Here is a 225,627-nt window from a genome sequence, read left to right as displayed (position 1 = left end):
GCTGTTGAAATGCGGGTTGCGCTCGAGCTCCAGCCCGTCGAGGAAATCCCCAGTGAACAGTCCGGCCAGCACACGCAAGCGCTCCACGTCGAACGTGCCCAGCCCTTGCGCCGCGGCGCTGGTGACCTCGAGCGCGTCGACAAGACAATCGCCCAGGTCAAGCGCCACCGTGTCGCCTTGCGTGGAGACCCGGCGCCGGCCCGGCTCGTCCAGCGCGCCGCGCAGTTTGCTGAGGCACCAGCGCAACTCGCCACGTGGGTCGTTGGGCACGTCCCATAGAAGGTCGCACAAACGGCCGCGCCCGACCGGATGCGGCGCCAGCGCCAGATAGGCAAGGAGCGCGCGCAGTTTGCGTGACGCGGGCAAGACCACCGGAACGCCGTCGCGGGAGATCGTCAGCGGGCCGAGCATGCGCACCGACAGGCCGGCCGCTTCGCCGTCCAGTCTCGATCGGGTGGATTCCACGTAAATTTCCACGCCTGCTCCCACGCTGGCCTGTCGGCCTCTCCTGTATCACAGAACGCGACAAGGAGCATCCGGCCGCGAATTTCCGCGCCGGATGCCGCCACTGCCGCAGTGCCGGCATGTCAGTCCTATCGCGGCAAGGTCTCGAAACCTCGCCGCCCAACTCGCCGGTTTGTAACCGGCCTGTGATGACAAACACGACGATCGAGGAGATCAAAGATGTTGCAGCAACGGAAAATCAGGACCACGGCCGGCCGCGGCCGCCTGTTCGACAGCATTCTCGACACCGTCGGCGACACGCCGGCGATCCGCATCAACAATCTCGGGCCGGCCCATGCGACGATCTATGTGAAGGCCGAGTTCTTCAACCCGGGCGCGTCGGTGAAGGACCGGCTGGCGCTCAACATCATCGAGGAGGGCGAGCGCAGCGGCGCGCTCAAGCCGGGCCAGACCGTGGTCGAGGCGACCAGCGGCAACACCGGCATCGGGCTGGCCATGGTCTGCGCGCAGAAGGGCTATCCGCTGGTCGTCACCATGGCCGACAGTTTTTCCGTCGAGCGCCGCAAGCTGATGCGCATGCTGGGCGCCAAGGTGGTGCTGACGCCACGCGCCGAAAAAGGCTTCGGCATGTACAAGAAGGCGGTGGAACTGGCTGAGGCCAATGGCTGGTTCCTCGCCCGCCAGTTCGAGACGGCGGCCAATGCCGCCATCCACGAGGCGACAACGGCGCGCGAGATCATCAATGATTTCGCCGGCTCGCGGCTCGATTGCTTCGTCACCGGCTATGGCACCGGCGGCACCGTCGTCGGCGTGGCGCGCGTGCTGCGCCGCGAGCGGCCGGAGACCCGCATCGTGCTCTCCGAGCCGGCCAACGCGCAGCTTGTCGGCAGCGGCAAGGCGCAGCAGCGCGATGCCGATGGCGCCCCGGCCGCCAGCCATCCGGCCTTCGAGCCGCATCCTGTCCAGGGCTGGACGCCTGATTTCATCCCCAACGTGCTGCAGGAAGCCATCGACACCAGCCTCTATGACGAGGTGATGCCGATTGCCGGGCCCGAAGGCATCAAATGGGCCAAGGCGCTGGTGCGCCAGGAAGGCATCTTCACCGGCATCTCCGGCGGCGCCACCTTCGCGGTGGCGCGGCAGGTCGCGGAGAAAGCGCCGGCCGGCGCGGTGATCCTGTGCATGCTGCCCGACACCGGCGAGCGCTACATGTCGACGCCGCTGTTCGACGGCATCGAGGCCGAGATGGACGCCGACGAGATGGCGCTGTCGCGCTCGACGCCGGGCTGCCAGTTCCCGGCGGCTTGACGGGAGACCGGGGCATGGACGCCGTGCAGGAAGCCTTTGGCATGATGGCCGAGGAAACGCTTGACCCCTCCGACTGGGCCGATGTCCAGGTCCTGTCGCACCGGGTCATCGATGATGCCGTCGCTTATCTGAGCGAGGTGCGCGACCGCCCGGTCTGGCGGGAGATGCCGGCGGATGTGCGGGAGTTCTTCGCGACGCCCCTGCCGCGATCGCCGGCATCCCTTGCCGCCGTCTATGGCGAGGTCTCCCGGACCGTGATGTCCTATCCGATGGGCAACATCCATCCGCGCTTCTGGGCCTGGTATATGGGGTCGAGCAACTTCACCGGCGCGCTTGGCGATTTCCTGGCGGCGGTCCAGGGCTCCAATCTCGGCGGTGGCAACCACGCCGCCGGGCTGATGGACGGCCAGGTTGTCAACTGGTGCAAGCAGATGCTGGGTCTTCCCGCTTCGGCCGGCGGCACGCTGGTCAGCGGCGGCTCGATGGCCAACATCATCGGGCTGACGGTGGCGCGCAACACCAAGGCTGGTATCGACGTGCGCGAGCACGGCGTTGCCGCCATCGAAAAGCCATTGCGCTTCTATGGCTCGGACCAGACCCATTCCTGCCATCGCAAGGCAATGGAAGCGCTCGGCCTCGGCAACCGGGCGCTGCGCCGCATTCCGACCGACGCCAGCCTGCGCATCGATATCGCCGCCTTGCGGGCAGCGATTGCCGAGGACCGCGCGGCCGGGTTCAAGCCGGCCTGTGTCATCGGCAATGCCGGCACGGTGAACACCGGGGCGATCGACGACCTGCGGACGCTTGCCAAGCTGGCGCACGAGGAAGACCTCTGGTTCCATGTCGACGGCTGCATCGGCGCGCTGATCGCCATCGCGCCACGGAACGCCTATCGCGTTGCCGGCATCGAATGGGCCGATTCGGTCGCCCTCGACCCGCACAAATGGCTGCATGCGCCGTTCGAGGCCGGCTGCGCCCTGGTCAGGGATGCCGTCGCGCACCGCAAGACCTTCGCGGTGACGCCGGAATATCTGGAATCGACGCCGCGAGGCCTCGCCTCCGGCGAATGGCTGCACGACTACGGTTTGCAGACGACGCGCGGTTTTCGCGCGCTCAAGGTGTGGATGGCGCTGAAGGAGCATGGCGTCGACAAGTTCGGCCGCCTGATCGACCAGAACATCGCGCAAGCGGGCTATCTCGCCGGGTTGATCGAGGCCGAGCCGCTGCTGCAACTGGTCGTGCCGCCAACCATCAACATCGTCTGCTTCCGCTATCAGCCCGGCCTCGCCGGCGAGGCGCTGAAGGCGCTCAACACCGAGATCATGCTGCGGCTGCAGGAACAGGGCATTGCCGCACTGTCGGACACCACGGTGCATGGCGAACACTGCCTGCGCGTGGCGATCAACAACCATCGCACCCGGCGAGAGGATCTCGACCTTCTGATGCGTGAAACGGTGCGGCTGGGACGGGAAATTACGGCGGCGAGCCCCACGTCTTCCTAGTTCGCGGCAGGCATGCGATTCTGCCGGGATGATTCGGGAGGTCCGATCGTGACGCTCTTTCGCATGGCCGCGCTCGCGGCACTTGTCTTCACCACTTCGGCCGGCGCGGCCGACATGGCCTTCTTCGTCAAGAACCTGCGCAAGGAAGCGGTCGCGGTGGAGCTGTTCAGCCATGACCGCGAAACGGTCTGGCCGGGCAACGACCAGGTGTTCCTGATCGATCCGGGCTCGCAGAAATCGGTGCCGCTGTCCTGCAATCAGGGCGAGCACATCTGCTACGGCGCCTGGGTCAACGGCGACGACAGCATCTCCGCCGGCGTCGGGCCGGACAATGACCAGCCCTGCGACACCTGTTGCTTCATCTGCGTGGAACATACCACCGAGACGATCGATCTGGTCGAGTAGCGGGACGCTTGTTGCCCCTGTGGGAGAAGGCAATGGTGGCGTCGGACCCAGATTAAGTCAGGGATCGATTCATCCGGCCACTTCCGCGATTCAAAGCGACATGCGATGTTCGCCGCGCGGCCGGGTGGGCCGCTTTCTTTCTGGGGGTTGCCATGTTCCATGCCTATGCGCGCCGCACGCTGGCCGCGCTGTCTCTTCTCGTGCTGGTCGCGCCGGCGGCGCATGCCGGCGACGTCACCTTTGCCATCAAGAACAGTCATCCCAATGCCATGCGCATCGAACTCTACAGTCAGGACCGCGACTATGTCTGGCCGGGCAACGGCCAGGACTTCTACCTCGACGACGGCGAGACCAAGTCGTTGCCGATCTCCTGCAACGAGGGCGAATCGATCTGTTATGGCGCCTGGGTCGATGGCGACGAGCAGACCTACTGGGGCGTCGGCCCCGGCAACAAGGAAAAATGCGAGGATTGCTGCTACACCTGCAGCGGCGGCGAGACCGAGGAAATCAATCTGGTTCCCTGACCGGTTTGCCAGCTTGACGGTTTTCCCGCTGGAGCCATAGCTTGCGCAAACACCCAAAGCACGCCGCGTCTGTCCGTTCAGACGCGACGTGCTTCAGGCAACAGGAGCCTAGCCATGGCGGGCATTGTCGAAAGCGACAAGATCGACGTCGGATTTTCCGGCAAACGCTGCATCCATTCGCGCAATTGCGTGCTTGGCGATCCGCATGTCTTCGTACCCAACGCGCCGGGGCAGTGGATCCACCCCGACGCGGCCAGCGTCGAAAAGGTGGTGGCGATCGCCGAAAGCTGTCCTTCCGGCGCCATCACCTACATCAGAAAGGATGGCGGGCCGCAGGAACAGCCGCCGGCGGTCAACACCGTGCGGCTGCGAGAAAACGGCCCGCTGGCCGTCCATGCCGAGATCGTGCTCGACGGCGAGACCTTTTATCGCGCCACGCTCTGCCGCTGCGGCGCGTCGGAAAACAAGCCGTTCTGCGACGGCAGCCACACCAGATCAGGTTTTGCCGCCACCGGCGAACCGCCGCTCAAGGACACGCCGGCGCTGGAGGCGAGGAATGGCCCGCTGAAAGTGACGCCGACCACCAACGGCCCGCTCAAGCTCGAGGGCAATGTCGAGATCGTCACCGGCACCGGTCACACGATCCATCGCACGCAACGCACCTTCCTCTGCCGCTGCGGCCATTCGGCCAACAAGCCGTTTTGCGACAACACGCATAAAAAGATCGGTTTCGTGGCATGAAAGGCCGTTCGCCAGCGTTAGTGTAGGATGAGGGTTCGCGCTCAGGAGGAAATTCATCATGCGCACCATGCTTGTTCTTGCTCTGCTCGCCTTTGCCATGCCCGCCTACGCCGCCAACCACGCGGTCCAGATCAAGGGCATGAAATTCAACCCGTCCAAAATCTCGGTCGCCGTCGGCGACACCATCACCTTCACCAATGCCGACCCGATGACGCACACCGCCACCGCGCTCGACGGCTCCTTCGACACCGGCCATCTCGCCACCGGCAAGAGCGCCAAGGTCAAGATATCAGCCGCCGGCGCGCACCCATTCCATTGTGCGATCCACAGCTCGATGAAGGGCACCGTCACCGCGAAATAGCGGCATCCTCGCCAGGCCTGATCTTCCGCCATGCCGAGAACACCTGATCTTCCCAACACAGGAGATCAGGTCCTCATCACGGTCATCGCGTGTTGGCCCAGCGCTCGCCGCTTTATCGGCCGGCCCTTATCGGCTAAGGGCGGGGAGCAAAAAGCCTCGCCCGCCCGGATCCGCCAAAAGAATGACCGCCAAGACCAAGCCAAAGCCGCTGTTCCTCGGGATCGACACCGGCGGCACCTACACCGATGCCGTGCTGTGGTCCGAGACGGAAGGCCCGCAGCAGGGGCCGAACAAGGGCAAGGTGCTGGCCAAGGCCAAGGCGCTGACCACGCGGCATGACCTCGCCGTTGGCATTTCCGGCGCCGTCGACGCGGTGCTGCGGAAGGCCGGCACCGATCCGGCTGCCATCAAACTGGTCTCGATGTCGACGACGCTGGCCACCAACGCGCTGGTCGAGGGCCAGGGTGGCCGCGTCGCGCTGGTGATGATCGGTTTTTCCGAGGCCGACCTCGCCCGCGATGGGCTGAAGGCCGCACTCGGCACCGACCCGGTGGTGTTCTGCCCCGGCGGCCACGATGTGCACGGCAATGCAGCCAGGCTCGATCTGTCCGGACTGGAGGCCGCCTTGCCGGAACTCGGCGCCTCGGTGTCCGGTTTTGCGGTCTGCGCCTATTTCGCCACCCGCAACCCGGCGCACGAGATCGCCGCCCGCGACCTGATCCGCGAAAGGACGGGCCTGCCGGTCACCGCCAGCCACGAGCTGTCCGCCAAGCTCGGTGGTCCGCGCCGGGCGCTGACGACGCTGCTCAACGCCAGGCTGATCTCGATGATCGACCGGCTGGTGGCGGCGACCGAAGGCTTTTTGGAAGCACGCGAGATCGTGGCGCCCCTGATGGTGGTGCGCGGCGACGGCGCGCTGGTTTCGGCCGCCTTCGCCCGCCAGCGGCCGATCGAGACGATCCTCTCCGGCCCGGCCGCAAGCCTGGTCGGCGCCCGCCACATGACCGGGCTCGACAATGCCATTGTCTCCGACATCGGCGGCACCACCACCGACGTCGCCGTGCTCGACAACGGCCGCCCGCGGCTCGATCCCGAAGGCGCCACCGTTGGCGGCTTCCGCACCATGGTCGAGGCTGTCGCCATGCGCACTTACGGGCTCGGCGGCGATTCCGAAGTGGCGCTGGAGGACGGCGCGCTAAACCCCAAAATCCTGCTGGGACCGCGCCGCCTGGTGCCGCTGGCGCTGGCCGGCATGGCGCATGGCGCCGCCGTCACAGCGGAACTCGAGCGGCAGCTGCGCGCACCCAATCCCGGCCGCATGGACGGTCGCCTGGCGGTGAGGACCGGTGTGCCGGACCGGCTCGCCGCCGGGTTGACCGGCGCCGAGGCCAGGCTTTACGAGGCGATCGGGGCAGTGCCGGTCGCCATCGACAAGCTTTTGGCCTCGAACGCGCAGAACGCGACGCTCAACCGGCTGGTGTCGCGCGGGCTGGTGCATGTCGCTGGCTTCACGCCGTCGGACGCCGCTCATGTGCTGGGCAAGCAGTCGAACTGGGATCCGGTCGCGGCTCGGCTCGGCGCCGAGCTGTTCGCGCGCAAGCGGGACGGCCGTGGCCAACCTATCGCCGCCTCGCCCGAAGCGATCTCGGAGCGCGTGCTGGTGACGCTGACGCGCTGGTCGGCCGAATACATCCTTGAAACCGCCTTTGCCGAGGACGGGCTCGACGGCGCGGCTACGGTGGCGCATGCGCTGGTGCAGCGCGCCGTCGACGCGCATCCCGGCATCGCCCGCCTCAGCGTCGCGCTCGACCGCCCGGTCATCGGCCTTGGCGCCTCGGCGCCGCTGCATTATGCCGGCCTGCCGCCGTTGGTCGGCAATGACTGCGTGGTGCCGGAAGATACCGATGTCGCCAATGCGCTCGGTGCCGTCGTCGGTCAGGTGCGGGTGTCGGCCGAGGCGCGGGTCAGCCAGCCCAAGGAAGGGCTGTTCCGTCTTGCCTCGGGTGAAACCGTGCGCGATTTCCTGGACGAAGCCACGGCGATCGCGGCGGCCGAGGCCGATGTACGCGCCATCGTCGCACAGCGGGCCAGGGATGCCGGCACCGACAGCGCCGAGATCGATGTCGCCACCGAATTCCGCGTGTCGACCGTCGAAGCCCAGCGCATGTTCATCGAGGCGCATGTGGTGGCGGTGGCCTCGGGACGGCCAAGGATCGCGGTGTGAGCGCCTTCCTTCTCCCCGTTCACGGGGAGAAGGTGCCAGAAGGGCGGATGAGGGGCAGCGCCAACGAAATGCGATTTCACTGTGCCGCCCGTTCCCCGTAGAACGGGGAGAAGGACGCAGCCCCGCCAACCTTGCCTAAATGTTCCCTTCACCTTAAGCCGAATTGACCCTGCAAACCTGACATGTCAAAGGCGCGCGAAGCCTTTCGTCTGGAGAAGCCTTATGACCGATCGCATCGAGATCGCCGGATTGCGGATTGCCCGCGAGCTGCATGATTTTGTGGCCGACGAGGCGTTGCCCGGCACCGGCATCGCGGCGGCCGCGTTCTGGAGCGGCTTCTCAGCCATCGTCCATGACCTCGCCCCGAAAAACCGGGCGCTGCTGGCAAAGCGCGACGCCATGCAGGAGAAGCTCGACGGCTGGTACCGCGACCATGGCGCGCCCGTCGACATGGAGGCCTACAAGGCTTTCCTGAAAGAGATCGGCTATCTCGTTCCCGAGGGACCGGCCTTCAGCGTCACCACCGGCAATGTCGACCCGGAAATCGCCGTGGTCGCCGGGCCACAGCTGGTCGTGCCGGTGATGAATGCCCGTTACGCCCTCAACGCCGCCAATGCGCGCTGGGGTTCGCTCTATGACGCGCTCTATGGCACAGACGCCATCCCCGAGACGGATGGTGCCGAAAAGGGCAAGAGCTTCAATCCGGCGCGTGGCGCCAGGGTCGTGGCCTGGACGAAGACTCTTCTTGATGAGGCCGCCCCCCTCACCCTGGGCAAATGGGCCGGCGTCAACGGCCTTTCGGTGGCGCATGGCGCCTTGCGGCTGAGCGCCGGTGCGGGCTCCACGACATTGGCCGACCCCAGACAATTCGCCGGCTATCGCGGCGACGCCGCCAACCCCGACGCCGTGCTGCTGGTGAAAAATGGGCTGCACATCGAGATATCAATCGACCGCGCCAACCAGATCGGCCGCACCGATCCGGCCGGGATCGCCGATGTCATCCTGGAATCGGCGCTGACCACCATTCAGGACTGCGAGGATTCGGTCGCGGCAGTGGATGCGCAGGACAAGGTCGTCGTTTACCGAAACTGGCTCGGCCTGATGAAGGGCGACCTGGCCGAGGAGATCAGCAAAGGCGGCCGCACCTTTACCCGCAGGCTCAATCCCGACCGGTCCTACACCGCGCCCGCCGGCGGCACGCTGACGCTGCCCGGCCGCTCGCTGATGCTGGTGCGCAACGTCGGCCACCTGATGACCAACCCGGCGATAACAGACCGCGACGGCAACGAGGTTCCGGAAGGCATCATGGATGCTGCGATGACGGCGCTGATCGCGCTGCACGATGTCGGGTCCAATGGCCGCCGCGCCAATTCCCGCGCCGGCTCGATGTATGTCGTGAAACCCAAGATGCACGGGCCGGAGGAAGTCGCTTTCGCGGTCGAGATCTTCGATCGCGTCGAAGCGCTGCTCGGCATGGCCAGGAATACCATCAAGATGGGCATCATGGACGAGGAGCGGCGCACCACGATCAACCTCAAGGAGGCGATCCGCGCGGCACGCGAGCGCGTGGTGTTCATCAACACCGGCTTCCTCGACCGCACCGGCGATGAGATCCACACCTCGATGGAAGCCGGCCCGATGATTCGCAAGGGCGACATGAAGCAGGCCGCCTGGATCTCCGCCTACGAGGCCTGGAATGTCGACACCGGGCTCGAATGCGGGCTGGCCGGCCACGCCCAGATCGGCAAGGGCATGTGGGCGATGCCCGATTTGATGGCGGCGATGCTGGAGCAGAAGATCGCCCATCCCAAGGCCGGCGCCAACACCGCCTGGGTGCCGTCGCCGACGGCGGCGACACTGCACGCCACGCACTACCACAAGGTCGATGTCCACGCCGTGCAGGCAGCGCTGAAGAACCGGCCCAAGGCCAAGCTGGACGACATCTTGTCGGTGCCGGTCGCGGTGCGGCCGAACTGGAGCGAGGCCGACATCCAGAAGGAGCTCGACAACAACGCGCAAGGCATTCTTGGCTATGTCGTGCGCTGGATCGACCAGGGCGTCGGCTGCTCGAAAGTGCCAGACATCAACGATGTCGGCCTGATGGAAGACCGCGCCACGCTACGCATCTCCTCGCAGCACATCGCCAACTGGCTGCATCACGGCGTGTGCAGCGCGGACCAGGTGATGGCGACGATGAAGCGCATGGCCGCGATCGTCGACCGCCAGAACGAAAGCGATCCGCTCTATCGGCCGATGGCCGCCGATTTCGACAAGTCGATCGCCTTCCTCGCCGCTTGCGACCTGGTCTTCAAGGGCCGCGTCCAGCCCAACGGCTACACCGAGCCGGTGCTGCACGCCAGGCGGCTGGAGCTGAAGGCGCGCGAGCGGGCGGGATAGGCGGTAGCTAGCGACGTGCATTCTCAGGAATGCACTAATCGCCTTGACCGGCGCATCATGCTTTCCAAAAATCGTTCCGATTCTCCGGCCGATGCGTGAGAGCCAGCGCAAGGGCTGTTGGCGTAACGATCAGCGCTTGACCGGACCTTTCCGTGCGCCAGCCGGGTCGCCTTCCGGCTTCGGCAAGTCGTCGCCACCCGACGCTGCTGAAGCAGCATTGGCAACGTCATGCGACGGCGCCGGTGGCTCCGAGATGGAAGCTGTCAAACCACCGATTCCCGACATGGGGGTCGGGGGCATGTCTTGGCCCGAGGCCAGCGCCATGCTCGCCGACGGCGTAGGCACGCCGCCTTGGGATAGTGTCGCCGTACCGGACCCGAAATCCATTGGGGACGGCGCCTCGCCATGCAGCGAGACCCCGCCGGATGTACCGCTTGAATTGCCGTCGCCGATATCCAGGCGGATCGTAACGGATGTGATCGACATCGAACGCTCCTTAAAATTGGTTGCGAGTATAGGCCTGGGTGCAACCGTGCAGCCGCACCCAGGCAGCAGACTCGGATCGGCAGGAGTTCAGTTCATGTAAAGTGTGTAAAGCATGTTGTTGGTGTCGTCGTATGATCCGGACACCGTACGCCCGCCCGCCTTCGCCGCGTTCAGCAGAGTGAACATGTTACCGACTCCATCGGTGCTGATCGGCTGCACCTTGCGCCACGGTTGGGTTTCGATGTTTGCCCAAGCGTTCATGGAATGCGGGCTGGTGAAGGTAAGAAGCACGCGGGCGTTTGAGAAACTGACGTATGCCATGATAGTCCTCCAGAAAAACAGTTGGGGTTAAAGGCGCGGATACCCGCCCGTCGCTTCAACTCAGGCTGAGTAAGCCTGGTAGATAAGGGCTGCGTCCACGTAGACGTGCACCTTGGCGCCCGACGACTGTGATTCAGTCAGCAAGGTGAACATGTTATGGACTCCGTCGGGAGTCAGGGTCTGAACCTTGCGCCAGCCATTGTCTTGGATATAGGCCCAGGCATTGGTCTGATGCGGACTGGTGAAGGTCGAGAGTACTGCCTTGTTATATTGCCAAGACAGCACCGGCGCGACATCTATACCCACATCGTGCCAAGCCTTTATCACTTTGTCTCTGACTGCAGCACCAAACAGGGAATTGGCGTTGTCGACGGTCAGATTCGCGAAATCCAGGAACTGTGCTGTTTTTGTCAGCCGGCTATCGAGCAGCGTCTTGTACCAGATCTTGCCGGCGCCATCCCAGGAATTCCCGCCGATCGCCACCGCGGTGAGGTAGAAGGCCTTGTTGGGGATGCCTGAGTTGATGTGCACTCCGCCATTGTCCGAGGCCGTGTTGACGTATTTGCTCATGTGATCGGGCTGCGGATCCTTGCCGAGCAGCGGGTCATCGTAGGCGGTTCCGGGCGCCTTCATCGAGCGCAAGGCCACGCCGTGAATGCCCGCGGCAAGCAGGCCCGCACCGATCAGCCAGTCAGCCTGGGCCGCCGTCTGGCCGAGCGAGCGTTGCTTGACCAGCGAACCGAAGCAGTCCGAGACCGACTCGTTAAGCGCCCCTGGCTGGTCGTGGTATTCGAGGGCTGCCGTCGCACCGGTCACGCCATGGGTCAATTCGTGGCCCTCGACGTCGATAGCTATGGTGAAACGATTGAAGATCGTCCCGTCCCCGTCGCCGAAGACCATCTGGGCGCCGTTCCAGAAGGCGTTGTTGTACTTGTTGCCGTAGTGGACCGTTGCAATCAGGTCCATGCCGTTGTCGTCAATCGAATTGCGTCCATAGACCTGCGCATACAGATCGAAGGTCGCCCCAAGCCCATCGTAGGCCTCATCGACGGCGACGTCGCCACTGGCGCCCTGACCCTCGGAGCGGACCAAGGTGCCGGGCAAGCCAGTGCCGTGATTTGCAGTATAGGTGCGCCGGTTCTTGTGCAGCGCGCCCGCGCCCTGAATCCTATCGGGCGCCTGCAGCGGCTGGGCCACGCGTTGCGCCCGAAACGTACGGTCGATGGACAACGCCTGACGCGCCTTCTCGCGCTGGTCGGCGGTGCCGTTTTCCGCGATTTTCTCCAGCATGTGGGGTGGAATGATGAAGCAAGTGCACCCACCACCGCCGTGGGCATGTAGATGTCTCATGGTGTCCTCCTGCTAAGTTGAAATAAACACTTGAAGAGGGCAAAGGGTCAGCACTCCACCCGGATCAAGGGCGCTTCAAACGGCCAATGGCCTGAATCCGATCAATCAGGAGCTGCAGAGAAGGATCGGTGATCGGGTCGGTGATACGGATCGTATGGACCCGGCCTCCATCTCGAACCGTCACAATATAGGTCATAAGGTCGGCCGACCCTGGCTTTGTTGTACCGACAGACTCTGGTTGATCGAAGAAACTTGTCTGTTCCAGCAAAGATTTCAGCTCATCAGCAAGATGAACGTCAATCTTGTCCGTTTCTATAGTCATAGGCATGCTAAGTTTGGGGATCGCAGCAAAGCCGCCGCTGATCTCAAGAGCTATTTCCATTTTAATCTCATCCAATCCTGTCGACGCGAGCTAACGAAATTCGCTAACCAGATCAAAATAAGAGATTGCCGTTAGAGAATAATCAGGCAGCTCCATTTATCCTTTAATCTTATCATGATCTAATGCTCGCTGCAACATATAATTTAGAGAATGCTAAAGCGACAGGTTGTATGAATTTGTATTATCATTTGAATCTTTTTATTCTGTCGATTCCGACATAGCCGGCCAGCATGTCGCCCGGAATGGCGCCCAGCGCCGCCATCAGGCCAAGCGCGATCGGCAGGTCGCAATGGCTGCCCTCCTTCGGCAGGTCGGCGGGCGCCAGATTGACCGTCACCTTCTTGGACGGCATCGACAGGCTGGAGGCACTCAGTGCCACCTGCACCCGCTCGCGGCTTTCGGCCACCGCCTTGTCGGCCAGGCCGACAATATGGATTGTAGGGCGAAATGGATTGTAGGGCGAATTAATTGCGAAAGCGCTGGGCGAGCGTTGTAAGCTGAGCACGGTCAACGCGTGAACTTCTCCGCCCCGGTCGAAGCGAGCCCGCTCTTTAGATATGGGTGCAGGGTCAGTCCGCATGTTTCGACCATCCGTCTCGATGGAATATTGGTTGCGGCGACCTGTTCGTAAAAGACGGTCGCCGCCAGTTGCTCGAATGCCGTGACAGCGGCGCAGGCATTGATGTAGCTGCCAAGCGACTTGCCCCTGTGGGCCGGCGAGACCGCAGCGAGACCGCCCCAGGCATAGGTCCGGAACGGACTGAAGGAATTGTGTGGCATATAGACAAACGACGTGGCGACGAGGTCCCCATGTCCGTCGACAAGCGCCAAAGTTCGGCCGGTGACCGTTTCGCCCGCGAGGGTCAATCGCGAGAACGGCGCCAGGCCATTCTCCACGAGGAAGACCTGCACGCGCTCAAGGAAAGCCTCTGACGGGTTGTCTGACAGATCAATATGAAAGAGCCCCTCGGGCGGGCCTCGCGCAACGATTTGTTTCGACGCAGCTAGAACGTCGTCAGCGGAGCCCATGAACGTATCCCACCAATCCAGGCGATGTCCCCGGGCCGCCAAGTGAGCGGACATCGCCGCTGTGCGGTCTTCGTGGACGAGGCGAAAACCGAAGCCTCCGTCCGCCTCCAGCATCGCGATACAAGCCTCAAGCCCGACACGATCGACGTCGTCCGTGGAGACCATTCGGCCTGCATTGCAGAGCCCAGGAGTGTTGACGACCGTGCTGGCAAGCTCATCCGCTCGTCGCTGCAGGCGCTGCTGCAGTTCGGTCCCAAAATATCCCCTCATGGATGTCCCTCAACCGGCGGCCCGGTAACCCAAGGTTAAATTAGCATGAGCAAATTTAAAGAAAAGCCTGCCCTCTGCCGCAAGAGCCCCAATACTGGTCAGATGGACACGGTCGTGCCGTCATCAGCTGAGACCGGCACTGGTGCGCGCTTCGCTCCCGCATGGACGTTCTTCAGCAGATTCCGAACATCTGAGGCAACATGACCGCCGCAATCACGGGAAGCATCACGCCGCCTGCGCCACGCGCTCCGAACTCATGCGATAGGAAATCGCCTCGGCGAGATGAATGCGGCCGACGGTTTCGCTGGCGTCGAGATCGGCGAGCGTGCGCGCCACCTTCAGCACGCGGTGATAGGCCCGCGCCGAGAAGGCGAGCTTTTCGCTGGCGTCCTTGAGCAGCGACAGGCCAGCGGCGTCGGGCATGGCGATGTCCTCGATGACCGCCGTCGCGCAATGCGCGTTGGTGGTGGCGCGGGTAGCGCCGAGCCGCTCGAACCGCTCGCGCTGGAGGGTGCGGGCGCGCGCCACGCGCAGCGCCACATCGGCACTTTTCTCCGCCCGGTCGGGCCGGATCAAGTCGCTGGCCGAGACCGCCGGCACCTCGATCCTGAGATCGATGCGGTCGAGCAACGGGCCTGAGATACGCGCCTGGTAGTCGGTGCGGCAGCGCTCGCCGCGCAGGCAGCGATAGCCCGGCTCGCCGGCCATGCCGCATCGGCACGGGTTCATCGCCGCCACCAGCTGGATGCGCGCCGGATAGGTGACGCGATGGTTGGCGCGCGCGATCATGCAGTCGCCGGTCTCGAGCGGCTGCCGCAGCGCGTCGAGCGTCTGCGGCGTGAATTCCGGGAACTCGTCGAGGAACAGCACGCCGTGATGCGCCAGCGACACTTCGCCCGGCCGCGCGCGCAGGCCGCCGCCTACCATCGCCGCCATCGAGGCCGAATGATGCGGAGCGCGGAACGGCCGCCGGTCGGTCAGCTTGCCCTCGCCGAGCTCTCCCGCCACCGAGGCGATCATCGAGACTTCCAGCAGTTCCTTCGGCGCCAGCGGCGGCAGGATCGACGGCAGGCGCTGCGCCAGCATCGATTTTCCCGAGCCGGGCGGCCCGACCATCAGCAGATTATGGCCACCGGCAGCCGCCACTTCCAGCGCCCGCTTGGCGGTCTCCTGGCCCTTGATGTCGGCAAGGTCGGGCAGATCGCGCGCCGAGGCGTGGATGCCGGCTTCCGGCCGCGACAGCACCTGCGTGCCACGAAAATGATTGGCAATGGCGATCAGGCTGCGGGGCGCCAGAATGTCGAAATCAGCACCCGCCCAGGCCGCTTCCGGCCCGCAGGCGAACGGGCAGATCAGGCCCTTGCCCTCGGCGTTGGCGCCGATCGCCGCCGGCAAGGCGCCGGCGACGGCGGCGATCGTGCCGTCGAGCGACAACTCGCCAAGCACGACATAGCCGGCCAGCATGTCGCCCGGAATGGCGCCCAGCGCCGCCATCAGGCCAAGCGCGATCGGCAGGTCGTAATGGCTGCCCTCCTTCGGCAGGTCGGCGGGCGCCAGATTGACCGTGACCTTCTTGGACGGCATCGACAGGCCGGAGGCATGCAGTGCTGCCTGCACCCGCTCGCGGCTTTCGGCCACCGCCTTGTCGGCCAGGCCGACAATATGCATGTTGACCTTGCCGGGTGCGATCATCACCTGCACGTCAACCGGCACGGCTTCGATGCCCTGGAAAGCGACCGTGCGAACCCGCGCCACCATTTCCCCACCCCGGATATGGGCTTGCCCCAGCCCGTGCGATCAGGGCCCTGATAGCCCTTGGGGAGACAATCACAGTTTCCCGGTCAAAGCAAGAACATTACAGGAACATACAATCGCAGGGGTTGCAGCTGGATTGTGCCCGGTTGCAAAAGCGGAACATGGTTAAGACAAAATAAAGACGGCTTACTTCCGCTTGTCCTCGATCGCGTCCCAGAACAGGCTGGCGATGTCGGCGCCGCCGAAGCGCCTGACCTCGCGCACGCCGGTCGGCGACGTCACGTTGATCTCGGTCATGTAGTCACCGATGACATCGATGCCGACGAGGATGAAGCCGCGCTCCTTCAGCGAGGGCCCGATGCGGGCGCAGATCTCGCGCTCGCGCTCCGTCAGCTCGGTCTTTTCGGCGCGGCCGCCGACATGCATGTTGGAACGGGAGTCATGCTCGGCCGGCACCCGGTTGATGGCACCGACCGGCTCGCCGTCGATCAGGATGATGCGCTTGTCGCCCTTGCGCACCTCCTTCAGGTAGCGCTGCACGATATAGGGTTCGCGGAACATCTGCCCGAACATCTCGAGCAGCGAGGCGAGGTTGCGGTCGGCCTCGTGCAGATGGAAGATGCCGGCGCCGCCATTACCGTAGAGCGGCTTGATGATGATGTCGCCGAACTCCTTGCGGAAGGCTGCGACTTCCTGGCTGTCCTTGGTGATCAGCGTTTCAGGCATCAGGTCGGCAAACTCGGTGACGAAGATCTTTTCCGGGCTGTTGCGCACCCAGGCCGGATCGTTGACGACCAGCGTCCCGGGATGGATGCGCTCGAGGATGTGCGTGGTGGTGATGTAGTTCATGTCGAAGGGCGGATCCTGGCGCAGCAGGACGACGTCCATCTCCGCGAGATCGGTGCGCACCTGCTCGCCCAGCGAATAGTGATCGCCCTTCTCGTCGCGCACCTGCATCTCCTCGACGCGGGCAAACACCTTGCCGTCGCGCAGCGACAGCCGATCGGGCGTGTAGTGGAACAACTGGTGGCCGCGCCGCTGCGCCTCCAGCGACAGCGCGAACGAGGTGTCGCCGGCGATCGACACGGTGGAGATATGGTCCATCTGGACGGCGATTTTCAGCTTCATGGCAGGTCTCCGGCGCATCGGATGGGCGACTGCCTTGCCTGTACAGCCTCGCCGCGCGTCTGCCAATCGCGACATTTTGAAGATTGGCGTCAGGCAACCGCGAACCTGGCCGCTACCGGCCGTTTGGAGACAAGGCGAGGCTGCGCGTCATCGTTTTCTTAAGCCTTGCCGTGCAAGGGTAAGCGCCGAATTGCCCCGGCCCGCCGCTGCCGCCCCGGGTCATTGATGGAACAACGACCATGAACGCCGTCACCGCCATCCGGGCCGCCTCGGCCAAAGCGCTCGAACTCACCATCCTTATGCCGTGCCTCAACGAGGCCGAGACGCTGGCCGTCTGCATCGGCAAGGCGAAGGCGTTTCTCGGCAAGGCCGGGATCGCCGGCGAGGTATTGATCGCCGACAATGGCAGCACCGACGGTTCGCAGGACATCGCCGCCGCGATCGGCGCCCGTGTCGTGCCCGTGGCCGAAAAGGGTTATGGCGCCGCCTTGCTCGGTGGCATCGCCGCCGCCAAGGGCCGCTTCATCATCATGGGCGATGCCGACGACAGCTATGATTTCGGCGCGCTGGAGGCCTTCGTTGCGCGCCTGCGTGACGGCGCCGACCTGGTCATGGGCAATCGCTTCCAAGGCGGCATCGAGCCCGGTGCCATGCCGCCCCTGCACCGCTATCTCGGCAATCCGGTGCTGAGCTTTGTCGGCCGGTTGTTCTTCCGCATCAAGACCGGTGATTTCCACTGCGGCCTGCGCGGTTTCAACACCGAGAGCATCAGGAAGCTCGATCTGCAGACGACCGGCATGGAATTCGCCAGCGAAATGGTGGTACGCGGCGCGCTGGCCGGCCTGCGCATCGAGGAAGTGCCGACCAAGCTCAAGCCCGACGGCCGCAGCCGGCCGCCGCATCTCAGGACCTGGCGCGACGGCTGGCGGCATCTGAAGTTCCTGCTGGTCTACAATCCGCGCTGGATGTTCTTCATACCGGGCACGGTGCTCGGCGGCCTTGGCATGCTGTTCGCGGCGCTGCTGGTGTTCGGGCCGCTGCGCGTGATCGACAATCTGTCGCTCGACCTCAACACCTTCGTCGCCGCCTGTTTCATGGTCGTCACCGGCGTCCAGCTCATCACTTTTGGCGCCATTTCGCGTTACTATGCCGAGATAACCGGCATTCTGCCGCCAAGCCGACGTTCCGACTGGCTGACCAGGACCATCAGCACCGATCGTCTCGCCACCAATGCCGGCATCTGTTTCGCCGGCGGCGTGCTGTTCGTCATCTATGCCGTGGCGCGCTGGGCGCATCTCGGCTTCGGTCCGCTGAACGATTCCGAAATCCCGCGTATCGTCGTGCTCGGCCTCAGCCTGATCGTCATTTCATTCCAGGCGTTCTTCTCGGCGTTCCTGCTGGGGGTTCTGGAGATCCCGGTAAAACGGCTGAAAGCAGGCCAGGCCAACCGGCCGGGCGACTCCGTCGCCCCTGCTGAAAAATGAGCGGGCTTGCGCGAAAATTCGCCTCGGTGCGGCTTATCCGGTTCGCCGTGGTCGGCATTGGCGCGGCGCTGCTGTTCTTCGCACTGTCGTGGGCCTTGGTTTCGGCCGGCTTGCCGCCGTTTGCCGGAAGCGTCATCGCCTATGTGCTGGCGTTCGTGGTGGCGTATTCGGCACAGCGCGGCTGGACGTTCGGGGGACAGCACGACCATGCCCATGCGTTGCCACGCTATCTCGTCACCCAGCTGGCCTGCGCAGCGTTCGCAGGCCTGTCCGCCCATGTCGCGGTGTCGATATTTTCCGCGTCGCCGCTGGCCATGTCAGCCATCACCACGGTCGCCGCAAGCGCGGCGAGCTATGTGCTTTCATTGGTCTGGGTGTTTCGCGACGATCAAAGAGCCGCGTGAAGGCGTTCGACCCGGCCCGCCGGTCACCGAAGCGATGCGACGAAGTGCAGACCCCTGTCGAACAGAAGGTTCGCCGGAAAGGGGTATAGCGCCAGGTTTTCGCGCCAGGTCTGGGTCTTGAGCCCGACCTGACCGAACATCGCGTCCCATTCCTGTCTGGACAGATAGTTGTAGGGCAGCCTCACATCGTGGCCCTTGTTTCCCACCCAGTCCATGAACCTGAGTATGCCGTGGGCGAAGGGCCCGTCCCGCAGATGGTCCTTGATGACAACGCCCTTCCGGGCGACCCTTGCGGCTTCGGCGACAAGATGGCCGGGATTGTCCGTGTGGTGGAGAACATCGACTATGGTCACCCAGTCGAACGACCCGGAAGCGGCCGGAATCGTAGCGCCGTCGAAAATCTCGACGGGGATGGCCGTACGCGGACGGAGAAAAACATCGATCCCGCGAAACGCCAGCCCGGGTTTCCTGTCCATCACCGCCTTGGCGAGCGAGCCATCGCCGCAGCCGAGATCGAGAACGGTGCCGTCGGCCCTCAGCATGAGGCCGATATGTTCGGAGAGGACCCGGATGCGGCGTCGAAACACTGCACGGCTGTGCGCCGCGTTCAGGATCTTTTTTTCGACCGCCATAACACTCATGCCAGGATCCTGGACCGAATTGCCTGTTCATCGGCCATTCCGGGAACGTATCCGTGAATGGCAAACAAAGCGTTTCGCGCCATGGATTGCCTTTCGCAAGACTGGCTTAAGGTTTGCGCAGTGAGTTGGCGCTAGATTTCCTTTCGCGAAAGGGAGCAATCAAAGGCCGTCCCGTGACTCCTGTCGATGCCATAATGTCCGTCAAGGCCACGCCATGCCCGTCATGGCGCAACGACCTCGCGCTGGCGCTCATCGCCGCGCTGGTGTTGGTTGCCGTCAGCGCCTGCAACGGATTCCGCGAATTGACCAATGCCGGCGGCGACAATGACAGTCTGCTGCGTCTGGTCGAGGTTCGCGACATGCTGGCCGGACAGGGCTGGTTCGACCTGCATCAGTACAGGATGGGGCTTGAAGGCGGCTTTGTCATGCACTGGTCACGGCTGGTCGACGCGCCGCTCGCCGCCATCATCCTCTCAGCCTCGGCCCTGACCGGCAGCATGGCCATGGCCGAGGCCATCGCGCAGATACTGTGGCCGGCGCTGCTGTTCTGTGCGGCCGTGTTCTTCACCGCCCGCGCGGCGTGCAGTTTCGCCGGCGCGGGCGCCGTGCTGCCGGCTGTCGTCGTCGGCGCCGCGGCGCTGCATTTCATCGGCATCTTTTCGCCGGGCGCGCTCGATCATCACAATGTCCAGCTGACGCTGACTATGGCCAGCCTGAGTTTGCTGCTCGAGGCACCCGTGCGGCGGTGGGCGGCACTGTTTTCGGGCTTGTGCGCGGCGCTGACGTTGGCTGTCGGCATGGAGACCGCGCCCTATGTCGCCGCCATCGGCGCCTGCACGGCGATATTGTTCGTCGTCGACCTGGGCGGCGAACGCCGGATCGCAATGGATTTTGGCCTCGGCTTTGCCGGCGTTTCGGCGCTGGTGTTCGTCACCACCATCCCGCCGTCGGCCTGGGGCCAGGCGCAATGCGATGCCTTCTCGACCGTGCAGTTCGTCGTCGCGGCGCTGGCTGGAGCTGGCCTTGCGACCATCGTTTCGGTCGATGCGGCCAGCCGCACGCGCCGGCGGCGGCTTATCTCGCTCGGTCTGCTTGCCGCAGTGCTGGGCGCTGTCGTGGTGTCGCTGTTCCCGCAATGCCTGGCTGCGCCCTATGCGAACCTCGATCCGCGCCTCAGGGAATTATGGCTCGATTACATCGACGAGGCGCAGTCGCTGTACAAACTTGTCCTCTACGATCCGGTCCGGGTGGTGGCGCGTTTTGCCACGCCGCTGCTGGCGGTCGCCCTGATGGCGCTTCGCTTCAGCCGGGGCGGCTGGCGGCGGCAGGACAGTCTTGTCGGCGGGCTGCTGGTTGTGGCGTTGCTGGTCAGCGCCTGGGAAGTGCGCGGCTCGACGTTCTCCATCGCCTTCGCGGTGATCCCGCTTTCCGCCTGGATCGCCAAATGGCGGCAGCGGGCCGAAACCAGCCCGTCACGCGGCGCGCTGCTCAGGATGGTCGCGGCCTGGCTGATCTCGGTGAACGCAATCTGGTCGGCCGCCGCCGAGGCGACATCGAGCGCGTTCGAAACCCGTGCGGCCGTAAAGGACGCCAGTGTCGATGGGTCCTGCCAGGGCAAGGCCTCGTTCGCGGCACTCAGCCGGATGCCGGACACCACCGTGCTTGCCATTTCCAATCTTGGCTCGCCCATCCTGGCCTATTCCGGACATCGCGTCTTCGCCGGGCCGTATCATCGCAACATCGCGGGAAACCTGCTTGCGCTCGATGCCTTCCTCGGATCGGACGCTGATGCCAGGTCGGTGGTCAAAAGCCACCATGTCGGCCTTGTCGCTGTATGCCGTGGCAATCCGGAAAGCCAGCTTTTCGCCGCAACGGCACCGGACGGCTTTCTGGCCGGGCTGATGCGCGGCAACGTGCCGGAATGGCTGGAGCCGGTCGCGGACACCAAGGGCGCCCCGCTCGAACTCTATCGTGTCGGGCCCAACGGCTGAAGAATGTCTGAAAACAAAGGTTTGACGCGCTCCGCGCCGACCTTCCCGTAGGTGATGCACTTTACCCGCGAATAATCGATTTGGGATACGTTTCCTAAAGGGTTTGCTGACAGTCTGGGCCTAAATCCGAAGTCACAAACAGGGACACCGATGCAAACTTCGTTTGGCACCGGTCAGGCAAACAGGGAGAGCACGGATCTGGCATTCACCGATCCGTTGACCGGGCTTGGCAACCATCGCCGCTTCTTCGACAAGGTCGATCGCCTGATCAGCGATCGTGCCGACGACCCGGCGCCGTTCACCGTCGGGATTCTCGACCTTGACGGTTTCAAACCGATCAACGACCTGTTCGGCCACAAGGCCGGTGACGATATCCTGATCCAGGTCGCCATGCGGCTGCGCGCCTCGATGGACGGCTACTCCACGGTCTGCCGCATCGGCGCCGACGAATTCGCCTTTCTCTATCCGATGGTGTTCAGCGAGGAAGCGGCGGCTGAAAGATCCCGCATGCTGATCGAGATCCTGTCGGCGCCCTACGATGTCGGCGAACGCACGGCGAGGCTTTCGGCCTCGGTCGGCTGCTCGCTGTTCTATTCCGGAGACGAGACCACCGAGATCCTCGTCAACAAGGCCGAGACGGCGCTCTACCACGCCAAGCGTTCCGGCCGTGGCCGGGTCGTCGTCTACACCCGCGAGATGGAAGAAGCGGCCAAGCGCGTCACCCGCATCGAACAGGCGTTGCGCCGCGCCGTCTCCGCCGGCGAGGTGGAGCCGCACTTCCAGCCCATCGTCGACCTCAACACCCGCCGCACCGTCGGCTTCGAGACGCTGGCGCGCTGGACCGATCGCGACCTCGGCTCGGTGCCGCCAACGGTCTTCATTCCCATCGCCGAGGAGCGCGGCATCATCGGCCCGCTGTCGCAGCTGGTGCTGCGCAAGGCGACCGAGGCGGCGAGAAGCTGGCCGAAGGACCTGTTCCTGTCCTTCAACCTGTCGCCTTCGCAACTCGTCGACCAGAACACCGGCCTGCATATACTGGCCATCCTCGAGCGCACCGGCTTCGATCCGCGCCGGCTGGAAATCGAGATCACCGAGACCGGCCTGATGAACGACCCTGCCTCGGCCGAGAAGATCGTCGAGGATCTGCGCCGCGTCGGCATCCGTGTTTCGCTCGACGACTTCGGCACCGGCCAGTCCTCGCTCGGCCGCTTGCGCGAATTCCATTTCGACAAGCTCAAGATCGATCGCGCCTTCGTCTCCTCCATTCTCGATGACCGTCCCTCGGAACACATCATTCGCGCCATTCTCGCCATGTGCGAGGGGCTCGGCATGGATGTCGTCGCCGAAGGCATCGAGCAGGAAGCGCAGGCCGACCGCCTTGTCCAGTTCGGCTGCGCCGGCGGGCAAGGCTATCTGTTCGGCAAGCCGGTCGATGCCGACGCCACGCTCGGTTATCTCCGCGATTCCTACCGCGGCGCCTCGCGCGCCAAGGCGGTTTGACCGCCGATATCGACGCCGCCAGCAACCTGCTGACAGCGCTGTGCACGTCCAGTGCGGCGCATTGTCGTTTTGTCTGACATAAGCCCGCAAATCCGGCTTTTCGCACTTGCCCGCACGACGGGTCTGGCTAGGATGCGCGCCGGTCCGATTACAGCGCCGCGCGTCCTTCAGGACGCGCAAAGGACGGTGTAGCACTTTGTATTGCGCATGATCCCTTTCTGAAAATCGGTCCGATTTTGGGGGGCATGCGCTGGGAGAGATGAGATCATGATGCCATCGGCGCATTTTGCCGACCTCAAGGAAGCCTCGGTGCTGATCACTGGCGGCGGCTCCGGAATTGGCGCGGCACTGACCGAGGGTTTTGTGCGCCAGGGCGCCAATGTCGCCTTCATCGACATCGCCGATGGCCCAAGCACGGCCCTTGCCGACCGCATCGAAAAAGAGTTCGGCCGCCGGCCGCTCTATCTCAAGACCGACCTGCGCGATGTCGCGGCCCTGCGGGCGTCCGCGGCCAGGGCGGCTGAGGCGCATGGCGATGTCACCGTGCTGATCAACAATGCCGCGTGGGACGAACGCCACGCCGTCGAAGACGTGACGGTCGAATTCTGGGACAACAACCAGGCGATCAATCTGCGGCCGCACTTCTTCACCGCGCAAGCGGTGGCGCCGGGCATGAAGCGGGCTGGCGGCGGCTCGATCATCAATTTCACCTCGACATCCTACCTCATCAACCACCCCGACATGCCGGCCTACACCGCCGCCAAGGCCGGTATCCTTGGCCTGACCAAGGGACTGGCGGGCAAGCTCGGCGTGGACGGCATTCGCGTCAACGCCATCGCGCCCGGCTGGGTGATCACCGAGCGGCAGAAGGAGCTCTGGGTGACCGAACAGGCGCTTGCCGCCCACGTCGCCAAGCAGTGCATCAAGCAGGTGATGCAGCCGGACGACATCGTCGGCACCGTGCTGTTCCTGGCCTCGGATGCCTCGCGCATGCTGACCGCACAGATGCTGATCGTCGATGGAGGTTTTCTGTGAGCCCAGCCAGCAACGCGCCGGCGGTAGCCGCCGTCGACTGGGGCACGACCCGCATGCGGGTCTGGCTGATCGACAAGGACGGCAAGGTCCTTGCCGAGCGCCGTGGCGACGATGGTCTGATCACCGCGCAGCAGAAAGGCTTTTCGGCCCTTCTCGAAGGACATCTGGCGGCAATGGGGGCACCCGATGCGCTGCCCGTCATCATCTGCGGCATGGCCGGTTCCCGCCAGGGCTGGCTGGAGGCGCCTTATGTCAGCGTGCCGTCACCGATCGGCGCCATCCTCGGTGGCGCTGCCCGTGTGCCCGGCCAGAGCCGCGACATCCGTATCGTGCCGGGCCTCGCCCAGCGTCTGGCCGATGCCCCCGACGTCATGCGCGGCGAGGAAACGCAGCTTGCCGGCGCCGGCCTGCCGGCCAAGGGACGCCAGCTGGTCTGCATGCCCGGCACCCATTCGAAATGGGTGCTGGTCGAGGACGGCGCCGTTGCCGGTTTCGGCACCTGGCCGACCGGCGAGCTGTTCTCGGTGCTTGCCGCGCACTCCATCCTGCGCCATTCGCTTGGCGAACATCCGAAGCCGGTCACTGCGGACAATCCGTTCTTCCGCCGCTGGTGCGAAACCGCATTGGCGGAAGGCGGCGATGTCACCTCGAAGCTGTTCTCCATCCGCGCCGCCGGGCTGCTCCAGGATTTGAGGCCCGACGATGCGGCTGCCTGCCTGTCGGGCCTGTTGATCGGTGGCGAGATCGCCTCGGCAAACCGCCGCTATGACGCAGGCGCGGTGCCCGTCGTGCTGATTGCTTCCGGCTCGCTGGCGACGCTCTACGGTGAGGCACTTGGCCTTGCCGGACTCGGTGTGCGCACCGTCGACGCCGACGAGGCGGTGCGTGCCGGGCTCGTCGAAGCCGCGCGCGAAAACGGCATGATTGCCAGAATTGGAGTTGCCCGATGAGCCAGACCGCAGCTTTTCCAAAGCTCAAGCGCGGACTGGTCGCCATCCTGCGCGGCCTCAAGCCGGCCGAGGCGATCGCCATGGGCCAGGCGCTGTTCGACGCCGGCATCGAGGCGATCGAGGTGCCGTTGAATTCGCCCGAGCCTTTTGTCTCGATCGCGAGCATTGTCGAGGCGCTTCCAGGGACAGCGTTGGTCGGCGCCGGCACGGTGCTGACACCGGCCGATGTCGATGGCTTGCACAAGGCCGGCGGGCGGCTCTTGGTCAGCCCCAACATCGATGCCGAAGTGATGGCGCGTGCGATGCAATACGGCATGGTGACGATGCCCGGCGTGTTCACGCCGACCGAGGCCTTCCAGGCGATCCGGCTTGGCGCCTCGGCGCTGAAATTCTTCCCGGCGAGCGTGCTCGGCGCGGCAGGCATTTCCGCGATCCGGGCGGTGCTGCCGGCGCACACATTGGTCGGCGCGGTCGGCGGCGTTTCGGAAAAGGACTTTGCCGGCTACAAGGCGGTGGGCGTGACGGTCTTCGGCCTCGGCTCCAGCCTGTTCAAGCCGGGCATGAGCGTCGACGAGGTGGCCGCGCGGGCCCGAGCGGCGGTGACAGCCTGGGATGCGGTGTTCGGAGAAGCACGATGAGCGAAGCGATCGTTTCCGTTTTTTCTGACCACGTTTGCCAGCTCGGCGAAGGGCCAAGCTACGACCCCGCCACCGATACGCTCTACTGGTTCGACATCGTCAACGGCCAGCTTCTCGAAAAAGCCGTGGCGGGCGGCGCGCTGAAGATTCACGAGCTCGGCCAGATGGCGAGCGCCATCGCCATTATCGATGAGCAGCGCCAGCTGATCGCCACCGAGACTGGCCTCCATGTCCGCGATGTCGTTACCGGCAAGCTGACGCTGCACACGCCGATCGAGGCCGACAATCCGCTCACCCGTTCCAACGATTCCCGTGTCCATCCTTGCGGCGCCCTGTGGACCGGCACGATGGGCAAGAAAGAGGAAAAGGGCGCCGGTTCCATCTACTGGTTTTTCAAGGGCGAGCTGCGCCGCCTGTTTTCGGACATCACCGTCTCGAATTCGATCTGTTTCTCCGGGGATGGCGCGCTCGCCTACTACACCGACACTTCGACCGGGCTGTTGATGCGCGTCGCCTGCGATCCGGCCACCGGCCTGCCTGCCGGCGAACCGGACGTGTTCGTCGATCACCGTTCGTCCAAGGGCTATGTCGACGGATCGGTCGTCGACCGTGACGGCGTGCTGTGGAACGCCGTCTGGGGCGGCAAGGTGGTCAAGGCCTACGCCCCTGACGGCACGTTGCTGCGCTCGGTCGCCATGCCGGTGACGCAGCCATCCTGCCCGGCCTTCGTCGGCAAGAACGCCGATCGGCTGGCGGTCACTTCCGCCTGGTCGGGCAAGGACGAGAAGCAGCGCCAGCTCGACCCGCAGGCGGGCATGACCTTTCTGCTCGACATCCCCGTCAACGGCCGCTTCGAGCCACGCGTGCTGATCGCCTGAGCGGGCGATCGGCGTCCTCGATTTCCGCTGCTGTCACGCAGGCGTCTGGCCTGGGTCGGTTTCGCGAAAGCCGTTGGCGTCGGCCGTGCGATGGTGGGTGATCATAGCGCCGGGAATCGTTCGTTTCATGTCGAGCCGCAAGCCAAAACTGATCCTTGTCCATGAGCCGGAGAAGGCCTGCTTCGACCGCCTCGTCGCGGAAGGCCATGCGCCGGAGCGCGCCGCCGAAATCGCCTCCTACCTGGCGCAGTCGACCGACCTTGCGCGCGAGTTCGACGCGCTTGCCGCCGCTTGCCTGGCCCGCGGCCTGTCTTTTACGCCTGTCGCGCTCGACGATGCCGCAGCGGCGCTCGCCGGCGAGAATCCCGGCGCCACGATGGTCTGGACGCTGACCGACGGCGTCGCCTATTTCCGTGGCGGCGCAGCACCCGCCTTGGCGAGACTGGGCGGCTTCAAGACGATTGGCGCCGACGATTCGCTGTTCGCGCTCTGCCAGGACAAGTTCCGCTCCGGCGCCGTGCTTGGCGCGCTCGGCCTGCCGGTGCCGCCGGCCGGTTTGGCGCGGAACGGCGAATGGCTGGTCGAGCCACCGGCATCTGCCGCCGGCTGGTTCGTCAAGCCCAACCGGCTTGGCGCCAAGATCGGCATCTGGCCGGATTCGCGCACCAGTGATCTCGGCCACGCATTGGAGCTCAGCCGCCGGGTGTTTTCGGCCTATCGCGATGATGTCGTCGTCCAGCCTTATGTCGCCGGCCGCAATGTGCGCGCGAGTTTTCTTGGCCTGACAGCGGAAGTCAGCGTCGAAGCGCTTGGCATCACGTTTGTCGATTCCGGCGGCGATTTCCAGACCATGGCGGACAGCCTCGCGCTCTATGGTGAAACCGGCGAAGCGGCGAAGGCGGCTGGACATTATGCCGAACCGGAACTCGTCCCGGTCGCCGACGGCCAGCCGATCGCCGACGCCAGGATCCGTGCGATCGCCGAGCGGCTGATGAAGGGGCTCGGCCTGCGCGACGTGTTCTCCATCGATCTCAGGGTCGAGGCCGACAACACCGTCCACCTCATCGAGTTCGAGGTCTGCCCCGGCCTGCCTTGCTTCGATTTCCGCGCCTATTGCCGCCAGCAATGGGGCCTGGGCCTTGCCGACGCCATGGCAGAAACCACCGCGAACCGGCTCTTCGCCTAGACTCCCTCGACCAGCACGATCTCGCCGTCGGCGACCTTCTGGCGGATGGCGACGGCGCGCTGATACTCCGGCGAGTGATAGCAGTCGTGCGCCGCGGCGAGCGACGGAAACTCGATGATGACGTTGCGGGCGCGGCCAGGCCCCTCGGCCTTTTCATGCGCGCCGCCGCGCGCCAGGAATTTGGCATCGAAGCGGTCGAAGGCGAGCTTCGCGGCGGCGACATAGTCCTTGTAGCCTTCGGCGTCGCGCACATCGACGCGGGCGATCCAGTATCCCTTGGGCATGGTTTTCTCCGAGTTTGTTCCTGGGAAATCAGGCCGAGCGCATTTCATCGAGGATGGCTTCGGCCGCTTCGCGTCTGTTGGCGGCAGCGACGATCGGTCGGCCGACGACGAGGTGGCTGGAGCCGTTGCGGATCGCTTGAGCCGGCGTCACCACGCGCTTCTGGTCGCCATGGTCGCTGCCTGTGGGCCGTATGCCCGGCGTCACCACCGCCATGTCGGGCCCGGCGATCCGGCGCACCGCTTCCGCTTCCTCGGCCGAGCAGACGATGCCGCCCATGCCGGCGTGCAGCGCCTGTTCCGAGCGCCGCAGCACCAGCGTATGCGGGTCGTATTCATAGCCCGCGTCGATCACGTCCTGCTCGTCCATCGAGGTCAGCACGCTGACGGCAAGCAGGCAAAGGTCGCTGCCGCGCGCCGCGTCCACCGCCGCCCGCATCGCCTTCGGGTAGGCGTGGATGGTCAGCATGGTCATGCCCATCTTGACGATGTTCTCGACGCCCTTGGCCACCGTGTGGTCGATGTCGAGCAGCTTCATGTCGAGGAACACTTTTGTCCCGCCGCTGGCCAGCTCCCTGGCGAAGTCCAACCCGCCGGCGAAAGCCAGCTGATAGCCGATCTTGTAGAAGGAGACGACGCCGTCGAGCTCGCGCACCGCCGTCTCGGCTTCCTTCACGGTTGGCACGTCGAGACCGACGATCAGCCGATCCCTCATGGTCATGCCTCGATCCGGGTGGACAGCATGCGCGAGGTTTCGATCAGCGTGCGGCATAGGTGCTCCATCGATTTGTGCAGTCTTTCGTCGCGGAAATTGCCGTCCTCGTCGAAGGCGTTGCCGCCTTCGGGCACCGAGCATTCCGGCGTTACCACCTCCATCTGGCAACGCACCAGCACGGCGCGCAGATGGCTGATGCAGCGGATACCGGCAAAGTGCCCGTTGGAAGACGAGCAGAGGCCGGCCACCTTGCCAGCAAGCGGCCTGACCGGCCGGCCGCCATCCTTGCGCACCCGGCTCACCCAGTCGATCGTGTTCTTGAGCAGTGGCGGGATGGAGCCGTTATATTCCGGCGTCGCGATCATCACGCCGTCATGGGCGGCAATCAGCCGGCCAAGTTTGATGGCGTTTTCTGGGACGCCTTTTTCCTTTTCGAGGTCCTCATCGAGGATCGGCAGGGGGTAGTCGGAAAGCGAGATGCGGGTGACCTCGGCGCCCTGCATGGCAAGCTCCTTTTGCGCCACGTCGGCGGTCCTGCCGCTGTAGGCGCCGCTGCGCACAGAACCGGCGAAGACGAGGATTTTCGGGATCACGGCCATTGGCCCCCCTTGTTCCCGGACAGGTACAGCCAAGACCCGCCCAATTCAACGCGCCAGCCCAAAAAACGAAGCCGATTTTGGGGGAGCACGATGCGCAGGTTCAAAGTGTTGGAGCCTTGCTTTGTGGGTCCAGGGAAGGCGGGGCGTCCTAATGCGCCCCGCGCCGGTAGATCCACAACTGCGTCGGCGGGATATTGCGGATGACGAAATGGAAATGCTCGACCGTATAGTCGCCGCGGCCGGGTGGTATCGGCGACATCGGGCCATAGGTCAGCTGCACGATCGGCCGGCCGGCCGGGATGCGGTCAAGCAGGCTCTCGATATAGGCGATGCGCTGGGCGACCGGAAAGTTGAGCAGCGGCACGCCGGAAACGACGGAATCGAAGATCATGCCGCTCTTGTCGCCAAGCGTGGCGTCGAGGTTGAAGGCATCGCCCTCGATGACGTTGACGGCGGGATAGAGCCGCCGCAGGTGGCGCACGAAATCCGTGTTGTATTCGACCGCGTAGAGGCTTTCGGGGCGCACGCCCTGGGCCAGGATGGCGCGGGTGATGACGCCGGTGCCGGGACCGACCTCGAGCACGGGCAGGCCGGATTTCGGATCGACGATCGAGGCCATCTTGCGGGCGGTGATCGAACTGGTCGGCACGATCGAGCCGACCGTCTTCGGCTTGTCGATCCAGCCCTTGAAGAATTTGAGCTCGTCGTCGAACTTTTCGGCAAGCGCCTTCCGCAGTCCGGGACCACGTGTCATGCAAGCTCTCCTCAGCGCTCCCCGCAAGCTACTTAGCACCTGGGTGACGCAAGGCAAGGCGCGGCCATGCCGATGTCGTGGATAAGATAATTTTCGTCGCGTCCCAAAGAGCGACACGCCTTGCCGATTCGTGCGGCTCGCCCTGGCGTCTTGCCCTCTGCATCAACGCTCGCCGAAGGATTCGAAGAAATCCTTCATGCGGGCGAAAAAGCCGCTCGATTGCGGCGAATTGTCCTGCGAGGAGAGCTGTTCGAACTCCTCCAGCAGTTCGCGCTGGCGGCGGGAAAGGTTCTGCGGCGTCTCGACCGCGGTCTGGATGTAGAGGTCGCCGACATTGGGCTGCCGCAGCACCGGCATGCCCTTGCCCTTGAGGCGGAACTGGCGTCCGTTCTGGGTGCCTTCCGGCACCTTCACCTTGGTCTGGGTGCCGTCCAGTGTCGTCACCTCGAAGGAACCGCCAAGGGCAGCCGTCGTCATCGAGATCGGCACCTTGCAGTAGAGATCGGCGCCGTCGCGCTGGAAGAACTCATGCGGCTTGACCGCCAGGAAGATATAGAGGTCGCCCGATGGTCCGCCGCGCAGGCCGGCCTCGCCCTCGTTGGCAAGGCGGATGCGGGTGCCGTCCTCGATGCCGGCCGGAATGTTGACCGACAGCGAACGCTCCTCGGTGACGCGGCCCTGGCCGGCGCATTTCGGGCATGGGTCCTTGATGGTCTGGCCGCGCCCCTGGCATTGCGGGCAGGTGCGCTCGATCGAGAAGAAGCCCTGCGTGGCGCGCACCTTGCCGTGGCCGTTGCACATCGAGCAGGTCACCGGCTGGGTGCCGGGCTTGGCGCCGCTGCCCGAGCATTCCGAGCACGAGATCGAGGCCGGCACGCGGATCTGCGCGGTCTTTCCCGCGAAGGCTTCCTCCAGCGAGATTTCCATATTGTAGCGCAGGTCGGCGCCGCGCTCGCGGCCGCCCGACGAGCGGCGCTGGCGTCCGCCCATCATGTCGCCGAAGATGTCCTCGAAGATGTCGGCAAAGCCACCGGCGCCAAACCCCTGCGCGCCGCCATTCATGCCGCCCTGCTCGAACGCCGCGTGACCGAAGCGGTCATATGCCGCGCGCTTCTGCGGGTCCTTCAGCGTCTCGTAGGCTTCGTTGATTTCCTTGAACTTGTGCTCGCAGGAATGATCGCCGGGATTGCGATCGGGATGGAACTGCATGGCGAGCTTGCGGAAAGCGCTCTTCAGCTCCTTCTCGTCGGCGCCCTTTTGCACGCCCAGCGTCTCGTAGAAATCAGCTTTCATCTTTTCCCGCTGTCCGGATGCTCAACGTCTTGAAGCATTGTTGCGTCTTTTGCCGGCATTGCCGTTCCGATTTAGGTGCGATGGAAGCGGGATGCCAGTGTCGCCCCGGCTTTGCCCGCATTTTTTCGGCCAGCGCCGCTCTTTTTCTGCAAGGGGTTGCAAAAAAGCCCGGCTTTGCGCCGGGCTTTTCGCTTCGCCTGCCGTCAAACGGCTCAGGCGGACTTCTTCTTGTCGTCGTCTTCGTCGATTTCCTCGAAGTCGGCGTCGACGACGTCACTGTCCTTGGCGGCGTCCGCCTTGGCGTCGGCTTCCGCCGTTTCCTTCTGCGAGGCCTCGTACATGGCCTGGCCGAGTTTCATCGAAGCTTCGGCGAGCACCTGCGACTTGGCCTCGATCTCGGCCGCGTCGTCGCCCTCGGCCGCAGTCCTCAGCGCCGAAATCGCGTCGGCAATCGCCGTGCGGTCGGCTTCCGAGACCTTGTCGCCATATTCCTTCAGCGACTTCTCCGAGGAATGCAGCAACGCTTCGGCCTGGTTGCGGGCCTCGACCAGCGCACGCCGCTTCTTGTCGCTCTCGGCGTTGGCTTCGGCGTCCTTGACCATCTTCTCGATGTCGGCGTCCGAAAGACCACCCGATGCCTGGATGCGGATCTGGTGCTCCTTGCCGGTGCCCTTGTCCTTGGCCGAGACGTTGACGATGCCGTTGGCGTCGATGTCAAAGGTGACCTCGATCTGCGGCACGCCGCGCGGGGCCGGCGGAATGCCGACCAGGTCGAACTGGCCGAGCGCCTTGTTGTCGGCGGCCATCTCGCGCTCACCCTGGAAGACCCGGATGGTCACGGCCGACTGCGAATCCTCGGCCGTCGAGAACACCTGGCTCTTCTTGGTCGGGATCGTCGTGTTGCGCTCGATCAGCCGCGTGAACACGCCGCCCAGCGTCTCGATGCCGAGCGACAGCGGCGTCACGTCGAGCAAAAGCACGTCCTTGACGTCGCCCTGCAGCACGCCGGCCTGGATGGCGGCGCCGAGTGCGACGACCTCATCCGGGTTGACGCCCTTGTGCGGCTCCTTGCCGAAGAACTGCTTTACGATCTCCTGGATCTTGGGCATGCGGGTCATGCCGCCGACCAGGACGACCTCGTCGATCTCGCCGGCCTTCAGGCCGGCATCCTTGAGCGCCGCCTTGCAAGGCTCGATGGTGCGCTGAACGAGATCCTCGACCAGGCTTTCGAATTTGGCGCGGGTCAGCTTCAGCGTCAGGTGCTTGGGCCCGGTCGCGTCGGCGGTGATGAAGGGCAGGTTGATCTCGGTCTGCGTCGTCGACGACAGCTCGATCTTGGCCTTTTCAGCCGCCTCCTTGAGGCGCTGCAGGGCGAGCTTGTCGTTCTTCAGGTCGATGCCCTGTTCCTTCTTGAACTCGGCCGCCAGATATTCGACCAGGCGCATGTCGAAATCCTCGCCGCCGAGGAAGGTGTCGCCATTGGTCGACTTCACCTCGAACACGCCGTCGCCGATCTCGAGCACCGAAATGTCGAACGTGCCGCCGCCAAGGTCATAGACGGCGATGGTCTTGCCATCCTTCTTGTCGAGGCCGTAGGCGAGCGCTGCCGCCGTCGGCTCGTTGATGATGCGCAGCACTTCCAGGCCGGCGATCTTGCCGGCGTCCTTGGTCGCCTGGCGCTGGGCGTCGTTGAAATAGGCTGGAACGGTGATGACCGCCTTCTCGACCTTCTCGCCGAGATAGGCTTCCGCCGTTTCCTTCATCTTCTGCAGGATCATGGCCGAGATCTGGCTGGGCGACTGCTTCTTGCCGCCGGCCTCGACCCAGGCATCGCCGTTGTCGCCCTTGACGATCTTGTAGGGGACAAGCTTCTTGTCCTTCTCCGTCACCGGATCGTCATAGCGGCGGCCGATCAGGCGCTTGACCGCGAAGATGGTGTTTTCAGGATTGGTGACCGCCTGGCGCTTGGCCGGCTGGCCGACCAGACGTTCGCCGTCGCCGCTGATGGCGACGATGGAGGGCGTCGTGCGCGCGCCTTCCGCATTCTCGATCACCTTCGGCTCCTTGCCATCCATGATGGCGATACAGGAGTTGGTGGTGCCCAGATCGATACCGATTACTTTTGCCATTTTTCTAGTCTCTCCGCTAAGCAGGCTCTCAGGACCCGTACAGGCGTTCCGATGAAAGCCCCTGTTCACAAGAAATTCCGTTCCGGCTACCGGCGTTCCGGCGCCGAACGGCTTGGCGCGTATATAAGAACAGGCGGTGCCGCGCGCAAGCATTCTGCGCAAGGCGTCCACCATCCTTGCTGGCTGGCGGGAAACGGCCTAACTATGCATCATGCATAGGATTGCCGCCGGCGGAATATGGTGATGACCAGAGATCTGGAAAAGCTGCGCCTGGAAAACATCCTTGGCGCCATGAGCCTCGCTCTCGTCGACAAGATGGAGAAGGCGTTCGGCACGGAGACCGGTCTCGGCCCGAGTGCCGTCGCCGCGGTAATCCAGATCGGCTCGAACCCCGGCCTGTCGATCGAGACGCTCCGGCGCTTCATCGCCTTGACGCATTCCGCCACCGTCAGGCTGGTCGATCACCTGGTCGAACAAGGGCTGGTGCTGCGCGGCGAAGGGACCGAGGGCGACCGCAGGTCGAAGGCGCTGCGCCTCACCGACAAGGGCGACGACGTCTTCGGGCGCAATCTGGCGGCACGGCGCGGCGTCATCGAGCGCGCCGTTGGCGCGCTCAATCCCGAGGAAACGCTCAGCCTGGGCCAGCTGGTCGAAAAACTTCTGCCGGCGCTGGTCGACATGGGCGACGACCAGAATGTCGTCTGCCGGGTCTGCGACGAAGCCGCCTGCGTGCGCGAGCGCTGTCCGATCAGCCATATGGCCTGAGTCCGCCCACAGCTTTCATCACGACAGGTTTCACCGCCGCTACAACAAGTGTCCCTGTGGTCGTCCGGGCCCGCTCGACCGTTGCCCGGAACACCGTGCCGGAGCCTCATCGGTGAACCTTTCCACCTCCGCCTGCGACTGACATCCAGGCGCCGCATGGTGCGGCCCGGAAAGGAAGCCCCCATGACCAGAAACCCAGAGGCTCTGCGGTCTCCGGGAACAACAGGAGCTCGGCGCGACCACCGCCTTCGGGACGGGGTCGATGCGCTGGGCTTTCCGCTGATTCCGTTGACCCTGCGTAAGAGCAGGCGTATCGTGACTGTGAGGAAAGCAGACAATTCGATCAGGGAAGAACGAGCCGGAACGCCGCGCCTTGCCCTGATTTGCGCGGCAACGCCGGACGTTTCTCCCGTAGACTACGGGGGGAGTTTCATGTCTCGCGTCCGCGGCTCGTTCGTGTCTTCTCTCAACGGCCGTTTGCGCCGTGCCGTGCATGCCGGTGGCGGATTGTTGGCACTGGCGCTCGCTGTCGGCCTGTGGCTGGGCGGCACCGCCCAGGCGCAGGAGACCCAGATCATCTATCCCGGCTCGATGGCGTTGACCGGATTTTCCGGCACCGTCATTCCCAACTTCGACCAGGGCCTGCCGCCCGGCGTCGATCCGGTCGACGAGACCTTCATCGACACGACGCGCGCCACCTTGCGCGTCTTCGACGTCTCGCATCTTGGCGGGCCGGCCGCCGGCCAGCTCGTCTTCACGCCGCCGCCCTTCGAGGTGACGGCCGGCCAGATCGGCCAGGTGTTCGGCGTCACCTATGACGACGGCGTGCGCGACGGCGTCCCGTCCGGCGTTCCCAATCTCTATGCCGGCGCCACCTCGCTGCACGGCATCCGCATCGTCACGCCGGACGCCGACAACGACGGAAGGCCGGAGCGGCAGCGCCGCGGCACGGCCGGCGCCACCTTCATGGACGGCCAGTTCGGCACCGAAAACGGTGGCGGGCCGGGCACCATCTGGAAGATCGACGGCATCACCGGCCAGGTCTCCAGGTTCGCCGACATCGACGCCAACAGCGGTCCGGGCATCGGCAATCTCACCTTCGACGCCACCCATCGCCAGTTCTTCGCGTCCGACCTCGACACCGGCCTGATCCATCGCATCGACGCCAACGGCAAGCTGATCGACACTTTCGACCATGGCGTTGCCGGGCGCCCGGCGCATGGGCTGGCTCCGGTCGCCGATGATGGCGCGGTGATGGACATCCAGGGCGCGGCCTTCGATAGCGAAGACCCCGACAGCTGGGGCTACACGCAGGACGAACGCCGCGTCTGGGCGGTCTCCTATCATGGCGGCCGGCTCTACTATTCGGTCGGCGAAAAGTCGGAAATCTGGTCGGTGGGCATCGCCCGCGACGGCACCTTTGCCGGCGACCCGCGCTGGGAACTGACGGTCAAGGCCGACAAGGATTACGCCGTCACCGACATCGCCTTCGACAACAGCGGCTTCATGTATCTGGCCCAGCGCGGCCCGGTCGAGAACCGCTACGACTACAGCCAGTTCGCCGATTCCGGCAAGGGCGAGGTCATCCGCTACTGGCGCGAAAATCCGGACGATCCGGCGACGGAATCGGTCTGGGTGGAAGTGCCGCAGGAATATGCCGTCGGCTTCCCGCAGGGCAACCGGCAGTCGGCCGGCGGTCTCGACCTGCAATATGGCTATGACGCGGAGGGCAATCTCGACACCTCGGTCTGTACCCAGACGCTGGTCAACACCGGCGACAAGCTGCGCGACAATCCTGCGCTTGCCGAACAGCTCGCCGCCGGCGGGCCGCTCGCCGTGCATGGCGTGCAGATCACGCCCAGGGAGCTGGTCAAGCCGGCCAACGTGCCGCCCTTCGGCTCCTGGTTCGTCGACTTCGACGGCTATTTCGAAGACCCCGAGGTCGAGGGCCATGTCGGCGACGTTGCCGTCTGGCATCCTTGCGAGGGCCGTGCCGGCTACTATGAAGAAATCCCGGGCGGCTACCTGCCACCCTTCTACCCGCCGGACTTCCCACCGCCCGGCAACCTGCCTCCGTGTCTCGATGTTGAAGACGTCCAGTATTACTGCACGCCTTCGGGCCTCGAGGCCGATCTCTATCTCCATGACCATGCCGGCTTCGGCGGCGATTCGATCAAAGCCCAGTCCAGGACGCCAGGCGTCGGGGTGACCACCCCGCAGTCGCATGCGCCCGGCACGCCTTACACGATCGGCATCACCGGCCACGATCCGGGCGACACAGTCGACGTTGGACTCTGCTTCTACAGGAAGTCCGACAAGGACAAGGGTGGCTACTACCCTTGCTGCAAGATGACTTTGCCGCTCAGAACCCCAGCCGTCAGCTGCGAACGTTGAGGAGGGAAAGATGAACATTCTTGCCCTGTCCCCACTCGCGACCAACACTCAAAAAACCGTCATGGAGACGATCATGAAACCCCTGTCATACGCCAGGCGCGGCGCGCGCTGGCTGATGGCGGCCGGTATCGCGGTCGCTCTCGCGCCCGCACTGCCGGCCGTCGCCGCGCAGAACATCCAGGCGACCAGCCCGGATGTCCAACCGCTGCAACTCGACAACCCGCGCATCATCAATCCGGAGCCCGGACGCATGGTGCCCTTCTTCATCAAGAAAGGTGGCCAGCGCAGCTGCGACTACGTCGTCTATTCGCTGAGCTTCGGCTTGCGCGGCGATCCGCAAGGCTTTGCCGACCCAAGCCTGGCGGCCAGACTGAACAAGGTCAGGATCGACTTCAAGGATCAGCTTCCGCACGGCCTTGAGATCGTCAACGTGAATGTGTCCGGCGACGGCACGGATTCGTCCGGCGGACCGCTACCGGGTGCAACGATCAGCACGTCGGCGAGTCCGAACGATACGGCGGATGTTTCCGACTTCCGGATTTCCGCCTCCGATCTAGACGGCGTCGGCGCTCCGAACGAGCGCGTCATCAACTTCCGGATCACGGCCAAGATCGATCATGCGGCGTTTCCCGCGCCGACGATCGTCGACAACCAGGGCCTGATCAAGGTGACCGCCGGACCGGGCACCGGGATCATCATCCCGTCGCAGGATCCGAGCAAGCCCGACGACGGCAACATCCTGACCGGCGAGAAGACCTCGATCCGCATCGATTTGACCAAGTGCAATCCGCCGCCACCACCTCCCGGCAAGGAATGCTTCAAGGTGGAACGCGGCACGGTCGATTGCGTGCCAGGTGGCGGCGCCTTCATCTACCACATGCCGGTCGGCCCTGAGATGGGCGGCAAGTGGGTGCAGGTTTCGACGACAACACCCGGCATCACCATCATCCCCGACACCCAGCTGGTGCCGGCGGGCGGCGGTGTGCTCAACTGGAAGATCGTCGGGGCGTCACCCGGCGACGTCATCCATCTCATCGTCACCGGCATCGAGACCTATGCCGGCCCGAAGGAAGGCTGGGGCCTGTGCTGCACGCAGACCATCGACATCGTCATCCCGCGCGACCAGAGGTGCCCGCCCAGGGACAAGGAACCTGACCTCAAGGTCGAGAAACGCGCCGATGTCCCGCGTTGCACGATGGCCGGTGGCTGCGACTTCACCATCAGGGTCACCAATGTCGGCACCGCGCCCTACAACGGCAAGATCGTGCTCAACGAGGTGACACTGCCGGCCGGCTCGACGCTGGATTCAGGGCCCAATCCGCCCTGGGTCTGCGTGCCCGGCGCCACCCCGATGACGTGCACCTATCCGGTGACCACGCTCAATCCGGGCGCCTTCGTCGACCTCAAGCTCGGCTTCAAGCCGGCTGGGGGCTGGCAAGGCAGCGTCTTGCGCAACTGCGCCGCCTATAATTATGCGGCCAGCGGCAAGCCACTGTTCGGCAGCCAGTCGAACGATCGCGGCTGCGCCTCGATCCCGATCTGCCGGCGTGGCGATCGTGACCGCGACTGCCAGCCGCCGGTCGAGAAGAAAGTCGACCTGATCCTGAAGAAGCGTGCCCGCTCGGAGGTCTGCACCGCCGACGGCATCTGCACCTTCGTGATAGACGTCATCAACAACGGCACCGGCACCTACAACGGGCCGCTGACGGTGGTCGACACCTATCCCGGTGGCGCGCCGACGTCCTCGACATTCGGCCCGACCCCGCCATGGACCTGCGGACCGACTGGGCCCGGCCAGTTCCGCTGCGACAATGCAGGCATCTCGCTGCCTGCGGGTGCCTCGACGCCGATCTTCGTCAAGGCGGTCATGCCGGCCGGCTATCGGTCGGACACGGTGGAGAACTGCGCCGAGGTGAAACCCATCCCCGGTGAAACCGACCTCACCAACAACAAGGCCTGCGCCAAGGAACGCATCCGTCATCCCAATGGCGGCCAGCCTGCCCTGCGCATCACCAAGGTGTGCAGCGGTTCGCTGGCCGGTGCCGCGGTGGTTTCCTGCCGCATCACCGTGATCAGCACCGGTACGGCTGCCCCCACCGGTCCGGTGCGGGTCAACGACGCCGCCACGCTGGTGGCCGGCGGAGCGCCAGTCCAGATCCAGACCGTCACTCCTGACGGCGCGGAATGGGCTTGCGGACCGGTTCCGGCCAATGCGCTGTCGTGCCAGATTCCCGGTGCCGTCATGACACCCGGAACCAGCCGCCACTTCGACGTGACGGTTTCGGCGAATGGCGAGTTCGAGAACTGCGCGCGCGGCTCCTACGGGCCGGCGCAAGGCGACGACGTCGTCTATCCGATCGGCCAGGCCTGCGCCAAGGGCGGTGGCCCGTCGACCATCCGCGTCGAAAAGACCGGCGACCGCGAATGCCGGCTCGGCCAACCCTGCTCGTTCGACATCACCATATCAAACGATGGGACGAGCCCCTTCTCCGGTCCGGTTCGCATCGGTGATGCGATCGGCGTGGAGGGTCTCGGCCGGCTGGACGGCGTTGCGATCACCTCGATCGACCCGCCCTTCGGCTGCTCGCCGGAGCCGGCAACCTTGCCGGCGTCCTGCATAACCAACCTGTCGCTTGGCGCGGGCGAAAGCCAGTCGCACCACGTGACGGTGGTTATCCCCGACGATGGCCGACTGGCCAATCTGCAGGGCAACGTCAGCGGCCAGAACTGCGTTGGCGTCCTGTCTCCCGACACACGGGTGCAAGGCGGGGGCGATGTGCTTGGTGGCGACCAGGCCAACGTGCAGGGCGACCGCGGCAGGGCCTATGCCTGCCACCCCTTCATCATCACGCATGAGGTGAAGAAGGAGTGCTCGCAAGGTTTCGTCATGAACGACGCGGGCCGCTGCGTCTGCCCTGAAGGCACAACCTTCCGCAACGGCCAGTGCACCGGCGGCGGCACCAACGTTCTGCCAACGCCGCCGCCGCCGAAGCGCTGCGTGCTGCTCGAAGGCCAGATCCGCACCGAGGACGGACGCTGCGTCTGCCCGCGCGGCACGGCACTGGAGAACGGGAAGTGCGTCAGGACCGACAAGCCCGAGCAGTGCACCATCCGCGGCCAGATCCATGATGCCTATGGCGATTGTGTCTGCCCGCAAGGGACCGAGGTGCGCAACGGCGCCTGCCGTCCGATCCGGCCGAAGCCTCAGCAGTGCCGCATCCCCGGCCAGATCCGCAATGCCGATGGCGATTGCGTCTGCCCGCAAGGGACCGAGGTGCGCAACGGAGCCTGCCGTCCGATCCGGCCGAAGCCCGATCAGTGCACGATCCGTGGTCAGGTCCACGACGCCAACGGCGATTGCGTCTGCCCACGGGGTACCGAGGTGCAAGGCAACGCCTGCCGGCGCAAGCAGCCGACACAGCAGCAGTGCGACATACGCGGGCAGGTCCACAACAAGCGCGGCGAGTGTGTCTGTCCGCGTGGGACGCAGGTGATCGACGGTGCCTGCCGCAAGCCGCCGCAGGTGGAATGCGCACCGGGCTCGCAGATGATCAACGGCCAGTGCCAGCCGATCATCAAACGGCGTTGCCCGGTGGGCACGGTCGGACGGTATCCGGACTGCGTGCCGATCCGCAGGCAGCCGGGCGTGGAGATCAACCCGAACCTGCTGAACCCGAATATCCTGCAGCTTCTGCCGCGGCGCAGGCCGCCGGTCGAGCAGCAGCAACTGGATCCGGCGACCAACAACATCCAGAACTTCAAGCCGTAATCCTGTCCAGTCAGACATCGCGAGCCCGCCGGAGCAATCCGGCGGGTTCTTTTTTGGATCCCCGGGGACGCCGCGCGTCACGCCAGCCTGTGCGGCCATCCAGCTGCGCACTCGACAAGTCACCTGGAGCGCATTAGGCAGTCGATTCGGAGTGGCCACATGAAAGGGCGCTCGGAAAGGCAGCACCATGAGCAAGAAAACCCTGATCGCACCATCCGTGCTGGCATCGGACTTTTCCAGGCTTGGCGACGAGGTCGAGGCGGTGGTGGCGGCCGGCGCCGACTGGATCCATCTCGATGTGATGGATGGGCATTTCGTGCCCAACATCACTTTTGGCCCGCCGGTGATCAAGGCGATCCGCGACCGCACCAAGGCCTTCTTCGACTGCCATCTGATGATCGCGCCGGCCGATCCCTATCTGGCCGCCTTCGCCGAGGCCGGCTGCGACGGCATGACGGTGCATGCCGAGGCCGGACCGCATCTCGACCGCTCGCTGCAGACGATCAGGAATCTTGGCAAGAAGGCGGGTGTGTCGCTCAATCCGGCAACGCCGGAAAGCGCGGTCGAATATGTGCTCGACCGGCTCGACCTAATCCTGATCATGACCGTCAATCCGGGCTTCGGCGGCCAGGCCTTCATTCCGGGGATCGTCGACAAGGTGAAGCGTGTCAAGGCGCTGATCGGCGACCGGCCGATCCGCATTGAGATCGACGGCGGCGTGTCGGCCGAAACCGCGCCACTGGTCACCGCCGCCGGCGCCGACGTGCTGGTGGCCGGCGCCGCCATCTTCAAGGGCGGCAGCGTCGAAGCTTATCGGGCAAACATTCAGGCGATCAGGACGGCAGCCGACAACGCAGCCGGCTAAACGCACGGCGCCCACTCGCGAGGTCCGATGCTCCACGGCATCGATCTGGATGAGAAGCGGCGGCCTCATTCGATTCGAATGTTCGCCGCACCGTCCGACACGGCAGGACAGACAGTCTCGCACCCATACAAAAGAACGGAAAGAACAGATTCCCCTGCGTGCATGCAAACGGGTTGAGTTTCCTCAGGTTGTGGAAACGCGCGGATTAGCGGGATAAAATCCCGGCATGTCGCATATTTCTTTGTGCTTAAGTGCGATGGCGTGATCTTCTGCTTGAGCGTTCAGCGGCGGAAGCTGTATAGTACGCGTACGAAAAGGGAATGCTCTCGGACTCGAATTGCCCAAGACAAGTTTTGGGGACAAGGAGTCGCTATGTCATACGGAGCTGCCAATCTCGACGACGACGGCGCAGGATCCAAGAGCACGCTTGCCAGCGCGGTCTATCACCAACTGCGTGCAGACCTTCTTGACGGTGTCCTTGAAGCCGAGAGCAAGCTACGGGTCGAATGGGCGGTTTCCAGATATGGGGCTGGCGCTTCCCCTGTCCGCGAGGCGCTCAATCGCCTCGCCTCGGAGGGGCTTCTCGGCCGGCACGATCAGCGCGGCTTCTTCATCATGCCGGTCAGCGCGTCGGAGCTTGAAGAGCTGACGCGCACCCGCTGCTGGCTCGAAGAACGGGCGCTTCGCGAATCCATCGCTCACGGCACTGCCGAATGGGAAGAGCAGGTGGTGCTGGCACTGCATCGCCTGGGGCGCGCGTCACGTCTTTCGCCGCACAATCCCTCCTCGCTCGATCCGGATTGGGAGAAGCTGCACCGCATCTTCCACCGGGTTCTGATCTCGGCCTGCCGCTCGCACTGGCTGGTGGGATTTTGCGATCAGCTTTCCGATCACGCCCACCGCTACCGGCAGATGGCCAATGACGGCGAAAGCATGCAGCGCGACGATCTCGGCGAGCATCGCCTGATCGCTGAATGTGCCCTGGACGGCGATGCCGATGGCGCGGTCGAGGCCCTTGTCAATCACTACCAGTTGACCGCTGCCATGTGCCTGGAACGCTTCAGGCAAGGCGAAGAGTCAAAGGCGGCCGCCGGCAAGGCCGAACGCGCCCGGGGCTAGCGACCGTTACCGCTGGCGTGGCGAGCGCGAACCGGCGCTTGCGGTCTTGACGGCACGACCAAGAACCGCGAACTCTTCGCCGCCAATGCATGCCGCTCGAAAAGCGTGCTCAGCGCTGCCAACTCCGCCGCCGGGAAAGACTTCATGAGCAATCATCTGTTCGATGCGTTCCGTTCCAGGATGCCGGCGCCAGGCCGCCTGTTGATGGACACCGATGATGGGCGCTCGCTCACCTATGGCGACATGCTGGCGCGGTCGGCGCAGCTGGCGCACACACTTCTGCAACTGGGCGTCGAGCCGGGAGACCGGGTCGCCGTTCAGGTCGAGAAGAGCCCGGAGGCGATCCTGCTCTATCTCGCTTGCCTGCGTGCCGGCGCCGTCTTCCTGCCGCTCAACACCGCCTACACACTGGCCGAGCTGGAGTATTTCTTCGGCGATGCCGGGCCACGACTGGTCGTCTGTGATCCGGCAAGGGCGGCCGACATCGAAGCGCTGGCGCAAAAGGCGGGCGCCGCCACCGTCACCCTCGACGGCAAGGGCGAGGGATCGCTGACCGATCAGGCCTCGCGGCTGCCCTCGGACTTCCACGATGTGACGCGCGGCGAAGGCGATCTCGCCGCGATCCTCTACACCTCGGGAACGACCGGCCGCTCGAAAGGCGCCATGCTCAGCCACGAGAACCTCGCCTCGAACGCACGGGTGCTGGTCGATCACTGGCGCTTCACGACGGATGATGTGCTGATCCACGCGCTGCCGATCTTCCACACCCACGGCCTGTTCGTTGCCACCAACGTCATCCTGATGGCCGGTGCGTCGATGCTGTTCGAGCGGAAATTCGACGCAGGCCGCATCGTCTCGCTGTTGCCGCGTGCAACCGTTCTGATGGGGGTGCCGACCTTCTATGTGCGCCTGCTTCAGCAGGGCGGGCTGGACCGCCAGGCGGCGAAGAACATCCGCCTGTTCATTTCCGGTTCGGCGCCGCTGCTTGCCGAGACGCACAAGGCCTGGCGCGAGCGCACCGGCCACGCGATCCTCGAGCGCTACGGCATGACCGAAACCAACATGAACACCTCCAACCCCTATGACGGCGAGCGGCGCGCCGGAACGGTCGGCTTCCCCTTGCCTGGCGTATCGCTACGCATCGCCGACCCCGACGATGGCCGGCCGCTCGCCCAAGGCGAGGTCGGTATGATCGAGGTCAAGGGTCCCAACGTCTTCGGCGGCTACTGGCGCATGCCGGAAAAGACCAGGGCGGAATTCCGCGCCGATGGCTTCTTCATCACGGGCGATCTCGGCATGATCGACGGCGACGGCTATGTCCACATCGTCGGCCGCGGCAAGGACCTGATCATTTCCGGCGGCTACAACATCTACCCGAAGGAACTCGAAAGCGAGATCGACGCGCTTGACGGGGTCACGGAAAGCGCCGTAATCGGCGTTGCCCATCCGGATTTCGGCGAAGGCGTCACCGCTGTGGTCGTGCGTGCGCCGGTCTCGCAGATCACCGGGGTCGAGATTCTGAGCGCCATTGCCGGGCGCGTGGCAAAGTACAAGCACCCGAAGCGGGTGATCTTCGTCGACGAATTGCCGCGCAACACCATGGGCAAGGTGCAGAAGAATCTGTTGCGCGAGACCTACAGGGATCTCTACACATCCTAGTTAGAGCGACGCAATTCCGGACGGAAAACCGCCTCACACTTTCCTGGAATTGCCTTCGGACAGCGCCGCCTGTTCCAGCTTGCGCGGCCTTTCGATCCGGGAACCCCACAAGGCGCGCGTGAGCAGGTTCCGCTTGCCCTTGCGCGGGACAAGATCGATATCGCTGACAAGCTTTGCTCCGCCCTTGCGCCGCTCCAGGGTGATCTTGCGGCTGTGGAAGGCTTCCAGCTCGGCGCGGTGCGCCACGCTGATTATGGTGACTTTAGGCAATTCGCGGATCAGCGTTTCCATCATCTCGCCCTGGCTCTTCTCATCGAGTGCGGCGGTTGCTTCATCCAGCACGACAATATCGGGGCTGTGCAGGAGAAGGCGTGCGAAGGCGAGGCGCTGCTTTTCGCCGCCCGACAAGGTCTGGTCCCACGGTGCGTCTTCCTCGATCCTGGCGACGAGATAGCCGAGGCCCACCTTGTCGAGGGCAGCGTTGATCTCCTTGATCGTCCAGTTGTCGGCGGCGGCGGGATAGGCGACCGTACGGCGGAGTGTGCCCGACGGGATGTAGGGACGTTGTGGCAGCATGAACAACCGCCTGCCGGCGTGGAAATTGACGCGGCCGCCACCCCAGGGCCACAGGCCCGCGACGGCCCGCACCAGCGTGCTCTTGCCGGAACCGGATTCACCGGCCACCAGCACCCGCTCGCCCGGTTGGATCACAACCCCGGTTTCCTTGACCACGGCGGTGCCGTCGTCGAGCGTCACCGAGAGATTGTCCAGCCTGAGCATGGCACCGTCTTCGGTTTCGCCACGACCGATGCGTCCCAGGGCGTCGCTCTGCTCGGCGCGCTCGAGCCCGTCGAGCGACATCATCAGCGAGGCGACGCGCCGTGCGGAGGCGTTCCAGTCGGCGAGGCGCGGGTAATTGTCGACCAGCCATCCAAACGCGCCCTGAACGATGGCAAAGGCGGACGCTGCCTGCATGACCTGTCCAATCGTCATGCTGCCTTCGAGGAACTTTGGCGCGCAAAGCAAGATCGGCACGACCGGCGCAAACAGGCTCGATCCCTGCGATACCAGCGCCGTGCGCATGTGCTGGCCTGTCAGCAGCGCCCATTGCTTGAGCACATGGCCGAACGTCTTGTCGATGCCGCTGCGCTCTTCTTCCTCACCGCCGAGCAAGGCAATGCTCTCGCCGTTTTCCCGCACGCGCGTCAGCGTGTAGCGGAACTCGGCTTCCGCCTGGTTTTTCTCCTCGGAGAGGCGGACGAAATGGCGGCCAATGACCACCATCGAGGTGGACGTGATCGCGGCATAGATCACCGCCGTGATGACAAGGAAGCCGGGAACGGTGATGGTCGAGCCTGCGAGGGTGAGGCTCAAGGCGCCGCCGATCGTCCACAACACCACGATGAAGGTCGAGGCCGCCAGGAACGCGTTGATGACACCTGAGATGAAATCGACGGGCGATTCCGTGGCAATCCGCAAATCGTCCGTGAGGCGGGCTTCGGGATTCTGGTGGTCGCCGCTGACGAGGTTCAACTGATAGTAACGCCCGCTTGCGAGCCAGCGCGCGATGACCGCGGTGGTGAGCCAGGAACGCCAGCGGCGCTGTATCGTCATGCGCAGGTAGACTTGCGCGACGACAAGGCTGCCGCTCCCGAGCACGAGCGGCAGGAATACGGCGCTCAGGAAATAAACGGTGTGGGCATTGCGTTGCTCAAGCGCGTCGAAAATCGCACGGTTCCACACATTGATCCCGTACTGGAAGCCGACATTGACGCAGATCAGGATCAACAGCCCGATCGTGAACGGCCAGGCGAGCCGGTCGCCCCGCCGGCTCCAGTAACCGCGCGCGCTGATCCAGAAACGCCGCAGCAAGTATTTCTTGCGCGCCTGCTCGGCCTCCTCGGGCGTCAGTTCCGGATCGGGTTCTACGGCATCCGGCGGCGGCGCGGCCTGGCCGTTGACTTCAGGCGCCACTTCGGCGGCTGATGGCTTCTCTTCGCGCGGCTTCTCGTCATGCTGTTTGTCTTCGCGCGATTTCCTTTGGCGCGGCTTTTCAGCACGGAGTGATTTGGCGCCGTCGACCGATTTCGGTTTGGTTTTGACTTGGGACATTCGCCCGACAACGACCGGGAAATCAAAAGGTTTCATGACGCCGGCTCGAGATGACGGATCCCGGCGCCTGTCATTCCCGGTACAGCAGCCCGACGGCATGGTCGGCGATAGCCAGGCTTGCCGTCAGGCCGGGACTCTCAATGCCGAACAGGTTGACGATTCGCCCGGCGCCATGGTCGGCCGGACCCTGGATCATGAAATCGGCCGCCGGTTGGCCCGGGCCGGACAGTTTCGGCCTGATGCCGGCATAGGCCGGTTGCAGGACGCCATCGGCGAGGCCGGGCCAATAGCGCCGGATCGCCTCGTGGAAGACGGCGCTTCGGCCGGGATCGACCGTGTAATCCACGCGCTCGATCCATTCGACGTCGGGCCCGAAGCGGGCACTGCCGCCCAGGTCGAGCGTCAGATGGATGCCAAGGCCACCTTCGACCGGAACCGGATAGATCAGCCGCGAAAAAGGCGACCGGCCCGGAAGCGCGAAATAGTTTCCGCGCGCCAGCCACTGCCTGGGGATCAGGCTCCGGGGGAACCCTTCGATGCGGCCGGCCACGGCCTGCGCATCGAGGCCCGAGGCATTGACGAAAGCGCTGGCCTGCAGCGTGAAGGTCTCGCCATTGACATCGAGCGTGTCGATCCGGATGCCGCCGGCCTCGATCGCCACTCCGACGACAGCCGTGAGGAAAGCGAAGGATGTGCCGGCTGCTTCGGCATCGCCGCGCAGCGACAGCATCAGCGCATGGCTGTCGACGATGCCGGTCGACGGCGACAGCAAGGCGGCGTCACATGTCAGTGCCGGTTCCAGGCTTTCGGCCTCGCCGCGCGTCAAAAGCTCGAGATCGTCGACCCCACAGCGTCGCGCATTGGCCTGGATCGCCCGCAACCCATCCCGCTGGCCGGGCTCGCTGGCGACGATCAGCTTGCCGGTGCGCTTATGGGCGATGTCGTGCTCGGCGCAATAGGCGTAGAGAAGCTGGCGGCCTTCGACGCAGAGCCGGGCTTTCAGGCTCCCCGGCGCATAATAGAGCCCGGCATGGACGACTTCGGAATTGCGCGAACTGGTGACGGTGCCGATCGAATCGGCCTTCTCGATCACCACCACCTCGCGGCCCGCCAGAGCGAGCGCCCTGGCGATGGCGAGCCCGACGACACCGGCTCCAGCGACAACACAGTCGATCGCCTGCATGAGCTCGCCTTCAGTGTGAAGCGCTGGCCTCGAACACCGTCTTGCCGCCGATCCAGACTTGTCCGATATCGAGATCGTCCGACAGCGCGACAATATCGGCCGCCGTGCCATTGGCGAAGCGCCCGAGCCGGTGCGACTGGCCGATCGCTTGCGCGGGATAGAGCGAGGCCATGCGCAACGCCTCCGAGAGGTCCAGCCCGATGACCCGGTGGACGTATCGAACAGCCGAGATCATGTCGAGATCCGCCCCCGCCAGCGTGCCGTCGGCGAGCCGCAGGCTGCCATCCTTGCGGTAGATGGTGCGGCCGTTCAGCGTGAATGAGGTCATGTCGGTGCCGATCGTCGCCATGGCATCGGTGACCAGCACGATCCTCGCCGGTCCCTGCTTGGCGCGCAGCGCGATCTTGATGGTGACGGGATCGACATGGATGCCGTCGGCGATCAACCCGGCGGACAATGTGCCGCTGTCGATGGCCGCGCCCGCCAGCCCAGGCTCGCGATTGCCGATCTGGCTCATCGCGTTGAACAGATGGGTGACCACGCTGGCGCCAGCCTCTGCGAAGGCTTTTGCCGTGGCGTAGCCGGTATCGGAATGGCCAAGGCTGACGATGACGCCTGCCTTGGCGAGCGCCGCCACGCGTGCCGGTTCGACGGATTCGGGCGCTATCGTGGTGAGCAGCACCGGCAGCTTGCGCCGCGCCGCGATCAGCATCGCCTCATCCTCGTCCGTCATTGGCCGGATCAGCGCCGGATCATGCGCGCCCTTGCGGGCGATCGACAGATGCGGGCCCTCGAGATGCAGGCCGAGGAAGCCCGGCACCTTCCGCAGCGCCGCTGCTTCGCCGGCGGCGACTGCGGCGGCGGTGATCGCGGGCGTATCGGTGATCAGCGTCGGCAGCAGCGCCGTCGTGCCGAAGGGCGCATGCGCCTTGCAGATGGTTTCGATCGACGCGACATCGGGGTGGTCGTTGAGCATGACGCCGCCGCCGCCATTGACCTGCAGGTCGATGAAGCCAGGCGCCAGCATGCCGCCACCGGTGTCGGCGACGCGAATGTCGGAGGGGATGGCGCCCGTGGGCAGAATAGCCTCGACGAGGCCGTCGCGCACGACAAGCGCTGCGCCTTCATGCCAGTCGTCGCCGTCGAATATCCGGGCGCCAGTCAGGGCAAAACGGTCGTTCATACGGTCTCCGTCACCTTGCGAAGATTGCGCGGCGTGTCCGGGTCGAGGCCGCGATGGCGGGCAAACGCCTCGACGAACACATAGAAGGACACGATCAGCGTCAGCGGATCGGTCAGCGGGTGGCCGGTGGCGACATGCGGCAGGCGCAGGGCGCGATTGGCAAGCGTCGAGGTGATGAAGACCGGCGCCCCCTTGGCCGCCAGGCTGTCTGCGGCTTCGGCCACCGACGGTTCGGACGCGTCGCGCGCGGCCAGCGCCAGCACCGGGAAATCGGGACCGATCAGCGCCAGCGGGCCATGCATGACTTCGGCGGCGCTGTAGGCCTCGGCATGCATGCCGCAGGTCTCCTTGAACTTCAGCGCCGCTTCGTTGGCCATCGCCGCCGACGGTCCGCGGCCGAGGATGAACAGCGATTTCTGCTTGTCGATCGTTTCGGCCAGCACCGTCATCCAGTCGCAGCCGATCGCCTTGCTGAAATGCTCGGGCAAGCGGGCGAGCGCCTTGAGCAGCGCTTCGTCGCCGGTGGAATGCGCCATCAAGGCGAGACCGGCGACGGCGGAATTGACGAAGGTCTTGGTTGCCGCGACGCTGCGCTCGGGCCCCGCCAGGATATCGATCGCATAATCCGAGGCGCGCGCCAGCGGTGAATCGGCGGTGTTGGTGATGGCGATGGTCAGCGCGCCGCCGGCCCGTGCGGCTTCGGCCATGGCGACGATGTCGGGGCTCTTGCCCGACTGCGAGATCGCAAGGCAGGCGGAGCCTGCCAGCCTGAGCTTGCTGCCGTAGATCGAGGCGATCGATGGACCGACCGAGGCGACGGCGAGGCCCGCGGTCAGTTCGACGGCATATTTCATGAACGTCGCGGCATGGTCGGACGAGCCACGCGCCACGGTGACGACGAACTGCGGGTCGCGTTCGCGGATGCCGCGTCCGGCCTCGGTCAACACGGCGCCGGAGCCGTCGAGCAGGCGGGCGACCGCTTGCGGGATCTCCTCGATCTCGCGCCGCATATGGGTCATCTCTGTCGGCTCTGCACTCATGGTCGGCCCTCTTCGCTCGGCCCTGTCAGCCGCAGTTCGGCGACGAAATCATAGGCGTCGCCCCTGTAGATGGAGCGGGTGAATTCGATCACCTTGCCGCTCGCCAGATAGGAAATGCGTTCGATGTGCAGGCCGGCGATGCCGGGCGGCACTTCGAGCAGGCGCGCGTCGCTGTCGCCAAGATTGGCGGCGGAGATGCGCTGCACCGCCCGCACCGGCCGGTTGCCGGTCAATTCCAGCGCAGCATAGAGCGAGGAGCCTATCCCCGCCGGGTCGGGCAATACGCTGGCCGACAGCGAGGCGCGTTCGATCGCCAGCGGCGTGTCGTTGGCAATGCGCAGGCGCGCCACGCGCGCCACAAGTTCGTTCGACGACAGGCCGAGCACCATCATCTCGTCGGGCGAGGGCGCGTAAAGGCCGCGATCGAGCCAGGCCGATCGCACCGCCATGCCGCGCCGCGCCATGTCCTCGGTGAAGGATGTCAGCCGCGACAGCGACTGCTCGACGCGCTCCATGCGCGGCGCCACGAACGTGCCGGAGCCGTGGCGCTGGACCAGGATACCGCCCTTGACCAGGTCCTGCACCGCCTTGCGCACGGTGACGCGAGAAATGTCGGCCTTGGTGGCGATATCGCGCTCGGAAGGCAGCGCGTCGCCCGGCCCGATCAGGCCGCGATTGACGGCATCCTCGATGCTCTTGCGGAGCTGCAGATAAAGCGGCGCGCCGCTTTGCGACGACTGTTTCAGCGTGGCGAAGATCTGGTCAGCGGCGTCGCTCATCGCGCTGCCTCCGCTGGTCTGGCGAAAAGGCGGACCGCCATCTGCACCGCGCCGCCCAGTGCGTCGTCGAGCGGCGGCTTCAGCAACGCCCGGTAGCGCGCCGACAGGCGCGGCGCGTAGAGCGGCGCCAGCCCGCCGAGCAGGCACAGCGGCGCGTCGTCCGAAAGGTCGAGCGCGCCGAGCGAGGCTTCAACGTCGGCGATCGCCCTGTCGAGGATCCAGTTGGCGACGTCGTCCCCCTTCGCGGCGTGCTCGAACACCTTGGGCGCGAAGCCGCCGAAATCGCCGGGCTTGGCGTTGGTGGTGAATTCGACCACGTCCTCCGGGTTGTTGCGGAAAACGGCGAGCATGCTCTGCGTCAGCGGCGAACCCTCGCGGACGCCGTCATAGGCGAGCAGCGTCTGTTCGAGCAGGTCGCGGCCGATGCGGGCGCCGCTGCCCTGGTCGCCGACCTGGAAACCCCAGCCGCCGATGGCACGCGACTTGCCGTTCTTGCGCGCCATGTAGGCGGTACCCGTGCCGAGGATCGCCATGGCGCCGTCACCGGAGCCGACAGCCCCCTCGAGTGCGATTTCGGCGTCGGTCTCGACGCGGCTGATGCTGAACGGCAGGATTGCTTCGAGTTGCTGCCGGTAGGTACCGACATTGGCGCCGGCGAGGCCGAGAATGGCCGGCGTTTGCGGGATCAGGTCCGGGTCCTGTCCAGCGGCGATGAACGCTTGCCGCGCGGCCTCGACGATGTTCGATCGGGCGCCGGTGAGGTCGGTGCGGATGTTGGCGGCGCCGCTCTTGGCGCGGCCAATGACCGCGCCTTCCACAGTCGCCAGGGCAGCCCTGCAGCTGGTGCCGCCGCCATCGATACCGAGCACGAAATTCACGCGATTTCTCCTCCGGGCGGATAATACCAATAAAATACCAATAGCCAAGAGTTAATTTCCGTTTCAAAAAGATTAAGGCATACTTTCTTGAAAAACCTAGGCATTTCGTCGGCTCAGCGATTTCCGACGCGGGAATTCGTTAATGCGTGTGGACAAGTGGTATTTTTTTGGTATTGTTCTGGTATTGGAGGAACCGGGATGGCCGAAACGCGCACCGAAGCGCTTCACCAGAATGCCGAGGGTCTGGATATCCAGGCCCCCGACGCCATCCTCGCTTCATTGGCCGATGCGCAGATCGAAGCCGCGAAGGTCGTGCGCCAGGCCATTCCGTCCATCGCCAGGGCGGCCGAGATCATCGCCGGCAGACTGAAGAGCGGCGGCAAGCTTGCCTACGCGGCGGCCGGCAGCTCCGGCCTGATGGCGCTGGCCGATGCGCTTGAACTGCCTGGCACGTTCGGCATCCACCGCGATCGCATCGCCATCCTGATCGCCGGCGGCGATGAGGCCTTCAGGACACTGGCCGGTGGGCCCGAAGATGATACCGAGGAGGCTGCCGCGGCCGTCGCCAATGCCGGCATCGGCAAGGGCGACTGCCTGATCGCCATTTCCGCCAGCGGCACGACGCCCTATGCGGTGCGGGCCATCGAGGAAGCCGCTCGCCTGGGTGCTGCCACCATCGGCATCGCCAACAACAGGGATTCAGCTCTGCTGCGGCAGGCCGAAACCGCCATCCTGCTCGAAACGCCGCCGGAGCTGATCGCCGGCTCGACGCGTATGGGCGCGGGCACCGCTCAGAAGATCGCGCTCAACATGCTGTCGACATTGACCGCCGTCCATCTCGGCCATGTGCATGACGGCTACATGGTCAACCTGATGGCCGACAACATCAAGCTGCGCGATCGCGCGGCGCGCATCGTCGCCGCCATCAGTGGGCGCGGCAGGGACGAAGCGGCCCGGCTGCTCGAGAAGAGCGGCGGCGCGGTCAAGACCGCCATTCTGCTCGCCGCCGGCGCCGACAGCGCCGATGCGGCAGAGAAGATACTGGAAGAGGCCGGCCAGAAGTTGCGGCCGGCCCTTTCCGCGCTGGGGCATGATCCCGAAAAGTGGAAACCGCTTTTCGGAAAAGATCATGCTCGAACAAAGAAATAGAGCCTGTTTCATCCCGATTTCCACGGGGTGAAACGGGCTTGCGAGGGGAGCAAGGGGCGCACTGCCTCCGTTCTCATCAAAACCGAACCTGAAAAAGGTCAACAGGGAGACTGAGCATGACAACGAAACTACTGACGGCACTGCTTCTGGGCACCAGCATTCTCGGCTCCGCCGGGGTGGCTTATGCCGAGGACGTAACGCTCAACATCGAAAGCTGGCGCGGCGACGATCTTGCCATCTGGAAAGACAAGCTGATTCCGGCTTTCGAAGCCAAGAACCCGGGCATCAAGGTGGTGTTCGCCCCGTCGGCGCCGACCGAATATGACGCCGCGCTCGGCGCCAAGCTCGCCGCCGGTTCGGCGGGCGACCTGATCACCTGCCGCCCGTTCGACAAGTCGCTTGAACTGTTCAAGAAGGGCAACCTCACCGACCTCTCGGCGCTGCCCGGCATGGAGAATTTCTCGCCCGTGGCCAAGGCCGCCTGGCAGACCGACGACGGCAAGGCGAGCTTCTGCGTGCCGATGGCGTCCGTCATCCACGGCTTCATCTACAACAAGGATGCCTTCGACAAGCTCGGCATCAAGGTGCCGCAGACCCGCGACGAATTCTTCGCCGCGCTCGACAAGATCAAGGCTGACGGCACCTACATCCCGATGGCCATGGGCACCAAGGATCTCTGGGAAGCCGCGACCATGGGCTACCAGAACATCGGTCCCAACTACTGGAAGGGCGAGGACGGCCGCGCCGCATTGATCAAGGGCGAACAGAAGCTGACCGACAAGGGCTGGGTCGCGCCCTTTGAGGAACTGGCCAAGTGGAAGTCGTATCTCGGCGACGGCTTCGAGGCACAGACCTATCCGGACAGCCAGAACCTGTTCACGCTCGGCCGCGCCGCCATCTACCCGGCCGGTTCGTGGGAAATCGGCCTGTTCAACACCCAGGCCCAGTTCAAGATGGGCGCCTTCCCGCCGCCTGTCGAGAAGGCCGGCGACACCTGCTACATCTCCGACCATACCGATATCGGCATGGGCCTGAATGCGGCCTCCAAGCATGCGGATGCGGCCAAGACCTTCCTGTCCTGGGTGGCCTCGCCGGATTTCGCCACCATTTACGCCAACGCGCTGCCGGGCTTCTTCAGCCTGAACTCCTCGCCGGTGAAAATGGAAGATCCGCTGGCGCAGGAATTCGTCTCCTGGCGCGGCAAGTGCAAGTCGACGATCCGCTCGACCTACCAGATCCTGTCGCGCGGCACGCCGAACCTCGAAAATGAGACGTGGGTCCAGTCAGCCAACGTCATCAACGGCACCGTCACGCCGGAAGACGCGGCAAAGAAGCTGCAGGCCGGTCTCGACAGCTGGTACAAGCCGGCGAAGTAAGAGCTCAGGCAACGAAGCCGGCCGGGCGCATGCCTGGCCGGTTTCGGACTATCCCGGTTTTCAGGTTGTGATTGTCGGCGTGGCCTCTCGGCCTTACCCTCACCGTGGGGAAGGCGAAGCTGACCTGTCACAGGCCTTTGTCCTTCCTGCGCAGGAAGGAAATCCGGGCCGTGCATCGAGGCATCATCTAGCATCAACATCGTCTGGAACCGAGAGACGGCGGGGACCGAACTCATGGCCGCAGAAACACGACCGAAACGACCGATCCGCTGGCACATCGGCATCTTCCTGGCGCCGGCGGTGCTGGTTTATACGGCGATCATGATCCTGCCGCTGGCCGGCACGCTGCAGCTGTCGCTGTTCCGCAACATCGAGCAGCACCAGATCTTCGTCGGGCTGGAAAACTTCCGCACCCTGTTCGGCGATCCCAACTGGTCGGTGGGTTTCTGGAACGCGCTCAGGAACAACACCTGGTTCTTCATCATCCACATGCTGGTGCAGAACCCGATCGGCGTCATGCTGGCTGCACTTCTGTCCAGCCCGAGGCTGAGATTCGCCGCCTTCTACCGCACGGCGATCTTCGTGCCGACCATCCTGTCCTTCGTCATCGTCGGCTTTGCCTGGAAGCTGATCCTGTCGCCGCTGTGGGGCGTGGCGCCGCATCTGCTCGATCTTGTCGGCCTGAAAAGCCTGTTCACGCCTTGGCTCGGCAAGGAGGAATACGCATTGACCGCGCTCAGCCTGATCTCCGTGTGGCAGTTCGTCGGCATCCCGATGATGCTGATCTACGCGGCGCTGCTGTCCATCCCCGAAGAGGTGATCGAGGCGGCCGAGTGCGACGGCATCACCGGTCTGTCGCAGTTCTGGAAGATCAAGCTGCCGCTGATCCTGCCGTCGATCGGCATCATCTCGATCCTCACCTTCGTCGGCAATTTCAACGCCTTCGACCTGATCTACACCGCGCAAGGGGCGCTGGCCGGGCCGAACTATTCCACCGATATTCTCGGCACCTTCCTTTACCGCGCCTTCTTCGGCTTCCAGCTGCAGGTCGGCGACCCCAACATGGGCGCGGCGATCGCCACGATGATGTTCCTGATCATCCTCGGCGGCGTCTGCGTCTACCTCTTCCTCGTGCAGACGCGCCTGCGTCGCTACCAGTTCTGAGGGGGCAAGAGATGAGCACCCGTTCCCTGCCCCGCACCATCGGCGCCCACGCGATCCTGTTGACCTACACGGCGATCGCGCTGTTTCCGGTGATCCTGGTGATTATGAATTCGTTCAAATCCCGCGCGGGCATCTTCGGCGCGCCGCTGACGCCGCCGACGCCCAAAACCTTCGACCTGATCGGCTACAGCACCGTCATCGGCCAGGGCGACTTCATCCACTATTTCCAGAACAGCCTCGTCGTCACCGTCGCCTCGCTGTTCTTCGTGCTTTTGTTCGGCGCCATGGCTGCGTTTGCGCTGTCGGAATACCGCTTTCGCGGCAATTCGCTGATGGGCCTCTATCTGGCGCTCGGCATCATGATCCCGATCCGGCTGGGCACCGTCGCCATCCTGCAATTGATGGTGGCGAGCGGGCTGGTCAACACGCTGACGGCGCTGATCCTGGTCTACACCGCGCAAGGGCTGCCGCTCGCCATCTTCATCCTGTCGGAATTCATGAAACAGGTGTCCGACGATTTGAAGAATGCCGGGCGCATCGACGGCCTGTCGGAATACACCATCTTCTTCCGGCTGGTGCTGCCGCTGGTGCGGCCATCGATGGCGACGGTCGCCGTCTTCACCATGATCCCGATCTGGAACGATCTGTGGTTCCCGCTGATCCTGGCGCCGTCGGAAGAAACCAAGACGGTGACGCTCGGCGCGCAGCTATTCCTCGGCCAGTTCGTCACCAACTGGAACGCCATCCTGGCCGCGCTGTCGCTGGCGATCATGCCGGTGCTGATCCTCTACGTCATCTTCTCGCGGCAACTGATCCGCGGCATCACGTCGGGAGCCGTCAAGTGAGTGGAGCCCTACAAATCCCTGCTGGAGCCTTCACCCCACCCGGCGCTGCGCGCCGACCTCCCCATCAAGGGGAGGTAGAAGGTCGCGGCTTCATTCACGACCGCCAAGGGGCACCTTTTGGAGAAGCTTCTTTGGGGATGTTCGCGCCAACGTCCTACCTCCCCTCGATGGGGAGGTCGGCGCGAAGCGCCGGGTGGGGTGACACCCTCTCAGAAGGAACAACTGGAATATCTGGAGTAGCCAGGTGAGCTCTAAATCGCCCCTTCGCGTTGTCGTCGCCGGCCTCGGCAATATGGGCCGCAGCCATGCGCTGGCCTATCATACCAATCCGGGCTTCGAGATCGCCGCCCTGATCAACCGCTCCGACGTGCCGCTGCCGGAGGGGTTGTCGGGCTATGGCATCAGGCGTTCCTTCGACGAGGCGCTGCGTGAGGAAAAGCCCGATGTCGCCTGCATCGCCACCTATTCCGACAGCCATGCCGATTATGCGGTCAAGGCATTCGAGGCCGGTTGTCATGTCTTCGTCGAAAAGCCGCTGGCAACGACGGTGGCCGACGCCAGGCGCGTCGTCGCCGCCGCCAAGGCCAACGGCAGAAAACTGGTGATCGGCTACATCCTGCGCCATCACCCGTCCTGGATCAGGCTGATCGCCGAGGCGCGCAAGCTCGGCGGCCCCTACGTCTTCCGCATGAACCTCAACCAGCAATCCTCAGGTCCCACCTGGGAGACGCACAAGCAATTGATGCAGACGACATCGCCGATCGTCGACTGCGGCGTGCACTATCTCGATGTGATGCTGCAGATCACCGACGCCAGGCCGGTCGAGGTGCGCGGCATGGGGGTACGGCTGACCGACGAGGTCGCGCCGTCGATGTACAATTACGGCCATCTGCAGGTGCTGTTCGACGACGGTTCGGTCGGCTGGTACGAAGCCGGCTGGGGACCGATGATTTCGGAGACGGCTTTCTTCGTGAAGGACGTCATTTCGCCGAATGGCTGCGTCTCGATCGTCATGAAGGAAGGTGTGAAGTCCGACGACATCGACACCCACACCAAGACCTCGACCATCCGCCTGCACAGTGCCGCGACCGGCCCGGATGGCAAATTCGTAAAGCCGGACGAAATGCTGTCGATGGCAGGCGAGCCCGGCCACCAGGACCTTTGCGATCTCGAACAGGCCTTCGTGCTGAAGGCGATCCGCGAGGATATCGATCTCACCAGACACATGGACGACGCGGTCAGATCGCTCGCCGTCTGCCTTGCCGCCGATGAGAGCGTGCGCAGCGGCGCCCCAGTTAAGCTCTAGGACGAGTCAAACTCTAACGACAGGAACGAAGCCGTGGGCTCGCTGAAAATCGAGAATGTGAAGAAGGCCTTCGGGCCGGTCGAGGTGCTGAAGGGCATCAACCTCGAAGTGACGGATGGCGAATTCGTCGTCTTCGTCGGTCCTTCGGGCTGTGGCAAGTCGACCTTGCTCCGGGTCATCGCCGGGCTGGAGGATTCGACCTCGGGCCGGGTGGTCATCGACGGCGAGGATGTCTCGGCCACGCCGCCGGCCAAGCGCGGCATCGCCATGGTGTTCCAGACCTATGCGCTCTACCCGCATCTGACGGTGAAGAACAATATGGGCCTTGGCCTCAAGCAGGCGGGCACGCCCACGGCCGAGATCGAGCGGCGCATCGGCATTGCCTCGTCGATGCTGTCGCTGGAACCCTATCTTGAACGGCGTCCGGCCGAACTGTCCGGCGGCCAGCGCCAACGCGTCGCCATCGGCCGCGCCGTGGTGCGTGAGCCGAAGCTGTTCCTGTTCGACGAGCCACTGTCGAACCTGGACGCTGCGCTGCGCGTCAACACGCGGCTGGAGATCGCGCAGCTGCACCGCCGGCTGAAGGCGACGATGATCTACGTCACCCACGACCAGGTCGAGGCGATGACGCTGGCCGACAAGATCGTCGTGCTCAACGCCGGCCGGATCGAGCAAATCGGCGGGCCGATGGAGCTCTACAATTCTCCGGCAAATGAATTCGTCGCCGGCTTCATCGGCTCACCGAAGATGAATTTCATCGACGGCGCCCGTCTCGGCGAGACGGCCAGGACCATAGGCGTGCGGCCGGAACATCTGACCGTCGATCCGAAGTCGGGCAGCTGGAAGGGGACGGTGGTGCACGCCGAGCATCTCGGCGCCGACACCAACCTCTATCTCGACTGCGAGAAGGCCGGGCTGATCACCGTGCGCATCTTCGGCGTCTATGATGCCGAGCCAGGCGCCACGCTCTATGCGACGCCGGATCCGGCGAAGACCTATCGGTTTGGGGCGGATGGGAAGGTGCTGAAGTAGGGGCCTAACGCGCAGGTTTGGTGCTGCCCCTCATCCGCCTGCCGGCACCTTCTCCCCGTATAGTGACGGGGAGAAGGGAGATGGCCGCAACGCTGGTGACCCCCTCTCCCCGTTCTTCACGGGGAGAGGGTAAGGGTGAGGGGCGGCGCAAACCTATCGACCGATAAGCTTACACGTCAGCCTTGAACGTCTGCTTCTGCTGGCCGAGCCCTTCAATGCCCAGCTCCACCACGTCACCCGCCTTCAAGAACACCGGCGGCTTCATGCCGAGGCCGACGCCGGGCGGCGTGCCGGTCGAGATGATGTCGCCGGGATGCAGCGACATGAACTGGCTGAGGTAGGAAACCAGGTAAGCAACGCCATAGACCATGGTCTTGGTGGAGCCGTTCTGCATCGTCTTGCCGTTGACCGTCAGCCACATCTTGATGTTCTGCGGGTCGGCGACCTCGTCCTTGGTCACCAGCCACGGGCCGATCGGACCGAACGTGTCGCAGCTCTTGCCCTTGGTCCACTGGCCCTGCCGCTCGGCCTGGAAGGCGCGCTCGGAGACGTCATGCGAGACACAGTAGCCGGCGACATAGTCGAGCGCGTCGGCCTCGCTGACATACTTGGCGGTCTTGCCGATGACCACGCCAAGCTCGACTTCCCAGTCGGTCTTCACCGAGCCGCGCGGTATGAGCACGTCGTCGTCCGGCCCGACAATGGCCGAGCTTGCCTTCATGAAGATGATCGGCTCCGGCGGCACGGTGGCGCCGGTCTCGGCGGCATGGTCGGAATAGTTGAGGCCGATGCAGATGAATTTGCCCGTGCCGGCCACGCAGGCGCCGATGCGGGGCTTGCCGGAAACCGCCGGCAGCGACTTCGCATCCAGCTTCGACAGCATCTCCAGCGAGGCCGGATGAAGCGTGGTGCCGGCAATGTCGGTGACATGGGCGGAGAGATCGCGGATCGTTCCATCCGCATCGAGCAGGCCGGGACGTTCGCTCCCCACCTCGCCATAGCGCAGCAGTTTCATCGAATACTCTCCTCAGTCAGATTGGTTCAGATCGACCAGCCGCCGTCGATATTATAGGCCTGTCCGGACGTATAGGTGGCACCGGCCAGATAGACGGCCAGATCGGCGATTTCCTCCGGCGTGCCGAGCCGGCCCATCGGCTGGCGGGCGATGAAGGCGGCGCGGGCGGCTTCGTAGTCCCCCTGCGCGTGCATGCGGTCCTGCAGCGACGGGCTCTCGACCGTGCCGGGGCAGATGGCGTTGCAGCGTATGCCCTTGCCGACATAGTCGGCGGCAATTGCCTTGGTCAGGCCGATGACGGCGGCCTTGGTGACGCCATAGGCGAAGCGGTTGGGCACGCCCTTGCCGGCGCCGGCAACCGACGACATGTTGATGATCGATCCGTCACCGCGTTCCAGCATGCCCGGCAGCACCGCCCTTATGGTGCGGATCATGGCGCGGACATTGAGGTTGAAGGCAAAATCGAGATCGGCGTCCTTCATCTCGAGGATCGAGCCTGAATGGACGAAACCGGCGCAGTTGAACAGCACGTCGACGACACCGATCTCGGCAAAGGCGGCGTTGACCGCCTCGTCATTGAGCACGTCGAGCTTGCGGGTTTTGATGCCCGATGTCTTGGCGAGCTCCGCCAGCAGCGTCTCATTGATGTCGGTGGCGTAGACGACAGCACCTGCCTTGGCGAAAGCCAGGGCGCTCGCCTTGCCGATGCCTTGCGCCGCTGCCGTGACGACAACGACCTTGCCTGCCAGATCCGCCATGCTGTTCTCCTCGTCCGCCTTGGATCGTTCGGGTTTATCGGCAGTCGGCCAAGGCGTCATGTGCCAGTCGGACGCCATTATGCGGCCTGCGTCATTGCCAACCCACAGATAAAGATGTTTTTTCTCGTTAAAGAACACGCATCCGGGCGTCAAGCCCGAACACGATCAGCATCGCGCCAGCTGCGTACAAACGCAGAAAGCGCACGACGCGCTTTCGCTGTTTGTTTCCATGCATGTCGTTGCCCCAAGCCGCTGCGCACACTCGGATCAAGCCGCCGGGGCATGCTTTTGGGCGACATGCATTAGTCTCCGTAGGGCACCCAGACGTTCTTCACTTCGACGGCGCGGCGCAGGAAGGCGTCGCCGGCCGCCTCGTCGGATGCCCAGTCGAGGCCGCGGCCATTGCCGCTCCAGACGCGCTTGAGGTTGCCGATCGACTCGGCTTCCGCCTTGGCGCAGGTCTCGGCATCGGCGAACACCCAGAGCCCGTCGACATCGTCATGCTTGGCCAGCACGCTGGCCAGTTCGGCGCTGCGGCCGGTGACGATGTTGATGGCGCCGGCCGGAACGTCGGAATATTCGATCACCTGGTAGAGGTCGGTGGCGAGCAGCGGATGGCGTTCCGAAGGCACGGCGACCACGGTGTTGCCCATGGCCAGCGCCGGTGCGACCAGTGAGATCAGGCCGAGCAGGGGCGACGCGTCGGGCGCGACGATGCCGACGACGCCGACAGGTTCGTGTAGCGCCAGCGTCACGGTGCGGGCCGGCGGCTGGTGCACGCGGCCTTCGAACTTGTCGGCGAGGCCGGCATAGAGGAACAGCCGCTCGATCGACAGCTCGACCTCGTCGCGCGCCGCCTTGGCGCTGGCGCCGGTCAGCTCGGTGAGACGGGCGGCAAACTCGCTCGCGCGGCCGGAAAGGTTCTCGGCCAGATAGTAGAGCACCTGGGAGCGGTTGTAGGCCGTTGCTTCCGGCCAGCCCTTGCAGGCGCGGGCGGCAGACACGGCGTCGCGGATATCCTTGCGGCTGCCGAGCCCCACTTCGCCGGCCAGCTTGCCCTTGGCGGTGGCGACCGCCAGCGAGTAATTGCCGTCCGGCCGCACCTGCTTGCCGCCGATGAACAGCTTGGCCGTGCAGTCGATAGCGTCGCCGTCCGACTGCTCGGCAGGTTGCGCCGAGAGCGTCGCCGGTTTGATCACCGGACCGAGCGGCAGCTTTGCCGAGAGATATTCGAACATGCCTTCGCGCCCGCCTTCACGGCCGAAGCCGCTTTCGCGGTAGCCGCCAAAACCGCAGGCGGCGTCGAACATGTTGGTGCCGTTGACCCAGACGACGCCGGCCTTCAGCTGCGGCGCGACGTGCAGGGCAAGATTGACGTTCTCGCTCCATACCGAGGCGGCGAGCCCATAGCGTGTGTTGTTGGCGAGCTCGATCGCTTCCTCGGTGTTGCGGAAGGTCATGGTGGCAAGAACCGGGCCGAAAACTTCCTCCTGTGCAAGGATGTTAGCCGGCGAAACACCTGTGGCAAGAGTCGGCAGGTGGTAGTAGCCGGAAGAAGGCAGCGCGGCATCCGGTTGCCAGCAGACGGCGCCCTGTCTGGCGCCTTCGGCGACCAGGCCCTTGACCCGGTCGAGCTGGGTCAGGTCGACCAGCGGGCCGATATCGGTGTTCTTGTCGAGCGGACTGCCGACGCGCAGCCGGCTCATCCGCGTCTTGACCTTGGCGATCAAGGCCTCGGCGATGCCTTCCTGCACCAGCAGCCGCGAGCCGGCGCAGCAGACCTGGCCCTGGTTGAACCAGATGCCATCGACCAGACCCTCGACGGCGCTGTCGAGATCGGCGTCCTCGAAGACGATGAAGGCCGACTTGCCGCCGAGCTCCAGCGACAGCTTCTTGCCTGACCCGGCGGTCGCCTTGCGGATGATCTTGCCGACCTCGGAAGAACCGGTGAAGGCGATCTTCTGGATGCCGGGATGGTTGACGATGGCCGCGCCCGCTTCCGGACCGCCCTGGACGATGTTGACGACGCCTTTCGGCACGCCGGCGCGCTCGCAGATCTCGGCGAACAGGATGGCGGTGAGCGGCGTGAACTCGGCCGGCTTCAGCACCACGGTGCAGCCGGCGGCGAGCGCCGGCGCGATCTTCCAGGCCAGCATCAGCAGCGGAAAATTCCACGGGATGATCTGGCCGACGACGCCGACGCCCTTGTGGCCGGGGAAATCCCTGTCCAGTGCCTGCGCCCAGCCGGCATGGTGGATGAAATGGCGGATGGCCAGCGGCACGTCGATGTCGCGGCTTTCGCGGATCGGCTTGCCGTTGTCGATCGATTCCAGCACCGCGAACAGGCGCTGATGACGCTGCATGGCGCGGCCGATCGCGTAGAGCACCTTGGCGCGCTGGTAGCCTGAACTGGCGCTCCATTTCGGCAATGCCTTGGTGGCTGCCGCGACCGCCGCGTCGATATCGGCCGCACCGGCGTCCGAAATCTTGGCCAGCAGCTTGCCGGAAGACGGCTCGCTGGTCTCGAAAGTCTTGCCGCCGGACGCGGCCTTCCAGGCACCGTCGATGAACAGCGCCTTGCCGAAATCGCGTGAAGCAAGCCAGGCATCGGCCTCGTTGCGAGCCTCCGGCGCCGGGCCGTAGTCCATGGCGTGATAGCGGTCGAGGATGTTCATCATGTGCCTCCTTCACCCTCCCAAGGGAGGGTCGATCGGCAAAGCCGATCGGGGTGGGGTTGCTCAAGCCATCGCGTGGCGATGATTGGCCGAATAGTGACCGGTCAGATGATGCTCGAGCTGACGCTCGATGTCGGTCAGCAGGCTCGACGCGCCGAAGCGGAACAGGTCGGGTTCCAGCCACGGCCGGCCGAGTTCCTCCTTCATCAGCACCAGCCAGTCGAGCGAGGCTTTCGCCGTGGAAATTCCGCCGGCCGGCTTGAAGCCGATGAGATAGCCGGTCTCCTCGAAATAGGCGCGGATGGCGCGCACCATGGCGAGGCCGACAGGCAGCGTCGCGTTGACGCTTTCCTTGCCGGTCGAAGTCTTGATGAAGTCGGCGCCGGCCATCATCGCCACCATCGAGGCCAGCATGACATTGCGCAGCGTGGCGAGGTCGCCGGTGCCGAGAATGACCTTCAGATGCGCGTCGCCGCAGGCAGCGCGCATCGAGACGATCTCATTGTAGAGCTCCCGCCATTTGGCCCCGAACACCAGCCCGCGCGGAATGACGACGTCGATCTCGTCGGCGCCGTCCTTCACCGAGGCCTCGATTTCCTGCAGGCGGGTCGACAGCGGCGCGAGGCCATGCGGAAAGGCGGTTGAAACAGCCGCCACATGAATGCCGGTGCCGCGCACGGCCTCGACGGCGGTGGCGACGAAGGGATGGTAGACACAGACCGCGGCCGGGTGGATTTTTTCGTCCGCAATGCCGAGGCCCTCGACGATGTCGCGACGGAACGGGTTGATCGCCTTGGCGCAGAGCCGGCGTACGCGCTCTTCGGTGTCGTTGGAATTCAGCGTCGTCAAATCCATGCAGGCGACGGCGCGCAACAGCCATGCCGCCTGGTTGTCGGCCTTGATCGAGCGCCGCTTGGTCAGGCTGGCGACTCGGCGTTCGAGCGCCGAGCGGTTGACGTTGCGCATCGATTCCATGAAGCCGAGGTCGAGCTTCATGCCGGGATTGCGCGCAATGCGATGGTCCTGCGGCATCGGAGTGTTGGCGGCGGCGCGCGCCGGCAGCGGCGTCACCTTGGATGCGCTGGCACCGAGCTCGGCTTCGCGGATTGTGCTGCTCATCTCCTGCCCCTTTGTTCAGCGATCATGCCGAGGATAGCCCGCGAAGCTGTACTTCACGAGTCCTTCGGGCACCAATAGCGGAAAAAGGTCGCCAAAGCAGCTGGTTTTTGACCGCATGGTCAAAAGTTGTTCCAGGAACGAAGCGACCGGGTCTCAGCCGACGAAGGCGCGCTCCACGACAAAGCTCGCCGGATGGCTGAGCGAGCCCTCCTCGAAGGCAAGGCTTTCGGCCAGCTCCTTGACGTCCTTGAGCATGTGCATCGAGCCGCAGATCATGATGCGGTCGGTTTCCGGATTGAGCTTGTCGATGCCAAGGTCGGTGTAGAACTTGCCGGAGCCGATCAGCGCGGTGATGCGGCCCATGCATGCCGACTCCTCGCGGGTCGTCGAATTGTAGAGGGTGACGCGGCCGCCGGTCAGTTCGCCGATCAGCGGGTCGCTTTCGAGCGCTGCAACCAGCTCCTGGCCGTAGGTGAGTTCGGCAACGTCGCGGCAGGTGTGGGTCAGGATGACCTGCTCGAACTTCTCATAGGTGTCGGGGTCGCGCAGCAGGCTGGCGAAGGGCGCGATGCCGGTGCCGGTCGAGATCATGAACAGGCGCTTTGCGGGCGTCAGGGCGTCCAGCACCAGCGTGCCGGTCGACTTCTGGCGCATGATGACGGTATCGCCAACCTGGATCTTCTGCAGTTCCGAGGTCAGCGGGCCGTCCGGTACCTTGATCGAGAAGAATTCCAGCTCGTCGTCCCAGGACGGGCTGGCCACCGAATAGGCCCGGTATACCGGCTTCTCGGCATTGGGCAGGCCGATCATAACGAATTCGCCGGACCGGAAGCGCAGCGATTGCGGACGGGTGATGCGGAACGAGAACAGCCGGTCGGTATAGTGTTTCACCGAGACGACGGTTTCGGCATAGACGTTGGCCGGAATCGGGAATTGCAATGGGCGGGCGCCGGCGGTGTTGAGCGCGGATGTGGTGTTCATCAAATCCAACCTTCTGGCCCAATTCGCGGACGCGGGCACCAAACCTTTTCCCGCGCGCCCGAACCATTCAGGTTCCAGCGCGCCGCTCGCACACTCCGAAGCGTAAGCTCTTGTGTCCGGAATTTATTAGTATACAAACGATATTTGCGTCAAGATACCGCCGCGAAACACCTTTCCAAACTGTGCCATATCCGTAGTCCGGGCATTTCGGGTTTCGACAATGAAAGAGAATTTTTCGGTGCAGTCGCCGGATTCCCTGGGCAGTGTCGTTGCCGGCATCGATGTCGGCGGAACCTTCACAGACCTGCTTCTGATCGATGGCCGCGAGGGTGGCCGGGTGCATATCGCCAAGACCCCGACCACGGTCGACAACCAGGCGTTCGGCGTCGTTTCGGCGCTCGGCGCCACCGGATTTCCGATCGATGGCATCGACCTCATCGTGCATGGCACGACCACCACCACCAACGCGGTGCTGGAACGCCGGCTGGCGAAAACCGGCATGATCACCACGCGCGGTTTTCGCGACGTGATCGAGCTTGGCCGGCGCACACGGCCGCAGGCCTATGGCATGACCGGCAGCTTCGTGCCGATCATTCCGCGCAATCTCAGGCTCGAAGTGGTGGAGCGCGTCGAAGCCTCCGGGACCGTACGCACGCCGCTCGATGAGGCCGAGATGCGCGAGGCGGTGAAGACGCTGATCGCGGCCGGCTGCGAGTCCCTTGTCATCCATTTCCTGCATTCCTACGCCAACCCGGCGCATGAGCGGCGCGCTGTCGAAATCGCCGCCGAACTCTGGCCGAACGGCTACATCACGGCGGGCCATGCGCTGCTGTCGGAAGCGCGCGAATTCGAGCGCGGCGTCACCGCCTCGGTCAACGCCTCGGTGCAGCCGATCCTCGAGCGTTATGTCGAGCGGCTGCGCAAGGAGCTGGGGGCAAAAGGCTATGCCCGCGACTTCCTGATCATGAACGGCAATGGCGGCATGATCTCGGCCCGCTTCGTCACACGTGAATCGGCCAAGACGGTGATGTCCGGCCCGGCCTCCGGCGTCATCGCCGCCGCCTATACGGGGAAGCGCGCCGGCTTTGAGAATCTCGTCACCTATGACATGGGCGGCACCTCGACCGACGTGGCGCTGATCCGCAACGCCGAGCCGGCGGTGTCGAACGAAATCGAGATCGAATATGCGATGCCGATCCATGTGCCGATGGTGGCGGTGCACACGGTGGGAGCCGGCGGCGGTTCGATCGCCCGCGTCGACGCGGCCGGCCTGATCCAGATCGGCCCGGAAAGCGCCGGCGCCAATCCCGGCCCGATCTGCTACGGGCGCGGCGGCTTGGAGCCGACCATCACCGACGCCAACCTGGTGCTCGGCCGGTTGGCGCCGAAGAAGCTGCTGGCGGTCGAGAATCCGGTCACATCAGAGCGCGTCACCGGCATCTTCGAGGACAGGATCGGCAAGGCGACCGGCCTGTCCGGCGTCGAGGCGGCGGGCGCGGTGCTGCGCCTCGGCAACATGAAGATGGCCGGCGCCATCCGCATGGTCTCGGTGTCGCGCGGCCATGATCCGCGCGACTTCGCGCTGTTCGCCTTCGGTGGCGCCGGGCCGCTGCATGCCACCGCCCTGGCGCGCGAACTCGGCCTGCCGAAGGTGCTGGTGCCGGCGCGGCCCGGCATCACCAACGCGCTCGGCTGCGTCGTCGCCGACCTGCGCCATGACTTCGTCAACACGGTCAACCAGCCAGTGGCGGTGCTCGATCAAGCCCAGCTTCACGCTGTATTGGAACGGCACCGAAACGAAGGTGAGGAGCTGATCGGCAAGGAAGCGGTGAAGCCGGAGACGATCCGCGTCACCCACTCCGCCGACATGCAGTTCGTCGGCCAGACGCACATCATCAATGTGCCGCTGCCGTCCTCGTCGGTGACCCGGAACGAACTGCAGCTTCTGTTCGAGAAAGCCTATTTCGCCCGCTTCAAGGTCGAGCTTCCGGAAATCCGCGCCAACCTCGTCAACCTCAACACCTCGGTCACCGGTGTGCGGCCAGCGATCGACCTGTCGCGGCTGATCGACCCGGCCGGGCGCGAAAAAACGCTCGACGAGGCACGGCGCGAGATCCGGCCGGTCTGGTACGCCGGACGCTGGCACGACACGCCGGTCTACGCACGCGAAAAGCTGCCGCTCGACGCGGTTATCGTAGGCCCGGCGATCCTCGAACAGATGGACGCCACCACCGTGCTCGAACCCGGCGACCGCGCGCGCTCGGACGCCGACGGCAACATCATCATCGACATTGGCGAGGTCTGAGATGCCTGACATTGACATGGCAAAGCTCGACGCCATCACCCTGTCGGTCCTCCAGGCGGCCCTGCAGCAGGTCTGCGATGAGATGGACCTGACCTTTTCGCGTGCCGCCTTTTCGCCTGTGATCGCCGAAGCCAATGACCGTTCCGACGGCATCTATTCGGCCGTCGATGGCTCGCTGATCGCGCAAGGCAGCCAGGGCCTGCCGGTGTTCGTCGGCGTCATGCAGTATTCGACCAGGACGGTGATCGAGATGATCGCCGATGGCCGCTGCCTGCCACCGGAGCCTGGCGACATCTACATCGTCAACGATCCCTATCTCGGCGGCACCCATCTGATGGACGTGCGCTTCGTCATGCCGGTCTACAGGGGTGGAAAAATCTTCTGCTGGCTGTCCAACACCGGCCACTGGCCCGACATTGGCGGCTCGGTTCCGGGTGGCTTCTCGGCTTCGGCGACGGCGGTCGAGCAGGAAGGCCTGCGGCTGCCACCGGTGAAACTGTTCAAGAAGGGCGTGCTCGATCCCGAGATCTACGCCATCATTTGCTCCAACATCCGCGTCGCCGACCAGCGCATCGGCGACATCCGTGCCCAGGCCGCCGCGCTGCTGATCGGCCAGGATCGGCTCAGTGGAATCCTGGATCGTTACGGTGACGAAACTGTTGTCGAGGCGATCGCCGAGTTGCGCCGGCGTGCCGCCGAGCAGATGCGCGCCAACATATCGGCCATCCCAGACGGCACGTACCGTTCGAAAGCGTTTGTCGATTCCGACGGAGTGGTCAACGAGCCGCTGACCATCGCGCTCGCCGTCGAGAAGAAGGGCGACACGCTGACCTTCGATTTCGCCGGCTCGTCGAAACCTTGCGCCGGGCCGATGAACAGCGTGCTGGCGACGACCTTGTCTTCGGTCTATCTCGCCATGCGCCATATTTTCCCGGATGTGCCGATCAGCGCCGGCGCCTTCGAGCCGCTTGATGTCAAGCGGCCGGAAGGCACCTTCCTCGACGCCAAATATCCGCGCCCGGTTTCGGGTTGCGCCGCCGAAGTGTCGCAGCGTATCGCCGAGGCGGTGTTCGCGGCCATGGTGCAGGCGCTGCCCGACAAGGTGACGGCGGCTCCCGCCGGTTCCAGCGGCAATTTCGCGCTCGGCGGCAACGACCCGGCGCGCGGCCGCGACTACGTCATGTACCAGATCTCAGGCGGCGGCTATGGCGGCAATGCCGGCCATGACGGCTTGACCAATGGCTGTTCGACCATCGGCATTTCCAAATCGCCGCCGGTCGAGATCATGGAGCAGGCCTTTCCGGTTCTCTACCGCCACTATGCCCTGCGCGAGGGCTCCGGCGGCGCCGGCAAGCATCGCGGCGGGTTCGGCCTCGCCTATGAGGTCGAAATCCTGCGTGGCGACGCCCGCGCCTCCTTCGTCATGGATCACGGCCGTTTCGGCCCGCAAGGCGCGCTCGGCGGCAAGGACGGCGCGGTCAACACCGTGACGGTCTTCCGCAACGGCGAGGCACATGTGCCGCCGCATCTCTCCAAGGAGCAGGACATCGCGCTGAAGGCCGGCGACCGCGTGCGCGTCGGCACCCCGGGCGGTGGCGGCTATGGCGATCCGCTTGAGCGGGACCCGGAACTCGTCGCTCGGGATGTCAGACTTGGCTACTATACGGCCGAGCAAGCCAAGGACCTGTTCGGGGTCGCACCGGCGGGCCTGGCGTCCTGATCTCGCGCGTCGGACCGGACCATTCGGCGCATGGCATCGACACGGTTCTCCGATCCTGTGGTTTAGGTCGAGAGCATAGTTAGCCGGCTTACGCTCTCCGGTCCAGCCTCGCCACCAGCCGGTCACCCGCCCACTGGATGCCGCACACCAGGATGATCAGCACGATGACCACGGCGATCATCACCGACGTCTCGAAGCGCTGATAGCCGTAGCGGATGGCGAGGTCGCCGAGCCCGCCGGCGCCGATCGCGCCGGCCATGGCGGAAGCGCCGATCAGCGTCACCAGCGTCACCGTGAAGCCGGCGACGATGCCGGGCAGCGCTTCCGGCACCAGCACCTCGCGGATGATCGTCCAGCGGTTGCCGCCCATGGCGCGCGCCGCCTCGATCAGCCCGTGGTCGACCTCGCGCAGCGACACTTCGGCGATGCGCGCATAGTAGGGCGTGGCGGCAATCGACAGCGGCACGATGGCCGCCCACGTGCCGATCGAGGTGCCGACGATCAGCCGCGTCACCGGGATCAGCGCCACCAAAAGGATGATGAAGGGCACCGAACGGAAGCCGTTGATGACGGCGCCAAGCGCGCGGTTGACCCACAGGCTTTCGGCGATGCCGCCGCGATCGGTGGCGACCAGCGCCAGCCCGAGCGGCAGGCCGAAAACCAGCGAGATGAGGCCGGACGCGGCCGTCATCAGCACCGTTTCCCAGATCGAACGCAGCAGAAGCTCAAACAGGATTGGCGACATGGCCAAGCACCTCCACCCGCGCCTGGCGGGACTTCAGGAATGTGATCACTTCGGCGAGATGCCTCGCATCGCTGCCAGGGACAGAGAGAAACAGCGTGCCGACGGGCTGCTCCTGGATGTGGTCGATGCCGCCATGGACGAGGCGGAACGGACCGGGGACGATTGCCGCGAGATCCGAGAGCAGCGGGCCGCGCGCGGCCTCGCCGGCCACGTCCACGCGCAGGATCGTTTCCGCGCCGGCCGCCGGCGCCAGCCGGGCCGCCAGCTCCGCCGGCAACTGCGGCCGGATGGCGCCGAGCAGGCTGCGGGTGATGTCCGAGCGCGGGTCGGCGAACACCGACCAGACCGGCCCTTCCTCGACGATGCGCCCGGCGTCGATCACCGCCACCCGGTCGGCGATCGAGCGGATCACCTCCATCTCATGGGTGATCAGCAGGATGGTCAGGCCAAGCTGCCGGTTGATATCCTTGAGCAGGGCAAGGATGGAGCGCGTCGTCTCCGGATCGAGCGCTGACGTCGCTTCGTCCGACAGCAGCAGCGCCGGGCGTGCGGCAAGCGCGCGGGCGATGCCGACGCGCTGCTTCTGGCCGCCGGACAGCGACGCCGGATAGGCTTTTGCCTTCTCCGACAGGCCGACGAGATCGAGCAGTTCGGCCGCACGTGCCAGCCGCTCGGCCTTCGGCCGGCCCTCGATCTTCAGCGGCAGCGCCACATTGTCCTCGACGGTCTTGGCCGACAGCAGGTTGAAATGCTGGAAGATCATGCCGATCCGCCGCCGCAACGGCTGCAGGTCGCGCTCTCCGAGCCGGCTGATCTCGCGGCCTTCGATGAACACCTCACCGGAATCGGGCCGCTCCAGACCGTTCAAGCAGCGGATCAGCGTCGATTTGCCGGCGCCGCTGCGGCCGATGATGCCGAGGATCTCGCCCTTGCGCACCGTCAGCGAGACGCCGTCGAGCGCCGCCGTCGCGCCGAAGCGGCGCTTCAGCTCGAGAAGGCGCACGACGTCCCGTGACGGGTCAGGCCGGCCATGGGTTGGATCGGTGGTGTCCACGGATGCCGTGAAATGCTGGTTCATGCGTGTTCCTGTCCTCGCCATCCGAAAACGCAGTTGCGGCCCGCGCTCAAGCGCGGACCGCTTTTGCTGTCGAACCGGGCGTCCGGTCGCGGACGTTCTCAATAGGCGCTGAGGCCGGTGCCCTTGTAGACCTTGTCGAACTCGGCCTTCACGGCCTCGTTCTGATAGGACGCCACCAGCGTCTTCACCCAGGCCTCGTTCTCATTGCCAACCTTCACCGCGATGAAGTTGCGGTACGGATTGTCGGCGATGGGCTCCTGCGCGATGCGGTTTTCCGGCGTCAGGCCGCTCTTCAGCGCCCAGTCGGTGTTCACCACGGCGGCGTCGAGATCCTCGACCGAGCGGCCGACGATGCCGGCGTCGAGCTCCTTGATCACCACCTTCTTGGCATTCTCGGCAATGTCGGCGGTGGTGGCGAGAATGCCGGTGCCGTCCTTCAGCTTGATCACGCCCTCGTTCTGGAGGACGCGCAGCGCCCGGCCTTCATTGGATGGGTCGTTCGGCACGCCGATGACCGCGCCCTCGGCAGGTCGGCGACCTTGCTGTACTTCTTCGAGTAGAGGCCGATCGGCCAGACGCCGGTGTAGCCGACGCGGACGATGTGGTAGCCCTGCGTCTTGATCTGGTTGTCGAGATAGGGCTGGTGCTGGAAGGCGTTGGCGTCGATTTCGCCACGCTCCAGCGCCTCGTTGGGCTGGGTATAGTCGTTGAACACCACGGGCTCGATGGTCAGGCCCTTTTCGGCAGCCTGCGCGACGACGACCCGCCACACGTCCTCGTCTTCGCCGCTGATGATGCCGACCTTGATCGACTTCTTGTCTTCGGCGAACGACGCATGGGGTGCCATCAAACTGCCAATCGCGACCGCCGATGCGAACAGCAGGGCCAGGCCACTGCGCCGGTTGAGGGTTGACCAAAGGGAAGATGGCAAAGTGTTTTTGAAGTCGGACATGATTGATCTCTGCGGTTGTGAAGTCATGGCAGCCAAACGGATCGCTCAGCCTTGGTCACATCGTCAGAAATTCTATCGATTTTATCAAAGAACCGCGTTTCGCGGTTACCCTCAATACCGGGAATATTCTCTCAAAAATTTCAAGGCAGCGAGCACAAGACACCGCCCGGGTCGACCACTGCCGCTGCTTTGTGATCCCGCGCCCCGGAAGCAGTTGGGGCAGGGTTGAGTCGAGCGTTGCACTTTTCCCGCTTGACTGACCCGCCGTACCGAATACGCTAGGGCAAAATACCGGCTCTGATCGCCGGGCGGCAAGAATGCCTCGTATGCCTCGCCCATCCGGCGGTGGCTGCGGGGCATTGTTATTTTTGGGGATCTGTTTGAAACGGCGTATCGAGATCGGCATCCTGTATTCCCGCTCGGGGAGCTATCAGCTCGTGTCCGACGCGTGCCGGATGGGCGCGATGCGCGCGATCGCCGACATCAACGCCGATCGGAGCTCCGGCATCGAGCTGGTGCCGGTAGAGCGCGACCCGCAAAGCAATGCCGATCGCTACGCGACCTTGTGCGAGGACATTTTCAAGTCCAGCAGCGCGCGCCATGTCGTCGGCTGCGTCACTTCCTGGAGCCGCAAGGAGACCATCCCCGTGCTGGAGAAAGCGGGCGGGATGCTCTGGTACGCCTGCCCCTATGAGGGGTTCGAGGCCAACGAGCATGTCGTCTACATGCACGCATGCCCCAACCAGCACCTGGTGCCGCTGCTGGCTCATGTCGTGCCGCGCTTCGGCGCCAACGGCTTCCTGCTCGGCTCGAACTACATCTGGGGCTGGGAGATGAACCGCGTGGCGCGCGACCTGATCGCGGATGCCGGCGGCAAGGTCCTGGGCGAGCGCTATCTGCGCATCGGCGAGACCGACGTGTCGCGTCTGATCGGGGAAATCCGGGCCACGCGGCCGAACTTCATCCTCAACAATCTGATCGGCACCTCGTCCTACGCCTTCCTGGCGGCCTATCGCGACTTGGGCGACGAGGATCCCACCTTCAGCCCTGAAACCTGCCCTGTCATCTCCTGCAATCTCACCGAGGGCGAGCTGCCGGCAATCGGTGAATCCGGGAGAGGGCACTTGTCGGTCGGGCCGTATTTCGCGCCGCGGCCGGCCGCTTTCGGCTCGTCCTTCGAGGCGTCCGCCTATGCGTCGGTGCAGGTGATGGCCGACGTGCTCTCCCGCGATCCCGACGCCGGTCCGGCGGAGTTTTCCAGGGCCTTCGCCGAGCGCCGCTTCTCCACCCGGCTCGGGCCGATCGCCATCGACGCCCACTCCCAGCACGCGACGCTGCCGGTGATCATCGGGCGGATCGCGGACGGCTTCTTCGAGGTCGTCAGCCGCGAGGACGAGGTCGCGCCGGACCCCTATCTGTCGCGTTACGACCCCGCCAGGACATTCGGCCGTCCCCGCCTGAGGGTCGTGTCGTGACCAGGACGCCGCGCATCCCCAATCTCGGTGGCGCCAGGGCCTTCATCCTGCATCGTCCGCATCCGACGGTGCAGGCGATCACCAGGCAATTGTCGGCCATCGGCCTGATCACGCTGGACTGCTGGCCGGAACTGCCGCCGGAAGCGCTGGCCGCCGATTTCGTCTTCTTCGACGCCGATCTCGGCTTCGACGAGCAGTTTCCCTGGAAGCCGGGCGAGGCGCCGATGCCGCTGGTGGCGCTGATCGGCTCGGAGGCGCCCGGCCGCATCGAATGGGCACTGTCGCACAAGGCCGACGCCCAGCTCCTGAAGCCGGTCGGCAATGCCGGCGTCTACAGCGCGCTGCTGATCGCGCGGCAGAGTTTCGAGGCCCGCAAGCACCTGGCCAGCGAAATTGCGGCGCTTCGCCAGCGTGTAGCCGAGCGCCAGACCATCGTGCGCGCCGTGACGGCACTGTCGAAAGGCACCGACGACGACCGCGCCTATGCGCAACTGCGCTCGCTGGCGATGAGCTGGCAGATCAGCGTCGAGGATGCCGCGCGCCGGATCGTGGCGATGACAGAGGAAGAAGGCGGCGATGACCAGTCCCATCGCGCCTGATCTCCCGGCCGCCGGGCGCATGCCGGCCAAGCCGCGCGCCGGCGTCTGGCGCCGGCTGGTCAAACGCCGCCTGGCGGTGCTTGGCCTGGTGATCGTCGCCATCGTCGTTGCCGGCGCCGTTCTGGCGCCATGGCTGACCGGCTATGATCCCAATGAGCAGATGTTCGACGGCCTGACACTGGAAGGCTCGCCCTTGCCGCCGAATGCGCAATTCTGGCTGGGCACTGACCTGCTTGGCCGCGACCTCTTGACCCGCATCCTCTATGGCGCCCGCACCTCGCTGATCATCGGCATCGTCGCCAATGGCGTGGCGCTTTTCATCGGCACGTTGGTCGGCGTCACCGCAGGTTATTTCCGCGGCTGGATCGGCGGCGCGCTGATGCGCTTCACCGACCTGATGATGGCGTTCCCGGCGCTGCTGCTCGCCATCTGCCTGGCGGCGGTGTTCGAGCCCAGCCTGTGGATCGTCGCCATGGTCATCGCGCTGGTCAACTGGGTGCAGACCGCGCGCGTCATCTACACCGAGACCAGCTCACTCGCCGAGCGCGAGTTCATCGACGCCGAACGCACCATCGGCGCGAGCGCGCCGCGCATCCTGTTTCGCCATATCCTGCCGCATCTCCTGCCGACCATCATCGTCTGGGGCACGCTCGGCATCTCGACCACGGTGCTGCTCGAAGCGACACTCAGCTTCCTCGGTATCGGCGTGCAGCCGCCCACGGCTTCGTGGGGCAACATCATCTTCGAGAACCAGACCTACTTCCAGGCCGCACCCTGGCTGGTGTTCTTTCCCGGTGCGGCGATCCTGGCGCTGGCGCTGGCCTTCAACCTGATCGGCGACGCGCTGCGCGACATTCTCGATCCGACGCAGAGGGGCCGGGCATGATCGCCTATCTCGGCCGCCGCCTCATCCAGTCGCTGCTCATCCTGCTCGGCGTCTCGCTGATCACTTTCGCACTGCTTTATCTGTTGCCCGCCGACCCGGTGCGCCAGATCGCCGGCCGCAGCGCCACGCCGCAGACGGTCGAGAACATCCGCCAGCAGCTCGGCCTCGACCAGCCCTTCGTCATCCAGTACTGGCGCTATCTGGTGAAGCTGCTCAGCGGCGATCTCGGCCGCTCCTACATCCAGCGCTCCGAGGTCACCGAGCTGATCGTCTCGCGGCTGCCGGCCAGCCTGCTGCTGATGGTCGGCGCCATCCTGTGCGAACTGCTGATCGGCCTGAGCATGGGGCTGATCGCCGCCGTCAAGCGCGGCACGGCGACCGACCAGACGCTGATGGTCGCTTCCTTCGTCGGCGTTTCGGCGCCGCAATTCGTCGTCGGCCTGCTGCTGCTCTACGTCTTCGCCGTGCGGCTGAGCTGGTTTCCGATCGGCGGCTACGGCACCTGGCGCCATCTCGTGCTGCCGTCGCTGACCATGGGCATCCTCGGCGCCGGCTGGTACGCGCGCATGATGCGCTCGTCGATGATCGACGTGCTGCGCCAGGACTATGTGCGCACGGCCCGCGCCAAGGGCCTGGCGCGCCGCGCCATCCTCTTCCGCCATGCCCTGCCCAACGCCATCCTGCCGGTCATCGCCATGATCGGCATCGACATCGGCATCTTCATGGGCGGCATCGTCGTCGTCGAAAGCGTGTTCGGCTGGCCCGGCATCGGCCAGCTGGCGTGGCAGGCCATCCAGCGCGTCGACATCCCGATCATCATGGGCGTCACGCTGGTGTCGGCCTTCGCCATCGTCCTCGGCAATCTGCTCGCCGACATCATCGCGCCCTTTATCGACCCGCGCATCAAGCTCAGATGAAAACCAGGGCATGACCGAAAGCAACAAGACATGACCGAAAACGAACAGAGAAAGGGAACAAGAAAATGAAGAAGTTTCTGGCATCCACGGTAGCGGCATCGGCGCTGGCGCTGATGCTCGGCATGACAAGCGTACGCGCCGAGGACACTGTCGATCCGAACGCCAAGCAGGGCGGCGCCATCACCATCACCTACAAGGATGACGTCGCCACGCTCGATCCGGCAATCGGCTATGACTGGCAGAACTGGTCGATGATCAAGAGCCTGTTCGACGGGCTGATGGACTACGAGCCGGGCACCACCAATCTGAAGCCCGACCTCGCCGAAAGCTACGAGATTTCGCCGGACGGCAAGACCTTCACCTTCAAGCTGCGCCACGGTGTGAAATTCCACAATGGCCGCGAGATGACCGCCGACGACGTGAAATACTCGCTCGACCGCGTCACCAATCCGAAGACGCAGAGCCCCGGCGCCGGCTTCTTCGGCTCGATCAAGGGCTATGACGACGTCGCCGCAGGCAAGGCCGAAAGCCTGGCTGGCGTCACCGTGGTCGACCCCTACACCGTCAAGTTCGAGCTGACCCGTCCCGACGCCACCTTCCTGCATGTCATGGCCATCAACTTCTCGCATGTCGTGCCGAAGGAAGAGGTCGAGAAATACAGCGCCGATTTCGGCAAGCATCCGGTCGGCACCGGCGCCTTCAAGCTCGCCGAATGGACGCTTGGCCAGCGTATCGTCTTCGAGCGCAATCCGGACTACTGGCACAAGGGGCTGCCGCACCTGGACAAGATCACCTTCGAGATCGGCCAGGAGCCGATCGTGGCGCTGCTGCGCCTGCAGAAGGGCGAGATCGACGTGCCCGGCGACGGCATTCCGCCGGCCAAGTTCCAGGAGGTGATGGCCGATCCCGAGCAGAAGGCGCGCGTCGTCGAAGGCGGCCAGCTGCACACCGGCTACGTCACCATGAACACCACCATGGCGCCTTTCGACAATGTGAAGGTGCGCCAGGCCGTCAACATGGCGATCAACAAGGCCCGCATCATCCAGATCATCAACGGCCGCGCCGTGCCTGCCAACCAGCCGCTGCCGCCATCGATGCCGGGTTACGACAAGGAGTTCAAGGGCTATCCCTATGACGTCGCCAAGGCCAAGGCGCTGCTGGCCGAGGCCGGTCATCCCGATGGCTTCGACATCCAGCTGTTCGCCATGAACACCGATCCCAACCCGCGCATCGCCCAGGCGATCCAGCAGGACCTGGCTGCGATCGGCATCAAGGCCGGCATCCAGTCGCTGGCGCAGGCCAACGTCATCGCCGCCGGTGGCGACAAGGCCGGCGCACCGATGATCTGGTCCGGCGGCATGGCCTGGATCGCCGACTTCCCGGATCCGTCGAACTTCTACGGCCCGATCCTCGGCTGCGCGGGTGCTGTGCCCGGCGGCTGGAACTGGTCGTGGTATTGCAACAAGGATCTCGACGCCAAGGCGGCCGAGGCAGACTCCGTGGTCGACCCGGCGAAGGCGGGCGAGCGCGACAAGATGTGGAGCGCCATCTACGACAAGGTGATGGAGGACGCGCCGTGGGCGCCGGTCTTCAACGAGCAGCGCTTCACCATGAAATCGGCCCGCATGGGCGGCGCCGACAACCTCTATGTCGACCCGGTCCATATCCCGATCAACTACGACAATGTGTATGTAAAAGATGTGCAATAACTGCGACTACACCATCCACGGGCGCCATCACCATTTCGGCTGGGACAATTCGTTTGTCCCGGCCGAGCGGGTGGCGCCCGGCTCGACCATCGAGTTCCAGTGTCTTGATGCGGGTGGCGGCCAGCTTCAGGCCGACAGCACGGTCAGCGACATCGCCAAGCTCGACTTCGCCAAGGTCAACCCGGTGACCGGGCCGATCTTCGTCGAGGGTGCCGAGCCGGGTGACGCGCTCAAGGTGACCATCGAGATGTTCAAGCCGTCCGGCTTCGGCTGGACGGCGAACATTCCAGGTTTTGGCCTGCTCGCCGACGACTTCAAGGAGCCGGCGTTGAACATCTGGAAATACGACGCCGCCTCGCTCGAGCCGGCGCTGTTCGGCAAAAATGCGCGGGTGCCGCTGAAACCCTTCGCCGGCACCATCGGCAACGCGCTGGCGGAAAAGGGCCACCACTCGGTGGTGCCGCCGAGGCGTGTCGGCGGCAATCTCGACATCCGCGATCTCGCCGCCGGCACCACGCTTTATCTGCCGGTGGAAGTGGCCGGAGCACTATTCTCGGTCGGCGACACGCACGCCGCGCAAGGCGACGGCGAGGTCTGCGGTACGGCGATCGAAAGCCCGATGGATGTCGTGCTCAAGCTCGACCTGGTCAAGGACACCAGGCTGAAGACGCCGCGCTTCACCACCCCAGGCCCGGTGACCCGCCACCTCGATGCCAAGGGCTATGAGGTGACGACCGGCATCGGCCCGGATCTGATGACCGGCGCCAGGGAGGCGGTCGCGCAGATGGTCGACCTGCTCTCTGGCCGCTACGGAATAGACCCGGTCGAGGCCTATATGCTGGCCTCGGTGTGCGGCGATCTCCGTATCAGCGAGATCGTCGACATGCCGAACTGGGTGGTGTCGTTCTACTTCCCGCGCTGCGTGTTTGAATGAACGCAGGCGTGGACAGGAAGCGTACCGGGGCTGCCGCCCCGGTGACGGCGGGACCAGTGCTCGACATCGCCGGCCTGTCGGTCAGCGTGCGCGGCGAGGATGGCGAGCGGGACGTCGTCTCCAACCTGTCGCTGACGCTGCTCCGTGGCGAAACGCTCTGCATCGCCGGCGAATCCGGTTCCGGCAAGTCGATGACCGCCCTGGCGATCATGCAATTGCTGCCGCAGCCCGCAGCCAGGATATCGTCGGGCACGATCCGCCTCGGTGAGACCGATCTGGCGACGCTCGACGAGCGCCAGATGCGGCGCATTCGCGGCGACCGCATCGCCATGATCTTCCAGGAGCCGATGACCTCGCTCAATCCGGTGCTGTCGATCGGCCGGCAACTGACCGAGTCCATCGAGGCGCATACCAGCCTGTCGCCATCCGAGGCCCGCCAGCGTGCCATCGAGGCGCTGAAGGCGGTGCGCATCTCCGAAGCCGAGAGCCGGCTGAAGCAGTTTCCGCACGAACTGTCCGGCGGCATGCGCCAGCGGGTGATGATCGCCATGGCGCTGGCGCTCGAGCCCGACGTGCTGATTGCCGACGAGCCGACGACCGCGCTCGACGTCACCGTGCAAGGCGAGGTGCTGGAGCTGCTGCGCGACCTGCAGCGTGAGCATGGCACCAGCGTCATTCTCATCACCCACGACATGGGCGTGGTCGCCGAAATGGCCGATCGCGTCATCATCATGCGGCATGGCCGCATGGTCGAGGAGGGAAAGGCATCAGACATCTTCGCCCGGCCGCAAGCCGACTACACGCGCGAGCTGTTGGCCGCCGTTCCGCGCATCGGCGCCGGCGTCGGCCGGCAGAAATCCAGGGATGCCGAAACGGCAACGCCGGCCAATGTCGCCGTGGTCAACGATCTGCATGTCCGCTTCGATCTGCGCGGCGGCGTCTTGGGCCGGGTCAGCCGCCGTGTTCACGCCGTCGAAGGCGTCAGCTTCTCGATCGCGCCCAACGAAACGCTGGCGCTGGTGGGCGAGTCCGGTTGCGGCAAGTCGACCACCGCCAAGGCGCTGGCCGGGCTGGTGCCCTACACCGGCGACATCGTCGTTGGCGGGCGCAATTTGTCGGGCCTTGGCCGCGACGAGCGCAAGGCGGTTCGGCGCGACGTGCAGATGATCTTCCAGGACCCTTATGCCTCGCTCGACCCGCGCATGCGCGTCGGCGACCTCGTCGCCGAGCCGCTCGTCATCCATGGCATTGCCTCCAAGGAAGAGCGCGGGGAGCGGGTTGCGGCGCTGTTCGAGCGTGTCGGCCTGTCGGCCGACCAGATGGAGCTTTATCCGCACGAATTTTCCGGCGGCCAGCGCCAGCGCGTCTGTATCGCGCGCGCGCTGGCGCTGCGGCCGAAGCTGATCATCGCCGACGAAAGCGTCTCGGCGCTAGACGTCTCGGTGCAGGCGCGCGTGCTCGACCTGTTGAAGGAATTGCAGCGCGAATTCGGCGTCGCCTATCTCTTCATCTCGCACGACATGGCGGTGGTCGAGAACATCTCCGACCGCGTCGCCGTCATGTATCTCGGCCAGATCGTCGAGATGGGCACGCGCGACCAGGTGTTTTCCAACCCGCGCCACCCCTACACCAGGCGATTGATCGAAGCCGTGCCGGTGCCAGACCCGGCCAAGCGAAGAAGCCGCTTCGCCCGCCTCGACCAGGAGATTCCGAGCGCCACCCGCAGGATAGGCGAGGCGCCGCTGAAACTGGCCTTGCAGGATGTCGGTGGCGGGCATCTTGTTGCTGCCGGAAGCTGAAGCGGCCGCCGTCGATCAATTCCTGATGAGCCCCTCATACGGCGCCGTATTCAGGATGTAAGCCACCTCGGTCCGATTCCGGGCGCGAAGTTTCTTCATGATATTGCGAACATGCACCTTGACCGTGCTCTCACACATGTTGAGTTCATATGCGATGATCTTGTTCGCTTTCCCTCGACGCAGCGCTTCTATGACCGAAATCTGGCGTGACGTGAAAACGTTGTCGTCCTGCGCCTGCTGTTTGATCGTCTGCTGGCCGTCCTTGGCGTTCTGCGCTGACTGGAAAAGCACACTCGGCGGGATGAAGATCCCTCCTGCCGCCACGAGATGAATGGCCTTGGCCGCAACCTGCAGGCTGACGCTCGTCGGAACGTAACCGCGCGCACCATTTTCGATCGCCTTGAGAATATCGTCCAGATTCTCGATATCGGCCAGGATGATGGCGCTCACCCAAGATCTGGTCGCTTTGAGGTGGGCGATCCGGGCAAGATGGTGGTCCGCCTCGGCGTTTGACCACATGACGCACATCAAGACCGTCGAGATCCTTTGGGTCTCCTCCAGGTCTGCCGCGTCGAAGGCTTCGATGCTCGAGAAATGCCGGAAACGAAATGCTGGTTCGATTTCCGCGAGACCTCTTGCCAGGCAGTCGCACATCAGCGGCCGGTCATCGATAATCGCAATCTCGATATCCGTCGCCGTGGATGTGGGGGGATTGTCAGGATCGATATCGAAAGCGCACAGGCTTCGTTGGGCCGTCTCGTATGGTTGGATTGTTGTCATAACTCCACCCCTTCCTGCCCCTCGCACCCATTGGGAGCGCGGGCGCTGTTTTAGCTCCTCCTTAGTAAGCGTGGATTCGGGGCCGACGTATGTGAAACAAGGCACACGACGGAGCGAAGCCGATTTCGGCAATGCTCCACCCTGCGCCTGAAAACGCTCAAGGCATGGCGAACTGGCTCAGGAATAGCAGCCGCGTTCGATGGCGAGGCGGCGCACCAGCGCCAGCACGGCATCGATGGTCGGGGTTGGCTTGTCCGTCAGACGGCCAAGTTCCTGGACGGCCGTCACCAGCGCATCGATCTCCATCGGCCGTCCACGCTCCAGGTCCTGCAGCATCGAGGTCTTGTGCTCGCCGACATCGCCTGCGCCCTTGATGCGCCGGTCGACCGCGATCGGAAAGCGCACGCCAAGGCTTTCGCCGATCGCCTGCGCCTCCAGCATCATGGTACGGGCCAGCGTGCGGGTGCCCTCGTCGGCGACGATCGCCGCCAGCGTGCTGCCGGTCAGCGCCGAGATCGGGTTGAAGGAGAGATTGCCCCACAGCTTCACCCAGATTTCGCTGCGGATATCGTCGCGCACCGGCACCTGCAGCCCGGCCTTGACCATTTCCTCGGCCAGAAGCGTCACCCGTTCGCTGCGCTCGCCAGAGGGTTCGCCGAGCGAGAAGCGCTTGCCTTCGACATGGCGGACGAGGCCGGGCGCGTCGACCTCGACGGCGGGATAGACGACCGAGCCGATGACGCGCTGCGGCCCGATCCGCTGCCAGATCGCGCCGCCGGGATCGACCGTGTTCAACCTTGTGCCTTCGAGCGGCCCGCCAACACCATGGAAATACCACCACGGCACGCCGTTCTGCATGGTGACGACAGCGGTGTCCTGGCCGAGCAGCGGTGCGATCTGGTCGAGGGCAGGGGTGAGGGAATGGGCTTTCAGCGCCAGTACGACATAGTCCTGGGTGCCAAGCTCCTCGGGCTTCGCGGCGGCCCTGACGGGGGCGACCGATTCCTGGCCGTCCTCGATCAGGCGGAGTCCGCTTGTCCTGATCGCTTCGAGATGGGCGCCACGCGCGACGATCGAAAGATCGGTCCGGCCGGTGATCGCCAGCTTGGCCGCGAGATAGCCGCCGATCGCACCGGCGCCGAAGATGGTTATCTTCATCGTCAAAGTCCGAGTTTGGCGGCAAGCCCGATGCGCTGCAGCTTGCCCGTCGCGCCCTTGGGGATCTCGTCCAGGATCAGGATCTTGCGCGGCACCTTGAAGTCGGCGAGCCGCGTCGCGGCATGGCTGCGGATGTCGCCCTCGGTGGCGGTCATGCCTTCGCGCAGCACGACTGCCGCCGCCACCTCCTCGCCAAGCTTGTCATGCGGCATCGCGAAGGTGACGACCTGCGCCACCGCCGGATGGTCCATCAGCACGTCGTCGACCTCGAGCGGCGAGATCTTTTCGCCGCCGCGGTTGATGATCTCCTTGAGCCGGCCGGTGACGCGCAGATAGAAGTCCTCGTCCAGCACGCCCTGGTCGCCGGTGTGGAACCAGCCATGCGCGAAAGCCGTGGCGTTGGCGTCAGGGTTCTTCTCGTAGCCCGCGGTCACATTGGGTCCGCGAATGACGATCTCGCCGGTCTCGCCGGCTTCCAGCAGCCGGCCGTCAGGCGCCATGACCGCCACCTCCGGTCCGGCGGCCGCGCCAACGCTGCCCGGCTTGCGCAGGCCCGGCGGCAGCCGGTTCGAGGCCATCTGGTGCGCGGCCTCGGTCATCCCGTAGGATTCGATGACCGGACAGCCGAAAGTCGCCTCGAGCTCGGCCATCACTTGCGCCGGCAGCGACGCCGAGGACGAGCGGATGAAGCGCAGACGCGCTGCCGCCAGAACCTCTGGATTGCGCGCTGCCCGGGACAGGATGGCCTGATGCATGGTCGGCACCGCCGTGTACCAGCTTGGTTGTGCCTCGCTCAGCCACTGGAAGAAGCGCAGCGCGTTGAAGCCAGGCGTGCAGAAGATGCTGCCGCCCGACGCCAGCGAGGACAGCACGGCCGCGATCAGGCCGTGAATGTGGAACAGCGGCATGATGTTGAGGCACCGGTCATCCGCCGTCAGGCCGAGCGTCGCGCCGATATGGGCGGCGGAGGCCGCGATGTTGGCATGGCTGAGCGGCACCAGCTTGGGCCGCGACGTGGTGCCCGATGTGTGCAGCAACAGCGCGATGTCGCCGTCCTGTGCCATGTCGGGCGCTGCCGGCGCACCGGTCGCCGCGCCCTCGATCGCAAAACTTCCGGCAGGTTCGTCAGGCAAGGCGACAAGCCTGAGCACGCCGATGCCGAGGCGTTCGGCCACCGTCACCGCCGGCCCGGCCTCGTCGGCGGTGACAAGGATTGCCTTGGCGCCGATGTCGGTCAGGTAGAAATCGAGCTCGTCCGCCCGGTAGGCGGGGTTGAGCGGTGCTGTCGAAGCGGTCGCCGCCACCGCGACGAAGGCTGTGGCCATCTCCGGCCCGTTCGGCAGCACGATCGCCACCCTGTCGCCCCGGCCGATGCCGAGCGCATGGAGCCGTTCCGCCGTGGCGGCGATCAGCCTGCGCAACCCGCCATGGGTGAGCGTCGCCCTGTCGGGCGCCGAAATCGCCGGCGCGTCATCCGCCCCCGCAACGAGGCGGCGGGAAAGCTCTTTGGGATTTGCAATATTGGTCATGATCACCGGCTGGATTTCGAACGACTATTGGCGGGAGCCCCGTGGGCGGGCTTGGCTCGAGATGGAAACGCCATTGGACAACGGATCGCCTCAGTAGCCAAGCGCCATTCCGTCCTTGCGCGGATCTGAGGCACCGGTCAGCGTCCCCTTCTCCCAGTCGATCAGCACCGCCTGTCCGCCGCCGAGCGGGTGATTCGGTTCGGCTATGCGATGGCCGCGCTGGCGCAAACCCTCGATCGCCTCGGCGGGAACGCTGCGTTCGGCTTCCACCATATCATCATTGTAGAACACCCTCGGCGCGTCCAGCGCCTGTTGCGGGTCCATGCCGAAGTCGAGCATGTTGGTCAGCAGATGGACGTGCCCGAACGGCTGGTAGCCGCCGCCCATCACGCCGAACGGCATCACCGCGCGGCCGTTCTTCGTCGCCATGCCGGGCATGATGGTGTGCATCGGCCGCTTGCCGGGCGCGATCGCGTTCGGGTGCGCCGGGTCGAGGCGGAAGCTCGAGCCGCGATTTTGCAGCACGACGCCGGTCTTCGGGCTGACCACGCCGCTGCCGAACGAATAATAGGTCGAGTTGATGAAGGAGACCGCGTTGCGGTCGCGATCGACGATGGAGATGTAGACCGTGTCGCTGCCAGGCAGGTCCACGCGCGGCAGATGCGTCATGGCGCGTTCGCGGTCGATCTCGGCGCGCAGCCGGTCGGCATAGGCGCCGGACAGAAGCTGCTTCACCGGCACCGGGACATGGTCCTGGTCCGCGACGAAGCGGTCGCGGTCGCGATAGGCCAGACGCCCGGCTTCGATCTCCAGATGCAGGCGTTCGGCGCCATTGGGGTCGAGCCCGCCAAGCTTGAGCCCCGATAGCACGTTCAGCATCAACAGCGCCGTCAGCCCCTGGTTGTTCGGCGGCATCTGATGGATGTCATGGCCGCCATAGGAGACGCTGACCGGCGCCACATAGTCGCCTCTGGTCGCCGCGAAATCCTCGCGCGAATGAAGTCCGCCCAGTTCGTTGAGCCGGCTGACGATATCGTCGGCGACGGTGCCTTCGTAAAAACCGGCGCGCCCGTGCCTGGCGATTATCCGCAAGGTGGCGGCGAGTTCCGGCTGGCGGTGGACATCGCCGGCCCTGGGTGCCTTGCCGCCCGGCAGGAAGATGCGCGCGGCGTGCTCGTCGGCCGAAAGATCTGTCTCCGGCTCGGCCCAGTCGAAGGCGACGCGGTCATGCACGACATAGCCGTTCTCGGCGTAATGGATGGCCGGTGCCAGCGCATCGGCAAGGCCCTTGCGGCCATGGTCCTCCAGCAGGCGGCACCAGGCATCGACGGCGCCCGGCACGGTGACCGCGTGCGGTCCCTGCAGCGGGATGCGGTCGAAGCCTCTTTCCAGATACCAGTCGACCGTCGCCTTGGCAGGGGCGCGGCCCGAACCGTTGAAGGCCAGCACGTTGCCTTGCCCCTTCGGACAATAGAGCACGAAGCAATCGCCGCCGATGCCGGTCGACTGTGGTTCGACCACGGCCTGCACGGCGGCGGCGCAGACGGCGGCGTCCATGGCATTGCCGCCGGCACGCAGCATCTCGATCGCGGCAAGGGTTGCAAGCGGGTGCGATGTCGCCGCCATCGCTTCCGTGGCACGAACCGGCGAGCGGCCGGGAAACTGGAAATCACGCATTCTGTCTGGATGTCCCATGGTCACTTGAAATCAATGCCGCCTCCCGAACATCTGCGCAACCGACAGCAGGACGACCGAGAGCACGATCAGGCAGGTCGAGATGGCGGCGATCGTCGGGTCGATCTGGTCGCGTAGCGCGTTGAACATGCGGCGCGTCAGTGTCGTCGTCTCGCCGCCCGATATGAACAGCGAGACAACCACTTCGTCGAAGGAGGTGATGAAGGCGAACAGCGCGCCCGAGACGATCGAGAAGCGGATCTGCGGCATTGTCACCTGCCAGAACGCGGCGACGCGTCCGGCGCCGAGGCTGCGCGCTACCCGCTCCTGGTTCATGTCGTAGGAGCGCAACCCCGACAGCACGGTCAGCACCACCAGTGGCAGCGCCTGCACCGTGTGCGCGATGACCAGGCCGGTCAGCGTGTTGTTGAGCCCGATGCGCGCATAGAGGAAGAAGGTGCCGATGCCGATGAGGATCACCGGGACGATCAGCGATGCCGTCAGCAGCGCGTTGATGGTGCCGTTGAGGCGCAGCGTGCCCCTGTTGATGGCATAGGCGGCGGCGGTGCCGAGCGGCGTTGCAACGAATGTCGTCATGATCGCCACCTTGACCGAAACGATTGTCGCGTCGCGCCACTCCAGCGACTGGAAATAGCTCTGGTACCAGCGCAGCGACCATTGCTGCGGCGGGAATTGCAGCAGCGTCGAATCCGAAAAGGACATGATGACGATGATGATCGACGGCGCGATCAGGAACAAAAGCACGAGGCCGCCGAGCGCATAGAGCCACAGACGTTGCCGGTGCGAGATCGGTAGGCCGACATCCCCGCTCATCGCGAACTCCACACGCCGGTGGCGCGCGCGCCGAGCAGCCACTGGAAAAGGCCGAGAAGCGCCAGCGTGACCACCAGCAGCACCACGCCGAGGGCCGCGCCCGCGCCCCAGTTGGAATAGAGGCTGGTGGTCTGTTCCATGCGCATCGCCCACATGATCACCTTGCCGCCGCCCATCAGCGCCGGGGTGACGAAGAACCCGAGGCAAAGCACGAAGACGATGACCACGCCCGAGGCGAGGCCGGGGAGCGACAGCGGAAAGAATATCTGCCGGAAGGTGGCGACCGGGCCGGCACCAAGGTTCATCCCGGCGCGCAGGCAGTCGGTGTCGATCGTCTTCATCGAGGCGTAGAGCGGCAGCACCAGGAACGGCAGCAGGATATGCGTCATGCCGATGACGACGCCGGACAGATTGTTGGCGAGCGGCAGCGGCTCGCTGATCACGCCGAGGTCGATCAGCCAGCTGTTGATCAGCCCCTTGCGCTGCAGGATCACCAGCCAGGCATAGGTGCGCACCAGAACCGATGTCCAGAACGGCAGGATGACGAAGATCAGGCAGATCGACGCCGCGCGGCGCGGCAGTTGCGACAGCATGTAGGCCAGGGGATAGCCGAGCAGGACGCAGGCGCCGGTGACGATGAAGGCGACCCTGAAGGTGGTGACGAAGGTCTTGATGTAGGAGGCCTGCTCGAAGAACCGCGCATAGTTGGCGGCGCTGAGGGCGCCGGCCTCGTCGAACAGCGACAGCCAGAATAGCCAGCCGATCGGCACGATGATGATGGCGAAGACGAGGAACAGGCTTGGCGACAGCAGTGCCAGCAGCCGCAGCGACTCGCGCCGTGCGTCGGCACGCAGCGCCTGCGTGTTCAGGTCCTGGCCCGCACGGCCGGTATCTCGCGGGAGGGTGGGGTGCACGCTCATCAGTCGGCCGCCACCAGGATCGTGTCCTGGGCGTCGAGGCCAAGCGTGACGGGCCGGCCGGGGGCCGGCATTCTGGCCAGCACGTCGCTGCGGCAATAGTCGCGCAGGGTCAGCTGGCGGCCGTCGCGCAACACCGCGTAGCAGACGAAGCTGTCGCCCTGGTAGATGATGTCGCTGAGCGTCGCATTGAGCACATTGACGCCGCTTGCCGGCTCGGCGTCGGTGAGCAGCCGCAGCTTTTCCGGCCGCACCACCATCAGGTGCTGGCCCGGTGCCGGCGATGGTGCGGCGGTGTGGATTCTCTGGTCCTCGTACCAGACCGAACCATTGCGGCATTCGACGGGAATGAAATTCGATTCACCGATGAAGCCGGCCACAAACCGCGTCCGCGGCGTTGCGTAGAGGGTCTCGGGCCGATCGAGTTGTTCGATCCGTCCGGCGTTCATCACCGCGATGCGGTCCGACATGGTGATGGCTTCGCGCTGGTCGTGCGTGACATAGACCGTCGTCATCATGCCAAGCCGCCGATGCAGGGCGCGCAGCTCGATCTGCATGTGCTCGCGCAGGCCCTTGTCGAGTGCCGACAGGGGTTCGTCCATCAGCACGATGCGCGGTTCGAAGACGATGGCGCGCGCCAGCGCCACGCGCTGGCGCTGGCCGCCGGAGAGCTGGTCGACCCGGCGCTCGCCCAGGCCCTTGAGCTTCACCAGATCCAGCGCCTTCTCGACGCGCTCGGCCGTCTCGGCGGCGCCGACGCCGCGCTGCTTGAGCGGAAAGGCGATGTTGTGGAAGACGTTCATATGCGGGAACAGCGCATAGTTCTGGAACACCATGCCGATGTTGCGCCTGTGCGGCGGCGTGGTGATGATCTCGTCGCCGCCGACCTTGATCGAGCCGGCATTGGCCCGCACAAAGCCCGCCAGGATCATCAGCAGTGTCGTCTTTCCGGATCCGGAGGGGCCGAGCAGCGTCAAGAATTCACCGGCCGCGACATCGAGGTTCAGGTCACGCAGCACCGCTACGCTGCCAAATCGTTTCTCGATCCGGCGCATGCTGATCGGCAGCGCGGATGGCGCAATGGACAAGATCATCGTCTCCTGGGCGGGGGCGGCGGAAGCAGGGCGAAGCGGTTGCCCGCCCTGCCGTGATTTGGGCTCTGGCCGGAGCCTATTGCTGGACCAGATTGTTGAACTTTTCCGTCGCTTCGACCAGATTGTCACGCCAGAACGCGGCGTCCTGCAGCACCTGTTTCTTGACGTTTTCGGGCGACGAATTGATGTCCTTGATCCTGTCCTGCGGGATCTTGCCGGTCTCGAAGGCCTTCTCGTTCACCGGCCCGTTGTCGACATAAAGCGGCAGATTGGCCTGCAGCTGCGGGCTGACGAACATCGCCAGCGCCTTCATCGCGGCAGCCTTGTTCTTGGCGCCCTTGGGGATGACCATGCAGTCGGCGGTGAGAACGCCCTGGTCGAAGGAGAAGCTGATCGGCGCGCCTTCCTTCTTCAGGGTGCCGGCTCGGCCGTTCCAGATGCTCGCCATGTCGACCTCGCCATCCTTCACCAGTTGCATGGCCTGGGCGCCGGAGGTCCACCAGGCATCGATGTGGCCACGGATCTTGTCGACGGATTTCAGTGCGCCATCGATGTCGACCGGATAGACCTTGTCGATTGGAATACCGTTGGCGAGTGCCGCGACGCTCAGCGTTTCGGTCGCCTGGCTGCCGCTCAGCGCGCGCCGTCCCGGAAACTTTTCCACGTTCCAGAAGTCGGCCCATGTCTTCGGGCCCTTGTCGCCGAAGACATCGGTCCGGTAGATGAGCACGACGGAAGTGTAGGAAATGCCGACCCAGTCGTCATGCACCAGCTTCGGGTTGATGCCGCTCTTGTCGATGATGCCGTAGTCGAGCTTCTCGAACAGCCCTTCCTTCGAGCCACGCGCGCATTCGTCGGCGCCAAGTTCGGTGATGTCCCACTTCACGGCATTGCCGGTCACCTGCAGGCGCACATCGTCGAGGCCGTTGGTGGTGTCTTCCTTGATGGTGATGCCGAGCGCATCGGCGGTTGGCTTGAAGAAGGCCTTGGTCTCCGCCTCCTGATAGGTGCCGCCCCAGGAGGCGACGGTGATGGTATCGCCCGCCATGGCGGGCGGCGCGACGGCGGCCATGAGGCCGGCAACCGCGAGAATGCTAACGCTTCTTGTCCTGTTCATTTTCGGCTCTCCAACCGGTGTTCCCATTATTTTTGATTTCGCATGCTATTTTGTATACAATTTTGAGTGTAGCTTGCGGATCGGCGATGTCAACACCGGTCGGCGTCGCCTGGGAGCTTCGAGCGTGGCTGGGAAGACGAGGCGTCGGACATGGCAAATCGCGCCGACTTTGAATACAGCTATGCGTTAGAACACATCGACTTCCGGCGGAAAGACCGGAGAACTGGAAACGGGACTTGGCCAAGGAAACCAAAAACACGCTGCGCGACTCGGTCTACTCCGCGCTCAAGGCGATGATCGTGACCGGCCAGATTCCACCGGGCTCGCGCGTCACCGAGAACGACATTGCCGTCAGGCTCAATGTCAGCCGCACGCCGGTGCGCGAAGCCTTCAACCGCCTCGAACGCGATGGACTGGTCACCGGCCGGCCGCGCCAGGGCTATGTCGTTACCGAGTTCGACATCAACATGTTCCGCGAGGCTTTCGAGATCCGCGAACTGCTCGACGGCCATGCGACCGAACTGGCTGCCGCCGCCGCGACCGAGAAGGACAAGGCACGGCTGCGCGCCATGCTCGCCGAATGCGAGCGGTTGGCCACCATTCCGGACCGCACCACACGGGAGAAGTTCCAGGAGCTCGAGGTCGGCATCGACCTGCACCGCGTGATTGCGCAGATCAGTGGCAATGCCATGCTGCACGGCATGCTGTGCGGCATCCTCGACAAGTGCCAGCACTATGTGTGGACGGAACTCCTGTGGCTGGACGAATGGAAGATCGCCCGCGACGAGCACGCCGAGATCGTCGACGCCATCTGTGCCGGCGACGCCAGCCGCGCCGGCACCCTGGCGCGCGCCCATGTGCGGGGTTCGCGCGACAATGTGCTGCGCCTGCTGCAGGCCAAGTCGGACTACCAGAATTTCCTGGCCAGGGCGTCGTGAGCGGGGCCGACTGACCTGATGCCGGGCAGGGCTTCAGCCCTTGCGCTCCTGAAGCCTGGTGCCGCCGTCGACCACCGGGCAGGGCGCCGTTGACATAGTTGGCGCCTTCCGATGCCAGGAACACACGACCGCTGCGGCCAGTTCATCCGGCCGCCCGGCTCGCGCCGGCGACTGCGGCAACGGCAAGGCCAGTGCCGGTCACGAGCGCAAGCGCCCGGCGCGAAATTGCGGTCCAGGGTAGCCTCTTGAGGTTGTGGGAAAGAAAAAGGGCCGCCGAAGCGACCCTGTTGCCGCGCGGTATGCTCGAAGTGTGTCGTCGGGCCGGCCCTACGGCAGCAGAAGAATGTCGTTCGTCCCATCGGGCAAATTGCGGATGTCCATCTCTCTTTCGGACCGCCCGCCGAAGACGACGCAACGCCCATAATGTTGGGCCAGGTATGTGGTCATCTCAGTTGCCTTTGACGGACCATACCGAGACGGGACATACTCCATTAAAATGGGAACGCGACGATCAACCAGTTCCTTCATGGACTTCATCGCCTCTGGTTCGGCTCCCTCGATATCCATCCAGACAAGGCCGATATCGTCGGGGCTGACGTCGATCTCACGCAGAATGCTGTCCACGCGACGAAGCGAGACTTGGACAGAGTACGTCCCATCATCAGGCTTCGTTATACTGCTTGCGCCGAAATTCTTTTCGTTGAAATAGAAATCAACGACTCCGTCGTGATCACCAACCGCGCACTCAACAACGGTTGTCCGATCGTTCAAATTGTTGAGAAGCAGATTGTGCTTCAAGAGTTGGATGTTGCTGAGGGCCGGTTCGATGCAAATCAACCGGTCGAACCGGTCGCTGCGCGTCAAGTAGATACTATGCGTACCGATATTAGCACCGATCTCCAAAAGTATTCTGCCGGTCGTATCTCCGATAATCTCCAGGACTCTGTCGGCCAAATCACGCTGGTAATGACCATCCTTGAACAAATTCCTCCCAATTGCCTCATGTGGGGAAAAAATAAGACGATGATCCGAAAATTGCCTGGTGACCAAGACTATATCTTCATTAATCGTCAGTAGGCTGAAATACCTGAACCCATCAAAGGTTCGAAGTCCCGAAAACACTTTATCACGCAAACGACGAAGCGCTCTTTCAAGGGTGCGAAATAATTTCATGGGTGGGCTCTTAAGCAATTTCTACAATGCGGAATAAGAGGAAATACAATATGTAGTAAAATGCACCTTTTTACGGGGAATTCGCAGTGGATATCTGTAGCGCTAAAGGCCGCGTCCTTGCAACCATCTCATGCGCAGAAGCCCTGGATTTGCCGCGACCCGTAAGTCGATGGCCTTCTCCGCTTCGCCAAACGAGCGTCCATCCCGGACTGGCTCGTGTCTTGATCATGCCGGCGACAATGGTCTTTCACGTGTCAGGCAACAGTCGCGCGAGATCGGCCGCGACGTTGCGGCCCATGGGTTTTCGGATGATGATGGGGGAAAGTTGACGCCAAATCCAGGCGCCCCTATAGACCGCCGATGGGCTTGGACAGTTTCGGTTATGTTGCGTTCGGCGCGGACGAGTTGTACGCGCGCGGAGCGCTCTTCAGCGCACTTCGGCTGCTGCATTACCGCCCGAGCGCAAATATCAAGGTCTTGACCGATAGGCCTTCGGTTTTTGATGGATACCCAATCGAAGCGATTGAACTTACCGCCAGGAAAAAAACCGAGATGTCATTTGGCGACCGATACATTTTCGGGATCAAGGCCGCCGGTATCATTCAATTGTTGCAGCGCTGCGACCGTCTGTTCTTCATGGATACGGACATGTACCCGGTCGGCGACATTTCGAGCTGTTTCAGCCGAATTTCTCCGTCGCACTCCATCATGAGAAAATCCGAAGGAACGCCAAAGGCGGCCTATCGCGCGATCGCGGACAAGGGGTTCTTGCTGGGCGACTACACGCTCACGGGACACGAACCGATGTGGAACAGCGGCGTCCTGGGCGTTCACAATTCCAATCTTCCCGCTTTGACCGACGCTTATCATGCCATCGAACAGATGATTGGTGTCGTGAAGGTGCACACCACGGAACAATTCTGCATTGGCGTGGCGCTTTCCCGACATGGGAGGACAATCAGCCGCCACCGGCTACCCATCCGCAATTACAACACCAGGGGAAGGAAGCTCTTTGCCCGCAGGCGGCTGGAGGCTTTCTTCGCGGGCAATGCCCGCCTCGGCGTAAGCCAGCAAATCGAGCAGGCGGCCAGATACCGGCTTTGGCGCGCCCCGATCGATCTGTGGAAGCAGCGGGATATATGGCACTTCTAGATTGGCCCGTGGGGACGCATCGTCTTGCCCCCGCCAATCTCGTCGGCGGACGGAACCCCGTCTCTGGCTTGCCGCATGCCTTCAGGAGTTGAACGGCGCCCCAGCGACGATGAAACTGAGAACCATGTCTGCGCCGGAGCGCCCTGAAATAGCCGTCGAGCTCCGCGGAAATCTTGCAACTTTGCGAGGTTAGGAACATGGTTGTGGCGTAAGTCGGGCGGGATTTTTGTGACCTATGGGCATGCCGTTGTTCCAACGCAGCTTTTCAAATCACAAAGGACCTCAATCATGTCGGACAATCCTAGAGAAGGCCTCGATCGCCGCGATTTCATAATCGCATCTATCGCCACGGTTGGCGCGACGGCTGCCCTCGCCGTCAGCGCTGGTGCTGCGAATGCCCAGGACAAAGCGGCTGCGTCCGCCGCCGCCGCATCTGGGCAGGGAACGGTCTATACCGGCGATGTGATCCAGGGGAAGAAGGTCGTCAGCGCGCTCGACGTTAACGACCTCGAGCCTGGGCAGAAGCATCTTTTGTATTTTCAGGGCGTGGAGATGCCCACCGGACAGCATTGGTATGTATCCGTGACGGTCGCCAAGGGGACGAAGCCGGGTAAGCGCGTCGTCCTGGTCAGTGGCGTGCATGGCGACGAGATGAGCTCCATCCATACCGTCCAGACCGTGATGAACCAGCTCGATCCGACGCAGATGTCGGGCACGGTGATGGCGGTCACGGACGTGGCCCGCCCGGCCTTGGAAGGCATGCAGCGCAGATGGCCCAATTCGGGCAGGGGCAATGATCTGACCGACATGAACAGGGAATGGCCCGGGAACGAGAACGGTGTCACGGCGGCCAGCCGACACGCCGGGCTCCTGTTCAATCGGCTGCTCCGGCCGAACGCCGACTTCGCGATCGACTTCCATACCGGGACAACCGGCTTCGATGTCACCGCATTCAATATTGCCAGCATGGATGTGCCCGAGATCAAGGCGATGGTGGACCTTTACCCCATCGGCCAGATCTTCGACAATCATACATATCCCGGTGTCCTGCATAACGCGTTTATCGACGCGGGCATCCCATCCTTCTGTGCGGAGATCGGTGCTGCGCGCGTTCTGGACCTCGAGATGATCTCCCTGTTCGTGGAAGGCACGATGAACGTCCTCAAGCATCACGGCATCCTGGCCGGCCCGATGGGACGCACAGGCAAGGACTTGGCTGTTTTTACCGGCAACAGCGCGTTCCCGATCCTGGCAAGCGCGGGCGGGTTGGTCGAGTATCTGGTCAAGCTCAACGACAAGGTCGAAGCCGGACAGAAGGTGGCCATCCAGCGCGACAGCTTCGGCGAAGTGGTTGCGGAGTATGCAAGCGGCGTGGCTGGAGAGATGACGGGCAAGCGCAGCGACGCAATGTCCGAGCCCGGCAACCCCTTGGTATTCATCCTTTTCCACAAGGCGCCGCCGGAGGGCGGTGAGGTTTATCCCGAGTAATTCACCGTGTGAGCGGTCTTTGCGTGTCTTAGTTGTCCAGCGTTTGCGGCGACCGGGCACGCCGAAGGGCCTGGTGTCCACCCAGCGACCTCATGGGCGAGAGGCGTGAGCGTTCTCGTCGGGTCAAATGCGCGGCCTGGGTGCCCATTTTGGTCTGGAATGGTGGTGAGATGGCGCGCCCGAAGAGATTCGAACTCCTGACCCCCAGATTCGTAGTCTGGTGCTCTATCCAGCTGAGCTACGGGCGCGCAACAGGCCATGCTTTCCATGACCCACGATCCGATCCTGAGGACCGACCGCGAATGTGAGCTGTTCCCTAGCGACTGAATTTCCGAAAAGCAAGCCGATCCGGCAAAAGTTTTGTCGCAGGCATGTCAGCGAGTGACGACAGTTCGGGTTCCGGCGCTTCGAAACAGCTCGAAGTCTCGTGGAGCATCGGTCTTGGGAGGCAGGCAATCGGGGCGAAGACAGCGCCCGAATCGTCATGCCGGCCGGCGCAGGCCGTTGCGGGCCTGATCGAGCCGCACCGGCTGGTCGGGAATGGTGACCGCGAATGTCGTGCGCCCGCCAATGCTCTCGACCAGTTCCACCGTGCCGCCGTGCGCCCGGATCAGCTCGTGCGCGATTGCCAGGCCAAGGCCGGTGCCGCCGCTGCGCGCCGAGCCGCGAAAGGCCGCGAATAGGTTCTCTCGCGCCTTTGGCGGCAGGCCGGGGCCGGTGTCGGTGACGGCAATGCGGCTGACACTGCCCAGGCGCACGGCCGACACGGCCAGGCGGCGCACGATGGCGTTCTCCGTATCCGCCGCCATCGCCTGCACGGCGTTGCGGCAAAGGTTGGTCAGCACCCTGAACAACTGGTCGGAATCGGCGTCCACCTCGAAGGTCAGGTCGACGGCGTTGACGAACTCGATACCGCCTTCCGTATCGAGCAGGCCATGGACGTCCTCGACCAGTTGATGCAGCCGCAGCCTGCGGCGCGCCGGCGGCGGCTCCTGGGTGCGGCCATAGGCCAGCACGCCTTCGGAATAGGACACGGCGCGATCGAGCGCGCGCAGCAGTTTCGGCGCGAAGGCCTGCACGGTCGGGTCCTTGACCTGGCGCAGGCGGTCCGACATCAGCTGCGCCGACGCCAGGATGTTGCGCATGTCATGGTTGATCTTCGAGACCGCGAGGCCAAGGTCGGCAAGGTGCTTCTGCTCGGCAAGCATCTTCTGCAGCCGTTCCTGCATCTGCGACAGTTCGCGCTCGGCAACGCCGATCTCGTCGGCGCGGGCGGCGGGGTGGATGATGCGTCCTGGATCGTCAGGGGCTTCGGAGAAGGACAGCATCGATCGGGTCATCGTCCGGATCGGCCCGATCATGATCAGGTCGATGGCGGCATAGACCAGCATTGCGGTGAACAGCGAGATCAGCAGCGACACGAAGGCGACGTTGCGTGAGTAGATGAGCATGGCGTTGCGCAGGGGGGTGTCCGGCATGATCAGCTCGAACTCCTTGTCGCTGTCGCCGACCGGCCCGAAGACGCGCAGCATCCGGTTGCCGCCAAAAAACAGCGTGTCCAGCGCGCCGGTCATGCCCTTGATCATGCCGATGTTGGCGATGTCGATGTGTTCGTCGACCTGCGGCGGCATCTCGGCCACCACCAGAAGGCGCGAGACGCCGCCGTCGCGCACCGCGATCGCCTTGGCGCCGATTGCCATCAGCACGTCGTTCTGGGCCGCGCGCGACAGCGAGGTGGGCTCACCTTGCACCAGCACGATCGACACCGCCGCGGCCGTGCTCAGCCGCTCCTTGAGCCAGCTCAGCCGGTAGCTGGCGATCCAGGGCAGGAAGATGAGCACCTCGGCCAGAAGCACGAAGACGATGGTCAAGAGCAGCAGCTTTGTCGACAGGCCGCGCGACAGCGGCACCGTGCGCACGTCGCTGGCCGCCGCGCCGATCCTTTCCTCCGCTTGTGTGATTTCGTTCATCCGGCTCTGTCTTCACGATCACTTGATCAGCCAAGATTAGGCGATTGCGGCTTTTTTGCCAATTTCATCCTTCGGCGGAAACATAAACGGCGCCGAGGCACGGCCGTCTTCGGCCCGCCGACGCCGGATTGACTTCCAAAACCCTTCTTTCTATAAGCCCGCTCACGCTCGGGCCATTCGTCCCGGCGCGGTTTCGATCGCGCCAAAACCGGCCCGGCAAAGCTCCTGTTACAGAGTGACAGAATCAAGAAGGGCCGCACCCCGCGGTATTAAAACAAATGAAGCGTACCTACCAACCGTCCAAACTCGTCCGCAAACGTCGGCACGGCTTCCGTGCCCGCATGGCCACCAAGGGTGGTCGCGGCGTCGTCGCGGCTCGCCGCAATCGTGGCCGCAAGCGGCTCAGCGCCTGAACGGAAGACGAGATCGTTGCCCGCATCCGGCAAGCCAGTGGGACCAAATCCCAAGCGGCTTCTGAAGCGCGCAGAATTCCTGGCTGTCCGTCGTGGTGAAAAGCGACGCGGGCGGCTTTTTCTCGTTGAGGTTCTCGACCGCGGCGACGGCCTGTCGCCGCGTGTCGGCTACACCGTCACCAAGAAGGTCGGCAATGCGGTTGTCCGCAACCGCGTCCGGCGGCGGCTGCGAGAGGCCGTCCGCACGCACGCGGCGAGTGACATGGCGCCTGGCAATGACTATGTCATCGTCGGGCGCGAAGACGTGCTTGCCATTCCGTTCGGCCAGCTGAAGGCCGAGCTCTCCCGCCGACTGCGCGGAACACGATAGGCCAAGGGCTTTCGATGGAAAACAACCGGAACTTCTTCATCACCATCGCGCTGTCGGTGCTGATTCTGGCGGTGTGGCAATATTTTTACGTGTTGCCACGCAGCGAAGCGCAGCGCGAGGCGGCCCGCATCGAGCAGCAGCGCGTCGAAGAGCAGAAGAAGGCCGCCGGCGGCACCAACCCTGGCGACACCGCGACACCGGCGGCACCAGGCGCCATTCCCAACGCACCGGGCACCGACGCCGTGACGCCGGCCGGCCGTGAACAGGCCCTGGCGACCAGCAAGCGCGTCACGATCGACACACCGAGCCTCGAAGGTTCGATCAACCTGACTGGCGCCCGTCTCGACGACCTCAGGCTCAAGCACTACACCGAGACGGTCGACAAGAACTCGCCCGAGATCAGCCTGCTCAACCCGGCCGCGCTGCCTACTGGCTATTATGCCGAGATCGGCTTTGTCGGCAACGACAAGACCGGCGCGGTGCCGGGTCCGGAGACGGTGTGGTCCGTCGACGGCAACGCGACGCTGACACCGTCAACACCGGTCACGCTGACCTATTCGAACGACAAGGGCCTGACCTTCAAGCGCACCATTTCCGTCGATGCCAACTACATGTTCACGGTTTCCGACACGGTGCAGAATTCGGGCACGGCTCCCGTCTCGCTGTCCAATTACGGCCGCGTTACCCGTTTCGACAAGCCGGCCGTCGCCAGCACCTATGTGCTGCATGAAGGCCTGATAGGCTTCACCGGCACCGAAGGCCTGCAGGAACACAAATACGCGTCCATCGAAAAGGACAAGCAGGTCACCCCTGGCAAGTCGACCGACGGCTGGCTCGGCATCACCGACAAGTACTGGGCCGTGACCCTGGTGCCTTCCGAAAAGCAGCCGTTCCAGCCGCGCTTCGCCTATTTCGAGGACGGCCGCCATCGCTATCAGTCCGACTTCCTGACCGACCCGATCAATGTCGATGCCGGTCAGTCGGCGACGGTGGAAAGCGAAATCTTCGCCGGCGCCAAGGAAGTCGCCAAGATCAACGCCTATGCGGAAGACCGCCACATCAAGCGGTTCGACCTCTTGATTGACTGGGGCTGGTTCCACTTCATCACCAAGCCGATGTTCTGGCTGATCGACACGCTCTACAAATTCTTCGGCAATTTCGGCCTGGCGATCCTGGCCACCACCGTCATCGTCAAGGCCCTCTTCTTCCCGCTCGCCAACAAGTCCTACGCGTCGATGGCGAACATGAAGAAGGTGCAGCCCAAGATGCTCGAAATCCGCGAGAAATACGCGGACGACAAGATGAAGCAGCAGCAGGCGATGATGGAGCTGTACAAGACCGAGAAGATCAACCCGCTTGCCGGCTGCTGGCCGGTGGCGTTGCAGATTCCGGTCTTCTTCTCGCTCTACAAGGTGCTCTACATCACCATCGAGATGCGGCACGCGCCGTTCTTCGGCTGGATCCAGGACCTGGCCGCACCCGATCCGACGTCGATCTTCAATCTGTTCGGCCTCGTTCCGGTCACCTTGCCGCACATGCTGATGATCGGCGTTTGGCCGCTGATCATGGGCGTCACCATGTTCCTGCAGATGCGCATGAACCCGACGCCGCCGGACCCGACCCAGGCCGCGATCTTCACCTGGATGCCGGTCATCTTCACCTTCATGATGGCGGGTTTCCCGGCAGGCCTCGTCATCTACTGGGCCTGGAACAACACGCTGTCGATCCTCCAGCAAGGCGTGATCATGAAGCGTCAGGGCGCCAAGATCGAGCTGTGGGACAATCTGGTCGCACTGTTCCGAAAGAAACCGTCGCCGGCCGAATAACCACCGCCTCTTTTTTGTGAAAAGCCCTGGCTCGTCCAGGGCTTTTCCGTTTGGGCAAGCATCGGTTCACGTTCCCGTGATCGGCGAAACTGCAAGCGGTCGCAGGGCGTGACTGCGTGGGCATTTCCAAAGGCTGTCAATTCCGATCAGCCCTCACATGGAGGAAGAACACATGCGTTTGCCGTCATTCAGGATCGTCGCGCTTTCCGCGCTCGTCGCCGGCGCGACTATCGTCGCCCCGGCCTATGCCAAGAACCCGGTGGTCGGCGGCGCGCCGATGTATGCCACCAAGAACATCGTCGAGAACGCCGTCAACTCGAAGGACCACACGACGCTGGTCGCCGCCGTCAAGGCTGCCGGGCTGGTCGACACGTTGCAGGGCGCCGGCCCGTTCACCGTCTTCGCGCCGACCAACGAGGCGTTCGCGGCACTGCCCAAGGGCACCGTCGATACGCTGCTGAAGCCCGAGAACAAGGATCAGCTCACCAAGGTGCTGACCGCGCATGTCGTGGCCGGCAAGATCTCCGGCAAGGACATGATGGCCAAGGCCAAGGCGATGGGCGGCAAGTATGAGATGAAGACCGTTTCCGGCGACACGCTGACGGCCGAGGTCAAGAAGGGCAAGCTCTACGTCATGGACGAGTCCGGTGGCGAGGCCAGGGTGACGATCGCCGACGTCAATCAGTCGAATGGCGTCATCCATGTCGTCAACAAGGTGCTGTTGCCGAAGTAGCGGCTTCCGGCAAAGGGGATCAAGGCAAGTCCGTTGGGGCTTTCTCGGCTTGCCCTCCCCGCCTCATGACGAGGCGCCACGTTTCCTGGGAAGCCGCATCGGCAATGGGCCGGGGTCCTGTAGTCCCTCACAGGGCCCCGGTTTGTTTGTCGTCCCGCATATTGCCCCTGTCATCCCGCTTCGGGTTCCCGCGGCCTGGGTAGACGCCGGCCCCACGCATGCCTATAAGCTCGCTCTCGTTCGGGAGTGCCCCATCGATGAACAGGTAGGTTGATGCGTTCGGCAGGCCGTTGGTGCTGCCGTGCGGATCGCGCTATTTTGACCTGTGCGGCTTGAGCCCGAAATTCGCGCGGACCGATGCGAGTTTCGATTTTCGCCGCACCGCCGGCCCAATCATTCGACGGAGCCAGACCCCATTGACCGGACCCAACCCCGACATCAAGCACCCGATCCCGATGCACACGCGGGTCGGCTTCCTCAAGGGGCTGGTAAGCGCGCCGAACATCGAGATCGGTGATTTCACCTACTATGATGACCCGGACGGACCGGACAAGTTCGCCGAAAAATGCGTCCTGCATCACTACCCCTTCATTGGCGACAAGCTCATCATCGGCAGGTTCTGCGCCATCGCCGAAGGCGCGCGCTTCATCATGAACGGCGCCAACCATGCCATGTCCGGCTTTTCGACCTACCCGTTCAATATCTTCGGCCATGGCTGGGAAAAAGGTTTTGACCCCGTCACCTGGTCGAAGGAAGTGCGCGGCGACACAATCCTCGGCAACGATGTCTGGATCGGCATGGAGGCGGTCATCCTGCCCGGCGTGGAGATCGGCGACGGCGCCATCATCGCCGCGAAATCGGTGGTGACGCACGACGTGCCGCCCTATGCGATCGTCGCCGGCAACGCCGCCAAGGTGGTGAAGATGCGTTTCGACGACAGGACGATCCGGCGGTTGCTCGCCGTGGCATGGTGGGACTGGCCGGTGGACAAGATCAGCCGTAACCTCGATGCTATCAGAGGCGCCGATATCTCTCTTCTGGAGGCAGCAGTTTGAACGCCCTGAACAGCAGCACGATCGGAATCGACCTGTTTACACGCGGCTGGATCTTCATCCGCGGCGTGCCGGCAATGAAGTTCCTGCCGCCGGAAGGGCCGCCGGAAATCGCCTTTGCCGGCCGCTCGAACGTCGGCAAGTCGTCGCTGATCAACGCGCTGGTCAACCAGAAGGGGCTGGCGCGCACCTCCAACACGCCGGGGCGCACGCAGGAGCTCAACTATTTCGTGCCCGACGGATTCTCGGGCGAAGGTGCCGACCTGCCGCCCCTGGCGCTGGTCGACATGCCGGGCTATGGCTACGCCACCGCGCCCAAGGAGAAGGTCGACGAGTGGACCAAGCTGGTCTTCGACTATCTCAAGGGCCGCGTCACGCTGAAGCGCGTCTATGTGCTGATCGACGCCCGCCACGGCATCAAGGCCAAGGATGACGAAGTGCTGTCGCTGCTCGACAAGGCGGCGGTGTCCTACCAGATCGTGCTGACCAAGACGGACAAGATCAAGGTTGCCGGCGTGCCGCGATTGATCGAGGAGACGCTGCAAAAGATCAAGAAGCGGCCGGCGGCATTTCCGTTCGTTCTGGCGACGTCATCGGAAAAGGCCGAGGGCCTCGAGGACTTGCGGGCGGCGATCGTGCTTGCCGCCAATGGCGGCTAGAGCATGATCCCGAAAACCGGGAACCGGATTTCGGGAAAGATCATCCTCTATCTCTTTGCCTCCAGTGCAATCATCTGGTGGCTCTCTTCCGCGGCAAGGCTTTCGGTGCCGTAGGCCTTCAGGAACACGCTGACGCCGGAGCTGACGATGTGGTCGACTTCTTCCTGGCTCGGAGCTTTGGTGCGGTAGGCGAATATGCACTGGCGGAAAAGGCCGGCCAGGCACAGGTCGGTGAACTGATAGGCGGCAAGATCGACGTCGTCGATCCGCAGCATGCCGCGCTCGATGGCGGCATTGAGAAAGACCATCAGCTTGTCATGGCCGCGTTTCGGGCCGCGCTCGAAAAAACGCGCGCCAAGTTCGGGAATCCTGTCGCACGCGCCGATCACCGTACGCTGCGCCTGGATGACCTTGGCCGACGTGATCTTGAAGGCAAGCACCTTGCCGAACTTCACCAGGGTCTTGCGCAGGTCGTCGGTGTGATCCAGCACATCGTACATGTTCTTGAAGATGGTGCCGCGCTCTTCCTCGATCAGCGCTTCGAACAGCTCTTCCTTGTTGGCGAAATAGACGTAGATCGTCCCCTTGGAAACACCGGCCTCGCGCGTGATGTCGTTCATGGACGCCGCTTCGAAACCCTTGTCGATGAAGACACGGCGGGCGCCGTCGATGATCTGGCTGCGCTTGACCGGATCCTGGCCCGCCGCCGGGCGGCCCCGTCGCACGCTGTCCAGCAGGTCGCCGCACTGCTCGTTTTCGACGTCGGGCGGGGTCTCGTCCATAAAAGTCACACCTCGGAAAATAATTCGAACCAAGCGGTTCGATTGCTCTTGATATGGTCCTCTTTCCACGCTATGTCAACGGCCAGATCGAACCGAACGGTTCAGTATTATTACTTTAGAGAGATGTCATGTCCTCGAATGCGCCCACCACCGCCGAAGTCCGCCCCTTCCCCAGCGCCAAGGTCGCCCCGGCGACAGAAGCGCCAAGCGCACCGGTCGAGCCCGTAACCGCGGCTCCGGCTGAAACGCCGGCCAGGAAGAAGCGTTCCGTTCGCTCCTTTCTGCTGCCGGTCATTGGCGTTGCTCTGCTGAGCGCCGGCGCCTGGTACGGCTACAATTACTGGACCACGGGCCGCTTCATGATCTCGACGGACGATGCCTATGTCCAGGCCGACATGGCGTTCATCTCGCCCAAGATTTCCGGCTATGTCGATCAGATCAAGGTAAGCGAGAACCAGAAGGTCAAGGCTGGCGACCCGTTGCTCGTCGTCGATGACGGCGACTACAGGATAGCCGTTGCCCAGGCCGAGGCGCAGATCGCCACGTTGAGCAAGACGCTCGACCGCATCGATGCCCAGACCGAAGCGGCGCGTGCCTCGCTGCAGCAGGCGCAGGCACAGAAGACCGCCGACCAGGCCGCCGCCGACAATGCGGCGAAGGTCGCCGCGCGCGCCTCGCAGTTGCTCAAGACGCATGTCGGCACGCAGGCGCAGCTGGATGATGCCCAGACGGCGGTCCAGCAAGCCAACGCGGCGCTTGTCGGCGCCGAGGCGCAGATCGCCGCGGCGCAGGCCAATATCGGCGTGCTGCAGGCGCAGCGCGCTGAATCGGCAAGCACGCTGGCATCGCTGCAGCTCGGCCGGGACAAGGCCGTGCGGGATCTTTCCTTCACCGTGCTGAAGGCACCTTATGACGGCGTCGTCGGCAATCGTTCGGTCGAGCAGGGCGACCTCGTCAGCCCCGGCCAGAAGCTCGCCGTCATCGTGCCGATGGACAAGCTCTACATCGTCGCCAATTTCAAGGAGACCCAGCTTGCGCGGCTGGTTCCCGGCGAGAAGGTCAAGATCTCGGTCGATGCGACCGACGGCCAGGATTTCGAGGGAACCGTCTCGTCGCTGGCGCCGGCTTCGGGTGCTGTGTTCTCGCTGCTGCCGCCCGAGAATGCCACCGGCAACTTCACCAAGGTGGTGCAGCGCGTTCCGGTGCGCATCGACGTGCCGGCTGACGTGCTGAAGAGCGGCAGGCTGCGCGCCGGCTTGAGCGTCGTCGTCGCCGTCGACAGCCGCACCGCGCCCGTGGCATCGAACTGATCGGCCGCCGGGGAGCAATGCCATGGCAACCGCAACCCTGACAGCAGGATCGCCGCCGGCGAGGCTGGCCGTGCCTGACACCATTTCCACGCGCCGCGTCATCGCCTTCCTGGCGATGGTGTTCGGCATGTTCATGGCCATCCTTGACATCCAGATCGTTTCGGCCTCGCTGTCCGAGATCCAGGCCGGCCTGAGCGCCAGCTCCGACGAGATCCCGTGGGTGCAGACGGCCTATCTGATCGCCGAGGTGGTCATGATCCCGTTGTCGGGCTTCCTCAGCCGGATGCTGTCGACGCGCGTGCTGTTCACGGTCGCGGCGGCGGGCTTCACCGCCGCCAGTGCGCTGGCGGCGACGGCCACCAACATCGACCAGATGATCGTCTACCGCGCCGTCCAGGGCTTCATCGGCGGCGGCATGATCCCGAGCGTCTTTGCCGCGGCCTTCACCATCTTCCCGCCCTCGCGCCGCGCTGTCGTCTCGCCGATGATCGGCCTGGTGGCGACGCTGGCGCCGACCATCGGCCCGACCGTTGGCGGCTATATCAGCCATGCCATGTCCTGGCACTGGCTGTTCCTGGTCAATGTCGTGCCCGGCATCCTGGTGACGACGGCGGCCTGGTCGCTGATCGACTTCGACAAGCCCAATCTCAAGCTGTTCAGCAAGTTCGACTGGTGGGGCCTCGCCGGCATGGCAGCTTTCCTGGGCTGCATGGAATATGTGCTCGAGGAAGGGCCGAACAATGACTGGCTGCAGGATCAGGCGGTGCTCATCTGCGCCATCGTCATGACCATCGGTGCGGTGCTGTTCTTCTGGCGTGCCTTTACCGCCGAGGAGCCGATCGTCGACCTGAAGGCGTTCAGCAACATCAACTTCGCTTTCGGCTCGCTGTTTTCGTTCGTCATCGGCGTCGGCCTCTATGGCCTGACCTATCTCTACCCGGTGTTCCTCGGTCGCATCCGCGGCTATGATTCGATGATGATCGGCGAAGCGCTGTTCGTCAGCGGCCTGGCCATGTTCGCCACGGCGCCCATCTCCGGCATCCTGTCGAGCAAGATGGACCTGCGGCTGATGATGATGATCGGCTTCTTCGGCTTCGCCACCGGCACCTGGTGGATGACGCATCTGACCGCCGACTGGGACTTCTATGAGTTGCTCATTCCGCAGATCCTGCGCGGCTGTTCGATGATGCTGTGCATGGTGCCGATCAACAACATCGCCCTCGGCACCTTGCCGCCCGAGCGGCTGAAGAACGCATCGGGCCTGTTCAATCTCACCCGCAACCTCGGTGGCGCCGTCGGCCTTGCCATCATCAACACCGTACTGATCGACCGCAATGCCTTCCATTACGCCCGGCTCTCCGAGCACGTGCAGTGGGGCAGTGCGGCCGCGCAGACCAAGCTGCAGAACATGACGCTCAACTTCGAGCAGACCGCCGGCCTGGACGCCACGAGTGCTGCGATCTCCAAGCTGTCGGGCATGGTCCAGCAACAGGCGGCGCTGCTGTCGTTCATGGATGTGTTCTATCTGCTGACGGTGCTGTTCGCGACGCTCGGCCTGTTCACCATGCTGATCCGCAAGCCGGCCGCGGCCGGCGGTGGAGGCGGCGGCCACTGATACCAAAAGTGGGCAGCGGTTTCGGGAAGCTCCTCCAGTCCACGCCCGAAAAGCTCTGACCGCGCAAAAACTCCGGGCCGCAAGCCCGGAGTTTTTGTATTCCGGCCGATGTTCTCAGGCCGTGGCGGGCTTGAAGGTCAGTGCCACGCCGTTGATGCAGTGCCGCAGGCCGGTCGGCGCCGGGCCGTCGTCGAAGACGTGGCCGAGATGGCCGCCGCAACGGCGGCAGTGCACTTCGGTGCGGGTCATGCCGAGCGACCTGTCCTCGGTCTTGCCGATGGCATTGGCGATCTCTTGCCAGAAGCTCGGCCAGCCGGTGCCGGAATCGAACTTCGTCTCGGACGGATAGACCGGCAGGTCACAGCCGGCGCAAGCGAAAATGCCCTTGCGGTGTTCGTTGAGCAGCGGGCTGGTGCCGGGATATTCCGTGCCTTCCTTGCGCAGCACGTCAAAGGCGGCCGGCGACAGGATGGCTTTCCATTCAGCCTCGGTCTTGGTGACCTCGAATTTTTCGGCGGCCTGCGCGGCCTGCGGATTGCCCATGCGCAGCACGGTGGCCGCGGCCCCGACGACGCCGATGGCGGCAGCACCGCTCAAAAGAAAGTCGCGACGGTTCATGACCAGGTTCCTCCTGTTGTCTCTTTGCCAAACTATGCCGCCACGCGGAAATCAAAAGCCGGTGACGGTGGCTCCTCAAATGAACACTCCGCGCCATCCCACATCTGAGGTGGACGGCGCGGAGTGCACGGTCGGTTGCGGATCACGGGAGCGAGATCATGCAAGCGACGGGAGCCCTTGCTGCATCTTCGTCCGCGGCAAGCCCCTTGTTACATCTTCGGCAAAAGAACCTTGTCGATGACGTGGATGACGCCATTGGACTGTTCGACATCGGCGATCGTCACATTGGCGACATTGCCGTTCTCGTCGGTCACGGTGACCTTGCCGCCATCCGCCTTGAGCCACAGTTCGCAGCCGCCAACCGTCTTGACCTTATGGGTGCCGCCATCAGCCTTGGCCATCGCGGCCACATCCGCCCCCATCGCCTTGGCGCCGATGACATGGCAGGTCAGTATCTTGGTCAGCTTGTCCTTGTTCTCGGGCTTCAGCAATGTCTCGACCGTGCCGGCCGGAAGTGCTGCAAAGGCCTCGTTGGTCGGCGCGAACACGGTGAACGGACCGGCGCCCTGCAGCGTCTCGACCAGGCCGGCTGCCTTGACGGCGGCGACCAGCGTCGTGTGGTCCTTCGAATTGACGGCATTCTCGACGATGGTCTTGTTGGCATACATGGCGGCGCCGCCAACCATCGGGTTTTCGGCGTAGGCTGCGGTGGCAAGCGCGGAAACAGCGATCGTACCGGCAAGCAAAAGGGTGGCGAATTTACGCATGATGTCTGACTCCTCGGGTTTTCTCTTCCCATTTTTGGGGACGCGAGGAGATACGGAACACAAACGCATGAGTTTCAGAATATCGAGATTTTTTTGATTTTATTCGCCTGACGACGAGATTTCGGCGGGAGACGTTTTGCCGGCACACAAGCTTCCGACAACGCGCCAAGAAGCGGATAGACTTTCAGTCTGCGTTTGTGATGTTGGTGGCGCGGCGACGCTGGTCAGATGCTCTTCAGGTCGCCCGCCGCGACCACCGGTCCGGTCGGCTGGCCGGTCGGCGAACCGCCCGCCGGCTCGAGGCTGACGGCGAGCACCGCGCCCTGGGCAAGCTTCTGCTGGGCCGCCGGCGAGACGACGATATGCGCCGTCGAGCCGACGGGGATGACGCCCATCGAGACAGGCGGGTTCTTGCCCTCGATCATCCACAGTTCGAAGTCCTTGCCGGCGGCACGCTCGCCGGAGACGTGCGACAGGCCGACCTCGTGATGCGCGGCATCATAGATGGCAAGATATTTGACATCGCTGCCATCGGCGGTCAGCGAGGCGACGAGGCGCGCCTGCGGCTGTGCGACCGGCGGGTTGAGGTAGGGCACGGCAATGTAGATCGCCAGCGCGGCGACCGCGGCCGCCGCGAGGCCACGCCAGAAGGCGAGGCTGGACCACAGCCCGGCGCGCGCTTCAGCGGGCGCGGGCGCGGTTGACGCGAACAGCCGGCGATCGAGCGCGGTCTTGACGGAAGCCGGCGGCTCGATTTCCGGGTATGCGGCGGCCATGGGCGAAAGGCGGACTTCCCAGCCGTCGACAAGCCGCGCGAAATCCGTGTCCGCGTCGATGCGTCGGGAAACGATCTGCCGCTCGTCCGCCGACAGCACGCCGAGAACGTATTCGGCGGCGAGCAGGTCGTCGCCTCCGCGTTCCGGTCCATTGTCTTCCGCGAGCGTCATCTTTCCAGACATTCTCTGAGTTTCAGCAGGCTGCGGCGCAGCCAGGTACGCATCGTGTTCAACGGCACGCCATGGCGCTCCGCCAGTTCGGCATAGCTTTCGCCCTTGAGATAGGCGCCCCGGACGGCCGCTGCCCGCTCCTTTTCCAGCTCATCGAGACAATGATGGATGCGTTCGGATTCGCCGCCCGCCACCACCAGCGCCTCCGGCCCTGGCGCCGGATCGGCCACGTCGAGCGCGGCATCGATATCGGCGGCAGGCTTGCGCCGCGCTCTTATGCGATCGATCGCATGGTTGCGCGCGATCGCCACCAGCCAGGAGATCGGGCTCAGGTCGGAGACGGCAAAACGGTCCGCCTTCGTCCATATCTTGACGAAGACCTCCTGCAGCGCGTCCTCGGCATCTCCCCGGTCATTCAATACACGAAGGCAGACGCCGAAAAGTTTCGCGCTGGTCTGCCGGTAGAGCAGATCGAACGCGGCCCGATCCTTCATCGAAGTCCGGACGATCAGCTTGGTGATGTCCTGCGGCGTCATGCAGGCAAATTAGGGGATCGCAATGTATTTGCAACGGCGGAAATCGCCTTGTGCACGCCAAACCTTGCGGCGTTTGCCCGCCGGGATCGGTCCATCGATTGCCAACCGAATCACGACTGGCTAGCTTGCCGGCTGTGACGGGGGGAGCGCGCATGTCGATCGGGCACACACTGTGGGCGCAGGACGCAACCGGCCTTGCCGGCCTGGTCCGCAAGGGCGAGGTCTCGCCGATCGAACTGGCCGAAGCGGCGATCGCACGCGCCGAGGCCACCCGTCCCGACATCAATGCCACGGCCGAGCCGCTCTATGAGGCCGCGCGGGCGCGGGCGAAGACCATCGACCGCTCGCTGCCGCTGGCCGGCGTTCCCTTCGCCATCAAGGACCTCGGCATCGCCATCAAGGGTGTACCGACACATGGCGGCAGCCGTATTCCGGCATGGCTGGCCGATGTCAATTCGGTGCTGACCGACCGTTATCTTGCCGCTGGGCTCGTTCCGATCGTCACCTCGACATCGCCGGAGCACGGGCTGCGGCTGATGACCGAATCCAAAGCCTTCGGCATCACCCGCAATCCGTGGAACACCGGTCACACCAGCGGCGGCTCCTCGGGCGGCGCGGCGGCACTGGTCGCCGCCGGCGTCGTGCCGGTGGCGCATGCCTCGGATGGCGGCGGCTCGATCCGCGTGCCTTCCGCCTGCACCGGGCTTGTCGGCCTGAAGACGTCGCGCGGCCGTATACCGCTGACGCCATTGGTGAGCGAAAGCTGGTACGGCATGGTGGTCGACCATGCCGTCACCCGCTCGGTGCGCGATTCGGCGTTGTTGCTCGATCTCACCCATGGGCCCGACCCGCTGTCGCCCTACGCGGCGCCGCCGCCGAAAGGCACATTCACTGCCGCCGCCGCCCGCGATCCCGGCAAGCTCAAGCTGGCCGTGTACCGAAAATCGCCGCTCGGCCTGCCGGTTTCGCTGGAGACGTTGAAGGCGCTGGACACGGCGGTGGCGCTAGCCCGCGAGGGCGGCCATGCGGTCGAGGAAATCGACCTGCCCTTCATCGGGCGCGATTTCATCGCCGACTTCTGCAGGACGGTTGCCTCGGCCGTCGCCGGCACGATGCGGGCCGAAGCGCTGCGCGTCGGCCGTTCGGTTGCCGGCGACATCGAACGCGCCACGCGGGTGCTCGGCCGCTTGGGCGAAATGGTCTCGGCCGGCGAGACCTATGCCGGCCTGCAGCGGCTGCATGCCACCTCGCGGCGGCTGATCGAGGAGACCGCGCGGTATGATGCCGTGCTGATGCCGATCATTGCCCACCCTCCGCTCGCCTGCGGCGCCATGGATCCGAAAGGCGCCGATGAGCTCATCGAAAACCTGCTCGACAAGCTGCACCTCACGTCCTTGTTGAAGTTGAAGCCGTTGTTCGGCCAGCTGATGGACAAGAGCCTTTGGTTCACCCATTGGCCGGCGATCCAGAATGTCAGCGGCCAGCCGTCGATCGCGCTGCCCGTCCATGTCACCGACGCCGGCCTGCCGCTTGGCATCCAGGCGGCGGGCCGTCCGGGTGACGAGGAGACGCTGCTGTCGCTTGCCGCGCAGATGGAGAAGATCTCGGGTTGGCTGGGCCGCAGGGCGCCGCTGATGGTGCCATGATGATGACGACGTCGTGAGGCGCTCGAATATGACAGCAATGCCATTTGCGGGCCGCCGCAATTCCCGCTAAGACGCCGCCGTTCTTTCCAAGTGCATGTCGCCCAAAAGTGCTTGGCGGTTTTGGGACAACGACAGGCATAACCAGGTGCATGTCGCCCAAAAGTGCCTAGCGGTTTTGGGACAACGGCATGCATAAAACCAGAAGCCGGGAACCACGCCGATGACGGAGATAACCGCCACCGCCGAAATGCAGGCCGCCCTGCTTTCGCGGGCGCTGCCCTACATGCAGCGCTACGAGAACAAGACGGTCGTGGTGAAATATGGCGGCCACGCCATGGGCGATATCGAGCTCGGCAAGGCCTTCGCCCGCGACATCGCGCTGTTGAAGCAGTCCGGCGTCAATCCGATCGTCGTCCATGGCGGCGGCCCGCAGATCGGCGCCATGCTGGCCAAGATGGGCATCGAATCCAAGTTCGAGGGCGGCCTGCGCGTCACCGACCAGAAGACGGTGGAGATCGTCGAGATGGTGCTGGCCGGCTCGATCAACAAGGAGATCGTGGCGCTGATCAACGCCGAGGGCGAATGGGCGATCGGCCTGTGCGGCAAGGACGGCAACATGGTGTTCGCCGAAAAGGCGCGCAAGACGATGATCGATCCGGATTCCAACATCGAGCGCGTGCTCGATCTCGGCTTCGTCGGCGAACCGGTCGAGGTCGACCGCACGCTGCTCGACCTTCTGGCGCGCTCCGAGATGATCCCGGTGCTGGCCCCGGTGGCGCCTGGACGCGACGGCCACACCTACAACATCAATGCCGACACCTTCGCCGGCGCCATTGCCGGCGCCTGCAAGGCGACGCGCCTGCTGTTCCTCACCGACGTGCCGGGCGTGCTCGACAAGAACAAGAAACTGATCGACGAACTGACCGTCGCCGAGGCCAAGGCGCTGATCAAGGACGGCACGGTGTCGGGCGGCATGATCCCCAAGGTCGAAACCTGTATCGAGGCGATCGAGCGCGGCGTCGAAGGCGTCGTCGTCCTCAACGGCAAGACGCCGCATGCGGTGCTGCTCGAACTGTTCACCGAGCATGGCGCCGGCACGCTGATCGTGCCCTAACGTGCATTGATATTCAGGTGATGCCGGCCTGCAAACGACGGCTTTCTCCGCTTCCAGTGCTCACGGACCCGAACGTCCGCTGCGCTCCGGTTCTCGAAAGCCACCGTTTTCGGCTCGGCCTGACCTGCATCTCAACACACCTTAACCGAGCGCAGTAACAGTCAGGGACTCGGCGAAATCGTGATCCCGGATGATGTCAGCTTTCGCGCCGGGCGTTGAACGGTCATCGATTCCTCCTCGGCGTCCTGCGGCGCGCCCCAGAATTCGGCAAGCGTCGGGCCGTCCTGCACCCGGCGGTCGCGGGCCAGGAAGCCCCAGACCTCGCGGAACCAGACGCGGCGGCCCATCTGCGTGTACCAGCGCATCGAGTGCCGCTGCTCGGGATCCTTGTGGAACAGGATGCGGGCCAGCGCCTTCGGCCGCGACTGCACCGCCAGCTCGATCAGCTTGACGCTGAAGAACAGCATCCACGGCTTCAGCCGGGTCATGTGCAACACCTGGTGTTTGTAGTCCCACAGCCGGGCATCCCTTTGGATCACCTTGCGGTCCCGCGCGATCCTGAAGAACGGTGTCCAGCGGTGTGGCGTCACATAAAGCGCCTGGATCTGGTCCGGGTCATAGGCGATCAGCTGGCGAAAGCCGCGCCACAGGTCACGAAAGCCTTCATCCTCGAAGCCGGCCACCCAGGTCGCCATCGACAGGATGCCGTGCAGGCGCAGCAGCCTTATCGCCTCGCGGTCGGATGAGGTGCTGCCGCCCTTGCGGATCAATTGAAGCGTCTGTTCGTCGGTGTTTTCCATGCCGAGCAGCCAGCGGATGATTCCGGCCTTGCGGTAGAGATGCAGGATGTCGGCGTCGCGCACGATGTCGTCGGCGCGGGTCGAGCCGACGATCAGCACGGGCACGTTTTCGGCGATCATCGCATCGAGAAAGGCTCGCCAGGCCTTCTTCGAAACCGTCCGATTCTCATCGGCGAGGTTGATCAGCTCGACGCCGTGTTCTCGGTGCAGCCAGGCGATCTCCTTGGCGAATTTCACCGGATCGCGATGCCGCCAGCGGGTCCAGAAGCCGCGCTGGCCGCAATAGTTGCACAGATGCGGACAGCCGCGCGAAAACTGCATGACCACGGCGCGCTTGCCGCCCCAATAGCTGTAGCGCCTGATGTCGATCAGCTCCCAGCCGACGCGGTAGGCGTCGAGTTCCGAAATGGTCGTTGCCGGCTGCGTCGCGAAGGGACGGTGCAGATCGTCGCGAAAGGCGATGCCGGCCACGCTCGCCGGCGACTGGTGCATCTCCAGCGCCTCGATCAGCGCCACGACGGTCGCCTCGCCCTCGCCACGCACGATGAAGTCGAAGACTTCCGTCGCCGTCAGGATGTCGCGCCAGTGATAGGTCGGGAAAACGCCGCCATAGATGATGATGGTCGCCGGCTCGCGCTCCTTGATCATGCGCGCGATGAGCAAGGCGGTCGGATGCGCCGAGGTCGAGCCGGAATGGCCGATCAGGACGAAGTCGGGACAGTCGTCGAGCGCGTTGCGCACCACCATGTCGAGGGGCATCGGCCCGAATTCGGCATCGACGAGCCGCGCCTCATGGCCTGCATCGATCAGCGGGCCGCCGAGCGCCAGGAGCCCGAGCGGCGGCAGGTGATCGTCCGGCACGCGGCTGCCGATGGCGGTGTGCGGCGGATTGATCAGGACGATTTTCATGGCGGACCTCCTGGGAAGTTGGTCCGCGCATGCTGGCCGGCGATGTGGACGCGCGCTTGGCCCGTTTCAGCAGTTTGCGTGCAGCTTTTCCGCAGGAATGCGGAGCACCGTCATCGCCTGAGATGGCCGAGCGGCACGTGGCCTGGTCCCTTGATGTTCTGCAGCACCAGTTGCGTGTGAACGTCGCGCACGCCGCCGAGCCGCATCAGCCGGTGCATGACGAAGGCGTTGAGCTCGTCGACCGACGGCACCATGACATGCAGCAGGAAGTCATGGTCGCCGGTCATCGTCCAGCACGAGGACACCTCGTCCATGCGCTGCACGGCGGCAATGAAGGTCTCGGGCGAGCCGTCGCTGTGGCTGACAAGGCGCACCTGGATGAACACTTCGACCATCAGGCCGACCGCCCGGCGGCTGATCACCGCGGCGAAGCCCTTGATGATGCCGGCATCCTGCAGCGCCTCGAAACGCCGCGCGCAGGGTGTCGTCGACAGGCCGATCTCTTGCGCCAGCTCGGAAACGGGCTTGCGTCCATCGCGTTGCAGCACATCGAGCATCTTGATCTCGAAATCATCGAATTGAGGCATTTTCACTCCGTGTGCACGTTAATTGAGTGAATGTTATCTCGAATATTCCGTTCGGGCCATCATCAAAACCGATTTGCCTCGGCAGATCCGGTTAGCCTCACGGCACCATTCGCCACTCATGATTTGCGAGGAGAAAAACCATGACGACGATGAGCGTTGCCGAATACGCCCGCGATTGCGCGGCTCAGGGCCTGCGCGGCGACTATTCTGTCTGCCGTGCCGATTTCACCGTGGCGCAGGGTTACGATTACAGCGCCGAGGAACAGGCGGTGTGGCGCACGCTGTGCGACCGCCAGACCAAACTGACGCGCAAACTCGCCCACCACTCCTATCTCGACGGTGTCGAGAAGCTCGGCCTTCTCGACCGCATCCCCGACTTCGACGAGGTCAGCGCCAGGCTGCGCGAGTTGACCGGCTGGGAGATCGTCGCCGTCCCGGGTCTCATTCCCGCGGCGCCCTTCTTCGACCATCTTGCCAACCGCCGCTTCCCGGTCACCAACTGGCTGCGGACCAGGCAGGAACTCGACTACATCGTCGAGCCGGACATGTTCCACGACTTCTTCGGCCACGTGCCGGTGCTGTCGCAGCCGGTGTTCGCCGACTTCATGCAGATGTATGGCAAGAAGGCCGGCGACATCATCGCGCTGGGCGGTGACGAGATGATCACCCGGCTCTACTGGTACACGGCCGAGTATGGCCTGATACAGGAGAGCGGCCAGCCGCTGAAGGCCTTCGGCGCCGGCCTGATGTCGTCCTTTACCGAGTTGCAGTTTGCCGTCGACGGCAAGGATGCCCATCACGTGCCATTCGACCTCGAAACCGTGATGCGCACCGGCTACGAGATTGACAAGTTCCAGCGTGCCTATTTCGTGCTGCCGTCCTTCGATGCGTTGCGCGATGCCTTCCGGACCGCCGATTTCGCGGCGATCGTCGCGCGCCGCAAGGGCCAGCCGGCGCTCGACCCGGCGACAGTCTAATGCATCTCGCCCAAAGACCTAAAGCGCGTCGCATGAAATCTGTTTCAATGCGACGCGCTTTGGACGCTTTGACCCCGACAGGCTATTGCATGACGGCGGGGTTCATCCACAAGAACTCCCAGACGTAGCCGTCGGGATCTTCGATGTGGCGGTTGTACATGAAACCGAGGTCCTGCGCGGGGTTGGGATCGGCCCGGCCGCCGGCCGCCACGCCCTTCTCGATGACGGCATTGACCTCGTCCTTGCTGTCGGCGGTGAGCGCGATCAGCATCTGGCTGTCACGCTTGGGGTCGCCGATCTGCCGCGCTGTGAACTGGCTGTAATGCTGGTGCGTCAGCAGCATGACCCCAATGGAGTCTGAGAACATGATCGAGCTGGCCTGGTCGTTCGAGAACTGCGGATTCAGCGTGCCGCCGATCGCGAGATAAAACTTGGTCGCTGCCTGCAGATCGTGCACCGGCAGATTTATAAAGATCATCTTGGTCATCGGTCTAAGCCTTGCCTTCGTTGACAGGTACTAGTCAGTCCAGTACCGTTTTCAGGGCTATCATGCAAGAACGGTACCGTCTAGTACTGGTTGGGAGGGCGCGATGAAAATCGACGGTGAGACCAGATCAGCACGCAAGGATCGCGAAATCATCCAGGCGGCCACGGCGGCGTTCGTCAGCAAGGGTTATGACGGGACCAGCATGGAGGAAATCGCCACCAGGGCGGGGGCTTCCAAGCAGACCGTCTACAAGCATTTCACGGACAAGGAGACGCTTTTCGGCGAAGTCGTTCTGGCAACCGCTACCCAGGCCAACGATATTATCGAGTCCGTGACGACGCTGCTTTCCGAGGCGAAATTCATGGAAGGTGGTCTGCAGCAGCTTGCCCGACGTTTGATAGCGGTTCTCATGGATGAAGAGTTGTTGAAGCTGCGGCGCTTAATTATCGCCAACGCGGATCGAATGCCGCAGCTTGGCCGCAGTTGGTACGAAAAGGGCTTCGAGCGCATGCTTGGCTCAATGGCTTCCTGCTTTCAAAAGCTCACCAGTCGAGGACTTATACAAACCAGTGACCCCTATCTGGCTGCCAGCCATTTTTTTGGAATGCTTCTTTGGATCCCCATGAATGAAGCTATGTTCACTGGAAGCAACCGGCGCTCCAAGGCCGAACTTGAACGGCACGCGGATGCCTCGGTGGAGGCGTTTCTTGTCGCCTATGGGGTCCAGCCGAAATAGTCCCGCTCTCTGCCGACGTTTGCGGTGAAGCCTGGAACATCGGCGCCCCTATCGCACAGGGGTGTCCGCTCCCTCGGCCTTCAGCCGGGCCGCCGCTGCCGCGCTGCTGCGCATCGCCGTCTACGGTTTTTGAGGCCATGCCGGTTTCTGCCGGTGCCGTCACTGGCGCCGGCAGGCATGACGTTGCGCTCAGACGGCGACCACCTTGCTCAGATGTTCGCCCAGCCGGCAGGCCAGCGCGGTTATCGTCGTCGTCGGGTTGGCTTGACCGGATGTGCAGAACACCGAGGAGCCGCCGATATAGAGATTGTCCATGCCGTGCACCTTGCAGTTGGCGTCCACCACACTCCTGGCAATGTCGGTGCCCATGCGCGTGCCACCCATGTGATGGTGCCCCGCCGTCTCCTCGTTGGTCGGATAGTCCTCGCCGTTGGCAATCCAGTCGATCAGGCGAACACGGCCGAGATCTTTCTCGATGAGTGTCGTGCCGAACAACTTCAGGCCTTCGACAAGCGTGCGGCGTTCCAGCTCCGATTTCTTCCAGTGCAGCTCGATGCGCGGCACGCCGGCATGGTCGACATCGGTCTTCGACAGTTCGATCTGGTTGGAGGCCAGCGGCGCCTGTTCCCAGGCGACATAAAGCTGGGCCGCGCAGCGCAGGTTCTGGCTGAGCTGATAGGCGACCCACTCGGCCATGTCGGGCGCCGTGCAGGCGAGGTCGGCGATCACGTGCTTGATCCCGGCATAGGGCGTCTCGATCAGCCTGATGCCGAAATTCATGATCTGCAGGCGTTCCATGGCGGCCAGCGTCGGCGAGAAGAAAGCCTCGTTGACGGCATCGACCTCGAACTCGCCATAGTCGGCCAGGATGGCATTGCCGCCCTCGAAGGTCGGGTGTTCCATCCAGTAGCGGCCAAGCGCCGTCGCATTCGGCACGACGCCACCGTTCGAGCGCTGGTTCGACCATAGAAGCAGCCGTGAGTTTTCCAGCCCGCCGGTGCAGACGATGAAATAGTCGGCACTGAACGAGCCGGCATCCTGTCCGTTCGACCACAGCCTGGCGCCTGTCACTCGCTTGCCGTCGCCGGCAAGCTCGGTGGCATAGGTGTTGAGCACGACCGCGATGTTCCTGCTCTTGTCGAGCTCGTCGGCGAATTTTTCGGCAAACCGCACCGCCGGGCTCTTGATCAGCTGCACCCAGCGAATGTCGTCCGAGATCGGCACATCGGGCCGGAAATCGGGAAGTTCGAGGATGTCGTGCACCTCCGGCAAATAGGGTTCGATGTCGGCGCGGCGGATCGGCCAGCCGGTATCGGGTGCCCAGGCCTTTGGCTCGAAATCCTGTTTGTCGAGGACGCGGCACCAGCCGGCCCAGTGGTTCGAGCTGCCGCCCATGAAGCGCAGCCGGGTGATGTCGAGATCGAAATAGAAATCCCCGACCGTGGTGCCGCGGTAGAAATCCTGTGACTCGTCGCTGAACTCCCTCGATCCAGCCTCCAGCACCACGACGGGAATGCCCGCGGCGCCAAGCTTGCGGGCAATTGTGGTGCCGGCCGGGCCGGAGCCGAGGATGCAGACCTTGGGCTTGAAGTTGGCGGCGCGAAACGCCTCATAGCTGTCGAAGATCATGCCAGGTCGCTCCGCTTCAGGATCCAGCCATTGACCTCGACGATTTCATTCGGGTCGGCGTGGGATGGATCGCTATCGGAAGCGTTGGCATCAGGCAGCTTGCGAAACAGCGACAGGGCAGGCAGTGCGATCAGCGCCTGCACGATGCTGCGGCGCGACATTTTCTTGAAGAAACTCATGACAGGTCTCTCGATGGGGGCCTCGACTGCGCATGGCATTCCCTGAACGGCACATGCGCTGAAGGAAAAGCCAATTTCGTGCCAAGCTTGCCCACAAGTCGGCGAAAAACCGGGTAAACGGTGCAACCGGATGCAAACAGGGTTAGAAATTCCTTAACGGGTCGGGTGTACCGCCTCGGCGGCCTGATCACGCCGCCGCGGAAATATCCGTGTCGAGGATCGTCAGATTGCGGCCCCCGTGCTTGGCCTGGTAAAGGCGCCGGTCGGCGGCACGCATCAGGTCCGACACGTTGGCTTCCTCGCCGCAGACGGTCCCGCCGATGCTGACAGTGAGCGGAATGGTTCGCTCGTCGATGGGCCGGAAACGGATCAGTTCGACTTCGCGGCGGATGCGCTCGGCGACGCGCTTGGCCTCCTGTTCAGTGGCGCCGACCAGGAAGGCGCCGAACTCCTCGCCGCCGATGCGGCCGAGCACATCGCCGCTGCGCACGCCGCGCTCGATCGCGCTGGCGATCAGAAGCAGCGCGTCATCGCCGGTCAGGTGGCCAAAGCTGTCGTTGATCCTCTTGAAATGGTCGGCGTCGATGATCAGCAACGCGCCGCGATCGGACTTGCGCCTGGAGCCGTCGAGTGCGGCAAAGAAACTCTCCCGGTTGAGCATGCCGGTCATGTCGTCGCGGCTCGCCTTTTCCTCCAGGCGGCGATGCGCGGCGGCGAGCTGGGCGTGCGCCCGGGCGAGATCGCGATGCGCGTTCTTCAGCCTGTCGCTCTGCCAGAATGTGCTGGCGCCGGCGATCCAGGCAATGACGAGCGGGCAAACCGTCGAGGTCAGCCAGATCGTCCGGTTGATGGGAAATCCCATTGCCGGAACGATGATCAGCGTCAGCAGGAGAGAGGCGGCGACGGAGGCAAACGCGATCACGGCGGACTTCAGAAATATACGACTCATCGCTTGCTCCCACAGGACTGTCTCTTTGCCAGCAAGCCCTGAAGGCCACCTTTCCGGGATGTCTAAAATTTGAATCGTGACGGCATTTTCTGCCCTCCCGACGCGCATAGGTTGTGGATAAAGTCGCTTTCAGAATGCCCGTTTCATGCCATAAGGATCGCATGACAACGCTCCCCGATCCCGCCCGCTTCGCCCACGTCACCGACTGGGTGTTCGACCTCGACAACACGCTCTATCCGCACCATTCCAATCTGTTCTCGCAGATCGACGTCAAGATGACCGCCTATGTCGGCGAGCTGCTGGCGCTGCCGCGCGACGAGGCGCGCAAGCTGCAAAAGGAGCTCTACCGCGAATACGGCACGACGCTGAACGGGCTGATGACGCGCCACGGCATCGACCCCGACGATTTCCTCGAGAAGGTGCATGACATCGACTATTCATGGCTGGTGCCAGATCCGGTTCTCGGCACCGCCATCCGCCAGCTTCCGGGCCGCAAGTTCATCTTCACCAATGGCGACCGCAAGCACGCCGAACGCACGGCGCGCCAGCTCGGCATCCTCGACCATTTCGACGATATCTTCGACATTGTCGCCGCCGGGCTCAATCCCAAGCCGGCGCGCCAGACCTACGAGAAGTTCGCCGAGCTCCACGCCGTCATCGGCCACAATGCGGTGATGTTCGAGGATCTTGCCCGCAACCTTTCGGTGCCTAAGTCGCTGGGCATGACCACGGTGCTCGTGGTGCCGCGCAATTTCGAGCCGACCTTTTCCGAAATCTGGGAGCGCGATCCTGCCCAGGAAGACGATGTCGATTTCGTCACCGACGATCTCGCCGGCTTCCTGACGGCGATCGTCGAGGTCACCGCCTGAGGTTTGTCGGTATTCAGGTGATGCCGGCCTGCAAACAGGGACTCCACCACGCTCTCACAGATTGTAGAAGCGGCTGATGATGCCCCAGGCCTCGTCGGCGGTGTCGACGAAATCGATGATGTCCTGGTCGCCAGGGCTGATCGTGCCCTGCTCGGCGAGGAAGTCGAGGTCGATCGCCCGTTTCCAGAAGGATTTGCCGAACAGGATCACCGGCACGCGCTCCATGCGACCGGTCTGGATAAGGGTCAGCGTCTCGAAGAACTCGTCCATCGTGCCGAAGCCGCCGGGAAACACCGCCACGGCCTTGGCGCGCATGACGAAATGCATCTTGCGGATGGCGAAATAGTGGAAGTTGAAGCAGAGCTCCGGCGTCACATAGGCGTTCGGCGCCTGCTCGTGCGGCAGCACGATGTTGAGGCCGATCGACGGCGCGCCGACATCGTCGGCGCCACGGTTGCCGGCTTCCATCACGCCGGGCCCGCCGCCGGTGACCACGACATACTCGCGGTAGTATGAAGCAGCCGACTGCTGCGAGCAGAGGCGGGCGAATTTGCGCGCCTCCTCGTAGTATTTGCTGTTTTCCTCGAGGTTCTTCTTCTGCGTCTCGTTCTTGGCCGCCCAGGCCGCGCCACCGGGTTCGGGCAGGCGCGCGCCGCCAAACAGGATCACCGTCGAACGGATACCGCGCTCGGCCAGGATCATTTCCGGTTTCAGGAGTTCGAGCTGCAGCCTGACCGCGCGCAGTTCGCGCCGCGTCATGAAGTCGGGGTCGTTCCACGCCAGCCGGTATGTCTCGGCCCGCGTCTGCGGCGTGTCCGGCACGCTTCTCGACCGCTCCAGATCCTCATCCGAATGCGGCAGCGGCGTCCATCCCGCCTTTTCCATAGGAGTCATAGTTGCGTTACCCGTCCAATTCTTCACTTGCGCCGTCCCATGACGCAGCCGCGATTGACCCTCACCAGGGCTTCACTTAAGCAGGTTCCGCAAAAGTGTCCTGCGGTTTTGCGACAAGAACCTGCTACAGGCAAAGACCCAGGCAGGCGAAGCATGCTCAGGGTCCGCGCGACTTTCAAAACAGGTTAAGGCGCAGGCCCTTAACAGCTTGGTAATGGAGCGAATTCATGTCGAACGCCGATCTGGCAAGCCTCGAAAAGACCATCGAGAAGGCCTTCGAGGAACGCGATGCCATTTCGACGGCGACCCGCGGCGAGGCGCGCGACGCCATCCAGACGGCGCTCGACCTGCTTGATCGCGGCGCCGCCCGCGTCGCCGAGCGGCAGGCCGACGGCAAGTGGCATGTCAACCAATGGCTGAAGAAGGCCGTGCTGCTGTCTTTCCGGCTCAACCCGATGGAGATCATCAAGGGCGGCCCCGGCCAGGCCGTGTGGTGGGACAAGGTGCCGTCGAAATTCGACGGCTGGAGCGCCGTCGACTTCGAGAAGGCAGGCTTCCGCGCCGTGCCGTCGTCCATCGTGCGCCGTTCCGCCTATGTCGCGCCGGGTGCCGTGCTGATGCCGTCCTTCGTCAATGTCGGCGCCTATGTCGATTCAGGCACCATGGTCGACACCTGGGCGTCGGTCGGCTCCTGCGCGCAGATCGGCAAGAACGTCCATCTGTCGGGAGGCGTCGGCATCGGCGGCGTGCTGGAGCCGATGCAGGCCGGCCCGACCATCATCGAGGACAACTGCTTCATCGGCGCGCGCTCCGAAGTGGTCGAGGGCTGCATCGTGCGTGAAGGCTCGGTGCTTGGCATGGGCGTCTTCATCGGCCAGTCGACCAAGATCGTCGACCGCGCCACCGGCGAGGTCTTCTATGGCGAGGTGCCGGCCAATTCCGTCGTCGTCGCCGGCTCGCTGCCGGGCAAGCCCTTGCCCAATGGTGAGCCTGGCCCCAGCCTCTACTGCGCCGTCATCGTCAAGCGGGTCGACGCCAGGACCCGCTCCAAGACCTCGATCAACGAATTGCTGCGCGATTGATCTTTGCGGAAAGCGAGTGCACCTTCCGCCAGCGCGACAATCGGTCGCGCTGGTTCAACATGGAGGGGTGACATGGACTGGAAATATCTGCTGACGAGTTTTGACGGCCGCATCAATCGAGCCAAGTTCTGGGCCGGCATCGGCGTATTCATCGTTATCGGCATTGTTGCCTTCATTCTCGACGCGATCCTCGGCACGCGTTTCACCACCGCCAGTGGCGGCCAGGTCGGCATCATCGGCATCCTCTTCGCGCTAGCGTCGATCTATTTCGCGATTGCTCTCTACGCCAAACGCTGGCACGACCGGAACAAGTCGGGCTGGTGGACGCTGATCGGCCTCGTACCCGTCATCGGCGGCATCTGGCTGCTGGTCGAACTGGGCATCCTCGAAGGCACCAGGGGTGCCAATCAATATGGACCGGACCCGCTTGCCTGAAAGATCGGACCTTACCTGGCTTTTCTTCAAAACCTCGGGCCGCGTCAGCCGCGCGGCCTATTTTCTTGGCGGGTTGCTGGTCGCCATCATCCAGGCCTTTCCGCTCTACCGCTTCACGCTGGTGCCGGAAGGCTCGGCGGAGAGCAACATGTGGTCGTTCATCTTCTTCGTCGCCTTCATCGCCTCGCTATGGTCGAACATCGCGCTGGCGGTGAAGCGGCTGCACGACCTCGACAAGCCGGGCATTGCCGCGCTGATCCTGTTCGTGCCGGTCGTCTCGATCGTCGCCTTCCTTGTGTTGTGCCTGTTTCCAGGGCAGCCTGGGCCCAACCGCTATGGCCGGCGCACCAACGAGCCGGCCCAGTCATGAGGGCCGGTCGGATATCTCGCCATGCGCTACCGCACCCTTGATCCGAAACTGATCGTCGAAACCGCCGAACGGCTGGAGGGTCGGATCGCCGACCGTTTCCCCGAAGCCGGACTGCGCGGCGTCGCCGCCGAGCTGGTGTCGCTGTCGCGCGATCTGGCCAAGGCGGCGAAGGCGCTCGAAGCGCCGATCTGGTGGCTGCGCGGGCTCATCATCGCCGCGGTTGTCGCGGGTGCGCTGATCTTTCTGTTTGTCGGCACCATCCTGCCGCTCATTCGCATTTCCCAGGCCGATGATGCGGTGCAGTCGGTGCAAGGCATCGAGGCCACGATCAACATGATCATCCTCGCCGTGCTCGGTTTCCTGGCGTTGATCCGCGCTGAGGAGCGTATCAAGCGCAAGCGGGTGTTTCGCCAGCTGCACGGTCTCAGATCGCTGATCCACGTCATCGACATGCACCAGCTGACCAAGGATCCGGCGGCGCTGTCGGCCAATTTCAAGCCGACTTCGCACTCGCCGGCCCGCATCACCAACGCCGCCGACCTCGCGCGCTACCTCGACTACTGCTCCGAAATGCTGTCGATCACCGGCAAGATCGCGGCGCTGTTCGCGCAATCGGTCAATGACGACGTGGTCATTGACGGCGTCAACGACATCGAGAACCTGGCGTCCAACCTGTCGCGCAAGATCTGGCAGAAGATCACGCTGATCGACGGTCGTACGGCCGCACGTTGACCTGTTCCGGCGTCAGGCCGGGTGATCCTCGGTTTTCCTGTTCGGCGGTGCGCACCAGCGCCGCGACCCGTTTTGTCAAAGGCGCCGATGTGCCCGCCTTTTCAGCCAGCCGCAGGATCGCGCCCTGCAGGTCGTCGATCTCCGTCGGGCGGCCGCGTTGCAGATCGTCCCACATCGACGAGCGCGCCTCGGGGGCGATGGCAAGCATGCGTCGCGCCAGCAGCCTGAACAGCCAGTCCGGCAGCCGGAGCACCTTCGGCAGCAATGCTGGCCGCAGGCCGGCGATCCGCGCCGGCGCGATGCCCGACGCGTTCATTGCCTGGAGCGCCTCGTCGATCTGGCCGGCCAGGATCAGGCGCCAGCGACGATCGGCGAGTTCCCTCGCCAGTGGCAGGCCCGACAGCGCGGCCAGCGCGTTGTTCAAATTCATCAGCAGCTTGCCCCAAAGCACGGCCCGCATGTCGCCATGGGCTTCGACCGCCAGCCCTTCGACGCCGAGGAGGCTGATCAGGCCGGCGCCGCCGTCTTCGAGCATCACCTTGCCGTCGCTGGCGCGGTGCACGCGCAGCGGCAATTCGCCGTCCGGCGACTGCACGACATTGAAGGGCACCATGCCGGCCAGCACCATTGGCCCGTCAAGCCCGCCACGCAGCCTGTCGGCATTGTCGACCCCGTTCTGCAGGCTGACCACGATAGCATCAGGACGGGCATGGGCCTTGATGAGGGCGGCCATGTCCGTGGTCGCACCGCTCTTGACCGTGACCAGGATCACATCCGCCTTCGGCAAGGCGACGGCCGGATCGGTGGTAACGACAAGTGCGTCCGGCTTGATCCAGCGGTCATGGCCATCGAGGTCGCTGACCCGCAATCCGCCTTGCCGCAATGCCGCCTCGACGCGCGGCCGGGCCAGCAGAATCATCCGGCGTCCAGCGAGCGCCAGGCAGCCGCCGGCATAGCAGCCAATGCTGCCGGCGCCGGCAATGACGATTGTCTTGTCCCCTTCTGCCATCCTGTCGCTCCCCCGGAGCCCACAATTATACGACATGAAAACCATAATGTCGGCGGTATCGCCGGCCATTGGGCTGGCCCCTATGTCTGGCCGTGACAGGCCTTCCGCTTTCGACTATCGCTTTTGTCATGACGCTGCCGACCGATCCCGCCGAAAACCTCGCCGCCCTTATCCGTTGTGCCTCGGTGACGCCTGCTGAGGGCGGCGCGCTGACCGCGCTGGAAACCATGCTGAAACCGCTCGGTTTCCTGGTCGATCGGCCGGTGTTTTCCGAAGGTGGCACGCCCGATATCGAGAACCTCTATGCGCGGCGTTCCGGCAACGGCCCGCATCTGATGTTCGCCGGCCATACCGACGTGGTGCCGGTCGGCGACGAAGCCGCCTGGACGCATCCGCCTTTCGCCGCCGAAATCGCCAATGGCGAGATGTATGGCCGTGGCGCGGTCGACATGAAGGGCGGCATTGCCTGTTTCATCGCCGCCGTGGCGCGCCATGTCGAGACGAATGGCGGTCCGAAAGGTTCGGTCTCGCTGCTGATCACCGGCGACGAGGAAGGTCCGGCCATCAACGGCACGGTCAAGCTGCTCGAATGGGCGGCTTCCAAGGGCGAGAAGTGGGATGCCTCGATCGTCGGCGAGCCGACCAACCCGGATGCGCTTGGCGACATGATCAAGATCGGCCGGCGCGGCTCCATGTCGGGCGCCATCACCGTCAATGGCCGCCAGGGCCATGCCGCCTATCCGCAGCTTGCCGACAATCCGGTGCGCGGACTGATGAGCCTTGTCGACGCCTTGCTGCATCCCGTCTTCGACAAGGGAACGAAGGATTTCCAGCCGACCAACCTGGAAGTCACCTCCATCGATGTCGGCAACCCGGCCACCAATGTCATCCCAGCGAAAGCGACCGCCACCTTCAACATCCGCTTCAACGACACCTGGACGGCCGAGACGGTCCAGGCGGAAATCCACAATCGCCTCGACCAGGCGGCCAGGCGCAAGAAGTACCGGGCCGGCAAGAAAACGCCCGTCGACTATGATCTCGTCTGGCGCGATGGGCCAAGCCATGTCTTTCTGACCCGCGACGACAGGCTGATCGAGACGCTGGGTGGTTCGGTCAAGGCGGTGGTCGGCAGGAAGCCGGCGCTGTCCACCTCCGGCGGCACCTCGGACGCGCGCTTCATCAAGGATTATTGCCCGGTGGTCGAGTTCGGCCTGGTCGGCAAGACCATGCACATGGTCGACGAGCGCGTCGCCATTGCCGATCTCGAAACGCTGACGCAAATCTACCAGCGTTTCATCGACGACTGGTTCGGACAGGGCTGAGCAGCATGCTTTCGGCGGACGAGACCCAAGCTTCGCTGACCGGCGCCTGGCGGCTGATGCTCGGCAAGGTCGACGGATTGCGTCTGCTCGACCTGTCGGCCGACGGTTTCTGGAATTCCTTTTTCGCCATCGTCGTTGCCGCACCGGCGCTGATCGTCGGCTGGGTCGGCATTGCCAACGAGATCGGCGATCCCGATGCGTTCGCGGGGCGCTTCGGCATGCTGGTGCGCCTGGCAACGGTCGATATCGGCTCCTGGGTGCTGCCGCTGGTCGCCCTTGCCCTGGTCGCGCGGCGTGCCGGCATCGGCGGCCGCTTCGTCCACTATGTGGTTGCCAGCAACTGGGCTTCGGCCATCACCGCCTGGCTGATGTTGCCCTCGGCGCTGGTCAGGCTTTTCCTGACGTCGGCGAGCCAGATTTCGAGCCTTGTTTCGCTGCTGTTGTTCGCGCTGTCGATGGTGCTCACCTGGCGCATGACCAATGCCACCATCGGCAAGGGTGCCGCGGTCGGTACCGCCGTTTTCGTCGGCATGTTCATCGCTTCGCTGATGGTGCTGTTCGGGCTGCAGATGCTGCTCGGCATCACCGTGCCGGGTGACATCTAGGCCTGGGCCACCGCCGCATCAGCTGTTCATGACATTCCTGCGCGCGCCAGCCGAGGCAACGCGCGTCTGGCCCGGGGCTCGCGGATATCGGTCCATCCGGGTGAACCCGGCCTGGCATTCGCATGCCCGCCAAAATCTCGTCGGCGCCATTCGGGCAGAGCCGCAATCCCGACTTGCCGCAGCCGAAAGGGCTGAAAAGGGCCGTGACTTGCGACGTTTGCCCGACCCTGCGGGATCAAGGGCATTACCGTGCACGATGCTCATCATGGCGGCTTCCGTTTTGCGAGCGGTCACTCCCGGAAAGTCTTCCATCGCAGGATTTGCGCCAGATCAATGATGAAGTACGGATTCCAGAGTATATCTATCATGACAAGATTATGACAGTGCTTCGATCTCCGTTTATAAGCCGGCTTCTGATTTCGATAAACTTTGGAAAGCGGACAACGAGGCAATGGACCGAACAATGAACCATGTGGCAGGATGGAAGGCTGATAGATGGAAAAAGTGGATGTTGTCGCCGCGCTCGGCCAGTCGAAGCTGCTACTGCCGGCCCGGATCACCGGCGCGCTTGCGGCCAATGACCGGCTGAAATTCGCACTGACCGCACTTCAGGCCGCGGCTGCCCATGCCGCGGATGGCGCGGCTCCGCTGTCCAACCTGAGTCGCGACTACGCGGCCGCCCATATCAACGCGCCGTGGCTGCTGGAGATGCAGGCGACGGCCTGGCTGGAGGGCGGGACGTTGCATCTTGCCGACCTGGCGCGGCTTGGCAAGCTGCTCGGGGAGGACATCCGCCTGATGGCCCGGCCGCTGGAAGGCAGCGCGGATGCCGACCACAAGGCGCAGATCGCGCGGGTCGATCATTGGTGCGACTGGCTGGACCAGTTGAACGCGGGCGTGCTCGACGACGCCCAGATGCTCGCGCTGACGGGCGGGAAGCGGGGCGAGAGCGATACGTTCCACATTCTGGTGATGGATCTGCACAAGAGCCTGAACCGGCTGGCGGTCGACATGTCGGACGATACGGTCGACGGTGCCCATGTCTGGCAGCTCGATGCCGCCGACCGCCCCCGCATCGCTGCCTTCATGCGCGGGCTGAACCGCACGCGCAGGCTCAAATTCGATCATCCCGGCCTGGACACGGCGGCGACGCGCGACGGGGCGCGGTTGCTCATACAGAACGACATCGGCACCAACGATGTGCATGTGCTGGTGATCCAGGTGGAGGGTTTTTCGATCACGCTCACCTATTCGGACCTGCACGAGCGGCGCTTTGCCTTCTTCCAGGGCCTTCTGTCGGAGATTGGAGCGCAATGGTCGGACGTCGGCGCGCGGCGCAGCGCCGGTCTGAACTCGGGCGCCGACTACGTCGTCGGCACGGCGCGCTTCGATTGCGCCGATCTCGCGGCGGCCGACGCGGCCCTTGAGGGTCTGGGCGCGCGTATCGTCTTCCTGATCGACTGGAACCGGGCACGCAAACGGCTGAACCGGCTTGTCGCCAAGCCGCTTTCCATCGCGGTGCTGACCGAGGCAGCCCATCGCGAGGCAGGCCATATGGGCTGGCTCATGGCCGGGGCCGATCAACTGGTATTCGACGCGATGGAAGCGCTGTCGCCGGACCATTTCCGGATCGGCGACCGGTTGGACAGTGTGCTGGGCGCGGCCGAGGCGCAGGATTTCCTGACCGAGGCGCTCGTGCTTTCCTCCCATGCCCTGCAGGCGGACCAGACCGCCGCCCTGATCGCCGACCAGATCCGGCTGCTGCTGTCGCGCCATGTCCGCCGTCACCGGGACGAGTTCGCGCTTCTCGGCGAGCACGCCGCCTTCTGCCATGCCTTGGCCGAAGGCATACGCGATGCGCTCGCGTATGGACACGAAACAGACGTCAAGGCCGCTCGAAAGCTATCGGAGCGCGCCAAGATCTGGGAACGCAAGGCCGATCATCTGGTGATGCGCCTGCGCGATCAGGCCGCGGGCAACGCGCGCTGGCTGCCCTTCCTGCAGCTGATCGAATGCGCCGACGATGCGGCGGATGCGCTGGAGGAGGCCGTTTTCATCCTGTCGCTGATCGCCGAGGACAATCACCATGGCTGGAGCGACGAGTTGCGCACCGCGCTGCGCCGGCTGGCTGACAAGGTGCTCGAGGCGGCACAGGACCATGTCAAGGCGCTGACCACCGCGCGCACGCTCGACGAAGCGAGCCTCGCGCAGGACCAGGATGAATTTCTGGCCGCCTGCTGGCGGGTGGTCGATGCCGAAAAGGCGTGCGATGTGCTGACGCGCGAGATCAGGCGCCTGTTCGTGCGCAATGTCTCGGACGCGGCCACGCTCAGCCTCGGCACTGATTTCGCGGCCGCGCTGGAAGCATCCATCGACGCGCTGCTGCGCACCGGCTACGCGATGCGCGGCCTCGTCCTCACCCGGGTCGGCGCCGGCAACCAGGGGAGGCGAGCGTGAGCGGCGCATCGATGAGCACTCCGCCAGAAGGTTCGGCTCAGCTTGGTCTGATCGTAGCCGGCAAGCCGCTGGATAAAGCGGCTTCGCCCGAGACGATGGGCTTCAAGGCGTACAATCTTGCACGGATGGCGGCGCTCGGGCTGAACGTGCCGCCGGCCTTCGTGCTGGGCACCGGCTTCTGCGCCCATCCGGAGACGGCAACACCCGCACTCTGGCACGATGCACTCGTCCGGCTCGAGGCCGCGACCGGCCTTGGCTTTGGCGATCCGCGCCGACCGCTTCTGTTGTCGGTCCGCTCCGGGGCGCCGGTATCGATGCCGGGAATGATGGAGACGCTGCTCAATATCGGCCTGACAGAGGCGACGCTGCCGGGACTGATCCGGTCGACCGGCAATCCGCGGCTGGTGTGGGACGCCTATCGCCGCCTGATCGCCGGCTACGGCGAGGTGGTGGCGGGCGTCAACGCGACCGACTTCGAGGCCGACCTCGACGCCGTGCGGCTGGGCGAGGAAGAGCGCATGCTCGACTTCGCCGCGCTGCGCGATCTCGCGCAGCGGCACCTGGAGACCTATCGGCGGTTGGCGGGCGAAGCCTTCCCGCAGGACGCGGTCGCGCAGTTGCAAGCGGCGATCGCGGCGGTGTTCCGGTCCTGGTCGAGCGCCAAGGCCATTGCCTACCGCGAGATGCGCGGACTGAGTCATGGCATGGGCACGGCGGTGACGGTGCAGCGCATGGTGTTCGGCAATGCGGGCGGGTTGTCCGGGGCCGGTGTCGGCTTCACTCGAAACCCCAGTGACGGCAATCCCGCCCCTTGGGTCGATTTCCTGTTCAATGCGCAGGGCGAGGATGTGGTCAGCGGCCGGCGCAGCGCGCAGGGTCACGACCGGTTGGCGGCGATCGCGCCGCGCGTCTGGGAGGAACTGGTCGAAGCGGCGAAGGCGCTCGAGCGGCATTTTGGCGACATGCAGGATTTCGAGTTCACGCTCGAGGACGGAAAGCTCTTCCTGCTTCAAACCCGCGAAGGCAAGCGTACGCCGCAGGCCGCCGCCCGCATCGCCCTCGACATGGCGGACGAAGGGTTGATCGACCGGAAGACCGCCTGCCTCCGCACCGCCGGCCTCGACGCCGCGGCGCTGACGACGCGCGTCATCGTGGCCGAGGACGGCGCGGCGCCGACGGTGCTCGGCCATGCCGCGACCGCCGCCAGCGGGGTTGTCAGCGGCACGGTCGCCCTCAACGAGGCACAGGTGGCGGCGCTCAAGACGGAAGGGAAACCGGCGATCCTCGCGCGGCAGAACGCCGAGACCGATGACATTGCACTGCTCGAGCGCGTGCAGGGCCTGCTCACCCGGCACGGAGCGCGCACGTCCCATGCGGCCGTGGTGGCGCGGCAGCTTGGCAAGGTCTGCCTCGTTGGCTGCGAGGCGATGCGTATCGACGAATCGAGGGACCGGATCGGTTTCGGCGACACATGGCTGGATCCCGGAGCGGTGATCACCCTTGACGGCAACAGCGGCACGATTTTCGCGGGCGCATCGCGCACCGCCGAACAGGTGCCAGCGGAATTGCTGCAGCGGCTCGACCGATTGCACGCGACGAAGGGATGAAATGTCTGGCCCTGGACCAACCGGCCTGTGTCTCGCCTGATTTGGTCGCTCGCGACATTCTCGTCCTTGGCCAGGCATCGGACGAGATTGCCGCGCCAGACGCATCCGCGGTCGCGCCGGCCCGCGATGGGACCTCGGAGGCCCGTGGTCAGCAAAGGAAGTGGAACTCAGGCTCGCGTCGACGCCCGAGGCGGCCGGCGTGCTGATCTGGCCGGACTTGGTCCCGATTCCGCCGTCGCTCAGCTTTGGCCGGTCTGCGGATAGTCGACGCCGACGAGAAACAGCCCATCGGGCGGCGCCACCTGGCCGCAGGCGGCGCGGTCGCGCGCCTCGAGCGCCGCTTTCAGGTCGGCGACGGTCCACCCACCTTCGCCGACGCGCTTGAGCGAGCCGACCATCGAGCGCACTTGGTTGTGCAGGAAGGAGCGGGCCGAGGCCTTCACCTCGATCAGGTCGCCCTGCCGGCCCACGTCAAGCTGCTCCAGCGTCCTGATCGGGCTGTTGGCCTGGCACTGGGTCGAGCGGAAGGTGGTGAAGTCATGCCGCCCAAGTAGGACCTTTGCCGCTTCGTGCATGGCGCTGGCGTCAAGCCGCTTCGGCACCCACCACACCTTGCCCTTGTCGAGCGCCGCCGGCGCGCGGCGGTTGAGGATGCGGTAGAGATAGTGACGGCCGGTGGCCGAGAAGCGCGCGTCGAAATCGTCCGGGACAACCATCGCCTTAAGGATGGCAACATGTGCGCCGGCCGCCTGAAGATGGGCGTTGACTGCGTCGCGCACCTTGTCATCAGGCCATGCCTTGGCGAGGTCGACATGCGCCACCTGGGCCGTCGCATGCACGCCGGCATCGGTGCGGCCGGCGGCACGCAGCCGGACCGCCTCGCCGCTGAACCTCTCGATCGCCTGCTCGATCGCCTGCTGCACCGAAGGCTGGTCGGCCTGATGCTGCCAGCCGGCAAAAAGGCTGCCGTCATATTCGATGTCGAGGCGAAAACGCGGCATGCCGGCGGCTTATATGCTCTCGCCTAGGCGGCGAGAGCAGTGAAGGCGGAAGCGTAGACCAGCCTGCCTGCCTCCGGAGCGTCACCCCAGGCCAGTGCCTGCAGCGCCTCGCCTTGGTACTCGCTCTCGAAGTTCTCTGCGCGGGCGCGGCTGTAGCCGAAACGGCTGTAATAGGCCGGATCGCCCAGCACCACGGCCAGTGTCTCGCCGGCGTCCCTGAGGCGGATATGCGCCTCGCGGATCAGCGCGCCGCCGATGCCGCTGCCATGGAACGAAGGCTCCACCGCCAGCGGCGCGAGCGCCACGGCCGGAAAGTTCTTGCCGCCATTGCGGACGAACAGCCGGGAAAAAAGGATGTGGCCGACAACCTGGCCGTCCTCTTCCGCCACCAGCTCGGCAACGGCGTCACCGCCGGTCACCAGCGCGTCGACCAGCCCGGCCTCCGACTGCTGGCCGAAAGCGTGTTCCTCGACGAGGCGGATGGCCTCGCGATCCCGCGGCGTCGCCGCGCGTATCGACATCATGCTCATGAGAATTTCATTCCTTTTTCGATCTTGGCCCCGCGCAGGAATTCCGACGCGGCAGCAGGCCTTCCGCCCGCCCGTTGAACTTCGACCAGCCTGATCGCGCCTGCTCCGCAGGCGACCGTCAGCCGGTCATCGAGAATTCCTCCCGACTCGCCCGCGCCTTGTGAAAGCACCGAGCGAAGCAGTTTCAGCCGCTCCGGGCGACCGCCAATTTCAATCTCGGACCACGCCCCGGGAAAGGGCGACAGGCCACGAATGTGATTGTGGACCTCGGTCGCCGAGCGATTCCAGTCCACGCGAGTCTCCGATTTATCGATTTTCCTGGCGTAGGTCACCCCTTCCACCGCTTGGGGGGCAAATGTCAGGGTGTTCCTTTCCAGCCGCGCCAGCGCTTCCACCACGAGTGCGGCACCAACGCCCATCAACCGATCATGCAGGTCGCCGGCCGTCATATCGGGTTCGATGGCGCATTTTTCAACCAGTCCCACTGGGCCGGTGTCGAGCCCCTCTTCCATGCGCATCACCATCATGCCGGTTTCGCGGTCGCCCGCCATGATGGCGCGCTGGATGGGTGCGGCCCCACGCCAGCGCGGCAACAGCGATGCATGGCCGTTGATGCAGCCGAGCCGCGGCGACTCGAGAACCGCCTTCGGCAGCAGCAAACCGTAGGCGACGACCACGGCGACATCGGCCCGCAGGGCGCGCAAAGCCGCCTGCTCGGCCTCACCCTTGAGGGACGCCGGCGTGCGCACCTCGATGCCAAGCCGCTCCGCCTCGCGCTGCACCGGTGACGGCGTCAGCTCCAACCCGCGCCGTCCGGCGGCGCGCGGCGGCTGCGTATAGACGGCTGATATCTCATGTCCGGCCTCGCCGATCGCGCGCAGCGTCGGCACCGAAAACTCCGGCGTGCCCATGAAGATGACGCGAAGGGGCATTCCCCTATCCCACCAGCTTGCCCGGCGCCTTGTCCCTGGCGAGCTTCTTGAATTTCTTCACCACCATGTCGCGCTTCAGCTTCGAGATGTGGTCGATGAACAGCACGCCGTTGAGGTGGTCGATCTCATGCTGCAGGCAGGTCGCCATCAAACCTTCGGCCTCCATCTCCTGCAACTTGCCGTCGCGGTCGAGATATTTGACCCGCACAGCGGCCGGGCGTTCGACCTCGGCGTAGTAGTCCGGGATCGACAGGCAGCCTTCCTCGTAGACGGAGCGCGCGTCTGCGCTCTCCAGGATTTCCGGGTTGATGACGACGTGCGGCGCCGGTGTTTCGTCTTCCTTGGCGAGATCGATCACCAGCATGCGCAGCGGTTCGCCGATCTGGATCGCCGCCAGCCCGATGCCGGGTGCGTCATACATGGTCTCCAGCATGTCGTCGGCTAATTTGCGCAAGGGCGCGTCAACGCGCTCCACCGGCTTGGAAACCTGACGCAGGATGGGATCGGGAAGGATGATGAGCGGCTTGATCGGCATGGCGTTCCACGTAAGACCTCCAGCGAAAAGCGTCAACCGGGGCGCTTGGTTGGCGTTCACGTTTTGATCTGTGCCGGCATGCCGAATCATCTATGCTGTCCACATGAATGACCTGACATCCATCCTTTCGGAGCCCGTCGCCCGGCTTGGCGCCTCCACGATCACGCTCGGCCATGCGCTGGCTTTCGCCATATTGCTGTTTCTTGGCCTGTTCGTGGCGCTCGTCATCGCGCTGTGGCGGTCGGCCAAGGCGCGCGCCGTGGCAGCCGCGGAAGCCGCCGACCATGCCCGCGACGCCGAGGCGCGGATGGGCGGCATATTGCAGAGCCAGGCCGAGATGCAGGGCCGCATGGGCGCCATCGCCGAGGTGTTCGGGGCACGGCAGGCGGAACTGACGCAGTCGATCGGCCAGCGCCTCGACGCCATGACCGGCCGCCTCGGCCAGACCATGACCGAGCAGACCAAATCCACGCATGAGAGCCTGGCCAAATTGCAGGAGCGGCTGGCGATCATCGACGTCGCGCAGGGCAACATCCAGTCGCTCGCCGGCCAGGTCGTGCAGCTGCAGGCGATCCTTTCCAATAAGCAGACGCGCGGCGCCTTCGGCCAGTCGCGCATGGAGGCGATCGTCGCCGATGGCCTGCCGCACGGCGCCTACGAATTCCAGGCAACCCTGTCGAATGGCAGCCGGCCCGATTGCCTGGTGAAGATGCCGAACGGCGCGCCGTCGCTTGCCATCGATGCCAAATTCCCGCTGGAGGCCTGGAATGCCATCCGCGCCGCCGATGGCGCCGAACTGCAGAAGGCCGCCTCGCAGGCGTTCCGCCGCGACATCGAGATCCATGTCCGCGATATATCGGAAAAATACCTGATCCAGGGCGAGACGCAGGACACCGCCTTCATGTTCGTGCCGTCGGAATCGGTGTTTGCCGAGATCCACGAGAATTTCGAGGCGATCGTCCACAAGGCGCACCGCGCCCGCATCGTCATCGTCTCGCCGTCATTGCTGATGCTGTCGATCCAGGTCATCCAGGCGATCCTCAAGGACGCCCGCATGCGCGAACAGGCGCACCTGATCCAGGGCGAAGTCATCCGGCTGATGGAGGATGTCGCGCGTGTCGACGAGCGGGTGCGCAAATTGCAGGTCCATTTCGGCCAGTCGGCCAAGGACATCGACGACATCCTCGTCTCGACGTCGAAGGTGACCAAGCGCGGCCAGAAGATCGAGGCGCTGGAGTTCGGCGCGCAGCCGGACGGCGATGCTGGCCCGGAAACGGCATCGCGGGCTCCCGCGGCGAAGGTCGACGCAGGCGCGCGCGTCGCCGATTCGAAGACCGGGCAGCTTAGGCTGAGGGTTGTCGAAGGCGACGACTGAGCCGCGCTACTGCTCCTCCACGATGGTCATGCCTTGAAATTCCGGCAGCCAATGCAGCGCCGAGCGGTGCCATTTCTGCAGTGTAGGGATCAAATCCTCGCGTTGCCGCGCGGTCCCTGCTCGAATTCCATAGACCTTTGGGCCATCTCCGACCGACGTGGCGTAAAGGTGCGAACCGCAGTCGGCGCAAAAGGCCTGGGCGCGCTTGGCGCCGCTCGCCCCGGTCTTGGTGTAGATTTTCGGCGTACCCTTCGTGATCCGGTAATGATCCTCGGGCGCCGGAACCGTCACGCGAAAAGCCGTGCCGGTCAGCTGCTGGCAATCCGTGCAGTGGCAGATCGAGGTTTTTTCCGGGTCGACCTCCGCCTCGTAAGCAATAGCGCCGCAATGACAGCTGCCGTCGATTTTCATCCTGGTTCCTCCTGGCTTCGCGAGCATTTCAGCCGGCTCGCTCCGGCTCTTCTCCCGACGCGGTTTCAACCATCTTGCGCCGCTGCTCCCAGGTGCCCGTGGTCTGCGGTTTGACGAACAGCCGCATGATCTCCGGCATCTCTGTCTTCAACCGTTTCTCGAGGCGCTCGACACAGGCTTCGATCTCCGGCGCCGTCAGATGATCCTCGAATTCGATGCTCAAGCCCGCCACGATTTCCTCCGGGCCGATATGGACGCTCAATATGCCGTTCGCCCGCTGCACCGCCGGATCCTGCTGGGCGATCGCCAAAACCCTCCTCTGCACCTCTGGCGAGGCCGGCTCGCCGAGCAGCAGTCCCTTGCTTTCGCGTGCCAGGAAGATCGCCGTCGCGCCGAGGATCAGTGCAATGCCGATCGAGGCGGCGCCATCGAGCCGCGGCATCTCGAACAGCTCCGCCGCCAGGATGCCGGCAAAGGCGACGATCAGGCCGAGCAGGGCGGCACTGTCCTCGAACAGCACCGTGTAGACGCTCGGATCCTTGCTCGCTTGCACGGCCCGCAGCCAGCCCTGTTTGCCCTTCTGCTGGCGGAACGCCTTCAGCGCCACCAGCCAGGAGCTGCCTTCGAACAGGAAGGACAGGCCGAGAACGATATAGTTCACCATGGCGTTGGCGACGGGTTCGGGCGCCATGATATGGATGACGCCTTCGTAGAAGGACACGCCGGCGCCGAGCGCGAAGACGAGAAGGGCGACGATGAAACTCCAGAAATAGAGCTCGCGGCCATGACCGAGCGGATGCGCGCGGTCGGCAGGGCGGGCGGCCCGGTGCATGCCGTAGAGCAGCAGACCGCCATTGCCGGTGTCGACCAGCGAATGCACGCCTTCCGACAGCATCGCCGAGCTGCCGGTGAAGAAGGCGGCGGCGAACTTGGTCAGCGCGATGGCGAGATTGCCGGCGAGCGCCGCGTAGATGACCCTTTTCGATCCGCCATGACCGGCCATTGTCTTGTCCTGTTCGAGCTCCGAGCTTAGCGGAGCCCCTGTCGAAGCTCCACAGCCATCAACAACGCGCGAACTGGACAGTCGTTCAGGCCGCGGCGTAGGCGACTACTCGACGATCTCGTCGGTCCACACCTTGAAGCCGGCGAGCGTGCCAGGCCCGAAAATATGGGTCAGCGGCACGTCCGCCGCGTCACGGCCGGACGCGATCAGGATGCGGCCGATTCGCGGCGCATTGTTGCGCGGGTCGAAGACATGCCAGCGGCCACCGAGATAGACCTCCATCCAGGCGGCGAAATCCATGCTCGACCAGGGCTTTGGCATGCCGATGTCACTGATGTAGCCGGTGCAGTAGCGCGTCGGTATGTTGAGCGCCCGGCAGAAGGTAACGGCAAGATGGGCGAAGTCGCGGCACACACCGCTCTGTTCGCGATAGGCTTCCGCCGCGGTGCGCGTCGGCCGCGCATTGCCGTAGTTGAAAACGATATGATTGTGGACGAAGTCGCAGACCGCCTGCACGCGCGGGATGCCGAGCGGTGTGTGGCCAAACAACCGCCACGCCTCGCTCGCCAGCAGGTCGCTCTCGCAAAAACGGCTGGGCAGCAAGAAAAGCAGCGTGTCCGACGGCAGGTCGCGCACCTCGTGCTGCCAGGCCATCAGGTCGCCCATCTCGAAGGTGCCGGGGTCGCGGATCACCGCATCGGTGCCAAAGGTGAAGCGTCCGGGCGGGGCGACGAACCGGTTGCACCAGTTGCCGAAGCTGTCGCGGTAGCTTTGAACCGGCACTGGCGGGTTGGAGGTCAAAAAATCCGGCCGCTCGAGATCGGAAGCGCGGGAATAGTGGACGTTCAGCATCGCGATGAGCGGCGTTTCCTGCGGAAAGTCGAAGCTCATCTCGCAGCCGATGTGGATTCGCATTGTCGTCCTGACCAGCCTGCTCCGTCTGTCGCCCGGCGAAAACCCAAGCTGATGCTGCAGTGCGGTAAACAGCATGGCATGGTCCGAACCGCATTACGAGGGGAAAACCGGCTGACAGCGGAGGGCCGGCGCAAACGAGCGGCGGCAACCCCTTGCAGTCGGGCGATTCTCTTGTTTCACTTCGCTTCCCGCAATCGGAGGAACGAATCATGGCTAAAGGTGCGATGAAGGCAGGCAAGGAAGCCCGCAAGCCGAAGAAGGACGCCAAGAAGCCCGCCGCGGCTCCGGTCCTGAAGGCGCCGCCGGTCAAGGCGATGAAGCTCAAGGACAAGTAAGTCCGGCCAATCCGCTTTGGACAGGATGACGGCCGGCAACATTGTCACGTCGCCGGCCGTTGTTGATCGGGCGCGCGAGATTCCCATATTGGCGTGGCGGGGACGACCTCGCGCTCCCCGAAAACAGGCCGGGACGACCCGCCATTCCTTGATCGAGCATCGGTCCGATGCTCGGATGGAGCGTTCCCGATGTCGTGGATCTTGCTGTTCTTTGCCGGCCTGTTCGAGATCGGCTGGGCAATCGGCCTCAAATACACCGATGGCTTCTCGAAGCTGGTCCCGACTGTCCTGACGGTGGCTTCGATGATCGTCAGCCTCACTCTGCTCGGCCTGGCGCTGAAGGTGCTGCCCGTCGGCACCGCTTACGCGGTGTGGACCGGCATCGGCACTGTCGGTACCGCACTGCTCGGCATCTGGCTGCTCGGCGAGCCGGCCACCGCGATCAGGCTGGCCTGTATCGCGCTCATCGTCTGCGGCATCATGGGGTTGAAGTTCGCGGCCTGAGACTGGAAGCCTTCAAGACAAACGCGTTCAGGGCCGCTGCAAGGCGACCCTGATCCTGAATCAATTCGGCGCTTGGCCGTGGAGGCGCTAGCGGGCGGAGAAGCCCGGAGGCGTTCTGCCGGTGCGCTGCTTGCGCGCCGCATAACGCGCGTCGCGCTTGGCCTTGCGTTCGGCTTCGTCGGCCAGCAAACGGGCGATGCGCTCGTTTTCCTCGGCTTCCCGAATCTTGGCTTCCGCCTGTGCCGCCTCTTCGGCCGCAATGCGCTCCGCTTCGGCCGCTGCCTCGCGCTCGGCCTTCTCGACCGCTTCGCGTGCCAGCTTTTCCTGCTTCAGCCTTGCCTTCTCGGCCTCGCGTATCTGGCGCGCCTCGAGGATTGCCTTGCGTTCGGCCTGTCGTGCCTGCACCGCAGGATCATCTGCCGCCGGCTTCGACTTGAAACGCTCAAGAAGCGCCTTCTTTGCCTCGTTCGCGGCATTGCGCCGCTCGAAAATGTCTTTTTCCCTGTAGATAGCCAAGTCCACTTCCCTGAAGTCAATTCGCGAGGCTTACATACGCGCGAATGCCAAGAGTTCAAGCGCCAAAACGGTATGCCAGCCATGAAATTCTGGGTTGTTGCCGCCGGGAGACGCCTTTTTGGCCGAACCGGGACATGCACTGTTCACCGTCCGCCCTCTGGCGACGAAGCCGGCCGATCGCTACCTCTAACGCGAAAAACCCAACACCAGGATGACATGACATGGAACTCGGTCTCTACACCTTCGCCGACGTCAGCCCGCAGCCGGGGCCTGGCGCCATCGGCCCGCATGAGCGGCTGCGCAATCTGATCGAGGAGGTCGAACTGGCCGATCAGGTCGGCCTCGACGTCTTCGGTCTCGGCGAGCATCACCGGCCCGACTATGCCGCCTCGGCGCCGGTGGTGGCGCTGGCCGCGGCCGCCGAGCGTTCGAAGCGCATCAAGCTGACCAGCGCGGTCACCGTCTTGTCCTCCGATGATCCGGTTCGTGTCTTCCAGCAGTTTGCCACGCTCGATCTTCTGTCGAGCGGCCGCGCCGAGATCATGGCCGGGCGCGGCTCGTTCATCGAATCCTTCCCGCTGTTCGGCTACAATCTGGAGGATTATGACGAGCTGTTCGCCGAAAAGCTCGATCTGCTGCTTGCCATCCGCGATCAGGTGAAGGTCACCTGGTCCGGCAATCTGCGTGCGCCGATCAACGATCGCGGCGTCTATCCCAGGCCGTTCCAGGACAGGCTGCCGGTCTGGATCGCCATTGGCGGTACGCCGCAGTCGGCGGCGCGCGCCGGTGCGCTCGGGCTGCCGCTGGCGCTCGCCATCATTGGCGGCGAGCCGGCGCGTTTCGCGCCGCTGTTCGACCTTTACCGCGAGGCCGCCAAGCGCGCCGGCAGTGATCCGGCGGGCCTTGCCACCAGCATCAACGTGCACGGTTTCATCGCAGAAACCACCGAGCAGGCGGCCGATGATTTCTACGGCCCGCAGGCGGAGGTGATGAACCGCATCGGCCGCGAGCGCGGCTGGGGCCCCACATCGCGGGCGCATTTCGACCAGTCGCGTGGCCCCAATGGCGCACTGTTCGTCGGCAATCCAGAGCAGGTGGCCGAGAAGATCGTCGCCCAGCACAAGATTTTCGGCAACGACCGCTTCCTGCTGCAGATGGCGATCGGCGTCATGCCGCACGCCAAGATCATGAAGGCGATCGAACTCTACGGCACCAGGGTGGCGCCAATCGTGCGCAAGGAAACGGCGAAATCCGCGCCGGCAGTGGCGGTGCCTGCCGCATAGACCAATGGCAGGCCCTCATCGCGTCCGGCTCACGGAACCTTGAAGCCATGCCGGCGTTTTCCGTCGACGGACTGCACCAATTGCGGTGCGCCGTCGAGGGTCCATGATGAAGGCCGAACCCGCCGCTTCGGGCGCAGGCATTGCCGATGAGCCGGATCCGCGCGCCGAGGCACGCGCGGACACACATCTGATGCGTTCGCTGCTCGTCGGCATCTTTGTGTTCATGACCGTCTATGCGCTTTACTTCGCCCGCGCCTTCTTCATGCCCGTGATCCTGGCTTTCCTGCTGGCCTTGACGCTGACGCCGATCGTCCGGCTGCTGCGCAAGCGTGGCATTCCCGAAGTGGTTTCGGCGACCCTTCTGGTGCTGCTGTCGATCTGCGTTTTCGCCAGCGCCGGCTACCTGCTCAGCGGCCCGGTCATCGACCTCCTCAACAACACCTCGTCGATCGGCCAACAGCTCACCGAGCGACTGGCGCAGTTGCGGCGTCCGCTCGAGAGGATCACGCAGATCTCGCATCAGGTCGAACAGATGACCCAGACCTCGCAGGAGCCGGGTATCCAGAAAGTGGCGGTGGCGCAGTCCGGCATCCTGTCGGCGGCCGCCAGCAACATCCTGTCGGCGGGGACAGGCCTCACCATCATCTTCGTGCTGTCGCTGTTCCTGCTCGCCTCCGGCACGATGTTCTACGAGAAGATCATCCAGTCCTTCGCCAGCCTCAGCGAAAAGAAGCGGGCAATGCGCGTCGTCTATGACGTCGAGCGCGAAATCTCGCATTACCTGCTTACCGTCGCCATCATCAATGCCGGCCTCGGCACCGTCATAGGTCTCGGCCTGTGGGCGCTCGGCATGCCCAATCCGCTGGTCTGGGGCGTGGCCGCGGCGCTGCTCAACTTCCTGCCCTATGTCGGGGCACTGATGACCATCGTGCTTGTCGCGATTATGGCGCTGATCAGCTTCGACACCATCTCCTATGCGCTGCTGGCGCCGGCCTTCGTGCTGTTGTGCGATATCGTCGAAGGCCAGTTCGTCACACCCATGGTGGTCGGCCGGCGCCTCGAGATCAATGCCGTGGCGATCTTCATTGCCATCGCCTTCTGGTCATGGCTCTGGGGCTTCGTCGGCGCCTTGATGGCGGTGCCGCTGCTGGTTGTCGTCAAGGTGTTCTGCGATCATTTCGACGGACTCAGCCACGTCGGCAATTTTCTCGCCGCGCAACAGACAGTGGTTGTGGTGGAGGAACCGACCGAGGAGGGCGGCAAGGCCCCCGCATAATCGCCGAACCGTGTTTGCGGCGCCCGGATCGAATGCCTATATCCGGCCAGTCAATGCCGGTGCCTGTCCCCATGAGCGATGCTTCCTTCGATCTCGACGCCTATTTCACGCGCATCGGCTATGCCGGTTCGAGGGACGCGTCGCTGGACACGCTCAAGGCGCTGCATCTCATGCATCCGCGGGCCATCCCCTTCGAGAACATCGATCCGTTCCTCGGCAGGCCGGTTCGGCTCGACCTCGCCTCGTTGCAGGACAAGATCGTCGCCGGCGGGCGCGGCGGCTATTGTTTCGAGCACAATCTCGTTTTCATGCATGCGCTGAGGGCACTCGGTTTTCAGGTTGGCGGGCTTGCCGCGCGGGTGCTTTGGGGCCAGCGCGAAGACGCCATCACCGCGCGCGGCCACATGCTGCTTCGCGTCGAACTCGACGGCCGCACCGTCATCGCCGATGTCGGTTTCGGCGGCCTGACCTTGACCGCGCCGCTGCTGCTCGAGCCTGGCCGCGAACAAACGACCCCGCACGAGAGCTTCCGCATCGTCGAGACGGACGATCATTTTCGGCTGCAGGCCGCCATAGGCGGCGACTGGCGCTCGCTTTACCGCTTCGACCTGCAGCCGCAACATGAGATCGACTATTCCGTCACCAACTACTTCCTGTCGACCCACCCGACATCGCATTTCCTGTCTTCGATCCTCGCCGCGCGCGCCCTGCCGGACAAACGGTACGCACTGCGCGGCAATCGCCTGTCGATCCACCACATTGGCGGCCGCAGCGAGCAGAAGGAAATAGCCACGGAAGCCGAACTCGCCGACACGCTGCAAGGCCAACTCGGTATCGTCATTCCCGACCGCGCCGCCTTCGAAGCCAGGCTGCGCGAGAAGAACATCGTGGAGACCAACGCATGACAGACCTTTCCGTCCTCGACCTGTCGCCGATCGTCGAAGGCAGCGATGCCTCGCAGTCGCTCGCCAACTCGCTCGATCTTGCCCGCCATGCCGAGCGATTGGGCTACAAGCGCTACTGGCTGGCCGAGCATCACAACATGCCGGGCATCGCCAGCGCGGCGACCGCGGTCGTCATCGCCCATGTCGCCGGTGGCACCAGGACCATTCGCGTCGGCGCCGGCGGCATCATGCTGCCCAACCATTCGCCGCTGGTCATCGCCGAACAGTTCGGCACGCTGGCCGCCTTGCATCCGGGCCGCATTGATCTCGGCCTCGGCCGGGCGCCCGGCACCGACATGGGCACGGCTCGCGCCTTGCGCCGCAACCTCGAGGCCGGCGCCGACAATTTCCCACAGGACGTCGTCGAACTGATGGGTTATTTCCAGCCGGCCGAAGAGGGCCAGCGTATCCGCGCCGTGCCGGGCGAGGGCCAGAACGTGCCGATCTGGATTCTCGGCTCCAGCCTCTACGGCGCCCAACTCGCCGCCATGCTTGGCCTGCCCTATGCGTTCGCCTCGCATTTCGCGCCGGCGGAACTGGACAATGCGCTGGATATCTACCGCTCGCGCTTCCAGCCGTCGGACCAGCTCGACAAGCCGCATGTCATGCTCGGCCTCAACGTCTTTGCCGCGCCCACCGATGCCGAGGCGCGATTGCTGTTCACCTCGCTGCAGCAGGCCTTCGTCAATCTGCGCACCGGCAGGCCCGGAAGACTGCCGCCGCCGGTCGAGAATTATGACCGCGATCTCGACCCGATGGCCAGGACCATGCTTGGCCAGGCGCTGTCCTGCGCCGTCGTGGGTTCCCCGGAAACGGTCAGGCAAGGCATCGACGCCTTTGTCCGCCGCACCGGCGCCGATGAGCTGATGGTCACCGCGCAGATCTTCGATCATGCGGCCAGGGTGCGGTCGTTCGAGATCCTGGCCGAGGCTCACAAATCGCTGTCGCAGGCGGCCTGAAATTTATAGGCCGCCAAGCGCTTTTGCGGACATCGATGCTCTGCTAAGTGCGGTGCATCCATAGGCAAGAGCGAGCTTTCCCGTGACACATGATCTCGACGCACGCATGCAGTTCGCCATCGATCTGGCGCGGCGGGCCGGCGAACTCGGCCTGAAATACTTCCACGATCTCGACAGTCTGACCATCGAGAGCAAGGGTCATCAGGACCTGGTCTCGCAAGCCGACCGCGAGGTCGAACTGTTCATCCGCGCCGCCATTGCCAAGGACTATCCGCAAGACGGCATCGTCGGCGAGGAACATGCCTCGGTCGCCGGCGCGACAGGCTATGTCTGGGTGATCGACCCCATCGACGGCACCGCCAATTTCGTGCGCGGCATCCCGGCCTGGTGCGTGGTGATCGCTTGCGCCAGGGACGGGGAGACGGTGGTTGGCGTCATCCATGAGCCGTCGACCGGCGAAACCTTCCACGGCCGGCTCGGCGGCGGCGCCTTCGTCAATGGCAAGACGATCAAGACAAGCGCGGCCACCAGCCTGGAAGAAGGGTCTGTCGGGACCGGATTCTCGAACCGGGCGGAAGCCGGGCATGTCGCCGTGCTGATCCGCATGCTCCTGGCCGATGGCGGCGTCTTCTTCCGCAACGCGTCCGGCGCCCTGATGCTCGCCTATGTCGCTTCAGGCCGGCTGCTTGGCTATGTCGAGCAGCACATGAACGCCTGGGATTGCCTGGCCGGCATGCTTTTGATCGAGGAGGCCGGCGGCACGGTCGTCACGCCCGATCCGAAGACGGTGCTGCAGGACGGGACGCTGGTGATATCAGGCGGCAAGGGTGTCTTCTCGAAGCTGCGGGAGCTTTCTTGGGAGGCGTTCAAGCTCTGATCGGGATCCAGCGTGCTCCACCTGGAATGAATCCGGATTATCTCCGCTCAGGCCAGTTTCGCCAGCAGCTTCATGAAGGTCGCGATCTCCTTGGCCGAGAGCGGCGCCAGCGTTTCCTGGGTGATCTCGCGGGCCAGCGGGATCAGGCGCTCGACCGCGTCGCGGCCTTCCGCTGTCAGATTGACCAGCAGCCGCCTCTTGTCGACTTCATGCTTGGAGAGCTCGACCAGGCCGCGCGCCTTCAGCCGGTCGATGACGCCCTTCACCGTCGCCGCATCCATTGCGATCAGCGTGCCGAGCTGGTTCTGCGAGGTCTCGCCGACGTCGCGCAGTTTGGCCAGCGCCGCGAATTGCGGCGGCGTCAGATCGCCGATATGCGCGGCAAAGATCGAGACATGGCGCTGGTGCGCCTTGCGCAGGATGAAGCCGACCTGCTCCTGCAGGCGATAGTCGTTTTCGTCGGGCTCTTCGGCCTCGACCAGCTTGAGCAATTTGTCCTCGCCGCTCACCGCAGCCCGTCCCAGGCCTTGATATCCCTGGCCGCCAGGCCGCCCATGCGGTCATGCACGCGCGGGCCGCAGGTCATGGCGAGGCAGAACAGGATCTCGTCGGGGCGCGGGCCATCGCTGATGCCGACTTCCATGGCGTCGAAATGGCTGCGCACATAGGCGGCGTTGATGTGGCCGAGCGGCACGTCGAGCCGCGAGCCGAAGGCGCCGACCTTCTTCGCCGACGGCACGATCGCCTTGGCGTCGCCGAGCCGCTCGCGCATGGCGTAGCCCCCCGGCACGTGCCACAGCGCGCCGTGTTCCAGCTCGCCTGATGTGCCGACAATGGCGCCCTTGCCGTAACCATCGATCTGTTTCACGTCGCCGCCGAGGGCCGCGATCAGCCGATCCGCGAGCAGCAGGCCGAGCGGCTTCAGGTCATCCATGGCGCTCTGCAAGTCCTCGACATAGCGCCCGGCGAACGGGTTCTTGACCAATGCCATCGCGGCGGCGCGGCGGCGCGGAACCGCGGCCACCGGCCCACCCTCGTGAAAGATCTCTTCGGTCAGAACCGCGATCTTGCGGATCGGAAACTCAGGCATGGGCAACTTCCTTCCCTGGGATTTTGTTGGGCGCGGCAAGCGCAACCGAGCCACTGATGCGGGCCTCACCGCCAAGAAACAGCGCCGATCCGGCAATCAGCCCGCGCCGGCGAAAATCTTCGGCGACGGCAAGGCCATTGTCCAGCGCCCGTGCCACCTCGCCAAATGCAAGCGTTCCGACAGCTTGTGTCACCAAGCGCGGGCCGAGATCGCTGTCGGGCGACAGTTCGTGTGCGGGAACGCGCCTGATGGCGGGATTGCCGGGCAGGTCGACGGCGTTGGCAATGAGCGTCGCTGCCGCATCGGCCTCGGCGCCAGTCCGCGCGAGAACGGTGACGGCGTCGGCAATGCCAAGCGAGAAGGAACGGCCACGCCAGCCGCTGGTTGCAACGCCGCGAACGCCATCTTCTGAGCGAATGGTGATCCGGTCGGCCAGGCCGTTGCCGGTGCCGGCAACCGCCAGGCCCATCGACTGGCCCGTGCCGATATGGAGAGCGCTGTCGCCGCCATTGTTGACATAGGCGCGATCGAGCTTGCGGCCGGCAAGCAGCGCGGCGAGCATTTCGTCGGCTACCGATCCAGCAACGGCCGCCATTGGTGTTATGAAGCATTCCGCCAAGGGAATGACGGCTGCTTCCATGCGGCGCGCTGTCGGGCCCGCGAAGGTACGCGGCGCCAAGAAAAACGCCGGGAGCCGCAATTCGGGAAGCTCCTCGACCAACTCGATCAGGATCGTCTGGAAGCGCGCAACCGCCTGCTCATAGGCCAGGCGGCATTCGTGCGCCTCTCCAAAGGCCTCGACGATCAGGTCGATCGGCCCGTGGTTGAGATGCAGCCGCTTGCCGTCCTGCAGCCAGTGCGCTTGCGGGCCGTTCATCATCCGGCCCCGTTCGATCCGGAGCGCCGCAACTGCGCCAGCGGCGGCCATGGATTGCCGGCCTCGGCGCCCGTGCCACGACGCGGATTGAGATATTCGCCGCCCTTGGCAACGATATCGTCGACGCTGCGGATCTCGGCCTCGTAACCGCCGAGCCTGATGTAGTCGTCGCGGCGCAGTGTGAATTCGATCGGTGCCACCAGCGCCGGGGTCGGCACATAGCCGAAGGCGCCTTCCGGCACACGGGTGACATCGACCATCAGCGTGATGCCGCCGCCCGGCCAGACATAGACAGGCGCGCCGCCGACCGTCACATAGGTGGTCAGGCCCTGCACCGAACGGGTGAGGTTGACCGGGTTTTCGGTGACGCCGGCGCGCAGCGAGCCGCCGGCGCCGCCGATGAACAGCACGGTGCACAGCGCCGGCTCGCAATTGTCCTCGATCAGGCCGACCGACTTTTGCAGCCGCTCCGGAAACGGTTTTTGGATCGGCTTCAGATCGTCATCCAACTCGTAATAGGCGAACTGCTCGCCGGTGGTCGAAACCATCAGCAGCGACAGGCCCGGCCGCGCACCCTTCTTGGCATTCCACTCGCCGAGGATCGACAGCGGGTCTGATATGCTGGTGCCGCCCCAGCCGAGGCCGGGCTCGGACACCTTGAAATAGCGGCCAGGTGTGGAACGGCGGCCGATGATCTTGATCCCGGTATCCTGCCAGCCCAGCACCTTGCCGGCCTGATGCTCGGAAACGACGCCGGTGATGTGATCGTCGACCACCACCACCTCGTCGACGAGGCCGCGCCACTGCGTGGCGAACATGCCGATCGTGGCCGATCCGCAACCGACGCGCATGCGGTGTTCCTGCTTGCCGTCGATGAGGGGTGGCTTGCCGGCTTCGACGACGATGGTGGCGCCGCCGTCGATGGCGAGTTCCACAGGCTTGCGGTTGCACAGATTGAGCAGCGCGTCGCAGGTGGCGCGGCCTTCCGCCTTGGAGCCGCCGGTGAGATGATGCACGCCGCCCAGCGACAGCATCTGCGAGCCATATTCGCCCGTGGTGACATGGCCGATCGCCTCGCCTTGCGACCGCACGACAGCCGTTTCGGGTCCGATATGACGGTCGGTGTCGATCTTCACCTTGACGCCGCAGTAGGAGAAGATGCCCTCGGTAACGACAGTGACGAGATCGACCCCTTCGACCTCCTGGCTGACGATGAAGGGGGCCGGCTTGTAGTCGGGATAGGTGGTGCCCGCACCGATGGCGGTGACGAACCGGCGGCCGGTGTTGACCAGTTCGCCGTCCCATGCCTCGCCCTCGGCGACAAACGGCACCACGGCGGCGCCGGTCTCCGCCGCATGGTCGAGGATGGTCAGCGGGTCCATCCGCACGATCCTGCCGCCGACATTGCCGTAGCGGTCGCAGGCGCCGGTGCGGCCATCTGCGATGTAGCACATCACCGGACAGGCGTCGCAGCGGATCTTCTCCGCCACCAGTTTCTCGCCGGGATCATGTGTTTCGAAGCGTTCGGCAAGCTCGCTCATCGGCGTGCCTCCTTGTCGCGGACGGCGGCGCGGACACGCGTCGGCGTCGCCGGAACCTTGGTGACCAGGACGCCGGTGGCGTGCCTGATGGCGTTGAGGATCGCCGGTGCCGTCGGGATCAGCACGTGCTCGCCCAGGCCCTTGGCGCCGAACGGGCCTTCCGGATCGGGAACTTCGATCAGGATCGTCTCGATCGGCGGCACATCGCCGATGGTCGGAATGAGATAGTCGTGCAAATTCTCGGTGCGGCCGGGAATGTATTCTTCCATAAGCGCCATGCCGATGCCTTGCGCGATGCCGCCCTCGATCTGGCCCTCGACCAGCAGCGGGTTGATCGCCTTGCCGACATCGTGCGCGGCGGTGATCTTGATCAGCTTCACCGTGCCGAGCTTGAGGTCGACCTCCAGCTCGGCGATCTGCGCGCCGTAACCGTACACCGCATAGGGTTTGCCCTGGCCCTTGGCATCGAGCGGCAGCGTCGGCGGATCGTACGTCTCTTCCGCGCGGAAGACGAAGCCGTCGGCATCCACGTCAAGAGCGGCAAGCTCGATGCGGCGGGCGGCGTCACCCTCGCGGATGACGATCGCCGAGCCGTCCAGTTGCAGGGACGCCTCTTCGGAGACATTGGCAAAGCGCAGGATCTTTTCACGCAAGGCGCGGCCGGCCTTCTCGGCCGCCTTGCCGGTGACGAAGGTCTGGCGCGAGGCTGATGTCTTGCCGGCATCGGGGGTGATCGCCGTGTCGGCGCCCCTCAGCCGGAATTTCTCCAGCGGCAGGCCAAGCGCGTCGGCGCAGATCTGGGTTATGACCGTATTGGAGCCCTGGCCGATATCGACGGCGCCCTGGTGCAGGACGATATCGCCGGAGGGCGAGATGCCGACCCTGATGGTCGACGGGTTGGGCAGCGAGGTGTTGCCGCAGCCATACCAGCAGGAAGCGATACCGACGCCGCGCTTTTTATTTATATTAGTAACATTGAATGTATCTGCGTCGGCGTTCGCGCGCGCCCAATGCGGCCGCAAGGATTCGAGGCATTCGGCGATGCCGACACCGGAGTCCAGCCGCTGCCCGGTAACCGTTTCGGAACCGTTCCGAAGACAGTTCTTCAGCCGGAAGTCGAGCCGGTCCATGCCGAGCTTGCTGGCCAGTTCGTCGTAGAGCGTTTCCTGCATGATCGTCGCCTGCGGCACGCCGAAGCCGCGGAAGGCGCCGGAAATCGGGCCATGAGTGTGGATGGCGCGGCCCTCGGCGCGATAGTTGGGCGTCGCATAGGGGCCGCACGCATGCACCGGCACGCGGTTGGCCACCGTCGGCCCCCAGCTGGCATAGGCGCCGGTGTTGAAATCGCCGGCAAAGATCATGCCGGTGACATGGCCGTCGGCATCGGCGCCGATGGTCGCCTTCATCTCCGAGGGATGACGCTTGGTGGTCGACATCATCGATTCGCTGCGGGTGTAGGCCAGCGCCGCCGGGCGGCCGGTCTTCAGCGCCACCAGCCCGATCAGCGGCTGCAGCGAGACGTCGAGCTTCGAGCCGAAGCCGCCGCCGGTCGCGGTCGGCACGATACGCACCTTGTCGGCCGCAAGGCCGAGCACCTTCGCGGTGTCGTCGCGGTCCATATAGGGTGCCTGGGTGCAAGCAACGACGACCAGCGTATCGCCGTCCAGATATGCATAGCCGGCTTCCGGTTCGATGTAGGCATGCTCGACATAGGAGGTGTCGATCGCGCCGGACACGGTGACGGTAGCGCCGGCAAGCGCCGCCTCGGGGTCGCCGTGCTCGACGAAGCCTGAGGTGAGCAGGTTCGCCGGGCGGTTGTCATGTATCAGCTTGGCACCGCTGGCCTGCGCTTCGCAAGGCTGCAGGAGATGCGGCAACTCGGTCCAGCGGACCGGGAAGTCCGACAGGTCCAGATCGAGGATGGCCTCGCGTTCGCCGGCAACCAGCGCCACTGCTTCACCACGAAGGCGCGCAAACCCTTCGGCCAGCGCCGGCTGGTCGGCGAACGGGCCGATGACGCCGAAACAGTTCTTTCCCGGAATGTCGGCGGCGGTGAACACGCCGGCGATGCCGGGATGGGCTTTCGTCCAGCCTTCCAGATCGCCGAAGGCGAAGCTGGCATGGTAATGCGGCGAGCGGACCACCAGCACGGCCAGTGCATCGGCGGGGAAGGAATCGCCGCCGAATTTATCCCCGCCGGTGACTTTGGGGATGCCATCCAGCCGGATGGGTGATGAGCCTACAGCACCACCGGAGACTGGCATTCTAAGATCAAGATCGCGATCCAATCGCTGATGTTGATGCTGCCCCTCACCCTTACCCTCTGCCCGTGAAGAACGGGGAGAGGGGGGCGCCGGCGTCGGAGCTTCTCCCTTCTCCCCGTCACTATGCGGGGAGAAGGTGCCGGCAGGCGGATGAGGGGCAGCGCCGTCCGTCGATGGTTCGAATCGTCCTGCATCCATCACCGCCGCGATGATCTTCCGGTAGCCGGTGCAGCGGCAGAGAATGCCGCCCAGCGCATCCTGCACCTCGGTCTCGGTCGGGTTGGGTTTCTTGTCCAGCAGCGCCGTCGCTGCAACAAGCAGGGCCGGCGTGCAGATGCCGCATTGCGCGGCGCCATGGGCGAGGAACGAGGCCTGCAACGCCGACAGCCGGCCCTTGGCGAGCCCCTCGACGGTCGTGATCGCCGTCTCCGCGGCGGACGCCGCCGACATCAGGCAGGCGCAGACGGGATCGCCGTCGACCAGCACCGTGCAGGCGCCGCAATCACCGGCATCGCAACCGACCTTGGTGCCGGTCAACCGCAGGTCGTCCCGCAGCACGGAAGACAGCCGGCGCAGCGGCGGCACGTTGACCGAGATGGCGGCGCCATTGACCTCGAAGGCGATATTGGCGCGATCCAAGCTCATGCGGCCACCTCGTCGCCTGCCAACTGCCCTGTAGCGGCAAGAACGGCGCGGGCAACGATCTCGCGCACCGCATCGAGCCGGTATTCCGCGCTGCCGCGCACATCGGCGATCGGTGACAGTTCAGCCATCGGCGCGGACAGGACCGCATCGGCGAGTGATGGACCGACAGCCAGCCCGCGCAAGGCGGCCTCGACGCCGGCAAGCCGCTTGGCCACCACGGAACAGGAGCCGGCGGCGACGGCCGCATCCCTGACCGTGCCATTCTCCACGACCAGACGTGCAGCCACCATGGCGATGGAAATGACGAGATAGCGCCGCGCGCCGAGCTTGACGAAGGCCGACGTCCCGGCAGCGGCAGGCTTGGCGACGCGGATTGCCGTGACCATCTCGCTCGCCCGCAGGGCAGTGCGGCGATTGCCGAGAATGAAATCCTGCAGCGGCAGGTGGCGGGTCGCCGCTGCTGAACGCAGTTCGACCTCGGCCTCAAGCGTGAGCAGGCCCGGCACGCCATCGGCGGCCGGCGAGGCGTTGCAGAGATTGCCGGCGACCGAGGCGACGTTCTGGATCTGCGCCGAGCCAACCTCGCGTGCCGCCTGTTTCAACGCGTCGAAGGCCGGCGGCAAGGGATGGCGGATGATGTCGGTCCAGGTCGTGCGCGCGCCGATGACCCAGTGGCTGCCGGTCTCGGCGATGCCGCGCAGCGCGGCCAGGCCATTGATGTCGAGGACATTGTCACGAAACGGCTTGCTGCCTTGCGCCGGGTAGAAATCTGTGCCGCCGGCAAGGATACGCCAGGCGTTCTCGCCGAGCAGAGCGAGCGCCTCGTCGACCGTGGTGGGTTTCGCGTAACGGATCACGCTTTACCTTCCAGAAAAGAGGGCCTTCCAGAAATGGGTATTTCGAAAGACCTTGCCAGCCTCGGAACTGGCCAAATTCATTCGTATGCAAATGATATCAAGCCGGCGGGAATTGTCAAAGCCGGAGTGTGCGGCCGCTCGGCCGCCACGCATTTGTTATACCGCCAGAGGTTGACGCAGCCGGCCATCTGGTCAAGTTTCTGCGTCCGGTCGCGTCAGCGGCATTTTTTCCACGGAGCGCACTCCCGCGACAACCAAGAGGAAGCCCCATGGCCGACGAAGCGCTTGTTGTCATCGACCTGCAGAACGACTTTTGCCCGGGCGGCGCGCTGGCGGTTGCCGGTGGCGACGAGATCGTGCCGCTGGTCAACGATCTGATCCGGCGAACCGACCATGTCGTGCTGACGCAGGACTGGCACCCCGCCGGCCATTCGAGCTTTGCCTCCAGCCATCCAGGCTCGCAGCCTTTCACGACGATCGATATGCCCTACGGCCAGCAGACGCTGTGGCCGGATCATTGCATCCAGGGCAGTCTCGGCTCGGATTTCCATTCCGGCCTCGCCTGGACCAAGGCCGAGCTTGTCATCCGCAAGGGATTTCGGTCGGAGATCGACAGCTATTCGGCCTTCTTCGAGAACGACCGGACGACGCCGACCGGCCTTGCCGGCTATCTGCGCGAGCGCGGCATCGACAGGCTGATCCTGGCCGGCCTTGCGACCGACTTCTGCGTTGGCTTTTCAGCGCTGGACGCCATCAGCCAGGGCTTCAAAACCACCGTAAGGCTCGATGCCTGCCGTGGCATCGATCTCAACGGTTCGCTTGAAGCGATGCTGCATCGGATGCGCGACGCCGGCGTGACGCTTGAAGACCATTTGTCGGACTGAACGGGCAGTGGGGCGTCAGGGGGGCTTCTTGCGGATCACGGGGGTGATGGCGGGCGCCGCGATCGCCGTTGCGACGCTGTTTCCGCCACAGGCTTTCGCGGCAGAGGAACACGGCCTGCCTGGCGCCACGATGTCGCTGTGGTGGGCGCTGCCCTTTGCCGGCCTGTTGTTGTCGATTGCCACGGGGCCGCTGCTGTTCCACCATGTCTGGGAGCACCACTACGGCAAGATCACGGCGCTTTGGGCAGCACTGGTGGTGGTGCCGCTGATCGCGGCCTTCGGCGTCCCCGCGGCCACCGAAGCCGTGCTGCATACCGTGCTCACCGAGTATATGTCGTTCATCATCCTGCTGTTCGCGCTGTTCACCATCTCGGGCGGCATCCTCCTTGCCGGCAACATCCATGGCACGCCGCTGGTCAATGCCGGACTGCTGCTGGTCGGCGCCATTCTCGCCTCCATCATCGGAACGACCGGCGCCTCGATGATCCTGATCCGGCCGATACTGCGCGCCAACGACGCCAGGCGGTTCAATGCCCATGTCGTCATCTTCTTCATTTTCCTGGTGTCCAACATTGGCGGCTCGCTGACGCCCTTGGGTGATCCACCGCTGTTCGTCGGCTTCCTGCGTGGCGTCGATTTTTTCTGGACAACCACGAACCTCTGGCGCGAGACGCTGTTCGTCAGCGGGGTGGTGCTGATCGTTTTCCTGGTGATCGACATCGTCCTGCATCGCCGCGAGGCCGGCGCGCCGAAGATCAAGGACCCGACGCCGGACAAGACGGTGCGCCTGCGGGGGCTGCCCAACATTCCGCTCCTGGCCGGCGTGATCGGTGCGATCCTGCTGTCGGCAAGCTGGAAGCCGGGTGTGAGCTTTTCCATCCTCGGCGTCAGCCTCGAGCTGCAGAACCTGATGCGCGACGCCATCATCCTGGCGCTCGCCTTCCTTTCGCTCGCCGTTTCGCGCAAGAGCCACCGGGAGGCGAACGGCTTCAACTGGGGCCCGATATCGGAAGTCGCGAAACTGTTTGCCGGCATCTTCATCTGCATCGTGCCGGTCATCGCCATCCTCAGGGCAGGCCACGAAGGCGCGTTGGCGCCATTGGTCTCGCTGGTCACTTCGCCGACTGGCCAACCCAACGATCTCGCCTATTTCTGGCTGACCGGAGCACTGTCGTCCTTCCTCGACAATGCGCCGACCTATCTGGTGTTCTTCGAACTCGCCGGCGGCGATCCACGGCATCTGATGACGGAAGCCGCCCCGACATTGGCGGCGATCTCGGCCGGCGCCGTGTTCATGGGCGCCAACACCTATATCGGCAACGCACCCAACTTCATGGTCTATGCCATTGCCAGGCATCGTGGCGTGAAAATGCCGGGCTTCTTCGGTTACATGGCGTGGTCTGGCCTTGTGCTGATCCCGACCTTCTTGATCGCCGGATTTCTGTTCTTCGGGTGAACCTCACCCGACGCCGACATAGCGGCGGACCGCGGACGGATCGGCGCGCAGTTGCTCGACATCGACCGTCTCGCGGTTGCGGCCATTTTCGATGAAGCACACGCGGTCGGCGACGGACAACACCGCATCGACACGCTGCTCGACCAGGATGGTGGAGACGCCCATGCCGCGCAGCTTCGCCACCGTCTCGCGGATCCTGGCGATCATCGATGGCATCAGGCCTTCGGTCGGCTCGTCGAGCAGCAGCACCCGCGGTTCGAGGCAAAGCGCGCGCGCCATGGCCAGCATCTGCTGCTCGCCGCCGGACAGTGTGCCGGAGCGCTGCCGGAGCCGCTGGCGCAGCAGCGGGAACAGGTTGAGCACGTTTTCGCGCGTCGCCTTGCCCTTGCCGCGCGCCATCAGCCCGATCTCGATATTTTCCGCCACCGTCATCTCGGCGAACAGCCGCCGGCCTTGCGGCACATAGGCGACGCCGGCCTTCGGCACCTCATGCGCCGGCAGCCCGGTCAACTCCTGGCCGTCGAGCCTGATCGAGCCGGCCCTGACCGGAACCAGTCCCATGATCGCCTTCAGCGTCGTTGTCTTGCCGGCGCCGTTGCGGCCGAACAGGCACAGCACCTCGCCCTTGTTCAGCACGAGGTCGAGACCGTAGAGCACCTGGACCTCGCCATAGAAGCAGTCCAGTCCCGAGATTACCAGCGCTTCGGGCTTTGTCTCCGCCTTGTTCGTTTCGGTCATGGGGCGGTCCCCAGATAGGCTTCCTGCACCGCTGCGTTCTCGCGGATCGCTTCCGGCGCGCCTTCGGCCAGGATCTTGCCGGCGTTGAAGACGGTGATGCGATCGGCCAGATGCATGACCACAGGCATGTTATGTTCGATCAACAGCACGGTGGCGTTTTTGGCGATCTCGCGCACCAGGGTGATGAAATTGTCGATCTCGCCGTCGGCCAGCCCTTGCGTCGGCTCGTCGAGGATCAGCAGGCGCGGCTTCAGTGCAAGGCCCATCGCCACTTCCAGCAGGCGCTGATGGCCATAGGACAATTGTCCGGCCGGCATGGCGGCTTGGTCGGCAAGGCCGGTGCGTTCGAGCGCCGCCATGACGGCGGCCTGTATCGCGCTCTTGGAAGGGCCATGCCGCAGCGTCAGTTGCGCGGGCAGCGCGACGTTGGCGTAAACGGACAGGTTGGCATAGACGCTGGTGAGCTGGAACGTATAGGCGATGCCCAGGCGGACCCGGACGTAGGCCGGCTGGCTGGTGATGTCGGCGCCGTCGAAGACGATCATGCCGGAAGAGGGTTGGATACGGCCGCTGACCAGGCTGACAAAGGTGGTCTTGCCGGCGCCATTCGGCCCGATGACGGCGCGGATCTCGCCCGGCATCAAGGTGAAATCGACATTGTCGACGGCGCGCAGGCCGCCGAAATTGCGCGACAGGCCCTTGGTGATCAAAAGCGGCATCATGGCAGCCACCCGAGCCAGCGCTGACGGATGCTGCCGAGAATGCCCTTGGGGAAAAACAGCACCAGCAGGATCAGTGCGATGCCGACGATCAGCAGATAGGCGGAGGTGTAGCCGCTGGTGATGTCGATGACATAGTACATGAACAGCGTGCCGATCAGCGGCCCGAGCGTGGTGGCGGCGCCGCCGAGCAGCACCCACAGCAGCGGCAGGATCGAGTATTGCACCGAGGCGAAGCTCGATCCGACATAGCCGAACAGCAGCGCGTAGGCAGCGCCCGAGGCGGCGCAGATGGCGCCGGAGACGACGACGGCCGCGAGCTTGTTGGAAAAGGTGTCGTAGCCGAGCATCTTCGTCCGCTCCTCGTTCTCGCGGATGGCGACCAGCACGCGGCCATATCTGGAGCGCACGATGGCAAGCGTGATCAGCAGCACGAGCGAGAAGAGCGCCAGCGCTGTCATGTAGCGCACGGTCGGGTTGGTGAGGTCAAGCGCGGTCGCGCCGAAAGTGAGGACACGCGCCGGCTGCGGCACGACCATGCCCTGGTCGCCACCGGTCCACGTCGCGAAATAGAGGATGACGAGGTAGAACACCTGCGCGAACATCATGGTGACGATCATGAAGGCGACGCCCGTGGTGCGCAGCGCCAGGAGGCCGATCGCGAGCGCCAGGACCGCGCCACAGCCAATCCCGCCAAGGAAGGCCGACGGCACGCTCCAGCCGAGCTGGATGACGGCAAGGCCGGCGCCGTAGAGCCCGGCGCCGAAGAACATGGCATGGCCGAGGCTGAGCAGGCCGACATAGCCGAACAGGATGTTGTAGCCCATGGCGAAGACCGCCAGCACCATGATGCGGGCGAGCAGCCCGTGATAGTACTCCGGCAGCAGGAAGCTCAGCACGAAGAGCAGCGCCATGACGCCGAGATGTGAGGCGTAGGCCCTTGCCGGCGAAGCTTCGCTCATCGCGATGCCGTCCCGAACAGGCCTTGCGGCCGGAACACCAGCACCATGGCGACGAGCAGCGTGGCGATGATCTTGGCCAGAGTCGGCGAGAAGAACATCGAGATGATGCCGTCGGACAGTCCGATCAGCACGGCGGCGACGACGGTGCCGCGCAGCGAGCCGAGACCGCCGATGATGACGACGATGAAGGACAGGAGCAGCGGATCCTGCCCCATCAGGTAATGCGCCTGGCTGATCGGCACGATCAGCACGGCGGCGACAGCCGCCAGCATGGCGCCGAGCGCGAAGACGCCGCCATAGACGCGGTCGACCGGAATGCCGAAGGCCTGCGCCGTCTCGCTGTCATACTGTGTGGCGCGCATGACGAGGCCGATCTTGGTCCGGGTCAGCACCAGCCATGTCGCCACCAGCAGCAGCGCCGACGCGGCGATAACGGACAATTTGTAGCCGGAATAGCCGAACCACGGCAAAAGGATGCGGTAGCTGAAGGGCGGCTCCACCGGGCGCGCCTCCGGACCGTAGAAGGTCAGCGCCAGCTGCTGGATGATGTAGAGCATGCCGATGGTGGCAACGATGGTGGCTTCCGGATTGTAGTTGAGCCGGCGCAGCACCAGCTGTTCGGCGACCAGCGCGATGGCGCCGACGATCAGCGGCGCAATCACCAGTGCCGCCAGGAAGCCGAGCGCCGGGTGGCCCCCGATCGCCGTGGTGATCGCCCAGGCAAGCACCGCGCCAAGCATGAAGAACTCGCCATGCGCGACATTGACGACCCGCATCACGCCGAACACCAGCGACAGGCCAAGTGCCGTCAGCGCCAGCACGGCCGAGGTGACGAGGCCTTCGAGGGCGGCGAGGAGGAGGTGGGGTCCGAAGGCCATTCAGGGCGCCCTTTACCCTCCCCCTTGTGGGGAGGATGAACCGCGCAGCGGTCGGGTGGGGGAATGGGGCATGGGCCGTCGCGGCCCCCACCCCGTCTCATAGGCTTCGCAAGATGCGAAGCCTATTCGCCGACCCTCCCCACGAGGGGGGAGGGTGAGGCGCCTCACAGCGCCTGCGTCGTGTAATCCCCCTCGGCCTCGTAGAGGCCGTCCTCGATCTTGGTCTTGTGGACGACCTTCAGCTTGCCGCCTTCGACCTTGGAGATGTTCTGGATGCCGAAACACTGGTGGATCTTGCCATTGAAGGTCTTTGGCCCCTGCGGATGCTCGGGCCCTTCGGCGAACTCGGTCAGTGCCTCCGTCGCCTCGACCAGCTTGGCGCGGTCTTCCGGTCCCTTGTAGCCGGCGTCCTCCATTGCCTTCTTGACGACATAGAGCGTCTCCCAGCAGCCGAACATGTGCGCGGCGGTGGAGACGTCCTTGGGGTCGCCGACGGCGGCGCCATTGTCGTCGATGCCGACGGCGGCGCGATAGGCTTTCTGCGCGGCGGAATCATCGGGCTGCGCATAGCGCGGCGAGCCTTCCCAGAAATGGCTGCCGTCGAGGAATTCGAGGCCGGGGCTGTTGATGTCGGTGGCCTCGAGCGAGTCGATGAAGCCGAACAGTTGCGGCCGGTTGGAGCCGTAGAACTCGCCGAGCTCCTTGACGAAGGTGAGCACCGCCGGACCGACCATGACGTGGTAGAGCACCTCGGTCTCGGCCGGAATCTGCGGGAAGTACTTGGTGAAGGAGGATTCCGTCGGCGGGATGGCGATCTGGGCGATGACGTCGGCGCCTTGCGCCTTCAGCGCCGGCGGCAGGTAGTCGCGATGGTCGTAGCCGAAGGCGAAATCCGGGAAGATCATGGTGACCTTCTTGCCGACATTGCCCGCGATCCACGGCGCCATCGCCTGGATCTGGCTCTTCACGTCGGTGATGCCGGGCTGGAAGACATAGCGGTTCAGCTTGGTCGAGGCGACATGGTGGCCTTCGCTGACGACAAAGTAGGGGATCTTGGCCTCGCCGGCGGCGGGCGCGGAGCCGATGACGACATGCGAGAACAGCGTTCCGAAGACGATGTCGGTCTTGTGCTGGGTGGCGAACTTGCCGACCACCTCGGCGCCACGGCCGGGATCGGTGCCGTCATCCTCGATGATCACCTCGACCTGGCGGCCATTGATACCGCCGGCTGCGTTGATCGCCTTGACCGCCGCGGCGGTGGTCTTCTCGTACCAGCGGCCATAGGCGGCGCCGATACCGGTGCGGTGCGACTGGAAGCCGATCTTGATCGGCGCCGAGCTCTGCGCCTGCGCGTAGCGGACGAAGCCCGGTGCGACGGCAAGGCCGGCGCCCGCGGCCAGCCCCTTCAGCGCCGTGCGGCGGGTAAGGGCAGTCTTGGAGAGGTCGAAAAATCCGTTCCTGTCAGCCATGTTCGTTCCCCTGTTTTTTCAGTCTTGACCAACGATAAATCGGCTTCGGCATCCTCGCTCGGAGGGTGCAAGAAATTGCATGTGTACAAACTAAATCACCAAAGCCTTGATGTGGCAAGCGAGCTTTCCCCAACGACATCGGGGCGCCCTTTTCTCATCCGGCGGTCGGCGTGGCAAGCAACCAGAGGCCGAAGACCGTATAGGCGATCATCAGCACGGTGAGCGGGAATTGGCTGAGTGCGGCGCGCGCTGGCATCGGATGCAACCGTCCGGCGAAACCGTGGGCGACGAGGACGGCGAGCACGTGGCCGAGGATGATGGCGCCGGCCTGGGCGTTCCACAGCCACCACGCGGAATCCGCGCCGGCAACGATGCCGGCTTCTATCTGCATGTCGGCGGTGCCGAACAGGTTCCAGCCCAGCGCGAACGGGTCGGACAGCGCCGCAAGCGCGTATTGGCCGTTGACGAGCAGCGCCGTCAGATAATGCGCGACATGATAGGCGAGTGCGATCGGCACGATCGACCACACCAGCAGGCCGGCGGCTTGGCCGAATGGTTGACCGCTGGCGGCAAGACGCTGGCCGAGCCAGACAGCAAGGATGAATACCGCCGCCAGCAGCACGAAGGTCAGGACAAGCCCGAAAGTGCCGCTCCCGATCAGGGCGGTGCGGCCGGGGAACTCGAGCGGATTGATGCCGAACAGGCCGAGCCAGAAAAAGGTCTTCGACAGGCCGTCGAAGGACACCGACGACAGGGCCAATAACAGAAAGGCGATGCCGCTGATCGGCAGCGGCTCGGCGGCGAGCAATTTGGCGCCCGGCCAGCACAGGCCGAGCCGGCCGGTTTCGTCGCGCTCGACGACGGCGAAGCGTGCCACCATCGAGAAGAAGACTGTCAGCAATTCGCCGCTGCGGCTCCAGTCGCGGTAGCCGAACGCCAGCATGGCGAGGAAGGTGAGCAGCCAGTAGAGGCCGGCGGTTGCGGCGAGCCGTAGCGGATCGTCGGGAGCCGGATCGATGAGTTCGAACCAGGCAAAGCCGAAAAACAAGATGACGGCTGGCCAGCGGCCGAGCCAGCGGGGAAGGCGCCATGCCCCTTCATCGCCTGCGCCGAACAGCCGTGAGACGACGCGCCACGGCCCATGCCACGGGTTCAGCCATGACCAGAGATCGCCGAAGACACCTTGCAGCAGCGTGGCACCGGCCCACAGCAGGGTCCAGATCACCAGCGGCAGCGGGTTGGAGAGCGGATCGCGGCTGCCGAGGACGCCAGCGGCGATCAAAATTACAAAGCCGGCAAAGGATATCAGGCTGACGGCGGCCCGGTCGCTGTCATCGAGCGCAAAAAGCGGCAGCCGGCGGCGCCAGAAACGCTCAAGCGAATCCGCCGGCAGCAACGCCAGAACGAGGAAGCTGACGGCCACGGCGAAGGCGCCGCCGACCAGATAATAGCCGGTGGGCAAGAGAAGGACATGGCCACGGTCGGACGCATGAGCGAAGGCGGGGGAGGGAAGGAATAGCGCGCAGACGAAGGCTATCTTTGAGAAGAATTGCCACTCACGGGGCGGGAGGGAATGCGACCGAGCGGTCATGGCATTCAATCCCGGCACCTCTCAAACCTTGACCAGTTGCTCCACGCGGTCCTTCTCACCGAAGATGCCGATATAGCGCTCGATCTCTTTTTCGTCGCCGGTCGCCTTGGCCGGATTGTCGGAAAGCTTGACCGCCGGCCGGCCATTGGCTTCGGTGACCTTGCAGACCAGCGATATGGCGTCCAGCCTGTTGGTCTCGGTCGGCGCGCAGCCTTCGAAATCGTTGGTCAGGTTGGTGCCCCAGCCGAAGGACATGCGAACCTTGCCCTTGAAATGGCGGTAGGTCTCCTCGATCGTTTCGACCTCGAGCCCGTCGGAGAAGATCAGCAGCTTTTGCCGGGGATCCTTGCCCTTCTCGCGCCACCAGGACAGGATCTTCTCGCCACCTTCGATCGGCGGCGCGCTGTCGGGGCGAAAACCGGTCCAGTCAGCCACCCAGTCCGGCGCATCGCGCAGGAAGGAGGCGGTGCCGAAGGCATCGGGCAGCACGATCAGCAGATTGCCGCCATAGTAGCGTTGCCAGTCCTGCAGCACCTTGTAGGGCGACTGTTTCAGCTCCTTCTCCGAATTGGCGAGCGCGGCAAACACCATCGGCAGTTCATGCGCATTGGTGCCGAGCGCTTCGAGGTCGTTGTCCATCGCCAGAAGCACGTTGGAGGTGCCGGTGAAAGCCTCGCCGATGCCTTCCTTCAGCGCCTCGACGCACCAGCGCTGCCACAGGAAGGAATGCCGCCGGCGGGTGCCGAAGTCCGAGATGCGGATGCCGGGCAGCGCCTTCAGCCGCTCGGTCTTGGCCCACATCTTGGCCTTGGCGCGGGCATACAGCACATCGAGCGCGAAGGGGCCGAAGGCCCGCATGGCCGCGCGAGATCGAAGTTCATTGATAATGGCCAGCGCCGGAATCTCCCACAGCGTGGTATACATCCACGGACCGCTGAAGGTGAGTTCGTACTGGCCGTCGCGCCTGCAGAGCTCGTATGCGGGCAGCCGGAAATTCTCCAGCCAGGCGAGGAACTCCGGTTCGAAGATCTGCTTGCGGCCATAGAAATTGTTGCCGCCGAGCCAGATCATTTCCTTCTTGGAGAAGCGCAGCGTGCGCGCGTGGTCGAGCTGTTCGCGCAGGTCGCCTTCATCGATCTCGTCCGCCAGCCGCACCGAAGTGGTGCGGTTGATCAGGGAGAAGGTGGCGTCGACCTTGGGGTACATGCCCCAGATCATCTGCAGCATCAAAAGCTTGTAGAAATCGGTGTCGAGCAGGCTGCGCACGATCGGGTCGAGCTTCCAGGTGTGGTTGTAGACGCGCCGTGCAATATCGGTCTTAGCCATATTTCAACACCGCCTTCGCTGCCTGCTGTCCACACCGCGACAGGCCTCATAGCATCGAATTGCCCAAAACGCTGCCCGGTTTCAGGCTGGCCCGACAAAAAGAAGAGCTTGCATCCGACCGAGAACCATCGGCGGCGGTCGCGAACCGCGGGTCTGTCAGCTCCCGGTTTTGGCGCCGATGACCCTGAGCGCCGGACGCTTCCGGCGGCTGACGATGCGGCCCGCCACCGGCGCGTCGGCGCGGCCGTCGTCCTGCGCCTTCTCGGCGAACAGCCAGTCGATGAACACCTGCACGATCGGCGTCGATCTCATCTCGTTGCGGCAGACGACGTAGAAATCGTCGACCGCCGGCACCGACAGGCTGAACGGCGCGACCAGCATGCCTCTGGCCAGCAGCGCGCTTGCCGTCACCGAATCGCCAAGCGCCACGCCATGGCCGTGGACCGCGGCCTCGGTCGCCATCCGGGCGTCGCCCAGGTGATGGCGGCGGCCGCGTTCCAGGTCCAGGGCATCGGCGGCGGCCAGCCAGGTGTGCCACTCACGGCCATCGTCGCCGTGCAGGAAGACATGGTCGGCGAGATCGCGCACGCTGCGGATAGGACGGTTGTTGATCAATGTCGGGCTGACCACGGGGAACAGTTCGAGGCCCGACCATTTGCGCATCCAGCAATCGGTCCAGCTGCCGTCGCCATAATGCACGCAGACATCGATATTAGGCGCGCGGAGATCCTTGGGATCGTTGGACGGGATAAGCGTCAGCTGGATGTCGGGATATTGCGCGGTGAAGCTGCCCAGCCGCGGCGTCATCCACAGCAACAGCAGCGCCGGCACGCAGGACACCGACAGCGCGCCGCTGCTCGCTGGCCTTGTCAGCCGCTGGGTGGCGGCGGCGATGCCGTCGAAGGCTGTCGATACGGCCGGCAGGAGTTCGGCGCCATGCGGGGTCAGCTTGACCCGCTGGCCGGCACGCTCGAACAGCTTGACGCCGAGCGACCGCTCCAGCGCCTTGATCTGGTGGCTGATGGCGCCGTGGGTGACATTCAGTTCGCTCGCCGCCTTGGTCAGCGAGCCATGGCGGGCCGTTGCCTCGAAGGCGCGCAACGGATTGAGGGGCGGCAGGCGCTTAGCCATCTGGCTCTCGATAGTTTGTGAGTTTTTCTCACAGAAAACACCCTAACAATATCAATTGATTTTTCAAAGGGGCTGCCCGACACTTTGCCCCGGGAACAGCATCAAGACGTCAGGTCAACAGGCGGCCGGCGCAACCATGGCGGGATCCGAAACGGGTCGAGCCACGCGTCGCCAAAGACCAGATCGCTCCAGTCAAGCAGGGAGAACCGGCATGGGTTACGATCGCGGCAAGCTCGACGCGTTGCGTCGCAAATATGGCGAGAGCCATGGCGGCGAGATGTTCGACCCGAAATTCCGCAAGGTCGCCGACAAGATATTTTCCAAGTCCGGCACAAGGCTGGCGCCCTATTCCGGCATCCCGACCTTCCTCGCCGCGCCATACCGCGAAATCGCGGCCGAGAACCCGGATTTCGGCGATCTGCAGGTGGCGATGATCGGCGTGCCGATGGATCTCGGCGTCACCAACCGGCCGGGCTCGCGCTTCGGGCCAAGGGCGTTGCGCGCCATCGAGCGCATCGGCCCCTACAATCATGTGCTGGAATGCGCCCCGACCCACGAGCTCAGGGTCGCCGATATCGGCGACACGCCTTTCCGCAGCCGCTACCGGCTGGAGATCAGCCATGAGGATATCGAGCGCCGCACCAACCAGATCGTCGACGCCGGCGTCATTCCGCTTTCGGTTGGCGGGGATCATTCGATCACCCACCCGATCCTGAAGGCCGTCGGCAAGAAGGCTCCGGTCGGCCTGATCCACATCGACGCCCATTGCGACACCAGCGGTCTTTTCGACATGACCAAGTTCCATCATGGCGGCCCGTTCCGCAACGCGGTGCTGGACGGCGTGCTCGATCCGACGCGCACCATCCAGATCGGCATCCGCGGCTCGGCCGAATATCTGTGGGAGTTCACCTACGAGTCCGGCATGACCGTGGTCCACGCCGAGGAGGTCACCGGCCTCGGCCTTCCCGCCATCATCGAGAAGGCGCGCAGAATAGTCGGCGACGGGCCGACCTATGTCTCCTTCGACATCGACAGTGTCGATCCGGCCTTCGCGCCCGGCACCGGCACGCCGGAAGTCGGCGGCCTGACGACACGGGAAGTTCTGGAACTGCTGCGCGGCCTGAAGGGCCTCAACATCGTCGGCGGCGACGTCGTCGAGGTAGCGCCGCAATATGACGCCACCACCAACACGGCGCATGCCGCGGCACAGGTGCTGTTCGAGATCCTGAGCCTGATGGTGTTCAGCCCGGCTGTCACCGGCAAGGCAGCCTGATCCTGACAAGGCAAAGGGCGGCCGCCGCGCTGGAGCCGGCGACCGCTTCAAACAGACAAAGCTTCCAGACAGGGGAATAACAATGACAATCCGCACGACACTCAAATCAACCATCGCCGCCGTCCTGGTGCTGGGCGCCGCAGGTCTCGGCTTCGCCACACAGGCCGCCAACGCCGACGCACTGGCCGACATCACCAAGGCCGGCACCATCAATGTCGGCGTCTTCGCCGATTTTCCGCCCTTCTCCTCGGCCAGCGCCGACATGAGCCTCAAGGGCTACGACATGGATGTCGCGCAGTACATTGCCGACACGCTCAAGGTGAAGCTCAATCCCGTCGCCGTCACCGGCCAGAACCGCATTCCTTATCTGAACGACCACCGCGTCGACATCCTGATGAGCGTCGGCTATTCGAAGGAGCGCGAACAGGTCATCGACTTCGCCGCTGCTTACGCGCCCTATTACATCGCGGTGATCGGCCCGGCGGCCCTGACGGTCAAAGGCAAGGAAGACCTTGCCGGCAAGTCGATCGCGGTCAATCGCGGCACGCTCGAGGACACTTCGCTCACCGAGGCGGCACCCGCCTCCGCCGACATCAAGCGCTTCGACAACTACAATTCGGTGATCCAGGCCTTCATTTCCGGCCAGACCCAGCTGATGGTCGTCGGCAACGATGTCGGCGCGCAGGTGCTGGCGAAGCAGGACCAGCTCAAGCCGGAGCAGAAGTTCCAGCTTCTGACCTCGCCCTCGCATATCGGTCTCAACAAGAATGAGGACAGCCTGAAGAAGGCGGTCAACGACGCCATCGCCAAGATGCTGGCGGACGGCAAGCTGGACGAAAGCTCGAAAGCCTGGCTGAAGACGCCGCTCAATCCCGACAACCTCAAGGATTGAGTTTCCGTGGCCTTTGCCTGGCTTCCAGGTGCTGCCGGCGACATCGCGCGCGGGGCGGCCACGACGATCCTGTTGATCGCCGTGACCACCCTGGCGGGAACGTTCCTCAGCATCCTGGGCGCAGCGGGTCGCCGAAACGGCCCCGTACTGCTCAAGCGGGCGATCGCCATCTATGTCGAGATTGTCCGCAACACTCCATTCCTGGTGCAGCTGTTCTTCATCTTCTTCGGGCTGCCCAGCCTCGGCATAAGGCTCGACCCGATGCTGGCCGCCATGCTGGCGATGACGCTGAACATGGCGGCCTACACCATCGAGATCGTTGGCGCCGGGCTTGACGCCGTCCCTGTCGGGCAGACGGAAGCGGCCCTGTCGCTTGGGCTGCGGCCACGCCAGGTGTTCATCAAGATCGTGCTGCCGCAGGCGCTAAAGGTGATCTTTCCCGCGCTCACCAGCCAGATCGTCATCATGATGCTGGAATCCGCCGTGGTGTCGCAGATCGCCGTGCGCGAGCTGACCTACGAGGCGGATATGCTGCAGGCGCGCACCTTCCGCTCCTTCGAGACCTATCTTGTCGTGACGATCGTCTATCTCGTCCTGTCGATGGCCTTGCGCCGGCTGCTGGTTTCGGGTGGGCGCCGCGCCCTGGGGGCTGGCGTGTCATGATCGAGTTCACCTTCTGGGACATCGTTCGCAACCTGCTGCTTGCCGCCCGCTGGACGGTGCTGTTGTCGCTGGCCGCCTTCATCGGCGGCGGTATCGTCGGCATGATCGTCTTGTTCTTCAGGATCGCCAAGAACACATGGAGCCGGCGCCTCGCCTCCGGCTACATCGCGCTGTTCCAGGGAACGCCGCTGTTGATGCAGCTGTTCCTGATGTTCTTCGGCCTGCCGATGCTCGGCCTGCGCATCGAGCCATGGACGGCGGCGGTGCTCGGCCTCACCTTTTTCGCCAGCGCCTATCTCGCCGAAATCTGGCGCTCCGGCGTCGACGCGCTGCCAGCGGGCCAATGGGACGCCGGCGCCAGCCTCGGCCTGCACTATCTGCAGGAGCTCAGGCTGATCATCCTGCCGCAGGCGTTTTCGATCACCCGCGCGCCAACCGTCGGCTTCCTGGTGCAGCTCATCAAATCGACGGCGCTCACCTCGATCATCGGCTTCGAGGAGCTGGTGCGGACCTCCAACGCCATCAACAACGCGACCTTCGAACCGTTCAAGGTCTACGGGCTGGTGGCGTTGATTTTCTTCGCCATGTGCTTTCCCCTGACGCAATACGCGCGTTCGCTCGAGAAGCGCGCCGCCCATTGAATGGAGAGCACGTCGCGTTGACCAACATCGACGGGACCAAAAACCGGAGAGCGCTCGAATGCCTCTTTTGGATCATCGATGACGGCGGGTGCGTCAGCTTTGACATTCCGTCAGGTAGATCCACCACCGGCGCGTTGCTGCAAACCACAAGTGCGAAGTATCCAGCGCTTACCGTCCGAATAGAGGCTAATCATGGAAAGCGGGGGGGTGTCGATTTTCCAGCATGACGTTAGCGGCGCCGCCAATATGTGGATCATGGCTGTCCGCACCACCGCTGGGTGGGTGACCGCTATCAGCTGTCCGCTTGCTGACCGCATTGCATCCAGGAATCCCGCGGTTCGGGTGGCAACCTCTGTCAGTGATTCACCACCTCCGGGACTATAGGCCGGATCGGCTCGCCATGCGGCAAGTGCGCCAGGCTGCTCTGCCTCAATCGTCTCTGGCATCTTGCCTTCCCAGACGCCGTAGTTCTGGTCTCGAAGGCTGTCATGCGTCGCTGCATGAAGCCCCAACAAATGAGCTGTCTCCCGCGCACGCAGCGATGGAGCCACGAACACGCGATCTGTCTTTGAAAGATGCTGTCCAAGCGCGCGCGCCAGCTCGATCGAGCGCTTTTCCAGTGGCTCGTCGAGCGGAAATCCCGCCTTGCGCATCCGGTGCGTGATGCCGCTGCAAACCAGCGTCAAGCGCGTCGCTTTCATCCTGTCCACGTCTGCGTTCGATGATCCCTGTCTCAGGCGGCGAAAGCCTGCGGCAACAGCCTACCTGTTGATAATTGTTTTCCTCACTGCCGCGGCGACCGAACACTTCGGGTCCACGAAGTTGCCCAGTCGCACGATGCCGCATTGGCTGAGCAGCATGTAAGCGTCCCATTTTTCGAAGGCGAACTCCGCGACCATCCAGCGGATCAATTCGCGGTAAGCGATGCGTGTTGCGTCCTCAAGGGGTCTGGCGCTGCCGATCGCCATGATGAGATCGGCGGTCTCAAGCCGCGGCCAGTCGATTGTCCAGCCCTTGATCAGATCGACACGGATAGTGACGGTCGCTGAATACTCAACCGCCACACCGCAGACCTCGCCGTCGCCCTGGCAGGCATGCGCGTCGCCAATGAAGACGCGTGCGCCGGGCGAGCGAACGGGCAAATAGGTCACGCTGCCAGGTCCCATATCCGGCAGGTCCATGTTGCCGCCATGGTTGTCAGGCGTCAGCGAGTTGATCGAATCGATCTCGGGCGAGCAGCTTAGTGTCCCGATATGTGGTTTATAAGGAAGTGTGACGCGATCGCTCCAGTAGACGTTCTTGTCATCGAGGTTGATCTTGCGAACCACCTCGGGAAGTGGCTCGTTGAGCATGGCGGTGTATGTCGTACCGGTTAGTCCACCAAACTCCTCGATCATGCAGCAAGTGCCGCGCGGATTTTCGCCGCGGGGCACCATTGACTCGATGTAGACCGCAACGGTGTCGCCCTTCTCCGCCCCTTCGACCATGATCGGTCCGTTCTGAGGATTGAGAAACGGCATTCGCAAAAGTTGCGAAGGCTTGTCGGATTCGTGCCGAATGGCGCCTTCGAAGGCGTCTCGCGTTTCGACGACTATCCTGTCGCCAGGGGAAATCTTGAGGACCGGCTCCGAATACGGACCCATCGTATAGTGAAAAGTCCCTTGTCTTTCTTCGGTCAGGTGGTGCGTGTGTCGCCCTGAACCCCGACCTACCCCGCGCATCGCCATGATCGAGCCCTCCACCCATTTATGTGTGAAGGGGACCGCATGATCCAACTTTTTCATGATCGTTTCCTCCAAGAGTCAAGTCCGCGCGAGCGCCGCTTTCCACGGACGATCGCACAGCGCTGTGCGTGTTGAGTTCGAGATTTGGCTTCAGTCTCTGCCGCTTATTTGCGCGCAAGAGATCTGCTGAGTTCCGGAATTGTCGACAAGAAGTTATCTGCGTGTGCCTCGAGTTCCTGGCAGCACGCTTCGACGGAGATACGCCGGCGCATGCTCTCGTCCCGGAGCAGGTGGAATGCCGCGTCGTCATCGATGCCCAGCACACTCATGATGCGCAGGATCGTGTGAACCACCAGCGGGCGGCATCGAAGCCGCTCGCGCAAATCGGCCACTTCTCGCTGAAGGTCCGCTCTGTCCGTATGATTGTGGAAGGCCGTGACAAGCGCCTGAAACACCCCTTTCGACCCTATGGGCGTTGTGAGGTAGGCGCTCGGATGCTGGCTTATCGCCCAGGCAAGCCGGCCCGGGGTCTCTGATCCAATGATCGCAATCAGCGGAATCGGAGCCTGGGTCCATGGGAACATGCCGTCGAATCCATTGTCGACATCGAAGAACACGATGTCGACCGGGCTGAAATCCTTCGCCCGCGGTGGCCATTGGCATATGGCATCTATGTTGAACCTGCGGAGTTGGCTCAGCAGGGAATCCACGTTGCCGTCCGCTTTATGGACGATCAGCGCTGTTTTGTTGCTGAAGTTCGGGATCGCCTTGGTCACGACACAACCCTCAATTTCGGCTGTCGACTGTGATCGGCCGGCTGGATCTGGTCGCGGGCCGCGTCCAGCATGAAAGCGGCGCCCTTCAGGGAAGCGAGAAACGGATCGGGCTTAATCGGCTTTTGCGCGGCCGCAACGACGGCAAATTCCGCACCGGCGCTCGATACGCCGATGCGCGGCGTCAGGTAAGAATGGTTGTTTTCCGTGTCGATGCGAATCCGCCCCTGCGGCGCATCGTAAACACAGTCGCCGAGCACAGCGAGTATGTCGGATGCCTTCGTCGAGGCTGCAGACCGAAGCGCGAGCGCCAGCATGTGAACGGAATTGTACGAAGCTTCCGCGTCGGCCGACGTCACCTTCTGCGGACCGAAACGCGTTCTGTAATTTTTGACAAAGGCATGATTCTGCGGATTGTCCAGCGACTGGAAGTAGACGCTGGAGGTGATGTGGCCGAGCGCTGCCGGATCACCGATGTTGCGAAGTTCCGGTTCGGAGAGTGTGCAACTGGCTATGGGAATGGAAACGTCGTCTGCGGATTGCGTACCCAGTCCCGCCTCGCGAAAAGCACGCAGAAAGGCGTAACTGGATTCCCCGATGAGCGTGTTGAAGACGAAGTCGGGCCTCAACAAACGAATTTCCTCGACAAGACCGGTGACCTCGGTCGATCCGACCGCCAAGTAGCGCTCCGCGAGCATCTCGCCGCCGAAATTCTCGACGATTTCGCGCATGACTCGGTTGCTCTCCCACGGCCAGATATAGTCGGATCCGCAACAGTAGACGCGAGCGCCGAACCTCGAGGCCATATATTGTGCCAGGGGCACTATGTGCTGGTTCGGCGACGCTCCGAGATAGACGACATTGTCGCTGCTTTCGAAGCCTTCATAGTGCGATGGATACCAAAGCAACGCGTCGTATTTCTCAACGACGGGCACGATCGCCTTGCGGCTGGAAGAGGTGTAGCAGCCGATGATGTGCGCAACACCGGAGTTGATGATGAGATCCCGGCATATCGAAGCGTATTCAGACGTTTCGCCTCCTGGATTTCGAACAAGCGGTACCAGCTCGAAATCGAAGTCCGGCGCTCTGTTGACTTCGTCGATGGCAAGCAAGGTTCCATTGAGCATCGCCTCGCCCACCGTGGCGTAAGGCCCGGTCGTGGAAAAAAGCACGCCGATCGGTATTTTCGCTTTTCCGCCCAATGTAGCTCAGCCCAAAAAAAAGCCCTGAAGCCTAGGAAGGCGTCAGGGCTTCGTTGCCACGAAGGATCGTCGCGATCCCTCAATTTCTGGTTCAAACCGGCTTGCCGGCAAATCCAATGCTGAATCGTCCGCCATATGCGCAAAAATGTCAAATTCTATTTCCGCCGGCTTGCCACGGCGCTATGCTTATCGACTAAGTATCTGTTTTTGTTTGGTAAAATTTAAGACGTTCGTCGACCTGGCGAATTTTGCGAATTTTGCATGAATGATGGTTGACAAAAAAAAATTACTCAGCGACGCTAAATAGGAACAGAAAAGCGAGCGCCCTGAAGAGGCGCGACATGAACAGATAAAGCTCGTGAAAATGCGAGCTTATGGCGATGAGGCCCGCTCACCGGTGACGGTGGCGGGCCTTTTTAGTTCTGAAAAAGACAATGGGGAACCGACAATGAAACCTATCACCGCCACAGCTCTAAGCGTTGGCATCCTCGGGGCGATCTGCACCTGGGCATTTCTCTCAATCGGCACGCTTCTGGTTTGGGCCGCCTTCGTCGCCTGGGCCTGCTTTTTCCAATCAGGCGGCGATGAAGCCGCGCTCAAGAGCACGATCATTTCCAACATCTTCGGCTGCTTTATGGGTTGGCTTGGGGCAGTCATGATTCTCGGCCTCCCCATCGGCAATTTCGTCGGTCCGCAGATCTGGCCTGCCATCGTCGTTTTCATCACCGTCGTAATCTACATTCTGGCATCGCAGATCCCGGCCCTGGCCTCCGTGCCAGGAACGACGTTTGGCTATGCCTGCACGTTTGCGTTTCTGCTGCAGACGCCCGACCGGCTCGCCCTGGCGAAGCTACTTTCGGCATCTTTCGAGAATTCGTTAGTTGTGGTTCCGGCATCGATGGTTGGCGGCGCCCTGTTCGGGTTTGCATCGGCCAAGCTCGCGGCAGCCTTGACCAAGCCGACCTTGGCCGTTGCCTGACCGCCGATCGGCGCGTGCGACAGGCCCGCTCAATAGAATTCTTCAGACCCCATCAATGAGGCAAGTCATGAAACACGATAACCACAGTCACGCCAACGTCCTCATCCCCGAGGTCGGCCTGCGTGTAAAAGCGTTGGAATCACTTCTCGCCGAGAAGAAGGCCATCGATCCTGCGGCACTCGATTTGATCATCGAGACGTTCGAGACGCAGATGGGTCCAAAGAACGGCGCAAAGGTCGTCGCCAAGGCATGGACCGATCCCAAATACAGGAAATGGTTGCTGGAGGACGGTACCGCCGCGATCAAGAGCCTCGGCTATATCGGCATCCAGGGCGAGAACATGGTCGCCCTGGAGAACACGCCTTCGGTCCACAACGTCGTCGTTTGCACCCTCTGCTCCTGCTATCCTTGGCCGACGCTAGGCTTGCCTCCCGTCTGGTTCAAGTCGGCGCCTTACCGGGCAAGGGTGGTGATCGAGCCTCGGAGCGTCTTGAAGGAATTCGGCCTTGATGTCGCCGACGATGTCGAGGTCCGTGTCTGGGACAGCACCGCCGAGCTTCGCTACCTGGTGATTCCGGTGCGCCCCGCGGGCACTGAAAACCTAAACGAACAGGAACTGGCAGCTCTCGTCACCCGGGATTCCATGATCCGAACTGGCGTGGCGCAATCACCTTCGCACTAGGCTCTGGCAAAGGATCAAACCATGAATGGAATTCACGACGTGGGCGGCAAGCACGGCTTCGGCCCGGTGCTGGTTGAACAAAACGAACCCTATTTCCATGAGGAATGGGAGGGGCGGATGCTGTCGATGATGATCGCCTGCTTTGCCGCCGGCATCTACAATGTGGATCAGTTCCGGCATCCGATCGAGAAGATGGATCCGCGCCACTATCTGATGTCGAGCTATTACGAAAAGTGGCTGTGCACCGTCGAACAAAATTGCATCGATGCCGGCATCGTGACTCGCGAAGAAGTCGATGCTCGCCACGCCCAGCTCATGAAAGGAAAAGCAGCATGAATATGCTCACCACCGCTATGGTGCCGACGGTTCTGGCCACCGGCGATCCGGCGCGCGTCGATGTCGAGATAGCGCCGAAGTTCAAGGCCGGGGACAAGGTTACGGTCGTCAACCTGAACAAGGTCGATCACAACCGCCTGCCGGCCTATATCAAGGGCAAGGTTGGCACCGTCACCTTCGATCACGGCGTATTCGTGTTCCCCGACACCAGCGCCCACCGCAAAGGACCCAAGCCCCAGCACGTCTACACCGTCGTGTTCAACGCTCGCGACTTGTGGGGCGAGGCCGGTCATCCGCGGGACCGGATGTATGTCGACGCATGGGACGACTACCTGGAGCACGCTCGCTAGCGCGCCGCACCGGCTCGTCCATCCAAACAGCTTCGATAAGGACTTTTCCGATGACCCAGAATACCAATATCGACGAGCTTCCCGGTCTTCCCCACAACGAAGCCGGCCCGCTGTTTGCCGAGCCCTGGCAACTCACCGCCTTCGGAATCGTGCTGGCGCTTCACCGCAACGGCTATTTCCAGTGGCGGGAGTGGGTAAACTACATCAGCGCCGAAATCGAACTCGGCAAGACCTATGGCCTCGATCCGCAAAACCACAATGGGATCTATTACCATCAATGGCTTGCCGCTCTTGAGAAACTCGTGACCGACAAGAAGCTTTCAAGCTTCGACGAGTTGATGGCCCGGAAGGAGCAGTGGCGCCACGCCGACGAGCATCGTGGCTTTGGCGAGCCGCTCAGCCTTGACCGTCATCATCATCCGCACGGTGATCATCACCATCACGTCCATGCTCACGATCACGATCATAGCTGCCGCGCACCAGCCACACGGCTGGCGTGACGTATGCACCAATCATCGTAGGCGTTGCCGCTATCGCAACGTGTGGTGGCGGCGAACAAAAGTGCCGTTGCCACGTCAATCCAGGAACACTCTTAAGGAGAACATTCATGTCCGAAATCGCTCTCAAGCCCATTGCACTTCCGGCTCCCATCCCGGTTCGCGAGCTTCTGCCATGGGCAGTCTTTGGCGGGCTGATGCTGATGCTGATGATTTATTTCGTCGGTGCCGAGGAAGGTGCGACGTCGTTGATCCGCAGCATGTATGTGCACGAATTTGTTCACGACGGCCGTCACCTGCTCGGCTTCCCCTGTCACTAGGAAAGGATCAGCACCATGGTTGGCAGTCTTTTGCTGCGCGGCATGCTGGTAGGGATCATCGCCGGTCTCCTGGCCTTCGGTTTCGCCAGGGTCTTTGGCGAACCTCAGGTCGATCGTGCCATCGCTTTTGAGGAACAACAGGCTCAGGCCGCGGGCGAAGCACCGGAACCCGAGCTTGTCAGTCGCGCCACGCAAGCCGGACTAGGCCTGCTGACCGGCATTCTCGTTTACGGCGCGTCCATAGGCGGGTTGTTCGCGCTGGTCTTCTCTTATGTCCAAGGGCGAGTCAGCGGCTTTGGCCCGCGCGGCACGGCAGTGCTCATCGCGCTGGCCGGCTTTGTCGCGATCATCCTGGTGCCTGAGTTCAAGTATCCGGCTAGTCCGCCTTCCGTGGGTAACCCCGAGACGATCGAGGCGCGAACCGGGCTGTTCTTCGTGATGCTGGTCATGTCGGTCGCCACAGCGGTCGCCTCAATCGGCCTCGCCAAGCGTCTTATGCCGCAACATGGCGCGTGGAACGCCTGGATAGCAGGCGGTACAGCCTATGTGGTGGTGATGGCGGTCGCGCACTATGCGCTGCCGCCGGTCAACGAAGTTCCGGAGCAGTTTTCTGCCGTCGTGCTGTGGAATTTCCGCGTCGCGTCCCTGGGCATTCAGGCAGTGCTTTGGACTGCGATCGGATTGATGTTCGGCGCAGTCGCCGAGCGTAAGCTTGTCGAACGGCGCGGCCGCCAGTCCGTAGTGCGCGCCGCGAGCCACTAGACTGGGTCGTTTTGCAACCTCGCGGTGTATCGCTATGTCTATCCGCCCGCCGCATTGTGTTTTTGCCTGCGCCTGGTTTCTCTATTCGCAGGTTCGACACAGGCGCATCGTCAGTCGGCGGACATGAGAAGAACAGCCGCTTTCCGCGATCAGGTCCCGAAGGCGGACAATCGGCTCGCCCATTTCGGTCTTTAATGCCACTCGCTTCGGCGACCGCTTCTGGCGCAAAGCAGACGTTTCAGGGGCCGACATAAGGGCTCCGTTCAATGAGCCGCAATGTTAGGACACGACGGCCGCCGAACCGGCGGCCGTCTGCGTTCAATGCCCGAAGGCGAGCGGCGGCGCGATACGGTCGCGCCGCAGCCAGCGCACCAGAAGCAGGGCCGCCACCACCGCCAGCCCCGACGACAGGCCGATCCAGATGCCGACGCCATGCAGGCCGAAATGGAAGGCGAGCAGCACGCCGAGCGGCAGGCCGACACCCCAATAGCCGATCGCGGCGTAGATCATCGGCACCTTGGTGTCGTGCAGGCCGCGCAGCATGCCGGCGGCGACCGCTTGCGCGCCGTCGAAGACCTGGAACAGCGCGGCGAAGGCCAGGAACGACACGGCAAGCGCGATCACCCTGGCATTGGCCGGGTTGCCCAGGTCGATGAAGGCGCTGATCAAGAGATGCGGCCACAGGATCATCACCAGCCCCATCAGCGCCATGAACGAGACACCGATGACGAAGGCGGTCCAGCCGGCGCGGGAAACGCCTTCCGGGTTGCCGGCGCCATGGGCAAGACCGACGCGCACCGTCACCGCTTGGTTGAGACCGAGCGGCACCATGAAGCTGATCGAGGCGATCTGGATGGCGATCGCGTGCGCGGCCAGCGAATCCGCGTCGATCAGGCCCATCAGCAGCGCCGCCGCGTTGAAGATCGTCACCTCGAAGGCGAGGATGCCGGCGATCGGCAGGCCGAGCCGCAACAGACCCTTGAAGCGCGGCCAGTCGGCGCGCCAGAAACGCCCGAACAGATGGTAGCGGCGGAACTTCTTCTCCAGCATCACCACGACAGCCATGCCGATGAACATCAGCGTGCTGGACAGCGTGGTGGCGAGACCGGAGCCGGCGATGCCCATCGGTTCGACACCGAGATTGCCGAACATGAACACCCAGTTGAAGAACACGTTGCAGGCAACGGCGACGAAGACGATGACCAGCGCCCAGCCCGGCCGCTCCAGCGCCGAGATGAACGAGCGCAGCACGATATAGAAGTAGAAGGGCAGCACCGCCCATTCGAGGTAGCGCAGATAGATGCCGGCCTGACGCGCCAGCGCCGGCTCCTGGCCCATGGCCAGCAGAATGGCCTCGCCATGCCAAAGCACGATCCAGATCGGGATGCAGATAAGGATCGCCAGCCACAGGCCCTGGCGCACCGTGCGGCGCAGGTCGCGCACCGAATGACGGCGGCGTCCGAGTTCGGTGGCGATCATCGGCGAGGTCGCCAGCATCAGGCCGAGGCCGAAGATCAGCGGCATGAAATAGAGGTTGGCGCCGAGCGCGCCGCTGGCCAGCGTATCCGGCCCGAGACGACCCATCATCATGACGTCGGTGGCCGTCATCGCGGTCTGGCCGAGATTGGTCAGCACCATTGGCCAGGCGAGCGCCAGCGTTGCCCTGATTTCCTGACGCCAAAGATTTTCCGGCGCGCGCGCGCCGGCTTCGATCGCAGACATTTTCCGCTCTTTCCAGTTGCGGCACGTCGGGATCGAGCCGGAAGCCGCATGTCAAACGGCAAAACCTTCGGTTTCGCGGCGTTTGCGTCAGCTTTTGTACGAAACGCGACATGAAGGCAAGAGAGGAGGCGGCGAGAACAGATTGAGCCAGCCTGGGGAGATTGGAGCCGGCGATTGCCGCTCACAGCGCCGAAACCCCACTCACTGCGCGAACTGATGCCCATTTCACATGCGGGCAATCGGCTGCTACGGATTGCATGGACGAGTGAGGGTGCCACCACGGATCCCGGATTTGCCAGGAGGTAGGATGCAGTTCAGGCGCAGAAAGAACCCGGCCGCGATCCCGCGGACAGCACCGTCCTTCGAGCACATCGTTACCGAGGCGAGCGACAGTTTCCTGTGGCGGCTCGACGACTATCCCTGGGAGCGCAATGTCTGGAACTTTCATCCGGAATACGAAATCCATCTGCTCAGGAAATCCTCCGGCGTGGTTCTGGTTGGCGATCACATTGGCGAGTTCGGGCCTGGCTACCTGACCATCGTCGGCGGCGGCCTGCCGCATGATTGGGTGACGGCGGTGCAGCCGGGCGAGCTGATCGAAGGCCGCGACATCGTCCTGCAATTCGATGCGCAGAGGCTGCGCGGCTCGGCGGGCCTGTTGCCCGAACTGCGCGAACTGGAGCCGTTCCTCGAACGGTCGCTGCGCGGCATGGTCTTTCACGGTCGCACGGCGCTGGAGGGCGCCGAACTGATGGAGCGGATGGGAACGGTGAATGGGCTCGCCCGCCTCTGCCTGTTCCTCGAACTGGTCGACCTCCTGGCCAGGACCGACGAGTACGAACTCTTGTCTTCGCCGGATTTCTCGCCGGTTCTCGATGCCGCGTCGCTCGACATCATCCAGCGCACGCTGACCTATCTGTTCCAGCATTTCGCCGAGGATCTGAAGCTGCCCGACGTGGCCGAACTCGCGGGAATGACGGAGAGCACATTTTCGCGCTTCTTCCAGAAGAACACCGGCAACAGCTTCAGCGACCACCTCGCCAAGCTGAGACTCTGGCAGGCCTGCAAGCTCTTGGCGGACACCGATATTCCGATCACCGACATCTGTTTCCAGGTCGGCTATATGAACATCTCGAACTTCAACCGCGCCTTCATGCGAAAGCATAAGTTGACGCCGTCGTCCTACCGCCGGCTGTCGCGGCAGCGGCTGACAATGCGCGCATAAGCGCACTCCAACATCACCGCTCCGGGCGCCATCGATACTCGTGTGACGAACGTTCTTAACGAATGCCGGTTTTTGCGCTGCACAATGCATGAAAGTACAGGTCGGCTGCAACGGGGCTTCTAGCATGGCCCGCGGCAACTCCGCATTTTGGCGATGGGTGGCATGTCACTCGGGCGATGGTGAGGATCGCATAACCCGACGACGTCCGCTTCCTGCGAAGTGTTCCTGGAGGAGAAAAGATCATGAAACCAGTTCGGCTTGCTGCCAGCCTTGGCGCAGCTTTTATGCTTTCCGCTACCGTTTCCACCATCGCCTTGGCGCAGGCGCCGGTCTGCTCGGCGCCGGTCAAGGTGCTGGCGCAGCCACGTGACGGCCTGACACTTCTGGAGGACTCCAAGGCTGAGTTCCAGAAGCTCTCCGGCGCCAGCTTCCAGATCGATTATCTCAACGAGAACGACCGCCGGGCAAAGTCGCGCGCCGATGCGTCCACCGTCGGCAACTACAACGTCTACTATGTCGACGAGGCCAACGTCGCTTTGTTTGCCTCGTCGAAATGGATCGTGCCGCTGACCGATTATTATCCGGCAGACTACGACTACGCCGATTTCGATCCGGGCCGCCAGAAAGTCGCCACCTATGACGGCAAGGTCTGGTTCGCGCCGCTGACCGGCGGCGGCGACTTGATGGTCTACCGCAAGGACGTGCTCGAGGCCGCCGGCATCCAGCCGCCCAAGACGCTGGACGAGTTGATCGCCGACGTGCCGAAGCTGACCAATCCTGACAAGGGCATGTATGGCATCGCGCTGCGAGGAGCACGCGGTTCGGGCGCCAATGTCTGGCGCTGGATGCCGTTCTTCAAGGCTTATGGCGGCCAATGGTTCGATGGCGACAAGCCGGTCTTCAATTCGGACGCCGCCGTCAAGGCGACCGAAACCTACCTGAAGCTGTTCAAGGATTCCGCACCCGGCACGCAGACCGGCAGCTGGGATGAATCGACCGGCGCCTTCCTGTCGGGCCAGGTCGCCATCCTTGTCGAATCGACGCCGCTGTCGGGCATGTCTGTCGACCCGAAGACCTCGCAAGTGGTCGGCAAGGTCGGCTTCCTGCCGCCGCCGGCGCCGCTGACCGGCGGCGGCTACGGCCATGGCCTTGCCATCGCGGCGAAGGCCAATGCCGACGACGCTTCGAAGAAATGCGCCGGACTGTTCATCGCCTGGGCGACATCGAAGGAAAACGAGAAGCGCCGGCTTGATGCCCACCAATTCGGCGAACTGAACCGCACCAGCATCCTGTCCAGCAAGGAATTCGCCGATATCTACGGCGCCGATCTCGGACAGGCGCTGGCCGAAACGGGTAAGGTCACGGCGGTCAACTTCTGGCAGGACCCGCGCTGGCCGGATCTCGGCGACCGTTGGGGCATCATCCTCGAGGAGCTGGTCACCGGCACCCGCACCGACATCAAGGGCGGCCTCAACGAGCTTGAAGCCTATGCCAACGAACTGGTGAAGAAATAAAGGGTCCTCCCTCTGCGGCGCGCGGTCCACGGCATTCGAGCGAATGCCGGGGCCTGCGCGCCGCGGGATTCCCGCCCAGCTGCTGAACTGTTGCCGGATAGATACCAATGGCCCGACGCTCATCCTTGCCGGTCACCTTCATCGTTCCGACGCTTGCCATCCTGCTGGTGCTGTCGATGGTGCCGACTCTCTACGCCATCGTCATCGCCTTGCAGAACCGTGAGCTCTCCTCGACAGCCTATTCCTATGTCTGGTTCTCGAACTTCTACGACCTGTTCTTCGACCGGCGTTTTCTCAACGCCGTCTGGGTGTCGGTGAAGTGGGAGATCGTCACCGTCGCGGCGACAATGGCCGTTGCGATCGGGCTGGGCGTGCTGATGTTCGAGGTCGCGTCGCCGCGCCTGCGCAACATCTACTGCCTGCTGTTCATCATCCCGGTGCTGCTGCCACGTGTCTCGGCGGCCTTCGTGTGGAAGTTCGCCTACCATCCGCTCTACGGCATCGCCACTTACCCCTATCGGCTGCTGACCGGCGGGCTGATCTTCGACCCGCTGTCCAAGCCGGCGACAGCCTTGTTTGCCGTCGCGTCGGTCGATGTCTGGCAGTGGGGCCTGTTCTTCGCCGTCATCGTGCTGAAGCTTTTGGAAACGCTGCCGCCGCAGCCGATCGAGGCGGCACGGCTGGACCATGCCAAGCGCTGGCAGATCCACGCCTATGTCACCCTGCCAATGCTGAAGGCACCGCTGATCAGCCTGATGTTCGTCAAGATGATCGAGTCGCTGCGTTCCTTCGATCTGATCTATGTGATGACGCGTGGCGGACCAGGCGTGGCGACCGAAACGCTCGACATGTACGCCTTCTCGCAAGGCTTCATCGAGTCGGGCAAGGTGTCCTATGCCTCGGCGATGGCCGTGCTGATGATGATCGCCACCGTCATCACCTTCACCATGCTGTGGAAGCGGGTGCAGGCATGAGGCCGGGCCGCCTGATCGGCAAGACCGTGCTGGCCCTTGCCGGCTTCATGGCAGTGTTTCCACTGCTGTGGACAGCGCTCAATTCGCTCAAGAACAATGTCGACATCATCACCCGCGTGCCGCGCCTGGTATTCACCCCGACACTGGCCAATATCAGCTACATCATCGGCCGCGACAGCGTCATGATCGGCCTCTACAACTCGGTCATCGCCTGCGGCGTCGCGGTGCTGATCGGCGTGGTGCTTGGCTTGCCTGCCGCCTATTCGGTCGCGCGCTATCCCAACCGCTGGGCCGGTGACATCCAGTTCTTCGTGTTGTCGCTGCGCTTTCTGCCACCGGTGGCGGTGGCCATCCCGCTGATGGTGATCTGGCTGCAACTCGGGCTCTACGACACGCTGGCCGCGCTGATCGTCACCTATTCGCTGCTGACCATCTCGGTGATCATGTGGCTGGCCATTCCCGCTTTCCAGGCCGTGCCGAAGGAGGTCGAGGAAGCCGCCTTCGTCGATGGCTACGGCGCCTACTCGGTGTTCTGGCGGATCGCGCTGCCGGTCGCGGCGCGCTCGCTGACCGGCGCGGTCGCCTTCAGCTTCGTGCTGGTCTGGAACGAGTTCCTGATCGCGCTGATGCTGTCCAGCTCCAACGCCAAGACCTTGCCGATCGTCGCCTCGGAATTGTCCCAGCAAGGCATGAACGTGCCGTGGGGCATCCTCAACGCCTCGGTCGTGCTCTTGTCGCTGCCGCCGTTGCTGTTTCTCGGCGTGCTCAGCGGCTTCCTGAATTCCGTTTTCCGGCAGAAAAAGACTTGAAGCGAGGACGATACGATGCGGGCATTGGTGCTTGAGAAAAAGGGCGAGCTGGCCCTGCGCGAGATTGCGTTGCCGCTCGACGTCGGGCCGGACGACGTCAAAATAGCCATCCACACGGTCGGCGTCTGTGGCAGCGACGTGCACTACTACACCCACGGCGCCATCGGCAGCTACGTCGTGCGTGCGCCGATGGTGCTCGGCCATGAAGCGTCCGGAACGATCGTCGAAATTGGCGCCAATGTCCGAACGCTGAAGGTCGGTGATCGCGTCTGCATGGAGCCGGGCGTGCCGAACCTGTCGTCGCGGGCAACAAAACTTGGCATCTACAATGTCGACCCGGATGTGAGCTTCTGGGCGACACCGCCGGTGCACGGCATTCTGGCGCCTGAAGCTGTTCATCCGGCCGCGTTCACCTACAGGCTGCCGGACAACGTTTCCTTCGCCGAAGGGGCGATGGTCGAGCCCTTTGCCATCGGCATGCAGGCGGCCGCCCGCGCGCGCATCGTTCCTGGCGACGTGGCGGTTGTCATCGGCTGCGGCCCGATCGGCATCATGATCGCGCTTGCCGCGCTTGCCGGCGGTTGTTCGAAGGTGCTGATTTCCGACTTCTCCGCCCCCAAGCTCGAAATTGCGGCCCGGTATCCGGGCATCGTCCCGGTCAACATCGGGGAGCTGTCGCTGGCCGATGCGGTGGCGGTGGCGACCGACAATTGGGGAGCCGACATTGTCTTCGAGGCCAGCGGTAGCCCGAAGGCATTCGCCAATCTGTTCGATGTCGTGCGCCCCGGCGGCGCAGTGGTCCTGGTCGGATTGCCGGTGGAGCCGGTGTCGCTCAACGTGCCGGCGGCCATATCGAAGGAAGTGCGCATCGAGACGGTGTTCCGCTACGCCAACATTTTCGACCGCGCCTTGCAGCTCATCGCGTCAGGCAAGGTCGACCTCAATCCGCTGATCACCGGCACCTATGATTTCGCCGACAGCATCGAGGCGTTCGAGCGGGCGGCTGCGGGCCACCCGGAAGACGTCAAGCTGCAGATCCTGATTTCGAGCGAGAAGGGCTGACCGAACCATGTCCGCGATCACCTGCTCCCATGTCGAGAAATCCTATGGCGCCACGACCGTCATCCGCGACCTCAATCTGAGCATCGAGGAACATGAATTCGTCGTCTTCCTCGGCCCGTCGGGCTGCGGCAAGTCGACCTTGTTGCGCATGCTGGCGGGGCTCGAGGACATCAGCGGCGGCGAGGTCTCGATCGGCGGCAAGGTGGTCAACGACCTCGATCCCGGCGACCGTGGCATCGCCATGGTGTTCCAGAACTACGCGCTCTACCCGCATATGACGATCTTCGACAACATCGCCTTCGGCCTGAAGCGCCAGAAGGTGCCGAAGGCCGAGATTCAGCAGCGTGTCGAAGCCGTCTCGAAGACACTTGGCCTGGATCCCTATCTGGGCCGCAAGCCGGCTGAACTCTCCGGCGGCCAGCAGCAGCGCGTGGCGATTGCCCGCGCCATGATCAAGACGCCAAAGGTGTTCCTGTTCGACGAGCCGCTTTCCAATCTGGACGCCAAGCTGCGCAACCACATGCGCGTCGAGATCGCCCGCCTGCACCAGTCATTGAACACGACCACCGTCTACGTCACCCACGACCAGTTGGAGGCGATGACGCTTGCCGACCGCATCGTGCTGCTGCGCGACGGCAGGATCGAGCAGATCGGCTCGCCGGCGGAAATCTACGAGCGGCCGGGCAATCTGTTCGTCGCCGGATTCATCGGCACGCCGAACATGAACTTCATCGACGTCACCATAGGCCGGAAAGGAGACGGCTGGACGCTGACCAATGGCGGAACCGTCTTCAGCATCGATGGCTCACGGTTCAAGCTTCAACATGGCGAGCGCGCGGTGCTTGGCATCAGGCCCCCGGACCTCAAGCCCGCGGCCCCTGACGCCTCCGGGAATCTCCTGGCAGGCACGGCTGATCTCATCGAGTTCCATGGCAATGATGCGCTGGTGACATTCGGTTTGGGCGGCAAGGAAATCAGCGCGCTGGTTTCGAGTCGCGCCTGTCCCGTCATCCGCGGCGATGTGCGCTACACCTTCGACGAATCGAGCCTGCATCTGTTCGATGCCAAGTCCGGCGCCTCCCTGCTGTGGCAGTGACGCGACAGCTCTCTACGTGATCGTGTCCAGCACCTGCCGCTGCCGGTGCATTTCGAGGAAAATCCGGTAGTCGCGGTCGAAGCGCCCGGTTGCCATGGGATTGGACGCGCGCCTCTTGCCGCCCTGCTGCATGGCAAGGCAGGCGGCGTTGAGGTCGGGGAAAAGCCCGGCCGCGGTGGCCGCCACCATGCCGGTGCCGAGCAGCACCGCCTCGTCTGCCAGCGGCTCGATCACCGTGCAACCGGTGGCGTCGGCATAGAGCTCCATCAAAAGCGGGTTTTTGGTGTGGCCGCCGGTGACATGCAGTGTGTCGATCAGGTAGCCGTTCTCGTTCAGCGCCTCCAAGACATGGCGCACGCCGAGCGCGATGCCGACGGCGGTGCGCCAGTAGAGCTTGCACAGGCTGTCGAAGGAGGAATCCAGCGTCAGCCCGCTGACGACGCCGACGGCGTGCGGATCGGCAAGCGGCGAGCGGTTGCCGTGGAAGTCCGGCAGCACATGCAGCCTTGCAGCCAGGTTTTCTCCCTCGATGGCGCGCAGTTCGGCGACACGCCGGGCGATTTTGGCATGCATGGCGGCATCCGGCTCGCCGCCGGCGCCGTGCCAGCGGATGATGTGGTCGAGCAGGGCGCCGGTCGCCGACTGCCCGCCTTCCGACAGCCACAGTTTGGGCAGCGCCGCGCCATAGTAGGGACCCCAGACGCCGGCGAAGGGCTGCGGGTCGGGCGACATCGCCATGACGCAGGAAGATGTCCCGGCGATCAGCGCCAGATGCCGGCCGATGTTCCGTTCGTCACCGGCAAAGCCGCCGAGCACGCCAAGCGCCCCGGCATAGGCGTCGATGACGCCGGCGCCGACCCGGCATTTCTCCGTCAGGCCAAGCTCCGCCGCCGCCTGCGCGGTCAATTGGCCGATATCGGCGCCGACCGGACTGGCTCTCTCGGGCAAATTGCCATGCTCAAAAAGATCCTCGAGGCCGACGATCTTGAAGAAATCGCGCCGCCAGCCGATCTCCTCATGTGCCAGATAGGTCCATTTGGCGGTCAGCGTGCATTGCGAGCGGGCCAGCGAGCCTGTCGCTTGCCAGGTCAGGAAATCGGTCAGGTCAAATAAAGTGCCGGCCTGCGCCCACGTTCCCGGCAGGTTGCGTTTCAGCCACATCAGCTTCGGCGTCGCCATTTCCGGCGACATGACGCCACCGATATAGTCGAGCACGGCATGGCCACTTGCCGTGCATTCGTCGGCCTCGGCTATGGCACGATGATCGAGCCATACGATGGTGTCCCAGCGCCTGTCGCCGCTGACCGAGACGCTGAGCTGATCGCCTTGCCGGTCGCGCACCACCAGCGAACAGGTGGCGTCGAAGGAGATGCCGACAACATCCTCGGCGGCGACGCCGGCTTTTTGGCGCGCGGCGCGTACGGCGGTGCAGACTGCCGACCAGATATCTCGCGAATCATGTTCGGCGTGATCGGCCTTTGGCTGGTTCATGGCGATGGGCCGCTCGGCGCGGCCGAGCAAGCTGCCAGTGGTGTGGAGAATGCCCGCGCGGGCGCTCCCGGTGCCGACATCGACCGCGCAAACAAATTGTTTCGTCAAGATGTTTTAACTCTCGCTCCCAGGCCTGCAATCAGATCGGGCAATTGCAGCATGTCAGCGAATATAAAGTCCGGTTCACTCGACGCAAGCCGCGCTTTCAAGGCAGGGTTGCCGGCATGCGAGCCGCCGGTGAAGGCAAGAACGCGCATGCCCGCCGCCCGTGCCGCGGCGATGCCGGCCGGGCTGTCCTCGACGACGACGCATTTGCGCGGATGGGCTCGCATGCTGGCGGCGGCATGCAGGAACAAGTCCGGCGCGGGCTTTCCCTTGGCCACCATGCCGGCGCTGAACAGATGCGGCTCCATCAGCCCAAGCAATCCGGTGACGTCGAGCGCATAGCGGATACGGTCGAGCGTGCCCGAGGACGCGACGCAGAACGGCAGACCGAGCTTCGGCAGCATCTCCATGACGCCGGGCATCGGCTTCAGCTCCTCGCGGAACCTGCGCATCAATTCGACGCGCATCTCGGTCAGGTGCCGGTCGGTGATGTCGAGCCCGAAGTCGCGGCCGAGGATCTCGCGGACGCTTTTCATGCTCTTGCCGAGGAAATGCTCGTAGGCGGTGTCCTCACTGACGCTGCCACCGGCAAGTCTGATCATGCCAAGCAGCGCCGAGACAGAGAGCGCTTCGCTGTCGACCAGCACGCCATCGCAGTCGAAGATGACCAGTTCAGGCGCCATGGTTTCGGATGGTCTCAGAGCTTGCCGGCGAGGTAGCGCGTCAGCGTGGCCCGCGCGCCATCCGCCCACAACACGTCGAGGGCATGAGCGAACGCCTCGACGAACGGGGCGGCGCGGCCGACATTGCCATAGATGTCCTCCATGGCAAGCCAGGCGGCAGGCGCGTCCCTGGCCGCCTTGGCCGTCGCCTGCAGCCGGTCCCAGCTCGGATCGTTGGGCTCGATGACGGCGCCGCTATCCGTCGTGCCGAAGCAGTAGCGGCACCACAGCGCTGATTCCAGCGCCAGGCCGGCGACGCTTTCCCCCGCCTTCAGGCGGTCGGCGATGGTCGGGATGATGAATTTCGGCTGGCGGTTGGAGCCGTCGAGGCAGAGACGGCGCACCGTGTCGCCGATCTTGGGATTGGAGAAGCGGCTTTCGATGAGCTGGTAGTACTCTTCCAGAACCGTGTCCGGCACCGGCGGCACGGTCGGAATGATCTCTTCCCGTTCGAGTTTGGCCAGGAAGCCGGCGACCAGAGGCTCCTGCATCGCCTCATGGACGAAATGGATGTCCATCAACCCGGCCGGATAGGCAATGGTGGCATGGCCGCCATTGAGGATGCGGATCTTCATCAACTCATAGGGAGCGACGTCCTTGACGAACTGCACGCCGACCTTTTCCAATGGCGGACGGCCATCGGTGAAATGGTCTTCCAGCACCCATTGCCGGAACGGCTCGCAGAACACCGGCCAGTTGTCCTCCAGCCCAAAGTCCCTGGCCAGGATGCCGCGCTCGCGGTCGGTGGTGGCCGGGGTGATGCGATCGACCATGCCGTTCGGAAAGGCAACATGGTCGCTGATCCAGTTCGCCAGATCCTCATCGATCAGGCGCGCCAGGCCGATGACGCCATCGGAGGTGACATGGCCATTGTGGGGGATGTTGTCGCAGGACATCACGGTGAACGGCACGATGCCGTCATCGCGGCGGCGTACCAGTCCGGCAAGGATGATGCCGAACACGGTCCTCGGCGTGGCGCCTGGCTGGGCATCGGCGACAATATCGGGATGGGTCGGGTTGAACACGCCGGAGGCCGGGTCGATGAAATAGCCGCCCTCGGTGATGGTCAATGAAACGATCCTGATCGCCGGGTCGGCAAGCCGTTCGATGATGCCCGCCGCGTCGCCCGGCGTCAGGAAGTCGATCATCGCGCCGGTGACGCGGGCGCTCATATGACCGCTATCCTGCTCGACCACGGTGGTCAGCCAATCCTGCTCCTCCAGTTTGGCGCGGCCGATCTTCTCGCCCTCGAACACGCCGGCGCCGACCAGCGCCCAGTCGTGGCCGATGCCCGAATTGAACAGGTCGTCGAGATAGACGGCCTGGTGCGAGCGGTGGAAATTGCCGACGCCGAAATGCACGATGCCGGCCTTGAGCGCCGCGCGGTCATATTTCGGACCGGCGACCTTGGCGGGCAGCTTGGAGAGATTTGAAGACGAGAGTTTCACGGTCATCTGTTCTACCCTTTGGCCGGGCTGCGGCCTTCGTTACTCGCCTCTCCCCGTCCTTCAGGGGAGAGGTAGGCGCGGTGCAATCTTCCGAGGTCGATGCCGCCCCTCACCTTGATGTCGGCCTCTTCTCCGCGCGGAGGGACGAGGAGAAGAGGCCGTCCCCGCCCTCAGCTCATCCACTGGCCGCCATCGACATTGTAGGTCTGGGCGACGATGTATTCGGCGTCGCTGCTGGCGAGAAAGACCGCCATGCCGGTAAGGTCATGGGCCGTGCCCATGCGGCCATAGGGCACGGCATCACCGACCAGCCTCTTCTTCTCGCCCTTCGGCCGGTTTTCGTACCTGGCGAACAGCGAATCGACGTGATCCCAATGCTCGCCATCGACCACGCCGGGGGCAATCGCGTTGACATTGATGCGGTGCTTGATCAGGTCGAGCCCCGCCGACTGGGTCAGCGAGATGACGGCGGCCTTGGTGGCGCAATAGACGCCGACCAGTGCCTCGCCGCGCCGCCCTGCCTGGCTCGCCATGTTGATGATCCTGCCGCCCTTGCCACGCGCGATCATCGAGCGGGCGGCGGCCTGCAGCATGAACAGCGTGCCGGCGACATTGACGGAGAACAGTTTTTCGTAGCTCGCCCTGCTGATCTCGACGACTGGCGCCAGGTCGAACAAGGCGGCGTTGTTGATCAATATGTCGAGACCACCGGTCCTGGTCTCCACTGCCTTCACCGCTGTGTCGATGGATGCCTGATCCGTGACATCGAGCTTCACGGCGTAGGCTTTGCCGCCGATCTCGGCGGCCGTCTTTTCGGCAGCCTCAAGGTTGATGTCGGCAATCGCCACCGTGGCGCCTTCGCGCGCATAGGCTTCGGCAAAGGCCCTGCCGATGCCACGGGCCGAACCCGTGATCAGCGCCGATTTGCCGGCCAGCCGCATGGTCATATCGCCTTTCCGTCGGCGCCGAAGCGATGCAGCTTGGCCTTGTCGGGCGTCAGATAGATGGTGTCGCCGTGATGCACGGCCAGCTCGCCGTCGGCGCGCACCGTCAGCGGTCCGACGCCATCGGCCTGGACGTGCAGGAAGGTGTCGGAGCCGAGATGCTCGGCAACGCCGACGGTCGCTTTCCATTCGCCAGCGGTGGTCGATATCTCCATGTGCTCGGGACGGATGCCGATCGTCTTGGCGCCGTGTTTGGCCGCCGGCGCGCCCTCGATCAGGTTCATCTTCGGCGAGCCGATGAAGGCGGCCACGAACAGGTTCTTCGGTGTCTTGTAGAGTTCCATCGGCGAGCCGACCTGCTCGATGTTGCCGGCGTTCAGCACGACGATCTTGTCGGCCATGGTCATGGCTTCGACCTGGTCGTGGGTGACGTAGATCATGGTGGTCTTGAGCTGTTGGTGCAGTTCGCTGATCTCCAGCCGCATGGTGCCGCGAAGTGCCGCGTCCAGGTTGGACAGCGGTTCGTCGAACAGGAAGGCGGTTGGCTGGCGCACGATGGCGCGGCCGATGGCGACGCGCTGCCGCTGGCCGCCGGAAAGCTGGCCGGGACGGCGTTCAAGATAGTTGGTGAGGTTCAGCACGCGCGCCGCGTCTCCCACCTTCTTGTCGATGGTCGCCTTGTCTTCGCCGGCCATCTTCAGCGGGAAGCCGATGTTCTTGGCCACCGTCATGTGCGGGTAGAGCGCATAGGACTGGAACACCATGGCGAGCTTGCGCTTGGCCGGCGCCTCGCCGGTGACATCACGGCCGTCGATGTTGATGGTGCCGCCGCTGGTGTCCTCCAGCCCGGCGATCAGGCGCAGCAGCGTTGACTTGCCGCAACCCGACGGGCCGACGAAGACGACGAACTCGCCATTCTCGATCACGAGGTCGAGGCCGGGGATGATGGACGTCGCTCCGAAGGACTTGGAGACGTTCTTGAGCGTGATGTTTCCCATGGTTTCCTCCCCGAGGGGTTATTTTTCGCCGATTGCTTCAGGCAACGTCCGTTACTTCACCGCGCCAAATGTCAGGCCGCGCACCAGCTGCTTCTGGCTGAACCAGCCCATGATCAGGATCGGCGCGATCGCCAGTGTCGAAGCCGCCGAGAGCTTGGCCCAGAACAGGCCTTGCGGGCTGGAGAACGAGCTGATGAAGGCCGTCAGCGGCGCGGCCTCGGTGGTGGTCAGCCGGATCGTCCAGAATGCCTCGTTCCAGGCCAGGATGATGTTGAGCAGCATGGTCGAGGCGATGCCCGGCACCGCCATCGGCGTCAGCACATAGACGATCTCGTTCCACAGCGAAGCGCCGTCCATGCGTGCCGCTTCCAGGATCTCGCCAGGGATTTCGCGGAAGTAGGTGTAGAGCATCCACACCACGATCGGCAGGTTGATCAGCATCAGCATGATCATCAGGCCGATGCGGCTGTCGAGCAGGCCGGCGTCGCGGAAGATCAGGTAGATCGGGAACAGCACGGCGACCGCCGGCATCATCTTGGTGGACAGCATCCACATCAGGATGTCCTTGGTTCGCTTGGTCGGCGAGAAGGCCATCGACCATGCCGCCGGTATGGCGACCAGCAGGGCCAGGATGGTCGAACCGACCGAGAGCAGCACCGAGTTGAGGAAGAATTTGAAGTAGCCGCTCTGCGCCTGGACCTCTGCGTAGCTCTCCATCGTTCCCGACGGGATCATGCTGAAGCCCTGGATGGCTTCCTGCTCCGACTTGAACGAGGTGATGATCGTGTAGAGGATCGGGAAGAAGATCAGCAGGGCGACGATCCAGGCCGCCGCGGTCGCGATCGTCTTGTGCTGGGTGGTGACTGAGCGTGCCATCGTATCCTCCCTATTTGTCCAGGTTCTTGCCGACGGCGCGCATGGCGAAGAAGGCAACGATGTTGGCGAGAATGACGGCGATCACACCGCCGGCGGATGCCTGGCCGATTTTGAATTCCAGCAAGGCCTTCTGGTAGACGAGGAAGGGCAGGTTGGTGGAGGCGTATCCCGGGCCGCCATTGGTGGTGACGAGGATCTCGGCATAGACGGAGAGCAGGAAGATCGTCTGGATCAGGATGACGACGGTGATGGCGCGCGACATATGCGGCAGCGTCAGGTAGATGAAACGGCTGATGAAGCCGGCGCCGTCCATCTCGGCGGCTTCCTTCTGCTCACCGTCCAGCGACTGCAGCGCGGTCAAGAGGATCAGCGTCGCGAACGGCAACCACTGCCAGGCGACGATGATGATGATCGCCAGCATCGGATGTTGTCCGAACCAGTCGATCGGCTGGGCCCCGAACAAGCGCGCTATATCGGCGAACACGCCATATTGCGGGTGCATGATCATGTTCTTCCAGACCAATGCCGCCACCGGCGGCATGACGAAGAACGGCGAAATGACGAGAATGCGGACTATGCCTTGTCCCCACATCGGCTGATCGATCAGAAGTGCCAGCAGGATGCCGCCGATCACCGTGATCAGCAGCACGCTGACCACCAGCGTGAGCGTGTTGAGGATCGATTGCAGGAAGGCCGGGTTTGAATAGAACAGCGCGTAGTTCGAGAAGCCAACGAAGCCGTCGTGGATCGGGTTGAGCGGGTTGAACTGCTGGAAGGAGAACCAGATGGTGATGACCAGCGGCACAATCATCCAGACGAACAGCAGCACCACGGATGGCGCCATCATGAAACGGGCAAGCGAACGGGTCTGCTGAGTAGCCATGACGGTCACCCTTCACTGGTCGGACTGAATTTTCAGAGGCGTTGAAGGCGGCCGCCCGAACTGGGATTCGGGCGGCCGTTGCCGGCCAGGAAGGCGACCGGCATTCGGCACCGGGAGGAGCCTTACTTGATATATCCGCCTTCGGTCATTGCCGCGGTGGCAGCGTCCTGGGCCTGCTTCAGGGCATCGTCGACGCTCGACTGGCCGGCAAGAGCCGCCGAGAAGAGCTGGCCGACAGTGGTGCCAAGGCCCTGGAACTCAGGGATGGCGACGAACTGGACGCCGACATAGGGCACCGGCTTGACGGTCGGATGCGTCGGATCTGCGGCATTGATGGAGTCCAGCGTCATCTTGGCGAACGGAGCCGCCTTCTGGTAGTCGGCATTGGCGTAGAGCGAGGAGCGCGTGCCCGGAGGAACGTTGGCCCAGCCTTCCTTCGAGGCAACCAGTTCAGCGTAGTGCTTGCTGGTCGCCCAGGAAACGAACTTCTCGGCGGCGTCAGCCTTCTGCGTGCCGGCGGGGATCGCCAGCGACCATGCCCACAGCCAGTTGCCGCGCTTGCCGAGCCCGTTGTCGGGTGCCAGTGCGTAGCCGACCTTGTCGGCGACGGTCGAGTTCTTCGGGTCAGAAACGAAGGACGCCGCGACGGTGGCGTCGATCCACATGCCGCACTTGCCCTGCTGGAACAGCGCCAGGTTTTCGTTGAAGCCGTTGGAGGACGCGCCCTCGGGGCCGTCGGCCTTCATCAGGTCGACATAGAACTGCAGTGTCTTCTTCCATTCGGGCTGGTCGAACTGCGGCTTCCAGTTCTCGTCAAACCAGCGGGCGCCGAACGAGTTCGACATCGCCGTCAGGAAGGCCATGTTCTCGCCCCAGCCGGCCTTGCCGCGCAGGCACACACCATTCACGCCATTGGCGCGGTCGGTCATCTTGTCGGCGGCCTGCTTGATGAAGTCCCAGGTCGGCGCGTCGGGCATCTTCAGCCCGGCCTTGTCCATCAGGTCCTTGCGGTACATGACGAACGAGCTTTCGCCGTAGAAGGGCGCGGCATAGAGCTTGCCGTCGACCGAAAGGCCGCCGGCGATGGCCGGGATGATGTCCTTGGCGTCATAGTCGTCGCCGAGCTTGTCCAGCGGCAACAGCCAGCTCTGCTTGGCCCAGATCGGAACCTCGTAGGTGCCGATGGTCATCACGTCATACTGGCCGCCCTTGGTGGCGATGTCGGTCGTGACGCGCTCGCGCAGCACGTTTTCCTCGAGCGTAACCCAGTTGAGCGTGATGTCCGGGTTAGCCTTGGTGAAGTCGTCGGTCAGCTTCTGCATGCGGACCATATCGCCATTGTTGACGGTGGCGATGGTGATGGATTCGGCGTGTGCGGCGAAGGCAAGAGCGCTGGCCGACAACAAGCCCAGGGTGAGCGTGCGAAGTTTCATCAAATTCCTCCCATGAACCAAGATGAGCATTTGCCTTGGCTGTGAGCAATTACTCATTTAGTGTTAATTATGTCAAGCCGGATTCGATGCTGCAGCGCAGCACTCGGCGACGGCGATGGGCAATGGACGCGCGGATATTGCGGGGACGAGCCTTGCCCGCCGCCTTCGTCAGGCGGCAGGACAGGAAGGCGTGCGGGGTTGCGTGGGGTTGCCGGAGGGCTTGCCTCTCAGCAGGCGATCTCGGCCAGCAGCCAGTCGCGGAAGGCGCGGATCTTCGGCACGTTGCGGCGCGCCTCCGGGTAGACCAGCCAATAGGCGTGACCGTCGTCACCGACCAGGTCGAAAGGCTGGATCAGGCGGCCGTCGGCCAGCTCCGCCTTGAACAGCGCCCTGGTCAGGATCGCCACGCCATGGCCGGCGATTGCCGCATTGGCCTCGTAAGCCTGTGCGCCCATGCTGCTGCCAGGCCGACTGGCAAGGTCGTGCGAAGGCACGCCCGCAGCCTCGAACCATTGCGTCCACCAGATGTCGCCGGGATCGAGGATCGGCAGCCGCAACAGGTCGGCCGGTTCCTTGACGCCGCCAATGCTCGCCGCGAGCCTGGGGCTCAGCATCGGCGTGTAATCGGCATCGAGCAGCTTGTGGGCTTCCAGCCCAGGCCATTTGCCGCCACCCGAGCGGATGGCGAGATCGACATCCTCGCGGGCGAAATCGGTCAGGCGGCTCGACGTTTCGAGCCGCACGGCAAGAGAGGGATGCGCGATCTGGAACGAGCCCAGATGATGCGCCAGCCAGTTCGAGGCAAAGGTCAGCACCGTGGTGACGCACAGCAACCCATCCGCGCCGCCACGCGCCGCGGCATAGGCCTGGCCAAGAATGGCGAAGGCTTCGCTGACCGCCGGCGCCAGGCGCTGCCCGGCCGCGGTCAGTGCGATCTGGCGCGGCCGCCGCAGGAAAAGCGGTGCGCCGACCCGCTCCTCCAGCACCTTGATCTGATAGCTGACCGCCGCCTGCGTCATGGCAAGCTCCTCGGCGGCCTTTGTGAAGGAAAGATGCCGCGCCACCGCTTCGAACACCCGGATCGCCTGCAGCGGCGGGAGCTGCGAAACCTGTCGCGAGCCAAGGTCCGGCATAAAGCCTCCTTATGGGTCCTTATCGAAGTTCGATTGGCAAAGGCGGTCGGCAAGACCGACATTCGGCATCAACCCGTCATTCGGGTGCAAGATAGCGAAGGTTGACGATCATGGCCATGGCGCAGCAGAAATGCCCTCCCACTCCGGATCATCGCTGGATTTCGTGGCTCGCGGACGGATTCAGCTGGTTCGCGGTCAGAAAACGGGCGCATCTCGACATCAGGGACCTCTCCCCGCATCTGCAACGCGACCTCGGTTTCCTTGATGGCAACGACCCTTTCGGGCGGGGCAGATAGCCTGACTGACCTTATCCCAAATCGGCCGTGGCGCCGTTACAGTCCCGCGAGCGAAAGCGGTTCGGTGTCATCCGCCGGCCAGCAGGGCAGCCGCCGTCCGTTCATCGGTGATGAGCCCGTTGACCAGCCGCCTGTTCACCGCCGCCAGGATACCAGGCAACTTGCGCTCGCCCATGGCAAGCGCGATGACCAGCGATTTTTCGCGTGACGGCAGCGAAGCCGATGACACCCGGTCGTTGGTGATGCCTTCGATCATGCGGCCTTCGCGATCGAACACCCAGCCGACGATTTCGGCGATGCCGCCGGCCTTCTGCAGGGCCTTCAACTCACTTTCCGAAATGAAGCCGTCCTCGTAGAGCGGCGCCTTGGGGCCGAGGTCGCCAATGCCGATGAAGGTGACGTCGGCCTCGGCGGCCAGCGCCAGCGTCGGCTGGATCATCGGCTGGTTGAGCAGCATCTCGCGCTCCTCCGGCGAAGAGGCGATGACCGGCAGCGGCATCGGGAAGGATCGCGCCTTCACCCTGTCTGCCATGGTGAAGATGACGTTGTAGAAGGCTGCCGAGCCATCCGGCGAGATGTTGCCGGTCAAGGACACCACCTTGTGCTGCGGACAGTCCATTGGCGGCAGCTGCTCGATCGCCGCCTTCAGCGTGCGTCCGGTGCCGATCGCCATGACGATCGGGGTTGGCGAGCGCAGCCGCCGCTCGATCTCGGCGGCGGCCGCTTCGGCGATGCCGATGGTGGTGGAGGATGAGTTGGGATCGCTCGGCACCACCTCGACCAGATCGAGCGCGAAGCGTGATTTCAGCCGTGACGCCAGATCAAGGCAGTTGGCGATCGGGTGGTCGACGCGAACCTTGATCAACCCTTCCGACACCGCCAGCGACACCAGCCGCTGTGCCGTCTGCCGTGAGATGCCGAGCGTGGCGGCAATCTGGTCCTGCGTGTTGCCGGCAACATAATAAAGCCAGCCGGCGCGCGCCGCGTCATCCAGCCTGTTGCTGCCGCCATCCTGCCGGGTACTCACGTCCTGCCTCCCGAAGCCGCCGGTCATCAGGGCGGTTCGCTGCTACTCTTACAGGGAAAAGCCTCCTGCGCAATTGTCAATCTCCAGGGCAATTGCTTGCGCCGCGACATGGCCACGACGGAAATGCTCTCCCTGGATCATGTTAAGCGAGGGATGGCAGGCGGTTTCGGCCCCGGACAGACGACAAGGGATAGCCGGCCGGAAGGTTTATCTCCCGGCGCAAACCCTTTAAGGGATCAGAAAAAGGGATTTTCTGCATGATACCGAAAGCGGTTTTCTGGGATATGGACGGCACGCTGGTCGACAGCGAACCGCTGCACGAAGCCGCTCTTGTGGCGGCGATGCGCAGTGTCGGCCTCGTGCCGCCGCCCGACCTGCATGAGCGCGTGCTCGGTGTCGCCGCCTGGCCGGTCTACGAAATGATGCGCGACGAATTTGGCCTGGATCTGCCCTTCGACGATTGGATCGTCCGCAAATACGAGCACTATCTGCCGCTTGTCGAGAGCCTGAAGCCGCGCCCCGGCGCGATCGAGATCTTCAGCGATTTGCGGGCAAGGGGCGTGGCGCAAGCCGTCGTGTCGAATTCGGACCGGATGATCGTCGACGCCAATTTGCGCATGGTCGGGCTGACCTATCCTGGCATGAAGACGATCAGCCGCAACGATGTGCATGACGGCAAGCCGCATCCCGAACCATTCCTGCGCGCCGCGTATCTTGCTGGCGTCGATCCCGCGCATGCCGTGGCGATCGACGACAGCTGGCCGGGCGCCATGGCGGGGCTGGCGGCGGGGATGAAGACGATCTTCTGGCCAGAAAAGCCGATGGACGGGCCGCCCGGCGCTGTCGTCATCGACAACGCTGAGGAATTGCGGGCTCAGTTGGGCCTCTGAGCGCACGCAAATGTAGGTGCCGCCCCTCATCCGCCTGCCGCGACGAAAAACGTCAGCCCAGAACCAGGGACATTCAATTCCGATAAACCGGCTCTTCCTCGTCGAGGATCGCCTTCAACTCGCTGAGATGGCGTTCGGCCTGGCCGGGATAATCATCCATCTCGCTCGCCGCCTTTTCCGCGATCGCGTCCGAGAGCACGCGCAACGGCCGGCCGGTCCACAGCGCCTTGATATAGGTCTCGGCGGCACGCTCGAAATAGAACATGCGGTTGAAGGCATCGGCGACCGTATCGCCGATGACCAGCACGCCGTGATTGCCCATCACCATGACCTTCACCTTGGGATCGACGAGCAGTTGCGAGCAGCGTTCGCCCTCTTCCTCGAAGGCCAGCCCGCCATAGTGGCCGTCGACGACATGGCGGTTGAAGAACATCGCCGAATTCTGGTCGACCGGCGGCAGGCGAGAGTCGGCGAGCGACGCCAGCACCGTGGCATGGATCGAATGGACATGCATGACGCAGCGCGCGTGCCGCACATTGCGATGGATGGCGCTGTGCAGGCCCCACGCCGTCGGATCGGGCGCGTTCGGGCCGGAAAGCGTATCGGGATCGTTGGCATCGATCATCAAAAGGTCGCTCGCCTTGATGCGCGAGAAATGCACCTGGTTGGGGTTCATCAGGAACTGCGTGCCGTCATCGTTGATAGCCAGCGAGAAATGATTGGCCACCGCCTCGTGCATGTTGAGCCGCGCCGTCCAGCGAAAGGCGCAGGCGAGATCGACGCGTTCCTCATGGAAGGGCAGGTTGGTCAGCGTTTCTTTCTGCAGGCGGGCGATGCTCATCGACGACACTCCGTGAAAGAGGCAAGAATGCCGCGACCAGCCCGGGCCCGCAACCGGTTTCGCTTGGTGCAGTCGACGGTCCCTATGCCGCCGTGCTTGCTGTGGCGTCGGTCCGCAGCCCGCCATGCTCGACGATGAAGTCGACGACCTCCTGCAGCCCCTTGCCGCGCGACAGATCCGTGAAGCCGAACGGCCGCTTGCCGCGCATGCGGCCGGCGTCGCTCTCCATGACGTCGAGGTTGACGTTCACATAGGGCGCAAGATCGCTCTTGTTGATGATGAGGAAATCGGAGCGGGTGATCGCCGGTCCGCCTTTGCGCGGGATCTCCTCGCCCTGGCAGACCGAGATGACGTAGAGCGTCAGGTCGGCAAGGTCCGGCGAGAAGGTGGCGGCGAGGTTGTCGCCGCCGGATTCGATGAAGACGATGTCGAGATCGGGAAATTTCCGGTTCATCTCGGCGATCGCCTGCAGGTTGATCGAGGCGTCCTCGCGGATGGCGGTGTGCGGGCAGCCGCCGGTCTCGACACCCATGATGCGATCCTCGGGCAGCGCCTGCAGCCGGGCCAGCATCATGGCGTCTTCCTTGGTGTAGATGTCGTTGGTGACGACGGCGATCGAGAATTCGTCGCGCAGCGCCTTGCACAGCTTTTCGGTCAGCGTCGTCTTGCCCGAACCGACCGGACCGCCGATGCCGACGCGCAGCGGGCCATTTTTCTGTGTCATGCGGGAAACTCCGTGATGGCAAGGACTGCGAAGCCGAGCCCGATAAGCAGGCACAATGGCGAATAATAGCGGACATCGAGCCGTGCGAAAGGCTGTTCCGGTGCCAGCCGCCGCCACCATGGCGTGAAGCCGGCGATGCCGCGTCCCAGGAAAACCAGGCCGATGAGCAGCGCGGTGGCGGCGAGCCCTTCCCTTGGGAAGGGCGAAGCAAAGACGCCCTCGAGCGCCAGCGGCCACAGCGTCGCGAGGCACAGGCACGCGGCAACAGCGAAACTGGCGAAGGGCGTCGGCATGGCATCGACGCCGCGAAAGCCGACGACGGCATGGGCGCAGGATGCCGCATCCTTGCCCGGCCAAATGCCGCCAATGCCCCAATAGACATGCAGCGCGGTGATCAGCAGCAGAACAAAGGACAGCGCGAAGGCAAGGACGATCATGAGCGGAACAGTCGCGAATACTGGGTTTCGTGCTTCATCGCCATGACATCGGAGACGAAGGCGCATCCGCCGAGATCGTCCAATGTCGAACGGGACGCGCGGTCGGCAGTCGAGAGCGCCAACGGCTCGAAGCCAGCCAGCAGCGTGGTGGCCGCGCTCTGGCCGACGACGCCGAGCCTGATGGCGGCCTGGACGAGATTGGAGAAGAAGGCTTGCAGGAAGGCGGACAGCGCGTCCTGAAGCGCGATGCCATTGCCGCCGGCAATGGCGCCGACAGCGACACAATAGGCGCATTCGGCCGGCAAGCGCTCCAGCACGGGGTTGGGCCATGCGGCGGCGGCCTTGAGGAAGGCGGCGCCCTGCAGCATGGTCTCGGTGTGGCGTTCCCGCGAGCCGGCGAGCGCCTCGGCCAGTGCAGCCACTTCGTCAAGATCGCCTGCGTTGCGGGCGCGGCGCCAGCTCTCGGAAAAAAGCACGGCATCGTTCCAGCCCGAGCCTATCTCGATCAGTGTTTCCAGCCAGCCGGCGAGGCCGGTGGCATCGGCAACCAGGCCATCATGCACCGCGCGCTCGAGACCGTGGCTGTAGGCAAAGCCGCCAACCGGAAAGGCCGGCGACAGCCACGCCATCAGCCGCAGCAAGGCGATGTTCGACGGCTGGTCAGTCATGGTCGTGGTGATGGCCGCCGTGGCTGTGCGAATGGGAATGCTTGTCGCCATGTGAATGGGAATGCGCTTCCGCATGGCTGTGGGCATGGCCGTGATCGTGCGCGCCGCCATGGCCGGAATAGGCACCGCGCACCGGCTTGAACGGCTCGGAAACCTCGCGCACCGTGGCGCCAAGCCCCTCAAGCATCGCCTTGATGACATGGTCGCGCAGGATGACGATGCGATCCGCCTCGATGCCCGCCGCGAGATGGCGGTTGCCGATGTGCCAGGCAAGCTCGGTCAGATGCACGCCGTCGCGTGCGCGGATGTCGTAAACCTCTTCCGGCGCGGCAAGAATCTCGATGTGGCGGCCATCCTCCAGCACCAGCCGATCGCCGTCGTTCAGGGCAACCGGCTCGGGAAGGTCGACCAACACCTTGCCGCCGTCTGACAGTTCGATGGCGCGGCGGCGCAGATGCCGTTCGTCATGGGCGAGAACGGCACGACCGGATGGCGCGATGGTCCCGGCGCCGCCGGCGGGCAGCACCGCGACGGCACGCGGGAATTTGGTGAAGTCGGTGTTGAGGTTGAGCTTCATTTCATGGCTCCGCCATTGGCCTGCGCCCGTGCGCGGGCAGGGCGCGAAAGCACCCGGTTGAAATAGGCGTTGACGCGCTCGGACTCGATAGGGAATTTTCCAGCACGGGCCCAGCCGCCCATGTCGCCGAGCAGCACGTCGACGGCGGAAAACCGGTCGCCGAGCGCAAACGGCTTCTCGGCGAGCCGACGATCCAGGGCTTTGGTTTCCGAGGCGAAATCATAGGCCGCCGCGGGGCCGACATCGACCCGCACTTCCTTCGGCAGCAGGAAGCGGTGGCGCAATTTGTTCCACAGCGGCGCCTCGAACTCGCTCTGGGCAAAATGCATCCAGGAATCCATCTCGGCACGACCGGCAACACCTGGATTGGCACCCATGCCCTTGTCGGCGTGCTTGTCGGCCAGGTAGACGCAGATCGCCGCCGAATCGGTCACCGTCAGCTCTCCGTCGATGAGCACCGGTACCTTGCCCGACGGGTTGAGTGCGTAGGCTTCCGGCGAGCGCAATTTGACTTCGACGAATTCATAGGGCTGCCCGAGCTCCTCGAGCATCCAGAGGACGCGACTGACCCGGGATCCGCGCGATCCGACGGCCTTGTACATGAGAAACCTGCCTTTCCCAGGAAGCCTAGAGCATTCGCAGTCGTCATACGATCGTGTCGAAGAGCCGCAGGATAAACGATATCTGATAGATCAGCGCCGCCGCGACAAAGGCGGTGTGAAAGCGGCGGTCGCGCACCAGGATGGCGGCAATGCAGAGTGCGACGAAGATCGGCGTGCGGAACAGATATTCGTTGCCGAAATGGGCGAAATGCTCCGGCCCTTTCAGCAACGTATCGATCACGTCGAGCAGATAGGTCGCGGCCAGCAGGCCGAAGAACCAGGCGCGGCGCGAATAGAAGAAATCCTCGTAGCTTGTGTAGTCCAGCATCGAATCCGGAAACAGCAGCGCGCAAAGCAGGAACAGCGTGATCGCGTAGAAGATGATGAAAAGGTATTTGCCGAAGGTCCATGTCTCGATGGCGTAGAGGCCGAACTCCCACCACCAGAAATGCACCAGCATTAGAAGCACCGAGGCGACCCAAGCCAGATGCACGGGATAGAGCCGGTACTGGCCGGGATGCTGGATAATACGAGCCACCCCCGACAGCAGGCGGGTGACACCAAGTCCGATCACCATGCCCATGACGATGCGGATGTGCGGGAAGATGTCGTGGGCGGAGGCTATTTCGGTGGCCATGGCAAGTCATGCGGTTTCTTTGAGCCGCATATTGCGGTGTCACGGCACATGCCGCAACGGATTTTACGCTGGCGGCTCGGTCGCCGATCTCGCATCAAAACAGAAAATACCGCTGCGCCATCGGCAGCACCGTTGCCGGCTCGCAGGTCAGCAATTCGCCGTCGGCGCGGACCTCGTAGGTTTCGGGATCGACCTCGACATGCGGCGTGGCGTCGTTGAGCACCATCGAATGCTTGCCGATGCCGCCACGCGTGTTTTCCACGGCGACGAACTGCTTGTCGACGCCGAGCCTGCCATGCAGGCCGGACTCGAGCGCCGCCTTGGAAACGAAGGTCACCGACGAGTTGGTCCTGGCCTTGCCATAGGCGCCGAACATCGGCCGGTAGTGCATTGGCTGCGGCGTCGGGATCGAGGCGTTGGGGTCGCCCATCGGTGCCGCGGCTATCATACCGCCGATCAGCACCATGTCCGGCTTCACACCGAAGAAGGCTGGGTTCCACAGCACCAGGTCGGCGCGTTTGCCGACAGCGATCGAGCCGATCTCTTTCGACAACCCATGCGCGATGGCCGGATTGATGGTGTATTTGGCGATGTAGCGGCGGACGCGGAAATTGTCGTTGTTGCCGGTTTCCTGCGGCAGCGAACCACGCTGGCGCTTCATCTTGTCGGCGGTCTGCCAGGTCCGGATCGCCACTTCGCCGACGCGGCCCATGGCCTGGCTGTCCGAGGAGATGATCGAGAAGGCGCCGATGTCGTGCAGGATGTCCTCCGCCGCGATGGTCTCCTTGCGGATGCGGCTTTCGGCAAAGGCGATGTCCTCGGGGATCGACGGCGACAAATGATGGCAGACCATCAGCATGTCGAGATGCTCGGCCAGCGTGTTGACTGTGTAGGGCCTTGTCGGATTGGTCGAGGACGGGATGACATTGGGCAGGCCGCAGACCTTGATGATGTCGGGCGCGTGGCCGCCACCGGCGCCTTCGGTGTGGAAGGCGTGGATGGTGCGTCCCTTGATCGCCGCCACCGTGTTCTCGACGAAGCCGGATTCATTCAGTGTGTCGGTGTGGATCATCACCTGCACGTCATAGTCGTCGGCGACCGACAGGCAGCAGTCGATCGCCGCCGGCGTCGTGCCCCAGTCCTCGTGCAGCTTCAGCGAACAGGCGCCGCCCAGCACCATTTCCTCGAGCGCGGCGGGTAGCGACGCATTGCCCTTGCCCGACAGGCCGATGTTCATCGGAAAGGCGTCGAACGACTGGATCATGCGGGCCATGTGCCATGGCCCCGGCGTGCAGGTCGTTGCCAGCGTGCCGTGCGCCGGGCCGGTGCCGCCGCCCAGCATGGTGGTGATGCCGCTAATCAGCGCTTCCTCGATCTGCTGCGGGCAGATGAAATGGATGTGCGCGTCGAAGCCGCCGGCGGTCAGGATTTTGCCTTCGCCGGCGATGATCTCGGTGCCGGGACCGATGATGATGGTGACACCATCCTGCGTGTCCGGATTGCCGGCCTTGCCGATGGCGGCGATACGGCCGTCGCCCAGGCCGATATCGGCCTTGAAGATGCCGGCGCTGGCATCGATCACCAGCGCGTTGGTGATGACGGTGTCGACGGCGCCCTGTGCCCGCGACGCCTGGCTCTGGCCCATGCCGTCGCGGATGACCTTGCCACCGCCGAACTTCACCTCCTCGCCATGGATGGTGAAATCCTTCTCGACCTCGATGAACAGCTCGGTGTCCGCAAGCCGCACTCTGTCGCCGACAGTCGGGCCATACATCTGCGCGTAGGCGGCGCGGGAAATCCTTGCTGGCATCAGAGCTTCCCCATCACCTTCTGCTGGAATCCGTAGACTTCGCGCTTGCCGCCCAAGGGCACCAGTGTGACGTCGCGCTCCTGGCCGGGCTCGAAGCGCATGGCGGTGCCGGCGGCAATGTCGAGGCGCATGCCGCGTGCCCGGTCGCGATCGAACTTCAGCCCCTCATTGGTCTCGAAGAAATGGTAGTGGCTGCCGACCTGGATCGGCCGGTCGCCGCTGTTGGCCACTTTCATGGTGACGGTCGGCAGGCCCTTGTTGAGCTCGATGTCGCCGCTTGCGGTGATGACTTCGCCCGGGATCATCGCGCCCCTCACAGAACGCCGAAGACGAGGCCTGCGCCGACCGCCGCGCAGGCCGCACCCGCGGCGCGGGCGAAACTGCTAAACCGGATGCCAAGACCGAGCCCGGCAGCGATGCCGGTGGCATGCAGCAGCGCCGTCACCATGGCAAAGCCAGCCATGTATTCGAGCCCGCCGGCGTTTTCCGGCACTTCGGTGCCATGAGCATGGCCGTGGAACAGGGCGAACAGGCCGATGATGGCGACGCCGGCCGAAACCGGCAGATCGACCGCCAGCGCCACCAGCAGTCCGAGCACCACGACCGACGCCAGTATGCCCGGTTCGACGAAGGGCAGCGGCACATGCAGCATGCCGAGCGCGCCGCCGGCCAGCATCACGCCGACAAAAGCCGCCGGCCATGCCCAGATCGCCTTGCCGCCATTGAGCGCCGCCCACAGACCGACCGCGATCATGACAGTCAAATGGTCGAGGCCGGAGAGCGGATGCATGAAGCCGGCCATGAAGGAGGAGGCCGTGCCGCCGCCGACATGGGCATAGGCCGGCATGGCCGCGGCCAGCAGCAGGATCGCCGAGAGGCACAGTCGTTTGGCTGACATCATCGATTTGCCTTCCGTTTGAAGTGTCGTGGTGCTCACGCGGCCTTGCGGGCCGGGCCGCAGCCTTCGGCCTTGAGAACGCGTTTGGTCGAAGCCGGGTACTTTTTCAGCATCGCTGCCGGGCGGATCGGCCGGGCTGAAAAATTGCCGCCGCAATTGGGGCAGACGCCGACCAGCACGTTTTCGGCGCAATCGGCGCAAAAGGTGCATTCGAAGGTGCAGATCACCGCATCCGCCGCCTCCGGCGGCAGGTCCTTGTCGCAGCATTCGCAGTTGGGGCGCAGTTCAAGCATCTCTCACCTCACCGGATGGGTTCGTGTACGGTCACCAGCTTGGTGCCGTCGGGGAACGTCGCTTCCACCTGCACGTCATGGATCATCTCGGCGATGCCTTCCATCACTTGCGCGCGGGTGACGACATGGGCGCCGGCCTCCATCAGTTCGGCGACCGGTCGGCCGTCGCGGGCGCCCTCGACGACGAAGTCGGTGATCAGCGCGATCGCTTCCGGATGATTGAGCTTGACGCCGCGTTCGAGCCGTTTGCGCGCCACGATCGCCGCCATGGCGATCAGCAGCTTGTCCTTTTCCCTCGGCGTCAGGTTCATGCGTTTTCCCGGACTGGCATAGACAAGATCACAGTGACCATAATTTGGGCAGCCCCGCCCTTCCGTTGAGCAGTTCGACGAGCGGAACCAGCCGCTGGCGGAGCTGGTAGCCGTCGTCGGCATAAAGCCTCGCAAGAAGCTTGCCAGATTTTCTCACGCTCCAGGAACTGGCGCTGCCCTGGTCGCCGACGATCTCCAGAACCGGATCGAGCAGGGCATCGGCCCGCGGCGACACCAGCAGCAGCGTCGCCGTCGCGATCGCACCACCCGCAATCGCGGGGCGGCCGAGCATGGCAGCGATATCGGGCCCGATGCGGAAATCCTCGGCATGAATGAGGGAGCCATCCTGGCGGACACGCCAGCGGTCATGGAAATAGCCCTGCGCGGCGCGCTCCCCCATGGCCAGGCGGCCGAACACCGTGGCCTCCAGCACCAGCGCTTCGGCGTTGGCGGCAAGCTCGACATCGAGCGTACGGGCAAATGTCGCCCGGTCGAAGACGATGGTTTCCTGCGGCAGCCAGGCGATGCGGCCGTTTTCGCCGACCGACAATCTGACCCGCACTTCGGCACGGTCGGACGCCGCGCGATAAATCTTCTCGCAGGCCTGGGTCGTTACCGACGCCGAGGCATCCACGCCGACATCCACCTGCCAGCCGAGACGGTCGCCGCCGGTCATCCCGCCGGCGGTGTTGATCAGCACCGCTTCGAGCGGATCGGCCGCGACGGTCGGCATCCTTATCTTGGCGGCGCCGTCCTGATAGAGGCGCAGCAAGCGCGTGCGACCGTCGCCAACACCACAGGAAAGCCGCGCCACGCCCGCCGCGCGCTGGGCCGGCGGCGTCGAAATCCCGCCATGTTCGATCGTATCCATGCCTCCACGTTAAGCACTGCGGCGGCTTTGTCGATATATAGCTTGTTGCTTGACAACGTTTTGGTTTCTATAGAGGGAACCACCTTGGTACGGTCATGCAGCGCTTGGCGGGGGTACAGAGCGACGACGACGGCTTGATACCGGGAGAACAAGGGGCGCTGTTCGTTTGGCGTCGGGAAACGCGACAAAGTGGGGAAGAAACCGAATGGCCGACCAGCTGGCAACGGATATCATCGCGAAGATCAAGGCTCATGCCGAGCCGGGCGGCGAGGAAATCACCACCAATACCGAATTGACAGCACTTGGCATCCATTCTCTGGAGCTGACGGAGATCATCTTTGATCTCGAGGAAGAATATGGCATCGAGATCGAGATGAACACGGTCGATGCCTGGAGCAATCTGAAGAATGTCGGCGACATGATCGAAGCTGTTCGCGCGCTGATCGCGAAAAAAGCTTGAACTGAATGCATAAGCGCGTCGTCATCACCGGCATGGGCGGCATTTGCGGGCTCGGCACCAACGCAGCCGCGATCTGGAACGAAATGCGTGCCGGCCGCTCGGCCATCGGCGCGATCAGCAGTCCGCAGCTGCATGATCTCAAGGTCAAGGTCGGCTGCGAAATCAAGGCGCTTCCTGATCACGGCATAGATCGCAGGCAATTGGTGTCGATGGACCGCTTCAGCCTGCTGGCGGTGATCGCGGCCAGAGAGGCATTGCAGCAGTCCGGCCTGGTTGCGGATGAAGCCACCACCTATCGCATGGGCACCGTCGTCGGCGTCGGCGTCTGCGGCTGGGAAGCGATCGAGGAGAACTATCGCGCCATCCTGATCGAGGGGAAGAACCGCGCCGGCATCTTCACCGTGCCGAAAGTGATGCCGAGTGCGGCCTCCGGCCAGGTCAGCATCAATCTCGGTCTGCGCGGTCCGGTCTTCGGGGTCACATCGGCCTGCTCATCATCCAACCATGCCATCGCCTCGGCGGTCGACCAGATCAGGCTCGGCCGCGCCGATGTGATGGTCGCCGGCGGCACCGATGCACCGCTGGTCTGGGGTATTTTGAAAGGCTGGGAAGCGCTGCGGGTGCTGGCCCCGGATACGTGCCGGCCATTCTCGGCCGACCGCCAGGGCCTGTCGCTTGGCGAAGGTGCTGGCATGGCGGTGCTGGAGAGCTACGAGCATGCCATGGCGCGCGGTGCCACCATTCTTGCTGAAATTGCGGGCGCCGGCCTTTCCGCCGACGCGTCCGACATCGTCGCGCCGACCATCGAAGGACCAACGGCCGCCATGCGCGCCTGCCTGGCCGACGCTGGGCTCAATCCCGAGGATGTCGACTATCTCAATGCCCACGGCACCGGCACCAAGGCCAACGACCAGATCGAGACGGCGGCGATCAAGCGCGTCTTTGGCGACGCCGCCTACAAGCTGTCGGTGTCATCGACCAAATCGATGCATGCCCACTGCCTTGGCGCATCGGGCGCGCTGGAGATGATCGCCTGTGTCATGGCGATCCGCGAGGGCATCGTGCCCCCAACGGCCAATTTTCGCGAGGCCGACCCCGATTGCGACCTCGATGTCACGCCGAACGTGGCACGTGAACGCAAGGTGCGCACGGCGATCAGCAATGGCTTCGCTTTCGGCGGCACCAATGCGGTGCTGGCGTTCAAGGCGGTCTGATTCCGGACCGTCCCGCGCCGTCCGTTCCGTTGACCATCCGTGCACGGTGAAACTGTCGCCGCCATATTGATCATGCCGCGTCGCGCGCCTAAATCCTTGGCCGCCCCCGCAAAACCGCGCCTCTCGACGCACCCCCCATCCAGGAGTTTGCCATGGCCGACCTGTCCGCCTTTCCGATCGCAACACGCTGGCCGGCCAAGCATCCTGACCAGATCCAGCTCTATTCGGCGACAACGCCGAACGGCGTGAAGATATCGATTGCCCTGGAGGAACTCGGCCTGCCCTACGAGCCGCATCTGATCAACATCAGCAAGGACGAGAGCTGGACGCCGGAATTCCTGTCGCTCAATCCCAATGGCAAGATACCGGCGATCATCGATCCGAACGGCCCGGACGGCAAGCCGATCGGCCTGTTCGAATCCGGCGCCATCCTGCTCTATCTCGCCGAAAAGACCGGCCTGCTCATCCCGGCGGACGCGGCGCGGCGCTACGAGACGATCCAGTGGGTGTTCTTCCAGATGGCCTCGGTCGGGCCGATGTTCGGCCAGCTCGGCTTTTTCCACAAATTCGCCGGGCGTGAGATCGCCGACAAGCGCCCGCTGGAGCGCTATCGCGATGAATCGCGACGGCTGCTCGGCGTGCTCGACGACAGGCTGAAGGGGCGCAAATGGATCATGGGCAATGACTACACCATCGCCGACATCTCGCTGCTCGGCTGGGTGCGCAACCTGATCGGCTTCTACGAAGCGCGCGAACTCGTCGGCTTCGATGATTTCGCCAATGTGGCGGCGTGGCTGGAGCGTGGCCTGGCGCGGCCGGCGGTGCAGAAAGGTCTCACGATTCCGGCGAGGGCTAAGGTGTAGGTTGCCGGAAAACGCGGTTCTGGCTACTTGGCCTTCGCCTTGGCTTTCGAGCCGCCCTTGCCCATGACGGAAGCCGCAAGCGATGCAGCGCCCCTGGCCGCGATCACCACGGCACCGGCAGCCACATTGGCCGTCGCCTTGGCCGTGCGCATGGCGCTGCCCGCCAACGAGTCGTTAGCGTTTGCCGGCTTCTTCGGCTTCGCGGCCTTGGCGGTGGCCTTCGCTGCGTCCGGCACCACTTTTCTTGGCGCCGCCTTGCCGAAAGCGGGTTTTGCCGCATCCTTGGAGCGTTCGGCGATAGCGGGGCCGGCGCCGGCCTTCGATTGGGTTGCCTTGCCCTTGGCGGGCGCGGACTTTCTTGCCTTTTGTGCCATCGGACGGAATCCTTTTTTGGCGAAAGTGCCTCGTCGGCGATAACGGCCTGAAAGTCTTAAGGTTCCCCTCGAAGAATCCGTAGGATCAAGCGGAATCGCCGACCACGAGGTCGGCGGCCCGGCGGCGGGCAAGCACGCGGTCGATGTTGGGCATGTCGTTGGAGGCGATCCAGGCGCGCGCATCGGCGTCGGACCGGCCATGGCCGTGCCAGCGCTCGATCAGGCGGCGCTCGAGTTCGGCGCGCGGCACGTCGACAAAGATCGAGAAATCGAACAGCGGCGCCAGCCGCGACCACGGCTCCTCGTCGAGCAGCAGGTAGTTGCCTTCGACCAGGATGAACTTGGTCTCCGCGCCGATGATCGCGGCGGCGGCGCGCGACAGTTCCATGCTGCGGTCGAAGACCGGGATGGCGATATCGGGTTCGCCGGCGCGGATGCGCTTCAGCAGGGTCTCGAAGCCGGCGAAATCGAAGGTTTCCGGCGCGCCCTTTCGCGCGCGCAGGCCACGCCGGTCGAGCACGGCATCGTCATAATGGAAGCCGTCCATGGGCACGACTTCCACGGCACCCTCGGGCAGCAGATCGCGCAGGCTCGCCGACAGTGTCGACTTGCCCGCTCCCGGCGGGCCGGCGATCGCGACGATGAAGCGTTGTGCCTTGCCGGCACGCTTGAAGATGGTGGCGGCGAGATGGGCGATTTCGGACATGAGAGCCTCTCTGGCGGAGCTTCAAATCCACCACGTTCCGCATGATGATTTCGGCCACATCTTGGCGGCAGTTGCCGAAAATTTCAAATCCTACGATCGCGCAATCCCGCCTATGAGGCCGCTGGCTGGCCGATGCGCAGGAAACCGCTGTCGAAGGGAACCTCCCGGGTCCAGCCCCCGGCCGCCAGCCGCATGCGGCCGTTTGCCGTCGTGACCCCCTGCGGCGGCTCGCCGCCGGATAAAGGCATGGCGCCAATAACATGGCGAAAGGAAACGCCGCGGCCCAGCGCAAACGCGGTCGCCACCCCTTCGCGCTTCAGCCAGTTGTCGCCGATCGAGGCGGCGTGGCCGACGGCGGCGCGCCCGTCCTCGATGCCGAGCACGCCGCGATGGCGGCCGCTCCAGGGCGCGTAGTCGCGGCCGCCATTGCTGAACCACAGCATGGTGATCGGCAGTTCGGCCGGGTTCTTCAGCACCAGCACCAGGTCCTCTTCGGCCTGGCGCGCCAGCGCGGTCCAGCCCGGCCCGCCATGATCGGCCTCGACCAGCGTGATGAAATCCTCGCGCCGATCATCCATGCGGTACTCCGCCAGGTCGAGCGTGCCGCCGCCGGCGGCGGGAAAACGGCTGAGATCGGCGGAGCGCGCCGGATAGGCCAGCATGAAGCGGCCGCGTGCGGGATCCGGCTCCAGCGGGTCGTCCAGCGTCGCGGCGAACCGCTTCGGTGAAAAGGCCAGCCTGCCGCCATTCGTCATCGCCGTCATCGGATGGTGCGCGACGGAAATGGCGCCATGGCCACCGGAAAACACATGCTCCTGATAGAGAAAGGGATGGTCGTCGCGCAAAGTGAGGATCTTGTCGACGCTGGCGCCCATCACCTTGTGCCGCAGCCGGAACACCGCCCGCCAGCCATCCACCGTCGCGGCGCTGTCGACCACATCCCAGGCGCTGTTGGCCGGCCAGCCATGCAGCGGAGCGTCCTCGACATCGCTGCGTGAAAACGGCGCGCAGAGGAAGTCGCCGGACAGCCGCACGGTGCCTTGCGGCAGGTCTTTCGGCAATGTCTCGGGCGCGTCAACCCACGGCGCGCGGTGCAGTGGCTTGAGCTGGCGCCCGTCCCTGTCGATGACCATGTCGGCGAGGTGGCCGACCGTGAGATCGACCGAAACCGAAATGCCTTTTGCCTTGATCGTGCTGATGGTCATTGCGCTCTCACCGAATCCGAAGGTGCAGACAGAACCTTTTCGGCGTGGATTGCGCAAGCATCACAACGGGCATTTTGCATCAAGGGTGGCTGCGCCTACTGCCGCTTGTATTCCCGCACCGGCGATTTTGTCCCATCGGTATAGGTGACCTGCACCGACATCGACTTCACGCTGTCGGCGACCTTGAAATAGGGCTGGTAGTCGTAAGGGATGGCGTAGGGGTCCTTCTTGTCGCAAGCCGGCATCTTGATCGCCCTGTCGAGCGCCGCGCCGTTCAGGCCGTAGTGCACCTCCTTGATGGCGCAGCGATAGGACAGCATCTGGGTGAAATAGACCAGGCCGTGATTGCCGCTGGCGTCGAAGGCGATCCACGACGTCCAGAACTGGTCGAGGATCTGCTTGTTGCCTTGCTGAAGGGCGGTCTCGGGGTCGAAACGGATGTCGAACGGGCCGGTCTCGCGGCCCCTGATGTCGAGATATTTGATGGCGATGGTGCCGGCCTGCGTGCTGTCGGGCAACTCGAAGCTCGGATTGGGCACCGGCTTGCCGGTCGCCTGGTCGTTCATCGCCAGGAAGCCGGTGTCGGTGAACGGCCCGCTATCGCCCATGCGCCAGGAAATGCCAGTCGCCGGCTCCGGCAGCGAGATGGTCATCGACCAGCCCTGGTTCGAGCGCATCGGTGTCAGCGAAGGCACGAAGCGGGCGGGATCGAGCACGTCGCCAAGCGCTGCCAGCCGGCTATGGCCGCGGTCCAGCCAGTCGGCGAGCTGGGTCTGGTCGACGAAATATTTGAGCAGACCGCCATCCTTCTCGTAGGAAGCGAACTTGGTCAGCGCCTTGGCCTCGTTGCGCTTGTCGGCCAGCGTCTGGGCGCCGAGGCGATCCTCGGAAAACTCCTGCGCCAGCAGGAAATAGGCCGGCGCGAAATCCGGATTGGCCGCGATGAAGGCGTTGAGCTTGTCGGGGCGCTGGGCGTCGTCGAACTGCAGGATATGCACAAGCTTGATCGACAGCGCCTTGCCCTTGTCGGCCAGCGCACCGAACACCTCGCGGGCGCCGGCCTTGCCGTCCTGCACCCGAAGCAGCGTGGCAAAGCGCGTATAGGGGTCGATGGCGTCGACATCGAAGCCGGCAAAGGCGAGATAGGAGCGCCGCGCATTGAGCATGTCGCCCGACAATTCGTAGACGCGGGCATTGTGGTAGAACTCGTCCGGCCGCTTCGGCTCGGCGATGGCCCCGCCCTGCGCGGCAAGGGCGGCAAACCCCTTGGCGATGGTGTCGATCGAGGCCGCGATCTGCTCGGTGGTCGCCTGCAGCTTCTCGGTCTGGGCCTGCTGCCGCGCCTGGCCGGCGGCCAGCGTCTCGGTGGTCTGCTTGACCGCCTCGACGGTCTTTTGCGTCTCGGCTCCCTGCTGCGTCTGCCGCTGCTGCGTGGAGGCGATCTCGTCGGTCTTCTTCGCCACGGTGTCGGTCGACTGCTTGACCTGTTCGACCGTCTTCTGCGTTTGCGTGACCGTCTGCTCGATCCTGGCCACCTTGGCCGAGACGATGCCCATCGACTGCTGCAGCCCGGCCACGACAGGCACCAGGCTGGCGATCACCCCGTTCTGCGAATTGGTCTCCTGCTGCACGGCATAGACGCCGCCGGCGACGGCTGCCGCGCTGGTGGCGAACACCAGCGCCGGCAATGCCTTGGCCGCCAGCACCAGCCGCAGCACGATTGCAATGGCGATGATGACCGCCGCCACCGAGGCGACCAGCGCGATATAGGCGGCGAAAGGCGCCAGCGGATTGAGCACGTCGGAAACGGCACCACTGACGAAAGCGACGCCGCCGGCCCATTTGCCGGTGCGGCTGAGTGATGCCTTGATAAGCGACGGCGCAGCGCCGCCAACCCCGATGTCCGCCATTCCCCAGTCCCCCAAGCCAGCCAATGCTGCGCCCCTTCCCACGGGAAACGCGGCTTTGGCAAGGAGAGACAGGAAACAGGCGATTTAGGGGCGGGCCTGCAGGCTTTTCCTCGCCCCCACGAATGTGGGGAGAGGTGGCTCGGCGAAGCCGAGACGGAGAGGGGAACGGCGCCGGCCGTGCCGGTTAGCGATCCAATCGCGAGGGCCGCGTCTTACGAAATCCCGCTCTCCGGCCGCTTCGCGGCCACCTCTCCCCCGCTCCGCGAGGGCGAGGAACCCAAGCTTGCGAAGCCTCGACATTCCTGGGTATGACCGTCATTAACCAAATGGACGCAGCTGGCGGGTTACGTTAGCTTCGCCTCATCTCAGCAACAGCTTGACCCGAACAGACTTGCCCTTGTCCAACCCGCGTCCCCTTCCGCTCATCCAGAGACTTGTCGCGGCCCTCGGCCTGTTGCTTCTGCTTGCCGCCTGCACGACCACGACGCCGCCGGATGCCGTGCTGGCGGTGCCGGCGCCGCCGCAGAAATATGCCGCGATCGTCGTCGACGGCAAGACCGGCAAGCAGCTGTTCGAGGTCAACTCGACGGCGCAGCGCTATCCGGCGTCGCTGACCAAGATGATGACGCTCTATCTCCTGTTCGAGGCGATGGAGGGCGGCCGTGTCACCAAGCAGACGCAGATCCCGGTTTCGGACCATGCCGCCTCGCAGCCGCCGACCAAGATGCGCTTCCGGCGCGGCGAGACCATCGACGTCGATTCGGCGATCCGCGCCATCGTCGTCAAATCGGCCAATGACGTGGCGGTGGCGGTCGGTGAATATCTCGGCGGCTCGGAGGATCAGTTCGCCGGCATGATGACCGCCAAGGCGCGCCAGCTCGGCATGACCAGCACCACCTTCCGCAACGCGTCGGGCCTGCCCGACGATGGCCAGATGACGACGGCGCGCGACATGGCGGTGCTCGGCATGGCGTTGCATTCCCGATTTCCCCAGCAGTTCCACTATTTCTCCGAAAGCGATTTCATGTTCCGCGGCAAGCTCGTGCGCGGCCACAATGACATGCTCGGCCGCGTGCGCGGCGTCGACGGCATCAAGACCGGCTACATCAGGGCCTCCGGCTTCAACATCGTCACCTCCTACGACGCAGACGGCCGCCAGCTGATCGTGGTGGTGATGGGCGCCGACAGCGCGCGCCAGCGCAACGACCATGTCGAGGCGCTGATCCAGCGCAGCCTGTCGCCGACCACGGATGCCAGCAAGACCAGGCTGATGTTCGCGGAACAGCAGTAAGGGGGCCGGGGAGGCTTCGGCCAATCTCGAATGTCTCTGATGATCCACCGCCCTGAGCCCTGCGAAGGGCTGCGGATCGCTGTCGCTGCCAGCAGCCAGAGCGTCGCCCCTCCGGTTGATCAAAATTGCTTGTCCCGGCATGCGAAGTCCGCTGTCGCGCTGGCTATGCGCCGCCACCTCTGCTTATCGTTCTTCGCAACGCGACAGCAGGAGCCCGCACCATGAGCACCATCCCCAAGGCGCCCGAGCAGCAAGCGGCGGACAACCAGAACGACAGTGGCGGCGAATATTTCGAGGCGCCCACCATCGGGGAGCACGACGCGGATCAGATTTCGGACGAGCACCTCGAAGTGCCTGACGTGCCGGACTCGGAGCCGGCCGGTCCAGGCGCGTCACGCGGCAAGCCCAAGAAGAAGCCATCGGCGATATCGGGCCGGAAATTCCGCAAGCGCGATCTGGTGCGCATCGACAATCTGCGCCCGAGCCTCGCCGACCGCATCCGCGCCGATCACCCGGACCTGCCGGCCGGCGCCCGCATCAGCCGCGCCGAGCTCGGCCGGTACCGCATGCGCTACATGGAGGAGCTGCTGCAGCAGGAGCACGGCGAATTCTCCGAGCTCGACCGGCAGGTGGTCGAAAGCATTGCCAGGCAAGACACCATTTCCGAAAACTCGGAGGAGGAGTTCGAGGAGCACAGGACCTTCGCCGACCGCGTCTCCGACAACATGGCGGCCTTCGGCGGCAGCTGGTGGTTCCTGATTTCGTTCGGAAGCGTGCTTCTGGTGTGGATAGGCATCAACCTGATCGCAGGCATGAGCGCCGCCTTCGATCCCTATCCCTTCATCCTGCTCAACCTGCTGCTCTCCTGCATTGCCGCCATCCAGGCGCCGATCATCATGATGAGCCAGAAGCGGCAGGAGACCAAGGACCGCCTGCGCTCCTTCAACGACTACCGGGTCAACCTCAAGGCCGAGCTCGAAGTGCGCCATTTGCACGAAAAGCTCGACTACCTCATCTCGCGCCAATGGACGCGGCTGGCCGAAATGCAGCAAATGCAGCTCGACGCCATGCACGAACTGACCGGCGCCAAGAAGCCAAAGCGCGCGCCGAGGCGGCGGCGCACGGTGCGGAGCGAGGCGGGGCAGTAGGCTGGCGTGATACGAGGTTGAATGGGAGAAGCGAGCTGCGGCCACAAAGCGCGCCCCAGGAAAGCTTGGGTTCCTCGCCCCCAAAGTGGGGGATCCGAAGGACGGGCGGGACCCGTGGCTCGCCCCGCAAGGTGGCTTGGCGAAGCCGAGACGGAGAGGGGGAGCGCCGTATACGACAAGCACTCACCGTGAGAGGATCGACCCACCCTCCACCACGGGGCGCTGCCAATCTCCAATTGCCCGTTGAAGCCTGCCCCGGCTTCCGCTAAGAAGCCGTGACTTGCCGGTTCACCGGCTGGTTCGTTTTCCGGATTTCCGGGAAGCACCCGTAGCTCAGCTGGATAGAGCGCTGCCCTCCGAAGGCAGAGGTCACAGGTTCGAATCCTGTCGGGTGCGCCAACTCTCCACTTCCCCAATACCGAGGTGCGAGTTGTAAGACGCGACTTGGGCAAATGGCCACGGAAGGCACCTAAGCTAATCTTCGGATTTTCCTGTACACTAAGCTAAAGCGATAGAGGTCCTTGTGCCTTTGGACATCGCGTGTTTGAGGGCCTTCGGAGGAGTATGCAATGACGGCATTCAATAGCGTCCGCTTCCGGGTCAAGCCAGGTCTTGACGACGAGTTCGTCGAACTGTTCCGCAGCGCCCCGCGCAATTTCGCGGGATTGCGAAAGATGGCCCTCATCAAATCGGGAGATGGAACCTTCTTCTCAATTGGAGAGTGGGACTCGTTCCAGCATATGACAGATGCCCGACCTAAGATGATCGCCAATCTTGATAGGTTCCGCCACACATTGCAGCAGCAATTGGATGGTGGGCCTACTGATGCTGTTTCCGGCGAGGCGGTCTTTGAGACGGGCGTCGGCGACAAGTCGGCATAGTTAGTCGGCATAGTTATCTGCATTTAAGCAGATCCTGCGATCTGCTGTCGCAATTGGCGCCATGGCCGTCTGCGTATCCGGTCCTGTCGCAGGCATGCCTGGGTCGTCTTAGCTAAGGCCGTGTCCCACCCCCCTAACACTCTCCCTTTCCACCAGCGGGCATTCCAGCTTGGTGATCGGATAGCGCCCCCGCCCAGGCGCTCCCGACGCCTCGAGTTGCTCGATCGCCCACTGGCCCATTGCCATGTGCGGCAGGATCGAGGTGGTCAGCGGCGGGAACAGATGCCGGGCGATTTCCTCGTCGTCGTAGCCGACGACGGAAATATCCCCAGGGATGTGCAGGCCGGCCTCCTTCAACGCTTCGTAGCAGCCGATCGCGGTGCGGTCGTTCTGGCAGAAGATGGCGGTCGGGCGGTCCTTCAGCGCGAGCAGCTTGACGGTCGCGGCATAGCCGGCGCTGGCCGACCAGTCGCCTTCGACCACAAGTTCGGGATCGAACGGGATGTCGGCGGTGGCGAGCGCGCGGCGGTAGCCTTTCAGCCGGTCTTGTGCCGCCTGCATCCAGGGCTCGCCGGTGATGGTCGCGATGCGGCGGTGGCCGTGGCTGATCAGGTGGCGGGTGGAACTCTGGCCGCCGGCGATCTCGCTCGGCACCACGGCGGGGAAGGCATAGTCCGATGTGTAGCAGTTGAGCAGGATCACCGGGATGTCGAGGCCGTAGAGATAGTCGGGCGCCGTGATCTCGCGGGTGAAGATGGTCATGTAGATCAGCGCCGAAATGCCCCGCTTGGTCAGCGCCGCGATGGCGCGCGGCTCCATGACGGCGTCGCCCATGGTCTGCGCCACCAGCAGCACGTTGCCGGCGTTCCACGAGGCCTGGCGCGCGCCCTCGATGGCGACCACCGCCTCGGGGCTGGTGGCGAGCTGGTCGACGACGAAGCCGATCACCCCGTCAAGTCCTTCGAAGGCGGGCCCCTCGAAGGCGGTTCCCTCGAAGGCCGGGACAGGGCCGCGCAGGGCGGAAAAGGCCGGGGGCGCATAGCCGAGAGCGCGCGCGGCCTCGATCACCCGCTCGCGCGTCTGCTGCGACAGCCTGATGCCGGGTGAATTGTTGAGCACGAAGGAAACGGTCGCCTGCGAGCAGCCGGCGGCCCTGGCGATGTCGGTCATGGTGACGCGACCCCGGGCGCTCTTCGCCGGCGCCTTGCGGCGCCTGGCTGTATCGAGGGCCGGACCGTCCGTATCCCTGGTCTCGCTCATGTCACTCATGTCCCCAATCCCCGGCCTGTCTAGCGGCAGCCTGCCGGGCCGACAAGATGGTGCGACGCTGCCGATTTATAGAAGCCGTCGCCGCTGATTATAATTATTATCAGCTTCCAGACCCATTTGTCATTCGATTCCGGATGCCCTGGGAACACAAAGACCGCAAGGCTCGAGCTTCAGGACGACCAAGGCAGCAGTTCGTCGGCAAATCCGCGACGGCATCGCAACGATGTGTCCGGAACTAATACTGTTTACTAATACAAAAATGCGCTGTACCGTCAATCCATCGCGTCCGGCCCTTCGGGTCCAGGCGTGATGGAAGTGTGCATGGATGGCCCGATGGCGAGCGGATCGTACCGCCGCGAGCCCTGTCTCGGACATATGATATGTCAGACAAATCGGACTATTTACGAACGATGGATGAGTCTCTAAAGTCCATGATCGTGGCTGGAACGACGCCATTCCTTCGTTGCCGGGGAACCCCTTTGAGGAGGAGGGCGTCCAAGCCGCAGACGGCAAAATGCAAAATCAGGTCAGTGCAAGATCGGTCAGTCGAACGACTGAACCAAAAGGGAGGTTGAACATGAAATCCTTGATACGAAATGCATCCGTAGCCGCCGCGGCGCTGCTGCTCGGCCTGTCGGCGACGGCAATCGCGCGCGCCGACGACAAGCCGACCCTGGCCTTCGTCGTCAACGGCGCTTCCGATTTCTGGAAGGCCGCCGAAGCCGGCGTCAAGAAGGCGCAAGGCGAACTGCCGGACTACAATCTCGAGCTCAAATATCCCGAGCAGTCCTCGGTCGCCATCCAGCAGCGGCTGATGGACGATCTGGTGACGGCTGGCGTGAAGGGCATCATGGTTTCCGCCGTCGATCCGAAGACCTCGACCGATGGTCTCAACAAGATCGCCTCGGAAACGGCGCTGTTCACCACCGACAGCGACGCCCCGCAGACCAAGCGCGTCGCCTATATCGGCTCGTCCAACGTCGATGCCGGCAAGCAGGCGGCCGAGATCGCCAAGAAGGCGATGCCCAATGGCGGCAAGTGCCTCGGCTTCGTCGGTCTGCTCGGCGCCGACAATGCCAAGGAGCGCATCCAGGGCATGAAGGACGGCCTGGCCGGCACCAAGATCGAGCTGGTCGACGTGCGCGGCGACGACATCGACCAGGCGCGCGCCAAGAAGAACGTCGAGGACGCGCTGGTCGCCAGCCCCGACGTCACCTGCATGGTCGGCTTCTACTCCTACAACACGCCGCGCATCTATGAAGCGCTGCGCGACGCCGGCAAGCTCGGCTCGATCACCGTCGTCGGCTTCGATGACGATCCGATCACGCTGGGCGGCGTCAAGGAAGGCACCGTAGCCGCGACCGTCGTGCAGCAGCCCTTCGAATGGGCCTATCAGGGCATGAAGCTGATGGCCGCCTATCTCAAGGGCGACAAGTCGGGCATCCCGGCCAACGGCCTCATCATCATCCCGACCAAGATCATCGGCAAGGATGACGTCGACGCCTATGCCGCCAATCTGAAGGCGATGTCTGGAAACTGAGACAACAGGCAGTTCAGCCGGCTCAACTTCGCTTGGGCCGGCTGCTCGCATTGACGAACCGGGCGCGGCCCGTCAGTCTGCGGGGAGGCCGGCCCGCCAATTGCTGTCAGGCATGATGAACTATTCCGACACATCCATTGCTGTATCGGTGACCGCTCCGTTCCTCAGCCTCGAGAACGTGCGCAAGACCTATCCGGGCGTCGTCGCACTCGATGGCTTTTCCATGGAGGTCAGGCCCGGCGAGGTCATCGGCCTCGTCGGCGAGAACGGCGCCGGCAAGTCGACATTGATGAAGATCCTCGGCGGCGTCACCACGCCGGACACCGGCACGATCACGGTCGACGGCATCGCCCACAAGGGCCTGACCGTCGAGGGCAGCCTGGGGTCGGGCATTGCCTTCGTCCACCAGGAACTCAACCTGTTCGACAATCTCGACGTTGCCGCCAACATCTTCTTCGGCCGCGAGCCGTTGCGCGCCGGTCCGCTCAGGCTCGTCGACCGCGCCAGGCTGCGCACCATGGTGGCGCCGCTGTTGAAGCGCGTCGGCGCCAATTTCTCCGCCGATACGCCTGTCTCCGCTTTGTCGCTGGCCCAGCAGCAGATGGTCGAGATCGCCAAGGCGTTGTCGATCAAGGCGCGGCTGGTCATCCTCGACGAGCCGACGTCCAGCCTGCCGCTCGCCGAAACCGACAAATTGCTCGACGTCATCAAGGCGCTGAAGGCGGACGGCATCAGCGTCATCTTCATCTCGCACCGCCTGCACGAGGTCGAGCGCGTCGCCGACCGCGTCGTCGTGCTGCGCGACGGCATGCTGGCCGGCACGCTGCAGAAGCGCGACATCAACCACGACCAGATGGTCAAGCTGATGATCGGCCGCATGCTGAAGGAGCGCGAGAAGGCCTCCGAGGCGGCGCGGGCGCCGGGCGCGGTCGCGCTGTCGGCCAAGGCCATCCGCACCCCCGCCTATCCCAGCCGGCCGGTCGACCTCGACGTCAGGCGCGGCGAAATCCTCGGCCTTGCCGGGCTTGTCGGCTCCGGCCGCACCGAGCTGGCGCGGGTGTTCTTCGGCATCGACAGCAGCCTTGGCGGCGCGCTCGAGCGCGACGGCAAACCGCTTGTCCTCGGCTCCGCGGCCGACGCCGTCGCGCACGGCATTTTTCTGGTGCCCGAGGACCGCAAGCTGACCGGCATCCTGCTCGACCTGTCGATCGCCCAGAACATTTCGCTGCCCAACCTGCCGGCGCATGCGAAGCGCTCGCTGGTGTCCGCAAGCGCCGAAACGGTAACCGCCGAGAAGCAGAAGAGCAATCTCGGCATCAAGGCGCCGTCGGTGCAGACGCGTACCGGCACGCTGTCGGGCGGCAACCAGCAGAAGGTCGTGCTCGGCAAGTGGCTGGCCATGAACCCGAAAGTGATGATCCTCGACGAGCCGACGCGCGGCATCGACATCGGCGCCAAGGCGGAAATCTACGGGCTGATGCGCGCGCTCGCCGATGCCGGCGTCGCCGTGCTGATGATCTCCAGCGACATGGAAGAGGTGATCGGCGTGTCCGACCGCATCGCCGTCATGCATGAGGGCCAGATTTCGGGCATTCTCGACAAGGAACAGTTCAGCCAGGAAAACGTGCTGCTGCTGGCGGTGGGCAAGCAGCCGAAATAGTTTGCCGCGGGTTTCGCACCACCGCGCAACCCGCTCAGGCAGGCATTGGGGAGAAGACGATGAGCAAGAAAGATCTCGGCCTGCTGATCCTGATCCTGGTGGTCGGGACCGTGGTCGCCATCATCAATCCGCGCTTCCTGCTGCCGATCAACCTCGCCAACACCTCGAACCTGATCGGCCTGTTCGGCATCCTGTCGATCGGCCAGGCCTTCGTCATCATCACCGGCGGCATCGAACTGTCGGTCGGCTCGGTGGTCGCGCTGCTGGGAACGCTGTTCATCGACTTCATCGCCGTGCGCGACCTGGACTGGCCGCTGGCCTTCGTGCTGATCATCGCGCTCGGCGCCATCATCGGTCTGGTGCACGGCTGGCTGATCACCAGGCTCAAGCTGCAGCCTTTCGTGGTGACGCTGTGCGGCCTGCTGATCTATCGCGGCGTCGCCCGCTTCTACACCGCCGACGGCACAGCCGGCTTCGCCTTCGGCCAGAACTTTCCCGAGCTCGAATTTCTCACCGCCGGGCGGTCATATGGCGTGCCCAACAGCTTCATCGCGCTGATCGTCATCGCCATCGTCATGTGGGTGGTGCTGCACCGTTCGGTGTTCGGGCGCTATCTCTATGCCATCGGCAAGAACGAGGAGGCGGCGAAATATTCGGGCATCCGCACCGGCCGCGTCGTCATGGCGGCCTATGTCATTTGCGGCGTGCTGACAGCGCTGTCGGCGATCTATTTCGCCATGTACACGCGGTCGATCTCGCCGGCCAGCCACGGCCAGTTCTACGAGCTCTACGCCATCGCGGCAGCGGTGCTCGGCGGCTTCTCGCTGCGCGGCGGCGAGGGCTCGCTGATTGGCGTCATTCTCGGCACGGTCCTGCTGCAGGAGCTGCAGAACCTCGTCAATCTGCTCGGCATCCCGTCCTCGCTCAACTTCGCGGTGATGGGCGGCGTCATCCTCATCGGCGTGCTGGTCGACCAGCAATGGGGCGTGTTCCGGGCAAGGCGGCTGATGGTCGACGCCGCCCGCAAAAACGTCGCTGGTGCGGCGGCGGAATAACCGCCTTGCAACGACCCGCCTGCTTGTCCAGGCGTTGAGATTATTATAATAGCATAACCCGAGAAGGTCGGGGGGCTGACGGGACATGCGTTGCGATTTGCGAGGCAAGGTGGCGCTGGTCACGGGAGCCGCGGGCGCGATAGGCAGTTCCATTGCCAAGCGCCTGTCCGACAATGGCGCAGCGGTCGTCGTCGCAGATATCGACAGGGAAGGCGCGGAGCGGGTCGCGGCTGACTTCAGCAATGCAATGGCCTGCACCGCCGACATCCGCGACGCGGTATCGGTCGACAATGCGATCGCCGCGATCATGGAGCGCCATGGCCGCCTCGACATCCTGGTCAACAATGCCGGCGTCAACACGCTGGCGCATCGCGTCACCATCGATGAATTTCCGGCCGAGGAATGGGATCGCATCACCGGCATCGATCTCGATGGCCTCTACATCATGAGCCGCGCGGCGCTTGGGCCCATGCTCGCCGCCGGCAAGGGCGGGCGCATCGTCAACATCGCCTCCGTCGTCGGCCTTGCCGCCATGCGCCTGCAAAGCCCGTTCGTCGCCGCCAAGGCCGGCATCATCCATCTGACACGGTCGATGGCGATCGAACTCGGAGCCAGGGGCATCCTGACCAACGCGATCGCGCCGGGCTCGGTGATGACGGCGCTGACCGCCAAGCTGTTCTATGGCGACGACGGCAAATTCGCCGGCCGCACCCAGGAATTCCTTGCCCATGTGCCGCTCGGCCGGCCGGCCCGGCCGGAGGAGATCGCCGAGGCCGTGCTGTTCCTTGCCTCCCCGGCCGCCAGCTACGTCAACGGCCAGGTGCTGGCCGTCGATGGCGGCTGGACGGCGGGATACATGATGTGAGTGCTGCCATGGAAATCGATCTCGAGGGCACCGCTTTCGCACTGGATGGCGACACCAACCCGGTTGCCGAGGCAGCGCTTGCCGCGCTGCAGGCCAATGGCGGCCTTCTTGTCGAAGGCTCCCATGCGCGCGGCGCCGATATCCTGCTGATCTCCTGCCCGCTGCGGCCGGGGACGGCGACCGGCGATCCGCGATCGCTCTATGCCGACGCGCGCAAGGCTGCCGTGGCCATGACCGAGCGTGGGAGCGGGCGCATCGTCTTCCTGCTGTCGGCGGCTGCCGGCATGCCGATGCGCCGCCATCCGCGCTTTTCCATGGAGAATGCGTCGATCCTTGCCGGCATGCGCACGCTCGCCATGGAGTTCGGCCCGAAGGTCTTGGTCAATGCCGTCGGCGTCGGCGCGGTCGAGGATGAAACCATGGTGTCGGGCGACAAGTCGATGCTCAGCCACATCCCGGTTGGCCGCGCCGGCAGCATCGAGGAAGCCGTTGCAGCCGTGCTGTTCTTCTGCGATCCACTGAACACCTACACGACCGGCCAGATGCTGGGTGTCGATGGTGGATGGACGGCAGGCTACGGGCGCAACTTCTGATCTGTTGACGCTCGACGCTGAAGCGGTTGAGGTCGGGCTGGCGCCCGGGATCGGCGGCAGCATGGTCCCGCTGTGCCGGCGTGGCATCGGTTTCATGCGCCGGCTTTCGGATCGGTGAAATCTTCGACTCGTGATGGTCGGGTGCATCGCTGGAAAGCGTCCGCCGCAACCGCTATGAATGGCGTTTGTCGCGTGACCCCGAGAACATTGCTTTGGCGGATCGCGCTCTCTTGGAGCACTTGTGATGACCGACAGGCCGGACGGCCCGGGGGAGAAGAAGTCGCGGCGGCTTGGCGTCCGCGAGATCGCCAAGCGCGTCGGCGTCGCGCCGATGACGGTGTCGCGGGCGCTGTCCAATCCCGACATGGTCTCGCCGGAGACGCGCGCCAAGGTGCTGCAGGCCATCGAGCAGGCCGGCTTCGTGCCCAACCGGCTGGCGTCCAGCATGCGCGGCCATGGCCGCATGATCGGCACGGTGGTGCCGCCGCTGATCAATTCGGGCATCGCCGAACAGGTGCAGGGCATGTCCGACGAGTGCCACGAGAGCGGCTATTCGATGCTCCTGGTGCAGGGCGAGTTCACGCAGGAGGCAGAGGAGAAATCGATCCGCACCCTGCTTGGCTGGCGCCCGGTCGGCATGATCCTGCAGAGTTTCGTACAGAGTGAAACGGCGCGCGAATTGCTGAAGAGCAGCGGCGCGCCGGTGGTCGAGATTTCCGAGATCAAGGGCCGCAACCCGATCGACATGGCGGTCGGCGTGTCCAACTTCGAGACCGCCTACGCCATGACCATGCATCTGGCGGCCAAGGGCTACAAGCGCATCGGCTTCGTCTCGACGCCGATCCATGGCAATGACCGGCTGCAGCAGCGCCGCACCGGCTATCATGCCGCACTCACTGAACTCGGCATCAGGAATCATGGCGGCATGGAGGTCGAGGTGCCGATCACCGCGCAAGGCGGTGCCGAGGCGCTTGTGACGCTGACGTCGAGGCACAAGGACATCGACGCCATCTTCTTCTCCAGCGACACGCTGGCCGTCGGCGCCGTGCAGGAATGCCACCGCCGCCGCTGGGCGGTGCCAGGCAGGATCGCCATCGCCGGCTATGGCGACATGGATCTCGCGGCCCAACTCTATCCACCGCTGACCACGGTCAAGGTCAATCGCTACGAGATGGGCCGGCGCGCCGTGCGGCAATTGCTGGCAAGGCTCGGCGGCGACACCAAGGTGCCGACCATCACCAGCCTCGGCTTCGAGATCGTCGACCGCGAGAGCGCTTGATCAGGAGGGCTGTTTCCTTGCGGTGCCCTCGCGCCGCCCGAGGCGCTTTTCCCAGCCCTCGGCATGGACGTTGAGATAGGCGTCGGGGTCGTAGGGGTGATGCTTGATCGCATCGATGTTGAGATCGATGCCGAGCCCCGGCGCGTCCGGCAGCGACAGATGGCCATTGTCCGGGTTGATGGTCGGATGCCAGGTCACGAGGTCGCGCGTCCAGGTGTCGTTGAAGGCGTCGAAATGTTCCTGGATGAGGAAATTCGGCACCGCCGCCGCCAGTTGCAGGCACACCGCCGTCGCCACCGGTCCGCCGCTCTGGTGCGGCGCGATGTGGCTGCCATGGGCGAGCGCCAGATTGGCCACCTGCATGGATGGTGTAATCCCGCCGAGCGACATCGGCTCGGGCTGGAAGATGTTGACGCCGCCTCCCGCCGCCAGCGTGTAGAACTGGCCGACCGTGTCGTACATCTCGCCGGTCGCCACCGGGATCGGTGAGCGATGCGCCACTTCGTGCACGGTCTCCTGGCGGTCGCGCGAGGTCGGCTCCTCCCACCAGTAGATATCGAGGTCGGCGAACCTTTGGGCCGCCTGCAGGGCGGCGATCTCGGTGAAGCGGGCATGGACATCGATCAGGATCAGCGTGTCCCTGGGCAGTTCGTCACGCAATTTTCGGCAGATCGCGTGGGAGAGCTCCAGCTCCTCGCGCGAAATGAAACCTTGCGCGGTGCCGAACGGGTCGAGCTTGAACGCCTTGAAGCCCTTGGCCAGCACCGCCTTGGCGGCTTCGAGGAAAGCTTCGGGCGTGCGTTCGGTGCGATACCAGCCATTGGCGTAGCCGAGCACGCTGTCGCGCACCTGTCCGCCAAGAAGCTGGTGGATCGGCACGCCGAGGCTCTTGCCCAGAATGTCCCAGCAGGCGACATCGATCGCGGCGATCACCGTGCGGTGGATGTGGCCGCCGTCGAGCGAGACGCTGTCCAGCATGCGCTTGGCCAGCGCGTTGATGCGGCGCGGGTCCTGACCGATGGCGAGGTGCTTGAGTTCATGCACGCCGGCTTCGGTGGTCTTGATGAAGCCGTTCAGCGTGCCTTCGCCGACGCCATGGATGCCCTTGTCGGTATGCACTTTGACGAACAGCCAGTTCTTCCAGCCGGCGCCGACGGCGAAGGTCTCGATCTCGGTGATCTTCATACGACAGTCCTAATTCAGCGCGGCGATCGTTGCGATGACGGCGTCGGTCGTCAGGCCGTATTTCGCTTGCAGGGTCGGCACCGCGCCGCATTCGATGTAGCGGTCGGGCAGGCCGATGCGTGTCACTGTCTTCGCGATGCCGGCATCGAACAAGGTCTCGACGACCAGGCTCGCCAGTCCGCCAACGACGACGTGGTTTTCCGCCGTGACGATATGGCCGACACCGGCAGCAAATTCGGCCACCGCTTCGGCGTCGAACGGTTTGATCGTCGGCACATGCAGCACGCCGGCGGAAATGCCTTGTTTGCGCAAAGCGTCCGCCGCGTCCAGTGCCCGCTCGGTCATGAAGCCGGTCGAAATGATGCCGACATCCGGACCGCCGCGAAGCCGCCCCGCCTTGCCGATCTCGAAGCGGTACCCGGGTTCGAACACGACCGGCACGCTGCCGCGCAGCAGCCGCATGTAGACCGGGCCCTGATGCTCGGCGATCGCCTCGGTCGCCGCCTCGATCTCGGTCGCGTCGCAGGGATCGATGATGGTGAGGCCGGGGATCATGCGCATCAGCGCCAGGTCCTCGATCGCCTGATGCGTGCCGCCATAGCCGGTCGTCAGACCCGGCAGGCCGGCGACGATCCTGACGTTGAGGTTGGAGTGGGCAAGCGCGATGGCGATGAAATCATAGGCGCGCCGCGTCGCGAACACGCCGTAGGTGGTGGCGAACGGCACCTTGCCGGTGCGCGCCAGCCCGGCGGCGACGGCGACGAGGTTCTGCTCGGCCATGCCGACATTGAAGAAGCGCTCCGGAAAGGCATCGCGGAATGGCAATATGTCGGTGTATTTGCCGAGATCGGCGGTCAGCCCGACAATGTCTGGATGGCTCTGGCCAAGACGGGCCAGCGCCCGGCCGAACGGGGCCTCGACACTCTGCCGGCCGCCGTCAACGGCTTCGTCCTGCCCCATGGCCAGCGTGCGGCCAGCCTCCATCGCCGCGCCGCTCACGGGCCCGCTCCCGCGCTTTTCTCGAACTCGGCGATGATGCCGCCCCATTGCGCCACGTCGATGCGGAAGAAGTGCGATTTCTCGCTGCTCTCGATGCGCGGCACGCCCTTGCCGGGCAGCGTGCGCAGCACGATCGCCTTCGGCTTGCCGTTGCGCTGGCGTGCACTGGCCAACGCGCCGACCACCGCCGTCATGTCGTTGCCGTCGATCTCGAACGTTTCCCAGCCGAAGGCGCGCCATTTGCCGGCGACAGGTTCCATGTCGAGCACGACAGGCCCGTCGGCCTGGATGCCGTTGCAGTCGATGAGCGCGACCAGTCCGTCGAGCTTGAAATGGCTGGCCGACATTGCCGCTTCCCAGGTCGAGCCTTCCTGCATCTCGCCGTCGGACAGTTCGACGAAGACGCGCGCATCGGAGCGGTCGACGCGCAGCCCAAGCGCCTGGCCGACACCTTGTCCCAACCCATGACCAAGCGAGCCGCCGATCATTTCGACGCCGGGCGTGGTGTCGAGCGTCGACATCTCCAGCCGGCTGTTGTCCGCGCCATAGGTGACCAGTTCCTCGACCGGAATGATGCCGGCCTCGGTCAGCGCCGCCCACAGCGCGATGGAATAATGGCCGGTCGACAACAGGAAGCGGTCGCGGTCGGGCCAGGCCAGATTGTGCGGGTCGTAGCGCAGCTCATGGAAATACAGCGCGGCCAGCGCATCGGCGATGCCCAGGCCCTGGCCGATATAGCCCTGCCCCTGGCCGCGCGCCATGGTCAGCATGTGGCGGCGCAACTGCGTTGCCTTGCGTTCAAGCGCGCCGATATCGGCGGTGCCGGGAGGGGAGTTGCGCGGCATCTGATCAATCCTTGTCGAGCCCGCCCGACATGTTGAGCCGCTCGGCGGTCATGTAATCGGGCGCATCGAGGCAGAGCCAGACGACGGCCTCCGCGACTTCCGCGATCTCTGCGCGGCGGCCGAGCGGGATGCGGCGCGTGCGCTCGTCGAGAAAGGCCTGGAGGTCGTTGCGGCCATTGGCGCGGGCGAGATCGGCCTCGGTCGAGCGCTGCATCTCGGTGTCCATCATGCCCGGCGCCAGGCTGTTCACCAGTACGCCGTAGGGCGCCAGGGCAACCGCCGCGGCGCGGGTGATGGAATCGACGCCGGCTTTGCTCGCCGTGTAGGCGGTGTAGTCGGGCAGCGCCATGCGCGAACCGGGTGAGGTGATGTTGATGATGCGCCCGGAGCGCTGCTCGCGCATCACGCGTCCCGCCGCCTTGCAGGCCATGGCAAGCGCGGTGACGTTGAGCGCCAGCGTGCGCGTCCAGGATTTGTAAGTGGCGTCGAGGAAAGGTTCGATCACACCATAGCCGGCATTGTTGACGAGGATGTCGATGCCGCCCCAGCGCGTGACCACTTTTTCGACCGCCGCTTCCGGTGCGCCTTCCCCAGTGAAATCGCTGACGATGCGTTCGCTTTCCGCGCCGGTCTCCCCGATCCGCCTGATGGTCTCGGCCAGTCCCTCGCCATTGATGTCGGTGACCGCGACGACACAGTTTCGCCGGGCCAACTGGATCGCCACCTCGCGGCCGAGGCCGCCGGCGGCACCTGTGACCAGTGCTCTGCGTGGCGTGGTATCGAGAATTTCGGCAGGCAAGCGAGCACCCTCCCGGTGGTCATCTTGACGGGATTGATACCGGTACCATAAATGGCTGTCAACGGGGATGTGCTATTGTCCGCCGACCGTGCGGTCGGCCGGTACGGGGAGGAAGAAATGAAAGTCGTCGCGCTCGAAACGCTGCAGCTGGCGGAGTTCCCGTTCCTGTTCTGGCTGCGCGTCCACACCGATGCCGGCTTCATCGGCACCGGAGAGACCTTCTGGGCGCCGGGGCCGGTCGCCTCCTACATCCACGACAACGTCGCCGCCTACCTCCTGGGCAAGGATCCGCGCGACATCGAGCTGCACGACCGTATGTTGGGCAGCGTCTATGTCGGCGCGCGCGATTCCGGCGCCGAGGTGCGCGGCAATTCCGCCGTCAACATCGCGCTCTGGGATATTCATGGCCAGGCACTCGGCGAGCCGGTCTGGCGGCTGCTCGGCGGCCGCACCCACAAGACCGTGCCGATCTACAACACCTGCGCCGGCTACAAGCATGTCCGCGCCACGAAGAAGAACGCCCTGTTCGAGCGCGGCGAGGACTGGTCGCTCAAGGTGGGCGATTCGAACGAGGGCCCGTACGAGGACCTGCTCGCCTGGCGCTACAATGCCGGCGACCTCGGCAGGAGCCTGAAATCCGAAGGTATCAAGGCGATGAAGATATGGCCGTTCGACATCGCCGCAGAGGCATCGAACGGCACTCGCATCTCGCTTGCCGATCTCGACAAGGCGCTGGAGCCGTTCCAGAAGATCCGCGACGCCGTCGGCCGCGACATGGAAATCATGGTCGAGCTGCACGGGCTGTGGACCTTGCCGCCGGTGCTGCGCATCGCGGAGGCGCTGAAAGCGTATGACGTCGCCTGGCTGGAGGAACCGATCCGCTACAACGAGCTCGACGCCATGGCCGAGCTTGCCCGCCACACCTCCATTCCGATCGCCGCCAGCGAGAGGCTGGCCTCGCGGCAGATGTTCAAGCAGTTGATCGACAAGCGCGCTGCTTCGGTGATCATGATCGACCTCGCCTGGTGCGGCGGCCTCAGCGAGGCGCGCAAGATCGCCAACATGGCCGAGGCCAGCGAACTGCCGGTGACCTTGCACGACTGCACCGGGCCGATCGTCTATGCCGCCAGCTGCGCGCTGTCGGCGACCTTGCCGAACGTCAATTACCAGGAAGCCGTGCGCGCCTATTTCACCGGCTGGTACACCGAGATCGTCGCCGACATTCCGCTGGTCAGCGATGGCCAAGTCGCACCGCTCGAAGGGCCGGGGCTTGGTCTCAGCCTGCGGCCGGAGCTGTTCCAGCGGCCCGACGCCACGGTGCGCATCACCAAAATCTAGCGGCCACACCGGCTCCGTCAGGAGTCAGTAGACATTATGCTATTATAATCTATTATCAGCCGAAGCGGGCGGCCAGCAAGCTCGCCGCCGGCGCTCTGCCGCCCGGCGTCAGACTGATTTAGGGAGGCCCTGGTGGCAATTTCTGCGGCGCGCACGCGTGAGGATTCTAGGAGTGCGCCAAATCTGCTCGACCGGAAAATCCTGCTCGACCTGTTCGAGCGCATGGTGCTGCTGCGCCGCTTCGAAAGCATCGCCCAGATCGCTTGCCGCAAGGGCGAAACGCCGGGCTTCCTGCATCTCTATATCGGCGAAGAGGCGACAGGGGTCGGCGTCTGTGCGCATCTGCGCCCGACGGATTGGGTGACATCAACCCATCGTGGCCATGGCCACGCGCTGGCCAAGGGCGCCAACCCCGGACGGGTGATGGCCGAGCTGTTCGGCAAGGTCGACGGCATCTGCGGCGGCCGCGGCGGTACCATGCATCTCTATGACCGCTCGGTCGGGCTGTTCGGCACCAATGGCATCGTCGCCGCCGGTATCGGCCATGCCGTCGGCATCGGCATGAGCGCCCGCCAGCAGGGCCGCGACGACATCGGCGTCGCCTTCTTCGGCGACGGCGCCGCCAATCATGGCGGCTTCCACGAGGCCCTCAATTTCGCCGCCGTGCAGCGGGCGCCCGCCGTCTTCATCTGTGAGAACAATCTCTACGCCACCGCGACGCCGCTCAAGTCCGTCACGCTCAATCCCGAGATCGCCACCAAGGCCGCGTCCTACGGCATGCCCGGCGTCGCCATCGACGGCAACGACGTCTTCGCCGTCTGGCTGGCCATGAAGGAAGCCACCGAGCGCGCCCGCGCCGGCAAGGGTCCGACGCTGATCGAGGCCAAGACCTATCGCACCGTCGGCCACCATGAGGGCGATCCGGTCATCGGCACCTACCGCACACAAGAGGAGCTCGACGCCTGGATCAAGCGCGATCCGATCGACATGTTCCGCAAGAAGCTGGTCGAGGACTATGGCATCGCCGATGCGGAAGCCCTGGCGGCGATCGAAAGCCGGATCGAAAAGGTGGTCGAGGAAGCGTTGACCTTCGCCCGCAACTCGCCCGAGCCTGACCCGGCAACGGCGCGCCTGCACGTCTTTGCCGATCCGATCAATCCGCCCGCCGCCCTGCAGTCGCGCGCCATCGGCGAGACGCGCATGCAAGGCTGGCTCGAAGCGGTGCGCGACGGCATCGCCGAGGAGATGCGCGCCAATCCGGCGATCCTCTATTTCGGCGAGGGCACTGGCGAACGCGGCGGCAGTTTTGCCCACACCAGGAACCTGTGGCAGGAGTTCGGCGCCGAGCGCATGGTCGACACGCCGATTTCCGAACAGGGTTTCACCGCCGCTGCCGTCGGCGCTTCGGCCACCGGCGCGCGCACCGTCTCGGACCTGATGTTTGCCGACTTCGCTTTCGAGACCGCCGGGCAGATCTTTTTGCAGGCGGCGAAGCTGCGCTACATGACCAGCGGCTTGATGAGCGCGCCCATGGTGGTGCGCGTCGGCGCTGGCGCGCTGCGCAGTTCCGGTCCGCATCACAGCGGCATCTATCATCCGGTCTTCGCCCACATGCCGGGCCTCATTGTTTGCGTGCCCTCGACTCCGGCCGATGC

General features: G+C 64.2%; 215 protein-coding genes, 2 tRNA genes and 2 pseudogenes (2 of these 219 cut by a window edge). 106 read left to right on the top strand and 113 right to left on the bottom strand.

The window, feature by feature from the left end:
• Positions 1–411: the 5' end (the start) of a BTAD domain-containing putative transcriptional regulator gene (locus OOJ09_RS06730; RefSeq protein WP_269904867.1), read on the bottom strand. Its footprint begins 1,587 nt before the window's first position; 411 of the gene's 1,998 nt are visible here — the first part of the coding sequence; the start codon lies at positions 409–411; its stop codon lies beyond the left edge, outside the window.
• 273 nt (positions 412–684) lie between these two features.
• Here OOJ09_RS06730 and OOJ09_RS06725 point away from each other — a divergent pair, with 273 nt between their 5' ends.
• From OOJ09_RS06725 to OOJ09_RS06690, 8 genes are all read left to right on the top strand, one after another.
• Positions 685–1,773 carry a PLP-dependent cysteine synthase family protein gene (locus OOJ09_RS06725; RefSeq protein ID WP_269904437.1) on the top strand — a complete coding sequence of 363 codons (1,089 nt, stop codon included), beginning with the start codon at positions 685–687 and terminating at the stop codon, positions 1,771–1,773.
• A gap of 14 nt (positions 1,774–1,787) precedes the next feature.
• A complete protein-coding gene (locus tag OOJ09_RS06720; RefSeq protein WP_269904436.1) occupies positions 1,788–3,275 on the top strand; it encodes a pyridoxal phosphate-dependent decarboxylase family protein in 1,488 nt (495 codons plus the stop codon).
• 48 nt (positions 3,276–3,323) lie between these two features.
• Positions 3,324–3,680 (top strand): hypothetical protein, encoded by a 357-nt coding sequence (locus OOJ09_RS06715; protein ID WP_269904435.1) that lies wholly within the window; start codon positions 3,324–3,326, stop codon positions 3,678–3,680.
• 152 nt (positions 3,681–3,832) lie between these two features.
• Positions 3,833–4,204, top strand: coding sequence for a hypothetical protein (locus tag OOJ09_RS06710; RefSeq protein WP_269904434.1), 372 nt, complete (start codon positions 3,833–3,835; stop codon positions 4,202–4,204).
• A gap of 114 nt (positions 4,205–4,318) precedes the next feature.
• Complete coding sequence (locus OOJ09_RS06705; RefSeq protein WP_269904433.1) at positions 4,319–4,945, top strand: CDGSH iron-sulfur domain-containing protein; 627 nt, start codon at positions 4,319–4,321, stop codon at positions 4,943–4,945.
• A 58-nt stretch (positions 4,946–5,003) separates the two neighbouring features.
• Positions 5,004–5,306, top strand: coding sequence for a cupredoxin domain-containing protein (locus OOJ09_RS06700; RefSeq protein WP_027052789.1), 303 nt, complete (start codon positions 5,004–5,006; stop codon positions 5,304–5,306).
• Between the two features lie 181 nt (positions 5,307–5,487).
• Positions 5,488–7,530, top strand: coding sequence for a hydantoinase/oxoprolinase family protein (locus OOJ09_RS06695; protein ID WP_269904432.1), 2,043 nt, complete (start codon positions 5,488–5,490; stop codon positions 7,528–7,530).
• A gap of 222 nt (positions 7,531–7,752) precedes the next feature.
• On the top strand, positions 7,753–9,927 hold the full coding sequence (locus OOJ09_RS06690; protein ID WP_269904431.1) for a malate synthase G: 2,175 nt from the start codon (positions 7,753–7,755) through the stop codon (positions 9,925–9,927).
• 129 nt (positions 9,928–10,056) lie between these two features.
• Here the strand turns inward: OOJ09_RS06690 and OOJ09_RS06685 are convergent, their stop codons facing one another.
• The 8 genes and pseudogenes from OOJ09_RS06685 to gshB form a co-directional block, all read right to left on the bottom strand.
• Complete coding sequence (locus OOJ09_RS06685) at positions 10,057–10,413, bottom strand: hypothetical protein (protein WP_269904430.1); 357 nt, start codon at positions 10,411–10,413, stop codon at positions 10,057–10,059.
• Positions 10,414–10,500: 87 nt separating this feature from the next.
• On the bottom strand, positions 10,501–10,734 hold the full coding sequence (locus tag OOJ09_RS06680) for a hypothetical protein (protein ID WP_269904429.1): 234 nt from the start codon (positions 10,732–10,734) through the stop codon (positions 10,501–10,503).
• A 60-nt stretch (positions 10,735–10,794) separates the two neighbouring features.
• Positions 10,795–12,084 (bottom strand): M4 family metallopeptidase, encoded by a 1,290-nt coding sequence (locus OOJ09_RS06675; RefSeq protein WP_269904428.1) that lies wholly within the window; start codon positions 12,082–12,084, stop codon positions 10,795–10,797.
• Positions 12,085–12,148: 64 nt separating this feature from the next.
• Positions 12,149–12,466, bottom strand: a complete 318-nt coding sequence (locus tag OOJ09_RS06670; RefSeq protein ID WP_269904427.1) for a protealysin inhibitor emfourin — start codon at positions 12,464–12,466, stop codon at positions 12,149–12,151.
• 214 nt (positions 12,467–12,680) lie between these two features.
• Positions 12,681–12,902, bottom strand: a pseudogene (locus OOJ09_RS06665) (magnesium chelatase domain-containing protein); the annotation flags it as partial.
• Between the two features lie 71 nt (positions 12,903–12,973).
• Complete coding sequence (locus OOJ09_RS06660) at positions 12,974–13,765, bottom strand: GNAT family N-acetyltransferase (protein WP_269904426.1); 792 nt, start codon at positions 13,763–13,765, stop codon at positions 12,974–12,976.
• A 225-nt stretch (positions 13,766–13,990) separates the two neighbouring features.
• Complete coding sequence (locus OOJ09_RS06655; RefSeq protein WP_269904425.1) at positions 13,991–15,523, bottom strand: YifB family Mg chelatase-like AAA ATPase; 1,533 nt, start codon at positions 15,521–15,523, stop codon at positions 13,991–13,993.
• A gap of 183 nt (positions 15,524–15,706) precedes the next feature.
• Positions 15,707–16,648 carry a glutathione synthase gene (gshB, locus tag OOJ09_RS06650; RefSeq protein ID WP_269904424.1) on the bottom strand — a complete coding sequence of 314 codons (942 nt, stop codon included), beginning with the start codon at positions 16,646–16,648 and terminating at the stop codon, positions 15,707–15,709.
• A gap of 239 nt (positions 16,649–16,887) precedes the next feature.
• On the opposite strand from gshB, the gene OOJ09_RS06645 reads away from it, so the two are divergent.
• Together OOJ09_RS06645 and OOJ09_RS06640 are read left to right on the top strand one after the other, a co-directional pair.
• Positions 16,888–18,132 carry a glycosyltransferase family 2 protein gene (locus tag OOJ09_RS06645; RefSeq protein WP_269904423.1) on the top strand — a complete coding sequence of 415 codons (1,245 nt, stop codon included), beginning with the start codon at positions 16,888–16,890 and terminating at the stop codon, positions 18,130–18,132.
• Positions 18,129–18,536 carry a GtrA family protein gene (locus OOJ09_RS06640; RefSeq protein ID WP_269904422.1) on the top strand — a complete coding sequence of 136 codons (408 nt, stop codon included), beginning with the start codon at positions 18,129–18,131 and terminating at the stop codon, positions 18,534–18,536. The genes OOJ09_RS06645 and OOJ09_RS06640 overlap by 4 nt, the downstream gene beginning before the upstream one ends.
• 23 nt (positions 18,537–18,559) lie before the next feature.
• On the opposite strand, the gene OOJ09_RS06635 is transcribed toward OOJ09_RS06640, so the two are convergent.
• Positions 18,560–19,177 (bottom strand): class I SAM-dependent methyltransferase, encoded by a 618-nt coding sequence (locus tag OOJ09_RS06635; RefSeq protein WP_269904421.1) that lies wholly within the window; start codon positions 19,175–19,177, stop codon positions 18,560–18,562.
• A 194-nt stretch (positions 19,178–19,371) separates the two neighbouring features.
• Between OOJ09_RS06635 and OOJ09_RS06630 the strand changes: the two genes are divergently transcribed.
• From OOJ09_RS06630 to OOJ09_RS06600, 7 genes are all read left to right on the top strand, one after another.
• Positions 19,372–21,168: a GtrA family protein gene (locus OOJ09_RS06630; RefSeq protein ID WP_269904420.1), complete on the top strand. Its 1,797-nt coding sequence runs from the start codon at positions 19,372–19,374 to the stop codon at positions 21,166–21,168.
• Between the two features lie 150 nt (positions 21,169–21,318).
• The gene (locus OOJ09_RS06625; RefSeq protein WP_269904419.1) at positions 21,319–22,668 is read left to right on the top strand and encodes a putative bifunctional diguanylate cyclase/phosphodiesterase; all 1,350 of its coding nucleotides are present in this window, start codon (positions 21,319–21,321) and stop codon (positions 22,666–22,668) included.
• 267 nt (positions 22,669–22,935) lie between these two features.
• Positions 22,936–23,703, top strand: a complete 768-nt coding sequence (locus OOJ09_RS06620) for an SDR family NAD(P)-dependent oxidoreductase (protein ID WP_091576199.1) — start codon at positions 22,936–22,938, stop codon at positions 23,701–23,703.
• Complete coding sequence (locus OOJ09_RS06615) at positions 23,700–24,653, top strand: 2-dehydro-3-deoxygalactonokinase (protein WP_269904418.1); 954 nt, start codon at positions 23,700–23,702, stop codon at positions 24,651–24,653. Before OOJ09_RS06620 ends, OOJ09_RS06615 begins: the two co-directional genes overlap by 4 nt.
• Positions 24,650–25,291, top strand: coding sequence for a 2-dehydro-3-deoxy-6-phosphogalactonate aldolase (locus OOJ09_RS06610; RefSeq protein ID WP_269904417.1), 642 nt, complete (start codon positions 24,650–24,652; stop codon positions 25,289–25,291). Before OOJ09_RS06615 ends, OOJ09_RS06610 begins: the two co-directional genes overlap by 4 nt.
• Positions 25,288–26,169, top strand: coding sequence for an SMP-30/gluconolactonase/LRE family protein (locus tag OOJ09_RS06605; RefSeq protein ID WP_269904416.1), 882 nt, complete (start codon positions 25,288–25,290; stop codon positions 26,167–26,169). Before OOJ09_RS06610 ends, OOJ09_RS06605 begins: the two co-directional genes overlap by 4 nt.
• A 127-nt stretch (positions 26,170–26,296) precedes the next feature.
• Positions 26,297–27,355, top strand: a complete 1,059-nt coding sequence (locus OOJ09_RS06600; RefSeq protein ID WP_269904415.1) for a D-alanine:D-lactate ligase-like protein — start codon at positions 26,297–26,299, stop codon at positions 27,353–27,355.
• Here the strand turns inward: OOJ09_RS06600 and OOJ09_RS06595 are convergent.
• The 6 genes from OOJ09_RS06595 to dnaK form a co-directional block, all read right to left on the bottom strand.
• The gene (locus tag OOJ09_RS06595; RefSeq protein ID WP_256754171.1) at positions 27,352–27,639 is read right to left on the bottom strand and encodes a DUF1330 domain-containing protein; all 288 of its coding nucleotides are present in this window, start codon (positions 27,637–27,639) and stop codon (positions 27,352–27,354) included. The genes OOJ09_RS06600 and OOJ09_RS06595 overlap by 4 nt on opposite strands.
• 28 nt (positions 27,640–27,667) lie before the next feature.
• Complete coding sequence (gene pyrF, locus OOJ09_RS06590) at positions 27,668–28,357, bottom strand: orotidine-5'-phosphate decarboxylase (protein WP_269904414.1); 690 nt, start codon at positions 28,355–28,357, stop codon at positions 27,668–27,670.
• Complete coding sequence (locus OOJ09_RS06585) at positions 28,354–28,950, bottom strand: NADPH-dependent FMN reductase (protein ID WP_269904413.1); 597 nt, start codon at positions 28,948–28,950, stop codon at positions 28,354–28,356. Before OOJ09_RS06585 ends, pyrF begins: the two co-directional genes overlap by 4 nt.
• Positions 28,951–29,098: 148 nt before the next feature.
• Positions 29,099–29,704: a phospholipid N-methyltransferase PmtA gene (pmtA, locus tag OOJ09_RS06580; RefSeq protein ID WP_269904412.1), complete on the bottom strand. Its 606-nt coding sequence runs from the start codon at positions 29,702–29,704 to the stop codon at positions 29,099–29,101.
• Between the two features lie 162 nt (positions 29,705–29,866).
• Positions 29,867–30,997, bottom strand: coding sequence for a molecular chaperone DnaJ (gene dnaJ, locus OOJ09_RS06575; protein ID WP_023765366.1), 1,131 nt, complete (start codon positions 30,995–30,997; stop codon positions 29,867–29,869).
• Between the two features lie 212 nt (positions 30,998–31,209).
• On the bottom strand, positions 31,210–33,126 hold the full coding sequence (gene dnaK / locus OOJ09_RS06570; protein ID WP_269904411.1) for a molecular chaperone DnaK: 1,917 nt from the start codon (positions 33,124–33,126) through the stop codon (positions 31,210–31,212).
• A gap of 243 nt (positions 33,127–33,369) precedes the next feature.
• Here dnaK and OOJ09_RS06565 point away from each other — a divergent pair, with 243 nt between their 5' ends.
• From OOJ09_RS06565 to OOJ09_RS06540, 6 genes are all read left to right on the top strand, one after another.
• Positions 33,370–33,891 carry a MarR family winged helix-turn-helix transcriptional regulator gene (locus OOJ09_RS06565; protein WP_269904410.1) on the top strand — a complete coding sequence of 174 codons (522 nt, stop codon included), beginning with the start codon at positions 33,370–33,372 and terminating at the stop codon, positions 33,889–33,891.
• A gap of 156 nt (positions 33,892–34,047) precedes the next feature.
• Positions 34,048–36,285, top strand: coding sequence for a hypothetical protein (locus OOJ09_RS06560; RefSeq protein WP_269904409.1), 2,238 nt, complete (start codon positions 34,048–34,050; stop codon positions 36,283–36,285).
• Between the two features lie 10 nt (positions 36,286–36,295).
• A complete protein-coding gene (locus OOJ09_RS06555; protein ID WP_269904408.1) occupies positions 36,296–40,054 on the top strand; it encodes a hypothetical protein in 3,759 nt (1,252 codons plus the stop codon).
• Between the two features lie 187 nt (positions 40,055–40,241).
• Positions 40,242–40,919, top strand: a complete 678-nt coding sequence (rpe, locus tag OOJ09_RS06550) for a ribulose-phosphate 3-epimerase (protein WP_269904407.1) — start codon at positions 40,242–40,244, stop codon at positions 40,917–40,919.
• A 372-nt stretch (positions 40,920–41,291) separates the two neighbouring features.
• The gene (locus OOJ09_RS06545) at positions 41,292–42,038 is read left to right on the top strand and encodes a GntR family transcriptional regulator (protein ID WP_269904406.1); all 747 of its coding nucleotides are present in this window, start codon (positions 41,292–41,294) and stop codon (positions 42,036–42,038) included.
• Between the two features lie 144 nt (positions 42,039–42,182).
• Entirely contained in the window at positions 42,183–43,697 is a 1,515-nt protein-coding gene (locus OOJ09_RS06540; RefSeq protein ID WP_269904405.1) for a malonate--CoA ligase, read from the top strand.
• Positions 43,698–43,730: 33 nt separating this feature from the next.
• On the opposite strand, the gene OOJ09_RS06535 is transcribed toward OOJ09_RS06540, so the two are convergent.
• From OOJ09_RS06535 to OOJ09_RS06510, 6 genes are all read right to left on the bottom strand, one after another.
• Positions 43,731–45,809: an ABC transporter ATP-binding protein/permease gene (locus OOJ09_RS06535; protein WP_269904404.1), complete on the bottom strand. Its 2,079-nt coding sequence runs from the start codon at positions 45,807–45,809 to the stop codon at positions 43,731–43,733.
• Positions 45,810–45,879: 70 nt separating this feature from the next.
• Positions 45,880–46,992, bottom strand: a complete 1,113-nt coding sequence (locus tag OOJ09_RS06530; RefSeq protein WP_269904403.1) for an NAD(P)/FAD-dependent oxidoreductase — start codon at positions 46,990–46,992, stop codon at positions 45,880–45,882.
• 10 nt (positions 46,993–47,002) lie between these two features.
• A complete protein-coding gene (gene nagA / locus OOJ09_RS06525) occupies positions 47,003–48,175 on the bottom strand; it encodes an N-acetylglucosamine-6-phosphate deacetylase (RefSeq protein ID WP_269904402.1) in 1,173 nt (390 codons plus the stop codon).
• Positions 48,172–49,215: an SIS domain-containing protein gene (locus tag OOJ09_RS06520; protein WP_269904401.1), complete on the bottom strand. Its 1,044-nt coding sequence runs from the start codon at positions 49,213–49,215 to the stop codon at positions 48,172–48,174. Before OOJ09_RS06520 ends, nagA begins: the two co-directional genes overlap by 4 nt.
• Positions 49,212–49,994, bottom strand: a complete 783-nt coding sequence (locus tag OOJ09_RS06515) for a GntR family transcriptional regulator (RefSeq protein WP_027040955.1) — start codon at positions 49,992–49,994, stop codon at positions 49,212–49,214. The genes OOJ09_RS06520 and OOJ09_RS06515 overlap by 4 nt, the downstream gene beginning before the upstream one ends.
• Positions 49,991–50,872 carry an N-acetylglucosamine kinase gene (locus OOJ09_RS06510; protein ID WP_269904400.1) on the bottom strand — a complete coding sequence of 294 codons (882 nt, stop codon included), beginning with the start codon at positions 50,870–50,872 and terminating at the stop codon, positions 49,991–49,993. Before OOJ09_RS06510 ends, OOJ09_RS06515 begins: the two co-directional genes overlap by 4 nt.
• A 198-nt stretch (positions 50,873–51,070) precedes the next feature.
• Here OOJ09_RS06510 and OOJ09_RS06505 point away from each other — a divergent pair, with 198 nt between their 5' ends.
• From OOJ09_RS06505 to OOJ09_RS06480, 6 genes are all read left to right on the top strand, one after another.
• Entirely contained in the window at positions 51,071–52,021 is a 951-nt protein-coding gene (locus tag OOJ09_RS06505; protein ID WP_269904399.1) for an N-acetylmuramic acid 6-phosphate etherase, read from the top strand.
• Between the two features lie 116 nt (positions 52,022–52,137).
• Positions 52,138–53,397: an ABC transporter substrate-binding protein gene (locus OOJ09_RS06500; RefSeq protein WP_269904398.1), complete on the top strand. Its 1,260-nt coding sequence runs from the start codon at positions 52,138–52,140 to the stop codon at positions 53,395–53,397.
• Positions 53,398–53,631: 234 nt separating this feature from the next.
• Positions 53,632–54,561, top strand: coding sequence for a carbohydrate ABC transporter permease (locus tag OOJ09_RS06495; protein WP_269904397.1), 930 nt, complete (start codon positions 53,632–53,634; stop codon positions 54,559–54,561).
• Positions 54,562–54,572: 11 nt separating this feature from the next.
• Positions 54,573–55,406 (top strand): carbohydrate ABC transporter permease, encoded by an 834-nt coding sequence (locus OOJ09_RS06490; protein ID WP_269904396.1) that lies wholly within the window; start codon positions 54,573–54,575, stop codon positions 55,404–55,406.
• A 244-nt stretch (positions 55,407–55,650) separates the two neighbouring features.
• Positions 55,651–56,712 carry a Gfo/Idh/MocA family protein gene (locus tag OOJ09_RS06485; protein ID WP_269904395.1) on the top strand — a complete coding sequence of 354 codons (1,062 nt, stop codon included), beginning with the start codon at positions 55,651–55,653 and terminating at the stop codon, positions 56,710–56,712.
• A gap of 33 nt (positions 56,713–56,745) precedes the next feature.
• Positions 56,746–57,744, top strand: coding sequence for an ABC transporter ATP-binding protein (locus OOJ09_RS06480; RefSeq protein ID WP_269904394.1), 999 nt, complete (start codon positions 56,746–56,748; stop codon positions 57,742–57,744).
• A 169-nt stretch (positions 57,745–57,913) separates the two neighbouring features.
• Here OOJ09_RS06480 and OOJ09_RS06475 read toward each other — a convergent pair whose 3' ends face one another.
• From OOJ09_RS06475 to OOJ09_RS06455, 5 genes are all read right to left on the bottom strand, one after another.
• Positions 57,914–58,759: a fumarylacetoacetate hydrolase family protein gene (locus OOJ09_RS06475; protein WP_269904393.1), complete on the bottom strand. Its 846-nt coding sequence runs from the start codon at positions 58,757–58,759 to the stop codon at positions 57,914–57,916.
• A gap of 26 nt (positions 58,760–58,785) precedes the next feature.
• Positions 58,786–59,517, bottom strand: coding sequence for an SDR family oxidoreductase (locus OOJ09_RS06470; protein ID WP_269904392.1), 732 nt, complete (start codon positions 59,515–59,517; stop codon positions 58,786–58,788).
• Positions 59,518–59,819: 302 nt separating this feature from the next.
• Positions 59,820–62,192: an aldehyde dehydrogenase family protein gene (locus tag OOJ09_RS06465; RefSeq protein WP_269904391.1), complete on the bottom strand. Its 2,373-nt coding sequence runs from the start codon at positions 62,190–62,192 to the stop codon at positions 59,820–59,822.
• 63 nt (positions 62,193–62,255) lie between these two features.
• Complete coding sequence (gene deoC, locus OOJ09_RS06460) at positions 62,256–63,311, bottom strand: deoxyribose-phosphate aldolase (protein ID WP_269904390.1); 1,056 nt, start codon at positions 63,309–63,311, stop codon at positions 62,256–62,258.
• A gap of 153 nt (positions 63,312–63,464) precedes the next feature.
• The gene (locus tag OOJ09_RS06455) at positions 63,465–64,292 is read right to left on the bottom strand and encodes a ferredoxin--NADP reductase (RefSeq protein WP_269904389.1); all 828 of its coding nucleotides are present in this window, start codon (positions 64,290–64,292) and stop codon (positions 63,465–63,467) included.
• A 220-nt stretch (positions 64,293–64,512) separates the two neighbouring features.
• On the opposite strand from OOJ09_RS06455, the gene OOJ09_RS06450 reads away from it, so the two are divergent.
• Positions 64,513–66,597: a hydantoinase/oxoprolinase family protein gene (locus OOJ09_RS06450; protein WP_269904388.1), complete on the top strand. Its 2,085-nt coding sequence runs from the start codon at positions 64,513–64,515 to the stop codon at positions 66,595–66,597.
• Positions 66,598–66,613: 16 nt separating this feature from the next.
• Positions 66,614–68,317, top strand: coding sequence for a hydantoinase B/oxoprolinase family protein (locus tag OOJ09_RS06445; RefSeq protein WP_269904866.1), 1,704 nt, complete (start codon positions 66,614–66,616; stop codon positions 68,315–68,317).
• 88 nt (positions 68,318–68,405) lie between these two features.
• On the opposite strand, the gene OOJ09_RS06440 is transcribed toward OOJ09_RS06445, so the two are convergent.
• The 3 genes and pseudogenes from OOJ09_RS06440 to OOJ09_RS06430 all read right to left on the bottom strand — a co-directional run bounded on the left by OOJ09_RS06440 (position 68,406) and on the right by OOJ09_RS06430 (position 71,092).
• Positions 68,406–69,062 (bottom strand): methionine ABC transporter permease, encoded by a 657-nt coding sequence (locus OOJ09_RS06440; protein ID WP_269904387.1) that lies wholly within the window; start codon positions 69,060–69,062, stop codon positions 68,406–68,408.
• Positions 69,043–70,140 carry a methionine ABC transporter ATP-binding protein gene (locus tag OOJ09_RS06435; protein ID WP_269904386.1) on the bottom strand — a complete coding sequence of 366 codons (1,098 nt, stop codon included), beginning with the start codon at positions 70,138–70,140 and terminating at the stop codon, positions 69,043–69,045. Before OOJ09_RS06435 ends, OOJ09_RS06440 begins: the two co-directional genes overlap by 20 nt.
• Before the next feature lie 98 nt (positions 70,141–70,238).
• Positions 70,239–71,092, bottom strand: a pseudogene (locus tag OOJ09_RS06430) (MetQ/NlpA family lipoprotein).
• 380 nt (positions 71,093–71,472) lie between these two features.
• Here OOJ09_RS06430 and OOJ09_RS06425 point away from each other — a divergent pair.
• The 7 genes from OOJ09_RS06425 (at position 71,473) to OOJ09_RS06395 (ending at position 79,411) form a co-directional block, all read left to right on the top strand.
• Positions 71,473–72,567, top strand: coding sequence for a transporter substrate-binding protein (locus tag OOJ09_RS06425; protein ID WP_269904385.1), 1,095 nt, complete (start codon positions 71,473–71,475; stop codon positions 72,565–72,567).
• Positions 72,564–73,166 (top strand): ANTAR domain-containing response regulator, encoded by a 603-nt coding sequence (locus OOJ09_RS06420; protein ID WP_269904384.1) that lies wholly within the window; start codon positions 72,564–72,566, stop codon positions 73,164–73,166. Before OOJ09_RS06425 ends, OOJ09_RS06420 begins: the two co-directional genes overlap by 4 nt.
• 19 nt (positions 73,167–73,185) lie before the next feature.
• The gene (locus tag OOJ09_RS06415; protein ID WP_269904865.1) at positions 73,186–74,052 is read left to right on the top strand and encodes an ABC transporter permease; all 867 of its coding nucleotides are present in this window, start codon (positions 73,186–73,188) and stop codon (positions 74,050–74,052) included.
• The gene (locus OOJ09_RS06410; RefSeq protein ID WP_269904383.1) at positions 74,049–74,969 is read left to right on the top strand and encodes an ABC transporter permease; all 921 of its coding nucleotides are present in this window, start codon (positions 74,049–74,051) and stop codon (positions 74,967–74,969) included. The genes OOJ09_RS06415 and OOJ09_RS06410 overlap by 4 nt, the downstream gene beginning before the upstream one ends.
• 113 nt (positions 74,970–75,082) lie before the next feature.
• Complete coding sequence (locus OOJ09_RS06405; protein ID WP_420107503.1) at positions 75,083–76,678, top strand: ABC transporter substrate-binding protein; 1,596 nt, start codon at positions 75,083–75,085, stop codon at positions 76,676–76,678.
• Positions 76,668–77,612, top strand: a complete 945-nt coding sequence (locus OOJ09_RS06400) for an acetamidase/formamidase family protein (protein WP_269904381.1) — start codon at positions 76,668–76,670, stop codon at positions 77,610–77,612. Before OOJ09_RS06405 ends, OOJ09_RS06400 begins: the two co-directional genes overlap by 11 nt.
• 8 nt (positions 77,613–77,620) lie before the next feature.
• Positions 77,621–79,411 (top strand): ABC transporter ATP-binding protein, encoded by a 1,791-nt coding sequence (locus tag OOJ09_RS06395; RefSeq protein WP_420107495.1) that lies wholly within the window; start codon positions 77,621–77,623, stop codon positions 79,409–79,411.
• A 15-nt stretch (positions 79,412–79,426) separates the two neighbouring features.
• Here OOJ09_RS06395 and OOJ09_RS06390 read toward each other — a convergent pair whose 3' ends face one another.
• The 8 genes from OOJ09_RS06390 to OOJ09_RS06355 form a co-directional block, all read right to left on the bottom strand.
• Complete coding sequence (locus OOJ09_RS06390) at positions 79,427–80,191, bottom strand: LuxR C-terminal-related transcriptional regulator (RefSeq protein WP_269904380.1); 765 nt, start codon at positions 80,189–80,191, stop codon at positions 79,427–79,429.
• Positions 80,192–80,368: 177 nt separating this feature from the next.
• Positions 80,369–81,349 (bottom strand): 2-dehydropantoate 2-reductase, encoded by a 981-nt coding sequence (locus OOJ09_RS06385; RefSeq protein WP_269904379.1) that lies wholly within the window; start codon positions 81,347–81,349, stop codon positions 80,369–80,371.
• Between the two features lie 2 nt (positions 81,350–81,351).
• On the bottom strand, positions 81,352–82,878 hold the full coding sequence (locus OOJ09_RS06380) for an acyl--CoA ligase (protein ID WP_269904378.1): 1,527 nt from the start codon (positions 82,876–82,878) through the stop codon (positions 81,352–81,354).
• Between the two features lie 90 nt (positions 82,879–82,968).
• Complete coding sequence (ggt, locus tag OOJ09_RS06375; protein ID WP_269904377.1) at positions 82,969–84,555, bottom strand: gamma-glutamyltransferase; 1,587 nt, start codon at positions 84,553–84,555, stop codon at positions 82,969–82,971.
• Between the two features lie 30 nt (positions 84,556–84,585).
• Positions 84,586–85,386 carry an ABC transporter permease gene (locus tag OOJ09_RS06370; RefSeq protein WP_269904376.1) on the bottom strand — a complete coding sequence of 267 codons (801 nt, stop codon included), beginning with the start codon at positions 85,384–85,386 and terminating at the stop codon, positions 84,586–84,588.
• Positions 85,383–86,306 (bottom strand): ABC transporter permease, encoded by a 924-nt coding sequence (locus OOJ09_RS06365; RefSeq protein WP_269904375.1) that lies wholly within the window; start codon positions 86,304–86,306, stop codon positions 85,383–85,385. Before OOJ09_RS06365 ends, OOJ09_RS06370 begins: the two co-directional genes overlap by 4 nt.
• A complete protein-coding gene (locus tag OOJ09_RS06360; RefSeq protein WP_269904374.1) occupies positions 86,306–87,391 on the bottom strand; it encodes an ABC transporter ATP-binding protein in 1,086 nt (361 codons plus the stop codon). Before OOJ09_RS06360 ends, OOJ09_RS06365 begins: the two co-directional genes overlap by 1 nt.
• Before the next feature lie 82 nt (positions 87,392–87,473).
• The gene (locus OOJ09_RS06355; RefSeq protein ID WP_269904373.1) at positions 87,474–88,514 is read right to left on the bottom strand and encodes an ABC transporter substrate-binding protein; all 1,041 of its coding nucleotides are present in this window, start codon (positions 88,512–88,514) and stop codon (positions 87,474–87,476) included.
• 236 nt (positions 88,515–88,750) lie between these two features.
• On the opposite strand from OOJ09_RS06355, the gene OOJ09_RS06350 reads away from it, so the two are divergent.
• Positions 88,751–89,452 (top strand): GntR family transcriptional regulator, encoded by a 702-nt coding sequence (locus tag OOJ09_RS06350; RefSeq protein ID WP_269904372.1) that lies wholly within the window; start codon positions 88,751–88,753, stop codon positions 89,450–89,452.
• A 327-nt stretch (positions 89,453–89,779) separates the two neighbouring features.
• On the opposite strand, the gene OOJ09_RS06345 is transcribed toward OOJ09_RS06350, so the two are convergent.
• Entirely contained in the window at positions 89,780–90,625 is an 846-nt protein-coding gene (locus OOJ09_RS06345; RefSeq protein WP_269904371.1) for an FkbM family methyltransferase, read from the bottom strand.
• A 360-nt stretch (positions 90,626–90,985) separates the two neighbouring features.
• Between OOJ09_RS06345 and OOJ09_RS06340 the strand changes: the two genes are divergently transcribed.
• Both OOJ09_RS06340 and OOJ09_RS06335 read left to right on the top strand, forming a co-directional pair.
• On the top strand, positions 90,986–91,777 hold the full coding sequence (locus tag OOJ09_RS06340; RefSeq protein ID WP_269904370.1) for a hypothetical protein: 792 nt from the start codon (positions 90,986–90,988) through the stop codon (positions 91,775–91,777).
• A 288-nt stretch (positions 91,778–92,065) separates the two neighbouring features.
• Positions 92,066–93,265 (top strand): M14 family metallopeptidase, encoded by a 1,200-nt coding sequence (locus OOJ09_RS06335; RefSeq protein WP_269904369.1) that lies wholly within the window; start codon positions 92,066–92,068, stop codon positions 93,263–93,265.
• A 171-nt stretch (positions 93,266–93,436) separates the two neighbouring features.
• Here the strand turns inward: OOJ09_RS06335 and OOJ09_RS06330 are convergent.
• Positions 93,437–93,513 (bottom strand) — tRNA-Arg (locus OOJ09_RS06330).
• 234 nt (positions 93,514–93,747) lie between these two features.
• A complete protein-coding gene (locus OOJ09_RS06325; RefSeq protein WP_269904368.1) occupies positions 93,748–95,235 on the bottom strand; it encodes a sensor histidine kinase in 1,488 nt (495 codons plus the stop codon).
• Between the two features lie 278 nt (positions 95,236–95,513).
• Between OOJ09_RS06325 and rpmH the strand changes: the two genes are divergently transcribed.
• The 6 genes from rpmH (at position 95,514) to yihA (ending at position 100,288) form a co-directional block, all read left to right on the top strand.
• A complete protein-coding gene (gene rpmH / locus OOJ09_RS06320) occupies positions 95,514–95,648 on the top strand; it encodes a 50S ribosomal protein L34 (RefSeq protein ID WP_008833937.1) in 135 nt (44 codons plus the stop codon).
• A 16-nt stretch (positions 95,649–95,664) separates the two neighbouring features.
• Positions 95,665–96,018, top strand: a complete 354-nt coding sequence (rnpA, locus tag OOJ09_RS06315) for a ribonuclease P protein component (protein ID WP_269904367.1) — start codon at positions 95,665–95,667, stop codon at positions 96,016–96,018.
• Positions 96,019–96,032: 14 nt separating this feature from the next.
• Positions 96,033–97,844, top strand: a complete 1,812-nt coding sequence (gene yidC, locus OOJ09_RS06310) for a membrane protein insertase YidC (protein ID WP_269904366.1) — start codon at positions 96,033–96,035, stop codon at positions 97,842–97,844.
• Positions 97,845–98,016: 172 nt separating this feature from the next.
• Positions 98,017–98,577, top strand: coding sequence for a fasciclin domain-containing protein (locus tag OOJ09_RS06305; protein ID WP_269904365.1), 561 nt, complete (start codon positions 98,017–98,019; stop codon positions 98,575–98,577).
• Between the two features lie 455 nt (positions 98,578–99,032).
• Positions 99,033–99,632, top strand: a complete 600-nt coding sequence (locus tag OOJ09_RS06300; protein WP_420107502.1) for a CatB-related O-acetyltransferase — start codon at positions 99,033–99,035, stop codon at positions 99,630–99,632.
• The gene (yihA, locus tag OOJ09_RS06295) at positions 99,629–100,288 is read left to right on the top strand and encodes a ribosome biogenesis GTP-binding protein YihA/YsxC (protein ID WP_091575733.1); all 660 of its coding nucleotides are present in this window, start codon (positions 99,629–99,631) and stop codon (positions 100,286–100,288) included. The genes OOJ09_RS06300 and yihA overlap by 4 nt, the downstream gene beginning before the upstream one ends.
• Positions 100,289–100,335: 47 nt before the next feature.
• On the opposite strand, the gene OOJ09_RS06290 is transcribed toward yihA, so the two are convergent.
• Positions 100,336–101,070, bottom strand: coding sequence for a TetR/AcrR family transcriptional regulator (locus OOJ09_RS06290; protein ID WP_269904363.1), 735 nt, complete (start codon positions 101,068–101,070; stop codon positions 100,336–100,338).
• A 128-nt stretch (positions 101,071–101,198) separates the two neighbouring features.
• Here OOJ09_RS06290 and OOJ09_RS06285 point away from each other — a divergent pair, with 128 nt between their 5' ends.
• Both OOJ09_RS06285 and OOJ09_RS06280 read left to right on the top strand, forming a co-directional pair.
• Positions 101,199–102,380 (top strand): HlyD family secretion protein, encoded by a 1,182-nt coding sequence (locus OOJ09_RS06285; protein ID WP_269904362.1) that lies wholly within the window; start codon positions 101,199–101,201, stop codon positions 102,378–102,380.
• Between the two features lie 22 nt (positions 102,381–102,402).
• Positions 102,403–103,995: a DHA2 family efflux MFS transporter permease subunit gene (locus OOJ09_RS06280; RefSeq protein WP_269904361.1), complete on the top strand. Its 1,593-nt coding sequence runs from the start codon at positions 102,403–102,405 to the stop codon at positions 103,993–103,995.
• 114 nt (positions 103,996–104,109) lie between these two features.
• On the opposite strand, the gene msrB is transcribed toward OOJ09_RS06280, so the two are convergent.
• From msrB to OOJ09_RS06260, 4 genes are all read right to left on the bottom strand, one after another.
• Entirely contained in the window at positions 104,110–104,613 is a 504-nt protein-coding gene (gene msrB / locus OOJ09_RS06275; RefSeq protein WP_269904360.1) for a peptide-methionine (R)-S-oxide reductase MsrB, read from the bottom strand.
• A gap of 209 nt (positions 104,614–104,822) precedes the next feature.
• Positions 104,823–105,380 (bottom strand): fasciclin domain-containing protein, encoded by a 558-nt coding sequence (locus OOJ09_RS06270; protein ID WP_269904359.1) that lies wholly within the window; start codon positions 105,378–105,380, stop codon positions 104,823–104,825.
• A gap of 224 nt (positions 105,381–105,604) precedes the next feature.
• Positions 105,605–106,327, bottom strand: coding sequence for an anti-sigma factor (locus tag OOJ09_RS06265; protein ID WP_269904863.1), 723 nt, complete (start codon positions 106,325–106,327; stop codon positions 105,605–105,607).
• Positions 106,324–106,863 carry a sigma-70 family RNA polymerase sigma factor gene (locus OOJ09_RS06260; protein ID WP_269904358.1) on the bottom strand — a complete coding sequence of 180 codons (540 nt, stop codon included), beginning with the start codon at positions 106,861–106,863 and terminating at the stop codon, positions 106,324–106,326. Before OOJ09_RS06260 ends, OOJ09_RS06265 begins: the two co-directional genes overlap by 4 nt.
• A 152-nt stretch (positions 106,864–107,015) precedes the next feature.
• On the opposite strand from OOJ09_RS06260, the gene OOJ09_RS06255 reads away from it, so the two are divergent.
• Together OOJ09_RS06255 and argB are read left to right on the top strand one after the other, a co-directional pair.
• Entirely contained in the window at positions 107,016–108,509 is a 1,494-nt protein-coding gene (locus OOJ09_RS06255; RefSeq protein WP_269904357.1) for an amidase, read from the top strand.
• Between the two features lie 220 nt (positions 108,510–108,729).
• On the top strand, positions 108,730–109,623 hold the full coding sequence (gene argB / locus OOJ09_RS06250) for an acetylglutamate kinase (RefSeq protein WP_269904356.1): 894 nt from the start codon (positions 108,730–108,732) through the stop codon (positions 109,621–109,623).
• Between the two features lie 161 nt (positions 109,624–109,784).
• Here the strand turns inward: argB and bchE are convergent, their stop codons facing one another.
• Together bchE and OOJ09_RS06240 are read right to left on the bottom strand one after the other, a co-directional pair.
• Positions 109,785–111,332 (bottom strand): magnesium-protoporphyrin IX monomethyl ester anaerobic oxidative cyclase, encoded by a 1,548-nt coding sequence (gene bchE / locus OOJ09_RS06245; RefSeq protein ID WP_269904355.1) that lies wholly within the window; start codon positions 111,330–111,332, stop codon positions 109,785–109,787.
• Positions 111,333–111,442: 110 nt separating this feature from the next.
• Positions 111,443–111,919, bottom strand: coding sequence for an Lrp/AsnC family transcriptional regulator (locus tag OOJ09_RS06240; protein WP_269904354.1), 477 nt, complete (start codon positions 111,917–111,919; stop codon positions 111,443–111,445).
• Between the two features lie 140 nt (positions 111,920–112,059).
• Between OOJ09_RS06240 and phhA the strand changes: the two genes are divergently transcribed.
• Positions 112,060–112,896 (top strand): phenylalanine 4-monooxygenase, encoded by an 837-nt coding sequence (gene phhA / locus OOJ09_RS06235; RefSeq protein ID WP_269904353.1) that lies wholly within the window; start codon positions 112,060–112,062, stop codon positions 112,894–112,896.
• A gap of 82 nt (positions 112,897–112,978) precedes the next feature.
• Here phhA and OOJ09_RS06230 read toward each other — a convergent pair whose 3' ends face one another.
• Positions 112,979–113,383, bottom strand: a complete 405-nt coding sequence (locus OOJ09_RS06230) for a VOC family protein (protein WP_269904352.1) — start codon at positions 113,381–113,383, stop codon at positions 112,979–112,981.
• A 103-nt stretch (positions 113,384–113,486) separates the two neighbouring features.
• Between OOJ09_RS06230 and OOJ09_RS06225 the strand changes: the two genes are divergently transcribed.
• A complete protein-coding gene (locus tag OOJ09_RS06225) occupies positions 113,487–114,119 on the top strand; it encodes a TetR/AcrR family transcriptional regulator (RefSeq protein ID WP_269904351.1) in 633 nt (210 codons plus the stop codon).
• 189 nt (positions 114,120–114,308) lie between these two features.
• Here OOJ09_RS06225 and OOJ09_RS06220 read toward each other — a convergent pair whose 3' ends face one another.
• From OOJ09_RS06220 to OOJ09_RS06210, 3 genes are all read right to left on the bottom strand, one after another.
• Positions 114,309–115,748 (bottom strand): GMC oxidoreductase, encoded by a 1,440-nt coding sequence (locus tag OOJ09_RS06220; protein ID WP_269904350.1) that lies wholly within the window; start codon positions 115,746–115,748, stop codon positions 114,309–114,311.
• The gene (locus OOJ09_RS06215; protein ID WP_256752417.1) at positions 115,745–115,927 is read right to left on the bottom strand and encodes a hypothetical protein; all 183 of its coding nucleotides are present in this window, start codon (positions 115,925–115,927) and stop codon (positions 115,745–115,747) included. Before OOJ09_RS06215 ends, OOJ09_RS06220 begins: the two co-directional genes overlap by 4 nt.
• A gap of 187 nt (positions 115,928–116,114) precedes the next feature.
• Positions 116,115–116,876, bottom strand: a complete 762-nt coding sequence (locus OOJ09_RS06210; RefSeq protein WP_269904349.1) for a GGDEF domain-containing protein — start codon at positions 116,874–116,876, stop codon at positions 116,115–116,117.
• Positions 116,877–117,037: 161 nt separating this feature from the next.
• Between OOJ09_RS06210 and OOJ09_RS06205 the strand changes: the two genes are divergently transcribed.
• The gene (locus tag OOJ09_RS06205) at positions 117,038–117,745 is read left to right on the top strand and encodes a pyrimidine 5'-nucleotidase (RefSeq protein ID WP_269904348.1); all 708 of its coding nucleotides are present in this window, start codon (positions 117,038–117,040) and stop codon (positions 117,743–117,745) included.
• Between the two features lie 54 nt (positions 117,746–117,799).
• Here the strand turns inward: OOJ09_RS06205 and OOJ09_RS06200 are convergent, their stop codons facing one another.
• Positions 117,800–118,639, bottom strand: a complete 840-nt coding sequence (locus tag OOJ09_RS06200) for an LOG family protein (protein WP_256752420.1) — start codon at positions 118,637–118,639, stop codon at positions 117,800–117,802.
• Positions 118,640–118,866: 227 nt separating this feature from the next.
• Here OOJ09_RS06200 and dapD point away from each other — a divergent pair, with 227 nt between their 5' ends.
• The 4 genes from dapD to OOJ09_RS06180 all read left to right on the top strand — a co-directional run bounded on the left by dapD (position 118,867) and on the right by OOJ09_RS06180 (position 121,258).
• Positions 118,867–119,721 (top strand): 2,3,4,5-tetrahydropyridine-2,6-dicarboxylate N-succinyltransferase, encoded by an 855-nt coding sequence (dapD, locus tag OOJ09_RS06195; protein ID WP_269904347.1) that lies wholly within the window; start codon positions 118,867–118,869, stop codon positions 119,719–119,721.
• A 72-nt stretch (positions 119,722–119,793) separates the two neighbouring features.
• Positions 119,794–120,156 carry a DUF805 domain-containing protein gene (locus OOJ09_RS06190; protein ID WP_269904346.1) on the top strand — a complete coding sequence of 121 codons (363 nt, stop codon included), beginning with the start codon at positions 119,794–119,796 and terminating at the stop codon, positions 120,154–120,156.
• Entirely contained in the window at positions 120,149–120,526 is a 378-nt protein-coding gene (locus OOJ09_RS06185; protein ID WP_269904345.1) for a DUF805 domain-containing protein, read from the top strand. The genes OOJ09_RS06190 and OOJ09_RS06185 overlap by 8 nt, the downstream gene beginning before the upstream one ends.
• Before the next feature lie 21 nt (positions 120,527–120,547).
• Entirely contained in the window at positions 120,548–121,258 is a 711-nt protein-coding gene (locus tag OOJ09_RS06180; protein WP_269904344.1) for a hypothetical protein, read from the top strand.
• Here the strand turns inward: OOJ09_RS06180 and OOJ09_RS06175 are convergent.
• Positions 121,224–122,267 (bottom strand): 2-dehydropantoate 2-reductase, encoded by a 1,044-nt coding sequence (locus tag OOJ09_RS06175; RefSeq protein ID WP_269904343.1) that lies wholly within the window; start codon positions 122,265–122,267, stop codon positions 121,224–121,226. The two genes, OOJ09_RS06180 and OOJ09_RS06175, sit on opposite strands and share 35 nt — an antisense overlap.
• Positions 122,268–122,395: 128 nt before the next feature.
• Here OOJ09_RS06175 and dapE point away from each other — a divergent pair, with 128 nt between their 5' ends.
• From dapE to OOJ09_RS06155, 4 genes are all read left to right on the top strand, one after another.
• Complete coding sequence (gene dapE / locus OOJ09_RS06170) at positions 122,396–123,589, top strand: succinyl-diaminopimelate desuccinylase (RefSeq protein WP_269904342.1); 1,194 nt, start codon at positions 122,396–122,398, stop codon at positions 123,587–123,589.
• Positions 123,590–123,594: 5 nt separating this feature from the next.
• Positions 123,595–124,194 (top strand): transporter, encoded by a 600-nt coding sequence (locus OOJ09_RS06165; protein WP_269904341.1) that lies wholly within the window; start codon positions 123,595–123,597, stop codon positions 124,192–124,194.
• Between the two features lie 495 nt (positions 124,195–124,689).
• Positions 124,690–126,651 carry a DUF47 family protein gene (locus OOJ09_RS06160; protein ID WP_269904340.1) on the top strand — a complete coding sequence of 654 codons (1,962 nt, stop codon included), beginning with the start codon at positions 124,690–124,692 and terminating at the stop codon, positions 126,649–126,651.
• A complete protein-coding gene (locus tag OOJ09_RS06155; protein ID WP_269904339.1) occupies positions 126,648–128,258 on the top strand; it encodes a PEP/pyruvate-binding domain-containing protein in 1,611 nt (536 codons plus the stop codon). The genes OOJ09_RS06160 and OOJ09_RS06155 overlap by 4 nt, the downstream gene beginning before the upstream one ends.
• A 239-nt stretch (positions 128,259–128,497) precedes the next feature.
• Here the strand turns inward: OOJ09_RS06155 and truA are convergent, their stop codons facing one another.
• The 4 genes from truA to def are packed head-to-tail and all read right to left on the bottom strand — an operon-like array spanning position 128,498 to position 131,256.
• Positions 128,498–129,259, bottom strand: a complete 762-nt coding sequence (gene truA, locus OOJ09_RS06150) for a tRNA pseudouridine(38-40) synthase TruA (RefSeq protein WP_269904338.1) — start codon at positions 129,257–129,259, stop codon at positions 128,498–128,500.
• 23 nt (positions 129,260–129,282) lie between these two features.
• Entirely contained in the window at positions 129,283–129,789 is a 507-nt protein-coding gene (locus OOJ09_RS06145) for a GNAT family N-acetyltransferase (protein ID WP_269904337.1), read from the bottom strand.
• On the bottom strand, positions 129,786–130,721 hold the full coding sequence (gene fmt, locus OOJ09_RS06140) for a methionyl-tRNA formyltransferase (protein ID WP_269904336.1): 936 nt from the start codon (positions 130,719–130,721) through the stop codon (positions 129,786–129,788). The genes OOJ09_RS06145 and fmt overlap by 4 nt, the downstream gene beginning before the upstream one ends.
• Before the next feature lie 4 nt (positions 130,722–130,725).
• Positions 130,726–131,256, bottom strand: coding sequence for a peptide deformylase (gene def / locus OOJ09_RS06135; protein ID WP_269904335.1), 531 nt, complete (start codon positions 131,254–131,256; stop codon positions 130,726–130,728).
• A gap of 103 nt (positions 131,257–131,359) precedes the next feature.
• On the opposite strand from def, the gene OOJ09_RS06130 reads away from it, so the two are divergent.
• Positions 131,360–132,631, top strand: a complete 1,272-nt coding sequence (locus tag OOJ09_RS06130) for a DNA recombination protein RmuC (RefSeq protein WP_269904334.1) — start codon at positions 131,360–131,362, stop codon at positions 132,629–132,631.
• Positions 132,632–132,637: 6 nt separating this feature from the next.
• Here the strand turns inward: OOJ09_RS06130 and OOJ09_RS06125 are convergent, their stop codons facing one another.
• From OOJ09_RS06125 to OOJ09_RS06115, 3 genes are all read right to left on the bottom strand, one after another.
• On the bottom strand, positions 132,638–133,042 hold the full coding sequence (locus OOJ09_RS06125; RefSeq protein ID WP_269904333.1) for a GFA family protein: 405 nt from the start codon (positions 133,040–133,042) through the stop codon (positions 132,638–132,640).
• Positions 133,043–133,070: 28 nt separating this feature from the next.
• A complete protein-coding gene (locus OOJ09_RS06120) occupies positions 133,071–134,045 on the bottom strand; it encodes a cation diffusion facilitator family transporter (RefSeq protein ID WP_269904332.1) in 975 nt (324 codons plus the stop codon).
• Positions 134,046–134,150: 105 nt separating this feature from the next.
• Positions 134,151–134,960, bottom strand: coding sequence for a transglutaminase-like domain-containing protein (locus OOJ09_RS06115; RefSeq protein ID WP_269904862.1), 810 nt, complete (start codon positions 134,958–134,960; stop codon positions 134,151–134,153).
• 209 nt (positions 134,961–135,169) lie between these two features.
• Between OOJ09_RS06115 and OOJ09_RS06110 the strand changes: the two genes are divergently transcribed.
• Entirely contained in the window at positions 135,170–135,295 is a 126-nt protein-coding gene (locus OOJ09_RS06110; protein ID WP_269904331.1) for a hypothetical protein, read from the top strand.
• Between the two features lie 189 nt (positions 135,296–135,484).
• A complete protein-coding gene (gene sugE / locus OOJ09_RS06105) occupies positions 135,485–135,799 on the top strand; it encodes a quaternary ammonium compound efflux SMR transporter SugE (protein WP_256752438.1) in 315 nt (104 codons plus the stop codon).
• 87 nt (positions 135,800–135,886) lie between these two features.
• Here the strand turns inward: sugE and OOJ09_RS06100 are convergent, their stop codons facing one another.
• Complete coding sequence (locus OOJ09_RS06100; protein WP_269904330.1) at positions 135,887–136,315, bottom strand: DUF6481 family protein; 429 nt, start codon at positions 136,313–136,315, stop codon at positions 135,887–135,889.
• Between the two features lie 221 nt (positions 136,316–136,536).
• Here OOJ09_RS06100 and OOJ09_RS06095 point away from each other — a divergent pair, with 221 nt between their 5' ends.
• The 5 genes from OOJ09_RS06095 (at position 136,537) to OOJ09_RS06075 (ending at position 141,654) form a co-directional block, all read left to right on the top strand.
• Positions 136,537–137,598 (top strand): LLM class flavin-dependent oxidoreductase, encoded by a 1,062-nt coding sequence (locus OOJ09_RS06095; RefSeq protein WP_269904329.1) that lies wholly within the window; start codon positions 136,537–136,539, stop codon positions 137,596–137,598.
• 106 nt (positions 137,599–137,704) lie between these two features.
• A complete protein-coding gene (locus OOJ09_RS06090; protein ID WP_269904861.1) occupies positions 137,705–138,874 on the top strand; it encodes an AI-2E family transporter in 1,170 nt (389 codons plus the stop codon).
• 71 nt (positions 138,875–138,945) lie between these two features.
• The gene (locus tag OOJ09_RS06085; RefSeq protein ID WP_269904328.1) at positions 138,946–139,779 is read left to right on the top strand and encodes an arylamine N-acetyltransferase family protein; all 834 of its coding nucleotides are present in this window, start codon (positions 138,946–138,948) and stop codon (positions 139,777–139,779) included.
• On the top strand, positions 139,776–140,777 hold the full coding sequence (locus tag OOJ09_RS06080; RefSeq protein ID WP_269904327.1) for an LLM class flavin-dependent oxidoreductase: 1,002 nt from the start codon (positions 139,776–139,778) through the stop codon (positions 140,775–140,777). The genes OOJ09_RS06085 and OOJ09_RS06080 overlap by 4 nt, the downstream gene beginning before the upstream one ends.
• A gap of 82 nt (positions 140,778–140,859) precedes the next feature.
• A complete protein-coding gene (locus OOJ09_RS06075) occupies positions 140,860–141,654 on the top strand; it encodes an inositol monophosphatase family protein (protein ID WP_269904326.1) in 795 nt (264 codons plus the stop codon).
• A 47-nt stretch (positions 141,655–141,701) separates the two neighbouring features.
• On the opposite strand, the gene OOJ09_RS06070 is transcribed toward OOJ09_RS06075, so the two are convergent.
• The 6 genes from OOJ09_RS06070 to OOJ09_RS06045 are packed head-to-tail and all read right to left on the bottom strand — an operon-like array spanning position 141,702 to position 148,928.
• Complete coding sequence (locus tag OOJ09_RS06070; RefSeq protein WP_269904325.1) at positions 141,702–142,163, bottom strand: MarR family winged helix-turn-helix transcriptional regulator; 462 nt, start codon at positions 142,161–142,163, stop codon at positions 141,702–141,704.
• Positions 142,160–142,744 carry an amino acid synthesis family protein gene (locus OOJ09_RS06065; protein ID WP_269904324.1) on the bottom strand — a complete coding sequence of 195 codons (585 nt, stop codon included), beginning with the start codon at positions 142,742–142,744 and terminating at the stop codon, positions 142,160–142,162. Before OOJ09_RS06065 ends, OOJ09_RS06070 begins: the two co-directional genes overlap by 4 nt.
• Positions 142,737–143,621 (bottom strand): UPF0280 family protein, encoded by an 885-nt coding sequence (locus OOJ09_RS06060; RefSeq protein WP_269904323.1) that lies wholly within the window; start codon positions 143,619–143,621, stop codon positions 142,737–142,739. The genes OOJ09_RS06065 and OOJ09_RS06060 overlap by 8 nt, the downstream gene beginning before the upstream one ends.
• The gene (locus tag OOJ09_RS06055; protein ID WP_269904322.1) at positions 143,621–145,162 is read right to left on the bottom strand and encodes a 6-hydroxynicotinate reductase; all 1,542 of its coding nucleotides are present in this window, start codon (positions 145,160–145,162) and stop codon (positions 143,621–143,623) included. The genes OOJ09_RS06060 and OOJ09_RS06055 overlap by 1 nt, the downstream gene beginning before the upstream one ends.
• Positions 145,159–148,071 carry a molybdopterin-dependent oxidoreductase gene (locus OOJ09_RS06050; RefSeq protein ID WP_269904321.1) on the bottom strand — a complete coding sequence of 971 codons (2,913 nt, stop codon included), beginning with the start codon at positions 148,069–148,071 and terminating at the stop codon, positions 145,159–145,161. Before OOJ09_RS06050 ends, OOJ09_RS06055 begins: the two co-directional genes overlap by 4 nt.
• A complete protein-coding gene (locus OOJ09_RS06045) occupies positions 148,068–148,928 on the bottom strand; it encodes an FAD binding domain-containing protein (RefSeq protein WP_269904320.1) in 861 nt (286 codons plus the stop codon). The genes OOJ09_RS06050 and OOJ09_RS06045 overlap by 4 nt, the downstream gene beginning before the upstream one ends.
• 269 nt (positions 148,929–149,197) lie before the next feature.
• Here OOJ09_RS06045 and pncA point away from each other — a divergent pair, with 269 nt between their 5' ends.
• Positions 149,198–149,812: a bifunctional nicotinamidase/pyrazinamidase gene (pncA, locus tag OOJ09_RS06040; RefSeq protein WP_269904319.1), complete on the top strand. Its 615-nt coding sequence runs from the start codon at positions 149,198–149,200 to the stop codon at positions 149,810–149,812.
• Positions 149,813–149,858: 46 nt separating this feature from the next.
• Positions 149,859–151,268, top strand: coding sequence for a sodium:proton antiporter (locus OOJ09_RS06035; RefSeq protein ID WP_269904860.1), 1,410 nt, complete (start codon positions 149,859–149,861; stop codon positions 151,266–151,268).
• Positions 151,269–151,271: 3 nt separating this feature from the next.
• Here the strand turns inward: OOJ09_RS06035 and OOJ09_RS06030 are convergent, their stop codons facing one another.
• The 8 genes from OOJ09_RS06030 to gcvA (OOJ09_RS05995) all read right to left on the bottom strand — a co-directional run bounded on the left by OOJ09_RS06030 (position 151,272) and on the right by gcvA (OOJ09_RS05995) (position 160,082).
• The gene (locus tag OOJ09_RS06030; protein ID WP_269904318.1) at positions 151,272–152,006 is read right to left on the bottom strand and encodes an ABC transporter ATP-binding protein; all 735 of its coding nucleotides are present in this window, start codon (positions 152,004–152,006) and stop codon (positions 151,272–151,274) included.
• Entirely contained in the window at positions 152,003–152,728 is a 726-nt protein-coding gene (locus tag OOJ09_RS06025; protein ID WP_269904317.1) for an ABC transporter ATP-binding protein, read from the bottom strand. The genes OOJ09_RS06030 and OOJ09_RS06025 overlap by 4 nt, the downstream gene beginning before the upstream one ends.
• A complete protein-coding gene (locus tag OOJ09_RS06020; protein WP_269904316.1) occupies positions 152,725–153,687 on the bottom strand; it encodes a branched-chain amino acid ABC transporter permease in 963 nt (320 codons plus the stop codon). The genes OOJ09_RS06025 and OOJ09_RS06020 overlap by 4 nt, the downstream gene beginning before the upstream one ends.
• On the bottom strand, positions 153,684–154,565 hold the full coding sequence (locus OOJ09_RS06015; protein ID WP_269904315.1) for a branched-chain amino acid ABC transporter permease: 882 nt from the start codon (positions 154,563–154,565) through the stop codon (positions 153,684–153,686). Before OOJ09_RS06015 ends, OOJ09_RS06020 begins: the two co-directional genes overlap by 4 nt.
• A gap of 164 nt (positions 154,566–154,729) precedes the next feature.
• Positions 154,730–156,034, bottom strand: a complete 1,305-nt coding sequence (locus OOJ09_RS06010; protein ID WP_269904314.1) for an ABC transporter substrate-binding protein — start codon at positions 156,032–156,034, stop codon at positions 154,730–154,732.
• Positions 156,035–156,188: 154 nt separating this feature from the next.
• Positions 156,189–157,625: a hypothetical protein gene (locus tag OOJ09_RS06005; protein WP_269904313.1), complete on the bottom strand. Its 1,437-nt coding sequence runs from the start codon at positions 157,623–157,625 to the stop codon at positions 156,189–156,191.
• A gap of 21 nt (positions 157,626–157,646) precedes the next feature.
• Positions 157,647–158,951, bottom strand: coding sequence for a nicotinate phosphoribosyltransferase (pncB, locus tag OOJ09_RS06000; RefSeq protein WP_269904312.1), 1,305 nt, complete (start codon positions 158,949–158,951; stop codon positions 157,647–157,649).
• 156 nt (positions 158,952–159,107) lie between these two features.
• Positions 159,108–160,082: a transcriptional regulator GcvA gene (gcvA, locus tag OOJ09_RS05995; RefSeq protein ID WP_269904311.1), complete on the bottom strand. Its 975-nt coding sequence runs from the start codon at positions 160,080–160,082 to the stop codon at positions 159,108–159,110.
• 211 nt (positions 160,083–160,293) lie between these two features.
• Between gcvA (OOJ09_RS05995) and speB the strand changes: the two genes are divergently transcribed.
• The 4 genes from speB (at position 160,294) to OOJ09_RS05975 (ending at position 163,551) form a co-directional block, all read left to right on the top strand.
• Positions 160,294–161,355: an agmatinase gene (speB, locus tag OOJ09_RS05990; protein WP_269904310.1), complete on the top strand. Its 1,062-nt coding sequence runs from the start codon at positions 160,294–160,296 to the stop codon at positions 161,353–161,355.
• A gap of 82 nt (positions 161,356–161,437) precedes the next feature.
• A complete protein-coding gene (locus OOJ09_RS05985) occupies positions 161,438–162,247 on the top strand; it encodes a transporter substrate-binding domain-containing protein (protein ID WP_091575679.1) in 810 nt (269 codons plus the stop codon).
• A gap of 6 nt (positions 162,248–162,253) precedes the next feature.
• A complete protein-coding gene (locus tag OOJ09_RS05980; protein ID WP_269904309.1) occupies positions 162,254–162,910 on the top strand; it encodes an amino acid ABC transporter permease in 657 nt (218 codons plus the stop codon).
• A complete protein-coding gene (locus OOJ09_RS05975; protein WP_269904308.1) occupies positions 162,907–163,551 on the top strand; it encodes an amino acid ABC transporter permease in 645 nt (214 codons plus the stop codon). Before OOJ09_RS05980 ends, OOJ09_RS05975 begins: the two co-directional genes overlap by 4 nt.
• Positions 163,552–163,661: 110 nt before the next feature.
• Here OOJ09_RS05975 and OOJ09_RS05970 read toward each other — a convergent pair whose 3' ends face one another.
• The 4 genes from OOJ09_RS05970 to OOJ09_RS05955 form a co-directional block, all read right to left on the bottom strand.
• Positions 163,662–164,252: a histidine phosphatase family protein gene (locus tag OOJ09_RS05970; RefSeq protein ID WP_269904307.1), complete on the bottom strand. Its 591-nt coding sequence runs from the start codon at positions 164,250–164,252 to the stop codon at positions 163,662–163,664.
• Between the two features lie 60 nt (positions 164,253–164,312).
• Positions 164,313–165,335, bottom strand: coding sequence for an acetamidase/formamidase family protein (locus tag OOJ09_RS05965; RefSeq protein WP_269904306.1), 1,023 nt, complete (start codon positions 165,333–165,335; stop codon positions 164,313–164,315).
• A 104-nt stretch (positions 165,336–165,439) separates the two neighbouring features.
• On the bottom strand, positions 165,440–166,051 hold the full coding sequence (locus OOJ09_RS05960) for an ANTAR domain-containing response regulator (protein ID WP_269904305.1): 612 nt from the start codon (positions 166,049–166,051) through the stop codon (positions 165,440–165,442).
• Entirely contained in the window at positions 166,048–167,250 is a 1,203-nt protein-coding gene (locus OOJ09_RS05955) for a transporter substrate-binding domain-containing protein (protein WP_269904304.1), read from the bottom strand. The genes OOJ09_RS05960 and OOJ09_RS05955 overlap by 4 nt, the downstream gene beginning before the upstream one ends.
• 448 nt (positions 167,251–167,698) lie before the next feature.
• Between OOJ09_RS05955 and OOJ09_RS05950 the strand changes: the two genes are divergently transcribed.
• The 7 genes from OOJ09_RS05950 (at position 167,699) to OOJ09_RS05920 (ending at position 171,176) form a co-directional block, all read left to right on the top strand.
• The gene (locus OOJ09_RS05950) at positions 167,699–168,229 is read left to right on the top strand and encodes a DUF1097 domain-containing protein (RefSeq protein ID WP_269904303.1); all 531 of its coding nucleotides are present in this window, start codon (positions 167,699–167,701) and stop codon (positions 168,227–168,229) included.
• Positions 168,230–168,296: 67 nt separating this feature from the next.
• On the top strand, positions 168,297–168,911 hold the full coding sequence (gene nthA, locus OOJ09_RS05945; RefSeq protein WP_269904302.1) for a nitrile hydratase subunit alpha: 615 nt from the start codon (positions 168,297–168,299) through the stop codon (positions 168,909–168,911).
• A gap of 21 nt (positions 168,912–168,932) precedes the next feature.
• Positions 168,933–169,247: an SH3-like domain-containing protein gene (locus tag OOJ09_RS05940; protein WP_269904301.1), complete on the top strand. Its 315-nt coding sequence runs from the start codon at positions 168,933–168,935 to the stop codon at positions 169,245–169,247.
• A complete protein-coding gene (locus OOJ09_RS05935; protein WP_269904300.1) occupies positions 169,244–169,597 on the top strand; it encodes an SH3-like domain-containing protein in 354 nt (117 codons plus the stop codon). Before OOJ09_RS05940 ends, OOJ09_RS05935 begins: the two co-directional genes overlap by 4 nt.
• Positions 169,598–169,647: 50 nt before the next feature.
• On the top strand, positions 169,648–170,097 hold the full coding sequence (locus OOJ09_RS05930; protein ID WP_269904299.1) for a nitrile hydratase accessory protein: 450 nt from the start codon (positions 169,648–169,650) through the stop codon (positions 170,095–170,097).
• 107 nt (positions 170,098–170,204) lie between these two features.
• Complete coding sequence (locus OOJ09_RS05925) at positions 170,205–170,414, top strand: CbtB domain-containing protein (RefSeq protein WP_269904298.1); 210 nt, start codon at positions 170,205–170,207, stop codon at positions 170,412–170,414.
• A gap of 15 nt (positions 170,415–170,429) precedes the next feature.
• Positions 170,430–171,176: a CbtA family protein gene (locus OOJ09_RS05920; RefSeq protein ID WP_269904297.1), complete on the top strand. Its 747-nt coding sequence runs from the start codon at positions 170,430–170,432 to the stop codon at positions 171,174–171,176.
• Between the two features lie 318 nt (positions 171,177–171,494).
• Here the strand turns inward: OOJ09_RS05920 and OOJ09_RS05915 are convergent, their stop codons facing one another.
• Complete coding sequence (locus OOJ09_RS05915) at positions 171,495–172,898, bottom strand: MATE family efflux transporter (protein ID WP_269904296.1); 1,404 nt, start codon at positions 172,896–172,898, stop codon at positions 171,495–171,497.
• 307 nt (positions 172,899–173,205) lie between these two features.
• Between OOJ09_RS05915 and OOJ09_RS05910 the strand changes: the two genes are divergently transcribed.
• The 6 genes from OOJ09_RS05910 (at position 173,206) to OOJ09_RS05885 (ending at position 179,578) form a co-directional block, all read left to right on the top strand.
• Positions 173,206–174,123 carry an AraC family transcriptional regulator gene (locus OOJ09_RS05910; protein ID WP_269904295.1) on the top strand — a complete coding sequence of 306 codons (918 nt, stop codon included), beginning with the start codon at positions 173,206–173,208 and terminating at the stop codon, positions 174,121–174,123.
• Positions 174,124–174,365: 242 nt separating this feature from the next.
• The gene (locus OOJ09_RS05905) at positions 174,366–175,637 is read left to right on the top strand and encodes an ABC transporter substrate-binding protein (RefSeq protein WP_269904294.1); all 1,272 of its coding nucleotides are present in this window, start codon (positions 174,366–174,368) and stop codon (positions 175,635–175,637) included.
• 107 nt (positions 175,638–175,744) lie between these two features.
• Positions 175,745–176,611: a carbohydrate ABC transporter permease gene (locus tag OOJ09_RS05900; RefSeq protein ID WP_269904293.1), complete on the top strand. Its 867-nt coding sequence runs from the start codon at positions 175,745–175,747 to the stop codon at positions 176,609–176,611.
• Complete coding sequence (locus tag OOJ09_RS05895; protein ID WP_269904292.1) at positions 176,608–177,420, top strand: carbohydrate ABC transporter permease; 813 nt, start codon at positions 176,608–176,610, stop codon at positions 177,418–177,420. Before OOJ09_RS05900 ends, OOJ09_RS05895 begins: the two co-directional genes overlap by 4 nt.
• A gap of 15 nt (positions 177,421–177,435) precedes the next feature.
• Positions 177,436–178,482, top strand: a complete 1,047-nt coding sequence (locus OOJ09_RS05890) for an NAD(P)-dependent alcohol dehydrogenase (RefSeq protein WP_269904291.1) — start codon at positions 177,436–177,438, stop codon at positions 178,480–178,482.
• Positions 178,483–178,489: 7 nt separating this feature from the next.
• Positions 178,490–179,578: an ABC transporter ATP-binding protein gene (locus OOJ09_RS05885; protein ID WP_269904290.1), complete on the top strand. Its 1,089-nt coding sequence runs from the start codon at positions 178,490–178,492 to the stop codon at positions 179,576–179,578.
• A gap of 12 nt (positions 179,579–179,590) precedes the next feature.
• Here the strand turns inward: OOJ09_RS05885 and OOJ09_RS05880 are convergent, their stop codons facing one another.
• The 9 genes from OOJ09_RS05880 to gcvA (OOJ09_RS05840) all read right to left on the bottom strand — a co-directional run bounded on the left by OOJ09_RS05880 (position 179,591) and on the right by gcvA (OOJ09_RS05840) (position 189,611).
• A complete protein-coding gene (locus tag OOJ09_RS05880; RefSeq protein WP_269904289.1) occupies positions 179,591–181,177 on the bottom strand; it encodes an FGGY-family carbohydrate kinase in 1,587 nt (528 codons plus the stop codon).
• A complete protein-coding gene (locus OOJ09_RS05875) occupies positions 181,174–181,857 on the bottom strand; it encodes an HAD family hydrolase (protein ID WP_269904288.1) in 684 nt (227 codons plus the stop codon). Before OOJ09_RS05875 ends, OOJ09_RS05880 begins: the two co-directional genes overlap by 4 nt.
• Before the next feature lie 14 nt (positions 181,858–181,871).
• Positions 181,872–183,350, bottom strand: coding sequence for a mannitol dehydrogenase family protein (locus tag OOJ09_RS05870; RefSeq protein WP_269904287.1), 1,479 nt, complete (start codon positions 183,348–183,350; stop codon positions 181,872–181,874).
• A gap of 164 nt (positions 183,351–183,514) precedes the next feature.
• Positions 183,515–184,285: an L-iditol 2-dehydrogenase gene (locus OOJ09_RS05865; protein ID WP_269904859.1), complete on the bottom strand. Its 771-nt coding sequence runs from the start codon at positions 184,283–184,285 to the stop codon at positions 183,515–183,517.
• Positions 184,286–184,287: 2 nt separating this feature from the next.
• Complete coding sequence (locus OOJ09_RS05860; protein ID WP_269904286.1) at positions 184,288–185,286, bottom strand: ABC transporter ATP-binding protein; 999 nt, start codon at positions 185,284–185,286, stop codon at positions 184,288–184,290.
• Positions 185,287–185,337: 51 nt separating this feature from the next.
• Positions 185,338–186,162: a carbohydrate ABC transporter permease gene (locus OOJ09_RS05855; protein ID WP_269904285.1), complete on the bottom strand. Its 825-nt coding sequence runs from the start codon at positions 186,160–186,162 to the stop codon at positions 185,338–185,340.
• A 10-nt stretch (positions 186,163–186,172) separates the two neighbouring features.
• On the bottom strand, positions 186,173–187,045 hold the full coding sequence (locus OOJ09_RS05850) for a carbohydrate ABC transporter permease (RefSeq protein ID WP_269904284.1): 873 nt from the start codon (positions 187,043–187,045) through the stop codon (positions 186,173–186,175).
• Between the two features lie 122 nt (positions 187,046–187,167).
• Positions 187,168–188,478 carry an ABC transporter substrate-binding protein gene (locus OOJ09_RS05845; RefSeq protein WP_269904283.1) on the bottom strand — a complete coding sequence of 437 codons (1,311 nt, stop codon included), beginning with the start codon at positions 188,476–188,478 and terminating at the stop codon, positions 187,168–187,170.
• A 227-nt stretch (positions 188,479–188,705) separates the two neighbouring features.
• Positions 188,706–189,611 (bottom strand): transcriptional regulator GcvA, encoded by a 906-nt coding sequence (gene gcvA, locus OOJ09_RS05840; protein WP_269904282.1) that lies wholly within the window; start codon positions 189,609–189,611, stop codon positions 188,706–188,708.
• A gap of 110 nt (positions 189,612–189,721) precedes the next feature.
• On the opposite strand from gcvA (OOJ09_RS05840), the gene OOJ09_RS05835 reads away from it, so the two are divergent.
• Complete coding sequence (locus OOJ09_RS05835; protein ID WP_269904281.1) at positions 189,722–189,907, top strand: hypothetical protein; 186 nt, start codon at positions 189,722–189,724, stop codon at positions 189,905–189,907.
• A 67-nt stretch (positions 189,908–189,974) separates the two neighbouring features.
• Here the strand turns inward: OOJ09_RS05835 and OOJ09_RS05830 are convergent, their stop codons facing one another.
• Positions 189,975–190,934: a sugar-binding transcriptional regulator gene (locus OOJ09_RS05830; RefSeq protein WP_269904280.1), complete on the bottom strand. Its 960-nt coding sequence runs from the start codon at positions 190,932–190,934 to the stop codon at positions 189,975–189,977.
• Positions 190,935–191,191: 257 nt separating this feature from the next.
• Between OOJ09_RS05830 and OOJ09_RS05825 the strand changes: the two genes are divergently transcribed.
• Positions 191,192–191,824 carry an HAD family hydrolase gene (locus OOJ09_RS05825; protein WP_269904279.1) on the top strand — a complete coding sequence of 211 codons (633 nt, stop codon included), beginning with the start codon at positions 191,192–191,194 and terminating at the stop codon, positions 191,822–191,824.
• Positions 191,825–191,897: 73 nt separating this feature from the next.
• On the opposite strand, the gene OOJ09_RS05820 is transcribed toward OOJ09_RS05825, so the two are convergent.
• The 13 genes from OOJ09_RS05820 to OOJ09_RS05760 form a co-directional block, all read right to left on the bottom strand.
• Positions 191,898–192,665: a class II aldolase and adducin N-terminal domain-containing protein gene (locus OOJ09_RS05820; protein WP_269904278.1), complete on the bottom strand. Its 768-nt coding sequence runs from the start codon at positions 192,663–192,665 to the stop codon at positions 191,898–191,900.
• An 82-nt stretch (positions 192,666–192,747) separates the two neighbouring features.
• Positions 192,748–193,389: an urease accessory protein UreG gene (ureG, locus tag OOJ09_RS05815; RefSeq protein ID WP_269904277.1), complete on the bottom strand. Its 642-nt coding sequence runs from the start codon at positions 193,387–193,389 to the stop codon at positions 192,748–192,750.
• Positions 193,386–193,826, bottom strand: coding sequence for a DUF3995 domain-containing protein (locus OOJ09_RS05810; protein WP_269904276.1), 441 nt, complete (start codon positions 193,824–193,826; stop codon positions 193,386–193,388). The genes ureG and OOJ09_RS05810 overlap by 4 nt, the downstream gene beginning before the upstream one ends.
• Positions 193,823–194,494 carry an urease accessory protein UreF gene (locus OOJ09_RS05805; protein ID WP_269904275.1) on the bottom strand — a complete coding sequence of 224 codons (672 nt, stop codon included), beginning with the start codon at positions 194,492–194,494 and terminating at the stop codon, positions 193,823–193,825. Before OOJ09_RS05805 ends, OOJ09_RS05810 begins: the two co-directional genes overlap by 4 nt.
• Positions 194,487–195,071 carry an urease accessory protein UreE gene (ureE, locus tag OOJ09_RS05800; protein WP_269904274.1) on the bottom strand — a complete coding sequence of 195 codons (585 nt, stop codon included), beginning with the start codon at positions 195,069–195,071 and terminating at the stop codon, positions 194,487–194,489. The genes OOJ09_RS05805 and ureE overlap by 8 nt, the downstream gene beginning before the upstream one ends.
• Positions 195,068–195,673 (bottom strand): glutathione S-transferase family protein, encoded by a 606-nt coding sequence (locus OOJ09_RS05795; RefSeq protein WP_269904273.1) that lies wholly within the window; start codon positions 195,671–195,673, stop codon positions 195,068–195,070. Before OOJ09_RS05795 ends, ureE begins: the two co-directional genes overlap by 4 nt.
• Positions 195,674–195,716: 43 nt before the next feature.
• A complete protein-coding gene (locus tag OOJ09_RS05790) occupies positions 195,717–196,310 on the bottom strand; it encodes a hypothetical protein (protein ID WP_269904272.1) in 594 nt (197 codons plus the stop codon).
• A gap of 94 nt (positions 196,311–196,404) precedes the next feature.
• The gene (gene ureC, locus OOJ09_RS05785) at positions 196,405–198,120 is read right to left on the bottom strand and encodes an urease subunit alpha (RefSeq protein ID WP_269904271.1); all 1,716 of its coding nucleotides are present in this window, start codon (positions 198,118–198,120) and stop codon (positions 196,405–196,407) included.
• Positions 198,120–198,425, bottom strand: coding sequence for an urease subunit beta (locus OOJ09_RS05780; protein WP_269904270.1), 306 nt, complete (start codon positions 198,423–198,425; stop codon positions 198,120–198,122). Before OOJ09_RS05780 ends, ureC begins: the two co-directional genes overlap by 1 nt.
• A gap of 8 nt (positions 198,426–198,433) precedes the next feature.
• The gene (locus OOJ09_RS05775; protein WP_269904269.1) at positions 198,434–199,021 is read right to left on the bottom strand and encodes a HupE/UreJ family protein; all 588 of its coding nucleotides are present in this window, start codon (positions 199,019–199,021) and stop codon (positions 198,434–198,436) included.
• 32 nt (positions 199,022–199,053) lie between these two features.
• Entirely contained in the window at positions 199,054–199,311 is a 258-nt protein-coding gene (locus OOJ09_RS05770) for a DUF1272 domain-containing protein (RefSeq protein WP_269904268.1), read from the bottom strand.
• Positions 199,312–199,319: 8 nt separating this feature from the next.
• Positions 199,320–199,622 carry an urease subunit gamma gene (locus OOJ09_RS05765; protein ID WP_023693076.1) on the bottom strand — a complete coding sequence of 101 codons (303 nt, stop codon included), beginning with the start codon at positions 199,620–199,622 and terminating at the stop codon, positions 199,320–199,322.
• Positions 199,623–199,650: 28 nt separating this feature from the next.
• The gene (locus tag OOJ09_RS05760) at positions 199,651–200,493 is read right to left on the bottom strand and encodes an urease accessory protein UreD (RefSeq protein WP_269904267.1); all 843 of its coding nucleotides are present in this window, start codon (positions 200,491–200,493) and stop codon (positions 199,651–199,653) included.
• Between the two features lie 205 nt (positions 200,494–200,698).
• Between OOJ09_RS05760 and OOJ09_RS05755 the strand changes: the two genes are divergently transcribed.
• The 3 genes from OOJ09_RS05755 (at position 200,699) to OOJ09_RS05745 (ending at position 203,030) form a co-directional block, all read left to right on the top strand.
• A complete protein-coding gene (locus OOJ09_RS05755) occupies positions 200,699–200,953 on the top strand; it encodes an acyl carrier protein (protein ID WP_269904266.1) in 255 nt (84 codons plus the stop codon).
• Positions 200,954–200,958: 5 nt separating this feature from the next.
• Entirely contained in the window at positions 200,959–202,167 is a 1,209-nt protein-coding gene (locus OOJ09_RS05750) for a beta-ketoacyl-[acyl-carrier-protein] synthase family protein (protein WP_269904265.1), read from the top strand.
• A gap of 152 nt (positions 202,168–202,319) precedes the next feature.
• Positions 202,320–203,030: a glutathione S-transferase family protein gene (locus OOJ09_RS05745; RefSeq protein WP_269904264.1), complete on the top strand. Its 711-nt coding sequence runs from the start codon at positions 202,320–202,322 to the stop codon at positions 203,028–203,030.
• A 23-nt stretch (positions 203,031–203,053) separates the two neighbouring features.
• On the opposite strand, the gene OOJ09_RS05740 is transcribed toward OOJ09_RS05745, so the two are convergent.
• The 4 genes from OOJ09_RS05740 to OOJ09_RS05725 all read right to left on the bottom strand — a co-directional run bounded on the left by OOJ09_RS05740 (position 203,054) and on the right by OOJ09_RS05725 (position 207,225).
• On the bottom strand, positions 203,054–203,404 hold the full coding sequence (locus OOJ09_RS05740) for a hypothetical protein (RefSeq protein ID WP_269904263.1): 351 nt from the start codon (positions 203,402–203,404) through the stop codon (positions 203,054–203,056).
• An 85-nt stretch (positions 203,405–203,489) separates the two neighbouring features.
• A complete protein-coding gene (locus OOJ09_RS05735; protein WP_269904262.1) occupies positions 203,490–204,110 on the bottom strand; it encodes a nucleoside triphosphate hydrolase in 621 nt (206 codons plus the stop codon).
• A gap of 110 nt (positions 204,111–204,220) precedes the next feature.
• Complete coding sequence (locus OOJ09_RS05730; protein WP_269904261.1) at positions 204,221–205,315, bottom strand: hypothetical protein; 1,095 nt, start codon at positions 205,313–205,315, stop codon at positions 204,221–204,223.
• 95 nt (positions 205,316–205,410) lie between these two features.
• A complete protein-coding gene (locus OOJ09_RS05725) occupies positions 205,411–207,225 on the bottom strand; it encodes a methyl-accepting chemotaxis protein (protein WP_269904260.1) in 1,815 nt (604 codons plus the stop codon).
• A gap of 397 nt (positions 207,226–207,622) precedes the next feature.
• On the opposite strand from OOJ09_RS05725, the gene OOJ09_RS05720 reads away from it, so the two are divergent.
• From OOJ09_RS05720 to OOJ09_RS05705, 4 genes are all read left to right on the top strand, one after another.
• On the top strand, positions 207,623–208,516 hold the full coding sequence (locus OOJ09_RS05720; protein ID WP_269904259.1) for a D-alanyl-D-alanine carboxypeptidase family protein: 894 nt from the start codon (positions 207,623–207,625) through the stop codon (positions 208,514–208,516).
• A gap of 221 nt (positions 208,517–208,737) precedes the next feature.
• Positions 208,738–209,664 carry a DUF1003 domain-containing protein gene (locus OOJ09_RS05715; RefSeq protein ID WP_269904258.1) on the top strand — a complete coding sequence of 309 codons (927 nt, stop codon included), beginning with the start codon at positions 208,738–208,740 and terminating at the stop codon, positions 209,662–209,664.
• Positions 209,665–209,986: 322 nt separating this feature from the next.
• Positions 209,987–210,063 (top strand) — tRNA-Arg (locus tag OOJ09_RS05710).
• Between the two features lie 170 nt (positions 210,064–210,233).
• Entirely contained in the window at positions 210,234–210,545 is a 312-nt protein-coding gene (locus tag OOJ09_RS05705) for an antibiotic biosynthesis monooxygenase family protein (protein WP_269904257.1), read from the top strand.
• A 108-nt stretch (positions 210,546–210,653) separates the two neighbouring features.
• Here OOJ09_RS05705 and OOJ09_RS05700 read toward each other — a convergent pair whose 3' ends face one another.
• Complete coding sequence (locus OOJ09_RS05700) at positions 210,654–211,805, bottom strand: LacI family DNA-binding transcriptional regulator (protein ID WP_269904858.1); 1,152 nt, start codon at positions 211,803–211,805, stop codon at positions 210,654–210,656.
• A 586-nt stretch (positions 211,806–212,391) separates the two neighbouring features.
• Here OOJ09_RS05700 and OOJ09_RS05695 point away from each other — a divergent pair.
• The 6 genes from OOJ09_RS05695 (at position 212,392) to OOJ09_RS05670 (ending at position 218,806) form a co-directional block, all read left to right on the top strand.
• Positions 212,392–213,354, top strand: coding sequence for a sugar-binding protein (locus tag OOJ09_RS05695; RefSeq protein ID WP_091584278.1), 963 nt, complete (start codon positions 212,392–212,394; stop codon positions 213,352–213,354).
• 115 nt (positions 213,355–213,469) lie between these two features.
• Positions 213,470–215,014, top strand: coding sequence for a sugar ABC transporter ATP-binding protein (locus OOJ09_RS05690; RefSeq protein ID WP_269904857.1), 1,545 nt, complete (start codon positions 213,470–213,472; stop codon positions 215,012–215,014).
• A gap of 59 nt (positions 215,015–215,073) precedes the next feature.
• Positions 215,074–216,069 (top strand): ABC transporter permease, encoded by a 996-nt coding sequence (locus OOJ09_RS05685; RefSeq protein ID WP_256752499.1) that lies wholly within the window; start codon positions 215,074–215,076, stop codon positions 216,067–216,069.
• Positions 216,070–216,178: 109 nt separating this feature from the next.
• Positions 216,179–216,934 (top strand): SDR family NAD(P)-dependent oxidoreductase, encoded by a 756-nt coding sequence (locus tag OOJ09_RS05680; protein WP_269904256.1) that lies wholly within the window; start codon positions 216,179–216,181, stop codon positions 216,932–216,934.
• A gap of 8 nt (positions 216,935–216,942) precedes the next feature.
• The gene (locus OOJ09_RS05675) at positions 216,943–217,527 is read left to right on the top strand and encodes an SDR family NAD(P)-dependent oxidoreductase (RefSeq protein WP_269904255.1); all 585 of its coding nucleotides are present in this window, start codon (positions 216,943–216,945) and stop codon (positions 217,525–217,527) included.
• Between the two features lie 244 nt (positions 217,528–217,771).
• Complete coding sequence (locus OOJ09_RS05670) at positions 217,772–218,806, top strand: substrate-binding domain-containing protein (RefSeq protein ID WP_269904254.1); 1,035 nt, start codon at positions 217,772–217,774, stop codon at positions 218,804–218,806.
• On the opposite strand, the gene OOJ09_RS05665 is transcribed toward OOJ09_RS05670, so the two are convergent.
• From OOJ09_RS05665 to OOJ09_RS05650, 4 genes are read right to left on the bottom strand one after another with little or no spacing between them, the layout of a single operon-like run.
• Complete coding sequence (locus tag OOJ09_RS05665) at positions 218,807–219,991, bottom strand: mandelate racemase/muconate lactonizing enzyme family protein (RefSeq protein ID WP_269904253.1); 1,185 nt, start codon at positions 219,989–219,991, stop codon at positions 218,807–218,809.
• A 9-nt stretch (positions 219,992–220,000) separates the two neighbouring features.
• Entirely contained in the window at positions 220,001–220,975 is a 975-nt protein-coding gene (locus OOJ09_RS05660) for a transketolase family protein (protein ID WP_420107501.1), read from the bottom strand.
• 11 nt (positions 220,976–220,986) lie between these two features.
• Complete coding sequence (locus OOJ09_RS05655; protein ID WP_269904251.1) at positions 220,987–221,835, bottom strand: transketolase; 849 nt, start codon at positions 221,833–221,835, stop codon at positions 220,987–220,989.
• Positions 221,836–221,839: 4 nt separating this feature from the next.
• Positions 221,840–222,634, bottom strand: a complete 795-nt coding sequence (locus OOJ09_RS05650; RefSeq protein ID WP_269904250.1) for an SDR family NAD(P)-dependent oxidoreductase — start codon at positions 222,632–222,634, stop codon at positions 221,840–221,842.
• Positions 222,635–222,751: 117 nt separating this feature from the next.
• Here OOJ09_RS05650 and OOJ09_RS05645 point away from each other — a divergent pair, with 117 nt between their 5' ends.
• Positions 222,752–223,972: a mandelate racemase/muconate lactonizing enzyme family protein gene (locus OOJ09_RS05645; RefSeq protein WP_269904249.1), complete on the top strand. Its 1,221-nt coding sequence runs from the start codon at positions 222,752–222,754 to the stop codon at positions 223,970–223,972.
• A 132-nt stretch (positions 223,973–224,104) separates the two neighbouring features.
• A protein-coding gene (locus OOJ09_RS05640) for a thiamine pyrophosphate-dependent enzyme (protein WP_269904248.1) crosses the window boundary here: on the top strand, positions 224,105–225,627 show its 5' portion. 874 nt of this gene lie beyond the right edge of the window; the window shows 1,523 of its 2,397 coding nt (coding positions 1–1,523); it begins with the start codon at positions 224,105–224,107; its stop codon lies off the right edge, out of view.

This window comes from Mesorhizobium qingshengii, assembly GCF_027563465.1.
In the GTDB taxonomy this organism is placed as follows: Bacteria; Pseudomonadota; Alphaproteobacteria; order Rhizobiales; family Rhizobiaceae; genus Mesorhizobium; species Mesorhizobium qingshengii_A.
This window is presented reverse-complemented; position numbering and strand designations above follow the sequence as displayed.

Excerpts from the sequence above, each read along its gene's own strand:
- OOJ09_RS06725 (WP_269904437.1), top strand. The coding sequence starts at position 685 with ATGTTGCAGCAACGGAAAATCAGGACCACGGCCGGCCGCGGCCGCCTG.
- OOJ09_RS06720 (WP_269904436.1), top strand. The coding sequence starts at position 1,788 with ATGGACGCCGTGCAGGAAGCCTTTGGCATGATGGCCGAGGAAACGCTT.
- OOJ09_RS06710 (WP_269904434.1), top strand. The coding sequence starts at position 3,833 with ATGTTCCATGCCTATGCGCGCCGCACGCTGGCCGCGCTGTCTCTTCTC.
- OOJ09_RS06705 (WP_269904433.1), top strand. The coding sequence starts at position 4,319 with ATGGCGGGCATTGTCGAAAGCGACAAGATCGACGTCGGATTTTCCGGC.
- OOJ09_RS06700 (WP_027052789.1), top strand. The coding sequence starts at position 5,004 with ATGCGCACCATGCTTGTTCTTGCTCTGCTCGCCTTTGCCATGCCCGCC.
- OOJ09_RS06695 (WP_269904432.1), top strand. The coding sequence starts at position 5,488 with ATGACCGCCAAGACCAAGCCAAAGCCGCTGTTCCTCGGGATCGACACC.
- OOJ09_RS06690 (WP_269904431.1), top strand. The coding sequence starts at position 7,753 with ATGACCGATCGCATCGAGATCGCCGGATTGCGGATTGCCCGCGAGCTG.
- OOJ09_RS06685 (WP_269904430.1), bottom strand. The coding sequence starts at position 10,413 with ATGTCGATCACATCCGTTACGATCCGCCTGGATATCGGCGACGGCAAT.
- OOJ09_RS06680 (WP_269904429.1), bottom strand. The coding sequence starts at position 10,734 with ATGGCATACGTCAGTTTCTCAAACGCCCGCGTGCTTCTTACCTTCACC.
- OOJ09_RS06675 (WP_269904428.1), bottom strand. The coding sequence starts at position 12,084 with ATGAGACATCTACATGCCCACGGCGGTGGTGGGTGCACTTGCTTCATC.
- OOJ09_RS06670 (WP_269904427.1), bottom strand. The coding sequence starts at position 12,466 with ATGGAAATAGCTCTTGAGATCAGCGGCGGCTTTGCTGCGATCCCCAAA.
- OOJ09_RS06660 (WP_269904426.1), bottom strand. The coding sequence starts at position 13,765 with ATGAGGGGATATTTTGGGACCGAACTGCAGCAGCGCCTGCAGCGACGA.
- OOJ09_RS06655 (WP_269904425.1), bottom strand. The coding sequence starts at position 15,523 with ATGGTGGCGCGGGTTCGCACGGTCGCTTTCCAGGGCATCGAAGCCGTG.
- gshB (WP_269904424.1), bottom strand. The coding sequence starts at position 16,648 with ATGAAGCTGAAAATCGCCGTCCAGATGGACCATATCTCCACCGTGTCG.
- OOJ09_RS06645 (WP_269904423.1), top strand. The coding sequence starts at position 16,888 with ATGAACGCCGTCACCGCCATCCGGGCCGCCTCGGCCAAAGCGCTCGAA.
- OOJ09_RS06640 (WP_269904422.1), top strand. The coding sequence starts at position 18,129 with ATGAGCGGGCTTGCGCGAAAATTCGCCTCGGTGCGGCTTATCCGGTTC.
- OOJ09_RS06635 (WP_269904421.1), bottom strand. The coding sequence starts at position 19,177 with ATGAGTGTTATGGCGGTCGAAAAAAAGATCCTGAACGCGGCGCACAGC.
- OOJ09_RS06630 (WP_269904420.1), top strand. The coding sequence starts at position 19,372 with ATGTCCGTCAAGGCCACGCCATGCCCGTCATGGCGCAACGACCTCGCG.
- OOJ09_RS06625 (WP_269904419.1), top strand. The coding sequence starts at position 21,319 with ATGCAAACTTCGTTTGGCACCGGTCAGGCAAACAGGGAGAGCACGGAT.
- OOJ09_RS06620 (WP_091576199.1), top strand. The coding sequence starts at position 22,936 with ATGATGCCATCGGCGCATTTTGCCGACCTCAAGGAAGCCTCGGTGCTG.
- OOJ09_RS06610 (WP_269904417.1), top strand. The coding sequence starts at position 24,650 with ATGAGCCAGACCGCAGCTTTTCCAAAGCTCAAGCGCGGACTGGTCGCC.
- OOJ09_RS06605 (WP_269904416.1), top strand. The coding sequence starts at position 25,288 with ATGAGCGAAGCGATCGTTTCCGTTTTTTCTGACCACGTTTGCCAGCTC.
- OOJ09_RS06600 (WP_269904415.1), top strand. The coding sequence starts at position 26,297 with ATGTCGAGCCGCAAGCCAAAACTGATCCTTGTCCATGAGCCGGAGAAG.
- OOJ09_RS06595 (WP_256754171.1), bottom strand. The coding sequence starts at position 27,639 with ATGCCCAAGGGATACTGGATCGCCCGCGTCGATGTGCGCGACGCCGAA.
- pyrF (WP_269904414.1), bottom strand. The coding sequence starts at position 28,357 with ATGACCATGAGGGATCGGCTGATCGTCGGTCTCGACGTGCCAACCGTG.
- OOJ09_RS06585 (WP_269904413.1), bottom strand. The coding sequence starts at position 28,950 with ATGGCCGTGATCCCGAAAATCCTCGTCTTCGCCGGTTCTGTGCGCAGC.
- pmtA (WP_269904412.1), bottom strand. The coding sequence starts at position 29,704 with ATGACACGTGGTCCCGGACTGCGGAAGGCGCTTGCCGAAAAGTTCGAC.
- dnaJ (WP_023765366.1), bottom strand. The coding sequence starts at position 30,997 with ATGAAAGCTGATTTCTACGAGACGCTGGGCGTGCAAAAGGGCGCCGAC.
- dnaK (WP_269904411.1), bottom strand. The coding sequence starts at position 33,126 with ATGGCAAAAGTAATCGGTATCGATCTGGGCACCACCAACTCCTGTATC.
- OOJ09_RS06565 (WP_269904410.1), top strand. The coding sequence starts at position 33,370 with ATGACCAGAGATCTGGAAAAGCTGCGCCTGGAAAACATCCTTGGCGCC.
- OOJ09_RS06560 (WP_269904409.1), top strand. The coding sequence starts at position 34,048 with ATGGTGCGGCCCGGAAAGGAAGCCCCCATGACCAGAAACCCAGAGGCT.
- OOJ09_RS06555 (WP_269904408.1), top strand. The coding sequence starts at position 36,296 with ATGAACATTCTTGCCCTGTCCCCACTCGCGACCAACACTCAAAAAACC.
- rpe (WP_269904407.1), top strand. The coding sequence starts at position 40,242 with ATGAGCAAGAAAACCCTGATCGCACCATCCGTGCTGGCATCGGACTTT.
- OOJ09_RS06545 (WP_269904406.1), top strand. The coding sequence starts at position 41,292 with ATGTCATACGGAGCTGCCAATCTCGACGACGACGGCGCAGGATCCAAG.
- OOJ09_RS06540 (WP_269904405.1), top strand. The coding sequence starts at position 42,183 with ATGAGCAATCATCTGTTCGATGCGTTCCGTTCCAGGATGCCGGCGCCA.
- OOJ09_RS06535 (WP_269904404.1), bottom strand. The coding sequence starts at position 45,809 with ATGTCCCAAGTCAAAACCAAACCGAAATCGGTCGACGGCGCCAAATCA.
- OOJ09_RS06530 (WP_269904403.1), bottom strand. The coding sequence starts at position 46,992 with ATGCAGGCGATCGACTGTGTTGTCGCTGGAGCCGGTGTCGTCGGGCTC.
- nagA (WP_269904402.1), bottom strand. The coding sequence starts at position 48,175 with ATGAACGACCGTTTTGCCCTGACTGGCGCCCGGATATTCGACGGCGAC.
- OOJ09_RS06520 (WP_269904401.1), bottom strand. The coding sequence starts at position 49,215 with ATGAGTGCAGAGCCGACAGAGATGACCCATATGCGGCGCGAGATCGAG.
- OOJ09_RS06515 (WP_027040955.1), bottom strand. The coding sequence starts at position 49,994 with ATGAGCGACGCCGCTGACCAGATCTTCGCCACGCTGAAACAGTCGTCG.
- OOJ09_RS06505 (WP_269904399.1), top strand. The coding sequence starts at position 51,071 with ATGGCCGAAACGCGCACCGAAGCGCTTCACCAGAATGCCGAGGGTCTG.
- OOJ09_RS06500 (WP_269904398.1), top strand. The coding sequence starts at position 52,138 with ATGACAACGAAACTACTGACGGCACTGCTTCTGGGCACCAGCATTCTC.
- OOJ09_RS06495 (WP_269904397.1), top strand. The coding sequence starts at position 53,632 with ATGGCCGCAGAAACACGACCGAAACGACCGATCCGCTGGCACATCGGC.
- OOJ09_RS06490 (WP_269904396.1), top strand. The coding sequence starts at position 54,573 with ATGAGCACCCGTTCCCTGCCCCGCACCATCGGCGCCCACGCGATCCTG.
- OOJ09_RS06475 (WP_269904393.1), bottom strand. The coding sequence starts at position 58,759 with ATGAAACTGCTGCGCTATGGCGAGGTGGGGAGCGAACGTCCCGGCCTG.
- OOJ09_RS06470 (WP_269904392.1), bottom strand. The coding sequence starts at position 59,517 with ATGGCGGATCTGGCAGGCAAGGTCGTTGTCGTCACGGCAGCGGCGCAA.
- OOJ09_RS06465 (WP_269904391.1), bottom strand. The coding sequence starts at position 62,192 with ATGAACATCCTCGACCGCTATCACGCCATGGACTACGGCCCGGCGCCG.
- deoC (WP_269904390.1), bottom strand. The coding sequence starts at position 63,311 with ATGAGCAGCACAATCCGCGAAGCCGAGCTCGGTGCCAGCGCATCCAAG.
- OOJ09_RS06455 (WP_269904389.1), bottom strand. The coding sequence starts at position 64,292 with ATGAACACCACATCCGCGCTCAACACCGCCGGCGCCCGCCCATTGCAA.
- OOJ09_RS06450 (WP_269904388.1), top strand. The coding sequence starts at position 64,513 with ATGAAAGAGAATTTTTCGGTGCAGTCGCCGGATTCCCTGGGCAGTGTC.
- OOJ09_RS06445 (WP_269904866.1), top strand. The coding sequence starts at position 66,614 with ATGGCAAAGCTCGACGCCATCACCCTGTCGGTCCTCCAGGCGGCCCTG.
- OOJ09_RS06440 (WP_269904387.1), bottom strand. The coding sequence starts at position 69,062 with ATGTCGCCAATCCTGTTTGAGCTTCTGCTGCGTTCGATCTGGGAAACG.
- OOJ09_RS06435 (WP_269904386.1), bottom strand. The coding sequence starts at position 70,140 with ATGAACCAGCATTTCACGGCATCCGTGGACACCACCGATCCAACCCAT.
- OOJ09_RS06415 (WP_269904865.1), top strand. The coding sequence starts at position 73,186 with ATGCCGGCCAAGCCGCGCGCCGGCGTCTGGCGCCGGCTGGTCAAACGC.
- OOJ09_RS06410 (WP_269904383.1), top strand. The coding sequence starts at position 74,049 with ATGATCGCCTATCTCGGCCGCCGCCTCATCCAGTCGCTGCTCATCCTG.
- OOJ09_RS06405 (WP_420107503.1), top strand. The coding sequence starts at position 75,083 with ATGCTCGGCATGACAAGCGTACGCGCCGAGGACACTGTCGATCCGAAC.
- OOJ09_RS06400 (WP_269904381.1), top strand. The coding sequence starts at position 76,668 with ATGTGCAATAACTGCGACTACACCATCCACGGGCGCCATCACCATTTC.
- OOJ09_RS06390 (WP_269904380.1), bottom strand. The coding sequence starts at position 80,191 with ATGACAACAATCCAACCATACGAGACGGCCCAACGAAGCCTGTGCGCT.
- OOJ09_RS06385 (WP_269904379.1), bottom strand. The coding sequence starts at position 81,349 with ATGAAGATAACCATCTTCGGCGCCGGTGCGATCGGCGGCTATCTCGCG.
- OOJ09_RS06380 (WP_269904378.1), bottom strand. The coding sequence starts at position 82,878 with ATGACCAATATTGCAAATCCCAAAGAGCTTTCCCGCCGCCTCGTTGCG.
- ggt (WP_269904377.1), bottom strand. The coding sequence starts at position 84,555 with ATGCGTGATTTCCAGTTTCCCGGCCGCTCGCCGGTTCGTGCCACGGAA.
- OOJ09_RS06370 (WP_269904376.1), bottom strand. The coding sequence starts at position 85,386 with ATGAGCGGGGATGTCGGCCTACCGATCTCGCACCGGCAACGTCTGTGG.
- OOJ09_RS06365 (WP_269904375.1), bottom strand. The coding sequence starts at position 86,306 with ATGAGCGTGCACCCCACCCTCCCGCGAGATACCGGCCGTGCGGGCCAG.
- OOJ09_RS06355 (WP_269904373.1), bottom strand. The coding sequence starts at position 88,514 with ATGAACAGGACAAGAAGCGTTAGCATTCTCGCGGTTGCCGGCCTCATG.
- OOJ09_RS06345 (WP_269904371.1), bottom strand. The coding sequence starts at position 90,625 with ATGAAATTATTTCGCACCCTTGAAAGAGCGCTTCGTCGTTTGCGTGAT.
- OOJ09_RS06340 (WP_269904370.1), top strand. The coding sequence starts at position 90,986 with ATGGGCTTGGACAGTTTCGGTTATGTTGCGTTCGGCGCGGACGAGTTG.
- OOJ09_RS06335 (WP_269904369.1), top strand. The coding sequence starts at position 92,066 with ATGTCGGACAATCCTAGAGAAGGCCTCGATCGCCGCGATTTCATAATC.
- OOJ09_RS06325 (WP_269904368.1), bottom strand. The coding sequence starts at position 95,235 with ATGAACGAAATCACACAAGCGGAGGAAAGGATCGGCGCGGCGGCCAGC.
- rpmH (WP_008833937.1), top strand. The coding sequence starts at position 95,514 with ATGAAGCGTACCTACCAACCGTCCAAACTCGTCCGCAAACGTCGGCAC.
- yidC (WP_269904366.1), top strand. The coding sequence starts at position 96,033 with ATGGAAAACAACCGGAACTTCTTCATCACCATCGCGCTGTCGGTGCTG.
- OOJ09_RS06305 (WP_269904365.1), top strand. The coding sequence starts at position 98,017 with ATGCGTTTGCCGTCATTCAGGATCGTCGCGCTTTCCGCGCTCGTCGCC.
- OOJ09_RS06300 (WP_420107502.1), top strand. The coding sequence starts at position 99,033 with ATGCACACGCGGGTCGGCTTCCTCAAGGGGCTGGTAAGCGCGCCGAAC.
- OOJ09_RS06290 (WP_269904363.1), bottom strand. The coding sequence starts at position 101,070 with ATGGACGAGACCCCGCCCGACGTCGAAAACGAGCAGTGCGGCGACCTG.
- OOJ09_RS06285 (WP_269904362.1), top strand. The coding sequence starts at position 101,199 with ATGTCCTCGAATGCGCCCACCACCGCCGAAGTCCGCCCCTTCCCCAGC.
- OOJ09_RS06280 (WP_269904361.1), top strand. The coding sequence starts at position 102,403 with ATGGCAACCGCAACCCTGACAGCAGGATCGCCGCCGGCGAGGCTGGCC.
- msrB (WP_269904360.1), bottom strand. The coding sequence starts at position 104,613 with ATGAACCGTCGCGACTTTCTTTTGAGCGGTGCTGCCGCCATCGGCGTC.
- OOJ09_RS06270 (WP_269904359.1), bottom strand. The coding sequence starts at position 105,380 with ATGCGTAAATTCGCCACCCTTTTGCTTGCCGGTACGATCGCTGTTTCC.
- OOJ09_RS06265 (WP_269904863.1), bottom strand. The coding sequence starts at position 106,327 with ATGACGCTCGCGGAAGACAATGGACCGGAACGCGGAGGCGACGACCTG.
- OOJ09_RS06260 (WP_269904358.1), bottom strand. The coding sequence starts at position 106,863 with ATGACGCCGCAGGACATCACCAAGCTGATCGTCCGGACTTCGATGAAG.
- OOJ09_RS06255 (WP_269904357.1), top strand. The coding sequence starts at position 107,016 with ATGTCGATCGGGCACACACTGTGGGCGCAGGACGCAACCGGCCTTGCC.
- argB (WP_269904356.1), top strand. The coding sequence starts at position 108,730 with ATGACGGAGATAACCGCCACCGCCGAAATGCAGGCCGCCCTGCTTTCG.
- bchE (WP_269904355.1), bottom strand. The coding sequence starts at position 111,332 with ATGAAAATCGTCCTGATCAATCCGCCGCACACCGCCATCGGCAGCCGC.
- OOJ09_RS06240 (WP_269904354.1), bottom strand. The coding sequence starts at position 111,919 with ATGCCTCAATTCGATGATTTCGAGATCAAGATGCTCGATGTGCTGCAA.
- phhA (WP_269904353.1), top strand. The coding sequence starts at position 112,060 with ATGACGACGATGAGCGTTGCCGAATACGCCCGCGATTGCGCGGCTCAG.
- OOJ09_RS06230 (WP_269904352.1), bottom strand. The coding sequence starts at position 113,383 with ATGACCAAGATGATCTTTATAAATCTGCCGGTGCACGATCTGCAGGCA.
- OOJ09_RS06225 (WP_269904351.1), top strand. The coding sequence starts at position 113,487 with ATGAAAATCGACGGTGAGACCAGATCAGCACGCAAGGATCGCGAAATC.
- OOJ09_RS06220 (WP_269904350.1), bottom strand. The coding sequence starts at position 115,748 with ATGATCTTCGACAGCTATGAGGCGTTTCGCGCCGCCAACTTCAAGCCC.
- OOJ09_RS06215 (WP_256752417.1), bottom strand. The coding sequence starts at position 115,927 with ATGAGTTTCTTCAAGAAAATGTCGCGCCGCAGCATCGTGCAGGCGCTG.
- OOJ09_RS06210 (WP_269904349.1), bottom strand. The coding sequence starts at position 116,876 with ATGAGTCGTATATTTCTGAAGTCCGCCGTGATCGCGTTTGCCTCCGTC.
- OOJ09_RS06205 (WP_269904348.1), top strand. The coding sequence starts at position 117,038 with ATGACAACGCTCCCCGATCCCGCCCGCTTCGCCCACGTCACCGACTGG.
- OOJ09_RS06200 (WP_256752420.1), bottom strand. The coding sequence starts at position 118,639 with ATGACTCCTATGGAAAAGGCGGGATGGACGCCGCTGCCGCATTCGGAT.
- dapD (WP_269904347.1), top strand. The coding sequence starts at position 118,867 with ATGTCGAACGCCGATCTGGCAAGCCTCGAAAAGACCATCGAGAAGGCC.
- OOJ09_RS06190 (WP_269904346.1), top strand. The coding sequence starts at position 119,794 with ATGGACTGGAAATATCTGCTGACGAGTTTTGACGGCCGCATCAATCGA.
- OOJ09_RS06180 (WP_269904344.1), top strand. The coding sequence starts at position 120,548 with ATGCGCTACCGCACCCTTGATCCGAAACTGATCGTCGAAACCGCCGAA.
- OOJ09_RS06175 (WP_269904343.1), bottom strand. The coding sequence starts at position 122,267 with ATGGCAGAAGGGGACAAGACAATCGTCATTGCCGGCGCCGGCAGCATT.
- dapE (WP_269904342.1), top strand. The coding sequence starts at position 122,396 with ATGACGCTGCCGACCGATCCCGCCGAAAACCTCGCCGCCCTTATCCGT.
- OOJ09_RS06165 (WP_269904341.1), top strand. The coding sequence starts at position 123,595 with ATGCTTTCGGCGGACGAGACCCAAGCTTCGCTGACCGGCGCCTGGCGG.
- OOJ09_RS06160 (WP_269904340.1), top strand. The coding sequence starts at position 124,690 with ATGGAAAAAGTGGATGTTGTCGCCGCGCTCGGCCAGTCGAAGCTGCTA.
- truA (WP_269904338.1), bottom strand. The coding sequence starts at position 129,259 with ATGCCGCGTTTTCGCCTCGACATCGAATATGACGGCAGCCTTTTTGCC.
- OOJ09_RS06145 (WP_269904337.1), bottom strand. The coding sequence starts at position 129,789 with ATGAGCATGATGTCGATACGCGCGGCGACGCCGCGGGATCGCGAGGCC.
- fmt (WP_269904336.1), bottom strand. The coding sequence starts at position 130,721 with ATGCCCCTTCGCGTCATCTTCATGGGCACGCCGGAGTTTTCGGTGCCG.
- def (WP_269904335.1), bottom strand. The coding sequence starts at position 131,256 with ATGCCGATCAAGCCGCTCATCATCCTTCCCGATCCCATCCTGCGTCAG.
- OOJ09_RS06130 (WP_269904334.1), top strand. The coding sequence starts at position 131,360 with ATGAATGACCTGACATCCATCCTTTCGGAGCCCGTCGCCCGGCTTGGC.
- OOJ09_RS06125 (WP_269904333.1), bottom strand. The coding sequence starts at position 133,042 with ATGAAAATCGACGGCAGCTGTCATTGCGGCGCTATTGCTTACGAGGCG.
- OOJ09_RS06120 (WP_269904332.1), bottom strand. The coding sequence starts at position 134,045 with ATGGCCGGTCATGGCGGATCGAAAAGGGTCATCTACGCGGCGCTCGCC.
- OOJ09_RS06115 (WP_269904862.1), bottom strand. The coding sequence starts at position 134,960 with ATGCGAATCCACATCGGCTGCGAGATGAGCTTCGACTTTCCGCAGGAA.
- OOJ09_RS06110 (WP_269904331.1), top strand. The coding sequence starts at position 135,170 with ATGGCTAAAGGTGCGATGAAGGCAGGCAAGGAAGCCCGCAAGCCGAAG.
- sugE (WP_256752438.1), top strand. The coding sequence starts at position 135,485 with ATGTCGTGGATCTTGCTGTTCTTTGCCGGCCTGTTCGAGATCGGCTGG.
- OOJ09_RS06095 (WP_269904329.1), top strand. The coding sequence starts at position 136,537 with ATGGAACTCGGTCTCTACACCTTCGCCGACGTCAGCCCGCAGCCGGGG.
- OOJ09_RS06090 (WP_269904861.1), top strand. The coding sequence starts at position 137,705 with ATGAAGGCCGAACCCGCCGCTTCGGGCGCAGGCATTGCCGATGAGCCG.
- OOJ09_RS06085 (WP_269904328.1), top strand. The coding sequence starts at position 138,946 with ATGAGCGATGCTTCCTTCGATCTCGACGCCTATTTCACGCGCATCGGC.
- OOJ09_RS06080 (WP_269904327.1), top strand. The coding sequence starts at position 139,776 with ATGACAGACCTTTCCGTCCTCGACCTGTCGCCGATCGTCGAAGGCAGC.
- OOJ09_RS06065 (WP_269904324.1), bottom strand. The coding sequence starts at position 142,744 with ATGCCTGAGTTTCCGATCCGCAAGATCGCGGTTCTGACCGAAGAGATC.
- OOJ09_RS06060 (WP_269904323.1), bottom strand. The coding sequence starts at position 143,621 with ATGAACGGCCCGCAAGCGCACTGGCTGCAGGACGGCAAGCGGCTGCAT.
- OOJ09_RS06055 (WP_269904322.1), bottom strand. The coding sequence starts at position 145,162 with ATGAGCGAGCTTGCCGAACGCTTCGAAACACATGATCCCGGCGAGAAA.
- OOJ09_RS06050 (WP_269904321.1), bottom strand. The coding sequence starts at position 148,071 with ATGAGCTTGGATCGCGCCAATATCGCCTTCGAGGTCAATGGCGCCGCC.
- pncA (WP_269904319.1), top strand. The coding sequence starts at position 149,198 with ATGGCCGACGAAGCGCTTGTTGTCATCGACCTGCAGAACGACTTTTGC.
- OOJ09_RS06035 (WP_269904860.1), top strand. The coding sequence starts at position 149,859 with ATGGCGGGCGCCGCGATCGCCGTTGCGACGCTGTTTCCGCCACAGGCT.
- OOJ09_RS06030 (WP_269904318.1), bottom strand. The coding sequence starts at position 152,006 with ATGACCGAAACGAACAAGGCGGAGACAAAGCCCGAAGCGCTGGTAATC.
- OOJ09_RS06025 (WP_269904317.1), bottom strand. The coding sequence starts at position 152,728 with ATGATGCCGCTTTTGATCACCAAGGGCCTGTCGCGCAATTTCGGCGGC.
- OOJ09_RS06020 (WP_269904316.1), bottom strand. The coding sequence starts at position 153,687 with ATGAGCGAAGCTTCGCCGGCAAGGGCCTACGCCTCACATCTCGGCGTC.
- OOJ09_RS06015 (WP_269904315.1), bottom strand. The coding sequence starts at position 154,565 with ATGGCCTTCGGACCCCACCTCCTCCTCGCCGCCCTCGAAGGCCTCGTC.
- OOJ09_RS06010 (WP_269904314.1), bottom strand. The coding sequence starts at position 156,034 with ATGGCTGACAGGAACGGATTTTTCGACCTCTCCAAGACTGCCCTTACC.
- OOJ09_RS06005 (WP_269904313.1), bottom strand. The coding sequence starts at position 157,625 with ATGACCGCTCGGTCGCATTCCCTCCCGCCCCGTGAGTGGCAATTCTTC.
- pncB (WP_269904312.1), bottom strand. The coding sequence starts at position 158,951 with ATGGCTAAGACCGATATTGCACGGCGCGTCTACAACCACACCTGGAAG.
- gcvA (WP_269904311.1), bottom strand. The coding sequence starts at position 160,082 with ATGGCTAAGCGCCTGCCGCCCCTCAATCCGTTGCGCGCCTTCGAGGCA.
- speB (WP_269904310.1), top strand. The coding sequence starts at position 160,294 with ATGGGTTACGATCGCGGCAAGCTCGACGCGTTGCGTCGCAAATATGGC.
- OOJ09_RS05985 (WP_091575679.1), top strand. The coding sequence starts at position 161,438 with ATGACAATCCGCACGACACTCAAATCAACCATCGCCGCCGTCCTGGTG.
- OOJ09_RS05975 (WP_269904308.1), top strand. The coding sequence starts at position 162,907 with ATGATCGAGTTCACCTTCTGGGACATCGTTCGCAACCTGCTGCTTGCC.
- OOJ09_RS05970 (WP_269904307.1), bottom strand. The coding sequence starts at position 164,252 with ATGAAAGCGACGCGCTTGACGCTGGTTTGCAGCGGCATCACGCACCGG.
- OOJ09_RS05965 (WP_269904306.1), bottom strand. The coding sequence starts at position 165,335 with ATGAAAAAGTTGGATCATGCGGTCCCCTTCACACATAAATGGGTGGAG.
- OOJ09_RS05950 (WP_269904303.1), top strand. The coding sequence starts at position 167,699 with ATGAAACCTATCACCGCCACAGCTCTAAGCGTTGGCATCCTCGGGGCG.
- nthA (WP_269904302.1), top strand. The coding sequence starts at position 168,297 with ATGAAACACGATAACCACAGTCACGCCAACGTCCTCATCCCCGAGGTC.
- OOJ09_RS05940 (WP_269904301.1), top strand. The coding sequence starts at position 168,933 with ATGAATGGAATTCACGACGTGGGCGGCAAGCACGGCTTCGGCCCGGTG.
- OOJ09_RS05935 (WP_269904300.1), top strand. The coding sequence starts at position 169,244 with ATGAATATGCTCACCACCGCTATGGTGCCGACGGTTCTGGCCACCGGC.
- OOJ09_RS05930 (WP_269904299.1), top strand. The coding sequence starts at position 169,648 with ATGACCCAGAATACCAATATCGACGAGCTTCCCGGTCTTCCCCACAAC.
- OOJ09_RS05925 (WP_269904298.1), top strand. The coding sequence starts at position 170,205 with ATGTCCGAAATCGCTCTCAAGCCCATTGCACTTCCGGCTCCCATCCCG.
- OOJ09_RS05920 (WP_269904297.1), top strand. The coding sequence starts at position 170,430 with ATGGTTGGCAGTCTTTTGCTGCGCGGCATGCTGGTAGGGATCATCGCC.
- OOJ09_RS05915 (WP_269904296.1), bottom strand. The coding sequence starts at position 172,898 with ATGTCTGCGATCGAAGCCGGCGCGCGCGCGCCGGAAAATCTTTGGCGT.
- OOJ09_RS05910 (WP_269904295.1), top strand. The coding sequence starts at position 173,206 with ATGCAGTTCAGGCGCAGAAAGAACCCGGCCGCGATCCCGCGGACAGCA.
- OOJ09_RS05905 (WP_269904294.1), top strand. The coding sequence starts at position 174,366 with ATGAAACCAGTTCGGCTTGCTGCCAGCCTTGGCGCAGCTTTTATGCTT.
- OOJ09_RS05900 (WP_269904293.1), top strand. The coding sequence starts at position 175,745 with ATGGCCCGACGCTCATCCTTGCCGGTCACCTTCATCGTTCCGACGCTT.
- OOJ09_RS05895 (WP_269904292.1), top strand. The coding sequence starts at position 176,608 with ATGAGGCCGGGCCGCCTGATCGGCAAGACCGTGCTGGCCCTTGCCGGC.
- OOJ09_RS05890 (WP_269904291.1), top strand. The coding sequence starts at position 177,436 with ATGCGGGCATTGGTGCTTGAGAAAAAGGGCGAGCTGGCCCTGCGCGAG.
- OOJ09_RS05885 (WP_269904290.1), top strand. The coding sequence starts at position 178,490 with ATGTCCGCGATCACCTGCTCCCATGTCGAGAAATCCTATGGCGCCACG.
- OOJ09_RS05875 (WP_269904288.1), bottom strand. The coding sequence starts at position 181,857 with ATGGCGCCTGAACTGGTCATCTTCGACTGCGATGGCGTGCTGGTCGAC.
- OOJ09_RS05870 (WP_269904287.1), bottom strand. The coding sequence starts at position 183,350 with ATGACCGTGAAACTCTCGTCTTCAAATCTCTCCAAGCTGCCCGCCAAG.
- OOJ09_RS05865 (WP_269904859.1), bottom strand. The coding sequence starts at position 184,285 with ATGCGGCTGGCCGGCAAATCGGCGCTGATCACGGGTTCGGCCCGTGGC.
- OOJ09_RS05860 (WP_269904286.1), bottom strand. The coding sequence starts at position 185,286 with ATGGGAAACATCACGCTCAAGAACGTCTCCAAGTCCTTCGGAGCGACG.
- OOJ09_RS05855 (WP_269904285.1), bottom strand. The coding sequence starts at position 186,162 with ATGGCACGCTCAGTCACCACCCAGCACAAGACGATCGCGACCGCGGCG.
- OOJ09_RS05850 (WP_269904284.1), bottom strand. The coding sequence starts at position 187,045 with ATGGCTACTCAGCAGACCCGTTCGCTTGCCCGTTTCATGATGGCGCCA.
- OOJ09_RS05845 (WP_269904283.1), bottom strand. The coding sequence starts at position 188,478 with ATGAAACTTCGCACGCTCACCCTGGGCTTGTTGTCGGCCAGCGCTCTT.
- gcvA (WP_269904282.1), bottom strand. The coding sequence starts at position 189,611 with ATGCCGGACCTTGGCTCGCGACAGGTTTCGCAGCTCCCGCCGCTGCAG.
- OOJ09_RS05835 (WP_269904281.1), top strand. The coding sequence starts at position 189,722 with ATGGCCATGGCGCAGCAGAAATGCCCTCCCACTCCGGATCATCGCTGG.
- OOJ09_RS05825 (WP_269904279.1), top strand. The coding sequence starts at position 191,192 with ATGATACCGAAAGCGGTTTTCTGGGATATGGACGGCACGCTGGTCGAC.
- OOJ09_RS05820 (WP_269904278.1), bottom strand. The coding sequence starts at position 192,665 with ATGAGCATCGCCCGCCTGCAGAAAGAAACGCTGACCAACCTGCCCTTC.
- ureG (WP_269904277.1), bottom strand. The coding sequence starts at position 193,389 with ATGACACAGAAAAATGGCCCGCTGCGCGTCGGCATCGGCGGTCCGGTC.
- OOJ09_RS05810 (WP_269904276.1), bottom strand. The coding sequence starts at position 193,826 with ATGATCGTCCTTGCCTTCGCGCTGTCCTTTGTTCTGCTGCTGATCACC.
- OOJ09_RS05805 (WP_269904275.1), bottom strand. The coding sequence starts at position 194,494 with ATGACTGACCAGCCGTCGAACATCGCCTTGCTGCGGCTGATGGCGTGG.
- ureE (WP_269904274.1), bottom strand. The coding sequence starts at position 195,071 with ATGAAGCTCAACCTCAACACCGACTTCACCAAATTCCCGCGTGCCGTC.
- OOJ09_RS05795 (WP_269904273.1), bottom strand. The coding sequence starts at position 195,673 with ATGTACAAGGCCGTCGGATCGCGCGGATCCCGGGTCAGTCGCGTCCTC.
- OOJ09_RS05790 (WP_269904272.1), bottom strand. The coding sequence starts at position 196,310 with ATGGCCACCGAAATAGCCTCCGCCCACGACATCTTCCCGCACATCCGC.
- ureC (WP_269904271.1), bottom strand. The coding sequence starts at position 198,120 with ATGCCAGCAAGGATTTCCCGCGCCGCCTACGCGCAGATGTATGGCCCG.
- OOJ09_RS05780 (WP_269904270.1), bottom strand. The coding sequence starts at position 198,425 with ATGATCCCGGGCGAAGTCATCACCGCAAGCGGCGACATCGAGCTCAAC.
- OOJ09_RS05775 (WP_269904269.1), bottom strand. The coding sequence starts at position 199,021 with ATGATGTCAGCCAAACGACTGTGCCTCTCGGCGATCCTGCTGCTGGCC.
- OOJ09_RS05770 (WP_269904268.1), bottom strand. The coding sequence starts at position 199,311 with ATGCTTGAACTGCGCCCCAACTGCGAATGCTGCGACAAGGACCTGCCG.
- OOJ09_RS05765 (WP_023693076.1), bottom strand. The coding sequence starts at position 199,622 with ATGAACCTGACGCCGAGGGAAAAGGACAAGCTGCTGATCGCCATGGCG.
- OOJ09_RS05760 (WP_269904267.1), bottom strand. The coding sequence starts at position 200,493 with ATGGATACGATCGAACATGGCGGGATTTCGACGCCGCCGGCCCAGCGC.
- OOJ09_RS05755 (WP_269904266.1), top strand. The coding sequence starts at position 200,699 with ATGGCCGACCAGCTGGCAACGGATATCATCGCGAAGATCAAGGCTCAT.
- OOJ09_RS05750 (WP_269904265.1), top strand. The coding sequence starts at position 200,959 with ATGCATAAGCGCGTCGTCATCACCGGCATGGGCGGCATTTGCGGGCTC.
- OOJ09_RS05745 (WP_269904264.1), top strand. The coding sequence starts at position 202,320 with ATGGCCGACCTGTCCGCCTTTCCGATCGCAACACGCTGGCCGGCCAAG.
- OOJ09_RS05740 (WP_269904263.1), bottom strand. The coding sequence starts at position 203,404 with ATGGCACAAAAGGCAAGAAAGTCCGCGCCCGCCAAGGGCAAGGCAACC.
- OOJ09_RS05735 (WP_269904262.1), bottom strand. The coding sequence starts at position 204,110 with ATGTCCGAAATCGCCCATCTCGCCGCCACCATCTTCAAGCGTGCCGGC.
- OOJ09_RS05730 (WP_269904261.1), bottom strand. The coding sequence starts at position 205,315 with ATGACCATCAGCACGATCAAGGCAAAAGGCATTTCGGTTTCGGTCGAT.
- OOJ09_RS05725 (WP_269904260.1), bottom strand. The coding sequence starts at position 207,225 with ATGGCGGACATCGGGGTTGGCGGCGCTGCGCCGTCGCTTATCAAGGCA.
- OOJ09_RS05715 (WP_269904258.1), top strand. The coding sequence starts at position 208,738 with ATGAGCACCATCCCCAAGGCGCCCGAGCAGCAAGCGGCGGACAACCAG.
- OOJ09_RS05705 (WP_269904257.1), top strand. The coding sequence starts at position 210,234 with ATGACGGCATTCAATAGCGTCCGCTTCCGGGTCAAGCCAGGTCTTGAC.
- OOJ09_RS05700 (WP_269904858.1), bottom strand. The coding sequence starts at position 211,805 with ATGAGCGAGACCAGGGATACGGACGGTCCGGCCCTCGATACAGCCAGG.
- OOJ09_RS05695 (WP_091584278.1), top strand. The coding sequence starts at position 212,392 with ATGAAATCCTTGATACGAAATGCATCCGTAGCCGCCGCGGCGCTGCTG.
- OOJ09_RS05690 (WP_269904857.1), top strand. The coding sequence starts at position 213,470 with ATGAACTATTCCGACACATCCATTGCTGTATCGGTGACCGCTCCGTTC.
- OOJ09_RS05685 (WP_256752499.1), top strand. The coding sequence starts at position 215,074 with ATGAGCAAGAAAGATCTCGGCCTGCTGATCCTGATCCTGGTGGTCGGG.
- OOJ09_RS05675 (WP_269904255.1), top strand. The coding sequence starts at position 216,943 with ATGGAAATCGATCTCGAGGGCACCGCTTTCGCACTGGATGGCGACACC.
- OOJ09_RS05670 (WP_269904254.1), top strand. The coding sequence starts at position 217,772 with ATGACCGACAGGCCGGACGGCCCGGGGGAGAAGAAGTCGCGGCGGCTT.
- OOJ09_RS05665 (WP_269904253.1), bottom strand. The coding sequence starts at position 219,991 with ATGAAGATCACCGAGATCGAGACCTTCGCCGTCGGCGCCGGCTGGAAG.
- OOJ09_RS05660 (WP_420107501.1), bottom strand. The coding sequence starts at position 220,975 with ATGGAGGCTGGCCGCACGCTGGCCATGGGGCAGGACGAAGCCGTTGAC.
- OOJ09_RS05655 (WP_269904251.1), bottom strand. The coding sequence starts at position 221,835 with ATGCCGCGCAACTCCCCTCCCGGCACCGCCGATATCGGCGCGCTTGAA.
- OOJ09_RS05645 (WP_269904249.1), top strand. The coding sequence starts at position 222,752 with ATGAAAGTCGTCGCGCTCGAAACGCTGCAGCTGGCGGAGTTCCCGTTC.